This window comes from Microbacterium sp. FW305-3-2-15-F-LB2 (genome assembly GCF_058787255.1).
On record NZ_JBYSZO010000001.1, the window covers coordinates 2697962 to 2919507 of the forward strand.

218 protein-coding genes and 4 tRNA genes (2 of these 222 running past the window's edge) are annotated in these 221546 nt (G+C 70.9%); 93 read left to right on the forward strand and 129 right to left on the reverse strand.

The annotated features are described in order from the left end of the window. Window positions 1-458, forward strand: the 3' portion of a protein-coding gene (locus AC3WLZ_RS13060; protein ID WP_492470317.1) for an NAD-dependent epimerase/dehydratase family protein. The gene continues 385 nt to the left of window position 1, outside the view; only the last 458 of its 843 coding nucleotides appear in the window; the start codon falls outside the window, past its left edge; its stop codon occupies window positions 456-458. A gap of 69 nt (window positions 459-527) precedes the next feature. Here the strand turns inward: AC3WLZ_RS13060 and AC3WLZ_RS13065 are convergent, their stop codons facing one another. Genes AC3WLZ_RS13065 through AC3WLZ_RS13075 form a run of 3 tightly spaced genes read right to left on the reverse strand, consistent with a single transcriptional unit; the run spans window position 528 to window position 3080 of the window. Further along, window positions 528-758 (reverse strand): hypothetical protein, encoded by a 231-nt coding sequence (locus tag AC3WLZ_RS13065; RefSeq protein WP_412925345.1) that lies wholly within the window; start codon window positions 756-758, stop codon window positions 528-530. A 25-nt stretch (window positions 759-783) separates the two neighbouring features. Further along, window positions 784-2340: a hypothetical protein gene (locus AC3WLZ_RS13070; protein ID WP_492470318.1), complete on the reverse strand. Its 1557-nt coding sequence runs from the start codon at window positions 2338-2340 to the stop codon at window positions 784-786. Beyond that, on the reverse strand, window positions 2316-3080 hold the full coding sequence (locus AC3WLZ_RS13075) for an ABC transporter ATP-binding protein (protein WP_492470319.1): 765 nt from the start codon (window positions 3078-3080) through the stop codon (window positions 2316-2318). The genes AC3WLZ_RS13070 and AC3WLZ_RS13075 overlap by 25 nt, the downstream gene beginning before the upstream one ends. A gap of 154 nt (window positions 3081-3234) precedes the next feature. Here AC3WLZ_RS13075 and AC3WLZ_RS13080 point away from each other — a divergent pair, with 154 nt between their 5' ends. Together AC3WLZ_RS13080 and AC3WLZ_RS13085 are read left to right on the forward strand one after the other, a co-directional pair. Beyond that, window positions 3235-3522 (forward strand): hypothetical protein, encoded by a 288-nt coding sequence (locus tag AC3WLZ_RS13080; protein ID WP_412925348.1) that lies wholly within the window; start codon window positions 3235-3237, stop codon window positions 3520-3522. A gap of 90 nt (window positions 3523-3612) precedes the next feature. After that, complete coding sequence (locus tag AC3WLZ_RS13085) at window positions 3613-3801, forward strand: alternative tryptophan synthase beta-subunit (RefSeq protein WP_492470320.1); 189 nt, start codon at window positions 3613-3615, stop codon at window positions 3799-3801. 283 nt (window positions 3802-4084) lie between these two features. Here AC3WLZ_RS13085 and AC3WLZ_RS13090 read toward each other — a convergent pair whose 3' ends face one another. Continuing rightward, window positions 4085-4297 (reverse strand): DUF6855 family protein, encoded by a 213-nt coding sequence (locus AC3WLZ_RS13090; RefSeq protein ID WP_492470321.1) that lies wholly within the window; start codon window positions 4295-4297, stop codon window positions 4085-4087. A gap of 769 nt (window positions 4298-5066) precedes the next feature. On the opposite strand from AC3WLZ_RS13090, the gene AC3WLZ_RS13095 reads away from it, so the two are divergent. Continuing rightward, window positions 5067-5279, forward strand: coding sequence for a hypothetical protein (locus AC3WLZ_RS13095; protein WP_492470322.1), 213 nt, complete (start codon window positions 5067-5069; stop codon window positions 5277-5279). Window positions 5280-5957: 678 nt separating this feature from the next. Then, entirely contained in the window at window positions 5958-6155 is a 198-nt protein-coding gene (locus tag AC3WLZ_RS13100; protein WP_412925353.1) for a helix-turn-helix transcriptional regulator, read from the forward strand. A 14-nt stretch (window positions 6156-6169) separates the two neighbouring features. On the opposite strand, the gene AC3WLZ_RS13105 is transcribed toward AC3WLZ_RS13100, so the two are convergent. The 12 genes from AC3WLZ_RS13105 to AC3WLZ_RS13160 all read right to left on the reverse strand — a co-directional run bounded on the left by AC3WLZ_RS13105 (window position 6170) and on the right by AC3WLZ_RS13160 (window position 12315). Continuing rightward, the gene (locus tag AC3WLZ_RS13105) at window positions 6170-6583 is read right to left on the reverse strand and encodes a PIN-like domain-containing protein (protein WP_492470323.1); all 414 of its coding nucleotides are present in this window, start codon (window positions 6581-6583) and stop codon (window positions 6170-6172) included. 9 nt (window positions 6584-6592) lie between these two features. Beyond that, window positions 6593-7270: a DUF433 domain-containing protein gene (locus AC3WLZ_RS13110; protein WP_492470324.1), complete on the reverse strand. Its 678-nt coding sequence runs from the start codon at window positions 7268-7270 to the stop codon at window positions 6593-6595. A gap of 93 nt (window positions 7271-7363) precedes the next feature. Continuing rightward, window positions 7364-7738 carry a hypothetical protein gene (locus AC3WLZ_RS13115; RefSeq protein WP_492470325.1) on the reverse strand — a complete coding sequence of 125 codons (375 nt, stop codon included), beginning with the start codon at window positions 7736-7738 and terminating at the stop codon, window positions 7364-7366. Further along, entirely contained in the window at window positions 7735-7887 is a 153-nt protein-coding gene (locus tag AC3WLZ_RS13120) for a hypothetical protein (protein WP_412925357.1), read from the reverse strand. The genes AC3WLZ_RS13115 and AC3WLZ_RS13120 overlap by 4 nt, the downstream gene beginning before the upstream one ends. Window positions 7888-8165: 278 nt before the next feature. Continuing rightward, window positions 8166-8972: a hypothetical protein gene (locus tag AC3WLZ_RS13125; protein WP_412925358.1), complete on the reverse strand. Its 807-nt coding sequence runs from the start codon at window positions 8970-8972 to the stop codon at window positions 8166-8168. A gap of 19 nt (window positions 8973-8991) precedes the next feature. Further along, the gene (locus AC3WLZ_RS13130; protein ID WP_412925359.1) at window positions 8992-9114 is read right to left on the reverse strand and encodes a hypothetical protein; all 123 of its coding nucleotides are present in this window, start codon (window positions 9112-9114) and stop codon (window positions 8992-8994) included. 50 nt (window positions 9115-9164) lie between these two features. Then, complete coding sequence (locus AC3WLZ_RS13135; protein ID WP_412925360.1) at window positions 9165-9617, reverse strand: hypothetical protein; 453 nt, start codon at window positions 9615-9617, stop codon at window positions 9165-9167. Window positions 9618-9898: 281 nt separating this feature from the next. Further along, the gene (locus AC3WLZ_RS13140) at window positions 9899-10219 is read right to left on the reverse strand and encodes a WhiB family transcriptional regulator (RefSeq protein WP_412925361.1); all 321 of its coding nucleotides are present in this window, start codon (window positions 10217-10219) and stop codon (window positions 9899-9901) included. Between the two features lie 186 nt (window positions 10220-10405). After that, window positions 10406-10987 carry a hypothetical protein gene (locus AC3WLZ_RS13145; protein ID WP_492470326.1) on the reverse strand — a complete coding sequence of 194 codons (582 nt, stop codon included), beginning with the start codon at window positions 10985-10987 and terminating at the stop codon, window positions 10406-10408. Window positions 10988-11327: 340 nt separating this feature from the next. After that, window positions 11328-11510, reverse strand: coding sequence for a hypothetical protein (locus AC3WLZ_RS13150; protein WP_412925363.1), 183 nt, complete (start codon window positions 11508-11510; stop codon window positions 11328-11330). Window positions 11511-11542: 32 nt separating this feature from the next. After that, entirely contained in the window at window positions 11543-12103 is a 561-nt protein-coding gene (locus AC3WLZ_RS13155; protein ID WP_412925364.1) for a hypothetical protein, read from the reverse strand. Further along, window positions 12103-12315, reverse strand: coding sequence for a helix-turn-helix transcriptional regulator (locus AC3WLZ_RS13160; RefSeq protein ID WP_492470327.1), 213 nt, complete (start codon window positions 12313-12315; stop codon window positions 12103-12105). The genes AC3WLZ_RS13155 and AC3WLZ_RS13160 overlap by 1 nt, the downstream gene beginning before the upstream one ends. Before the next feature lie 133 nt (window positions 12316-12448). On the opposite strand from AC3WLZ_RS13160, the gene AC3WLZ_RS13165 reads away from it, so the two are divergent. Together AC3WLZ_RS13165 and AC3WLZ_RS13170 are read left to right on the forward strand one after the other, a co-directional pair. After that, window positions 12449-13210: a hypothetical protein gene (locus tag AC3WLZ_RS13165; RefSeq protein ID WP_412926191.1), complete on the forward strand. Its 762-nt coding sequence runs from the start codon at window positions 12449-12451 to the stop codon at window positions 13208-13210. Beyond that, window positions 13182-14378: a site-specific integrase gene (locus AC3WLZ_RS13170; protein WP_412925366.1), complete on the forward strand. Its 1197-nt coding sequence runs from the start codon at window positions 13182-13184 to the stop codon at window positions 14376-14378. The genes AC3WLZ_RS13165 and AC3WLZ_RS13170 overlap by 29 nt, the downstream gene beginning before the upstream one ends. Window positions 14379-14514: 136 nt before the next feature. Here AC3WLZ_RS13170 and AC3WLZ_RS13175 read toward each other — a convergent pair whose 3' ends face one another. The 5 genes from AC3WLZ_RS13175 to AC3WLZ_RS13195 all read right to left on the reverse strand — a co-directional run bounded on the left by AC3WLZ_RS13175 (window position 14515) and on the right by AC3WLZ_RS13195 (window position 18145). After that, complete coding sequence (locus AC3WLZ_RS13175; RefSeq protein WP_412925367.1) at window positions 14515-14940, reverse strand: hypothetical protein; 426 nt, start codon at window positions 14938-14940, stop codon at window positions 14515-14517. A 445-nt stretch (window positions 14941-15385) separates the two neighbouring features. After that, window positions 15386-15459 (reverse strand) — tRNA-Met (locus AC3WLZ_RS13180). Between the two features lie 33 nt (window positions 15460-15492). Next, window positions 15493-15564 (reverse strand) — tRNA-Thr (locus AC3WLZ_RS13185). 55 nt (window positions 15565-15619) lie between these two features. Continuing rightward, a complete protein-coding gene (locus tag AC3WLZ_RS13190) occupies window positions 15620-17053 on the reverse strand; it encodes a M23 family metallopeptidase (RefSeq protein ID WP_492470328.1) in 1434 nt (477 codons plus the stop codon). A 294-nt stretch (window positions 17054-17347) separates the two neighbouring features. Next, window positions 17348-18145, reverse strand: coding sequence for an inositol monophosphatase family protein (locus AC3WLZ_RS13195; RefSeq protein ID WP_492470329.1), 798 nt, complete (start codon window positions 18143-18145; stop codon window positions 17348-17350). Window positions 18146-18208: 63 nt separating this feature from the next. Between AC3WLZ_RS13195 and AC3WLZ_RS13200 the strand changes: the two genes are divergently transcribed. Both AC3WLZ_RS13200 and AC3WLZ_RS13205 read left to right on the forward strand, forming a co-directional pair. Continuing rightward, window positions 18209-19798: a phytoene desaturase family protein gene (locus AC3WLZ_RS13200; RefSeq protein WP_492470330.1), complete on the forward strand. Its 1590-nt coding sequence runs from the start codon at window positions 18209-18211 to the stop codon at window positions 19796-19798. Between the two features lie 283 nt (window positions 19799-20081). Then, window positions 20082-21536, forward strand: a complete 1455-nt coding sequence (locus tag AC3WLZ_RS13205; protein WP_492470331.1) for an HNH endonuclease signature motif containing protein — start codon at window positions 20082-20084, stop codon at window positions 21534-21536. A gap of 200 nt (window positions 21537-21736) precedes the next feature. On the opposite strand, the gene pdxR is transcribed toward AC3WLZ_RS13205, so the two are convergent. Beyond that, the gene (gene pdxR / locus AC3WLZ_RS13210; RefSeq protein ID WP_492470332.1) at window positions 21737-23221 is read right to left on the reverse strand and encodes a MocR-like pyridoxine biosynthesis transcription factor PdxR; all 1485 of its coding nucleotides are present in this window, start codon (window positions 23219-23221) and stop codon (window positions 21737-21739) included. Between the two features lie 82 nt (window positions 23222-23303). Here pdxR and AC3WLZ_RS13215 point away from each other — a divergent pair, with 82 nt between their 5' ends. Next, window positions 23304-23978 carry a pyridoxamine 5'-phosphate oxidase family protein gene (locus AC3WLZ_RS13215; protein WP_492470333.1) on the forward strand — a complete coding sequence of 225 codons (675 nt, stop codon included), beginning with the start codon at window positions 23304-23306 and terminating at the stop codon, window positions 23976-23978. A gap of 6 nt (window positions 23979-23984) precedes the next feature. Here the strand turns inward: AC3WLZ_RS13215 and AC3WLZ_RS13220 are convergent, their stop codons facing one another. Then, on the reverse strand, window positions 23985-27419 hold the full coding sequence (locus AC3WLZ_RS13220; RefSeq protein WP_492470334.1) for a bifunctional proline dehydrogenase/L-glutamate gamma-semialdehyde dehydrogenase: 3435 nt from the start codon (window positions 27417-27419) through the stop codon (window positions 23985-23987). A gap of 101 nt (window positions 27420-27520) precedes the next feature. On the opposite strand from AC3WLZ_RS13220, the gene AC3WLZ_RS13225 reads away from it, so the two are divergent. After that, on the forward strand, window positions 27521-28435 hold the full coding sequence (locus tag AC3WLZ_RS13225; RefSeq protein ID WP_492470335.1) for a LysR family transcriptional regulator: 915 nt from the start codon (window positions 27521-27523) through the stop codon (window positions 28433-28435). Here the strand turns inward: AC3WLZ_RS13225 and AC3WLZ_RS13230 are convergent. Next, window positions 28407-28835 carry a MarR family winged helix-turn-helix transcriptional regulator gene (locus AC3WLZ_RS13230; RefSeq protein ID WP_412925376.1) on the reverse strand — a complete coding sequence of 143 codons (429 nt, stop codon included), beginning with the start codon at window positions 28833-28835 and terminating at the stop codon, window positions 28407-28409. The genes AC3WLZ_RS13225 and AC3WLZ_RS13230 overlap by 29 nt on opposite strands. Window positions 28836-28919: 84 nt before the next feature. Between AC3WLZ_RS13230 and AC3WLZ_RS13235 the strand changes: the two genes are divergently transcribed. Together AC3WLZ_RS13235 and AC3WLZ_RS13240 are read left to right on the forward strand one after the other, a co-directional pair. After that, window positions 28920-29297 (forward strand): DUF7882 family protein, encoded by a 378-nt coding sequence (locus tag AC3WLZ_RS13235; protein WP_412925377.1) that lies wholly within the window; start codon window positions 28920-28922, stop codon window positions 29295-29297. An 89-nt stretch (window positions 29298-29386) separates the two neighbouring features. Next, on the forward strand, window positions 29387-29734 hold the full coding sequence (locus AC3WLZ_RS13240) for a hypothetical protein (protein ID WP_492470336.1): 348 nt from the start codon (window positions 29387-29389) through the stop codon (window positions 29732-29734). Between the two features lie 73 nt (window positions 29735-29807). Here AC3WLZ_RS13240 and aztD read toward each other — a convergent pair whose 3' ends face one another. From aztD to aztB, 4 genes are read right to left on the reverse strand one after another with little or no spacing between them, the layout of a single operon-like run. After that, window positions 29808-31001 carry a zinc metallochaperone AztD gene (aztD, locus tag AC3WLZ_RS13245; protein WP_492470337.1) on the reverse strand — a complete coding sequence of 398 codons (1194 nt, stop codon included), beginning with the start codon at window positions 30999-31001 and terminating at the stop codon, window positions 29808-29810. A gap of 38 nt (window positions 31002-31039) precedes the next feature. Further along, window positions 31040-31948: a zinc ABC transporter substrate-binding protein AztC gene (gene aztC, locus AC3WLZ_RS13250; RefSeq protein ID WP_492470338.1), complete on the reverse strand. Its 909-nt coding sequence runs from the start codon at window positions 31946-31948 to the stop codon at window positions 31040-31042. A 1-nt stretch (window position 31949) separates the two neighbouring features. Further along, window positions 31950-33167, reverse strand: coding sequence for an ABC transporter (locus AC3WLZ_RS13255; protein WP_492470339.1), 1218 nt, complete (start codon window positions 33165-33167; stop codon window positions 31950-31952). A 14-nt stretch (window positions 33168-33181) separates the two neighbouring features. Beyond that, the gene (aztB, locus tag AC3WLZ_RS13260) at window positions 33182-34033 is read right to left on the reverse strand and encodes a zinc ABC transporter permease AztB (RefSeq protein WP_492470340.1); all 852 of its coding nucleotides are present in this window, start codon (window positions 34031-34033) and stop codon (window positions 33182-33184) included. Window positions 34034-34088: 55 nt separating this feature from the next. Here aztB and aztA point away from each other — a divergent pair, with 55 nt between their 5' ends. Further along, window positions 34089-34805, forward strand: coding sequence for a zinc ABC transporter ATP-binding protein AztA (gene aztA, locus AC3WLZ_RS13265; RefSeq protein WP_492470341.1), 717 nt, complete (start codon window positions 34089-34091; stop codon window positions 34803-34805). Here aztA and AC3WLZ_RS13270 read toward each other — a convergent pair. From AC3WLZ_RS13270 to AC3WLZ_RS13280, 3 genes are all read right to left on the reverse strand, one after another. Next, a tRNA-Tyr gene (locus AC3WLZ_RS13270) sits at window positions 34796-34877 on the reverse strand. The genes aztA and AC3WLZ_RS13270 overlap by 10 nt on opposite strands. Before the next feature lie 91 nt (window positions 34878-34968). Then, entirely contained in the window at window positions 34969-35844 is an 876-nt protein-coding gene (locus AC3WLZ_RS13275) for a PfkB family carbohydrate kinase (protein WP_492470342.1), read from the reverse strand. Continuing rightward, complete coding sequence (locus AC3WLZ_RS13280) at window positions 35841-36341, reverse strand: FBP domain-containing protein (protein WP_492470343.1); 501 nt, start codon at window positions 36339-36341, stop codon at window positions 35841-35843. Before AC3WLZ_RS13280 ends, AC3WLZ_RS13275 begins: the two co-directional genes overlap by 4 nt. Before the next feature lie 67 nt (window positions 36342-36408). Here AC3WLZ_RS13280 and AC3WLZ_RS13285 point away from each other — a divergent pair, with 67 nt between their 5' ends. Genes AC3WLZ_RS13285 through AC3WLZ_RS13295 form a run of 3 tightly spaced genes read left to right on the forward strand, consistent with a single transcriptional unit; the run spans window position 36409 to window position 37693 of the window. Next, window positions 36409-36897 (forward strand): YajQ family cyclic di-GMP-binding protein, encoded by a 489-nt coding sequence (locus AC3WLZ_RS13285; RefSeq protein WP_412925386.1) that lies wholly within the window; start codon window positions 36409-36411, stop codon window positions 36895-36897. 20 nt (window positions 36898-36917) lie between these two features. Further along, window positions 36918-37559, forward strand: coding sequence for a dihydrofolate reductase family protein (locus AC3WLZ_RS13290; protein WP_492470344.1), 642 nt, complete (start codon window positions 36918-36920; stop codon window positions 37557-37559). Then, window positions 37556-37693 (forward strand): hypothetical protein, encoded by a 138-nt coding sequence (locus AC3WLZ_RS13295; RefSeq protein ID WP_412925388.1) that lies wholly within the window; start codon window positions 37556-37558, stop codon window positions 37691-37693. The genes AC3WLZ_RS13290 and AC3WLZ_RS13295 overlap by 4 nt, the downstream gene beginning before the upstream one ends. A 4-nt stretch (window positions 37694-37697) precedes the next feature. Here the strand turns inward: AC3WLZ_RS13295 and arr are convergent, their stop codons facing one another. The 4 genes from arr to AC3WLZ_RS13315 all read right to left on the reverse strand — a co-directional run bounded on the left by arr (window position 37698) and on the right by AC3WLZ_RS13315 (window position 40219). Then, window positions 37698-38105, reverse strand: a complete 408-nt coding sequence (gene arr, locus AC3WLZ_RS13300; RefSeq protein ID WP_492470345.1) for an NAD(+)--rifampin ADP-ribosyltransferase — start codon at window positions 38103-38105, stop codon at window positions 37698-37700. A 35-nt stretch (window positions 38106-38140) separates the two neighbouring features. Further along, entirely contained in the window at window positions 38141-38932 is a 792-nt protein-coding gene (locus tag AC3WLZ_RS13305; RefSeq protein ID WP_492470346.1) for an SGNH/GDSL hydrolase family protein, read from the reverse strand. 8 nt (window positions 38933-38940) lie between these two features. After that, window positions 38941-39081 carry a hypothetical protein gene (locus AC3WLZ_RS13310; RefSeq protein ID WP_492470347.1) on the reverse strand — a complete coding sequence of 47 codons (141 nt, stop codon included), beginning with the start codon at window positions 39079-39081 and terminating at the stop codon, window positions 38941-38943. Between the two features lie 118 nt (window positions 39082-39199). Next, window positions 39200-40219 (reverse strand): LacI family DNA-binding transcriptional regulator, encoded by a 1020-nt coding sequence (locus AC3WLZ_RS13315; RefSeq protein WP_492470348.1) that lies wholly within the window; start codon window positions 40217-40219, stop codon window positions 39200-39202. A 158-nt stretch (window positions 40220-40377) separates the two neighbouring features. Here AC3WLZ_RS13315 and AC3WLZ_RS13320 point away from each other — a divergent pair, with 158 nt between their 5' ends. Both AC3WLZ_RS13320 and AC3WLZ_RS13325 read left to right on the forward strand, forming a co-directional pair. Then, window positions 40378-41313, forward strand: a complete 936-nt coding sequence (locus AC3WLZ_RS13320) for a dihydrodipicolinate synthase family protein (protein ID WP_492470350.1) — start codon at window positions 40378-40380, stop codon at window positions 41311-41313. 73 nt (window positions 41314-41386) lie between these two features. After that, window positions 41387-42703, forward strand: a complete 1317-nt coding sequence (locus AC3WLZ_RS13325; protein WP_492470351.1) for an Nramp family divalent metal transporter — start codon at window positions 41387-41389, stop codon at window positions 42701-42703. Window positions 42704-42752: 49 nt separating this feature from the next. On the opposite strand, the gene AC3WLZ_RS13330 is transcribed toward AC3WLZ_RS13325, so the two are convergent. The 6 genes from AC3WLZ_RS13330 to AC3WLZ_RS13355 form a co-directional block, all read right to left on the reverse strand. Next, window positions 42753-44444 (reverse strand): AMP-binding protein, encoded by a 1692-nt coding sequence (locus AC3WLZ_RS13330; RefSeq protein ID WP_492470352.1) that lies wholly within the window; start codon window positions 44442-44444, stop codon window positions 42753-42755. A gap of 19 nt (window positions 44445-44463) precedes the next feature. Further along, window positions 44464-45438: an alpha/beta hydrolase gene (locus AC3WLZ_RS13335; RefSeq protein WP_492470353.1), complete on the reverse strand. Its 975-nt coding sequence runs from the start codon at window positions 45436-45438 to the stop codon at window positions 44464-44466. A gap of 30 nt (window positions 45439-45468) precedes the next feature. Continuing rightward, window positions 45469-46842 (reverse strand): FAD-dependent oxidoreductase, encoded by a 1374-nt coding sequence (locus tag AC3WLZ_RS13340; protein WP_412925397.1) that lies wholly within the window; start codon window positions 46840-46842, stop codon window positions 45469-45471. A 40-nt stretch (window positions 46843-46882) separates the two neighbouring features. After that, the gene (locus tag AC3WLZ_RS13345; RefSeq protein WP_412925398.1) at window positions 46883-47944 is read right to left on the reverse strand and encodes a polyprenyl synthetase family protein; all 1062 of its coding nucleotides are present in this window, start codon (window positions 47942-47944) and stop codon (window positions 46883-46885) included. Window positions 47945-48019: 75 nt separating this feature from the next. After that, window positions 48020-48739, reverse strand: coding sequence for a demethylmenaquinone methyltransferase (locus AC3WLZ_RS13350; RefSeq protein WP_492470354.1), 720 nt, complete (start codon window positions 48737-48739; stop codon window positions 48020-48022). Between the two features lie 9 nt (window positions 48740-48748). Further along, a complete protein-coding gene (locus AC3WLZ_RS13355) occupies window positions 48749-49312 on the reverse strand; it encodes a DUF402 domain-containing protein (protein ID WP_412925400.1) in 564 nt (187 codons plus the stop codon). A gap of 97 nt (window positions 49313-49409) precedes the next feature. Here AC3WLZ_RS13355 and AC3WLZ_RS13360 point away from each other — a divergent pair, with 97 nt between their 5' ends. After that, a complete protein-coding gene (locus AC3WLZ_RS13360; protein WP_492470991.1) occupies window positions 49410-50624 on the forward strand; it encodes an isochorismate synthase in 1215 nt (404 codons plus the stop codon). On the opposite strand, the gene AC3WLZ_RS13365 is transcribed toward AC3WLZ_RS13360, so the two are convergent. From AC3WLZ_RS13365 to AC3WLZ_RS13375, 3 genes are read right to left on the reverse strand one after another with little or no spacing between them, the layout of a single operon-like run. Further along, window positions 50621-51478: a polyphosphate kinase 2 family protein gene (locus AC3WLZ_RS13365; RefSeq protein ID WP_492470355.1), complete on the reverse strand. Its 858-nt coding sequence runs from the start codon at window positions 51476-51478 to the stop codon at window positions 50621-50623. The two genes, AC3WLZ_RS13360 and AC3WLZ_RS13365, sit on opposite strands and share 4 nt — an antisense overlap. 53 nt (window positions 51479-51531) lie before the next feature. Beyond that, window positions 51532-53307 carry a 2-succinyl-5-enolpyruvyl-6-hydroxy-3-cyclohexene-1-carboxylic-acid synthase gene (gene menD, locus AC3WLZ_RS13370; RefSeq protein WP_492470356.1) on the reverse strand — a complete coding sequence of 592 codons (1776 nt, stop codon included), beginning with the start codon at window positions 53305-53307 and terminating at the stop codon, window positions 51532-51534. Window positions 53308-53309: 2 nt separating this feature from the next. Further along, entirely contained in the window at window positions 53310-53741 is a 432-nt protein-coding gene (locus AC3WLZ_RS13375) for a PLD nuclease N-terminal domain-containing protein (protein WP_412925403.1), read from the reverse strand. Window positions 53742-53815: 74 nt separating this feature from the next. Here AC3WLZ_RS13375 and AC3WLZ_RS13380 point away from each other — a divergent pair, with 74 nt between their 5' ends. Next, entirely contained in the window at window positions 53816-54127 is a 312-nt protein-coding gene (locus AC3WLZ_RS13380) for a DUF4229 domain-containing protein (protein ID WP_492470357.1), read from the forward strand. Between the two features lie 4 nt (window positions 54128-54131). Here the strand turns inward: AC3WLZ_RS13380 and AC3WLZ_RS13385 are convergent, their stop codons facing one another. Genes AC3WLZ_RS13385 through AC3WLZ_RS13395 form a run of 3 tightly spaced genes read right to left on the reverse strand, consistent with a single transcriptional unit; the run spans window position 54132 to window position 57197 of the window. Further along, complete coding sequence (locus AC3WLZ_RS13385) at window positions 54132-55103, reverse strand: 1,4-dihydroxy-2-naphthoate polyprenyltransferase (protein ID WP_492470358.1); 972 nt, start codon at window positions 55101-55103, stop codon at window positions 54132-54134. An 11-nt stretch (window positions 55104-55114) separates the two neighbouring features. After that, a complete protein-coding gene (locus AC3WLZ_RS13390) occupies window positions 55115-56266 on the reverse strand; it encodes an AMP-binding protein (RefSeq protein WP_492470359.1) in 1152 nt (383 codons plus the stop codon). 28 nt (window positions 56267-56294) lie between these two features. Beyond that, a complete protein-coding gene (locus AC3WLZ_RS13395; RefSeq protein ID WP_492470360.1) occupies window positions 56295-57197 on the reverse strand; it encodes a 1,4-dihydroxy-2-naphthoyl-CoA synthase in 903 nt (300 codons plus the stop codon). Between the two features lie 57 nt (window positions 57198-57254). On the opposite strand from AC3WLZ_RS13395, the gene AC3WLZ_RS13400 reads away from it, so the two are divergent. Continuing rightward, window positions 57255-57434, forward strand: coding sequence for a hypothetical protein (locus AC3WLZ_RS13400; protein ID WP_412925408.1), 180 nt, complete (start codon window positions 57255-57257; stop codon window positions 57432-57434). A gap of 36 nt (window positions 57435-57470) precedes the next feature. Here the strand turns inward: AC3WLZ_RS13400 and AC3WLZ_RS13405 are convergent, their stop codons facing one another. Beyond that, on the reverse strand, window positions 57471-58268 hold the full coding sequence (locus tag AC3WLZ_RS13405; RefSeq protein WP_492470361.1) for an LLM class F420-dependent oxidoreductase: 798 nt from the start codon (window positions 58266-58268) through the stop codon (window positions 57471-57473). Between the two features lie 93 nt (window positions 58269-58361). Here AC3WLZ_RS13405 and AC3WLZ_RS13410 point away from each other — a divergent pair, with 93 nt between their 5' ends. After that, on the forward strand, window positions 58362-58541 hold the full coding sequence (locus AC3WLZ_RS13410) for a hypothetical protein (RefSeq protein ID WP_492470362.1): 180 nt from the start codon (window positions 58362-58364) through the stop codon (window positions 58539-58541). A gap of 16 nt (window positions 58542-58557) precedes the next feature. After that, window positions 58558-59565 carry an o-succinylbenzoate synthase gene (locus tag AC3WLZ_RS13415; protein ID WP_492470363.1) on the forward strand — a complete coding sequence of 336 codons (1008 nt, stop codon included), beginning with the start codon at window positions 58558-58560 and terminating at the stop codon, window positions 59563-59565. Here the strand turns inward: AC3WLZ_RS13415 and AC3WLZ_RS13420 are convergent. Beyond that, window positions 59552-60178, reverse strand: a complete 627-nt coding sequence (locus AC3WLZ_RS13420; protein ID WP_412925412.1) for a TetR/AcrR family transcriptional regulator — start codon at window positions 60176-60178, stop codon at window positions 59552-59554. The two genes, AC3WLZ_RS13415 and AC3WLZ_RS13420, sit on opposite strands and share 14 nt — an antisense overlap. Before the next feature lie 122 nt (window positions 60179-60300). On the opposite strand from AC3WLZ_RS13420, the gene AC3WLZ_RS13425 reads away from it, so the two are divergent. Then, window positions 60301-63102 (forward strand): MMPL family transporter, encoded by a 2802-nt coding sequence (locus AC3WLZ_RS13425; RefSeq protein WP_412925413.1) that lies wholly within the window; start codon window positions 60301-60303, stop codon window positions 63100-63102. Continuing rightward, on the forward strand, window positions 63099-65183 hold the full coding sequence (locus AC3WLZ_RS13430; protein ID WP_492470364.1) for a YhgE/Pip domain-containing protein: 2085 nt from the start codon (window positions 63099-63101) through the stop codon (window positions 65181-65183). The genes AC3WLZ_RS13425 and AC3WLZ_RS13430 overlap by 4 nt, the downstream gene beginning before the upstream one ends. A 374-nt stretch (window positions 65184-65557) precedes the next feature. Here the strand turns inward: AC3WLZ_RS13430 and ccsB are convergent, their stop codons facing one another. The 7 genes from ccsB to AC3WLZ_RS13465 all read right to left on the reverse strand — a co-directional run bounded on the left by ccsB (window position 65558) and on the right by AC3WLZ_RS13465 (window position 71612). Beyond that, entirely contained in the window at window positions 65558-66574 is a 1017-nt protein-coding gene (gene ccsB / locus AC3WLZ_RS13435) for a c-type cytochrome biogenesis protein CcsB (protein ID WP_492470365.1), read from the reverse strand. Between the two features lie 4 nt (window positions 66575-66578). Then, window positions 66579-68345 (reverse strand): cytochrome c biogenesis protein ResB, encoded by a 1767-nt coding sequence (gene resB / locus AC3WLZ_RS13440; RefSeq protein ID WP_492470366.1) that lies wholly within the window; start codon window positions 68343-68345, stop codon window positions 66579-66581. Between the two features lie 13 nt (window positions 68346-68358). Further along, a complete protein-coding gene (locus tag AC3WLZ_RS13445) occupies window positions 68359-69108 on the reverse strand; it encodes a cytochrome c biogenesis CcdA family protein (RefSeq protein ID WP_412925417.1) in 750 nt (249 codons plus the stop codon). Then, on the reverse strand, window positions 69105-69698 hold the full coding sequence (locus AC3WLZ_RS13450) for a TlpA family protein disulfide reductase (protein WP_412925418.1): 594 nt from the start codon (window positions 69696-69698) through the stop codon (window positions 69105-69107). The genes AC3WLZ_RS13445 and AC3WLZ_RS13450 overlap by 4 nt, the downstream gene beginning before the upstream one ends. Beyond that, window positions 69698-70342, reverse strand: a complete 645-nt coding sequence (locus tag AC3WLZ_RS13455) for a histidine phosphatase family protein (RefSeq protein WP_412925419.1) — start codon at window positions 70340-70342, stop codon at window positions 69698-69700. The genes AC3WLZ_RS13450 and AC3WLZ_RS13455 overlap by 1 nt, the downstream gene beginning before the upstream one ends. A gap of 87 nt (window positions 70343-70429) precedes the next feature. Beyond that, window positions 70430-71131: a DedA family protein gene (locus AC3WLZ_RS13460; RefSeq protein ID WP_412925420.1), complete on the reverse strand. Its 702-nt coding sequence runs from the start codon at window positions 71129-71131 to the stop codon at window positions 70430-70432. 88 nt (window positions 71132-71219) lie between these two features. Further along, the gene (locus tag AC3WLZ_RS13465; RefSeq protein ID WP_412925421.1) at window positions 71220-71612 is read right to left on the reverse strand and encodes a hypothetical protein; all 393 of its coding nucleotides are present in this window, start codon (window positions 71610-71612) and stop codon (window positions 71220-71222) included. A gap of 68 nt (window positions 71613-71680) precedes the next feature. On the opposite strand from AC3WLZ_RS13465, the gene AC3WLZ_RS13470 reads away from it, so the two are divergent. From AC3WLZ_RS13470 to AC3WLZ_RS13485, 4 genes are read left to right on the forward strand one after another with little or no spacing between them, the layout of a single operon-like run. Next, complete coding sequence (locus tag AC3WLZ_RS13470; protein WP_412925422.1) at window positions 71681-72436, forward strand: hypothetical protein; 756 nt, start codon at window positions 71681-71683, stop codon at window positions 72434-72436. Next, a complete protein-coding gene (locus tag AC3WLZ_RS13475; RefSeq protein WP_492470367.1) occupies window positions 72433-73689 on the forward strand; it encodes an adenosylhomocysteinase in 1257 nt (418 codons plus the stop codon). Before AC3WLZ_RS13470 ends, AC3WLZ_RS13475 begins: the two co-directional genes overlap by 4 nt. Next, complete coding sequence (locus AC3WLZ_RS13480) at window positions 73686-74978, forward strand: amidohydrolase family protein (protein WP_492470368.1); 1293 nt, start codon at window positions 73686-73688, stop codon at window positions 74976-74978. The genes AC3WLZ_RS13475 and AC3WLZ_RS13480 overlap by 4 nt, the downstream gene beginning before the upstream one ends. Then, on the forward strand, window positions 74971-76338 hold the full coding sequence (locus tag AC3WLZ_RS13485; RefSeq protein WP_492470369.1) for an NtaA/DmoA family FMN-dependent monooxygenase: 1368 nt from the start codon (window positions 74971-74973) through the stop codon (window positions 76336-76338). Before AC3WLZ_RS13480 ends, AC3WLZ_RS13485 begins: the two co-directional genes overlap by 8 nt. A gap of 13 nt (window positions 76339-76351) precedes the next feature. On the opposite strand, the gene AC3WLZ_RS13490 is transcribed toward AC3WLZ_RS13485, so the two are convergent. After that, window positions 76352-77347, reverse strand: coding sequence for a nucleoside hydrolase (locus AC3WLZ_RS13490; protein ID WP_412925426.1), 996 nt, complete (start codon window positions 77345-77347; stop codon window positions 76352-76354). A gap of 180 nt (window positions 77348-77527) precedes the next feature. On the opposite strand from AC3WLZ_RS13490, the gene AC3WLZ_RS13495 reads away from it, so the two are divergent. The 5 genes from AC3WLZ_RS13495 to AC3WLZ_RS13515 all read left to right on the forward strand — a co-directional run bounded on the left by AC3WLZ_RS13495 (window position 77528) and on the right by AC3WLZ_RS13515 (window position 83095). Next, entirely contained in the window at window positions 77528-78766 is a 1239-nt protein-coding gene (locus AC3WLZ_RS13495; RefSeq protein ID WP_492470370.1) for a sugar ABC transporter substrate-binding protein, read from the forward strand. Beyond that, entirely contained in the window at window positions 78763-79710 is a 948-nt protein-coding gene (locus AC3WLZ_RS13500) for a carbohydrate ABC transporter permease (protein WP_412925428.1), read from the forward strand. The genes AC3WLZ_RS13495 and AC3WLZ_RS13500 overlap by 4 nt, the downstream gene beginning before the upstream one ends. Beyond that, on the forward strand, window positions 79707-80588 hold the full coding sequence (locus AC3WLZ_RS13505) for a carbohydrate ABC transporter permease (protein WP_492470371.1): 882 nt from the start codon (window positions 79707-79709) through the stop codon (window positions 80586-80588). The genes AC3WLZ_RS13500 and AC3WLZ_RS13505 overlap by 4 nt, the downstream gene beginning before the upstream one ends. A 41-nt stretch (window positions 80589-80629) precedes the next feature. Further along, window positions 80630-81970, forward strand: coding sequence for an aspartate--tRNA(Asn) ligase (aspS, locus tag AC3WLZ_RS13510; RefSeq protein ID WP_492470372.1), 1341 nt, complete (start codon window positions 80630-80632; stop codon window positions 81968-81970). Between the two features lie 72 nt (window positions 81971-82042). Continuing rightward, the gene (locus AC3WLZ_RS13515) at window positions 82043-83095 is read left to right on the forward strand and encodes an ABC transporter ATP-binding protein (protein ID WP_492470373.1); all 1053 of its coding nucleotides are present in this window, start codon (window positions 82043-82045) and stop codon (window positions 83093-83095) included. A 9-nt stretch (window positions 83096-83104) separates the two neighbouring features. Here AC3WLZ_RS13515 and AC3WLZ_RS13520 read toward each other — a convergent pair whose 3' ends face one another. The 6 genes from AC3WLZ_RS13520 to AC3WLZ_RS13545 all read right to left on the reverse strand — a co-directional run bounded on the left by AC3WLZ_RS13520 (window position 83105) and on the right by AC3WLZ_RS13545 (window position 84996). Next, window positions 83105-83407: a Dabb family protein gene (locus AC3WLZ_RS13520; RefSeq protein WP_492470374.1), complete on the reverse strand. Its 303-nt coding sequence runs from the start codon at window positions 83405-83407 to the stop codon at window positions 83105-83107. After that, the gene (locus tag AC3WLZ_RS13525) at window positions 83404-83682 is read right to left on the reverse strand and encodes a glutaredoxin family protein (RefSeq protein ID WP_412925433.1); all 279 of its coding nucleotides are present in this window, start codon (window positions 83680-83682) and stop codon (window positions 83404-83406) included. Before AC3WLZ_RS13525 ends, AC3WLZ_RS13520 begins: the two co-directional genes overlap by 4 nt. A gap of 28 nt (window positions 83683-83710) precedes the next feature. Beyond that, window positions 83711-84004: a rhodanese-like domain-containing protein gene (locus AC3WLZ_RS13530; RefSeq protein WP_412925434.1), complete on the reverse strand. Its 294-nt coding sequence runs from the start codon at window positions 84002-84004 to the stop codon at window positions 83711-83713. An 82-nt stretch (window positions 84005-84086) separates the two neighbouring features. Next, the gene (locus tag AC3WLZ_RS13535; protein ID WP_003792170.1) at window positions 84087-84185 is read right to left on the reverse strand and encodes a 30S ribosomal protein bS22; all 99 of its coding nucleotides are present in this window, start codon (window positions 84183-84185) and stop codon (window positions 84087-84089) included. 83 nt (window positions 84186-84268) lie between these two features. Then, complete coding sequence (locus tag AC3WLZ_RS13540; RefSeq protein ID WP_412925435.1) at window positions 84269-84460, reverse strand: helix-turn-helix domain-containing protein; 192 nt, start codon at window positions 84458-84460, stop codon at window positions 84269-84271. Between the two features lie 140 nt (window positions 84461-84600). Continuing rightward, window positions 84601-84996 carry an ArsR/SmtB family transcription factor gene (locus AC3WLZ_RS13545; RefSeq protein WP_412925436.1) on the reverse strand — a complete coding sequence of 132 codons (396 nt, stop codon included), beginning with the start codon at window positions 84994-84996 and terminating at the stop codon, window positions 84601-84603. Between the two features lie 95 nt (window positions 84997-85091). On the opposite strand from AC3WLZ_RS13545, the gene AC3WLZ_RS13550 reads away from it, so the two are divergent. After that, on the forward strand, window positions 85092-86507 hold the full coding sequence (locus tag AC3WLZ_RS13550; protein WP_492470992.1) for a TrkH family potassium uptake protein: 1416 nt from the start codon (window positions 85092-85094) through the stop codon (window positions 86505-86507). Next, window positions 86500-87171 carry a potassium channel family protein gene (locus AC3WLZ_RS13555; RefSeq protein WP_022877902.1) on the forward strand — a complete coding sequence of 224 codons (672 nt, stop codon included), beginning with the start codon at window positions 86500-86502 and terminating at the stop codon, window positions 87169-87171. The genes AC3WLZ_RS13550 and AC3WLZ_RS13555 overlap by 8 nt, the downstream gene beginning before the upstream one ends. Before the next feature lie 96 nt (window positions 87172-87267). Here AC3WLZ_RS13555 and AC3WLZ_RS13560 read toward each other — a convergent pair whose 3' ends face one another. Beyond that, window positions 87268-87555 (reverse strand): DUF1905 domain-containing protein, encoded by a 288-nt coding sequence (locus AC3WLZ_RS13560; RefSeq protein ID WP_492470375.1) that lies wholly within the window; start codon window positions 87553-87555, stop codon window positions 87268-87270. A 1-nt stretch (window position 87556) separates the two neighbouring features. Then, window positions 87557-88414 (reverse strand): pyrroline-5-carboxylate reductase, encoded by an 858-nt coding sequence (proC, locus tag AC3WLZ_RS13565; RefSeq protein ID WP_492470376.1) that lies wholly within the window; start codon window positions 88412-88414, stop codon window positions 87557-87559. A 100-nt stretch (window positions 88415-88514) separates the two neighbouring features. On the opposite strand from proC, the gene AC3WLZ_RS13570 reads away from it, so the two are divergent. Continuing rightward, window positions 88515-89627, forward strand: a complete 1113-nt coding sequence (locus AC3WLZ_RS13570; protein WP_412925439.1) for an alpha/beta hydrolase — start codon at window positions 88515-88517, stop codon at window positions 89625-89627. A 9-nt stretch (window positions 89628-89636) separates the two neighbouring features. Further along, window positions 89637-90566, forward strand: a complete 930-nt coding sequence (locus AC3WLZ_RS13575) for an LLM class F420-dependent oxidoreductase (RefSeq protein ID WP_412925440.1) — start codon at window positions 89637-89639, stop codon at window positions 90564-90566. A 37-nt stretch (window positions 90567-90603) separates the two neighbouring features. On the opposite strand, the gene tadA is transcribed toward AC3WLZ_RS13575, so the two are convergent. Next, the gene (gene tadA, locus AC3WLZ_RS13580; protein WP_492470993.1) at window positions 90604-91038 is read right to left on the reverse strand and encodes a tRNA adenosine(34) deaminase TadA; all 435 of its coding nucleotides are present in this window, start codon (window positions 91036-91038) and stop codon (window positions 90604-90606) included. A gap of 86 nt (window positions 91039-91124) precedes the next feature. Between tadA and upp the strand changes: the two genes are divergently transcribed. Beyond that, a complete protein-coding gene (gene upp, locus AC3WLZ_RS13585; RefSeq protein ID WP_412925441.1) occupies window positions 91125-91757 on the forward strand; it encodes a uracil phosphoribosyltransferase in 633 nt (210 codons plus the stop codon). A gap of 22 nt (window positions 91758-91779) precedes the next feature. Here upp and AC3WLZ_RS13590 read toward each other — a convergent pair whose 3' ends face one another. Beyond that, the gene (locus AC3WLZ_RS13590; protein ID WP_492470377.1) at window positions 91780-95316 is read right to left on the reverse strand and encodes a TM0106 family RecB-like putative nuclease; all 3537 of its coding nucleotides are present in this window, start codon (window positions 95314-95316) and stop codon (window positions 91780-91782) included. A 111-nt stretch (window positions 95317-95427) separates the two neighbouring features. Between AC3WLZ_RS13590 and AC3WLZ_RS13595 the strand changes: the two genes are divergently transcribed. Then, the gene (locus AC3WLZ_RS13595) at window positions 95428-97488 is read left to right on the forward strand and encodes an NAD(+) synthase (RefSeq protein WP_492470378.1); all 2061 of its coding nucleotides are present in this window, start codon (window positions 95428-95430) and stop codon (window positions 97486-97488) included. A gap of 107 nt (window positions 97489-97595) precedes the next feature. Here the strand turns inward: AC3WLZ_RS13595 and AC3WLZ_RS13600 are convergent, their stop codons facing one another. Then, window positions 97596-98093, reverse strand: coding sequence for a DUF427 domain-containing protein (locus tag AC3WLZ_RS13600; protein ID WP_412925444.1), 498 nt, complete (start codon window positions 98091-98093; stop codon window positions 97596-97598). Window positions 98094-98196: 103 nt separating this feature from the next. Between AC3WLZ_RS13600 and AC3WLZ_RS13605 the strand changes: the two genes are divergently transcribed. The 4 genes from AC3WLZ_RS13605 to AC3WLZ_RS13620 all read left to right on the forward strand — a co-directional run bounded on the left by AC3WLZ_RS13605 (window position 98197) and on the right by AC3WLZ_RS13620 (window position 100223). Further along, the gene (locus AC3WLZ_RS13605) at window positions 98197-98394 is read left to right on the forward strand and encodes a hypothetical protein (RefSeq protein WP_412925445.1); all 198 of its coding nucleotides are present in this window, start codon (window positions 98197-98199) and stop codon (window positions 98392-98394) included. After that, window positions 98391-98540: a hypothetical protein gene (locus AC3WLZ_RS13610; protein ID WP_412925446.1), complete on the forward strand. Its 150-nt coding sequence runs from the start codon at window positions 98391-98393 to the stop codon at window positions 98538-98540. The genes AC3WLZ_RS13605 and AC3WLZ_RS13610 overlap by 4 nt, the downstream gene beginning before the upstream one ends. A gap of 73 nt (window positions 98541-98613) precedes the next feature. Continuing rightward, window positions 98614-99558 (forward strand): aldo/keto reductase, encoded by a 945-nt coding sequence (locus AC3WLZ_RS13615; RefSeq protein WP_492470379.1) that lies wholly within the window; start codon window positions 98614-98616, stop codon window positions 99556-99558. A gap of 107 nt (window positions 99559-99665) precedes the next feature. Further along, window positions 99666-100223 (forward strand): phosphorylase family protein, encoded by a 558-nt coding sequence (locus AC3WLZ_RS13620; RefSeq protein WP_412925448.1) that lies wholly within the window; start codon window positions 99666-99668, stop codon window positions 100221-100223. Between the two features lie 26 nt (window positions 100224-100249). Here the strand turns inward: AC3WLZ_RS13620 and AC3WLZ_RS13625 are convergent, their stop codons facing one another. The 7 genes from AC3WLZ_RS13625 to AC3WLZ_RS13655 all read right to left on the reverse strand — a co-directional run bounded on the left by AC3WLZ_RS13625 (window position 100250) and on the right by AC3WLZ_RS13655 (window position 107209). Next, entirely contained in the window at window positions 100250-101737 is a 1488-nt protein-coding gene (locus tag AC3WLZ_RS13625) for an MFS transporter (RefSeq protein WP_492470380.1), read from the reverse strand. A gap of 55 nt (window positions 101738-101792) precedes the next feature. Further along, the gene (locus AC3WLZ_RS13630; protein ID WP_492470381.1) at window positions 101793-101975 is read right to left on the reverse strand and encodes a hypothetical protein; all 183 of its coding nucleotides are present in this window, start codon (window positions 101973-101975) and stop codon (window positions 101793-101795) included. 9 nt (window positions 101976-101984) lie between these two features. Next, a complete protein-coding gene (locus AC3WLZ_RS13635; RefSeq protein ID WP_492470382.1) occupies window positions 101985-105041 on the reverse strand; it encodes an AAA family ATPase in 3057 nt (1018 codons plus the stop codon). Continuing rightward, window positions 105038-106192 (reverse strand): exonuclease SbcCD subunit D, encoded by a 1155-nt coding sequence (locus AC3WLZ_RS13640; protein ID WP_492470383.1) that lies wholly within the window; start codon window positions 106190-106192, stop codon window positions 105038-105040. Before AC3WLZ_RS13640 ends, AC3WLZ_RS13635 begins: the two co-directional genes overlap by 4 nt. Window positions 106193-106294: 102 nt before the next feature. Beyond that, window positions 106295-106612, reverse strand: a complete 318-nt coding sequence (locus tag AC3WLZ_RS13645; RefSeq protein ID WP_492470384.1) for a hypothetical protein — start codon at window positions 106610-106612, stop codon at window positions 106295-106297. A gap of 2 nt (window positions 106613-106614) precedes the next feature. Further along, window positions 106615-106824 carry a hypothetical protein gene (locus tag AC3WLZ_RS13650; protein WP_492470385.1) on the reverse strand — a complete coding sequence of 70 codons (210 nt, stop codon included), beginning with the start codon at window positions 106822-106824 and terminating at the stop codon, window positions 106615-106617. A 91-nt stretch (window positions 106825-106915) separates the two neighbouring features. Next, entirely contained in the window at window positions 106916-107209 is a 294-nt protein-coding gene (locus tag AC3WLZ_RS13655; protein ID WP_492470386.1) for a GNAT family N-acetyltransferase, read from the reverse strand. Between the two features lie 428 nt (window positions 107210-107637). Between AC3WLZ_RS13655 and AC3WLZ_RS13660 the strand changes: the two genes are divergently transcribed. The 3 genes from AC3WLZ_RS13660 to AC3WLZ_RS13670 are packed head-to-tail and all read left to right on the forward strand — an operon-like array spanning window position 107638 to window position 109688. Continuing rightward, window positions 107638-108375, forward strand: a complete 738-nt coding sequence (locus AC3WLZ_RS13660; RefSeq protein ID WP_492470387.1) for a winged helix-turn-helix domain-containing protein — start codon at window positions 107638-107640, stop codon at window positions 108373-108375. A gap of 55 nt (window positions 108376-108430) precedes the next feature. Continuing rightward, window positions 108431-109414, forward strand: coding sequence for a DNA-3-methyladenine glycosylase family protein (locus AC3WLZ_RS13665; RefSeq protein WP_492470388.1), 984 nt, complete (start codon window positions 108431-108433; stop codon window positions 109412-109414). Between the two features lie 52 nt (window positions 109415-109466). After that, window positions 109467-109688: a hypothetical protein gene (locus AC3WLZ_RS13670; RefSeq protein WP_412925458.1), complete on the forward strand. Its 222-nt coding sequence runs from the start codon at window positions 109467-109469 to the stop codon at window positions 109686-109688. A gap of 30 nt (window positions 109689-109718) precedes the next feature. On the opposite strand, the gene AC3WLZ_RS13675 is transcribed toward AC3WLZ_RS13670, so the two are convergent. Next, a complete protein-coding gene (locus AC3WLZ_RS13675; protein ID WP_492470389.1) occupies window positions 109719-110690 on the reverse strand; it encodes a GNAT family N-acetyltransferase in 972 nt (323 codons plus the stop codon). 89 nt (window positions 110691-110779) lie between these two features. On the opposite strand from AC3WLZ_RS13675, the gene AC3WLZ_RS13680 reads away from it, so the two are divergent. After that, window positions 110780-111070 carry a DUF4287 domain-containing protein gene (locus AC3WLZ_RS13680; RefSeq protein ID WP_492470390.1) on the forward strand — a complete coding sequence of 97 codons (291 nt, stop codon included), beginning with the start codon at window positions 110780-110782 and terminating at the stop codon, window positions 111068-111070. 4 nt (window positions 111071-111074) lie between these two features. Here AC3WLZ_RS13680 and AC3WLZ_RS13685 read toward each other — a convergent pair whose 3' ends face one another. Continuing rightward, complete coding sequence (locus AC3WLZ_RS13685) at window positions 111075-111689, reverse strand: MerR family transcriptional regulator (protein ID WP_412925462.1); 615 nt, start codon at window positions 111687-111689, stop codon at window positions 111075-111077. Between the two features lie 71 nt (window positions 111690-111760). Here AC3WLZ_RS13685 and AC3WLZ_RS13690 point away from each other — a divergent pair, with 71 nt between their 5' ends. Beyond that, complete coding sequence (locus AC3WLZ_RS13690; protein ID WP_412925463.1) at window positions 111761-112270, forward strand: DUF4188 domain-containing protein; 510 nt, start codon at window positions 111761-111763, stop codon at window positions 112268-112270. Here AC3WLZ_RS13690 and AC3WLZ_RS13695 read toward each other — a convergent pair. The 8 genes from AC3WLZ_RS13695 to AC3WLZ_RS13730 form a co-directional block, all read right to left on the reverse strand. Further along, entirely contained in the window at window positions 112264-113568 is a 1305-nt protein-coding gene (locus AC3WLZ_RS13695; protein WP_492470392.1) for an FAD-binding oxidoreductase, read from the reverse strand. The two genes, AC3WLZ_RS13690 and AC3WLZ_RS13695, sit on opposite strands and share 7 nt — an antisense overlap. Further along, window positions 113565-114677: an LLM class flavin-dependent oxidoreductase gene (locus tag AC3WLZ_RS13700; RefSeq protein WP_492470393.1), complete on the reverse strand. Its 1113-nt coding sequence runs from the start codon at window positions 114675-114677 to the stop codon at window positions 113565-113567. The genes AC3WLZ_RS13695 and AC3WLZ_RS13700 overlap by 4 nt, the downstream gene beginning before the upstream one ends. A 29-nt stretch (window positions 114678-114706) precedes the next feature. Then, window positions 114707-116326 (reverse strand): dipeptide ABC transporter ATP-binding protein, encoded by a 1620-nt coding sequence (locus AC3WLZ_RS13705; RefSeq protein WP_492470394.1) that lies wholly within the window; start codon window positions 116324-116326, stop codon window positions 114707-114709. Window positions 116327-116329: 3 nt separating this feature from the next. After that, window positions 116330-117178, reverse strand: a complete 849-nt coding sequence (locus AC3WLZ_RS13710; RefSeq protein ID WP_492470395.1) for an ABC transporter permease — start codon at window positions 117176-117178, stop codon at window positions 116330-116332. Then, window positions 117175-118182, reverse strand: coding sequence for an ABC transporter permease (locus AC3WLZ_RS13715; protein ID WP_492470396.1), 1008 nt, complete (start codon window positions 118180-118182; stop codon window positions 117175-117177). Before AC3WLZ_RS13715 ends, AC3WLZ_RS13710 begins: the two co-directional genes overlap by 4 nt. A gap of 8 nt (window positions 118183-118190) precedes the next feature. Further along, window positions 118191-119837 (reverse strand): ABC transporter substrate-binding protein, encoded by a 1647-nt coding sequence (locus AC3WLZ_RS13720; protein ID WP_492470397.1) that lies wholly within the window; start codon window positions 119835-119837, stop codon window positions 118191-118193. Between the two features lie 227 nt (window positions 119838-120064). Then, a complete protein-coding gene (locus AC3WLZ_RS13725; RefSeq protein WP_492470398.1) occupies window positions 120065-121207 on the reverse strand; it encodes an acyl-CoA dehydrogenase family protein in 1143 nt (380 codons plus the stop codon). Window positions 121208-121293: 86 nt separating this feature from the next. Beyond that, window positions 121294-122169 carry a LysR family transcriptional regulator gene (locus AC3WLZ_RS13730; protein WP_492470399.1) on the reverse strand — a complete coding sequence of 292 codons (876 nt, stop codon included), beginning with the start codon at window positions 122167-122169 and terminating at the stop codon, window positions 121294-121296. A 181-nt stretch (window positions 122170-122350) separates the two neighbouring features. On the opposite strand from AC3WLZ_RS13730, the gene AC3WLZ_RS13735 reads away from it, so the two are divergent. Both AC3WLZ_RS13735 and AC3WLZ_RS13740 read left to right on the forward strand, forming a co-directional pair. Next, window positions 122351-122713 carry a carboxymuconolactone decarboxylase family protein gene (locus AC3WLZ_RS13735; RefSeq protein ID WP_492470400.1) on the forward strand — a complete coding sequence of 121 codons (363 nt, stop codon included), beginning with the start codon at window positions 122351-122353 and terminating at the stop codon, window positions 122711-122713. Next, a complete protein-coding gene (locus AC3WLZ_RS13740; protein WP_492470401.1) occupies window positions 122706-123566 on the forward strand; it encodes a sulfurtransferase in 861 nt (286 codons plus the stop codon). The genes AC3WLZ_RS13735 and AC3WLZ_RS13740 overlap by 8 nt, the downstream gene beginning before the upstream one ends. 1 nt (window position 123567) lies before the next feature. Here the strand turns inward: AC3WLZ_RS13740 and AC3WLZ_RS13745 are convergent, their stop codons facing one another. After that, the gene (locus tag AC3WLZ_RS13745; RefSeq protein WP_492470402.1) at window positions 123568-124893 is read right to left on the reverse strand and encodes a flavin monoamine oxidase family protein; all 1326 of its coding nucleotides are present in this window, start codon (window positions 124891-124893) and stop codon (window positions 123568-123570) included. Window positions 124894-124968: 75 nt separating this feature from the next. On the opposite strand from AC3WLZ_RS13745, the gene AC3WLZ_RS13750 reads away from it, so the two are divergent. Further along, on the forward strand, window positions 124969-125601 hold the full coding sequence (locus tag AC3WLZ_RS13750; RefSeq protein WP_492470403.1) for a LysE family translocator: 633 nt from the start codon (window positions 124969-124971) through the stop codon (window positions 125599-125601). A gap of 96 nt (window positions 125602-125697) precedes the next feature. Here AC3WLZ_RS13750 and AC3WLZ_RS13755 read toward each other — a convergent pair whose 3' ends face one another. Further along, complete coding sequence (locus AC3WLZ_RS13755) at window positions 125698-127071, reverse strand: HNH endonuclease signature motif containing protein (protein ID WP_492470404.1); 1374 nt, start codon at window positions 127069-127071, stop codon at window positions 125698-125700. Between the two features lie 1179 nt (window positions 127072-128250). Here AC3WLZ_RS13755 and AC3WLZ_RS13760 point away from each other — a divergent pair. Next, window positions 128251-128871, forward strand: coding sequence for a histidine phosphatase family protein (locus AC3WLZ_RS13760; RefSeq protein WP_412925478.1), 621 nt, complete (start codon window positions 128251-128253; stop codon window positions 128869-128871). Between the two features lie 19 nt (window positions 128872-128890). On the opposite strand, the gene AC3WLZ_RS13765 is transcribed toward AC3WLZ_RS13760, so the two are convergent. Genes AC3WLZ_RS13765 through AC3WLZ_RS13785 form a run of 5 tightly spaced genes read right to left on the reverse strand, consistent with a single transcriptional unit; the run spans window position 128891 to window position 135873 of the window. Then, window positions 128891-129574 carry an ABC transporter ATP-binding protein gene (locus AC3WLZ_RS13765; RefSeq protein ID WP_492470405.1) on the reverse strand — a complete coding sequence of 228 codons (684 nt, stop codon included), beginning with the start codon at window positions 129572-129574 and terminating at the stop codon, window positions 128891-128893. Further along, the gene (locus AC3WLZ_RS13770) at window positions 129574-130446 is read right to left on the reverse strand and encodes an ABC transporter ATP-binding protein (protein WP_492470406.1); all 873 of its coding nucleotides are present in this window, start codon (window positions 130444-130446) and stop codon (window positions 129574-129576) included. The genes AC3WLZ_RS13765 and AC3WLZ_RS13770 overlap by 1 nt, the downstream gene beginning before the upstream one ends. Continuing rightward, on the reverse strand, window positions 130443-132941 hold the full coding sequence (locus tag AC3WLZ_RS13775) for a hypothetical protein (protein ID WP_492470407.1): 2499 nt from the start codon (window positions 132939-132941) through the stop codon (window positions 130443-130445). Before AC3WLZ_RS13775 ends, AC3WLZ_RS13770 begins: the two co-directional genes overlap by 4 nt. Then, window positions 132938-134902 (reverse strand): hypothetical protein, encoded by a 1965-nt coding sequence (locus AC3WLZ_RS13780; protein WP_492470408.1) that lies wholly within the window; start codon window positions 134900-134902, stop codon window positions 132938-132940. Before AC3WLZ_RS13780 ends, AC3WLZ_RS13775 begins: the two co-directional genes overlap by 4 nt. Continuing rightward, window positions 134812-135873, reverse strand: coding sequence for a hypothetical protein (locus AC3WLZ_RS13785; protein WP_492470409.1), 1062 nt, complete (start codon window positions 135871-135873; stop codon window positions 134812-134814). The genes AC3WLZ_RS13780 and AC3WLZ_RS13785 overlap by 91 nt, the downstream gene beginning before the upstream one ends. A gap of 334 nt (window positions 135874-136207) precedes the next feature. Between AC3WLZ_RS13785 and AC3WLZ_RS13790 the strand changes: the two genes are divergently transcribed. Then, window positions 136208-136639 (forward strand): MarR family winged helix-turn-helix transcriptional regulator, encoded by a 432-nt coding sequence (locus tag AC3WLZ_RS13790; protein ID WP_492470410.1) that lies wholly within the window; start codon window positions 136208-136210, stop codon window positions 136637-136639. A 174-nt stretch (window positions 136640-136813) separates the two neighbouring features. On the opposite strand, the gene AC3WLZ_RS13795 is transcribed toward AC3WLZ_RS13790, so the two are convergent. Further along, window positions 136814-138310: an L-serine ammonia-lyase, iron-sulfur-dependent, subunit alpha gene (locus AC3WLZ_RS13795; protein WP_492470411.1), complete on the reverse strand. Its 1497-nt coding sequence runs from the start codon at window positions 138308-138310 to the stop codon at window positions 136814-136816. A 146-nt stretch (window positions 138311-138456) separates the two neighbouring features. On the opposite strand from AC3WLZ_RS13795, the gene AC3WLZ_RS13800 reads away from it, so the two are divergent. Then, a tRNA-Arg gene (locus AC3WLZ_RS13800) sits at window positions 138457-138529 on the forward strand. Between the two features lie 399 nt (window positions 138530-138928). Here AC3WLZ_RS13800 and AC3WLZ_RS13805 read toward each other — a convergent pair. Next, entirely contained in the window at window positions 138929-139513 is a 585-nt protein-coding gene (locus AC3WLZ_RS13805) for a hypothetical protein (protein WP_492470412.1), read from the reverse strand. Window positions 139514-139579: 66 nt separating this feature from the next. Between AC3WLZ_RS13805 and AC3WLZ_RS13810 the strand changes: the two genes are divergently transcribed. Beyond that, entirely contained in the window at window positions 139580-140128 is a 549-nt protein-coding gene (locus AC3WLZ_RS13810) for a hypothetical protein (RefSeq protein WP_492470413.1), read from the forward strand. Window positions 140129-140148: 20 nt separating this feature from the next. After that, on the forward strand, window positions 140149-140874 hold the full coding sequence (locus AC3WLZ_RS13815) for a hypothetical protein (protein WP_492470414.1): 726 nt from the start codon (window positions 140149-140151) through the stop codon (window positions 140872-140874). 33 nt (window positions 140875-140907) lie between these two features. Here the strand turns inward: AC3WLZ_RS13815 and AC3WLZ_RS13820 are convergent, their stop codons facing one another. Together AC3WLZ_RS13820 and AC3WLZ_RS13825 are read right to left on the reverse strand one after the other, a co-directional pair. Then, the gene (locus tag AC3WLZ_RS13820; RefSeq protein ID WP_492470415.1) at window positions 140908-141237 is read right to left on the reverse strand and encodes a tyrosine-type recombinase/integrase; all 330 of its coding nucleotides are present in this window, start codon (window positions 141235-141237) and stop codon (window positions 140908-140910) included. Window positions 141238-141504: 267 nt separating this feature from the next. Continuing rightward, window positions 141505-141894, reverse strand: a complete 390-nt coding sequence (locus AC3WLZ_RS13825; RefSeq protein ID WP_492470416.1) for a hypothetical protein — start codon at window positions 141892-141894, stop codon at window positions 141505-141507. 370 nt (window positions 141895-142264) lie between these two features. On the opposite strand from AC3WLZ_RS13825, the gene AC3WLZ_RS13830 reads away from it, so the two are divergent. Further along, window positions 142265-144706 (forward strand): DUF4962 domain-containing protein, encoded by a 2442-nt coding sequence (locus tag AC3WLZ_RS13830; RefSeq protein WP_492470417.1) that lies wholly within the window; start codon window positions 142265-142267, stop codon window positions 144704-144706. Between the two features lie 195 nt (window positions 144707-144901). Here the strand turns inward: AC3WLZ_RS13830 and AC3WLZ_RS13835 are convergent, their stop codons facing one another. The 6 genes from AC3WLZ_RS13835 to AC3WLZ_RS13860 form a co-directional block, all read right to left on the reverse strand. Continuing rightward, on the reverse strand, window positions 144902-145897 hold the full coding sequence (locus tag AC3WLZ_RS13835) for a hydroxyacid dehydrogenase (RefSeq protein WP_492470418.1): 996 nt from the start codon (window positions 145895-145897) through the stop codon (window positions 144902-144904). Then, window positions 145894-149121: a glycoside hydrolase family 3 C-terminal domain-containing protein gene (locus tag AC3WLZ_RS13840; protein WP_492470419.1), complete on the reverse strand. Its 3228-nt coding sequence runs from the start codon at window positions 149119-149121 to the stop codon at window positions 145894-145896. Before AC3WLZ_RS13840 ends, AC3WLZ_RS13835 begins: the two co-directional genes overlap by 4 nt. Window positions 149122-149274: 153 nt before the next feature. Next, the gene (locus AC3WLZ_RS13845) at window positions 149275-150348 is read right to left on the reverse strand and encodes a LacI family DNA-binding transcriptional regulator (protein ID WP_412925488.1); all 1074 of its coding nucleotides are present in this window, start codon (window positions 150346-150348) and stop codon (window positions 149275-149277) included. Window positions 150349-150398: 50 nt separating this feature from the next. After that, entirely contained in the window at window positions 150399-151358 is a 960-nt protein-coding gene (locus AC3WLZ_RS13850; RefSeq protein WP_412925489.1) for a carbohydrate ABC transporter permease, read from the reverse strand. Then, the gene (locus AC3WLZ_RS13855; protein WP_412925490.1) at window positions 151351-152286 is read right to left on the reverse strand and encodes a carbohydrate ABC transporter permease; all 936 of its coding nucleotides are present in this window, start codon (window positions 152284-152286) and stop codon (window positions 151351-151353) included. The genes AC3WLZ_RS13850 and AC3WLZ_RS13855 overlap by 8 nt, the downstream gene beginning before the upstream one ends. An 8-nt stretch (window positions 152287-152294) precedes the next feature. After that, the gene (locus tag AC3WLZ_RS13860) at window positions 152295-153659 is read right to left on the reverse strand and encodes an ABC transporter substrate-binding protein (RefSeq protein WP_412925491.1); all 1365 of its coding nucleotides are present in this window, start codon (window positions 153657-153659) and stop codon (window positions 152295-152297) included. 176 nt (window positions 153660-153835) lie between these two features. Between AC3WLZ_RS13860 and AC3WLZ_RS13865 the strand changes: the two genes are divergently transcribed. The 3 genes from AC3WLZ_RS13865 to AC3WLZ_RS13875 all read left to right on the forward strand — a co-directional run bounded on the left by AC3WLZ_RS13865 (window position 153836) and on the right by AC3WLZ_RS13875 (window position 156192). Further along, entirely contained in the window at window positions 153836-154813 is a 978-nt protein-coding gene (locus AC3WLZ_RS13865; protein WP_492470994.1) for a LacI family DNA-binding transcriptional regulator, read from the forward strand. Then, window positions 154810-155724, forward strand: coding sequence for an alpha/beta hydrolase (locus tag AC3WLZ_RS13870; protein ID WP_492470420.1), 915 nt, complete (start codon window positions 154810-154812; stop codon window positions 155722-155724). The genes AC3WLZ_RS13865 and AC3WLZ_RS13870 overlap by 4 nt, the downstream gene beginning before the upstream one ends. Window positions 155725-155862: 138 nt before the next feature. Beyond that, window positions 155863-156192, forward strand: a complete 330-nt coding sequence (locus AC3WLZ_RS13875; RefSeq protein WP_492470421.1) for a hypothetical protein — start codon at window positions 155863-155865, stop codon at window positions 156190-156192. Window positions 156193-156312: 120 nt separating this feature from the next. On the opposite strand, the gene AC3WLZ_RS13880 is transcribed toward AC3WLZ_RS13875, so the two are convergent. From AC3WLZ_RS13880 to AC3WLZ_RS13890, 3 genes are read right to left on the reverse strand one after another with little or no spacing between them, the layout of a single operon-like run. Next, a complete protein-coding gene (locus AC3WLZ_RS13880) occupies window positions 156313-157434 on the reverse strand; it encodes an NAD(P)-binding domain-containing protein (RefSeq protein WP_492470422.1) in 1122 nt (373 codons plus the stop codon). A 36-nt stretch (window positions 157435-157470) separates the two neighbouring features. Continuing rightward, window positions 157471-158088, reverse strand: a complete 618-nt coding sequence (locus tag AC3WLZ_RS13885) for an asparagine synthase (protein ID WP_492470423.1) — start codon at window positions 158086-158088, stop codon at window positions 157471-157473. Between the two features lie 48 nt (window positions 158089-158136). Further along, entirely contained in the window at window positions 158137-158565 is a 429-nt protein-coding gene (locus AC3WLZ_RS13890) for a YdeI/OmpD-associated family protein (RefSeq protein ID WP_492470424.1), read from the reverse strand. 294 nt (window positions 158566-158859) lie between these two features. Here AC3WLZ_RS13890 and AC3WLZ_RS13895 point away from each other — a divergent pair, with 294 nt between their 5' ends. The 4 genes from AC3WLZ_RS13895 (at window position 158860) to AC3WLZ_RS13910 (ending at window position 161539) form a co-directional block, all read left to right on the forward strand. After that, window positions 158860-159267, forward strand: a complete 408-nt coding sequence (locus tag AC3WLZ_RS13895) for a DUF4383 domain-containing protein (protein WP_412925497.1) — start codon at window positions 158860-158862, stop codon at window positions 159265-159267. Between the two features lie 2 nt (window positions 159268-159269). After that, window positions 159270-159806, forward strand: a complete 537-nt coding sequence (locus tag AC3WLZ_RS13900) for a hypothetical protein (RefSeq protein ID WP_492470425.1) — start codon at window positions 159270-159272, stop codon at window positions 159804-159806. A 160-nt stretch (window positions 159807-159966) separates the two neighbouring features. Beyond that, complete coding sequence (locus tag AC3WLZ_RS13905) at window positions 159967-160791, forward strand: oxygenase MpaB family protein (protein WP_492470995.1); 825 nt, start codon at window positions 159967-159969, stop codon at window positions 160789-160791. 190 nt (window positions 160792-160981) lie between these two features. Beyond that, window positions 160982-161539, forward strand: a complete 558-nt coding sequence (locus AC3WLZ_RS13910; RefSeq protein WP_412925499.1) for a DnaJ family domain-containing protein — start codon at window positions 160982-160984, stop codon at window positions 161537-161539. Between the two features lie 132 nt (window positions 161540-161671). On the opposite strand, the gene AC3WLZ_RS13915 is transcribed toward AC3WLZ_RS13910, so the two are convergent. Both AC3WLZ_RS13915 and AC3WLZ_RS13920 read right to left on the reverse strand, forming a co-directional pair. Next, entirely contained in the window at window positions 161672-162289 is a 618-nt protein-coding gene (locus tag AC3WLZ_RS13915) for an aldolase/citrate lyase family protein (protein ID WP_492470426.1), read from the reverse strand. 207 nt (window positions 162290-162496) lie between these two features. After that, window positions 162497-163945: a cation:dicarboxylate symporter family transporter gene (locus AC3WLZ_RS13920; RefSeq protein WP_492470427.1), complete on the reverse strand. Its 1449-nt coding sequence runs from the start codon at window positions 163943-163945 to the stop codon at window positions 162497-162499. Window positions 163946-164089: 144 nt separating this feature from the next. On the opposite strand from AC3WLZ_RS13920, the gene AC3WLZ_RS13925 reads away from it, so the two are divergent. Then, on the forward strand, window positions 164090-165694 hold the full coding sequence (locus tag AC3WLZ_RS13925; protein ID WP_492470428.1) for an ATP-binding protein: 1605 nt from the start codon (window positions 164090-164092) through the stop codon (window positions 165692-165694). Continuing rightward, window positions 165691-166371 carry a response regulator gene (locus AC3WLZ_RS13930; protein WP_492470429.1) on the forward strand — a complete coding sequence of 227 codons (681 nt, stop codon included), beginning with the start codon at window positions 165691-165693 and terminating at the stop codon, window positions 166369-166371. The genes AC3WLZ_RS13925 and AC3WLZ_RS13930 overlap by 4 nt, the downstream gene beginning before the upstream one ends. A gap of 17 nt (window positions 166372-166388) precedes the next feature. On the opposite strand, the gene ald is transcribed toward AC3WLZ_RS13930, so the two are convergent. Then, window positions 166389-167474: an alanine dehydrogenase gene (gene ald, locus AC3WLZ_RS13935; RefSeq protein ID WP_492470430.1), complete on the reverse strand. Its 1086-nt coding sequence runs from the start codon at window positions 167472-167474 to the stop codon at window positions 166389-166391. 152 nt (window positions 167475-167626) lie between these two features. On the opposite strand from ald, the gene AC3WLZ_RS13940 reads away from it, so the two are divergent. Then, window positions 167627-168100, forward strand: a complete 474-nt coding sequence (locus tag AC3WLZ_RS13940) for an Lrp/AsnC family transcriptional regulator (RefSeq protein ID WP_492470431.1) — start codon at window positions 167627-167629, stop codon at window positions 168098-168100. A gap of 13 nt (window positions 168101-168113) precedes the next feature. Here AC3WLZ_RS13940 and AC3WLZ_RS13945 read toward each other — a convergent pair whose 3' ends face one another. Next, window positions 168114-168977, reverse strand: a complete 864-nt coding sequence (locus AC3WLZ_RS13945; RefSeq protein WP_492470432.1) for an NAD(P)H-binding protein — start codon at window positions 168975-168977, stop codon at window positions 168114-168116. A gap of 86 nt (window positions 168978-169063) precedes the next feature. Between AC3WLZ_RS13945 and AC3WLZ_RS13950 the strand changes: the two genes are divergently transcribed. Continuing rightward, window positions 169064-169789: a TetR/AcrR family transcriptional regulator gene (locus AC3WLZ_RS13950; protein ID WP_492470433.1), complete on the forward strand. Its 726-nt coding sequence runs from the start codon at window positions 169064-169066 to the stop codon at window positions 169787-169789. A 153-nt stretch (window positions 169790-169942) separates the two neighbouring features. After that, on the forward strand, window positions 169943-170866 hold the full coding sequence (locus AC3WLZ_RS13955) for a hypothetical protein (RefSeq protein ID WP_412925508.1): 924 nt from the start codon (window positions 169943-169945) through the stop codon (window positions 170864-170866). Window positions 170867-170888: 22 nt separating this feature from the next. Here AC3WLZ_RS13955 and mmuM read toward each other — a convergent pair whose 3' ends face one another. The 4 genes from mmuM to AC3WLZ_RS13975 form a co-directional block, all read right to left on the reverse strand. Next, window positions 170889-171731, reverse strand: coding sequence for a homocysteine S-methyltransferase (gene mmuM, locus AC3WLZ_RS13960; protein WP_492470434.1), 843 nt, complete (start codon window positions 171729-171731; stop codon window positions 170889-170891). Next, window positions 171728-172237: a MarR family winged helix-turn-helix transcriptional regulator gene (locus AC3WLZ_RS13965; RefSeq protein WP_412925511.1), complete on the reverse strand. Its 510-nt coding sequence runs from the start codon at window positions 172235-172237 to the stop codon at window positions 171728-171730. The genes mmuM and AC3WLZ_RS13965 overlap by 4 nt, the downstream gene beginning before the upstream one ends. Before the next feature lie 170 nt (window positions 172238-172407). Next, complete coding sequence (locus AC3WLZ_RS13970) at window positions 172408-173520, reverse strand: glycerate kinase (RefSeq protein WP_492470435.1); 1113 nt, start codon at window positions 173518-173520, stop codon at window positions 172408-172410. A 113-nt stretch (window positions 173521-173633) separates the two neighbouring features. Beyond that, window positions 173634-174635: a LacI family DNA-binding transcriptional regulator gene (locus AC3WLZ_RS13975; protein WP_412925513.1), complete on the reverse strand. Its 1002-nt coding sequence runs from the start codon at window positions 174633-174635 to the stop codon at window positions 173634-173636. A 171-nt stretch (window positions 174636-174806) separates the two neighbouring features. Here AC3WLZ_RS13975 and AC3WLZ_RS13980 point away from each other — a divergent pair, with 171 nt between their 5' ends. The 5 genes from AC3WLZ_RS13980 (at window position 174807) to AC3WLZ_RS14000 (ending at window position 182018) form a co-directional block, all read left to right on the forward strand. Next, window positions 174807-176093 carry an extracellular solute-binding protein gene (locus tag AC3WLZ_RS13980; RefSeq protein WP_412925514.1) on the forward strand — a complete coding sequence of 429 codons (1287 nt, stop codon included), beginning with the start codon at window positions 174807-174809 and terminating at the stop codon, window positions 176091-176093. A gap of 11 nt (window positions 176094-176104) precedes the next feature. Beyond that, window positions 176105-177124, forward strand: coding sequence for a carbohydrate ABC transporter permease (locus AC3WLZ_RS13985; RefSeq protein ID WP_492470436.1), 1020 nt, complete (start codon window positions 176105-176107; stop codon window positions 177122-177124). Further along, entirely contained in the window at window positions 177121-178005 is an 885-nt protein-coding gene (locus AC3WLZ_RS13990; RefSeq protein WP_492470437.1) for a carbohydrate ABC transporter permease, read from the forward strand. The genes AC3WLZ_RS13985 and AC3WLZ_RS13990 overlap by 4 nt, the downstream gene beginning before the upstream one ends. Before the next feature lie 5 nt (window positions 178006-178010). After that, window positions 178011-180308: a beta-xylosidase/alpha-l-arabinosidase gene (locus AC3WLZ_RS13995; RefSeq protein ID WP_492470438.1), complete on the forward strand. Its 2298-nt coding sequence runs from the start codon at window positions 178011-178013 to the stop codon at window positions 180306-180308. Between the two features lie 225 nt (window positions 180309-180533). After that, window positions 180534-182018 carry a deoxyguanosinetriphosphate triphosphohydrolase family protein gene (locus AC3WLZ_RS14000; protein WP_492470439.1) on the forward strand — a complete coding sequence of 495 codons (1485 nt, stop codon included), beginning with the start codon at window positions 180534-180536 and terminating at the stop codon, window positions 182016-182018. 272 nt (window positions 182019-182290) lie between these two features. Here AC3WLZ_RS14000 and araA read toward each other — a convergent pair whose 3' ends face one another. From araA to AC3WLZ_RS14020, 4 genes are all read right to left on the reverse strand, one after another. Then, a complete protein-coding gene (araA, locus tag AC3WLZ_RS14005; protein WP_492470440.1) occupies window positions 182291-183802 on the reverse strand; it encodes an L-arabinose isomerase in 1512 nt (503 codons plus the stop codon). A gap of 20 nt (window positions 183803-183822) precedes the next feature. After that, window positions 183823-185394 (reverse strand): xylulokinase, encoded by a 1572-nt coding sequence (locus tag AC3WLZ_RS14010; RefSeq protein ID WP_492470441.1) that lies wholly within the window; start codon window positions 185392-185394, stop codon window positions 183823-183825. Further along, a complete protein-coding gene (locus AC3WLZ_RS14015; protein WP_492470442.1) occupies window positions 185391-186110 on the reverse strand; it encodes an L-ribulose-5-phosphate 4-epimerase in 720 nt (239 codons plus the stop codon). Before AC3WLZ_RS14015 ends, AC3WLZ_RS14010 begins: the two co-directional genes overlap by 4 nt. A 245-nt stretch (window positions 186111-186355) precedes the next feature. After that, entirely contained in the window at window positions 186356-187324 is a 969-nt protein-coding gene (locus AC3WLZ_RS14020; RefSeq protein ID WP_492470443.1) for a LacI family DNA-binding transcriptional regulator, read from the reverse strand. 65 nt (window positions 187325-187389) lie between these two features. Between AC3WLZ_RS14020 and AC3WLZ_RS14025 the strand changes: the two genes are divergently transcribed. Next, the gene (locus AC3WLZ_RS14025) at window positions 187390-188175 is read left to right on the forward strand and encodes a hypothetical protein (protein WP_492470445.1); all 786 of its coding nucleotides are present in this window, start codon (window positions 187390-187392) and stop codon (window positions 188173-188175) included. Window positions 188176-188275: 100 nt separating this feature from the next. On the opposite strand, the gene xylB is transcribed toward AC3WLZ_RS14025, so the two are convergent. The 4 genes from xylB to AC3WLZ_RS14045 form a co-directional block, all read right to left on the reverse strand. Further along, window positions 188276-189667 (reverse strand): xylulokinase, encoded by a 1392-nt coding sequence (gene xylB, locus AC3WLZ_RS14030; protein WP_492470446.1) that lies wholly within the window; start codon window positions 189665-189667, stop codon window positions 188276-188278. 146 nt (window positions 189668-189813) lie between these two features. Further along, a complete protein-coding gene (gene xylA / locus AC3WLZ_RS14035) occupies window positions 189814-191001 on the reverse strand; it encodes a xylose isomerase (RefSeq protein ID WP_492470447.1) in 1188 nt (395 codons plus the stop codon). A gap of 101 nt (window positions 191002-191102) precedes the next feature. Next, the gene (locus AC3WLZ_RS14040) at window positions 191103-191999 is read right to left on the reverse strand and encodes a lipase family alpha/beta hydrolase (protein ID WP_492470448.1); all 897 of its coding nucleotides are present in this window, start codon (window positions 191997-191999) and stop codon (window positions 191103-191105) included. Between the two features lie 51 nt (window positions 192000-192050). Beyond that, entirely contained in the window at window positions 192051-192536 is a 486-nt protein-coding gene (locus AC3WLZ_RS14045) for a glutathione peroxidase (RefSeq protein ID WP_412925527.1), read from the reverse strand. Window positions 192537-192731: 195 nt separating this feature from the next. Between AC3WLZ_RS14045 and AC3WLZ_RS14050 the strand changes: the two genes are divergently transcribed. The 4 genes from AC3WLZ_RS14050 (at window position 192732) to AC3WLZ_RS14065 (ending at window position 197304) form a co-directional block, all read left to right on the forward strand. Beyond that, window positions 192732-193889, forward strand: a complete 1158-nt coding sequence (locus AC3WLZ_RS14050) for an ROK family transcriptional regulator (RefSeq protein ID WP_492470449.1) — start codon at window positions 192732-192734, stop codon at window positions 193887-193889. A 40-nt stretch (window positions 193890-193929) separates the two neighbouring features. Continuing rightward, window positions 193930-195183, forward strand: a complete 1254-nt coding sequence (locus AC3WLZ_RS14055; protein WP_492470450.1) for a D-arabinono-1,4-lactone oxidase — start codon at window positions 193930-193932, stop codon at window positions 195181-195183. A 133-nt stretch (window positions 195184-195316) separates the two neighbouring features. Further along, complete coding sequence (locus AC3WLZ_RS14060; RefSeq protein WP_412925530.1) at window positions 195317-195946, forward strand: DUF1345 domain-containing protein; 630 nt, start codon at window positions 195317-195319, stop codon at window positions 195944-195946. Window positions 195947-196155: 209 nt separating this feature from the next. Continuing rightward, complete coding sequence (locus tag AC3WLZ_RS14065) at window positions 196156-197304, forward strand: nucleotidyltransferase family protein (RefSeq protein ID WP_492470451.1); 1149 nt, start codon at window positions 196156-196158, stop codon at window positions 197302-197304. 5 nt (window positions 197305-197309) lie between these two features. On the opposite strand, the gene AC3WLZ_RS14070 is transcribed toward AC3WLZ_RS14065, so the two are convergent. Then, window positions 197310-198629, reverse strand: a complete 1320-nt coding sequence (locus AC3WLZ_RS14070; protein ID WP_492470452.1) for an O-antigen ligase family protein — start codon at window positions 198627-198629, stop codon at window positions 197310-197312. 31 nt (window positions 198630-198660) lie between these two features. Here AC3WLZ_RS14070 and AC3WLZ_RS14075 point away from each other — a divergent pair, with 31 nt between their 5' ends. The 8 genes from AC3WLZ_RS14075 (at window position 198661) to AC3WLZ_RS14110 (ending at window position 207946) form a co-directional block, all read left to right on the forward strand. Further along, entirely contained in the window at window positions 198661-200100 is a 1440-nt protein-coding gene (locus AC3WLZ_RS14075) for an oligosaccharide flippase family protein (protein WP_492470453.1), read from the forward strand. A 67-nt stretch (window positions 200101-200167) separates the two neighbouring features. After that, entirely contained in the window at window positions 200168-201088 is a 921-nt protein-coding gene (locus tag AC3WLZ_RS14080; RefSeq protein WP_492470454.1) for an NAD-dependent epimerase/dehydratase family protein, read from the forward strand. Further along, window positions 201085-202188 carry a glycosyltransferase gene (locus AC3WLZ_RS14085; RefSeq protein ID WP_492470455.1) on the forward strand — a complete coding sequence of 368 codons (1104 nt, stop codon included), beginning with the start codon at window positions 201085-201087 and terminating at the stop codon, window positions 202186-202188. Before AC3WLZ_RS14080 ends, AC3WLZ_RS14085 begins: the two co-directional genes overlap by 4 nt. Next, window positions 202185-203291: a glycosyltransferase family 4 protein gene (locus AC3WLZ_RS14090; RefSeq protein ID WP_492470456.1), complete on the forward strand. Its 1107-nt coding sequence runs from the start codon at window positions 202185-202187 to the stop codon at window positions 203289-203291. The genes AC3WLZ_RS14085 and AC3WLZ_RS14090 overlap by 4 nt, the downstream gene beginning before the upstream one ends. A 25-nt stretch (window positions 203292-203316) precedes the next feature. Then, window positions 203317-204219: an SDR family oxidoreductase gene (locus AC3WLZ_RS14095; RefSeq protein ID WP_492470457.1), complete on the forward strand. Its 903-nt coding sequence runs from the start codon at window positions 203317-203319 to the stop codon at window positions 204217-204219. 266 nt (window positions 204220-204485) lie between these two features. Continuing rightward, on the forward strand, window positions 204486-205865 hold the full coding sequence (locus tag AC3WLZ_RS14100) for an alpha/beta hydrolase (RefSeq protein ID WP_492470458.1): 1380 nt from the start codon (window positions 204486-204488) through the stop codon (window positions 205863-205865). Then, on the forward strand, window positions 205862-207406 hold the full coding sequence (locus AC3WLZ_RS14105) for a GMC family oxidoreductase (RefSeq protein ID WP_412925539.1): 1545 nt from the start codon (window positions 205862-205864) through the stop codon (window positions 207404-207406). Before AC3WLZ_RS14100 ends, AC3WLZ_RS14105 begins: the two co-directional genes overlap by 4 nt. Window positions 207407-207601: 195 nt before the next feature. After that, a complete protein-coding gene (locus AC3WLZ_RS14110) occupies window positions 207602-207946 on the forward strand; it encodes a LysR family transcriptional regulator (RefSeq protein WP_412925540.1) in 345 nt (114 codons plus the stop codon). Window positions 207947-208121: 175 nt separating this feature from the next. On the opposite strand, the gene AC3WLZ_RS14115 is transcribed toward AC3WLZ_RS14110, so the two are convergent. From AC3WLZ_RS14115 to AC3WLZ_RS14130, 4 genes are all read right to left on the reverse strand, one after another. Beyond that, entirely contained in the window at window positions 208122-209762 is a 1641-nt protein-coding gene (locus AC3WLZ_RS14115) for an ABC-F family ATP-binding cassette domain-containing protein (RefSeq protein WP_492470459.1), read from the reverse strand. Between the two features lie 67 nt (window positions 209763-209829). Then, on the reverse strand, window positions 209830-210867 hold the full coding sequence (locus AC3WLZ_RS14120; protein WP_492470460.1) for a class I mannose-6-phosphate isomerase: 1038 nt from the start codon (window positions 210865-210867) through the stop codon (window positions 209830-209832). 103 nt (window positions 210868-210970) lie between these two features. Next, entirely contained in the window at window positions 210971-213286 is a 2316-nt protein-coding gene (locus tag AC3WLZ_RS14125; protein WP_492470461.1) for a glycosyltransferase family 2 protein, read from the reverse strand. After that, window positions 213283-214221, reverse strand: coding sequence for a WcbI family polysaccharide biosynthesis putative acetyltransferase (locus AC3WLZ_RS14130; protein WP_492470462.1), 939 nt, complete (start codon window positions 214219-214221; stop codon window positions 213283-213285). Before AC3WLZ_RS14130 ends, AC3WLZ_RS14125 begins: the two co-directional genes overlap by 4 nt. A gap of 68 nt (window positions 214222-214289) precedes the next feature. Between AC3WLZ_RS14130 and AC3WLZ_RS14135 the strand changes: the two genes are divergently transcribed. Genes AC3WLZ_RS14135 through AC3WLZ_RS14150 form a run of 4 tightly spaced genes read left to right on the forward strand, consistent with a single transcriptional unit; the run spans window position 214290 to window position 218378 of the window. After that, window positions 214290-215423, forward strand: a complete 1134-nt coding sequence (locus tag AC3WLZ_RS14135) for a glycosyltransferase (protein WP_492470463.1) — start codon at window positions 214290-214292, stop codon at window positions 215421-215423. Beyond that, entirely contained in the window at window positions 215420-216556 is a 1137-nt protein-coding gene (locus AC3WLZ_RS14140; protein WP_492470464.1) for a glycosyltransferase, read from the forward strand. Before AC3WLZ_RS14135 ends, AC3WLZ_RS14140 begins: the two co-directional genes overlap by 4 nt. Beyond that, complete coding sequence (locus AC3WLZ_RS14145; protein ID WP_492470465.1) at window positions 216550-217566, forward strand: glycosyltransferase; 1017 nt, start codon at window positions 216550-216552, stop codon at window positions 217564-217566. Before AC3WLZ_RS14140 ends, AC3WLZ_RS14145 begins: the two co-directional genes overlap by 7 nt. Next, window positions 217563-218378 (forward strand): glycosyltransferase family 2 protein, encoded by an 816-nt coding sequence (locus AC3WLZ_RS14150; protein ID WP_492470466.1) that lies wholly within the window; start codon window positions 217563-217565, stop codon window positions 218376-218378. The genes AC3WLZ_RS14145 and AC3WLZ_RS14150 overlap by 4 nt, the downstream gene beginning before the upstream one ends. 79 nt (window positions 218379-218457) lie before the next feature. Here AC3WLZ_RS14150 and AC3WLZ_RS14155 read toward each other — a convergent pair whose 3' ends face one another. The 3 genes in view from AC3WLZ_RS14155 to AC3WLZ_RS14165 are tightly spaced (at most 28 nt apart) and all read right to left on the reverse strand, a layout consistent with a single transcriptional unit that may run on beyond the window. Further along, a complete protein-coding gene (locus AC3WLZ_RS14155) occupies window positions 218458-220140 on the reverse strand; it encodes a glycoside hydrolase family 13 protein (protein WP_412925549.1) in 1683 nt (560 codons plus the stop codon). A gap of 28 nt (window positions 220141-220168) precedes the next feature. Next, on the reverse strand, window positions 220169-221086 hold the full coding sequence (locus AC3WLZ_RS14160) for a carbohydrate ABC transporter permease (protein WP_492470467.1): 918 nt from the start codon (window positions 221084-221086) through the stop codon (window positions 220169-220171). Next, window positions 221083-221546, reverse strand: the 3' portion of a protein-coding gene (locus tag AC3WLZ_RS14165) for a carbohydrate ABC transporter permease (protein WP_492470468.1). 451 nt of this gene lie beyond the right edge of the window; only the last 464 of its 915 coding nucleotides appear in the window; its start codon lies off the right edge, out of view — the gene reads right to left on this strand; it ends in the stop codon at window positions 221083-221085. The genes AC3WLZ_RS14160 and AC3WLZ_RS14165 overlap by 4 nt, the downstream gene beginning before the upstream one ends.

The window sequence follows — 221546 nt, forward strand, 5'->3', positions numbered from 1 at the left end:
CCGTCGACGAGGACTACGCCCCGCGTCCGGAGTCGGTGTACTCCCTCGTCAAGGTGCTCGAGGAGCACCTGGCCACCGAGCTGGTGCGCTGGCATCCGGACCTGTCGATCACGGCGCTGCGCTTCTCGAACGTCATGGTGCCCGAGGACTATGCCGAGTTCCCCTTCGACACCGACGCCCGCGCGCGGAAGTGGAACCTGTGGGGCTACATCGACGCGCGCGACGGCGCGCAGGCCGTCCAGCGCGCGCTGGAGAACGCCCCCGCCGGCTTCGACCGCTTCATCATCGCCGCCGCGGACACCGTGATGACGCGGCCCAACGCGGAGTTGGTGGCGGAGGTCTTCCCCGACGTCGAGACGCGGGCCGACCTGAGCGGCACCGACACCCTGCTGTCGATCGACAAGGCGCGGCGACTCCTGGGCTACGACCCGCAGCACTTCTGGCGCGACCACCGCTGAGGCGAGGCCGGGCGACCGACGTCGACGTACCGGATGCCGAGCGTCCCCGCCGCGCCGGGAAGCTCGCGGCTAGACCTCGCGTCGTGGCGCGGTTCCCGGCCGAGCAGCCCGACGGGAGTAGGTCCAGTAGAAGATCGGCGTGAGCACGAGCGTGATGGATGCCATCGCGATGACGATCGTCAGCACCTGGTGCTGGCTCATGAGCGCGACGATGAGGTACCCGCAGCTGGCGGCCAGCGCCATGAGGAAGCTGTTGAACCAGAGGCGGCCCTTGCTGGCGGCGGGGGTCGATGACGACATGCGTTCTCCTGTCATGGGGGGTGGATCAGCGCGAGGCGAAGGCCGCGAGAAGACGTTCGGGATGCCGATCGAGGTAGGCCCCGCTCGCCCGCGTGGAGACGACGGCCGCGACGGCCGCCAGCACGAGCGCCGCGCCGAGGACGACCGCGACCGGGATGACGGGCTGCACCCAGGTGTTCATCCAGCCGATGCCGTACACGATGGCGAACGCGAGACCGAAGGCGGCGAGCATTCGGACCGACAGGGTGCTGCGGTCGCCCTGCGGAGCCTCCTGGTCGTACGGATTCCACGCGCTGCACGCGGCGCCGACCGCGAACGAGAGCAGCAGGGCGGCGGGCGCGGAGACGAGCGCGAGAGGGACCTGATCGGCGAACCCCGTCGCGATGCCGAGACCGATCGTGAGCAGAGCGACGCCGGGGACCAGGAACAACGAGACGGCCAGAAGCTTGCCGCGCAGCACGCTGGCGAGGGACCCGCCCGTCTGGACGGTGAGCTCTACCCCGCGGCCGTCGAAGCCGAACAGGTTCAGCAACGCGCTGGCGCCCATCGCCACCGAGCCGACGGCGACGGCGAACGGCAGGCCGGTCGCGTGCACCTGCGCGCCGGCGAACATGACCCCCACGACCGGCCCCAGCACCACGAACTGCGCCGCTCGCGGCGCGCGGAAGAAGTAGTAGCGCAGATGCTGGCTCGCCGCCGCGAGAACGGGCCCCGCGCGGAACCCTCTCAGCACGAGGGGCACCAGCGTCAACCCGGCCGCCGAATGGCGGTGACCGGATGCCACGGCCCTCGCCGTGTGCCCCTTCACGTGGAGGCGCAGAGCGAAGCCCCAGAGCATCACCGCGATCCCGATCGCGGTGATCACGACACCCACCCGCGCGATCGCGCCGACCGCGTCGCCGCTCTCGAGCACGTACGCCAACGCTCCCGCGGCACCCGGAGGCGTCCAGGTGAGGATCGCGACGAGGATGGCTCCGGCATCCTCGGCCGCTCCCAGCAGGGGACGGAGAAGGTGGGGCAGGACGTACAGCGTGAGGATCACAAGCGTCGATAGGACGACGGCGACGTCCCGGCCTCGCCGCGCCGTGAGCGCCTCGGCGAACAGCGCTCGCACAGCGCAGGACGAGGCCACGCAGAGCACCGTGAACAGCAACGCCGCACCGACGGCCACGGCCCGATCCATCAGCCCGACGTTGGTCGCGGCGACTCCTCCCGCCGCGGTGAGGAACGTCGCGGCGGCGGTCGGCGACGCGAGACCGCCCAGGAGCAGGCCCGTCACCTGCTGGGATCGCGTGAGCGGGTACTGCTCGAGCACGGCCGGGTCGACGATGTTCGACGTCGGCACGGGGACGGCCAGGGGCAGCACGATCCAGCCGCCGAAGACCGCGACGAACAACAGCAGGACGAGCAGATCGCCGAACGGGGAGGCTCCCGAGTCGAGGAAGGCGACCAGAAATCCGCCCGCGAGACCGACGAGGATGCCCAGCGCCCACGCGAGCACGAAGACGACGATGCCGAGGCTCGACGTGCGCGCGCCGCTGATCTGGAGCGCAAGCTTCAGGCGGGCGAGGACGAAAGCCACGACAGATCTCCTTCGGCGAGCTCGCGCCCACCGACGATGTCGACGAACGCGTCCTGCAGCGACCCGCCGTGCGAAAGCTCGGCCACGGTGCCTTCGGCGACCAGGGCGCCGTGGGCGATGATCGCCACGCGATCGCACAGCTTCTGCACGACGTCGAGAACGTGGCTTGAAAACACCACGGTCCCGCCGCCCTCGCGGAACCGCTGCAGCATCTGCTCCATCACCTGGGTGTTGACCGGATCGAGGGCACCGAACGGCTCGTCCAGGATGAGCACGCGCGGAGCGTGGAGCATCGCCACGGCCAATCCGACGCGCTTGGTCATACCGAGGGAGAAGTCCGCGATGGGCCGCCCGGCGTCCGCCTCGAGATCGAGCACTCGCAGCAGGTCGTCTCCGCGGGTGCGGATGTCGGCAGCCGACATTCCTCGCAGCATCCCCGTGTAGTCCAGCATCTCCCGCGCCGTCAGGCGACCGAAGAGGGATGGATTGTCGGCGACGTAGCCGAGCACCGCTTTCGCCCCTCGCGGATTCGGCCATACGGCGAGCCCGGCGACCTCGATCGATCCGGCATCGGGTTCGAGAAGTCCGGCGATCATGCGGATCGACGTCGTCTTCCCCGCGCCATTGGGTCCCGCGATGCCGTAGAACGTCCCCTGGGGAATCGTGAGATTCAGACCGTCGACGCTCGTCACGTCACCGAACTTCTTGACCACCGCCGTGGCCTGGATAGCCGCCCCCATGACGCCGAGATTAGGGGAGACGCCCGAGCCGACACGTGGATCTCGCCAATCGGCCGAGATCTGCGTGTCGCGGCCTGCGAGGACGGGCCCCCGTCCGATGTCTGCGGGCCGAGGTACCGTTGCGGCACTCGGCCGGAGAAAGGTTCCGGCACACGTGACCCACTGGCACCCCATCCTCGCCGCGGTCGAGGGCCCGACCGGGACGTGGCGCATGATCGACCCGCACGGGCATGAGTACGGGCGCGTGGAGATCCGGCGCGTCTCGCCGGAGGACCGCGTCGTGTACAAAGCCGTGCACGGTGACGAGATCATCGGGTGGGCGACGACGCTGCGGCTCGCATGCTTCAACGTTCACATGGCTTTTCTTGCATCCTTGCGCCCGGGCGGTGCTCCCGCCGCGGACTGGGGTGAATTGACAGGAAATGGTCGACGGCCGGGTTGATAGCCCATTCAAGGTTTTTGTTTACTCCTCGGCAACCTCCAAATTTCGCGAATGGATCCCACCGGTGCCACGATGTGATCGGGAAAATTGATGGCACGCGTCCGCACCATTACGCACGGATACCGGCTCGCAACCGGGTGGGAGAAGATCGACAAGCGTCCCCTGACGCCCGAGGTCGCCCACGAATTGCGATCCCACGGGTACACCATGGTCGTCGCGAAGCGGGGGCTTTTCGACGCGCGAGAGATTTCCCTCAACCAGCTGCCGCAAGGTCGCTGAGAAGATTATCTCGCCTAATTTAAAAATACGCTGATTAAACTAGTATCGCTAATATGCAGCACGATTGACACAGGAATGGACAGCCCGGGATGACAGCACCGTCACCCCGGGCTTTCCTTGTTCTGGACCGCACACCAGGACGTATTCAGCGCGACCGTTCCGGAAGCGTCGGCGCGTCTCAGAGGCGCGTCTGCGGGCGCACGAGACCCCGGGTCGGTGGAGTCGATCGCGAGTTCGCGGGCATGGCGGGGGTGCCTTAGACGGGTGTATGCCGCGGGAGGGATCAGATCGCGCGCATGCGGTTGTTGCGCGCGTCGTGAGTCACCTCGGCGAGCCCGAGCGACTCCCCCAGCGGCGGCAGATACATGCCGAGTCGCCCCCGGTAGCCCCCGCGGGTGCCGTACCAGCCGCCGATGGGGTCGGATGCCGATCTCCCCGACGCCTCGACGGTGTCTTCGGCGACCGGCTTCTGCTCGTCCGCCGCCCCCAAAGGCACCCACCCGCCCTACGCGAGGAGCCCCGCACGGAGGTCGTCGATCGCGCGAGCGTGATAGGTCAACCGCCCTCGGGCTCTTGGCTCGCCCTGGCGCGCATCTGTCGTCGGAGACGGGCTCGCCAGGGCCTTTTAATCACCCACACCGCGGCCGTGCGGGCGCGGGTCTCAACGCCCGCCAAATCGACGCGAATCGAATACGAGCCCACTCGGGGGACGTTGACGCCGCTTGCGCAATGCCCGTGCAGCGCACATCCACGAAAAGTCCTCTCACGACGGTCGGTGCGGGAGGCCCAACCCCAGCGCGATAGCCATGCCGGGCGGATATCGCAAGGCACTGCTGTTGCGACATCCGCAAATTCGTGCGAGCTAACCGCAGGTCACGTCGCGATTCAGTCGTCACTGAGAACTACCGAAGATTTCCGGGCCCTCCCATTTGGCTGCACGCGCACAAATATGGCCGACGACGCGACCGAGGATGAAGCAGGAGGGTGAGATGAACATGTGCCGAAGGTTGACCATTGTCGGAGCCGTCCCGCTTGTGATGGCACTGGTGGCGTGCGCGCCACCGGCCCCGAGCCCATCCCCGACGCCTACTACCGCGATATCGACGACGCCCGCTAGAAGCACCACTGACGGAGAACATTTCGCTGGCCAAGGAGAGAAGATCCTGGAGCAGTATCCCCGTGCGGTCCCTGCTGGGAACTTCTCCGGGAACAGGGACGAAACCGTCGCGCTACCCGCGACCGATCTCAACACTCCCGTTGAGGTCGTGCTTCTTCTCACCTGTACCGGCACGAACGCGTACTCGATCGCTGTGGAACAGGCGCACTCGAACAGCGTCGGCGCCACGTGCGGCACGGCGGGCACCTCGATCGCCGCGGTGCCACTCGACGACCCGTCGCAGCCGACGACTCTGCAGATCAACGTCCCGGACGGGAGCGATTACTGGCTCACCACTTACTACACACGAAAGGACGGGTGAGAAATGAACACGGCAGGTCAACGATGGGCACCATCTCGGCTCGGCAAACCAACGAAGCACTCGTGACCACGCGCTTCGATGCTGCCGAGCACTCGGAGTCCCGCGATGCGCAGAAAGTCACGGGAGGAGATACGGCGATCGTTTGAGTAGGACAGTCAACCTGTCCGAGATGTAGCGGGAGCGGGGCTTGAACCCGCGACCTCACGATTGTGTATCCCGCCGAATCGAGGGTTATTGCGGGGTATCGCTGCGTCCGTCTGCCCAGCACGCCCATGGCCTGTCTAGATCAGGTGCTATCAGCGATTGTCCTCCAATCTGCGGGGTAGATGCGGGGTTCTCTCGCTGTCGTTCTTCCTCCGCGCGCAGCGCAGCCTCATAGTCCTGCTGCTCGATCGCGTCGCGCATGATGATGGCTGCGGCTCGTAGCCGCTCGGCGGGGGTCATGTCCTGGATCCTCATGCGCACCACGATCCCTCATTTCGGATGAGGGATCGCGCGCACGGGGTCGCGGAGCGCGATCCCGCTCGTCTCGGATCGATCCGCCTGGCGGATGGTATCCCTGGCCACCCAACCGCTCGATCGTGAGGGGGGATGCAGAGTGCGCACCCCCTACACCTGCGCGAAGGGGGATCCGAGATAGATCGGCCCCCTGGTGGCGTGATTCGGAATCATGGGACGATGCGCGACGATCGATACCTCTCGCCGGCGATGGTGTGCGAGCTCATCCCTGGGATGACCCTCGACATCCTCGCCGTCCGGCGCCACCAGAGGCTGATGCCTCCGTACTACAAGCCGAGCGGCAACACCGTCGTCTACCGAGAATCCGAGATCCACGAGTGGGTCGCCAACTCTCGTGTGGAGACGCGATGTGGGTAGATGCGGCCGTCCGTTTATGGGTACTTCAGCGGCACTCGACGAAGTCGCTGCGCGCCGACTGCGAACACATAAGGGCCGGCCTTGTCGGCGAGCCTGTGGATCCGCGCTTCGTTGGCGACGAGCCACTCAAGCATGGTGGGACCCGTCACGCTTGAGCTGCTGAGGACGAAGACCTGCGCGTCGTTCATGTACACGGTCTGAGCTTCGATCGCGACGCGGGCGATGCGTTCATCCTTCGACAGGCACACCTCCCCAGCACGTGTGGCGTCCTCGATCCATTGTGTGTCCGCGAGCTGCTGACCAGCCTCGCTGCCGTATCGCTCGTTCATCGTGGTCACTGACCACCCTCGCTCGCGGAGCCCGTTCGGGACGACATGGGCGCCTAGGCCGCGATCGACGAAGAATCGCACGTCGCCCACCTGCCCCACGGTGCAGACCTACGCCGCCAGCGACAGCAGCGATCGGACGGCTCGTTCCGGCACCTCGTAGTCCATCGCGACGCTGCCAGTGCTCTCCCCAGCCCGCAGCCGACCCACGATGTCCGACACACGGACGCCTGTCCCAGCGAGCGTGGGCTGCCCGAAGTTGCGCAAAGGATGGATGTCGATCTGCGCGGCGGCACCTACCGACATCTCGATCTGCTCGGCGTACCCGTTGCTGTACGTGATGGTCTGCAGCCGCTCGGCAACGACGTCGCGAAAGACGGCCTGTCCGTTCGAGTAGACGACCAGGCCCGACTCGTCCCCCCGGTCCTGCTCGTGCTCCCAGAGGATCACAGCACCGTCGGTCTTCAGTCGACGGCTGGCCAACGCGTACTCAACGCCGAGATTCTGACGGAGAGCCGTCACAGTGTCGCGGATGTGCGGCATCGTCACGCCCGTATCGAGCAGGGTTCGCACGACGTAGGCCTCGGCGAGCGACAGGAAGGGGACGCTGTATCCGCGGCCGCTGCGCACGCCCGACACCAACGGAGGCATCGGCCGGCCCTGAGCCGTCGTGTACCCGCGGGTCCAGCGTTGGAAGGTGGACGGCTTGGCGCGCAGGATGCGAGCGACCTCGGCCTGCGAGTACAGGGGGGTCGTGAGCCGATCGAGCGGCTCGCCGTCGGGGAGCATGGTCGGAGATTATCAGGGACCACCCCCATGGCGTCCGACCGTGAGATCGCGAGCCGCCAGGATGGTCCGACCACACTCGGTCGGTCGGACCCGTTACGCGTTGAGTCGCGCCTGGAAGGCGTCGCGGTATGCCTGGTCCCGCCACGGCCACAGCGCGGCCTCCCCGACTGCGGCGCGGCAGACGTAGCCGTCCTCACGGACCATGAGAACGTCGATGTCAGACGCGCTCTCCGCGGCGGTGAGGTTCCCGCGGGGATGCGGCTTCGAGGGGTCGGACGGGTCGACGCAACGGAACTGTCGCGCCTCCGCCGGCAAGCCTTCGGGTCGCGTGATCTCGAGCCGCCACGTCGACCACGAACCCGCGATGACGCGGAGATTCGGTGCGGCCGTCGTCGTAGGCATGTCGGCGAGGTCAATGTCGGCGACCATCGGGGCGCCGCGGTACTCGAACCGGTAGAGATCCGTCATTGGATACCCATCACCCCCAGGCGGAGGGCATGCAGGCCGCCGTCCGCATCGACGTAGAGCGCGTAGCCGCCGGTCAGGACGAGTGAGCGCCAGGCTTCGCGCACCTCCTCCACGGTGTTGTGAAACGTGATCTCAGGTGCGTCAGGCATTGCTCGATTCCTTCCTGGGCCGATACGGGCTCCCGGGGGCCGCCGTGAAATCCCCAGACTTGTACAAACTGCGAACACGAGCCTCTGCCCGCGCTCCGTCCCCTGGGGGCGAGGGGTCCCCGGGTGGGGGTCGGCGCCGCGGCGTGGTGGCCGCGGCGCCGTGGTCGCGCAGGGATCCTCGTGGCGGGTTGTCCCTTCGTTCCCGGGTCCAGCAGGAGGTGCACCGTGGGGTGGAGGCTGGGGGTGACGTTGACGCGACGCATGGTGACGAGCAGACCTCAGTAGTCCGTGAGGCCGAGTGCTGCTCGTGCGGTCTTCTCGGCGGCGTTGGCATCCTCGGACGCCCACCGGTCCTGATCCGACGTGTTGCCGTACGGGATATGCGGCTCGGTCGGGATGTGCAGGTTGGGGCGTCCGGCGGCGACGGCGCGCGCGACGCGCATCGGGCGACCTGAGGAGGCGAGCGTGTCCCAGTACGCCTGCACGTCTTCGAGCATCGCCTCGAAGGGGTGATAGTCCCTCCCAAGGTCGAGCACTCCGGCCTGGTGGAGGGTGCTGATCAGGTCGGCGATCGCCCTCCACGTCTGCGCATCCCGCTCGAGCTGCGTGTACGTGTCCCCGTGGCCGAGGCGGGCTGCATCTCCGATGCTCATCACCCCGTAGGGGATCGTCTCCGCGGCCTCCACGATCCGGGCGGCGACTTCGTCGAATCGGGGGCGGAGGATCGCGAGGATGTCGGAGCGGCGGAAGATGCGGACGGCATCCCCGTGCAGCTCGTCGGCGGCGTTGTCGTAGAGGTTGGCTACGTTCGCGGCGTGCTCGGTGTTCTGGGCGTGCGCAGCGCGGTCGACGGCCACGATCACGGCGTCCTCGTCGTCCAGGTTGATCGTGGCGAGGAGCCGGCGTCGCCCGGCCGTGTGGGCCTGGTGTGCCTTCTCCTTAATCTTGAGGATGCGGTGCGCGCGCTCGTTCGCGGCGATCACGCCGGGGAACGCGTCGGCGATGTTCACGCCGATGTCTTCGATGGTGTCGAGCCACTCGATCAGATCGAGGTGCTTGCTCTCGTTCACGAGGTAGTTGGCCATGTGGGGTGTCCTGTTCGTGTCAGCGGCCGATGGCCTGGTCGAGGATGTCGTCGACATCGCTGGTGCGCCCGAGCGCGCGGTCGACGACCTGATCCGGAGTCAGATCGTCCACCTCGTCGCGGTCTCGTTCGTTGTCGGTCATGGGGCGTCCTTTCGGAGGTGAAGGTGTCCAGTAGTGGACACCTCGGATGTTCAGGCGGTGTGCTGCTCCACTAGTACGGGGGTGCTGGTCTTCTCGAACGCCTCACCCCAGAAGCCGTCGTCGTCGCCGTCATGGGCGGACCACTCGCATTGCTGGCACGCGTACCAGGTGCGGCCGTGGCCGTCGCGGGGCGGGGAGACGATGACCGTCTTGAAGTCGCACTCTGGACACGGGTTCGCTGCCCAGCGTCGGCGGTCGCGGATTGGCCAGCGTGCTGCAGCTCGCGCGAAGGTCCAAAACGTCGGGTTGTCTGGCATCTCGAGCGCCATCATCAGCGGCCACCACTCGGCGACAGATTGAGGATCGTTCGCGAGGTCGTCGAATCGGGCGAGGATCCCGCCCACGATCAGTCCCGCGGCATCCCGGGTCTGCTGTGCGTCCGCCGACGCGGGGAACCCCTCTCCTTGGAGGATGATGCCGAGGTCGCGGAGCGCGTCGAGCATGTCGACGCTGGTGGGGGCCTTCTCGGCCGGGTCGGAGCGGCCTCGTGCGTGGCTGAGGCGGTGTGCGGAGGTGAGATGGGATCGTTCGCGGATGTGCTCGATCAGCTCCGGCGCGGTCTGGAAGGCGGACCACAGGCGGCCGTAGCAGTAGGCGCAGACTACGACGCCGTCTCGTGCCGGGCGTGGCTTGCAGCCTCCGCACTCGCCATCGTCGCGGCCGTAGTCTTCACATGCTGCGAAGTGCTCGCCCCGCTGAGTGCACCCGCGCGCGCAGTCCCCGGTCACATGGTCTCCTCGTCGTCGATCGGATAGGCCACGCCCGCCCAGAAGCCCGCCAGCGGTCGCGCCGCAGTGGCGTAGGCCTCGCACGCCCGCCACACCCGGCAGGCGGCGCACACGGCGCTCAGCGCGGCGACGTCGGGCGTGTGGGAGGTGAACCGGGCATCGTCCGCACACGCGGCGGGAAGGCGGCCGAGAACGGCCGTCAGCGCGTCCAACTCGGCAGGTGCAGCCCGCGTCTTCGGTGCGGCCGGCTCGGCTACCTCCGCCACCGGGACGGTCAGGATCCCGGCCACCACGGCCGGGGGACGAAACCCCGTCACCGGGCAGACTCAGGACGACCTGCCGCGCGCCCGTCATCGCGGCGGCCGCACCCACACCAGCCCGACACCGGGTCGAAGCTGTGGCGGTGGGTTCGGACGCTCTGGATGCGGGCTGGAGCTGGTCGGGGTGCCAGGCGGATACCGCCGCCCAGGCCACCGCCGAGCTCGGCGTATGCGTTGCTGCGCTCATCCATCGTCGTCTCCGTTCTGTGGTTCCGATCGCTTCTTTCGCAGGGCTGCCAGATGTGTCATGCGCGCATCCCCGCACAGCCCGCAGGGGATCCCTCCCGACCCTGAAGGCATGTGCTCGGGGCAGAAGCTCGGGGGCAGGTCGTCGGGATCGAGTCCGGACGTGTCCCCCCACGGGAGCCCGCCCCCTCCCTCCCCCCCTCTTATCGGTACGCCGTCCGGATGCCGTCCGGACGGTTCCGACAGGGGCGGCGGGGGTGGGATCTCCGAGCGCTTCGGCTTCTCCGGGGGTGTGTGATACCTCGATGTCACCTGGAAGTACTGCCGCCCGGCGACGACGTAGCTTCGAATGAAGCCGATCTCTTCGAGCACGAGCACGCTCGTCTCGATCACGTCCTCGCTCGTCCACTGATCGTTCGTGAACGCCTGCCCCTTGATCGAGCGGACGTTCAGCCGCGCCCGGCCCTCGTCGTCCGCCAGCATCCGCAGCGCGATCGCCACGAACCGCACGGTCGGCGTCTGTTCGCCGAGATCCTCGTCCTGCATCTCCTCCGGAGTCAGGAACCGTCGTTTCGTCATGGGCATAGCGCAGCGTCCCCGCCAAGATCGTGTCGACGGCGCGGTTCACGTCCCACCCGTCGACCCAGAAGCATTCCGTCCATCCGGACCCGTCGTGTAGGAGCAGGTCGGCTCCCTCGACGGCGGACGCGAACCGAGGCTCGAACTTCTTCCGCATGGCCTGCAGCGCGCCACGCTCCCACGACGCGGGTGTGTCCGGGTAGAACATCACCACGCGCGGGGAACCGACGCCGCGGCGGCACAGCTCCCGCAGGCGCCGCTCCGAGCCGCATCGTCCGACCTTCATCACGTCGAAGTCGGCCCAGTAGACCGCGTACAGGTAGGCGAGCTTCCGCACGGGTCACCCGTTCTCCTTCTGCTGGCGATCGTCGACCAGCGCCGTCGCCGCGGCCGCTCGGGACGGGTGCAGACCGGTAAGAGGCCCGCCGCGCCGGCGGATCGCCTCCCATCCGTCCGCGCCTCGCCGCACAGTGCCGACGTAGTCCCCGCGATAGGTGACCGACTGCAGGCCCAGCCCTGGCATCGCCGAGAAACGACACTGCGCTCCCGACGAACTCACCGAGTCACCAGCCTGGGGTTCACGACCGCCGGGGTCGTCTGGTCGATCATCATCTCGAGCTCAAGCTGGATTAACGGGTCACTGACGGGAGTGCCGAGCATCACGTACTCGACCCAGCGCCGACGGTCCTCCGGGTAGCGTCGCCGGTACATCACTCCCACCGCCTTGCAACGGGAGAACAGGACGCCCAGGTCACCGATGCGGCTCGCCCGTTCCTTCGCGCGCGCGCGATCCTCGATCGTCGCGTCCGCGAAGTGGGCCAGCGTGTAGCCCGCCGAACCGGACAGCCGCGCGATGCGAAAGTGCACTCGAAGCAGGAGAGAGCCTCCCGCGTTGTCGGAGTAGTAGACGTGGTTCGGGGCGTCGCTGCCGCTGATCCGGAGCGCCCCCTCGCGCATCTCGTCCTTCTGTGCCAACATGGTGATATTCATTTCGGTGCCCTCCTGGGGTGCTATACCCTCGCGTCCGGTTGCCGCCGGCGCGGGGGTTTCTTCTTGCGCGAGATCCGCTCGCGCGGCGGAGACGGTTGCGAACTCGCCGACGTCGTGGCCATGCATCAGGCTCGACCGCCGCCCGATTCGAGCGACTCGAGCCAGCGAAGGACGTCTTCCCGCAGGTATAGGCAGCGAGATCCCGCCTTGCGGAAGCGCGGGCCCTTCCCTTCCACGGCCCACCGAGCGAGGGTCGGCATCGAGATGCCCGTGAAGTCCGCCACGATTTTTCGGGTTGCCACTGCGGGTAGCTCCGCGATTTCGGATACCGTCGCCACGACTATCTCCTGTCTTCCAATGACGAGCGACGTGACGCAAGATAGTCAGTCGCTGACTGTTCGTCGAAGTCTGCCACGTCATGCACGGAGTAGTCAACTGTGACGGTTGTCGATATCTGGGTATAGTCAGCGCGTGACTAACTCTGCCTCGCTCGCCGCCTGGGAATCGGAGTACGCGCTGCGCGTCGTGCATTCCGTGAACGAGCTCAGGAACTTCATGGGACTCTCCATCCCCGCCTTGCGGGACCGCCTAGAAGAGGTGGGGTGGAAAGTCGGTCTGGACACCCTCAATGGCATCCTCAGCACGAAGAAGCGCAAATCATTCAGTGTTGGCGAGATCTTTAGCTTCGCGAGCGCGCTGCGCGTGCCGCCCGAGTTCATCCTTCTCGGCCTGCCTTCGGCTGAGGACTTGCCTGAATCACCCATGCTCCCTGACGCGTCAGTTTCGGGAGCGTTGCGATGGTTGCGCGGAGCGTCCGATTCGGTGCTCCGTGGCTCCTATCTGAATCCGCTCGAGACGTACGCGCGCCTTCTCGCAGACATACGGCGAGAGAACGCCATCTGGCACCTCGGCGGGGAGGCGCGTGTTCGCGATGAGCCCGGCGGGAGCGTGCGGACCATCGATTACCTGATCGACCGCATGCGGGCGCAGCTCGATCATTGGCTTGCGAATATGACGGCCGGGGCATTGGTTCCTCAGCTCCCCGAGCCCCCGGCATCGTTGCGACCATACCTGGAGCGCCTCGAGTATCCGGACGCCCCCATAGCTGACTTGCTGGACGAGCGCACGGTGCGCGTCGTAGGCGAGGACATGGATCGTCTGGAGGCGGCGCAGCGAGAATTCGAACGACTGAAGGCCGCGAGCGATGGTCCGTCCACGAACGCCGCTGAGTAGCTACGGCGTCATCTCCGTCCAGGCCGTCGAGTACGTCGAAGGGGCGACTGGGCGGAGAGCGCTCCGGGTCAAGCCAGACGCCGACCGGCGAAAGCATCAGCTCTGGCGCGCCCGCACGAGATACCGATTCGAGGACGGAAAGTCTCGGCAGGTGGAGCGGTTCGGCGGGTCGGCCGCGAAGGCGGAGAACGCGCTCAAGGAAGCCCTCAAGACCGTACAGGCCTCGACCAGGGCGGACGTGAAGCGGGAGACCCGGCTCCGGGATCTGGGCGAGCGGTTCCTGGCGGCGAAGGCAGGCCGGGCGCCGCGCACGGTCGAGACGTACGAGCGTGCCGTCCGCAAGATCATCTCTCCCCGCATCGGAGACCTCGCGGTGAGCGAGGCGACCCCGGACAGGCTGCAGCGGTTCCTGGAGTCGATCACGGCCGAGGTGGGGGTGGGGACAGCAAAGACCGTCCGGTCCGTACTGTCCGGGATGCTGGGGCTCGCCACGAGGGCAGACGCCGTCCGGTCGAACCCCGTGCGGGAGTTGGCGCCGCTCGAGCAGAAAGCGCAGGGCGCAACCCCTATACCTCTCGCGGACCTCGCCGGCATCCTCGCGAAGCTCCGCGCTGACGAGCGCGCAAAGGCGATCGACCTCGTCGACCTGGTCGAGTTCGTCGCGGGCACCGGAGTCCGCATCAGCGAAGCGTGCGCGCTCGCCTGGGACGACGTCGATCTCGAGGCGGGCACAGCGACGATTCGGGCGAATGCCGTGCGCGCTACCGGCCGCGGCGTGATCCGGCAGACCCACACGAAGACGGACGCTGGCACGCGCCGCATCCGCCTTCCTGGGAGCGTCCTCGGCATCCTGGGCGACCGGCGCGTCCGCGGCGGACCGAACTCGCATGGGCTCGTGTTCCCGACCGTGCTCGGGAACCTCCGCGACCCACGCAACACCGCGAGGGACTGGGCGCTCGCCCGCACCCGGCTCGGGATCGCCGACTACACGTTCCACAGCTTCCGGAAGACCGTCGCAACGGCGCTCGATCAGGCAGGCCTCACGCCCCGCGACATCGCGGAGTACCTCGGGCACGCGGACCCGTCGCTGACGATGGGCACGTACATGTCGAAGACGGTCGGCGGAAACCGGGCAGCGGACGCCCTCGACGCGGTTCTCGGCGCGTAGGCTTGCACATCTGTCACATCTGTCTCATGCTTAGGCCATGCTCCGCCGTGCATTGACCGCAGCAGGAAGCGCGCGCCGTCTATGACGAAGGGGCGCCGGTAGAACCGACGCCCCTCGCCCCTCTCACCCCATCAGGTCAGCCCGTTGCAGCGGACTGTTCGACCAGATAGCGGTACGCGCATTCGCCCTTGCGGTCGATGCACGGCGGGAACGTAGCGCCCACCTCATGGTGGGTCACCTCCCCATACTGGTCAGTCCAGAATCCCGCGAACGGGACGCGCTGACCGGTCTTCCAGAGTCCATCGGGACCCTTCGGCTCGTGGTGCTTCACGCTAATCACCTCCTCTCGCGGTATCGTCTCGGCATGACACTGATCGCCTTCCCGACGGAGCGGGCTCAGCGAGCAGCCGGCGAGCGCACGTGCGTGTGCGGCTCGACGTGGTTCAGGCTCGAGCGAACGAACCTGCAAGGCGAACGAACCGGCGGGGTCGTCAACGTTGACGCCGACGGCCGGATCGTGGGGTGGTCGGGCGAGCTGCTCTGCAACGAGTGCGGCAGACACCAGTAGCCCCGACCGAATACGGCCAGGGCTGGATCGTTTCGCGGGGTCAGTGATGCACGCGATGCTCACAGGTCTCTACCTCAATCATGATCAGCAGCTCGTTCGCAAACATGTCGCGATCCCTCCCAAAGTCGGCTGACGGTCCTGGTGTGTGTGGTGGATCCGACCATAGGGAAGAGAACGCCGACCGAGGTTCCGACACGCCGATGCGCGGCTGTAAACGAAAGAACCCCCGCCCGGTGTAGGGCGGGGGTTCTGCTGATCGAGAGGTGAGCCTGCACCACACACGCTGACCTTGGGAGCAATTCTGAGTGTAGGAGCGCAGCGCCCGCAGTGTGGGACGACACGGGCGTGTCGCGAATCGAATGTGCGGGGTTTGTGCGGGATTTTGCACCCCATAACGACAGCAGCCCCGGCGGAAACCGGGGCTGATCTGGCGTATCTGTAGCGGGAGCGGGGCTTGAACCCGCGACCTCACGATTATGAGTCGTGCGCTCTCACCAACTGAGCTACCCCGCCGCGCGGCATCCGGTCTTCGAGAAGGATGCCTTGAGCCCCGAGTCAGGATTGAACTGACGACCCCTTCCTTACCATGGAAGTGCTCTGCCACTGAGCTATCGGGGCGTACCCGGATCACTCCGGGCAACTAGAAGAGAATATCAGAGCGAGGCGGCCTCTTCTAATCGAGGGAGTGACGCCCGGCGTTCGCGCGGAGCCACACGATCGGGTCGATGGCGACCGTACCGTTCATCAGGATCTCGAAGTGCGTGTGGGCACCGAACGAGTGGCCTGTGTTGCCCGTGTGGCCGATCACCTGGCCGACGTGCACGACATCCCCGGGCTTGACCTGCAGCGAGCCATACAGCATGTGGGCGTAGCGGCTCGAGACGAGCTGGCCGTCGATCTTGTGGTCGATCACGACGACGACACCATAACCGCCACCGGCCTCGGTGGCCTCGCGGACCGTGCCGTCGGCGATCGCCTGAATCGGCGCACCCTCGCCCGGGACGAAGTCGGCGCCCTCGTGCATGACACCGTCACGCATGCCGAAGCCGTAGGTGATGCCGACACCCACGGCGAAGGGCCATTGGATGGCCGCGGACGTGTCGTTGACGTAGAAGTTGCTGGGGTTCTTGATGCCCGTGTCCGCCGCGACCTGCGCGTAGGTGGCAGCGGAGTAGCCGTCCGCTCGATCGACGACCGCGGCCTGCGACTGCGCCGGAGCGACGTAGGCCTGGATGGACCCGCCGCCGACATCGCCGCCGCCCACGGCGAGGTTCTGCGTCGCGACGGTTTCGGCGGACGCGACGTTGGCCGTGCCGTTGGCGGAGGCGAGCGCGCTGACCGGCATCGTCATGCCGACAGTGAGGAGGCCGACGACGCCCATGACCCCGATGGAGAAGGAGGCGGCGGCGATGCGACGACCGTCACGCCGGCGGGGTGCGGCGGTCGCGGGCAGACCCTGCGCCACCGGGCGCGCCGCAGCGGCGACGGGCTGTTGAATGGCGGTCTCGCCCGTGAACGCGAACAGGCGTGCGGCGGCCTCGAACTCATCGGCGGTGTCATCCGCGACGACGGGCTTGCTTGCCGGCCCGGCCTCTGCCTCCTCGGCAGCCGACAACCCTTCGGTGGCGTCGCTGGCGAGGCCGAGAACCGGCTCGTCGATTGCGCGCGATTCCTCGACGGGGGTCGACGCGACGACGATCAACGCGTCCTCGGCGGGCGCGGGACGCCGACGACTGCGGCGTGTGACCGGAAGCGTGATCGGCGAGGTCGGGAGGGTCACCGGGGTGGTTGCCTCGGCGGCGTCGGAGCTCTGCAGGATCACGGCGACGTCATCGGAGCCACGCTCGTCGACGACGGTGACATCGAGGGCGTCGGATGCCTCGGCCTCGGTCGTCGCGGCCGACTCGGCGTCTCTCGCGACAGGAGCGGCGGAACGCGACGAGCGGCGGCGCGGAGCGGGCAGCGTCGGCTGAATCGTCGCGGCGATCACGGTCTCGACGACGGCGGCGGCGACCTGCTCGACGATTTCGGGCTGGGATGCGACCTCGGCGTCGACCGGTGCCGGATCGAGCGTGAGCGGCTCGGCGGCAGAGTCTTCGACCACCACGGATGCCGCGGCAGTGTCGTCAGCAGCAACGGGAGTGGTGCGGCGACGCCTCTCGGCTCGCGTCGGCTCCGTGGCGACGGGCGTGGCGGAGGGGCGACTGGATCGCCGCGTGCGGGCGGGCTCAGTCTCTGGGGCTTCTGACGGCAACGCGCGGGGGCTCTCGGTTCATGTCGCGGGCGCGACGGCTTCGGGCTTTCGGGCTTGCGCCATTTCCGCAGGTTCGGGTCGCGAAAATAACGAACAGGTAACTACCCTAACCCGGCCTGTCTGGGAATGCCATCAAGGCGTCGGCTTTCACAACTCCGGTTCGAGGATCTCCTCGAGTCGGCCGTAGATCCCGGGGCTCGCGGCGATGACCATGCCCTTGCCCGGTCGCCCGCCCGGCGCTCCGCCGACCATGCCGCCGGCCTCCTCGACAAGCAGCACCCCCGCGGCGTGATCCCACGGGTTGGTGCCCTTCTCGTAATAGGCATCCATTCGTCCGGCGGCGACGGAAGCAAGATCGAGCGATGCGGCGCCGATGCGGCGGATGTCGCGCGCGATGGGCATGACGCGGGCGAGCCTCTCGAGCGTGGGCCCGTGCGTGGCGGGGTCGTAGCCGAAGCCCGTGGCGATGAGTCCTCCGGCGGGGCCCACCTCGGCCGTGACCGCGAGGCGTTGCTCACCGAGCCAAGCGCCACCGCCACGCAAAGCACGGAACATCTCCCCCGAAACCGGGTTGTAGACGACGCCGGCCACCGCGCTCCAGGTCGCCGGGTCGTCGGATCCTTCGACGGCCGCAATGCTGACGGCCCACGCCGGAATGCCGTACGCGTAGTTGACGGTGCCATCGATGGGGTCGACGACCCACGTGATGCCGCTGCGGCTCTCCTGCGCCGCCGATTCCTCCCCGAAGAATCCGTCTTCGGGGCGCTCGCGCTCCAACTCGGCGCGGACGAAGGCCTCGACCTCCTTGTCGGCGGCGGTGACGATGTCGGCCGCGACCGACTTCGTGGCGATCTCCAGTCCCTCGCTCCGACGGCGGACAGCCAGATCCCCGGCTTCGCGGGCGATGCGGGTGGCGATCTCGAGCAGGTCTTCGGCGAGGGTCATGGCACCCACGCTATCGGGATGCCACCCCTGGGCGGTGTCGGACGGGGTCGCTAGCGTGGGCACATGAACCCCGCGGAGACCACTCGATACGACGTCGTCATCGTCGGCGGCGGGCACAACGCCCTCGTCGCCGCGGCCTACCTCGCGCGCGCCGGACGCTCGGTGGTGGTCTTGGAGAAACAGGATGCCGTCGGCGGCGCCGCCGTATCGGAGCGCCCGTGGGCGGGGGTCGACGCCCGCCTGTCGCGCTACTCGTACCTGGTGAGCCTGCTGCCGCGCCGGATCATCGACGACCTGGGCCTGCGCATCGACCTGCGCCGGCGGCGATATTCGTCCTACACACCGGATCCCGCGGATCCCACGCGCGGCATCCTCATCGACACCCAGGATGCCGAAGCGACCGCGGCCTCCTTCACCCGGACGCTCGGCGACACCGACGAGGCCGAGCGGTTCGCGGCTCTCGGCGAGCGCCTCGCGCCGCTCGGTCGCGCCGTCTTCCCGACGATGACCGAGCCGCTGCCGACCGCCGACGAGGTGCGCGCACGGCTGGCGGACGACGAACTGTGGATATCGCTGACGGAACGGCCGCTCGGTGAACTCCTGCGTTCCTCACTCGGCAGCGACCTGGCTCGGGGCATCGCGTTGACCGACGGCCTCATCGGCACGTTCGCGTCGTCGGACGACCCCTCCCTCGCACAGAACCGGTGCTTCCTCTACCACGTCATCGGCGGCGAGACCGGGCACTGGGACGTGCCGGTCGGCGGCATGGGCGCGGTGACGGCCGAGCTCGAACGTGCGGCGCGCGAAGCGGGGGCAGAGATCCGCACGGGTGTCGAGGTGATCTCGGTATCGCCTTCCGGCGAGGTCCACACCGTCACCGATCGCCCCGAAACGTACGTCGGCGACGTGGTGCTCAGCGGGGTCGGGCGCGCGGTGCTCGCGCGGCTGCTGACCTCCGGTGGCACACCGACCGAGACACCCGAGCCCGAGGGCGCGCAGGTCAAGGTCAACATGCTCCTCTCGCGGCTCCCCCGATTGAAAGACGCCTCCGTCACCCCCGAAGCCGCCTTCGCCGGAACCTTTCACGTCAACGAGACGATGACCCAGCTGGATGCCGCTTACGCTGCGGCATCCGCGGGTCTCGTGCCCGACCCGCTCCCGGCCGAGATCTACTGCCACTCGCTGACCGACCCGTCGATCCTCGGCGACGAACTGCGGGCGAGCGGGGCACAAACCCTCACGCTCTTCGGGCTGCAGGTGCCGCACCGACTCATCGACGGTGAGGATCGGGTCGCCGCCGGGGCGCGGCTCCTCGCCGCGGCGCAGCGATCGCTGGACGCCGTGCTCGCGGAGCCGCTCCGGGACTGCATCGTCGAAGGACCCGACGGCCGCTTGTGCATCGAGGCGCGCACGACGACCGACCTGGAGCGGTCGCTCGGAATGATCGGCGGAGACATCTTCCACGGCGGACTGTCGTGGCCATGGCTCGAGGGCGCCGCCGACGACCTGGGCGCCGCCGAGCGGTGGGGAGTCGAGACGGGGCACGCGCGGATACTGATGTGCGGATCCTCGGCCCGTCGAGGCGGAGCCGTGAGCGGCATCGGCGGTCAGAACGCGGCGATGGCGGCGCTGGAGATCCTCCGGCGCGGGTAGGACGGGTGGTGGATGCCACGCGGCCCGGGGTGGTGTGCCACGCGGTCCAGGGGCGGGTGTGCCACGGCGGGGGTTGGCTCGGATGCCGGAGCGTTGGGCGACGGGCGCGTGGGGAATGGCGAGCGGCTGAGGCATCCGGAGTCACGGCAATGGGGGCATCCGCGGCAGTGGACGAACGGGCGTCCCCGACTGGTGGATGCCGACAGCGACGTCTCGGGTGATGTCCGGGACCGCGAGGGTGAGATTGCCGCAATCATTCGAAGCTTTGTTCTAAACTCAAGCCATGCCCGCCACCCCGCCTCTCGACGCCGAATCGTCCGACGTCGAGCGGGAGCGCGTGCGGATGCAGGTACTCGTGCAATCGATTCGCGACGAGTCGGCGCGGGCGGCGCGCGTGCAGGCCTCGCTCGTGACGCTCCGCGCGGAGGCGTTGCAAATTGCGCTCGATCAGGTGGCGCGCTCACGCTCCCGGGAGAGCCGAGAGCGTGCGATGCCGGTTCGTTCCCTCGCGCTCGAGATCGCCGTGGCCACTCGCAGTCACGACCTCACTGTGCAGAAAGAACTCTCCGACGCGCACACGCTGGTGGAGAAGTTCGCCGCGACGGTGGGGGCCCTCGCGGAGGGACGCATCGGGGTCCGTCACGCTCAGGCGATCCTGGAGACGGGGATCGTTCTCGACGATGACGCGACACGCGCCGGGTGGGAGCAGGTCGTCCTCGCCCGCGCAGAGCGGGACTCCCCCGGTCGCGTGCGCGCTTTCGGGCGAGAGCTCGCGGAAAGCGTGCATCCGGTCGGGATGACGGAGCGGCACGCTCGTGCCGCCGCATCGCGCGGCGTGAGTGTGCGAGATCTGGCCGACGGCATGGCCGAGCTAAGCGTGATCCTGCCCGCCACGGTCGCCTACGGCATCCGCGATCGTCTGCGCCGGCAGGCCGCGGCGATTCGTGCCGCGGGGGTGGCCGCTGAGGCTGCGGGATCAACAGCCCCACCCGACCGCGGAGACGAAACGCTGAGAACCGATGCCCACGATGCCACGGAGGTCGGGGCCGTTGACGACGGCGGGACGGTCGACGCGGAGGCCAGGGTGGACACGGACGCCGACGTGGGTGATCAACATCTGCGTGACAACCGCACGCTCACGCAGATCACCGCGGATGTCTGCGCCGACCTCCTGCTGACGGCGACGCCCGCAATCGACCCGACGACAGACGCCATCTGCCCCGGAGGGCTGGGCGCCATCCGCGGACACGTGCAGGTCACCGTCCCAGTGATGACGCTCCTCGGCCGAACAGACGTGGGGGCGAGCATCGATGGCCTCACACCCATCGACCCCGAGACGGCGCGACGCCTGGCCGCGCACGCGCCCGGATGGGATCGCGTTCTGTGCGACCCGGTGACGGGGACGGTGCTCGAGGTCGACCGGTACGCGCCGACGACCTCGCAACGTCGATTCTTAGCCGCTCGCGACCGACACTGCCGCGCTCCCGGATGCCGTGCGCCGATCACGCGCTGCCAGGTCGATCACAACCACGAGGCTCACGCGGGCGGTCCGACCCGGCTCGACAACCTGTGTCACCTCTGCGTTCGTCACCACACGCTCAAGACGGAGACCGAGTGGACAGTCAACCAGGAGGCGGACGGCACGTTGCGGTTCCAAAGCCCTCTCGGACAAGACCATCGCGAGAAACTCCCCGGGCGGGTTCTGTTCGTGCCGGATGCCGATCCACCACCGTTCTGACTTGCACCCTGGTGATCCACGCCGTGCGGATCCACGCCGTGCGGATCTACGCCAAGCGGATGCACGCCGCGCGGATCCACGCGCCGGACGAGAAGCCTGACCCAGCCCGCCCGGCGACGGCCGTAACCACAACCGCGATCACGCGCCGCACGCAACGACGAGGTGTCGCCGCCGCCTGGACTCGCGTCCCTGGGGAATCATCACGACCGCCCGGTCACGCCCCCCAGCTCAGACGGAACGTCAGACACGACGCCTGCCACCGCCCCGAGCCTGACGTCGAGCCCAACGTCGGACACGACCCCTGCCACCACGGCCAGCGCTTCCGCCAGCCGCACCGTGGTCGGCTCGGCGTACCCGAGGACGAGACCGGCCGGAAGGTCGGTGGGCGCATCGGGGAATGCATAGGCAGCGAGTCCGGTGACCAGCACTCCTCTCGCAGCGATTCGCGCCACCAGCCGCGACTCCTCCCCCGGCGACACCGCGGGAAGAAGCGCGACGGCGTGAAGGCCCCCGTTCATCGCCGCGAGCTGCACGCCCATGACCGGCTCCAACGCCTCGAGCACGAGTCGCCTCCGATGGCGGTAGTCACGCCGACGACGGGCCGTGTGGCGGGCGAGCGATCCATCCGCCAAGTAGAGGGCGAGCGCGTGCTGCGTCACCGTCGACACCGACAGGTCGAGGTCCGCCCGCGTCTCGTGCAGGCGGTCGCGCACCGCTCCGGAGGCGACGACCCACCCGAATCGCAACGCGGGGCTCAGCACCTTCGACAGCGTTCCGATGAGGATCACCCCCTGCGGATCGAGCAGTCGGAGGGGCGGCAGCGGCGCACGGCCGTGCGGAAACTCACTGTCGTAGTCGTCCTCGATCACCATGGTCCCCGTGGCGCGCGCCCAGGCGACCAGGCGTGCACGCGCAGCGGCGTCGAGTCGGCTCCCGAGCGGATAGTGATGGTGGGGCGTCACGATCACGGCATCCAGGTCGTCGTGTTTCTCGACGGTATCGACATCCAGACCGTCCCCCGGGGTGACGGGGAGCGGGACCATCTCGACGCCCACGCGATCGAGGATCATCCGCACCCGCGGATAGCCGGGATTCTCCACCCCGAAGCGTCGGATGCCGTCCGGCCGCCGCGCCGGGAGTGCCAGAGCCGCGAGCAGCAGAGCGTCGCTCGTCCCGGCCGTGACGATCACATCGCCGGGGTCGACCACCACCCCGCGAGTGCGTCCGAGGTGACGGGCGATCTCAGCGCGCAGGGCCGGCGAGCCCTGCTCGTCAGAGATGTCGGACTCGGGATCCGTGGAACTCGCCCGGCGCCACGCCGACCGCCAGGCTGCGTCGGCGAGCCCGCGCGTCCCCGGCCGCCCGGGACGCAGATCGATGAAAGCGGATGCCGACGCGGTCGGGGGCGTCGACACCAGCGCGGGCACGACCGCGTGGCGCGGAAGCGCAGCGACGATCGTCCGTGCCCCCGGCCGCGCGAGAAGGTATCCCTCGCCGACCAGAGTGTCGTAGGCGGCGACGACCGTTCCGCGCGCAACACCGAGGTCGTCGGCCAGCACCCGGGTCGACGGCAGCGCCTCCCCCGCGGCCAGCCGCCCCTCGACGACCGCGGCACGCAGCCCCTGGGTGAGCTGCGTGTGCAGCGGCACCGACGAGGACCGATCGAGGATGCCGGCGGAGATCACGGATGCCAGTATCCCACTGGACCACTCATCACCAAGAGAATCGGTCTAGGACACGGTCCACTCAAGGCGGTGGAATCAGAGGATGACCGACCTGCCGCTCACCCCGCTCACCCGCGTCCGCCGACTGCCGCACTACCAGGTCACCGACCGAAGCGCGCTTTACGACATCATCGACGGCGCCCTCGCGGCTACCGTCGCGATCGTGCGCGACGGGCGCCCCATCGCCCTTCCGGTCGGAATCGGCCGCGACGGAGACGATGTCCTCATCCACGGCTCCACCGGCAGCGACTTCTTCCGCCGGATCGCCGACGGAACGCCGGTGTGCCTCACCGTCACCCACCTCCTGGGGCTGAAGTACGCCCGGTCCCTGTTCGACAGCTCGATGCGGTACCGCTGCGCGGTCGTGCATGCCGTGGCATCCGTCGTCCCTCCCGAGGAGAAGGAGGGCGCCCTCCTCGCGCTGTCCGAGCACCTGATGCCCGGCCGGTCGGCGGAGGTCCGCCCCATGACCGCCCGCGAACTCGCCGCCACCCTGGTGCTGCGCGTGCCCCTGGCCGAAGCCAGCATCAAGGACAACGCCGGATCGGCGATGGAAGAAGACGGCGACGGGGAGGACCGGGCGGTGTGGGCGGGGCTGCTCCCGCTGCGGGCCGTCGCCGGCGAGCCGGTCACCTCGGCCCAGACGATCGCGGGCACGCCGGTCCCTGTGTCGGTCCGCCGTGCCGCCGAACGGGTGGCATCCGGCGGCACGGCGTAGGGAAGGTCAGCCCCGAACGAGCGGAGGAACCGCGTACCGACGGGGCGTGCCGAAGCGGTGGGCGGTGATGGATACCGCCTGCTCGCGCAGGAACGGCAGCAGCTCCACTTCGCCCGCGCGGGTCGGCTCACCCGCGTACAGCGCCACGGCGGGTGAGCCGGCGGTGTCCTCGGCGAACCGCTCGACGGAACCGCCGAGCAGACGAACCCGACCGCCGGCTCGCGCGAGTCGTGCCGCCCGGCGCGACCACGCAGCCGCGTCCTCGATGTCATGAGCGACGCCCGCGCCCTCGAGCCATGCCCGCACCGCGGGGGCCAGGTCGCGACCGGCACTCACCGTGACGGCCGAACCGGCGCGCAGACCGGCCGCCACGACACGCACCAGGGCCGCGTCGCGCGCATTCTCGAGCCGCACCGTCACCGGCACGGCGGCGTAGCGCAGCACGTTCTGCTCGGACTCCAACCCCGTGACATCGCGCGCCAGGGAGAACTCCGTCGCCCACGCCGCGGCATCCGAAGCCAGAGCGGATGCCAGCCACGCGCGGTCCCCGACCGGCACCGCCGCCGAGGCGGGTCCGGTGAGCGCGTCCGTACCGAGCGGCGCGGCGGACTCGGCATCCGTCCACGAACCGAACCCGAACAGGTAGTGCGGGCCGCCCGCTTTGGTGCCCGCGCCGACGGCGGACTTCTTCCAGCCGCCGAACGGCTGGCGCTGCACGATGGCGCCCGTCGTTCCGCGATTCACGTAGACGTTGCCGGCTTCGATGCGCGCCAGCCAGCGCTGGATCTCCGCCTCGTCGAGGGCGTGGAGCCCGGAAGTGAGGCCGTAGTCGATCGCGTTGACGATGTCGATCGCCTCGTCGAGGGTCTCCGCGGTCATGATCCCGAGCACCGGACCGAAGTACTCGGTGCGGTGGAACTCGCTGCCGGGCTGCACACCCTCCCGGATGCCGGGACGCCACAGCCGGCCGTCATCGTCGAGGCGCCGCGGCTCGACGACCCAGCGCTGCCCGGGCTCGAGTGTCGTGAGGGCCTGCAGCAGCTTGCCCTGCGCGGGCTCGATGAGCGGTCCGACGCGGGCGGCGTCATCCCACGGCATCCCAACTTCAAGCGAGGTCACGGCGTCGACGAGCTGGTCGCGGAAGCGACGGGAGTGGGCGACCGACCCGACGAGCACGACCAGGGAGGCCGCCGAGCACTTCTGTCCGGCGTGGCCGAAGGCCGACGGCGCAATGTCCTTCGCGGCGAGGTCGAGGTCGGCGCTGGGCGTCACGATGACGGCGTTCTTGCCGCTCGTCTCGGCCAGCAGCGGCAGGTCGGGACGGAACGAGCGGAACAGTTCGGCCGTCTCGTACGCGCCCGTGAGCACCACGCGCTCCACGGCCGGGTGCGTGAGCAGCTGCCTGCCGAGGTCGTTCTCGGACACCTGCACGAGCGTCAGGACGTCACGGGGGACACCCGCGTCCCACAACGCCTCCACCATGACCGCACCGGAGCGCTCCGCGAGAGCGGCCGGTTTGATGACGACGGCGGATCCGGCCGCGAGGGCGGCGAGAGTCGATCCGGCGGGGATGGCGACGGGGAAGTTCCACGGCGGCGTCACGACCGTCAGACCCACGGGCGTGAACCGGGCACCGTCGACACGGTCGAGGTGCCGCGCCTGTTCGGCGTAATAGTGCGCGAAGTCGATGGCCTCCGAGACCTCGGGGTCGCTCTGCTCGACGACCTTGCCGCACTCGGCACCCATCACCTCGATGAGATCGGCACGGCGGGCCTCGAGCACGTCACCCGCACGATGCAGGATCTCCGCGCGCGCGTCCGCACCGAGGTCGCGCCACGCGGCGGCGGCGCCCGCGGCATCCCGCAGGCGCTCGTCCAGCACCGCAGCCTCGGTCACCGTGTGCGCGGCGATCGTGTCGGCGCCGAGACGCGACGACGCCATGCGTGCCACGATCCCGTCGGCCCAGACCCGGTTCGCGGCGATTGCGGGGTCGGAATCCGGCGTGTTGCGGAAGCCCGCGCGGGACGCCGGAACCGGAGCCGCGCTGCGGTCCTGGACCCGGTGCGACGCGGGAACGCCCATCGGCATGTCGGCGAGCGACGCGAGGAACCGGTCGCGTTCGCGCGCGAACAGTGCTTCATGACCGTCGAGGTCGAACACCGCCGACATGAAGTTCTCGCTCGACGCGCCCTCCTCCAGGCGTCGGATGAGATACGCGATCGCGACGTCGAACTCGCGAGGGTGGACCACCGGGGTGTACAGCAGGATCGACCCGACCGTTCTCCGGACGACAGCCTGCTGGGCGGTGGCCATGCCGAGGAGCATCTCCACGTCGATCCCGTCGGTCACCCCGCGGCGCTCGGCGAGCAGCCACGCCAGAGCGACGTCGAAGAGATTGTGACCCGCGACGCCGATGCGCACGTGCGCGGTGCGCTCGGGCCGCAACGCGTAGTCGAGCACCGCCTTGTAGGAGGCATCCGTCGCCTGCTTCGACGGCCACGTCGCGAGCGGCCAGTCGTGCACGTCGGCGTCCACGCGCTCCATCGGCAGGTTGGCCCCCTTCACGACCCGGACCTTGATCGGAGCACCCCCGGATGCCACCCGCGCGGCCGTCCACTCCTGCAGGCGGATCATCGCGGCCAGAGCGTCGGGCAGGTAGGCCTGCAGCACGATCCCGGCCTCCACCTCGTGGAACTCGGCCTCGCCGAGGAGGGTCTCGAAGACCGCGAGTGTGAGGTCGAGGTCCTTGAACTCCTCCATGTCGAGGTTGAGGAAGGTGCCGGTCTCCTTCGCCACGCGGTACAGCGGGCGGAGGGCCGTCACGGCGTCGGCGACCGCCGCGTCGAACGCCCACGGCGTGTGCGGGGCGACGGTCGAGGACACCTTGATCGAGACGTAATCCACGTCGTCCCGGGCGAGCAGCCGCCGAGTGCCCTCCAGCCGGCGCGCGGCCTCCTTCTTCCCGAGGATCGCCTCGCCCAGCAGATTGACGTTGAGCCGGATGCCTTCTCCACGACCGCGGATCGCGGCGATGGCGTCGCCGAGACGGCGGTCGCTGGCATCCACGATGAGATGGCGCACCATCGACCGCAGCGCCGTGCGGGCGGCCGGAACCACGACGCGCGGCAGGATCGGCGCAGTCAGGGCGCCCAGGCGGATCGCCGCCTTCAAGTGCAGCGGCAAGAACCCGGGCACCAACGGCGCCAGCCCGGCGAGGTTGGCCGCCGCGACCCGGAGGTCTTCGGGCCGGACCACGCCGTCGACGAACCCGACGGTGAACGCGAGACCGTTCGGGTCGCGCAGAACGCCCGCGAGCCGGGTGGCCGCGGCATCCACGGGTTCCGAGCGACTCTCGACGAGCCACCGGCGAACGAGGGCGACGGCGTCGTCGGCCAGGTCGGCCGGGGCGATCTCCGCGGGGGTGACATCGGTGAGCGACATGGGGGTCCTTCCTCGGATGCCCCCAGTGTGAGGTCGTTTTATGATCGACAAAAGCGATGATTTATGAAGAGTATTCTTCGACAAGAACGAAAGAAGAGGCGATGTTCGATCTGCGACGCCTCCGCCTGCTGCACGAACTCTCGATGCGGGGAACCCTCGCCGCCGTTGCCGAGGCGCTCTCTTTCAGCCCCTCCACGATTTCGCAGCAGCTCGCTCAGCTCGAACGCGAGGCCGGCGTGCCCCTTCTCGAACCCGACGGCCGCCGCGTGCGCCTCACGGCCCAGGGCGAAGCCCTCGCCGCGCACGCCGCTCGGATGCTCGCGGCCGACGAAGCCGCTCGCGCGGAACTCGAGTCGCTCCAGCCGTCCTTGGCGCCCGTGCGCCTCGCCGTGATGCAGTCCGCCGCCCATGGCCTCGTGCCCCGGGCGCTCGACGTCCTGGCCGCGAGCGAGCCGCGCCTGCGCGTCGAGATCGCCGAACTCGCCCCCGAGGAGGGGCTCTTCGAAGTGGCCGCCCGCGGGTTCGACCTGGTCGTGGCCGAGCAGTACCCCGGTCACACGCGCGAGCAACGCGATCTCCTCGAGCGCCGCACCCTCGGGCGGGATGCCATCCGCCTCGCCGTCGCGAACGGTGACCCCGCCGCGTCGCTGTCCGACCTCGCCGATCGCGCGTGGGTGATGGAGCCCGAGGGGACCGCCGCCCGCCAATGGGCGACGCAGCAATGCCGAGCGGCCGGGTTCGAGCCCGACGTCCGTTTCGAGCTCGCCGACCTCACCGCGCACGTGAGGCTCGTGGCATCCGGTCACGCGGTCGGGATGATTCCCGCTCTCGTCTTCGGCGGCGACGAACCCGCCATACGGTCGATCGACCTTCCCGCGCGGCCGCGACGCGAGATCTTCACGGCGGTGCGTCGAGGCACGGCGGACAGACCCGGCATCCGCGCAGTCCGGGGTGCGCTGCAGGACGCGTTCGCCCACATCCCCGTGGTCAGCGACGAGCCAACGTCGCCCGGATGATCCGCTGCAGCGTGTCCGCGAAGGTGCTCGTGGCTTCCACAGGCTCCGATTCCACGACGTCGTCGAGGTCACGCGAGAACAGGTCCAACTGCGACCACGGCACGGCATCGAAATCCACCTCGAGGTGAATGTGGTTCACGCGCCGATCCTCGGTGTCGACCTCACGGCGCAGGAGCCCCCGCTCGACGAGACGGTCGACGAGGGTCGTCACCCCGGCCGAGGTCACGCCGAGGTGATCGCGCAGTTCGGACGGGCGGATGCCGGGTCTCTCGCGGATGCGCAGCAGAGCTCGCGCCTCCGTCTCGCTGACTCGAAGTTCAGCGCGCGCTGCCGCCTCTGCGGAGCGCCGCGCCTCGATGTAGGCGTCGAGCGCCGTGGAGAGTGCGGGGCGCGAGGACATGTCTCCACCCTAGTGACAGCTGGTTAAACCTGTGAATATTTCAGTTAGTTATTTAACTGGATGAAATAGTGCTACCGTCGCGACATGGCCTCGCTTTATTACGGCACCGACGTCTCTCCGGTGACCTTCCCCGACCGGCTGCTGGCCTACGTCAAGGTGATCACCTCCACCAAACTCCGCCGCCAGGAGTCATTCACCCTCACGTGGTCCGGCGACCCCGACGTGGCGGGTCGCTCCTCCATCTGGCTGCACCCGTCCATCCCCCTCCGTTTCGTGTTCAGCTCCACCGAACCCGAACAGCTCGTGGGTGAGTACCTCCGCACTCTGGCCGACCAGGCCAACGCCTCGGCCGGACTCGTCGTCGATCTGCGCACGTGGGAAGACGCTGAGCGCGCCGTCTCGCACGCTGCAGCTCCGGTGATCCCCGCCGCCCGACGCACCCGAGTGGTGCGCGCGGCCTGAAGAGCATCCGGGTGGCGCGGGACGCATATCACGCGCGGACCCGGGATAATGGCTCGAGCGCGTTCTGTGCGCCCGAGACGGAGTGTGCTGTGCCTGTACGTGATCTGCTCGATCTGCGACTGCTGGAACAGTGGCTCGATGAGTTCCGCCACCTGGGATACCTCACCGGGAGCGAGATCCGCGTCCTCCCGCAGCAGGATGAGACCGAGCTGAACCGTGGGCTGATCGTCGTCGACCTCAGCGAGGCGGCGACCATCACCTATCTCCAGCCGATCCCGGGCAGCGACGGGCGCTGGATGGCCACGATGGAGGCGCGCGACACGACGATCGAGCTCACTGCCGTCGCGATCGTGAACCTCGGCAATGAACTCAACGTGCTCGGCGCACTCGTGTCGTTCCTCGAGGCGAAGTCGCGCGCGCTCCTCGTCGACCAGTGACCCCCTGACCCGCGCACCGCGGGACGGCCGACCGCCCCGGGTATCGTGCCGGGGCGGTCAGCGCGTCAGCGCGTCAGCGCGTCAGCGCGATCTCATTCGGCGTGACCTCGAGGGTCGCGGTGGCCCGCACGTCACCGGTGGTGAGGTCGACAGCGTGGACCCTGTTCTTCGCGGGCTCGGTCACATAGGCGATGTCACCGCTGACCTTGATCGCCGGGTGCGCGTCCTGCCATTCGGCCGGCCCCTCCCACGCATCGATGACCGGGAAAGCATCCGTGAAGGCCCGGGCCTCGGGGTCGAAGACGTGGATCGCACCGTCCGACGCGAGGACGTAGCCGAGGTCCCCCGGACCCCGCGCCAGATCGCGGAAGGTGTATGCGGCACCCTCGGGCATGTCGACGACGGTCTGCGTCTTGGTCGCGGTGTCGATGAGCGCGACCCGGTGCAGCAGGTAGCCCTCGGCGTCACGGTCGTCCTTGTAGTCGCCGAGGACCAGGGGGCTGGTGTCGCTGACGAACAGGTTGCCGGTGCGCCCGTAGGGCTGATCCGGGGCGTCGACCTTGGTGATGCCGCCGCCCTCGAAGATCAGCGCACCGTCCTCGCATCCGAAGACGACCACCTCCCCCTGGGCGGTTCCCTCGCCGTGGACTCCCGGGCAGTCGGCGCTCTCGGCGACGGTGCCACCGGAGGGATCCTTCACCACGATACCGGTACGCCCGTCGGCGTTCCCGACCGTCGTGACGAACGAACCGTCCTCCAGCACGATCGAGACGCCGTGGTGCGCCTGGGCACCCGGAATCGTCTCCGTGTCCGGAAGGTCGTCCGTGGATGCCAAGAGCGCATCGGTGTCGAAGACGGTGGTGTCGCTCGTGCCGTCGGCGTACAGCACCGTCCTGCCGCCGTGGACGACGACGTGTCCGGCCTTCTCCGCCGGGAACACCAGGTCGGTGAGGACGGGGGCGTCCGTCGCCGTGCCGGCATCCAGCACCTGGAAACCGGCGCTGGTAGTCACTATGACGTGCCGGCCGTCACCGGCGGAGTTCAGTCGCGTGAATTCCTCGGAGTCCACGTCACCGACGACCTCGAGCGTCTCACCGTCGAGGACGACGATGCCGCCGGGGTAGGACAACGCGACGCGCGTGCCGGTCTCGTCCGCGGCGGACGAGGACGAGCCCGGGGCCGGGGCGCCGGAACAGGCCGCGAGTCCGACGGTCGCACCGACCGCGAGCGCGAGCACGCCCGCGCGTCGGAGGGAAAGGATGCGCATGTGATTCCTCTTTCTTCTTTCTCTGGTTCGGCCGGCCGCTAAGGCGACAGGCCGGCGGCGATGCGCTCCGTGTTGACGCGCATCATGGTCAGGTAGTCGGGGGCGCCCCCGGTCGGCTCGGTGAGGGACTCGGTGTACAGCTCGGTCACGGTGACCTCGATGTCGGCCTCCTCGGCGAGGGCGCGGACGAGTCGATCGGGCTGCGAGGATTCGGCGAAGATCGTGCGCACCCCGGCGTCGTCGATCGCGGCGACCAGGTCGGCGAGGTCGCTCGCGCTGGGCGCGGCCAGCGTGGTTCCGCCGGGGATGACGGCTCCGACGACGCGGAAGTCGAACCGCGCGGCGAGATAGCCGAACACGTGATGGTTGGTCACGAGGGCGCGCTGCGCCGGCGGGATGGCCGCGAAGGCGGTGGTCATGTCGGCATCCAGCATCTGGAGCTGCCCGCGGTACACCGAGGACCGGGCGGCGACGGCCTCGGCATCCACACCGTCCATCCGTTCGAGGACGGGCGTGAGCGCCTCCACGACAGCGATCGTCTGCGCGGGGTCGGTCCAGAAGTGCGGATCGTCGGCGCCGTCGGCATCGGTCGAGGTGTAGGGCAGAACGTCGACCGCGTCGCCCGCGACGAAGGTGACGACGCCCGCGTCGGTGGCGGCATCGAGGTGCTGCTGCAGCCCCTCCTCGAGTCCGAGGCCGTTCGAGACGACGAGATCGGCCGATCGTAGGCGCGCAGCCTCGGATGCCGAGATCTCGAAGGAGTGTGGATCCGCGCCGGGCCGCATGAGGGTCACGACTTCGACGTCCTCGCCCACCAGGTTCGACACGACGTCGCCCAGGATGTTCGTCGACACCACCACGAGCGGACGGTCGCCCTCGGCGGTCGCGCAGCCGGTGAGCGTTCCCCCCGCGAGCAGCAGGGCTGCGGCGATGCGGAGCAGTCTCATCTCAGCGCCCCGTCTCGGCGAAGAACACGGGCGTGCGCTCGGTCGCGAATTCCCGAGCGATGCGCGCGTCGTCTGCGAAGTCGATCTCCCAGAGCCGCCCTTCGACCGGGCCGTTCAGGTAGGCGCGCTGCTGATCCGCCACCAGGGTCACGGGGGCGCCGGCGGCGAGACTCTCCCCCACCAGGGGAACGGATGCCGCGCGCGCCGCGCCGGTCTCACCGTCGAGGACGAGCACACGCCCGTCCGGGGTCAGGGCGAGGACGTTCGCGTCGGCGTCGTCGACCGCCGTCACCTGGACGATCGGCTCAGGCGCGGGGAGCAGTGTCCACGACCGAGCACGGGTATCGAGCATCCAGACGCCGAGATCACCGGCGAGCGCCGCCACGCGAGGACGCCCCTCGCGATTCGCGAACGCCGTGGCCCGTGCCGCCGGCACGCCCTCCGGATAGGGGATGCGCTCCACGACGGGTCGCTCGTCCTCGACGTGGACCAGGAGCGCGCCATCCCGGCATCCGATGACCGCCCCGACTCGGGTGGTGATGGTGCCGGCGGCATCGAGACACACGGCCGAGTCGCCGATCGTCGCGCCGCCGGACCTATGCAGCGTCACCTCGTCGGCGGACACCACCGCGGCGAACGACCCGACGGGGACGACCATCCCGGGGCCGGGCTGACGCGCCAGACGGAAGGACTCCTCGACGCGTCCCTTCGAGAGCGCCTCGGTGTCGAGCAGGACGGCGTCTCCCGTCTCGCGGAAGAACAGCCCCGTTCCCCCGGTCGTCGAGGAGTTCGACGTCGCGACGGTTGCCGCCCCTCCGCCCTCGACGTCTCCCAGGTGCTGAGGCTCGGCGCGGTAGTAGTGGAAGTGGTCGACGTGATCCCACGTCCACACCCCGCTGTCGACGACCGAGACACCCGTCTCGTCGATCGCGAAGAGGTACCGACCGTCGGTGTGGACAGCGAGCGGGGCGCGTACCTGTCCGATCTCGACCGTCGTCTCGTCGAGGAGGTCGAGGTGCGACACCCGCCCCTCCCCGTCGATCGAGGTGAGGCCGAGGGCCGGTTCGGCGAGTTCGACCGCCCCCTCGATCGCGCCGTGCGCGTCGGCGGTGGGCGGGGGCGCCGAACCGGTCGCCGCGCAGCCGGTGAGCGCGAGGACCGCGACGAACGGGAGGGGGAACAGGCGGGGGAACAGGCGGGGCAACAGGGGGTGGAGCATGCGGTCTTTCTGAGTCAGGCCGGAACGGGATCGGGAGCGACGAAGCGGCGGAGGACCTCGACGGACCGACGGAGGGCGAAGGACAGTCCGGCGGCGGCGATCGCGACGGCGGCGATCGTGGCGCCCGCCGCCGTCGCGGCGTGCCACGACACCAGCAGCCCGACGCCCACGGCGGCCGCGCCGAAGACGGCGGCGAGCGCCATGGTCGTGGGGATGCGCTCGGTCCACTGGCGTGCAGCCACGGCGGGGGCGACCAGCAGGCCGACGACCAGGAGCGACCCCACCGCCTGGTAGGAGGCCACGACCGCGAGGGTCACGAGGCCCACGAGGACCGTCTGCGCGACACGGGGCCCCAGGCGCATCACGTGCGCGACGCGTTCGTCGATGGCGAGGGCCACGAGCGGTCGGTGCGCCGCGGTGGCCGCGGCGATCCCGGCCGCCACGGCGATGACGAGGACGACGATGTCGCCACCGCCGATCGCGAGGATGTCGCCGAACAGGATCGCCGTGGCATCCGTCGCGAAGCTGCCCGCGTGGGAGATCACGATGACCCCGAGCGCCAGCATGCTGACGAACAGCAGACCGATGCTCGTGTCGTACGAGAGCCGCGCCCGCCGCTGCAGCACGCTGATGCCCACGCTCATCACCACGGCGCTCGCCGCCGCCCCCAGCAGCACGGGCAACCCGAGAACGGTGGCCAGCGCCACGCCGGGCAGCATCCCGTGAGCGAGGGCCTCACCGAGGAAGGCCATCCCCCGCACGATGACCCACGTGCCGGCGATCCCGCACAGGACGGCCACCAGCACGCCCCCGAGAAGGGCGCGCTGGACGAACTCGAGCGAGAACGGATCGGTGAGCCAGGACACGAGGCACGACCGTATCCGTAATGAGAACGATTCTCAAACTCATAGAATGGATGCCATGCACCCCCGATCCGCGCCCCCGCCCCTCGCCGAGATCCGCGACGTCCGGGTGGACTACGGCGACACGCGCGCCGTCACCGACATCGACCTCGACATCGCGGCGGGCGCCCTGACCGTGATCGTCGGCGCGAACGGGTCGGGAAAATCCACCCTGATCGAGGTGCTCGCCGGCGTGCGGACCGTGACGGCCGGCTCGGTGCGCGTCGACGCGCGGGCACGCGCCTTCGTGCCGCAACGCACCGCCGTCGCCGAACGTCTCCCGCTAACCGTGCGCGACGTCGTCGTCGTGGGCGCGTGGGGACGCGTCGGTCCGTTCCGTCGCCTCGACCCACCTGCGCGGATGGCCGTCGACGACGCCCTGCGCCGCCTCGACATCTCGGCTCTGGACCGCCGACCGTTCTCGGCGCTCTCGGGGGGTCAGAGGCAGCGCGCGCTCCTGGCTCAGGGCTTGGCGCGCGGCGCCGACCTCCTGCTTCTCGACGAACCGACGACGGCCCTGGATGCCGCGAGCGCGGCACTCATCCGACGCGCTATCGGTGAGGAGACCGCCCGGGGGACGGGCGTGGTGTGCGTGAGCCACGACGATCGGCTCATCGCCGAGGCCGACGTCGTCGTGCGGATGGACGCGGGGAGGATCGTGGATCAGAAATCAGATCAAAAAAGCGAAAAGCCCCGGTCTCCCGAGGCTGCCGCTCTTCTTCGCGGTGGCGAGTGAGGGATTCGAACCCCCGAATGCAATGCAGTCTGATTTACAGTCAGATCCCTTTGGCCGCTTGGGTAACTCGCCAGGTGCACACCCGCCCGGCTTTCGCAGTCGACCAGAGGCGCGATCACCTACCTTACCCTCCCCGAGGGGGTGCTTCCAACACGGGTGGGGATCACTCCGGGATGCGCAGGAGCGCACCCTCGCTGCGGCAGGTCGCGGCCGCCACCTCCATCGCGCGGTCCAAGACGTAGCCCCAGGATGCCTCGTCCCCGGGCAGGCCGTCCCGCACCAGCGCCACGGTCGTCGAGAGCACCGCGTCGCCGCCGCCCATCGTGTCGATGATGCGACCGGGCAGATCGGCGATCCCCCGCGAGACGGTCAGCTCGCCGGCGTCGATGGCCGCTCCCCCGGCGCCGTACGTGGCGAGAACGGCCTCCACCCCGAGGCTCGAGAGCTTCTGCCGCAACTCCTCCAACGGAGTCCCGTACAGCAGCTGCGCGTCATCCTCGCCCACCTTCACCAGCTGCGCGCGGGCGGCGGCCTTCTCGAAGCCGCGCACGAACGCGGCGCGGTCGCGGAGCATCCCCGCGCGAGGGTTGGGGTCGATGGCGAGCGGCACGGACGCCGCGGCATCCAACAGCGCGTCCGTCTGCTCGGCGTCGTCGAAGGGGAAGCAGCTCACCACGACCATCGGCGCGTCGGCGAGGGCGGCCCGCTCGGCGTCTCCGTACCGCACGCGTCGGTTCTGGGCGGCCTTGTTGAAGACGTACTCGGGCTCACCGCCGGCCGAGCGCGTGCTCACCGCACGCGAGGATCCGTGCTCCGAGGGACTCGGGAGCAGGACGACGTCGTGCTCCGCGAGGTACGCACGGATCTGCTCACCCGCTGCGTCCTCGCCGACCATCGCGATGAGCGACGTCGGGATGCCGAGGCGAGCGAGACCCACGGCGACGTTGAGTCCCGCGCCGCCGACGAACTCCCGCACACCGGCGTCGTCGCGCAGCTCGTCGATCAGGGCGTCGCCGATCACGACCACACGGCCGGTCACCGCTGGACTCCGGCCGTCTCGAGGATGCGGTCGACGAACGCCTCGGTGCGGCGCGTCGTGCCGTCGATCTTCAGATCCACGCTGGCACGGATCTCGCTCGGCGCAAGCGGCATCGCCAAGCGCACGTTCTCGTGGCACGACAGATCGGCGCAGATGTACGTCCCGACCGTGTCGCCGTGCTCTCCGGCCTCGCCGGCCTTGCGGGCGGTGAACAGAGCCACCTGATCGCCGGGCTGCATGGTGTGGCACAGGTTGCACATCGCCGACCGCGCCCGCGACTGTCCGTCGGCGACGCGCAGGACCACACCGGTGGGCTCCCCGTCCCGTTCGGTCACGACGTAGCCGCGCCCCCGGGTGCGGGGGTCGCGCCAGGCGAAGAAGTCGAGATGGTCCCAGTCGGTCAGCAGGAAGTCGTGCGGTAGGGACAGCACCCGCATCTCGTCCGGCGTCGCGTTGACGAACGCGTCGCGCACCTTGTTCTCGGTGAGTGCTCGCATGGCATCCGAGTCTAGAAGTGCGCGAGACCGACCGGGCCGCAGCACCGACGCTCGGTAGAATCGAGGAATGGCCGACAGCTCATTCGACATCGTCTCCAAGATCGACCGCCAGGAGGCCGACAACGCCCTCAACCAGGCGCGCAAAGAAGTCGAGCAGCGGTACGACTTCAAGGGCACCGACGCCTCGATCGAGTGGAGCGGCGAGGCGATCCTGATCAAGGCGAACTCCGAAGAACGCGCCAACGCCGTTCTCGACGTCTTCCAGACCAAGCTCATCAAGCGCGGCATCTCCCTGAAGAGCCTGGATTCGGGCGAGCCCGTCGCCAGCGGCAAGGAGTACCGCATCACCTCCACGCTGAAGGAAGGCATCTCTCAAGAGGATGCCAAGAAGATCGGCAAGATCATCCGCGACGAGGGACCCAAGGGCGTCAAGTCGCAGATCCAGGGCGACGAGCTGCGCGTGCAGTCGAAGTCGCGCGACGACCTCCAGGAAGTGCAGCGCCTGTTGAAGGCCGCCGACCTCGACGTCGACCTGCAGTTCACGAACTACCGGTAAGAATCCCGGAGGCGAAGGCCATGGCTGTCCGCGTCGACCTCAACATCTCACTCGACGGAGTCGCCGCCCCGGCGGATGTGTCGCCCGAGAACCCCATGGGGGCCGACTGGGGACTCCTCGTCGAGGACTACATGGCGACCCGCACGTTCCGCGAGCGCGTGTTCGGCGACACGTCCGGCGCGGGCACGACCGGCGTCGACGACCGTTACGCCGCGGGCTACTTCGAGGACATCGGCGCCGAAGTGATGGGGGCGGGGATGTTCGGCATCCATTCCTTCCCCGACGACCCGGACTGGCGCGGATGGTGGGGAGACGAGCCTCCGTTCCGCGTGCCCGTCCTGGTTCTGACCCACCGCGAACGCCCGCCGATCGAGTTCGACAACGGCACGCGGTTCGAGTTCGCGCAGACGAGCATCGAGGATGCCGTGCACCGGGCGAACGAGCTGGCGGCGGGCGCGGATGTGCGCGTCGGCGGAGGCGTCTCGACGGTGCGCTCGGCCTTGGCCGCCGGGCTCGTGGATCGCCTGCACGTCGCCGTCCGCCCCGTGATCCTGGGTCGCGGCACGCGCCTCTGGGACGATCTCGTCCACCTGCACACCGAGTACCGCGTCACGTCCGAGGTCGCCGAGAGCGGCGTCGTGCACGTGACGTTCGAACGGTGAGAACCCCCGAGGGCCGGCCGCTGTGCCCTACGTGCGGCGACCCGCTCCGGTTCGAGGTGCTCGACGACGAACGCTTCCTCGTGGCGTGGTCGTGCGTGAACTGCGGGCTCATCCGGACGACCGAGCCGAGCTAGCGGCTCAGTTGATGATCTCGGCGTTCCCGTCGCGCATCTGCGACAGCCGTGTACGCCACGATGCGAGCGCTTCCGGGGTGAGGCGTGTCCAGTCGTCGCGCTGCGCCACGATCCGCAGCGGTGCCGCGCTGCGAAACGACCGCGTGGGATTGCCCGGGAACTTCTTGTCCGTGACGTTCGGGTCGTTCTCGAACTCGCCCGTCGGCTCGACCTCATAGACCCGAGGCGGCCCATCGCCCGGGATGATCTCCGCCGCCAGCCCGGCCCCGTCGAGCAGGGCGGTGAAGTACACGTGGTTCATCACCACCTCGGGACGGTAGTTCGACCGGAACCCCGGGGTGAGGAGGTCGCCGACCTGCAGGTGGGCTTTCGTTCCGTGGAAGAACGGTCCAGGGTCGAGCGGGTCGTCCATGCCCGCAGTTTCCCACGCCGACGCCCTGAGTGGCGTCAGTACGTCAGCGCCGAGAGGACGGCATCCGCGATCGCCCGGTGCCCGGCGTCGTTCGGATGGAACTCGTCACCCGCACCGGCGAAGGTCTCGCGTCCGGTGGGGCCGTGGAACTCCGCGTTCGCGAAGGCGTCGGCGAGGGAGACATAGACCCCGGCGTGCGCCGCACAGGTGCGGGAGATGACCTCGTCGTAGGCCGCGCCGTCGGCGGTCCAGGTGCCGAGACAGAGCAGCCCAGCCCGGGGCGAGGTCGAGCGGATGCGATCGAGGAGACTCGCGTACTGCTGCTCGAAGTCGGCGAGTGGCTTCGGCACACCGACGTCGTTGGTGCCGAGCTCGACGACGGCGACACCCACGTCCGCGGGGACGTCGGTCACGGCCGCGACGGTCGACAACGTCTGCTGCGCCTGCGCTGCTCCCGTGACGTCGACGGATCCGATCCCGTCGGCGACGAGCTGGATGAACCCCCGGTCCTCCGTGGTGGCGAAGAAGCCGGCGGCGAGCGAGTCTCCGGCAACGAGCATGCGAACGCGGTCATCGCCGGTGCGCTCGACGAGGGCCGTGCCGGGTCGCGCGCTCGGACTGGGGGTCGACGTCGGTGTGGGTATCGGCCGGGGTGTGCGGGTCGCCGACTCCGTCGGTCGGGGCGAAGCGGATGCCGGAGAAGCCGTCGGCGGCGCATCGCGCGCGCCGCCCGTCATGACCGCCGCGACACCGAGGACGGCCGCAGCCGCGGCCAGGATGATCGCGACCACGATGATCGCGACCGTCCAGGCCGTTTGGCGACGCACCGAGGGGGTCAGCCCTCGATGCCGTTGATCATCTGAGTGATCTCGCGCTCGGTGTCGCGACCCACGTTGCGCTCCTCCTGCAGCGAGGGCAGGTCGCTCTCGTCGTCGACCGACGGGTTCTCGAACGGCTGCTTCTTGTCGTTATCCATGACCCGATGCTCACACGCGCGCACCCTGCGCGGCAGGGGGTTGCTGCAGCCCGTCCCGCGCTGTCGAACGGGGCGTGAAGGACACGTGATTCATCACGACCCGGGTAGGACATGCCTGTCAGCTCCGCGGCGGAGCGGTCGATGCACGCGGAATCAGCGTCGGCATGGTTCGCTCGATGCGCGCCCCTCCGTCGGAATCCAACAACAGCTCCAGCGCGATCTCCGCGATGCGGTCGAAGTGCGTGTGCACGGAGGTCAGCGGAACCGGGAGGCGAGAGACGAGCGGGATGTCGTTGTAGCCGACGATGGACAGGTCGGTGCCGGCATCCATCCCGAGAGCCTGAGCGACCGCGGACACCCCGACCGCGAGGTTGTCGTTCGCCGCGAAGACCGCGGTAGGGCGATCGGGTCGGCCGAGCAGTCTCCGCGCGGCCTCGATGCCGTGATCGAGACCATAACCGGCGGCGAGCACGCGCTCGTCCGGCAGATCGACGCCCGCCTCGCGCAGGGCGCGTTCCGCACCTGCCCGCCGGTCCCGCCCGCTCGAGGTGAACCACGGACCCGTGATCACACCGATGTCGCGGTGACCGAGATCGAGCAGGTGCCGAACGGCCAGGTATCCGCCGGTCTCGTCGTCGCCGAGCGAGGACGGGCTCACGTCGTCGGTCCGCAGTGCCAGCACATGCGGAATGCCCCTCTCGCGCAGGGATGCCGGCAGGGCGTCGTCGAGGCGGGCGGTGGCGAGCACCACCCCGTCGACACCGCGGCCGAGGAGCGTCTCCGTCGCGCGCCGTTCCTCGTCCGCGTCGTCGCCGCAGGTGGCCACCACGGCGAAGTAGCCGCGACGGTGTGCGGCTCGTTCGACCGCCTCGAACATCATCGCCATCACGGCATCCGTGAGCCGGGGGACGAGGACGCCGATCGTCGCCGTGATCCCCCGCCGCAGGCTCGACGCCGAGACATTGCGTCGGTACCCGAGCTCGTCGGCGACGGCGCGGACACGGTCAGCGGTCGCCGACCGCGAGCGCGGCGTTCGGTCGTCGAGCACCCGACTCACCGTCGAGATGCTGACGCCGGATGCCACGGCCACGTCTTTCAACGTGACCACGTGCCTCTCCGCGGCTTCGGTGTCGACCATGCGCCCTCCTTCCCGCCACGATACCCGTTCGATGAAAACCTTCCCGGGAACGATTCGACGAAATCCTTGACATACGAAAGGTGCGAGGGCAAACTGCAAACGTTCCCGCAAACGTTCTTATCCAAAGAACGCTCGACGAAGAGACGAAGGAGACAACGATGGTCCTCGACCTCCGCGGCCTGAACCCCGCCCCCGTTACCCCGTTCACCCCTGACGGCGACGTCGACTACGACGCGATTCAGCGCTTGGGCTCGTGGCTCGGCTCGATCGAAGGCGTCAAGAGCCTCGTGGTCCTCGGCCACGCCGGCGAAGGCACCTTCCTCACCGAGAAGGAACAGCTCGACGTCATTCGCGCCTTCCGCGACTCCGTCGACGACCGGCTGCCGATCATCGCCGGCATCACCAAGGAGGGCAACCTCACCGCCGCACTCGAGGCCAAGGATGCCGCTGCCGCGGGCGCGAAGGGCGCCCTGGTCTACCCGTCCCACGGCTGGCTGCGTTTCGGATTCCAGCCGGGCGCTCCGCAGACGCGCTATCGCGCGATCTGGGAGGAGTCGGGGCTGGAGGAGATCCTGTTCCAATACCCCGACAACACCAAGGCCTCGTACGACCTCGACACGCAGCTCGAGATCGCCGGCCAAGAAGGCGTCAACCACACCAAGAACGGCGTCCGCAACATGCGCCGCTGGTACACCGAGATCCCGGCCCTCCGCGCCGCGTACCCCGAGCTGCAGGTACTGTCCTGCCACGACGAGTACCTGCTCCCCACGATGTTCGACGTCGACGGGCTGCTCGTGGGCTACGGCAACATCGCCCCCGAGCTGCTCGTCGACCTGATCGCCGCGGGCAAGGCGCGCGACTATGCCGCAGCGCACGCGATCCACGAACGCCTCCTCCCCGTGACGAAGGCGGTCTACCACCGCGGCTCGCACATGGAGGGCACCGTCGCTCTGAAGTGGGGCCTGGTCAACCGTGGCATCCTGGATCACGCCACCGTGCGCGAGCCTCTCCTGCCGCTGCCGGCGGGTGCCGACGCGGAGATCGCCGCAGCATTCGCCTCCGCCGACCTCGGCAGCGTGGTCGTTCCGGCCTGATCCCCTCGGGGGCGGCCCCGGACGGCCGCCCCCTCATGACCCATCACGTCAACGACGACGGAAGGACACACCCATGAGCGATCGCACCACTTCACGTCCCCCCGCGACCCCCGGCACCGGTCACGGCCGCATCTCGACCGAAACGATCCGCAACCTCGTCGGCGCGCAGAGCACGCGACGGACGTTCTGGCGACGCCTCACGCTCATCGGCCCGGCGTTCGTCGCCGGAGCCTGGCAGTTCGGCCCCGGCAACCTGACCACCGCGATGAACGCCGGTGCCCTGTACGGCTACACCCTCATCTGGGTCATCATCGTCTCTACCGTCCTGATGATCTTCCTCACCGACATGAGCGTGCGGCTCGGCATCCGCACCCCTGTGTCTCTCATCTCGTCCATCAAAGAGGCGTACGGCACGTGGGCAGGCGTTGTCGCCGGCATCGGCGTCTTCCTCATCACTCTGTGCTTTTCGGTCGGCAACGCCGTCGGCTCCGGTGTCGGCCTCGCAATGCTGCTGCCGGGCACATCACCGGTGATGTGGACGGTCATCTGCACAGCGCTGGTCGGCACGATCCTGCTGCTGAAGAAGATCTACGGCGTCGTGGAGAAGATCCTCATCGCCATCGTCGCCCTGATGGCGTTCTGCTTCATCGCCTCGGCCTTCGCCTCGAACCCGGACTGGGCGGCAGCCGGAGCCGGACTCGTCCCCGTCGTCCCGGGCGGCGCGTGGCTGCTGATCATCGGCCTCGTCGGCACGAACTTCTCGATCAACGCGGCATTCTTCGCCTCCTACGGCACGAAGGCCCGCAACCGCGAGGAGAGCGAGTACCGAGACATCACCATCGTCGATACGATCCCCGGCATCGTCGCTCCTGGCATCATGACCGCTCTCGTGATCGTGGTGTCGGCCTCGGTCCTCGGTCAGACCGGTGCCGACACGCCCGGCGCTTTCACGGGTCTCGCGCGCATCTTCGAACCCGTGGCCGGTCCCGTCGGAGCGTGGATCTTCGCGCTCGGCTTCTTCGGCGCGGCATTCTCGTCGATGATCCCGAACTGCATCGCCGGCGGAACGCTGCTGTCGGATGCCATCGGGCGCGGCGCCTCCGCCGAGACCCTCACCGCCCGCCTCGGAAGCGCTTTCATCCTGGCGTTCGGCATCGCGGTGACGATCGCCTTCTCCGGTAGCTCGCCGGTGCAGCTCATCGTCCTCGCTCAGGCGCTCACGGTGCTGTTCGCCCCGATCCTCGCGACGGTGATCATCCTCATGGCGAACAACCGGAAGCTCATGGGACCGCTCCGCAACCGCTGGTGGCAGAACGTGCTCGGTCTCGTCGGCCTCGTCGCGGTCCTGGCCCTGTCGATCCGCCTCCTTGTGAGTCTGGTCGCGGGGTGAGGTCCGCCATCGAACGGCCCGTCCCGTAAGGGGCGGGCCCTTCGCCGCGTCAGCCCCGGAGGCTGTCGTCGCGCCATTCGACGACGACGATCTCGCCGCGAGCGGCTCGCTCTTCGCGCTCGCGCAGCTCGACGCGGCGGATCTTGCCCGAGATCGTCTTGGGCAGCTCCGCGAACTCGATCCGCCGCAGGCGCTGGAATGGGGCGAGATTCTCCCGGGCGAAGCGCAGGATCTCCAGCGCGACCTCCTCCCCCGGCTCGTGACCGGATGCCAGGACGACATAGGCCTTCGGCACCGACAACCGCAATGCGTCGGGCGCCGGGACGACCGCTGCCTCGACGACCGCGGGGTGCTCGATGAGCACGCTCTCCAGCTCGAACGGGCTGATCTTGTAGTCCGACGACTTGAACACGTCATCGGTGCGGCCGATGTAGGTGATGCTGCCGGTCTCGTCGCGCCGCGCTACATCGCCCGTGTGGAAGAGGCTGCCCGCGAAGGCATCCGCGTTCCGCTCCGGATCTCCCACGTAGCCCGTCATGAGGTTGAGAGGATGCTCGGTGAGATCGAGGCAGATCTCCCCTTCGTCGGCGCGTTCGCCCGTCAGGGGGTCGACGATCACGACCGGGCACCCGGGGAGCGGGCGTCCCATCGACCCGGGTACGAGGGCCGCACCCGGCGTGTTCGCGACGATCGCGGTCATCTCGGTCTGCCCGTACCCGTCTCGGATGTCGAGCCCCCACGCGCGCTGCACGTGCGCGATGACCTCGGGGTTGAGCGGCTCACCGGCCGACACGACCTCGCGCAGCGCTCCACGACGGCCCGTCAGGTCGGCCTGGATGAGCATGCGCCACACGGTCGGCGGTGCGCAGAATGTCGTCACGCGATCGCGCTCGAGTTCGTTCAGCAGCCGATCGGCTGAGAACCGCGAGTAGTTCAGCGCGAGCACGGTGGCCTCGGCGATCCACGGCGCGAAGAAGCAGCTCCACGCGTGCTTCGCCCATCCGGGCGAGCTGATCGCGAGGTGCACGTCGCCCGGTTGGAGTCCCAGCCAGTACATAGTCGACAGGTGCCCGACGGGGTACGACGCGTGGGTGTGCTCGACGAGCTTCGGTTTCGACGTCGTGCCCGAGGTGAAGTAGAGGAGCAGACGGTCATCGGCGGTGGTTCCCGGATGCCGGGCGGGCTCGGCATCCCTCAGGAACGCGTCGTCGTATCGTGCCCACCTCGGCCGCGCCTCGCCCACGACGATGCGGCCGAGACCCTCGGGCGCATCGTCGAACTTGTCGGCATCCGCCGAGCCGACGATCACGTGGCGGATCTCGGCGCGCTCGATGCGGTCGGCCAGATCGCCGGGACCGAGTGCGGTCGTCGTGGGCGCGATCACACCACCGAGCTTCATGATCGCGAGCATCGCCTCCCACAGTTCGACCTGGTTGCCGAGCATCAGTAACACCGCGTGACCCTTGCGGACACCCCGGGATGCCAGCCACGCAGCGACCTGGTCGGACCGCCGAGCCAGCTCGTCGAACGTGCGCTCATGATGCGTCCCGTCGTCGTCCACGACGATCAGAGCCGGTCGATCGTTCCCCCGCGCCATCGGATCGAACCAGTCGATCGCCCAGTTGAAGGGCCCCTCGATGCGCGGCCAGGCGAACGCCGCAGCGCGGTCGGGGTCGGTGCGGGCGGCGAGGAGAAGATCGCGGGCAGCGCGATACTGCTCCGTCGGTGTGGTCGAGGGCATGGGGCTCCTTGTTCACCCTCTACGCTAACCACCCCAGCCACCGCTCGAGCGCGTCGTACGCGGCATCCCGCGGGCTCGACTGCGACAGGAAGACGTCGTGCAGGGCGCCGTCGAGGCGGACGATCGTCACCTCGCGGGCGATACGGGTCGCCGCGCGCGCGATGTCGTCGACGACGAGCACCGAGTCCGACTCGCGCATCGCCTGGCTCCACGACAGCGCCGACGTGGATCGGGCCGCCAGCAGCACGAGCGCCGGGCAGCCCACCTCGACCCCGGATGCCACCCGCGCATGGCCCGCGACCACGGCGGCGAGCCACCCCGGATGCGTCGGGAAGCCGCGCTCGGGCCGCCAGCCGTCGGGGCTGTCGGGAAGTGTTCCGACCTCGCGCTGCGCACGGGTGTAGAACCCGAGGTCGACGACCGGGTGCATGCCGAGCGGGTCGATGCGGGCGCGGGCGTTGAGGATCGGCGCGAGCGCCTGGCGCCCCAGCGGACCGAGCTGCAGCTCCAACCACGGACTGTTGAGCACGAGGGCGTGGGCCCGTCCGGGGTGCCGCGAGGCCCACAAGGTCAGCGTCAGGCCGCCCGTGCTGTGCCCGAGGAGCACGAGGCGCCGCCCGTGCGCCTCGGTGCCCATGGCAGCCAGGGCCGCCTCGATGTCGGCGTCGTACACGTCGAGAGCGGCGACGTACCCGCGTGTCTGCCCCGGCCGGATGCTCCGCCCGTACTTGCGCAGGTCGAGAGCGTGGAACCGCGCGCCGCGATCGGTGAAGAAGCGCGCGAGGTCGGTCTGGAAGAAGTAGTCCGACCACCCGTGCACGTACAGCACGTCGATCTCGCGCCACGCCCCGAACAGTCTCGCGCCGGGGTGCGGCATCGCCCGCACGAGTGTCGCGACGACATCCCCCTCGTCGTCCGCTCCGAGCGGCAGAGTCCGCTGCTCGAAGCCCGGGCCGAGGAGGTCCGGATGCCACTCCCCGTTCGCCTCCGCCATGGCCTCAGCCTAAGGGCGGGTCGACGCGGGTCACTCGCCGCGGGAGATCGCGATCATCTCGTCGCGCGGGACCACCTTGATGCGCGCGCGCTCGTGCGGGGCGCCGAGGGCCATCTCGTGCTCGTCGAGACGGTGCCAGCCCTCGAGGTCGGTCCAGCGCACACCGCGCTCGGCCAGGAGCGCCGGAATGGCCTCCTCCTCGGGGTGCGCGGGCCGCCACCACTCGCCCTGGTCGTTGATGACGTGGCGCACCGTCTCCATGGCATCCGACTTGGTGTGGCCGATGAGGCCGACCGGTCCGCGCTTGATCCACCCGGTCGCGTAGAGGCCCGGCATCCGCTCGTTCGAGTCGGATGCCATGACCTGACCCTCCTGGTTGGGGATCACGCCGTGGCGCTCGTCGAACGGCACGTCCTTGAGCGGCGAACCGAAGTAGCCGACGGCGCGGTAGATGGCCTGGATCGGGACCTCGCGGATCTCGCCGGTCCCGACGACGCCGCCCTCGGCGTCGGGCTTCGTGCGCTCGTACCGGAACGCGGACACGCGGCCCTCGGCGTCCGTGACGACTTCGAGGGGCTTCGCCCAGAAGTGCAGGTGCAGGCGGCGGGAGGCGTCTCCTCCGGCGTTGTTCACGCCCGGGCGGGTGCGCCACTCCTGCAGGACGCGGTCGATGACCTTGACCTGCTTGTTGGTCTGGATGGCGGTCAGGGATGCCTCGTCGTAGTCGAAGTCCTCGTCGTACACGACCATGTCGACGTCGCGCAGCTCGCCGAGCTCGCGCAGCTCGAGAGGGGTGAACTTCACTTGAGCGGGACCGCGGCGACCGAAGACGTGCACGTCGGTGACCGGGGAGGCCTTGAGCCCCTGGTACACGTTGTCGGGGACCTCGGTGGGCAGCAGGTCGTCGGCGTGCTTGGCCAGCATGCGGGTGATGTCCAGGGCCACGTTGCCGTTGCCGATGACCGCGACCGACTCTGCTTCGAGCGGCCACTCGCGGGGAACGTCGGGGTGACCGTCGAACCAGCTCACGAAGTCCGCCGCGCCGTACGATCCGTGGGCGTCGATCCCGGGGATGTCGAGGTCGGCGTCACGGATCGCGCCCGTGGCGAAGATCACCGCGTTGTAGTGCTGCTTGAGGTCATCGAGCGTGATGTCGGTGCCGAAGTTCACGTTGCCGAAGATGCGGATGTCGCCGCGATCGAGCACCTCGCGCAGAGCCGTGATGACGCCCTTGATGCGCGGGTGATCGGGCGCGACGCCGTAGCGGACCAGACCGTACGGGGCGGGGAGCTGCTCGAACAGGTCGATCGACACGTCGAACTGGCGCTCGGCTTTCAGCAGGATGTCGGCGGCGTAGATGCCGGCGGGGCCGGCGCCGACGATGGCAAGGCGCAACTTCGTCATGGGGGTCCTCTCGATCGTGATCGGGGGGGGTGGAGAAGGGTCAGGCGGAACGGTCGGCCACCGCGCGGGCGAACCGCGTCAGGGCCTCGCGGACGGCACCGTCCGGTAGGGGCGCGAGCGCGTCGATCGCGTCCTGCGACCACCGGTGCGCGAGGTCGAGCGTTTCGCGCGTGGTCTCGTGCTCGCGCAGCTCGGTCAGGGCGTCGTCGAGGATCGCGGGGTCGGCGCCCGCGGCGATACGGTCTTGACCCTCGTCGATGCGTGCTCGCAGGTCGGCGGACGCCTGATCGGATCGATGGCCGAGCAGCAGGTACGGCATGGTCGGCACGCCCGCGCGCAGGTCGGTGCCGGGGACCTTGCCGGTCTCGGACGGGTCGGGCGAGAGGTCGATGACGTCGTCGAGCAGCTGGAAGGCGACGCCCGCCTTCTCTCCGAAGACGACCATCGGGGCCTCGAACTCCTCGGGGGCCCCCGAGTAGATCACGCCGGACTGCGCGGCCGCGGCGATGAGCGAACCGGTCTTGTCGGCGAGCACGCGCAGGTAGAACTCCACCGGCTCGTCGCCCTCCTGCGGGCCGACGGTCTCGTGCATCTGCCCGAGCACCAGCCGCTCGAAGGTGTCGGCCTGCAGCTGGATCGCGCGCTCACCGCGACGGGCCATGAGCTGGCTGGCGCGCGAGAAGAGGAGGTCGCCGGTGAGGATGGCGATGTTGTTGCCCCACACGGTCTGCGCACTCGGGACACCGCGGCGCTTGTCGGCGCCGTCCATGACGTCATCGTGGTACAGCGAGCCCAAGTGGGTCAGCTCGAGCGCCGTGGCCACCTCGACGACCTCGGTCGTCGTGCCTTCACCCAGCTGCGCGGTGAGGATCGCGAGCATCGGGCGCACGCGCTTGCCCCCCGCTTCGTACAGGTACCGGGCGGTGACGTCGGCGAGCCGATCGGCGCTGCGCACCTCGCGTTCGAGGGTGCTCTCGACGCGGTCGAGGCCGGCCTCGACGGTGGCGAGCAGGGTGCGCGCACGGAGTCCTGCGAAGATGCGGTCACTCAGGCCCAGCTTGCCCGACAGGCGGGTGCCGGCCGCGGGCGGTCTCGGGGTCACGGTTTCAGCCTATCCTGGCGCGGTCCGGGGTCGCCGTCGGTATCTCGACGGTTGACAGGCCATGCTCTCTCGGGGCTACGCGCCGGGGTTGACACCGCGGTGGAGCGCCACGATGCCGAACGTGAGGTTCCGATACGCGACATCGGCCCAACCGGCGTCGCGCATCCACGCCGCGAGCGTCGGCTGGTCCGGCCAGTCGCGGATGGACTCGTTCAAGTAGTCGTATGCCTCGGCGTTGGAGCTCACGGCCTTGGCCACGACCGGCAGCACGCGGTCGTTGTAGAAGCGGTACAGGCCGTTGAACGCCCGGGACGGTGGATGCGAGAACTCGCACACCACGATGCGCCCTCCGGGCTTCGTGACCCGGCGGAGCTCCCGCAGGGCGCGGCGCGGGTCGTTGACGTTGCGCAGCCCGAACGACATCGTCACCGCGTCGAACTCGGCATCCTCGAACGGCAGGTCGGTGGCATCCGCCTGCACGAACTCCAGGTTCGGGACGTTTCCGTGCCGACGACGGCCCTCCGCGATCATGCCGCGCGAGAAATCGGCGGCGACGACGTGGGCGCCGCTGGGGACGAACGCCATCGACGAGGTTCCGGTGCCGGCGGCGAGGTCGAGGATCCGCTCCCCGCGACGCGGGGCGACGGCCCTCAGGGTGGCGACGCGCCAGAACCGGTCGTTGCCCAGGCTCAGCACGGAATTCGTCCGGTCGTAGGCCGCGGCCACCTGATCGAACATGCCGCTGACGCGCTGGGGGTCCTTGCCGAGATCGGCACGGTTCGGGTCGCTGCTCACCCGTCGAGTCTAGGCGCGGGCAGCGGCCTCGTCCTCGGGTTGCGCGAGGTCGGCGAGACGCTGCAGCCACGGACCGGTCACGTCGTCGGAGAACGGGGCCTCGCCCGCACGCACGCGGCGCTCGAGGTCGACGGCCACGGTCTCGAGGTGGTCGACGATCTCGGCGGGGTACCCGTACTGGACGCGGTGCTCGTCCCACTCGTCGCGGTCGTCGATCCACGTGCCCCGTTCGTCGGTGCGCCGCACGACGTCCAGATCCATGTCGATGCCGACCGGGGTGCCGGCGTCGTCCCATCCGGCATCCCACGCCAGGTCGATGTACACCGCGACCGGATGCGGAGCGGCGTTGTGCGTGAACGCCCAGTCGCCGCTCGCAGGCACCAGCGTCACGTTCGGCTCGCGGCAGACGAACTCGCGGCCCGGGCGGACGCTGCGCCAGCCGACGCGCTGACCGAACCAATCGCCCCAGCTGTCCGAGCCGAGGTAGACGCAGTCCTGCTCCCAGTGCGGCGACCCGTCCCATTTGCGCCAGCGGAACACGAGTCGGGTGCCGGGTGCGGGGCGGGAGGTCATGCCGCGAGTCTAAGTCGCGGTCTACTGTGGGAAGGTGCAGGAACCGGCGGATGATCTCGTCCCGCGTCTGCGTGTCATCACGCGCGAACTCGCTCCCATGGAGGACGTCCTCGACTACACCACCGGGTACGACCCGCTGTTCTGGAGCCGCCGGGGCGAGTCCCTCGCCGGCTTCGGCGACCTCCTGACGATCCGGTACACCGGCGCACAGCCCGGCGACGCGACCATCGCCGATCGATGGCGGCGGATCGCCGCCGCGGCCGAGATCGACGACCCGGTGGGACTCCCGGGCACGGGGCTCGTCGCTTTCGGTTCGTTCGTGTTCGACCCGCGGTCGGAGCGCGAGAGCGTCCTACGGGTGCCCGGCACGATCGTCGGACGCCACAGCGGGCGGGCCTGGGTCACGCGCCTGGCGTTCGCCGACACCCCCGATGAGCCCGAGCCCGATCTCCCGCCCCGCTCCCCCTTCGGCCCGCACTGGTCGGCGACGCTCGGTCCCGGCGAACAGACGGCTGAGGGGTACCAGGATGCCGTCCGCCAGGCGATCGAGGCCGTGCGCGCCGGTGAAGTGGGCAAGGTCGTGCTCGCGCGCGACATCGCCGGGACCCTTCCGGCCGGCTCAGACCTCCGGCGACTCGTCCGCTCCCTCCTCGAGGGCTACCCGGACTGCTGGGTGTTCGCCGTCGACGGTCTCATCGGCGCGAGCCCCGAGACCCTCGTGACCGTGTCACGCGGCACCGTGACCGCGCGGGTGCTCGCGGGGACCACCGCACGTGGCGGCGACGCCGACAGCGACGTCGCGGCAGCCCTCGCGCTCACCGAGAGCGCGAAAGACCAGGAAGAGCACCGCTTCGCCGTGCAGAGCGTCCTCGCCGCGCTCCGCCCGCACACCGCGGTGCTCGCCGCCGCCGAACAGCCCTTCACGCTCAAGCTCCCCAACGTCTGGCACCTGGCCACGGACGTCGAGGGCGAGCTGTCCGAGGCCGCCTCTTCGCTCGACCTCGTCGCGGTGCTCCACCCGACAGCCGCCGTCGCGGGCACCCCGACCGCCGCGGCGATGGAGGTCATCCGCAGGCTTGAGCCGTTCGACCGCGGCCGTTACGCCGGCGCCGTCGGGTGGATCGGTGCCTCCGGCGACGGTGAGTGGGCCATCGCCCTGCGCTGCGCGCAGATCGACCGCGCCGCCCCCTCGGCGGCGACCGCGCCCATCACGGCCTATGCGGGTGCGGGAATCGTCGCCGACAGCGTGCCGGAGTCGGAGCTGCTGGAGACCCGCGTGAAGTTCCGGCCCATCGTGGAGGCCCTGGCCTAGGACTGGGCGAGGCGCTGCTTTTCGGTCGCCACGTCGTAGTCGGCCGCGGGCCACTGCGGGTCGATGTCGGTCAGGGCGCCGATCAGCAGTCGCTGGACGGCCAGCCGCGCGTACCACTTGCGATCGGCGGGCACGACGTGCCACGGGGCGATCGGCGTCGAGGTGCGCTCGAGCGCCACCTGGTAGGCATCCATGTAGTCGGCCCACAGGGCGCGCTCATCGACGTCCGACGGGTTGTACTTCCAATGCTTGTCGGGTCGCTCCAGGCGTGCGGCCAAGCGCTCGCGCTGCTCGTCCTTCGAGATGTGCAGCATGACCTTCACGACACGGATGCCGAGCTCGGCCGCCTCGGCTTCGAAGGCGACGATCGCACCGTAGCGTCGCTCGATCTCGTCCGCCGGCGCGAGCTGACGCACCCGGCCGATCAGCACGTCCTCGTAGTGCGAGCGATCGAAGACCCCGAGGCGCCCCGCATCGGGCAGCCGCTTGCGGATCCGCCACAGGAAGTCGTGCGACAGCTCCTCGGCCGTGGGCTTCTTGAACGAGGCCAGCTCCACGCCCTGCGGGTCGACGGCCCCCACGACGTGCTTGACGATGCCGCCTTTACCGGCGGTGTCCATCGCCTGCAGCACGAGCAGCACGGAGCCGGTGGCGGTCCCGGCGACACTCTGGGCGAAGAGGCGCTCCTGCAGATCGGCGAGGGGCGCGACGCCCGCCTCGAGGTCCGCCTTGCCCTGGTCTTTGTCGCCTTCGTATCCGGGCGTCGAGCGAGTGTCGACGTCGGCGAGGACAAAACCCGGGGCGACACTCAGGGCTTCGGCGGCGGGCGTGGTCCAACGGCTGTGCGAGCTCATCGACACATCGTGCCCCGCGGCAGAGATCCGCGCCAGGAGGTTGACGAACCCGCTCAGCGGTCGAGCGGCACCTCGATGAGCTGCCGACCGCCGGTGGGCGAGGTGAGCGCCTGATCGAGCGCGACACGCGTCGTCACGCGGTGATACTCCCACCCGTACGCGAGGGCGAGCTGCTCGAGCCGGACGCTCTGCGGCGTGAACTGCACGCGCTCCATCGCGTCCGCCGCCGCGACCCCGGCGACCTCGAGGCCGTCGAAGATCGTGCCGCCCCCGTCGTTGCCCACGACCACCTGGAGTCGCGGCTCGGGTTCCCCGGGCGGGAGAAGCAGAGCGCCGACGTCGTGGAGGAAGGCGAGGTCGCCGAGCAGCACGCGCGTGACGCCCGGCCGCTCGGCATCCTGACTGGCGAGGGCGACACCCGTCGCGGTCGCGATGGTTCCGTCGATGCCCGCGAGCCCGCGGTTGGCGTGCACCCTGACCTTCTTGCCGCCGAGCAGCTCGTCGGCGACGCGCACGAGACGCGACGAGCCGAAGACGAGCCGGTCGTGCGGCCACGTCGCGCGCCACAGGGCGTCCACGAGCGCCGCGCGATCGACGGGGGCGCGCATCACCTCGACCTCGGCGTTGATCGCCCCGAGTCGCTCGTGCGGCACGGCGGACGACAGTCCGTCCGCGTCGGGCGCGGGCGGGCTCAGATCGACGGCAGCGGCCCGCGAGGCACGCATCCACTCCCCCAGCCATTGCCGATCGGCCACACCCGCGACGCGGACGGCATCCACGGAGTGCGTCGCGCCGTTGAGGTTGACCGGCTCACCGGGGCCGCGCACGGCGATCACCTCGACGTCGTCCCGGCCGAGGAGCCTCGCGACCTCGCGGCTCAGGGTCGGGTGGCCGAACACGACCACCCGTTCCACGCGACCGCCGAGTTCCGGCTCGCGGAGCAGGGCGCGATACGCGTGGACGATGTGCCGCCCGAAGCGTGCGCCGCTGACGATCTCGGCGACGAGCGGCAGGCCGGCGTGGTGGGCGAGTTCTTCCGCGGCGGGTCCGGCATCCGCTCCGGCGACGACGATCGTGCGCGGACCCGGCTCGAGGAGGAAGGAGACCTCGGGCTCCGGAGCCACATCCGCAACGCCGATGCCGCCGCCACCCTGGTACAGCGCGCCGGACGCGTCCTCGTCGACGAGACCCTCCGCGGGCACGGCGCGCGTGGCGCGCTCGACGAGCCAGTCCGGCGCCGCGCCGGCGAGGGGCTCACGCAGCGGCACGTTCAGGTGCACGGGCCCGGCCGGACGACTGCCCTCGCCGCACGCCGCGGCCAAGGCCGTCGCGGCCACGTCGTCGAACGCGGCGGTCTGGGGGTCGCTGGCATCCGGGTCGGCCACCTCGGGGACGGGGAGGTCGGCTTCGTACCGCGCCGCGGAGCGGAACAGCCCGAGCTGACGCGTCGTCTGGTTCGCGCCGATGCCGCGCAGCTCGGGCGGACGGTCGGCCGTCAGCAGCAGCAGAGGAATGCCGGAGTGGTGAGCCTCGAGCGCGGCGGGGAGGAGGTTGGCCACGGCGGTGCCCGACGTGCAGATGACCGCGGCGGGGATGCCCGTCTCGCGGCCGATGCCGAGCGCGGTGAAGCCCGCAACGCGTTCGTCGATGCGGACGTGCAGCCGTACGAGACCGGCGCGTTCGAGTTCGGCCGCGACAAGGGCGAGCGCCTGCGACCGTGAGCCGGGGCTCACGACGAGGTGGCGGACGCCGCGCGCGACGAGACCGGCGAGAAGCGCCGCAGCCGCGTCGGTACTCGGGGCGTGGGCGCCCCGTTCCCCAGACGTCACGGTCAGCCGACGGCGCCGCGCTGACCGCGCGTGTCGTCGTCGCCCTTGCCCGGGGTGTCTCCGGGGCCGTCGTCGTCGGGCTTAGGGGCCGGGCGAGTCTCGCTCGGGTCATCCGCCTCGGAATCGAGCTCCGCGAGCTCTTCCTCGAGACGCCGGATCCGCTCGTCCTGATCGGCGCGGGCCCGGGCGGACAGACCGCCGAGGAACTCCGGGTCGTCGTCGGGCGCGCGTCGCGGCGCGGGGCCGCCCGCGCGGCCACGACCGACGAGGAACCACAGGATGCCGCCGAGCACCGGCAGAAGGATGACGATCGCCATCCAGGCGGGCTTGCTGACCCCGCGGTGGCGTCCCGCCGGTTGAACAGCGCAGTCGACGATCGTGTAGACCCAGAACGCGGTCGCCACGAGCGCCAGGATCAGCAGCAGGCGTGCCATGCACTGATTCTACCGGCGCTGCCTGGGCGACGGCCGGGCACCGGGGCGCCGCGGAGCGGTCGTAGAGTGGGAGTATGCGTGCCCGTTCCGCCCTGGTCTATACGGTGCTGCGGCTGCTGGCGTTCCTGGTGCCGCTCGGCATCCTGCTGCTGTTCCCCATCTTCCGCGAGCTGCCGTGGCTGGCCGCCGTCTTCGCGGCACTCATCGGGCTGAGCCTGTCGCTGCTGTTCTTGCGTCGGCCTCTCGACCAGGTGACCGGCGACCTCGCCGAACGCCGCGCGGCGCGCCGCGCGGCAAGCCGCCGCACGGGCGCCGAGCGCGATGCAGACGCAGAGGACGCCGTCATCGACGCGACGCGCGACGACCGGCCCGACGCCGAGCGCTGAGCGCTCAGGCCACGAGAGCCCAGAACACGACCGCGCCGTACGCGACCGAGGTGAAGCTCGTCACCTGCAGCGCGACGATGAGTTCGCGCGGCGCGCGGTAGGTCCAGACGATGAGGATCGCCGACAGCGCGCCGAGCAGCGCGATCAACGTGAGCCAGGCGATCGGATACACCAGCGCGAGGAACACGGAGATGCCGAACGGCACGAGCACGAACACCGTGAACAGCACCTGGGTCGCGCGCCGGCCGATCAGCACCGACAGGGTGCGCTTGCCCGCGAGCCGGTCCTGGTCGATGTCGCGCAGGTTGTTCGCGAGGAGCACCGCGCACGCCAGCAGACCCGCCGCGACGGCGCCGAACCACGCCTCCTGCGGCAGCGACTGCACCTGCACCCACGTCGTGCCGAGGGTGGCGACGAGGCCGAAGAAGACGAAGACGAAGAGCTCGCCGAGCGCGTTGTAGCCGTACGGGCGCTTGCCCCCCGTGTAGAACCACGCGGCGACGATGCACGCGGCGCCGACCGCGATCAGCCACCACTGGCCCGTACGGATGACGAGCGCGAGACCGACCACGGCGGCGAGCGCGAAGAACGCCAACGCCACGATCAGCACCGTGCGCGGCTTCGCCTTCTTCCCCCCGGTGAGGCGCCCCGGGCCTACGCGCACGTCGTCGGTTCCCCGGATGCCGTCGCTGTAGTCGTTGGCGTAGTTGACACCGATCTGCAGGGCGAACGCGACCGCCAGGCACGCCAGCGCGATGACCCAGTGCAGCTGATCGTCGACGAGGGTCGCCGCGCCGGTCCCGATCAGCACCGGAGTGATCGCCAGCGGCAGCGTGCGCAGTCGCGCCGCCGCGATCCAGTCCCGCGCGGTCGCGGGGGTCGCCGCACGGGGAGCGGGGCGGTGGGCCTTCTGGGGGTTGCCGCCGGGACGCCGCTTCGGGGCCGGACGCGAGCGCTTGCGAGACTGTGCTGCCACGGAGGGAAAGCCTAATTCTTCGCGGAGCCGAACCGTTGCCGCAGAGCGGCGCGATCGGGCTTGCCGGATGCCAGGAGCGGAAGCGCCTCGAGGAAGACGAGGCGGGAGGGACGCGCCACGGGACCGACCGCCGTGGCGACCGCTGCGCGGACGCGATCCAGCGTCTCCTGCTCGTCCATGCCCGCGGCCTCGGGCGCGACGACGACGGACCCTTCGCCCCAGCGAGCGTCCGCCACGGGGATGACCACGGCGGACTCCAGGCCCGGAAGCCCGCGCACCGCGGCCTCGACGCGGTCCAGCGAGACGTTGACGCCTCCGGAGACGATCACGTTGTCGAGCCGCCCGGTGATCCGCAGCACTCCGTCGGCGAGGTTGCCACCGTCACCGGTGCGGTACCACCGGGTTCCCGCGGCATCCTGGGGAAAGACCTCGGCCGTGCGGTCCGGGTCACCGAGGTAGCCGTCGGCGAGCGTGGGCCCGGAGATGCGCACTTCGCCCCCCACGATCGCGAGGTCCACCCCGTCCAGCGCCACTCCGTCGTACACGCAACCGCCGCTGGTCTCGGTGGAGCCGTACGTGCGCACGATTCGCGCTCCCGCTGCCTCGGCACGCTCGCGGAGGGCGACGGGGAGGGCTTGTCCGCCGATGAGGATGCGCTCGAACGACCGCAGCGCCCGGGCGATGTCCGGGTCGTTCTCGGCCGCGTCGAGCAGCCGGTGCAGCTGTGCCGGGACGAGCGATGTGTACGTGGGGACCCGCGTCCCGTTCTCGTGCGACGCCATCCCGAGAGCCGCGGCGGCGAAAGGCTCCGGCCGGAACGGTCCGGCCAGGATCGCCGGCTCGCGCCCGGCGACGAGGGCCCGGACCAGCACCTGCACGCCGGCGACATACGTCGCGGGCACCGCCAGCAGCCACGCCCCCTCGCCGATCCGGGCGGCGGTGGCGAACGCACTCGCGATGAGGGCGTTGCGTCCGATCGCCACGGACTTCGGCACCCCCGTCGAGCCCGACGTCGTGATCACCGCCGCCGTCCCCGCCGGGACCTCGGCGGGCAGCCCGTCGCCCGCCCCGAGCGCGACCGCCGGCCCGGCCCCGAGGACCGCGTGGCGCAGCGCCCGCAGCACATCGCGCGGATCGTCGGATGCCACCGGCTCGAGCCTCACGTCAGCTCCGTCCCGCGGCATCCGGAGATCAGTATTGCCACGGGACGCCCGACCAGTCGGGGTCGCGCTTCTCGAGGAACGAATCGCGCCCCTCGGCCGCCTCGTCGGTGCCGTACGCGAGTCGCGTCGCCTCCCCCGCGAAGAGCTGCTGGCCGACGAGCCCGTCGTCGACGGCGTTGAACGCGAACTTCAGCATGCGGATCGCCGTCGGCGACTTCGTCAGGATGGTGCGGGCCATCGACAGTGCCTCACGCTCGAGGTCGACGTGGGGCACGACGCGGTTCACGGCGCCCATCTCGTAGGCGCGCTGCGCCGAGTACTCCTCGGCGAGGAAGAAGACCTCGCGCGCGAACTTCTGCCCGATCTGGCGCGCGAAATAGGCCGAACCGTACCCGGCGTCGAAAGACCCCACGTCGGCATCCGTCTGCTTGAAGCGACCGTGCTCGGCGCTCGCGATCGACAGGTCGCACACGACGTTGAGCGAATGACCGCCGCCCGCCGCCCACCCCGGGACCACGGCGATGACGACCTTCGGCATGAATCGGATGAGGCGCTGCACCTCCAGGATGTGGAGGCGCCCCGCTCGGCCGTGGTCGGCGACGGCCGACTCGTCATCGGAGTACTTGTACCCGTCACGGCCGCGGATGCGCTGATCTCCGCCGGAGCAGAACGCCCATCCCCCGTCCTTCGGGCTCGGCCCGTTGCCGGTGAGGAGCACGACGCCGATGCGATGATCCTGCCGCGCGATGTCGAGGGCCCGGTACAGCTCGTCGACGGTGTGGGGCCGGAAGGCGTTGCGCACCTCGGGACGGTCGAACGCGATCCGCGCGACCCGGCCGTCGTGCGTGACGTGCGCCGTGATGTCGGTGTAGTCCTCGGCGCCGGGCGCCAGGGTCCACTCAGCGGGGTCGAAGATGTCGGAAACGCTCACCCGATCAGCCTAGGACGCGGGGGTGTAACCTGGTCGATCCCGACGATCGGAGTCATCATGACGAAGAAGGTGTCGATGTTCGGCCGGATCCGCGAGTACTTTCTCGGGGCCCCGCGCCACGACGAGTCCGAGGATGCCCGGCGCTCGATGAACCACCAGAGCGATGCCGCTTATTACCAGGGCGAGGCCGTGAAGAACTGGACGGGCACGTCCGGCGGGGCGCAGTTCAAACCCTGAGAACGGCGCCCCGACACAAGCGGGGCGCCGTCACTGTCAGGCGTTCTTCGAGTCGCGCCAGGCCAGCCAGCGCTCGATGATCGAGTAGTCCCAGTCCGGACCGGAGAATCCGAGCGTGAAGAGACGCGTTCCCGCGCCGTACAGCGCGTCGGCGACCGTCTCGTCACGGTCCTTCAGCTCGTTCGAGACGATGAGGCCGGAAAGGTCGCGGCCCTCGGTCTCGGCCCAGCGCTCGATGACGCCGAACTTGTGGGGCAGTTCGTCGGGCGTGACGAAGCTGTGCCAGATGTCGGCGTGACGAGCGACGATGCGCAACGTCTTCTGCTCGCCCTTGCCGCCGATCATGACCGGGATCTTGCGCGTCGGCGCCGGGTTCAGCTTGCCCCACCGCTCGACGATCCGGTCGAGGTCGCTCGCGAGGGCGTTCAGACGCGAGCCCGCCGTGCCGAAGTCGTACCCGTACTCGTCGTAATCGCGCTGGAACCAGCCCGAGCCCGTACCCAGGATGAAGCGGCCCGTGTCGCCGCCCTTCTTGCTGATGTGGTCGACCGTGCGGGCCATGTCGGCCTGAAGGTCGGCGTTGCGGTAGCTGTTGCAGTTGACGAGCGCGCCGAACTCCACGCGGTCGGTCTGCTCGGCCCACGCGGAGAGCATCGTCCACGACTCGAAGTGCTCGCCGTCGGGGTCGCCGTAGAGCGGGAAGAAGTGATCCCAGTTGAACAGGATGTCGACGCCCATCTCTTCCAGACGGAAGACGGCGTCGCGGATGTCGGAGTACTGCACGTGCTGCGGCTGAATCTGGACGCCGAGCCGGACCGGGGTGTCGAAAAGCATGGCGTCAGCCTATGCCCGGCCCCCGACACCGGGAGGGGTGGACGCACGTCGGCCCGGCACGTAGCGTGGAGGACCCGGACGATCGGAGTCATCATGACGAAGAAAGTGTCGATCCTGACGCGAGTGCGCGAGTTCCTTTTCGGCACGCGTCGAACGCACGAGCAGGCCGAGGCCGCCCAGAAATCGCTCGATTCCCAGAAGGACCTCTCTTCCTACACCGTCGAGCGTCAGACGTCCTGGTTCGGGACTTTCGGCGGCGGCGGCCCGCGCTGAGCGACATGATGAGGGCATGAGCACCGTCGCCCTCCCGTCCCTCACCGACGTCCTCGCCACGGCCCGTGTCGTCGCGCTCCCTCTGGCCACACGTTTCCGAGGAATCCGCACGCGCGAAGCCGTCGTGTTCGAGGGTCCCGAGGGGTGGACGGAGTTCTCGCCCTTCGTCGAGTACGCCGACGCCGAGGCGGCGACCTGGCTCGCGGCGGCCCTCGACTTCGGGTGGCATCCCACCCCTCCACCGGTTCGCGCGACCGTGGCGGTCAACGCCACCGTGCCCGCGGTGGCGGCCGCCGAGGTGGACGGGGTCCTCGCCCGGTACGACGGATGCCGGACGGCCAAGGTCAAGGTCGCGGAGGCCGGGCAGGTGCTCGCGGACGATGTGGCGCGGGTCCGCGCGGTCCGCGCGGCGATGGGTCCCGAGGGCCGCGTGCGCGTGGACGCGAACGGCGGCTGGAACGTCGACGAGTCCGAACGCGCCGTGCACGCCCTCGCGGAGTTCGACCTCGAGTACGTCGAGCAGCCGTGCGCCGAGGTCGAGGAGCTGGCGGAGCTGCGCGAACGCATCGACTACCTGGACATCCCCATCGCCGCCGATGAGAGCGTCCGCAAGGCGGAGGACCCGCTGCGCGTGGCCCGCGCGGGTGCGGCCGACCTCCTCGTGATCAAGGCGCAGCCGCTCGGCGGCGTGCGCGCGGCTCTCGCGATCGTGAGCGAGGCGGGTCTGCCGGCGGTGGTGTCCAGCGCGCTGGACACATCGGTCGGGCTGTCCATGGGCCTCGCTCTCGCGGCGGCACTCCCCGACCTCGAATACGACTGCGGGCTCGGCACGGCGGCGCTCTTCACAGAAGATGTCGTCGCTTCGCCACTCCGACCCCGCGCCGGGTCACTCACCCTCGCGCGGGCGACCCCGACGACCGCGACCCTCGACCGGGTCGAGGCCCCCGCCGAGCGGAGCGACTGGTGGCTGCAGCGCCTGACGCGGTGCTACCGGGTGCTGGAGGCGGACCTCATTCGAGGATGAGTGTCATGAGGTGCGAGAGCCGCGCGGCGAGCTCCGGCTGAGCGGCCCGAGGGTCGCGGCCGCCGATGAGCGCATACTCGGTGGCCGAAACCCACATCGACAGAAGCATCTCGGTGGCCGCCTCGGGGGAAACCCGCAGCCTCAGCCCTCGGGCCTCGGCGACGTCGCGCACGAGCTGTGAGACGTTCTCGGACAGCCCGCGATCCAGTGCGAGATATGCCACGGCGAAATCCGCGTTGCGCAGTGCCTGCGTGCGGATCTCCGCGTTCAGCAGGACGTCGAGACGATCCTGGGCGGCGATCTCGAGCACCTGCTGGACGAGATTGCGCACCTCGGTGCCCGGCTCGAGCCCATCCGCTTCCAGCGAGGCGATGCGCTCCCGCAGCGTCGTCAGGGTGGTCTCTGCGGACCGTTGGCACAGCGCGAGGAACAGCTCCTCCTTGGAACCGAAGTTGGAGTAGAACGCTCCGCGGGTGAACCCGGCGCGCTCGCAGATGGCCTCGACCGACGAAGCGTCGATCCCCTCCTCGGCGAACATCTGGGCCGCGGCATCCAACAGCCGGGTGCGCGTGTTCTCGCGTCGTCGCGACGGCGCCGGTGCCGTGTCGGTCATGCCGTGCTCCTCCTGCTTCACGGACGAGACTCAGGTTGAAGGCCCCATCCCGTGACACGATACATTGTTGTATCCGATACGGTGCTGTATCGATCAAGCCGCCGACCTCGGGAGCAGCCACCGTGTCCACATTCCTGTACACCCTGGGTCGCTGGTCGTTCCGTCACCCGTGGCGCGTCCTGTCGGCCTGGCTACTGATCCTGGTGCTCGCCGGCGGCGGCGTCGCGCTGTTCGCCAAGGGAACCGACAACACCTTCGCGATCCCCGGCACCGAGTCGCAGGCCGGGCTCGAGATGCTCTCCCGCACTTTCCCCCAGGTGAGCGGTGCCGGTGCCGACATCGTCGTCGTCTCCGCCGACGGGGCGAGCGTGCGCGATCAGCCGTACCAGGATGCCATCGGCACCACGATCGCCGACATCGAGAAGCTCGACTTCGTCGAGGCCGTGACCAACCCCTTCGACGAGCGCATCTCGGGCGGGGTGTCCGACGACGACCGCGCCGCGATCATCCGCATCCAGTTCTCCGGCGAGGCCACCGAGGTTCCCACCGCCACGGAGGACAGCCTGCGGGAGGACACGACCTCCCTGGCCGCCGACCTGCCGTCGGGGTCGCAGGCGGTCCTGGGCGGTCAGCTCTTCGCGACCGAGATCCCGGGCGCGAGCCTCACCGAGGCGCTCGGCGTGGTCATCGCCGCGATCGTGCTCATGCTCACGTTCCGTTCGTTCCTGGTTGCCGGGATGCCGCTGGCCACCGCGATCCTCGGCGTCGCCCTCTCCGTCGCGCTGATCTTCGTCGCCACCGGATTCGCGACGGTCTCGTCGACGACGCCGCTGCTGGCCGTCATGCTCGGGCTCGCGGTCGGCATCGACTACGCCCTCTTCATCGTGTCGCGACATCAGGACCAAGTGCGCGGCGGAATGGATCCCGAGGAATCCGCGGCCCGCGCAACGGGGACGGCCGGCTCGGCCGTCGTGTTCGCCGGCATCACGGTACTCATCGCGCTCATCGGCCTGAGCTTCGCCGGCATCCCGTTCCTGACCACGATGGGCGTCGCCGCGTCGGTGGCCGTCGCGATCGCCGTCTGCATCGGGCTGACGCTGACGCCCGCGTTCCTCGGTTTCGCCAAGGGCCGGGTCGTCGGCTGGCGCCGGAAGAAGGCGGTCACGGCCGAGAAGCGGTCGCACGGCCCCGCCGCCCGGTGGGTGGGTCTGGTGACTCGGCATCCCGTCGTCACGTCGGTGTCGATCGTCGCGGTGCTCGGCGTGGCCGCCATCCCGGCCGGAAGCCTCGCCCTCACCCTTCCGACCGCCGGGCAGCTGCCCCCGGGCAACGAGGCGCGCACGGCCTACGAGCTGACCGACGAATACTTCGGCCCCGGGGCGAACGGCCCGCTCATCATGACCGGCACCATCGTCACGTCGAACGACCCGCTGACGCTCATGACCGACATCGGCGACGAGGTGGCCAAGATCCCCGGCGTCGCGAAGATCGCCCTCGCGACCCCGAACCAGACCGCCGACACCGGCATCGTGCAGATCGTGCCCGAGACCGGCCCCGAGGATCCCCGCACCGCGGACCTCGTACGCGAGCTCCGTGCCGCCGAGGACCGCCTCTACGACCAGTTCGGCGTGCGCCTGCTGGTCACCGGATACACGGCGGTGACGATCGACATCTCCGACCAGCTGGGTGCGGCGCTGCTGCCGTTCGGGATCTTCGTCGTCGGCCTGTCCCTGATCCTGCTGATGATCGTCTTCCGCTCGATCTGGGTTCCGCTGACCGCCGCCGGCGGATACCTGCTGTCGGTCGCCTCGTCGTTCGGAGTCGTGGCGGCGGTGTTCGAGTGGGGCTGGTTCGCCGACGCCCTGCACGTGGCCAAGGTCGGTCCGATCATCAGCTTCATGCCGATCGTGGTGATGGGCGTGCTGTTCGGTCTCGCGATGGACTATCAGGTCTTCCTCGTCTCGCGCATGCGCGAGGACTACGTACACGCCGACCGCGAGGGCCGCACGCCGCGCGAGGTCGCCCTGGGCGCGGTGCGCAGCGGTTTCATGGGGTCGGCCCGCGTCGTCGTGGCCGCCGCCGTGATCATGTTCTCGGTCTTCGTCGCGTTCGTCCCCGAGGGCGATTCGAGCCTGAAGCCGATCGCGCTGGGCCTCGCCGTCGGTGTCGCCGTCGACGCGTTCCTCGTACGCATGACGCTGGTCCCCGCGGTGCTCGCGCTCCTCGGGGCGAAGGCCTGGTGGATGCCACGCTGGCTCGATCGTCTGCTGCCCCAACTCGACGTCGAGGGCGAGGCCGTGGAGAGGGAGCTCGGTCTCGCGGACTGGCCGACCGGGGCCGCCGTCGCGGTCGCCGCGGACGATCTGCGCACCGCCACGCGATCCGACGACGACGTGCCGGCGTTCGCCGACGTGCACATCCGACTCGCCTACGGGGGAACGCTGCTCGTGACCGGCGAGACCCGTGTGACGCGCCCGCTGCTGCTGGCACTGGCCGGCCGGCTCCCCGCCGTCCAAGGACGCCTGCGTGTGGACGGCCTGCTGCTGCCCGAACGGGCCGCCGCGGTGCGCTCACGTGTCGGAATCGCGTTGCTCGATGACGCCGAGTCCGCGGTCGAGGAGGTGACCCGCGCGATCGGTGGTCGCTCCCGCCTCGCCGTGCTGTGCGACGTCGACCGGCTCGACACCGACGCCCGCGCCGACATCGCCGAGGCCCTGCGGCGCGCCGCGGTCGACGCGCGCGAGCGCAGCGACGACGCCGACTCCGCCTTCACCCTGGTCGTGTCGGCGCGCGACGAGCGCCGCGCGCTCGCCCTGCTCGCCGACGCCCATCGCCCCGACGTGACCTCGCTCGCGTTGCCGTCTCCGCACCGGCCCCGTCCGGCTCACGAGTCCTTCACCGATCTCTCCGAGGTGTTCGCATGACCGTCCCCGTCGAGCGCTCCCGCTCGCGCCGCCCCGTGACCTGGCTCACCCTCATCGGCGTTCTCCTGCTTCCCGCCGTGATCGGTGGCATCCTGGTCGGCGCGCTGTACAACCCCACCGATCGGCTCGACAACATCACCGCCGCGATCGTCAACGACGACAAGGCCGTCGAGCTCAACGGTCAACTCGTCCCCCTCGGGCGCCAGCTCACCGGTGGGCTGGTGAAGGGCGCCGACGACCAACCCAGCAACATCGACTGGGTCATCTCCAACGATGAGGACGCCGCGTCCGGCCTCGAGGACGGGACCTACACCGCCGTCGTGACGATCCCGGAGAACTTCACGTCCGCGGCGCTGTCCACGCGCCCGGGCGAGACACCGGAACGCGCCACGATCGGCGTGCAGACCGCCCCCGACGCGCGCGTCGTGGACGGCGCGATCACCGCGCAATTGGCATCCACCGCGTCCTCGGTGTTCGGCACCGAATTGTCGTCGCAGTACCTCACCAACGTCTTCCTCGGCTTCACGACCCTGGGTCAGCAGTTGGGCACCGCCGCCAGCGGCGCTCACCAGCTCGCCGACGGTGCGGGGCAGGCGGCGACCGGGGCGACGGGATTGAAGGACGGTCTCGGTCAGCTCTCCGACGGCTCCGCGCAGCTCGCGACCGGAGCGCAGCAGCTCGCCGCCGGGGCGACACCCCTCGCCGACGGCGCATCGAAGGTCGCCGGTGGCGCGACGTCCCTGGCCGGCGGCACGCGAGAAGCAGCAACGGGTGTCGGCGATCTCGCGGGGGGCGCGAACGCGATCGCCGACGGCAACCAGAGGCTCGCGGACGAGATCAACGGGATCGCCGACCAGATCCCGCCGGAGTTCGCGCAGGTCGCCACCGATCTGTCGCAGGCCGCGCCGCAGGTGAACGACGCCCTCGTCAAGGCCGCCGCGGCCCTGCAGCAGGCCGCCGACGACTGCACCGGCACGCCGGAGCAGTGCGACGCCCTCCGCAAGGCCGCCGACGATGCGAACGCCGCCCTCCCCCAGGCCACCGCCACGGTGACCAAGATCGGGCAGCTCGCCGGTGACGCCGCGAAGCTCCCCGCCGGCATCCGCACGATCGCCGAGGCCAATCAGCAGCTCGCCGATGGTGCCCGCGGACTCGCCGGGGGTGCCACCAAGGCCGCCACCGGCCTCAACACGATCGCGGGTGGCATCGACGGCGTCGCCGGTGGTGCGAGCCAGGTCGCTTCGGGTGTTCAGCAGTTCGGTGCGGGCGCGGCGGGTCTCAGCTCGGGCGCCGCGCAAGTGGCATCCGGTGCGTCCAGTGCCGAGGACGGTGCCGGGCAGCTCGCGGACGGCGTGCAGCAGGTCGCCACCGGAACGTCGTCGCTCGCCGACGGACTCGACACCGCCGTCCAGCAGATCCCGACCTACACCGACGCGCAGGCGCAGAGCCTCGCCGACATCGTCGCCGACCCGGTGTCCGCCACCGGCGTGAGCGACTCGCTGTTCGGCATCGCGGCGGTTCCGCTGCTGGCGATGGCCGTGCTGTGGTTCGGCGGTGTGGCGTCGTTCGTCGCGTTCCAGGCCGTGTCGGCCCGGGCGCTCACGAGCCGACGCGCGTCGGGGCTCGTCGCGCTGCGCGGGTTCGCCCCGGCGGCAATCGTGGGTGCGGTGCAGGGTCTCCTCGTTGCGGGCGTCGTGCAGGTGGCATCCCAATACGACTGGGGCGACTGGGCGCTGTTCGCGCTGGTCTGCATCGCCGCGGGCGTCGCCTTCGCCGCGGTGAACCAGGCTCTCGTCGCCGTCTTCGGTGGCGCAGGGCGCTGGATCGCCGCGATCGTGGGCGCGCTGGCCGTGGCCGCCAACATCGTCTCGACGGTGCCGCCGGTTCTCGCGGGCCTCTCGTCGCTCCTGCCGACGTCGCCGGCATACTCCGCGATGCTCGGTGCCCTCGCGTCGTCGGGCGGAGTCGGCGCCGGGATCGTGGGGCTCGCCGTGTGGGCCGTCCTGGCGCTGATCGCGACGACGCTCGTCGTGGTCCGCCGCCGCACCGCGTCCCTCCGCACCGCGGCTCAGCCCGCGTAGCCGGGCGCGGTCGCGACCGGATGCCGCGACACGTGCCGAACTCCTGAGATTCCGGCCGCGCAGCCGCCCGGCGCGCGCCTGAGGCCCCACCAACCCCCGTTTCTCAGGAGTTCGGCCCGTCGCCAGCGCCGCGAGCCCGCCGTGCAGCCGCCGCCGTCAGGAGTCGGTACGGCCGCAGCGGTCAACGACCGGATGCCACGACACCGGCCAAACTCCTGAGATTCCGGCCGCGCAGCCGCCCGGCGCGCGCCTACGGCGCCACCAACCCCCGTTTCTCAGGAGTTCGGCCCGTGGCCACGGGGGGAAACGCCACGTGCCCCGCGGCCCAGACTCCCCGCGGCCGCAGACGCGGCTCAGCCGGGGAGCAGCGGCCGTCAGGTCGTCAGGCCGGAGTAGGCGTGCAGGCCCTTGAAGAAGACGTTGACGATCGTGAAGTTGAACAGCACCGCGGCGAAACCGATGATCGACAGCCACGCCGAACGGGTGCCGCGCCAGCCGCGCGTGGCGCGGGCGTGGATGTACCCGGCGTAGAGCACCCAGATCACGAAGGTCCACACCTCCTTGGTGTCGAAACCCCAGAAGCGGCCCCACGCGTCATTGGCCCAGATCGAGCCGGCGATGAGCGTGAACGTCCAGAAGATGAACCCGACGATCGCGAAGCGGTACGCCAGCGACTCCAGCGCGTCGGCGGTCGGGAGCGTCTGCAGGAAGCTGCGGCGCGGGGCAGCGGCATCCGGCGAGGCGGCGGCGACAGTCAGCTTGCGCTCCCGACGGGTCTGGAGCAGCTGCATCACCGAGAGACCGAAGGCGAGGGCGAACAGGGCCGTTGCCAGCGACGCGACGAACACGTGGATGACGAGCCACACCGACTTCAGCGGGTCGGCGAGCGGCACGACCTCGACGTGGAACGCCAGCGTCGCCCCGCCGAGCAGCACGACGGCCAGCCCGGTGATGAGCGAGCCGAGGAACCGCAGGTCGAACCGCGTGAGGACGACGAGGTACACCGCGACGACCAGCAGCACACCGGTCAGCGCGAACTCGTACATGTTCGACCACGGCACGCGACCGGCCGCGACGCCGCGCAGAACGGTGCCGGCCAGGTGGAACAGGAAGCCAAGGGAGACCAAAGCGGTGCCCATGCGTGCCCACAGGTAACGCGGCGTGGTGGAGGAGGTCCCGGATGCCGATGACCGCGGCGGCGCGATGACGCCGCCGCCCCCGGCGGTAACGAGCTCGCGCGCGACGACCTCGTCTTTGGCCTTGATCGCGAGGTCGGAGCGGCGGGCGAGGTCGATCGCATAGGCGATGAACGCCAGCACGTAGATCGCGACGGCCGTCCATACGAGGAGGAGGGAGATCTCGTCGAGCAGGAGGGGGTCGGTTCCGGGCATGGTGTCAGTCTACTTTTCCGGTGTCAGGGCGGCTCTGGTCGTTCGGAGCCGAACGGGAGGAGAGGTCGGGGTCGTCCGTCGCCGCGGCCTCGGCGGGAGCCGCGTCCCCGAGAAGGGGGCGGTGCCGTTCGACGACCTGGTCGACGGCGGCGGCGAGAGTGGGGTCTTCGCCACGGGCGAGGCCGGCGTACTCCACGCGGACGGTGTCACCGTGCGGTGTCGCCTTCACCCACATGCGGCGGCGCGGCACGAAGAGCGCAGCCAGAAGACCGAGCGTGGCGAGGGCGGCGAACCCGAGCACCCAGGGCCCCGCGAGGTCGCGGTGGATCGACAGCGAGGCGAAACGCTTGATCGAGCCCGCGTACCCGGTCGCGCCGGCGGGAGCTTCGTTCTCGAACGTGATAGTGCCGAGGCCGTTCGGCAGATCCTGCGTCTCGCCGGGCATGAGGCGTAGCGCGGGGTTCCCGCTGTCGCCGCCGGCGATCTGGGTCATCCCGGTCGGGTCGAGGGTGTACACCGAGCGCGGCGTGCCATTGTCGATCCCCAGGTCTCCGGCGTACACGCGAAGCGTCAGGACGGGGTACTCCAGGTCGCCGTAGGTCGAGGTGAGGGCGCCCGAGGTCAGGGTGTCCATCGTCGGGTAGAAGAACCCGATGAGCCCCAGCTGCTGCGGCATCCCGTCGGCGACCTTGATCACACCGAGCGAGGTCATGTTCGCATCCTGCGGGAGGAAGGCCACCGAGTCGTGGAACACCTCCACGCCCTGCGCGTTGCGGATCGTCACGGTCGGGGCGTAGCCGTTGCCGAGCAGGTAGACGCGGTCGCCCTGCACGTCGAGCGGGTGGTTCACGCGCACCTGGCCCTCGTGCGTCTGGCCGTCGGGCGTGAGGGTGGTCACGTTCGCGGCGAAGTCTCCGGCCTGTCCCGAGCCCGGCTGCCCCGGCGGCACGTAGGAGACGTCGAAGCGGTCCAGCGTCATGGAGTACGGCGCGAGGGCGTCGGGGTCGACGAATCGGCCGGGATTGAACGAGGAGTAGTCGAGCAGGCTGTTCGTGAACGCCTGGCCCTCGACGAGCACGCGCTGCCCGGTGTAGGTGAATCCCCCGCCGGCCCCCACGGCGATGAGCACGCCGACCAGCGCCGCGTGGAACACGAGGTTGCCGGTCTCGCGCAGGTAGCCGCGCTCCGCCGAGGCCGAGAACGAGCCCCGCCCGTCGTACCGGGCGACGCGGTAGCCGCTCTTGCGCAGCTGCGCGCCGGCGCTGTCGACCGCCGCGGCGGCGACGGAGGCGGCATCCTGCCCCTCGGGCACCGACACCGTCACCGACCGGTGGTCGTCCAGGCGCTCGAGCCGTGCGGGCGTGCGCGGGGGCTGCGAGCGCAACGCCTTCCAGTGGTGCTTCGTGCGCGGGAGGACGCACCCGATCAGCGAGATGAACAGCAGGATGTAGATCGCCGAGAACCACGGCGACGTGTACACGTCGAAGAGGCTGAGCTTGTCGAGCACCGGCGCGAGGTCGGGGTTGTCGGTGAAGTACTGCGTGACACCGTTCGGGTCGGCGCCGCGCTGCGGCACGATCGACCCGGGCACCGCCGCGATCGCGAGGAGGAGCAGCAGGACGAGGGCCGTGCGCATGCTCGTCAGCTGCCGCCACCCCCAGCGCAGCCACCCCACGAAGCCCAGGCGCGGCGACGTGATGTCGTCACCCGACGGCGCGGCGGAGTCGGCGTGGTCGGACGGCCGCAGCACACCGTCGGTCGGTTCGATCACGGTCTTTCCTCGGTCAGAGCGGGAGCTGGACACGGCCGATCACCCCCTGCAGGGTCGACATCCACGCGCCCCAGACCCCGGTCACCATCAGCAGGCCGAGCACGATCAACAGGGCGCCGCCGATGAGGTTGACGACGCGGATGTGGCGGCGGACGAACGCCACCGAACGCGTCGCCCAGCCGAAGCCGAGGGCGAGGAGCAGGAACGGGATGCCGAGCCCCAGCGAGTACGCCAAACCGAGAAGGGCGGCCCGCCCCGGGTCGCCCAGGTTGTACGACACCGAGAGGATCGCCGTCAGGGTCGGGCCGATGCAGGGCGTCCAACCGACGCCGAGCGCGATGCCCAGCAGCGGCGCCCCGATGAGTCCGAGGTTGCTGCGGGCCTGGAAGCGCACCGTCCGCTGCGCGAGCCCGAAGACCCCGATGAAGACGAGCCCGAGCAGGATGATGACCACGCCCATGACGCGCGTGATCGTGTCGGCGTACCGGACGAAGAACTGCCCGGCCGTCCCCCCGAGAACGTTGACCGCCATGAACACGAGGGTGAAGCCCGCGATGAACAGCAGTGTTCCCAAGACCAGACGGGAGCGACCCGGGGCGGATGCCGATCCCCCGCGCGGCGCGACCGCGCCCCCGATGAAGCCGAGGTACCCCGGCACGAGCGGCAGCACGCACGGGGAGAGGAACGAGATCAGCCCCGCCGCGAGGGCGACGGGGAGGGCGAGCCACAGTGCTCCGTCGAAGACGAGAGCTCCCGGGTTCACGCGCTCTCCGCGAGCACGGTGCGCACCATCGCTTCGAGGATGGATGCCTCGGGCAACTCGCCGATGACACGCGCGGCGACGCGGCCCTCGCGGTCGAGGACGAGGGTCGTGGGCGTGGCGTTGATCGACGTCTTGTCGGCGAAGGCGAGCTTGAGCTCGGCGTCGCTCACAGCCATCGCGCTCGAGTAGGACACGTTGTTGTCGCGCGCGAAGGAGAGCGCCGTGGCGGGCTGGTCGTACGTGTTGATGCCGAGGAACGCCACGTCCTGGCCCTGGAACGACTGATAGGCCTGCTCGAGGCGCGGCGCCTCGATGATGCACGGACCGCACGTGGCGTACCAGAAGTTCACGACGAGGACCTTGCCGGCGTAGTCGGCGCTGGAGACGGCCGAGCCGTTGTCGAGCGTGCCCGCGAAGTCGACGGGTTCGCCCCGGTTCTCGGGGGCGATCTCCTTCGTCTGGAAGCCGTTGGCCGCGATGTACCCCTTGTTGTCGCCCGCGCGGTACTGCTCGGCGAGCGGGTCGGCGCTGCACGCGGCGAGGCCCACCAGGAGCGCGAGCGCAGCTGTGGCGGAGAGGATTCGGCGCATCACACGGCTCCTACGTCGACGGCTCCGGCCGTCGCGGCCGGCTCGGCGTACGCCACCTCGACCCAGCGGGAGGAACCGGCGGCGCCGTCTCGCCGCTCGAAGCTCGTCACGCTCGACAGCGCACAGCGGCGCTTGCGGGGGTCGTGGCGGGTGGGCTGCTGGGAGAGGGCGAGGTGCGTGACCCAGATGGGCAGCTGGTGGGACACGACGACGACATCGCCGGAGGGCACTCGGTCCCAGGCGTCGTTCATCGCCTCGGTCATGCGCGCGACGATCCGCTCGTACGGCTCGCCCCAGCTGGGCACGGCCGGGCGCGACAGATGGCGCCAGTTCAGCGGGTTCGCGAGCGCCTGCTTCATCCGCCGACCCTCGAACACGTTCGTCGGCTCGATGACGCGGTCGTCGATGAACGGCTCGATGCCGAATGTCTGGACGAAGGGTTCCGCGGACTCACGCGTGCGCTGCAGGGGCGAGACGACGAGCGCGCCGATCGGACGCTCGAGTTCGTGCACGTACTGCGCGGCTTGCCGTGCCATGCGGCGGCCGTCGACGCTGAGTCCGAATCCGGGGAGCCGACCGTAGAGCACGCGGCGCGGGTTGTGGACTTCCCCGTGGCGCACGAGATGGAGGCGGTCGGCGGGCACGGCATCCAGTCTATGGGCGGGTCTTGTGGGCCGGCTGAGCGAGCAGCCCCGTTGGTTCGACGCCGTCCTACCTCCGGATGCCGGTCCTCAGACCTCGCGGCGGGAGGCGAGCAGCGACCGGACTCGCGCGTACAGGAACCACGCGATGCCCACTGCGACCCCCGCGATCACGACGTACTGCAGGATGTCGGCGTACTGCTCGATGACGTGCCAGTTCTCACCGAGCAGGTACCCGGCCAGCACGAAGATCGTGTTCCAGATCAGGCTGCCCGCCGCGGTCAGCAGACCGAACCGCCACAGCGGCATCTTCGCCACCCCCGCCGGGATCGAGATGAGGCTGCGGAAGATCGGCACCATGCGCCCGAAGAACACCGCCTTGCCCCCGTGCCGCTCGAACCACGCGACGGTGCGGTCGACATCCTCGGGGTGGAGCAGCGGGATTCTCGCGGCGATGGCGCGCAGTCGTGCGGCTCCGAGCCACCGCCCCAGTCCGTAGAGGGCGAACGCGCCCACGACGGATCCGAGCGTGGTCCACAGCAGCGCCTCGAACAGGGTGAACGAGCCCCGGCTGGCGGTGAGACCCGCCATCGGCAGAACGACCTCGCTCGGCAGCGGGGGGAACAGATTCTCCAGCGCGATCGCGACCCCCGCGCCGATGGGACCGATGATCTCCATGAGCGAGACCGTCCAGTCGGCCAGCGACGTGAGCCACGACTGGTCGCCGGATGTGTCGGCGGACGCGCCGCGCAGGGACGGCGTACCGCCCAGGGTGAGGGTGCTGTCGGTCATCGGGTGCCTTCGCGCTCGGTGATCGGCCGCCCGTCCGGACGCCCGCCCGAAGCTTAGAGCCGTCGCCTCCGCGAGACCTGGGAACGGGTCAGGATGCCGAGATCCCGGCGCTCACGATCGCGGCGGCGACGAACCACAAGGCGGCCATGAGGACGATGCCCGCCAGCGGCACCCAGAAGGTGATGCGATGCCGCACGAGCCGGACGATCGCGGCCACCACGGCGACCAGCAGAACGCCCCACGGGGCGATGACGGCGAACCAGAGGCCGAAGTTCATCAGGCTTTCATCGCAGGCGACCGCCCCGCAGGCATCCGACGCGAACGTCAGGAAGAACCCGGCGTACGAGCACGCGAGCGCGGCGAGCGGGAGCAGCACGAGCAGGACGATCGTGAGCGCGAGATCCCATCCCCGTCGCGCGGGGCGCGGAGGCTGCTCGGGCCGCAGCATCCGGTACGACTCCGGGGGGAGGGAAAAGGTCACGGGCGACATCCTAGAGATGCGGCGTCATTGATTCGCGTCGAACGCCCTCCTCGTCCTACGTTCGAGCCGTGTCGTCCTCCTCGTCCACCGCCCCCGCCGGGCTGGGCGGCGTGTTCCCGGTCGCGCGGTCGTTCCTCGACGCGCGACCGGTCGAACCCGTCGTCCTCCCCTACGGCGGCGCGCTCCCCGCCCTGCCCACCTCCGTGCGCGCCGACCTCCGCGCGACCGCCAACGTCGATGTCGTGCACGACCCCGCGGCGCCGGACCCGCTCGCGTGGCGCGCCTTCGGCATCCTGTACGCGCAGGTGCGCGCCGAGCAGGTCGTGCTCGCCCTGTCGGCCCGCACGAACCTCACGCTCGCCGGGAGCACCGTGCGCATCGTCGGCGACGGTCCGCTCGCCGCGACACTCACGACGGTGTTGCGCCGCCTCGGGGCGGCTGTGGTGCGGGCCACGGACGATCCGGTCGAGCGGCTCGCCGCGCGGCTCGACGGCGTCCGCGTCGAGGCTGTCGTCGCGGCGAGCGCCGCGCCCCTCACGATCCTCACGGGCACCGGTCACGACGGCATCCTGCCGACGGACGCCCCCGGGCTCGTCGCGGATGCCGCTCCGCGGCCCGTGGATGCCACGGCACTGCCGTCCCCGCGCCCGCACGTGCGCGCGACCGCGAACGGATCCCTCGTGGAGATGCCCTCCCCCCTCCCGGTCGACGGAGAACGCCCGACGGCCGCGCAGCTCCATCTCGCTGACGCTCTCACCGCGGCACTGCTCGCCCGCACCCGCGTCGATGGAGACGACGCGTTCGCCACGGCGGTGACCCCGTGAGCGGCCGCATCGCCGACCCGTCGCTGTGGCGCGCGGGGCACGACCGTATCGAGTGGGCTCGCGCGCACATGCCCGTGACGACCGCGCTCGCCGACCGCCTGACCCGCGAGGGCACCGTCGCGGGGGTGCGCATCGGCGTCTCCGACGTGCTCGAGCCGAAGACGGCCACGATCGCCCTCGCGCTCGCCGAGGCCGGTGCCGAGGTGACGGTGACCTCCGCCGGCCGCAACACCGACGACGCGGTGGCGGCGGCGCTGGCGCACGCGGGCATCCCGGTCTACGCCCGCGCGGACGCCGACCGTGTCGAGGACCGCGCGAACGCCCTCGCTCTGCTCGACCATCGGCCGCACGTGATCGTGGACGACGGCGCATCGACCATCCGCCTCGCGCATCTCGAGCGACCCGATGTCGTCGCCGACATGCGCGGAGCCACGGAGCAGACCACCTCGGGCGTGCGACCCCTGCGCCGCATGGAGGCCGAGGGGGCGCTGCGCATCCCCGTCGTCGCCGCGAACGACGCCCGGTCCAAGTCGCTGTTCGACAACATGCACGGCACGGGCCAGTCGGTCGTGTTCGCCGTCGCCGATGTCGCCGACCGCTCCTTCCGTGGCGCGACCGTCGCGGTCGTCGGGTTCGGACGTGTCGGCACCGGCATCGCCCAGCACGCCGCGGCCCTCGGTGCGCGTGTCGTCGTGACCGAGACCGACCCCGTCGCCGCGCTGCAAGCCGCGTTCGCGGGGTTCGAGGTGCGCACCCTCGCCGAGGCGGTCCGGTTCGCCGACATCGTCATCTCGGCGACCGGCATCCGTCACACGATCGACGTCGCCCATCTCGACGCGCTGCGCAGCGGTGCCGTCGTGGCGGTCGGCGGCGGTGTCGGCCAGGAGATCGCCCTGGATGCCGCACGCGCGGCGGGGGCCGTCGAGACCTCGCGCACCGGTTCGGTCTCGGTGCTCCGGATGCCGAGCGGAGCCGAGGTCCGCGTGCTGGACGACGGCAACTGCCTCAACGTCAGCGCCGCCGAGGGGAATCCGGTGGAGATCATGGACCTCTCCTTCGGGGTCCAGCTCGCCTCGGTGGCACACGTGCTCGCGACCCCCGACCTCGCGCCGGGCGTCCACGAGCTGCCCCGAGCCGCGGACGACGAGGTGGCGGCCATCGCCCTCGCCTCGTTCGGGGGAACGCTGGATGCCCCGTCGGCGGCGCAGCAGGCGTTCCTGGCGGCGTGGAACCCCGAGGAGGGCGAGGAGTGACGGTCGTCGTCCACCGCGCTCCGGTCGTCCTGTCCCCCGGCTCCGCCCCGCTCGCGGACGGGGCCGTGGCCGTGGCCGACGGCCGCATCGTGGCCGTGGGTCCCGTGGACGCGGTGGTCACCGACGCCGGCCCGGACACCGACCTGCGCGAGTGGGACGGCGTGCTCGCGCCCGGGCTCGTCAACGCGCACACGCACCTGCAGTACAGCGACATGGCCGCCGTCGGACTCGCCGAGCACGACGGCTTCGAGGCGTGGATGAGCGCCTTCATGGAGCTGTACCCCGTCCCGCGCGACTGGGGCGCCTCCGCGGCCGCCGGCGCCGCGCTGGCTCTGCGCTCGGGCACGACGGCGGTCGCGGAGATCGTCACCGACGCGGCGGCCGGTTCGGCGGTTCACGACGCGGGGCTCCACGGCATCGCGTTCTGGGAGGTCCTCGGCTGGACCGAACGCACGTGGACCGAAACCGGCGAGCGCACCGTGCGTGCCGAGCTCGCGGCGCTCCCCACCCCGCCGGCGACCGGCCTGTCGCCGCACGCGATCTACTCGCTCGACACCGCGGTCCTCCGCGACCTGGCGCGCCTGGCGCAGCAGCTCGGGGTGCGCCAGCACATCCACGCCGCGGAGTCCGCCTGGGAGGACGCGTACGTCCGCTCCGGCACGGGCGACCTCGCCGAGCGCTGGCGCGCGAACGGCCGCGGCGAGTTCGCGCTCCTGCGCGACGGCGGCGTGGGCACGGGCGTCATCCGGTACCTGGACGACCTGGGCGCCCTGACCCCGACGACGCACCTCGCGCACGGGATCTACGTGGATGCCGACGACCGGGCACTTCTGCGCGAGCGCGGGGTCAGCGTGGCCCTGTGTCCCCGTTCAAACGCCGTGATCGGCCTCGACCCGGCCCCGGTCGCGGCGTACCTCCGCGAGGGCAACGCGATCGCCGTCGGCACCGACTCCCTGTCGTCCTCCCCCAGCCTGTCGCCGTGGCAGGACGTCGCGGCGCTGCACGACATCGCGCGCGCCCAGGGGTACGCCGACGACGACCTCCACGCCCGCCTGTTCGCCGCGGCGACCTCCGGCGGGGCGCACGCCCTCGGCCTGGACGACACCGGCGTGCTCCGCGTCGGAGCCCGCGCCGATCTCGCAGTCTTCCCGGTCGCCTCGACCGCGCCGCGGGATGCGCTCGCCGAGCTCGTCGAGGCGGGTCCCGCCGAGGCATCCCTCACCGTCGTCGGCGGACGCACCCGCTGGACGACCTTCCCCGAGCACGAACGGACCACCGCGCATGTCTGACCCCCGCCCCCTGCTTTTCGGCCTGTACGAGCAGGCCTGCGTCGGCAACGGATCATCGGCGGCGAGCCTGTGGACCCACCCCGCCGACGACCGACTGTCGGCCACGTCGTTGCGGTACTGGGTCGACCAGGCTCAGCGCGTCGAGGACGCGGGCATGGACCTGTTCTTCTTCGGCGACGTGCTCGGGCTCTACGACACCTACCGGGGCGGGGCCGAGACCGCGATCCGGCACGGCGTCGAGATCCCCGCCCTCGACCCGATGCTGCACATCCCGGCCCTGGCCGCGGTCACCGACCGCATCGCCTTCGGCACCACGGTGTCGACGACGTACGAGCACCCCTTCGCCCACGCCCGACGCTTCTCGACGCTCGACCACCTCACGGGCGGACGCATCGGCTGGAACGTCGTGACTTCCTACCTCCCGGGCGCGGCGGCCAACTTCGGGCTCGACGTCATGGCGCACGACAGCCGCTACGACCGCGCCGACGAGTTCCTCGACGTCGCGTACGCCCTGTGGGAGCGCAGCTGGGACGACGACGCGTTCGTCGGCGACAAGGCATCCGGGGTGTTCGCCGACCCCGCGAAGGTGCACCGCATCGACCACGTCGGCGAGCACTTCCGGGTCGCCGGTCCCCACCTGGTCACCCCGTCGCCGCAGCGCACCCCCGTCATCATCCAGGCCGGGTGGTCGCCGCGCGGCCGCGAGTTCGCCGCGCGGCACGCCGAGCTGATCTTCGTCGGCGACTCCGACCCCGTGGCCGTGCGCGAGGGACTCGCCGGCATCCGTCGCCGCGCGAAGGAGCTGGGGCGGGATGCCTCGCAGATCCGGGCCGTGGTCGGGATGAACCTCGTCGTGGCACCGACCGCGATCGGCGTGCAGGAGAAGATCGACTCCCTCCAGGCCCACTACGCCGCGGAGGCGCAGCTGGCCGCGTACGCCGGTTGGGGCGGCATCGACTTCTCGCAGTACGCCGACGACGAGCCGCTGGTCAAGCGCGCCACGAACGCCACGCAGACGAAGGAGACGCGCGGCGACGCCCCGGTGCTCACCGCGGGAGACGTCCGTCGCCAGTTCTCGAGAGTCACGGCGTTCGCGGACGACCGTTTCCTCGGCACCCCCGACGACGTCGCCGATGCGATCGACGCATTCGTCGACGAGTCCGGCGTCGACGGGTTCCTCCTGCATCCGTTCCTGTCGCCGGGGTCGGTCGACGACTTCGCCGAGCTGCTGGTGCCGGCGCTGCGCGAGCGCGGGCTCTACGGCGGGTTCCCGCAGGACGGCACGTTCCAATCGCGCCTCCGCGACGACCGGCGCGACCGTCTCGGCGACGACCACCCGGCGCGCGCCGCACGTCACTGACGGCCGCGGCGGGTCAGCCTCGCGGTGCCGGTCCCGTCGAAAGCGCGTGCACGAACCGGCGCAGGAACTCGGTGCCGTCGAACGCGGTCACCGCGCGGATCGTCGGCCCCTCGGGAGTCCCCCACGCGAGCGGAAGACCGTCGTGGGTGAGGGCGATACGCGTCGCGAGCGAACCACCGTACGGCGTGAAGTCGACGGGGCCCTCGATCCAGTTCGTCACGATCTCCGGCCGGTGCAGGATCACGGTGGCGAGTCCGTCGTGGGCGGACGAGATCCGGCGGCCCCACTTGTACTGGTAGAAGTCGTTGTACGCGTCGAGCACCTCCCCGGCGAACGTCGCCCACGGCGTTCCGACGCCGCGCAGAACCGCGAGGACATGCTCGTCCAGGATCGCCGTGGCCGTGACGTTCACGCCCACCATGACGACGTTGCCCGCGTTGCGCGCCCCGAACACGATCTCGGCGGCGCGGCGGTCGTTCGCCGTGTTGGCATCCGTCAGCGTCGCTCCGCCCGGCGCGGGGTACGGTCCCGCGCCGCCCATGATCACGACCGAGCGGAACTTCAGGAACAGGTCGGGGTCACGCTCGAGAGCCCGGGCGATGTTGGTGAGGGGCCCGAGAGGGTGCAGATCGATCTCGCCGGGGTGCTCCGCGGCGATGCGCACGATGGCATCCACCGCGCTCTCCTCCTCCACGCGCAGCTCGGCGCGCTCGAAGCGGTCGCCGAGGCCGTCCGTGCCGTGCACGAAATCGGCGATGGATGCCTCTCCCTCGATCGGGGCCGCCTCGCCGAGGTGCACCGGGATGTCCTCGCGCCCGGCCAACCGCAGCACCGTGCGCACGTTCCGCGCGGAGTCGTGGACGGGCGTGTTGCCGTAGATCGTCGTGATCGCCTCGATCTCGACGTCGGGCTGAGCCAGCAGGTACATCAGCGAGTGAGCGTCGTCGAGACCGGTGTCGGTGTCCACCAGAACGCGACGGACGGAGGGAGCGGAAGAAGGGGATGCCATGCTCTCACCCTGCCCGGTCGCCGACGTCGACACGTCGCGGTGTTACACCGCGTGACACGCTGGTTCCCTGTTCGTCACATGAACACTTCAAAGTGAGACAGGACGCGGGCTGCCCAGACCCGTGCCCCCACAGCACATGTCGACCGGCGCCTCCGGCGTCGTCGGGAAACGGACACACTCATGGCATCCACGGCTCAGCGACTGCGTCGCGTCGCCCTGCCCGCGGCGGGCCTCACCGCCGCCCTCGCCCTCACCGCCTGCTCCGGCGGCCAGGCGGCTCCCGTCGCCACCGACGGTTTCGACGGCGTCTCTCTCACGGTGTGGAACAGCATCGACTTCGAGCCCTACCAGGGCCTGCAGAAGCAGTACTTCGAATCGTGCGCCGCCGACCTCGGCATCACGGTCGACGTTCAGACCCAGTCGGGCGACTACACCACGAAGCTGCTGCAGGCCGCCGGGGCCAAGGCCCTCCCGGACGTCGCCCTCCTCTCCACCGACACGCAGCTCCCCCAGCTCGCCTCGCAGGGCGTGCTGGCCGACCTGAGCCAGTACGACGTCACCACCGACGGGCTGGCCGACAGCGTCGCCGACCTCGGAACGTACGACAGCACGCTCTACGGCCTCCCGGTGCAGGTCGAGGACTACGCGATCTTCTACAACAAGGCCGCCTTCGCCGCGGCCGGTGTGGCCGAGACCGCGCCGAAGACGTTCGACGACCTCGCCACGCTCGCCGCTTCCCTCACCACCCCGACGCAGAAGGGCATCGTCCTCCCCGGCATCGCCGGCGACGGATCGACCCCGGTCTACTTCCTGCCCTTCCTCCTCTCCGCCGGCGGCGACCCCGCCGACCCCACCGGCGCCGGGGCGGTCGACGCCGTCGATCTCTACAAGAAGCTCGTGGACAACGGCTCCCTCTCCTCCGAGTTCGTCAACTGGGGCTGGGACTCGATCGACCAGTGGACCTCGGGAGCTGCGGCCCTCACCGTCTCGGGACCGTGGAACCTCGTCGACACCTCGATCCCGTTCGAGTGGGGGACGTTCCCGTTCCCGACGGCCACGTCCGGTGAGTCGCCGAAGGTGAACCTCCTGGGCTACGTCTACGGCGTCGCGGCGAACGCGGATGCCAAGAAGGAAGCCGCTGCCGCCGCGCTCGTGAAGTGCCGGGCCTCCGAGGAGAACCAGATCGACACCGCGGTGCAGGGCGGCTACATCCCCGCGCTGACCAGTGCGCAGGACGCGTTCGTGGAGAAGGTGCCCTCGGCCGCTCCGTTCGTGGAGTCGGTCGACGGTGCCTACAACTCCGCACAGCTGGGTACCGAATGGAACACCCTGCAGCAGCAGTACGTCGACGCCATCCAGGGCGCGACCGTGGGCGGTCAGACGGCACAGGCCGCGCTGGAGCAGGCCAGCGGCAAGTGACGGCGGACACGCTGACGACGACCGGCCGGCCGGGGGCTCGCACCCCCGGCCGGTTCCGGCGTTCACTGGCGGCGCGTCAGCGCGGTGAGCTGTGGGGGTTCCTCACCCCGGCGATCGTGTTCTTCGTCGTCTTCTTCCTCTTCCCCCTGGGCTACGGCGTGTACATGAGCACGACGAACTTCACCACGGGGACCTTCATCACCGGCCGCGCTCCGTTCGTGGGCACAGCGAACTTCGAGGCGATCCTCTCCGAGCCGGTCACCTTCCGCGCCCTCGCGAACACCCTCACGATCACGATCGTCTCGGTCGTCGTCGAGCTCGTCCTGGGTCTCGCTCTCGCGCTGCTGTTCGCCCGACGCTTTCCCGGCAGCCGGTGGCTGCCCACCCTCATCCTTCTGCCGTGGCTGCTTCCCGCGGTCGTCGTCGCCACCGTCTGGAAGTCGCTGTTGGCGGGCGACGGCCCGATCAACGACGTGCTCGCCTCGCTCGGACTCCCCTCCCAGCCGTGGCTGGCCAACCCCGCCACGGCCCTTCCGGCAGTCATCGTCGTCGCGGTCTGGGCGAGCCTGCCGTATTGGGCCACGATCCTCGGCGCCGCGCTCAAGCAGGTCCCCGCGGAACAGCTCGAGGCCGCACAGCTGGACGGCGCCGGAGCCTGGCGCCGGCTCCTCTCCATCGTGATCCCCACGATCTGGCCGGTGATCTCCGTGCTCGTGGTCATGAGCGTCGTCTACACGCTGCTCATCGTCGACCTGGTCCTGGTCCTCACCGCCGGTGGCCCCGCGAACAGCACCGTGACCCTCGGGCTCCTGTCGTACCGGCAGGCTTTCCAGCAGTTCCAGTTCGGACTCGGCGGGGCGTACGGAATGCTGCTGCTGGGCATCAGCATCCTGTTCGCGATCGTCTACACCGTGATGTCCCTACGCCGGGAGCGTGACGAATGACCGCCACCCTGCCGTCCACCCCCGCCGTCGTGGCCGCCGAACCCGCCCCCACCGCCGCGCCCGTGCGCCGGCGCCGGCGGGGCTGGACGTGGACCGTGGTCACCGTCATCGTCCTGGCGGTCTACCTCTTCCCGGTCTACTGGATGGTGTCGGCCTCGCTGCAACCCTCCGCCAACTCCGCCGACACCGCGTGGTTCCCGACCTCACCCGGCCTCGGCGGCTACGAAAAGGCACTGGATGACGCGGGCCTCGGTGGACTGCGGGTGTCGATCCTCGTCTCGCTCGGATCCGTGCTCGTGACGCTCCTGGTCGCGATTCCGGCCGCCTACGCGCTGAGCCGCCTCCGCTCGCGGGCCGTGAGCATCGCCCTGATCCTCTTGCTGCTCGCGCAGATGATCCCCAGCGTCGTCCTCGCGACGTCGTTCTACGCGATGTTCAACTCCTGGGGTCTGCTCAACACCTTCATCGGCCTGATCCTCGCCAACGCCACCGCGGGCGTGCCGTTCGCGGTCATCGTGATGCGGGCGTTCATGCTCCGCCTGGACACCGAGGTGATCGAGGCCGCGACCGTCGATGGGCTGGGTGCCCTCGGCACGCTGTGGCGCATCGTCGTTCCGTTGTCGCGGAACGCCATCGTGACGGCCGGAGTGTTCGCCTTCCTCTTCAGCTGGGGCGACCTCCTGTTCGGCCTGACCCTGGTGAACCGCAACGAGATGTACCCCATGTCGGTGCTGATCCTCGCGCTGTCGAACTCCAACCTGAACACCTGGGCCGCCACCATGGCCGCCTCGCTCATCGCGAGCGTGCCCGCCCTTGTTGTCATCCTCGCCGCCCAGCGGCACGTCAAGGCGGGTCTGACCGCGGGCTCCGGCCGCTGACGCGGAAGGCCGAGCCCGTGCCGCACGTAGACTGGCTTCTCGTGAGTGAACGCGTTCTGGTGCAGCAGCTGAAATCCCTCCCCGCGGGCCCCGTCTCGGTGTCCGGATGGGTCGAGACCGTGCGCGATCAGAAGAAGGTGCAGTTCGTCGTCCTCCGCGACGAGACCGGCGCGGTGCAGCTGGTCAACCCGGCGACCCGTCCGTCCGAGGAGGCCGGGGAACAGGATGCCGCGGCCCTTGCCCTCACCGAGACCGTCGGCGGGCTCGCCAACGGCACGTTCCTCACCGTCCACGGTGAGCTCAAGCACGACGAGCGCGTGAAGCTCGGCGGCGTCGAGATCAAGATCGGCGAGCTCGAGATCGCCGCGGCGGCCCACCCCGAGACCCCGATCGCCGCCGACAGCGGTCTCGACAAGCGCATGGACTGGCGCTTCCTCGACCTGCGCCAGCGCCGCAACAACCTGATCTTCCGGGTCCAGACGACCCTCGAGCACGCGATGCGCACGTACTGGGTCGAGCGCGACTACATCGAGATCCACACCCCGAAGCTCATGTCGAGCCCGTCCGAGTCGCGCGCCGAGCTCTTCCAGCTCGACTACTTCGGCGACCAGACCGCCTACCTCGCCCAGAGCCCGCAGCACTTCAAGCAGATGGCGCAGGCCGCCGGTTTCGGCAAGGTCTTCGAGATCGCGGATGCCTTCCGGGCCGACCCGAGCTTCACGAGCCGCCACGCGACCGAGTTCACCTCGATCGACGCCGAGATCAGCTGGATCGACTCGCACGAGGACGTCGCGCGGATGCAGGAGGAGCTCCTCGCGTTCGCGTTCACGGCGGTGAAAGAGAAGCACGGCGCGGAGATCGAGGAGCTGTTCGGCCTCGAGGTGACCGTTCCCGCGCTGCCATTCCCCCGGCTGACGCTCACCCAGGCCCGCGAGGTCGTCGCAGCGAGCGGGTACGACAACCCCCGTGCCGACGGCGATCTCGACCCCGAGAGCGAGCGGCGCGTCGCGGCGTACGTCAAGGAGACGTTCGACCACGACTTCGTCTTCGTCACCGAGTACTTCGCCGGGATCCGGCCGTTCTACCACATGCGCGATCCCGAGACCGGCCTCACGAAGAGCTACGACCTCCTCTACCGTGGCACCGAGATCACGACGGGCGCGCAGCGCGAGCACCGCATCGGGAAGCTCGAGGAGCAGGCGATCGAGAAGGGACTCGACCCCGCGGGCCTCGAGCACTACCTCGATTTCTTCCGCTACGGGGTGCCCCCGCACGGCGGCTTCGGCATGGGGCTGGCCCGCTTGCTGATGCTGCTGCTCGGTGAGTCCTCGATCCGCGAGGTGACCTACCTCTTCCGCGGACCGACGCGTCTGGCCCCCTGAGTTCCCCCTCCCGACCCCCGAGGTTCACTCCCCGGGTCGGGTGTGGTCATTGCGCGCGCGTACCGTTTCGGCATGGTCGTCGACAGCGCCGCGTTGACCGTCCCCGCGGACGGCTCTTCCGGCGCGGGTTGGAGCATTCGGCTCGTCGGTGTGGGACGCACACGTGCGGGCGAGCGGATCGTCGACGACGTCGATCTCGACCTGGCACCCGGCACCATCCTGGCGATCATCGGAGCGTCCGGGTGCGGGGCGACGACTCTCGCGCGCATCATCGCCGGGAGCGAGCGCGCGGACACGGGCGAAGTGCGAATCGACGGACGCCCGCGGCCGGAAGCGCCGCGCCTGGCCTCGGTCTTCTCCGACGCCGCCCCCCGTTTCGGACGGGTACGCGACGCCGTCCGTTCCCGCAGCCGTCACCCCCGCGCCGCGGAGGAGCAGGACCGCCTCCTGTCTCTCGTCGAACTCCGCGACCCGAACGCCTCGGTGCGACGCCTCTCCCGCGGCGACCGTCAACGATTGACGATCGCGCGGGCACTGGCGACCGAGTCGCCGGCGCTCGTCCTCGACGACGCGCTCAGCGCCCTGCACACGTCCGCTCGTGAAAGGCTGCGCGACGCGGTCGAGCGCGAGCTGCGCCGTCGCGGGACGACCACCGTCTGGGTCACCCGCGACACCGCCGAAGCCATCGCGGTGGCGGATCGCATCGTCGTCCTCGATCGCGGACGCATCGCCGCCGACGGGACGCCCGAGCAGGTCTACGCCCGCGCAGCCGAACCGGCCGTCGCCGCCGTGCTCGGGCCGGTGAGCACGGTTCCGGGCATCGTCGAGGGTACCGTCGTGGACGTGTGGGGCCAGCACCTGCCGCTCGCCGCGACCGCGCACGACGGGCACTGCGAGGTCCTCATCCGGCCCGAGAACGTCGTCCTCGTGGGTCCGGACACCCCGGGTGTGAACGCGATCGTGGAGGAGAGCAGATTCCTCGGCCACGTGCGGCGTTCGCTCGTGCGCACGGATGACGGGAGCCTCGTCCACGTCGATCACGGGGCGGACATGCGGCTCACCGACCACGCGCGCGTGCGCATCGCCCTTGCGCCGCTACCGGTGACGACGCGACCGCTCAGCTGACCGCCGGGATCAGCCCGGGAAGTCGATGCTCGCGCGCTCGGCGACCACCGAGCGGACGAACGCCGCCACCTCCTGGTGCGCGGGGTGCACCTGATAGCGTTCGAGCGCTTCCACGTCGGTGAATTCGCTCACGAGCGCCACGTCCCAGTTCGCCTGCGGATAGGCGACGTTCCGGCCTACCTCGAGGTGCTCGATCTCCGTGATCTCGCCCCGCAGCGACAGCAGCTGCTGTTCGATCTGCTCCGCGTGCAGGGCACGCGTGTCGGCGTCGTCCGCCGCGAGCTTCCAGAGAACGATGTGACGGATGCTCACCGGGAGGCTCCTTCGTGGTCGGCCGCGAGGATCGCAGCACGGAGGCGATCGGCGGAGAGGCGCCAGTGCGCGTGCAACTCCCCGTCGATGAGGACGACCGGGATCTTCTCCCACCACCGTTCGTACAGGGCGGCATCCTCGGTGATCGAGGCCTGGTCGATGACCACGCGATCCGCGACGTCGACGGGAAGTTCGGCCACGACAGTCTCGACGATCTGCTCTGCGACGTCGCAGAGATGACAGTCGGGCTTGCCGATAAGCGTGAGGGTCGTCACGCTCCCATCCTAGAAGAGCGCGTCGGCGTCAGGATTCGACGTCGTACCCCGAGGCGATCCACTCGCCCGTGCCGCCCTCGACGTTCGTGGCGTCGTGGCCGCGCGCCGTCAGAGCTTCGACGACCCGCGCGGAGCGGCCGCCGGCCTGGCAGATCACGTCGAAGGCCCCATCGGGAAGCTGGTCCAGGTTCTCGCCGAGCGTCGACATCGGGAGGTTCACGGCACCGGGCACGTGGCCCGCGGCGAACTCGTCGACCTCGCGCACGTCGATCAGGGGACGGTCGCGTCCGTCGTGCAGGTCGTGGACCGAGATGGACTGCATTCTTGCTCCTCGCAGGACGGAGTGGTCATATGCCCCATACACGAAGCGCCCGTCGGATGACAGGCGCTCGGTGGTGGTCGCGTTACTTCTTGTTGCGACGCTGGTGACGAGTCTTGCGAAGCAGCTTGCGGTGCTTCTTCTTCGCCATGCGCTTACGGCGCTTCTTGATGACAGAACCCACGGAAAACCTCACTAAGTCGGGGTCTGGGTGCCGATGTCGGCGCCCGGGAACGGGTAGGCGTTGGAAAAAGGCCTCGGATCAGTCTAGCCGACGTCGGCCACCGGGCGCTGCACGACCTCCGCGACGGCGGACTCGGGCACCCGGTAGCTCCGGCCGAAGCGGACGGCGGGCAGTTCGCCCGCGTGCACGAGCCGGTAGACGGTCATCTTCGAGACGCGCATGAGTTCGGCGACCTCGGCGACCGTCAGGAAACGCACGTCGGGCAGCTCCGCCATCGATCACCCTTCGCCGCGGGTGACCTTCACCCTCTGATGTGGGTCACACTCTAGGGTCTGGCCGGGACGGCTGTAAACCTATGGGGCTTCTGTGACTCGTGTTTGTATCGGATGCCACGCGCCCGCGGCTGCGCCCTGCGTCAGCGGCCCGGCAGCTTGCGGAAGGCCGACGCGACGGAGTGCTTCACCGAGGCGGCCGCGCGTCCGACCACTTCGGCCGCGTGGACGGCGGATTCCGGCAGCGCCGGCTCGTTCTCGACGTCGACGGAGAAGAACGGGACGAGCCAGTCGTCGACCTCGTCCAGCGGGGCCACCGCAAGGCTGTAGTACCGGTGCTGCCCCTCCTCGCGCACCGACACCAACTCGGCCTCGCGCAGCACCTTGAGGTGCTTGGAGATGGTCGGCTGGCTCACGCCCAGGGAATGCACGATCTGCGAGACGCTCGTCCCCCGCTCGCCGCCGGTGGCGCGATCCAGGAGAAGCTGAAGGATGTCGCGACGCGTGCCGTCAGCGATCACGTCGAAGATGTCCGCCATGGCATTAGGTTAGCCGCGACCCCGGCCGAGTACCATGATTCGGGTTCCACCCCCGAAGGGAGCGACGCATGGCGGCGACGCCCGAAGAGGTGAGTATGTCGATGCGCGCACGGCGCATCGCGTTCCGGGCATGGGACGGACTCCGCGATCTGACCACGGCATCCCCCGCCCGTTTCGCCGTTCTGGTCTTCGTCATCCTGATCGCGCTCTTCACCGCGCTGTTCTCGCTGCCGGCCGCGGCCGCCGACGGCCAGCGCACCCCGTTCGCCGACGCGCTGTTCACCGCGGTGTCGACGATCTGCGTCACGGGCCTGTCGACGGTGAACATGTACAGCGACTGGTCCCCCCTGGGGCGCGTGATCACGTATCTCGGCGTGAACGTCGGAGCCCTGGGCGTCCTGACCCTCGCATCGATCCTGGGCCTGGTCATCTCCAAGCGCCTGGGCCTGCGCGCGAAACTCATCGCCGCGGGCGACAGCAACCCGCTCCGCGCCCACGGCGGTCCGGTCAACGAGGGTCAGACCATCCGCCTCGGCGAGGTCGGCCAGTTGCTGCGCACCGTCGCCCTGTCGACCCTCGTCATCGAGGCAGGTCTCGCCGTCCTCATCTACCCGTCGCTCATCATCGGGGGAATCGATCCGATCGTGGCCCTGTGGGAGGCGCCGTACTACGCGGCCATGGCGTTCACGAACACCGGCTTCGTCCCCAACGCGGACGGACTCCTCCCGTTCGCGCGGGATTACTACCTGCTCACGGTCCTCATGATCGGGGTGTTCCTCGGATCGATCGGCTTCCCGGTGATCTTCACGCTGTGGCGTCATTGGTGGCGGTTCCGCCTCTGGTCGCTGCACGCCAAGCTCACGATCATCACGACGGTCGTCCTGTTCGTCGCCGGAGCCGGCGTCATTCTGCTGCTGGAATACGACAACCCCCTGACCTTCGGCAGCATGGACGCGTGGGACACCACCTTCCAGGCGTTCTTCCTGTCCGCGATGACGCGATCGGGCGGATTCTCCGTCGTGAACATCGGCGACCTCAACGGCGCCACGCTCGTCGTGGGCTCGATGCTCATGTTCGTCGGCGGCGGCTCGGCATCCACGGCCGGCGGGATCAAGGTCACCACCCTCGCCGTCCTGGCCCTCGCCGTCTGGTCCGAAGCCAAGGGACGGCCCGCGGTGGAGGCGTTCGGCCGTCGGATCCCGAGCGACGTGCAGCGCGTCGCGCTCTCGGTGGTGGCGTGGGGCGCGACGATCGTGGCGCTTTCGACGGTGACCATCAGCCGGATCACCGACGCGCCGATCGAGTACGTCCTCTTCGACGTCATCTCCGGTTTCGCCACCGTGGGACTTTCGACCGGGCTCACCGCGGAACTCCCCGACCCCGCCGTCTACGTGCTGGCTGTGACGATGTTCATGGGGCGCATTGGTACTGTGACACTCGCCGCGGCCGTCGCGGCATCCTCCCGCTCGCAGCTGTACGCGCTGCCCGTTGAAAGGCCGATCGTTGGTTGAACGGATCCGCAGCGACGCGCCCGTCCTCGTCATCGGGCTGGGCCGCTTCGGCGCGGCGTGCGCCGGCGAGCTGGACCGCCTCGACCGCGAAGTGCTCGCCGTCGACGGCAACCTCGACCTCGTGCAGAAGTGGTCCGAGCGCGTCACCCACGCGGTTCAGGCCGACGCACGCAACATCGACGCCCTCCGCCAGATCGGCGCGCAGGACTTCCAGGTCGCGGTCGTCGCCGTGGGCTCCCTCATCGAGGCATCCGTCCTCATCACCGCGAACCTCGTCGACCTGAAGGTGCCGCAGATCTGGGCGAAGGCCGTGTCGCAGTCGCACGGCAAGATCCTCGCGCGCGTGGGCGCCAACCACGTCATCTACCCCGAGGCCGAGGCCGGCGAGCGCGTCGCGCACCTCGTCAGCGGACGCATGCTCGACTTCATCCGCTTCGACGACGACTTCGTGCTCGCGAAGATGTACCCGCCGAAGCTCGTGCGCGGCGTGGGCCTGAACGAGTCGGGCGTCCGCACGAAGTACAACGTGACGGTGGTCGGCGTGAAGAGCCCGGGCCGCCCGTTCCGTTACGCCGAGGCGAACACCGTCGTCACGAACCACGACCTGATCATCGTCTCGGGGACGAACAGCGACATCGAGCGGTTCGCGGCACTCGACCGCTGACGGGCTTTCCCTCCGCGATAAACGCTCTCCGCCCCGAGAAACGCGCTCTGAGAGCGTTTCCCGGTGCAGGAAGCGTTTATCACCGGGGGAAGCGTGTCACGCGTCGATCTCCAGCTCGACGGTGACCACGTCGTCGACGCCGAGGTGCTCGGCATCCTGGAGCGCCTTCTTGATCGGCACGATGTAGGCCCCGTCCCTCGGCCAGAGCGCCGTGGTCACGCGGGTCGCCCCGATCGTGACGGCGGCGGGGATCATCCCCCAGCCGTACGTCACCACCGGCGCGACCTCGGATATGGCTGCGGCCTCGGCGGGCGGCACGGTGACGAAGTGGAACGGCGCGGGTCCGCGCCAGTACCAGATCACTCCCTCGAATCGCAGCCGCATGTCACGCCCCGGCGGCGAGTTCCTTCGCGCGAGCGAGCGCGGCCTCGGCGGCGTCGGTGAAGACGTCGTCGAGATGCGCGTCCTGCAGCACGGCGACCGCGCGCTCCGTCGTGCCCTTGGGGCTGGTGACGCGGCGGCGCAGCTCGGCCGGATCGACATCGGAGGATGCCAGCAGCGCCGTCGCGCCGATGAAGGTCTGCTCGGCCAGGAGGCGCGCGGCGGCGTCGTCGAAGCCCATGCGGACGGCGGCCTTCGTGAACTCCTCGATCAGGAGGAAGACGTAGGCGGGACCCGAGCCGGAGATGGTGGACAGGGCATCGATCTGCGACTCAGGAATCTCGACGACGTGGCCGACCGTCTCGAACAGGGCGCGAACGAGCGCCACGTCGTCCGCGGTCGCGGCGGCGCCGGCCGCGAGACCCGTCACCCCTTTGCCCACGAGCGAGGGGGTGTTCGGCATCGAGCGCAGCGTCGCGACGCCGTCGCCGAGGTGTCGCGCGAACGTCTCCAAGGTCACCCCCGCCGCAAGGCTCACCACGACGGCGCCCGGACGAAGGTGCGGCACGATCTCGTCGAGCAGGTCGGGCACCATGGCGGGCTTGACGCCGATGAAGATGACCTCGGCGGATGCCGCGGCGGTGGCGTTGCCCTCCGGGTCAGCGTCGAGGGCGACGCTCGTCACGCCCTCCAGCTCGGCGAGCTCGGATGCCTTCGCGACCGAGCGGTTGGTCGCGATCACTCCTCCGCCCGCTCCCCCGCCCGTGAGGCCGGCCGCGACGAGGCCGCGGAGGATCGCCCCTCCCATGGAACCGGCGCCGAGGAACGCGAGCGGGGGCAGGCAAGGGGTGGCATCCGTCATGCACGCAAGTCTACGAACCCTGAGTGCGGCGGAAAGGGGCGCGCGTTAGAGTCGGAGCGCGCCCGTAGCGGAGCGGACGCGAGCGACACGGAGGACCCTTATGACTCTCTTCGACGGCATCACCTCGCGCCTGGTCGAGACCGGTCGGCTGAGCGTCAACGTGCTCGAGCGCTCGGCCGACGATCCGGCGACGGCCCCCGAACGGACCGTCGTGTTCGTCCACGGGAACGTCTCGTCCTCGCTGTTCTGGCAGGAGATCATGCAGGACCTGCCGAGCGAGCTGCGGGTCCTCGCCGTCGATCTCCGCGGCTTCGGGGGAACCGAGCACGCGCCGATCGACGCGACCCGCGGGGTGCGGGACTTCAGCGACGACCTGTACGCCGCGCTCACCGCCCTCGGCATCCCGACCGCGCATCTCGTGGGCTGGTCGATGGGCGGGGGCGTCGTGATGCAGTACGCCCTCGATCACCCGGTCCTGTCGCTCACTCTTCAGGCGCCGGTGTCGCCCTACGGCTTCGGCGGCACGCGCCGCGACGGGTCGCGGCTCACCGACGACGACGCCGGTGTCGGCGCAGGAGGCGCGAACCCCGACTTCGTGCAGCGCCTCATCGACCACGACACGACCGACTCCGCGCCCACCTCCCCGCGTTCGGTCTTCCGCTCCGGCTACGTCGCCCCCGGATACACGAGCGACCACGAAGACGTCTGGGTCGAGTCGATGCTCACGACCTCCACGGCCGGTGGCAATTACCCCGGCGACTTCGTGCCGTCGCCGAACTGGCCCGGCTTCGCCGCCGGGACCATCGGCGTGCTCAACACCATGGCGCCCAAGCACTTCGATGTCTCGAACATCGTCGACCTCGCGGAGAAGCCGCCGATCCTCTGGATCCACGGGACCGCGGACGCCATCGTGTCGGATGCCTCGTTCTACGACTTCAACCACCTCGGCGCCCTCGGCATCGTCCCGGACTGGCCGGGGGACGAAATCGCACCCGCCCAACCGATGGTGTCGCAGACGCGTGACGTGCTCGACGCGTACGCCGCCGCGGGCGGCGAGGTCACCGAGATCGCCATCGACGGTGCCGGGCACGCCCCCCATCTCGAGCGACCGGCGCAGTTCCGTCAGGCCCTGCTGACGGTGATCGGCTACGTGGGACGTCCGGCCGACCCCGCCCCGCCCACCGAGGCGATCATCCTGCGTTCGGCCGACTGAGAGGTCCCCGTGGAGTACTGCCTGTTCACGGAGCCCCAGCAGGGCTTCTCCTACGACGACCAGCTCGCGTTCGCCCGCTCCGCCGAGACCCACGGGCTGGACGGGTTCTTCCGCTCCGACCACTACCTGCGAATGGGCGAGGGCGACGCGCTCCCCGGGCCCACCGACGCCTGGACGACCCTCGCCGGCCTCGCCCGCGAGACATCCCGCATCCGACTCGGCACACTCGTCTCCTCGGTCACCTACCGCGTTCCCGGCATCCTCGCGATCCAGGTCGCGCAAGTGGATGCCATGTCGGGCGGTCGAGTCGAGCTGGGCCTGGGCACGGGGTGGTTCGAGCGGGAGCATGCCGCGTACGGCATCCCGTTCCCCCCACGCCGTTTCGACCTGCTCGAGGAGCAGCTCGCGATCGTCACGGGCCTGTGGTCGACCCCGGTCGGTGACACGTTCTCGTTCGACGGACAGCACTACCGCCTGGATGCCGCGCCCGCCCTGCCCAAGCCCGTCCAGTCGCCGGTGCCGGTCATCGTCGGTGGCGGCGGTCCGAAGCGGACCCCCGCGCTCGCCGCTCGCTTCGCCACCGAGTTCAACATCGGATTCGTTCCGGAGGACGTCATCGCCGAGAAGTTCGCGGTCGTGCGGGCCGCCTGCGAGGAGGCCGGCCGCGACCCCGCGAGCCTGAAGCTCTCGGTCGCACTTCCGACGATCGTCGGAGCGGACGACGGGGCGATCGAACGCCGCACCGCGGCCATCGGCCAGTCGCGCGCCCAGTTCGACAACGGCGCCAATCTCATCGGACGGCCCGAGGAGATCGCGGCGAAGGTCGAACGCCTGCAGGAGCTGGGCGCGGAACGCGTCTACTTCCAGCTCCTCGACCTGCGCGACGTCGATCAGGCCGACGAGATCGGCGCGGACCTGCTGCCGCTGCTTCCGCGCTGACCCGGGTTGGTCGCGGCCGCGCCCGCGCCGTCGCGGATCAGTCGCGGCGGTGTTCGAAGAAGTCGCGCAGCAGGGCGGATGCCGCGTCGTCGGCGACCCCGCCGACGACCTCCACGCGGTGGGGCAGACGCCGGTCGCGGAGGACGTCGTACAGGGATCCGGCGGCGCCTGCCTTGGCATCCCACGATCCGAACACCACGCGCGGCACGCGCGCCTGCAGCACCGCGCCCGCGCACATGACGCAGGGCTCGAGGGTGACGACGAGCGTGCACGCGGCCAGATGCCACGTCCCGAGGTGCGCGGCGGCTGCGCGCAGCGCGACGACCTCGGCGTGCGCGGTCGGGTCGTTCGTGACCTCACGGAGGTTGCGGCCCTCGCCGATCACGCAGCCCTCCGCGTCGAGCACGACCGCACCCACGGGCACGTCCCCGTGCGCGGCGGCGTCGCCCGCCAGCGCGAGCGCACGGCGCATCGCGGCGAGATCGGCGGCGGTGGGGGTCACGGTGCTCCGGAAAGACAGGGGCGGAACGAGGGGGTCGAGCGGCTAGCCTTGAGCCTATGCGTGTCCACGTCGCCGACCACCCTCTCATCACCCACAAGCTCACGGTGCTGCGCGACCGGCAGACCTCGTCGCCGGTGTTCCGTCAGCTGACCGAGGAGCTCGTGACGCTGCTGGCCTACGAGGCCACCCGCAACGTGCGCGTCGACCCGATCGAGATCCAGACGCCGGTCACGACGACGCAGGGCGTCCGGATCAGCGAGCCGCGTCCGATCGTCGTGCCGATCCTGCGCGCGGGCCTGGGCATGCTCGAGGGCATGGTCAAGCTCCTGCCGACCGCCGAGGTCGGGTTCCTCGGGATGGTCCGCGACGAGGAGACGCTGCAGCCCTCGACCTACGCCGAGCGCCTCCCCGACGACCTCAGCGACCGCCAGTGCTTCGTGCTCGACCCGATGCTCGCCACCGGCGGCTCGCTCGGCGCGGCCATCAAATTCCTCTTCAACCGCGGCGCGCAGGACGTGACGGCGATCTGCCTGCTCGGCGCCCCCGAAGGTGTCGCGGCGATCGAGAAGCAGGTCGAGGGACACGACGTCACGCTCGTCCTCGGCGCGCTCGACGAGCGCCTCAACGAGAAGGGCTACATCGTGCCCGGGCTCGGCGACGCGGGCGACCGCCTCTACGGCACGGCCTGACCTGCGGCTTTCCCCTCGCGGGTCAGCGCGCGTCGGCGACGAGGCGGGCGAAGGCGCTGAGGCGGGCGACACCCTCGGGCGTGCGCGGGAGGTCGTCGAGGAGCGCGGGCGAATACACGACGTACGCGACCTGCATCGCCCGGGAGATCGCGACGTTGATGCGGTTGCGCAGGAGCAGGAACTCCAACCCTCGCGGAGCATCCCGGCCGGATGACGCGGCGAGGGTGAGAATCGCCACGACGGCCTCCTTGCCCTGGAACCGGTCGACGGTGCCCACCGGCACCTCGGGGTAACCGGCCGCCGCGAGAGCCTCCTCGACCGCCACCTGCTGGGCGTTGTAGGGCGTGATCACGATCACGTCGTCGGCACGGAGCGGCCGCGACGGATGCATCACCGCGCTGTCACCGGCACCCCCCTCGGCACCGGACCACGCACGCCCGACGAGGTCGGCGACCAGGGCGACCACGGCGTCGGCCTCCTCGGTCGACGCCGTCGCGTTGCCGTGGTGTCGGACAGGAACGGCGTGGAGTCCCGGTTCGACGCCGACGAGCGAGCGCTGCGCCGTCGACGGGTGAGCGGCGAGGCGTCCCTCGTACGACAGTCGCGAAACGGGGCCCGCGACGGCCGGATGCATGCGACGGGTGCGCGCGAGGAAGTAACCGAACTCGGGCGGGACGACCTCGGCCCCGTCGATAACCCACCCCAGCGCAGAGGTGTCGACGGGTTCGGGGTGGGTGCCCTGGCTGACCTGCGGCAGCTGCTGCGGGTCACCGAGCAGCAGCAGGCGCGGGGAGGCGAGGGACACGGCGATCGTCGAGGCGAGCGAGAACTGCCCCGCCTCGTCGATCACGAGCAGATCGAGACTGCCGCGCGGGATGCGCGCCTCGTGGCTGAAGTCCCAGGCCGTGCCCCCGACGACGAAGCCGTGCGCGGCATTCTCGGCCGCGAAAGCTGGAACACCGTTCTTCGGCAGCACCGTGAAGGAGTGATCGACGCTCGGATCCTTGGGCGCTTTGCCCACGCGGCCTGCGGTAACGCCGGCGGCGATGACCCGGTCGAGCATGTGCTCGACCGTCGCGTGGGACTGCGCCACGACCCCGACCCGGTACCCCCGTTCGGCCACGAGGCGCGCGATGACGTGGGAGCCGACGTAGGTCTTGCCCGTCCCCGGGGGACCCTGGACCGCGAGATAGCTGCGATCGAGGTCGGACACGGTGCGGGCGATCGCGGTGACCTCGTCGTCTCCGGCGCCACCGTCGATCGAGGTCACCGCGGCGAGCGCGCCCGACCGCGTGCGCGGCGCGCGGCGACGAAGGATGTCGGCCGCGGGGCCGTCCGGGAGCGTCGGCGCGGCGGCGAGGACGGCGTCGGCCCACGCGTCGATCGCCTTCTGCTGGTTGCCGGCGCGCGGCGGAGCCGGCGGCGTGAGCGCGAGCGGGAGCGTGTCCCACGTCATCCCGTCGACGGCCACCTCTTCGATGACGGCTCCGTCCTCGAGAACCTCGCGGACGGTGACGCGGCGGGCTCCGTGGATCCAGCGCGGCCGGACGTCGAGCGGGAACGCCGCCGGCAGGTCGTAGACCGCGAAGGGCTCGGCATCCACCGTCAACCGACTCCCGGGCGCGACCTCACCGTGCACCTCGACGAGACGCCGTTCCGCGCCGCGGCCCGACTCCGCGATGTGCCAGTCGGCGACGACGCGCGAGCGGGCTGCGTCCACGACGACGACGTCGCGGGTGTCTTCCCAGATCGACACCGGCTCGCGCAGGCGCAGGAAGTGCGTCGCCCAGTACGTCTTCTCTTCGCGGGGGTAGTAGTCGATCGCGGCGGCCGCGAGACGCAGGGCCGTCGCGTCGGGCTCAGGGGCCTCGGCCGCCCAGCGCTGCAACGCGGTCGCCCGCGGGGACGGCTCGTAGGCCTGCTCGTCGGGCTCGGCGCCCCGCGCGGGCATCGCCCCGCCCTCGCGCGCGCGATCGACCAGCCAGTCGCGCAGGCGCCGGGTGGAGACGCAGTCGTACCGGTTGTAGTCGGCGAGGTCGTCGAGCACGCGTTGGGCCGCCTCGACGTCACCGTCGGCGGCGAGGGCACGAGCCTCGACGTACTTCACGATCGAGTCATCGCCACGCTGGACGTCGCTCGTGCGCACCTCCGTGCCCATGTACAGCGGCTCGAGCTTCTTGATCGAATACGACCGGGATCCGACGCGCAGCGCGCGCCGGACGACCGGGTACAGATCGACGAAGACGCCGTCGCGGAGCAACCGGTCGACGTCGGCCTCGCGGACGCCGTAGCGCGCGGCCATCGTCAGCAGGTGCGTGGGCTCGTACGGCGCGTAGTGGTAGATGTGCATGTCGGGGAACTGCTCCCGGCGCACGGCCACCATGTCGAGGAAACGCTCCAGCGCGGCACGCTCTTCGTCGAAGGTATGGGCCCAGAGGGCTCCGTAGCGTTCGCGCGAGTCCACCCAGCCGAACAGGTAGTCGATGCCCCAGTGCTCCCGGTCGCCCTCGGTGTAGAGCGGGTCACCCTCGAAATCGAAGAAGAGATCGCCGTGATCCGGCCGAGGAAGAACGCCGAGGGCCTTGGGCGCCACCACTTCGTAGGTCGGGACGACGTGCTCGCCGCCGGCGCCGTCACCGGCGGGACTCTCGAGCTGCAGTCGCGCCTGCGTCCGCAGGGAGGCGAAGGTGTCGGCGCTCATGCCCGCGGGGGCGGACGTCGCCGCCGCGAGGGCGTCGATCGTCTCGATTCCGCCCGCCCGCAGACGCTCGCGCTGCACGGGGCGCATGCCCGCGACGAGAAGCAGGTCGCGGTGCGCGACCACCTCGATCTCGCAGGTCGGGCAGCGCCCGCAGGCGAGCACCGCGAGGTCGCCGCGCGGGTCGCCCCACGGCACCACGGGACCCGCGATGCCCAGCTCGACGCGCCGGTCGGCGATGAGGGCGCGCAGGCGCGCGCGACGCAGGGAGAACACCGGCAGGAGGTCGTCGACCCGGTGGGTGCTCGTGGCCCCGTCACCGAGCAGGAGCTGCACCTCGCCCGAGCGCCGAACGCCCAACCGGTCGAGCTGGTCGACGTACGCAGCGAGCTGCATGAGGGCGGTGACGCGCGCGCGACGCGCGAGCTTGGTGTCCTGCACGATCCACGGTCGTGTGCCGCCGTCGCCCGCGTCGGGTTCGCGGACGAGGAAGTCGGCGAATCCGACGAACTCGTCGGTCGAGAACGCCGCCTGGTAGACGACCTCGGCCGAGGGGTCGGAGAGCGCCTCACCCGTCAGCCGTACCGCCTCGGCCAACGCCTCGGCGTCGGAGGACCGGGCGGCCGGAATCTCTCGAACGGCCGCGCCGAACTGACGGCGGTACTCGTCGAGCACGCGCAACTCGTGCGCGGTTCCGAGCGCCGCGGCGCGCTCGAGAGTGGCATCCTCGGGATCGGGTACCGCCTCGATGCGGCCGATCTTCGCGTCGATCGCCCGCAGCCACGCGAACTCGCATTCGGCTGCCGCTTTGAGGTCGCTGGCGCTCCAGACGATCCGGGCCTCTTGCTCGATGTACCGCATGATCCCCCACGCTAATCGGGGCCGCCGACATCGGCGGTCCCGCCTCCCCCGGTCGCCGGCTCCGCAGGGGCGGTCCGCCACGGTGTCGGCCCCACCTGACAGACTGGGACGGTGATCACCGAGCTGCCGTTCGAGAACGTCTACCGGCACGGTTTCGCGCGCGTGGCGGCGTGCACGATCCCCGTCGCCGTCGCCGACCCCGCCTCCAACGCGGAAGCGGTGCTGGCCTCGGCGCGGGAATGCGACGCCGACGGGGTCGCGATCGCCGTGTTCCCCGAGCTGTGCCTGACGGGCTACGCGATCGACGACCTCGTGATGCAGGATCCTGTTCTGGATGCCGCGGAGGCGGCCGTGGCGCGGATCGTCGCGGCATCCGTCGACCTCCTCCCCGTGCTGCTCGTCGGCGCGCCCCTGCGTCACCGCAATCGCCTCTACAACTGCGCCGTGGTCGTCCACCGCGGGCGGATCCTCGGTGTGGCCCCCAAGTCGTACCTGCCCACGTATCGGGAGTTCTACGAGAGCCGCTGGTACGCCCGCGGCGACGACCAGGCGGGTCAGCACACCACCGTCGCGGGCGAGACGGTCCCGTTCGGGCCGGACCTGCTGTTCGAGGCCGCGGACGTGCCCGGGCTGACGCTGCATGTCGAGATCTGCGAAGACGTCTGGGTACCGATCCCCCCGTCCTCGCCCGCAGCCCTGGCCGGTGCCACCGTGCTCGCCAACCTCTCCGGCAGCCCCATCACGATCGCGCGTGCCGACGACCGCGCCCTGCTGGTGCAGTCGCAGTCGATGCGGTGTCTCGCCGCGTACGTCTACGCCGCCGCGGGCCAGGGCGAGTCGACCAATGACCTGTCCTGGGACGGTCAGACGATGATCTACGAGGGCGGCCAGCTCCTCGCGACCACCGAGCGGTTCCCCGACGGGCCCCGCCGCAGCGTCGCCGACGTCGACCTCGATCGCCTGCGTCAGGATCGGCTGCGCCAAGGCACGTTCGACGACAACCGCCGCTCGACAGCGACCCCGTTCCGCACGGTGTCGTTCGAGCTCGCTCCCCCGTCCGGCGACCTGGGCCTGCTCCGCCCCATCGACCGATTCCCCTTCGTGCCCGACGACCCCGCTCGGCTGGCCCAGGACTGCTACGAGGCGTTCAACATCCAGGTCTCGGGGCTCGTCCAGCGGCTCGAGGCGATCGGCCGACCCCGCCCCGTCCTCGGAGTGAGTGGCGGACTCGACTCCACGCACGCCCTGCTCGTCATCGCCCGCGCGATGGACCGCATGGGTCGGCCGCGCAGCGACATCCTGACGTACACCCTCCCGGGGTTCGCGACGAGCGAGAAGACCAAGCGCAACGCGATCGCCCTCGCCGAGGCGATCGGCGCGACGATCGATGAGATCGACATCCGTCCCGCGGCATCCGAGATGCTCTCCCGGATGGGTCACCCGTTCGCCGCCGGAGAGCCGGTGCACGACGTCACATTCGAGAACGTCCAGGCGGGGCTGCGCACCGACTACCTCTTCCGCCTGGCGAATCAGAACAACGGCATCGTCATCGGCACCGGCGATCTGTCCGAGATCGCGCTGGGCTGGTCCACGTACGGCGTCGGCGACCAGATGAGCCACTACTCCGTCAACCCGGGCGTGCCGAAGACCCTGATCCAGCACGTCATCCGATGGGTCATCTCCGCGGGTGAGCTCAGCGCCGCCACCGTCGAGGTTCTTCGGGCGGTACTCGACACCGAGATCAGCCCCGAGCTGGTGCCGGCGGGCCAAGACGGGAAGATGCAGTCCACGGAAGACCGGATCGGTCCGTACAACCTGCACGACTTCACGCTCTACCACGTGCTCCGGTTCGGCTTCCGGCCGTCGAAGATCGCGTTCCTCGCGGCGAAGGCCTGGGAGAACCCGGATGCCGGGGCCTGGCCCGCGGGCTACCCCGAGGGCGCGCGGCCGTCCTACGACCTCGTCACGGTCGCCCGGTGGATGGAGGTCTTCCTCCAGCGCTTCTTCGGCTTCGCACAGTTCAAGCGCACCGCGATCCCCAACGGACCCAAGGTGTCCCCTGCGGGGTCGCTGTCACCGCGCGGCGACTGGCGCGCCCCATCGGACGGCAACGCCCGCGCGTGGCTCGCCGAGTTGCACGCAGCCGTGCCCGAGGCGTTCGCGCGCGACTGAGCGCGCACGCTGCGCGGCGGCGCGAGCCTGCGCGGTGGCGCCGGCCTGCGCGGCGGTGCGAGCCTGCGCGGCGGTGCCGGCCTGCGCGCGCCCGGGAGTCGAGCGCGTCACCAGCCCATCGAGCCGGGGACGCCCTTGAACGGCCCCGCGAGATCGTCCGTCACCCATCCGCCGTAGAAGCCGCCGGGTTGGGGCCGCACCGTCTCGCCCGCGACGACGCACCGGTCCATCGGGCCGGCGTACACGGCGACGCGGTCGGCGAGCACCTCGTAGCCCGGCAGGGGGTTGGGGTAATTCCACGCGGCCCGCTCGGCAAGGGCGCCACCTCCGCCGTGCACGTCGAAGTAGCGCGCGCCGCCCTTGAACTCGCAGAAGGACGCGCCCTGACCGAGCGTCAGCGCCTCGGCGAATGCCGAGATCGGCACGTAGTACACGGGCGGATGGCTCGTCTCGAGCACGCGGACGACGTCGTCGGTGTCGACGATCCGGATGCCGCCGAAGTCGATCTGCACGCGCTTCGGGACGCGTTCCACGCGCGGCGGACGCGGATAGTCCCACACCGATTCCTGGCCGGGTCGGACGGGGTCGGGAACGGGTCGCGCCATGCGTCCACGGTACGCCGCACCAACGCCTCCGGGGTCGGTCGTGATCGAAGCGTGGCTCGGACCCTCGCAACGGTTGGGTAGCCTGGGAGCAGGAGGGGCACGAGTGAGCGGCGAACACGGCACCGGCATCAGTCGGCGGTACCGCGTCTACCAGGTGGGCGGGATCGTCGTCGGCGTGCTGTTCCTGGGGCTCGGCGTCGCCGCGCTCCTCGCGGGCGGCGGCCCCGTCATCGCCGCCATCGCCGGAATCGGAGGCCTCGCCGTGATCATCGTGTCGATCGTGACGATGGTGCGCTCGTGACCGCGCCCGACGATGGCGGCCCCGGCGAGAAGCCCCGGAAGTACCCGCGCGGTCAGGTCGTGATCTGGATCGCGGTGTCGGCGGTGGGTTTGTGGCTGCTGGGCAGCGGACTCATCGGCATCCTCTCCGGCGGCTCGGGAAACTGACGGCGCGCCGGGGAATTCCCCGCGGGCCGAGCCGTTGACCCGAAGGCATCCATTTCTCGAACGGAAGGCCATCATGACGCGCATCGGTCGTAGCGACCTCGACATCCGCCCCCTCTCGCTGGGTGGCAACGTCTTCGGCTGGACCGCCGACCGAGACACCTCGTTCGCCGTGCTCGATGCCTTCCACGCCGGGGGCGGCAACTTCGTCGACACCGCCGACGGCTACAGTGCGTGGGTGCCGGGCAACTCGGGCGGCGAGAGCGAGACACTCATCGGCGAGTGGCTCGCGAGCCGGAAGCCCGCGAACGTCGTCGTGGCGACCAAGGTGAGCACGCACCCCGACTTCCGCGGGCTGTCCGCCGCCAACATCCGGGCCGCCGCGGAGGCCTCGCTGACCCGCCTGGGCGTCGACGCGATCGACCTCTACTACGCGCACTTCGACGACCCCGAAACCCCACTGGAGGAGACCGTCGGAGCGTTCGCCGACCTGGTCTCCGACGGACTGGTGCGCTACGTCGCCGTGTCGAACTACACGGCCGCACGCATCCGCGAGTGGATATCGCTCGCCGAGGCCGCCGGGGCCGACCTTCCCGTCGCCGTCCAACCGCACTACAACCTCGTGCACCGCACCACCGTGGAGAGCGAGATCGTGCCGGTCGCCGAGGAGTTCGGGCTCTCGCTCGTCCCGTACTACGCCCTGGCGAGTGGCTTCCTCACGGGTAAGTACCGGACCACGGATGCCTCGGGCGATTCGCCCCGCGCGGGCGGGGCCGCGAAGCTCGCCACTCCGGCGGGCCTGGCCGTCATCGACGCGCTCGAGGAGATCGGTCGCGCGCACGGCGCCTCCATCGCCACCACCGCGCTCGCGTGGCTGCGCGCTCAGCCGACCGTCATCGCCCCCCTCGCGAGCGCGTCCCGGCCGGAACAGGTCGCGGACCTCGTCGCGAGCATGTCGCTCGAGCTGTCGGCCGACGAGCTCGAGCGCCTTGACGGGGTGTCGGCCGCGGCACAGGACTGACGCGGCGCGGGTCGCCCGTCGCCCACGGGATCGGGCATCGCCGCGCGGTCCCGGTCCCGCGGTCGAGGGTGTCATCGCACGGGCCGGCGGTCGGCGAGAATGGTGGGGTGAAGCTCCTCGTCGCCGCCCACGCCTCCGAATTCGTCGCTTTCGAGCCCGACATCCCGGGATTCGATCGACTCCTGACGGGTGTCGGCAAGATCCCCGCCGCGTACGCACTCACGCGCGCACTGTGCGAGGGAACGTACGACGAAATCGTCGTTGTCGGTACCGCGGGTGCCATCGACCCCGAGCTGGAGGGCGGCATCTACGACATCTCCGCCACGATCCAGCATGATGTGAAGGGCTTGGACGGAACCTTCGGCGAGCACGTGTGGCTGCCGGCCCGCGTCGACATCGCGCCCGAAGGCGTCGTCATCGCCACCGGCGACCATTTCGTCGATGACGCCGACGCGGTGGCCCTCATCCGCGGGCTCGACGCCCGGATGGTCGACATGGAGTCGTACGCGCTCGCCTGGGTGGCACAGCAGTTCGACGTGCCGATCCGCATCCTCCGCGCCGTCTCCGACCGCGCCCAGGACGGCGCGACGGAGCTGTGGGACGACGTCGTCGAACGCTGCAGCCACGAACTCCGCGCGAAGTTCCGCGAGCTCTACGGGGTCTGAGCCCGTGGCTCGCGCGGCCTCGCGCGCTACGGGGTCTGCGAGCCGTGGCGGGCGCGACCGGCCAGGTCGGCGACGCCCACGATGAGAGCGAGCCCGAGGAAGACGCCGACGGCGATCATGCCCGTGGCGTACGCGTCGTGGAAGACCACGAGCGTGTCGCGGTCACCCTGCTCGCGGTACACCGTGGCGTAGAACAGCGCCAGGGCGATCGCCGTGCCGACGGCCGTGCCGATGCGCTGCCCGAGCTGCCCGACCGATCCCGCGACTCCACCACTGGAGACGGGGATGTCCGCCAGGGTGAGCGTCTGGTTCGGCGAGATGACGAGTCCTCCGGCGAAACCGCCGAACACCATGACGGCCGCCATCGCCCACGGGGTCCACGCGGCCGGAGTCGTCAGTGCCACCACGGCCAGAGCTCCCGCTGTCGCGACCATACCGAGGATGCCGGCCACCACGAGTGGTCGGCCGAGCCGGGTGACGAGGTTGCCACCGACCCACGAGCTTCCCGCCGACGCGACGGCGAAGCCGATCGTCACCATCCCGGCGAACACCGGTTCGAGCCCGAGGCCGCCCTGGAGGAACAGCGTGCCGAGCAGGAACATCGCGGGCACCGCGGAGAAGTACGCGGTCGAGATCAGCACGCCGTTCCGGTACGAGCTGAGCGCGAAGATCGACAGCGGCATGAGCGGTATCCGCCCGCGATCGGCGTAGTGACGCTCCCAGAAGACGAACGCGGCGGCGAACACGGCGGACACCACGAGAAGCCACCAGCGGCGCGGGTCGTCGTCGGGCGAGCCGGTGGTGAACAGGAACGGCCACATCAGCGCGATGATCGTCAGGCCGAACAAGAGGACGCCGACGGGATCGAGGTCGAGCGCCCGGTGCGACTTGGTGCGGGTGTTCGGCAGGAGCCACGCGGCGAGCACGATCACGATCGCGACGAGCGGGATGTTGATCCAGAAGATGAGCCGCCAGCCGTCGGTCGGACCGCCGAGCGCGATGAGCAGACCGCCGAGCGTCGGGCCGAGAGCCGTGGCGATGCCGATGGTGGCGCCGAACAGACCGAAGGCGCGCCCGCGCTCCTTGCCCTGGAACAGCTGCTGCACGAGTCCGAGCACCTGGGGCATCTGGATGCCGGCGGCCACACCCTGCAGCAGGCGAGCGGTGAGCAGGACACCCGTGTTGGGGGCGAGGGCGCAGGCAAGGCTCATGACCAGGAACAGGGAGAGTCCGACGAGGAACAGCACCCGCCGCGAACGCAGGTCGCCGAGACGGCCGGCGGGGACGAGAACGAGACCGAAGGTGAGGATGTACCCGGACACGACGAGCTGCAGCTCGGTGGGGCCCGCGTGCAACGCCGCCTCGATCGAGGGCAGGGCGACGTTGACCTTGGTGAGGTCGAGGATCGTCAGCGCGGCGACCGAGACGGCGATCCAGTACGCGCGCCAGCGATGGCGCGGGGAGAGCTGGATGTCTTGTGTCGGCGGGTGGGGGGACGAGGATTCGTGAGACATCGGTTGTCACGCTACTCGCGTGCACGACCCGACGGGCGGGCTTGCGGGACGCGCGTCAGTCGATGTCGCGCCGCGCGAAGACGGCGCGAAGGATAACGAACACGACGACGGCGACCACCGCGACGACCACGAGGCGGAAGACGAAAGCGATGAGCGAGAACAGGATGTTCACGACGATCCACGCGATGACGATGGCCGCGACGACCCCGAGAATCGTCCACAGCGTGCTCTTGCGCATGGTCACAGCCTAGGCGAGCGCACCCACGGCGTCTTGCCGGATGACGCTCGGCCCCCTCGGTGTGGCCGTGACCCTCACCTGCGCCGGAAGCTGGTCCTTCATCGAGGCGACGTGACTGATCACGCCCACCGTGCGCCCACCTTGACGGAGCTCGTCGAGCGTCCGCATCGCCAGGTCGAGCGTCTCGTCGTCGAGCGAGCCGAAACCCTCGTCGATGAAGAGGGTGTCGAGCCGGATGCCGCCCGCCCGCGCCGTGACCACCTCGGCCAGACCCAGTGCGAGCGCGAGGGACGCGAGGAAGGTCTCGCCGCCCGACAGGGACTGCGGCGGCCGGGACTGGCCGGTGAACGCGTCCATGATCTCGAGGCCCAGTCCGCTCGCTGCGCCCCGCGCGGCCAGCGCGTCGGTGTGCTGCAGTCGGTAGCGCCCCGCGGACATGTGATCGAGCCGGAGGTTCGCGGCATCCACGATCTCTTCCAGCTCCGCGGCGAGCACGAACGTCTCGAGCGTCATCCGCCGGGTGTTCGGGGCTCGCCCGGCGACCGTGTCGGCCAGACGCGCCACGACCGCGTGGGCATCGGACAGCCGCGCGACGGCGGCGCTGCCGGCGTCGGCACGCTCGGCGAGGTCGCGGACGTGCAGCGCCGCTGCGGAGACGGCAGCATGCGCGGCGGCGGCGGACTCGACAGCCGTACGGGCTTCGAGGACCGCCGCGGAGACCGGACCGAGATCGACCGGCTCGTCGGGCGCCCCCACGAGATGGAGCTCGAGCTCGAGGAGACGGCGTCGGGTGGCGGCGAGGGCGGCATCGTGATCGGCGACGGCAGTCTCGAGGCGTCGGCGTTCAGCCGAGTCGCGCAAGGCCGCGCGGATCGCCGCTTCGTCGGCGAACTCGCTGTCGATGAGCAGCTCGTCGAACGCCGCGCGCGCCTCCGCGACGGCACGCACGCGCGTCTCGTGATCGGCGCGCGTGGTGATCACCGCCCGCACCGCGTCGCGCCGCGCTGCGAGGTCGCGGCGGCGATCACGGACGGTCGGGAACGTCGCGCGGGCCTCGGCCAGCGCGGCGCGCAAGGTCTCGGCGCGCTGCAGATGCAGCGCGAGGTCTTGACGCGCATCCGCGAGCTCGCGGTCGAGTCGCTCGCGCTCCAGGGCGTCGGCCTTCTCGCTCTGAACCAGAGCGGCCCGCTCAGCGGCGAGGCGCTCGTGCTCGATCGCATCGGCGTGCGCTCGGGCGAGAGCGTCGTCGATTCGGCCGAGCCGCTCGTTCAGCTCGGCGACCGTCTCTCCCCCGGCCCGCGCCGCCGCGAGCGCGTAGGCATCGCGCGTGATGCGCGCGGCATCGGCGGCGAGGCGGTCCTTCTCGGTCGCGGAGTTCTTGCGGTCCTCCGCCGCCGTCACCTCGGCGTCGGTGACCGGATCGTCGGTGCCGACCGCGGGGGCGGGGTGCTCCGTGGACCCGCAGACGGCACACGGTTCGCCGTCGACGAGCGCGTGAGCAAGTTCTCCCGCCGCTCCCGCGAGCCGTCGCCGCAACAGACTGCTCCAGGACGCGACGGCGCGCTGCAGCTCATCGGCCCGCACGAGCGCGGCCATATCGGCCGTGTCGCGCTCCTCGGCGAGACGCTCGGCCTCGACCGCCGCCTCGTGGCGTCGAGCGGCCTCGGCCCGCTCCGCGCGCGCGAGGTCGCGCCGTGTCGCCGCGTCGGACAGGGCCGCCAGCCGTTCGTCGAGGGCGTCGCGGACCGACGGAATCTCGGTCAGCCGACCCACGACCTCATCCACCCGGCGCGCCGCGTCGTCGACCCGCGCGCGCCGGGCTGCGACCTCGGTCTCGACCTCCGCGAGGTCGTTCTCGAGCACGAGCGCCTCGTCCACTCGCGCCAGCAGCGCCGTGAGATCGTCGTCGCGCGCGGTCAGCGCGGCGAGGGACTCCACACCCGTCTCGCCGCAACGCTCCGCGACGGTCACGGCGGCGCGCCACGCAGCCTCCGCAGCGGGCAGCGCGCGTTCCGCGCGGCCGACGGCATCGAGTGGCGCGCGGAGCGCCTCGGCCGTGGCCGCCACCCCGAGCTCGGCGCGCACGGCGTCGATTCGCTCGGTGTCGGATTCGAGATCCGACAGCTGCGCTCGCGCGGCACGACGTTCGACCTGCCGACCGTGCAGCGCGGTCGCCTCGCGCTCGGCGGCGAGGGCAGCATCCAGCCCGCGCTTCGCGGCCTCCCGTTCGTGAGCGGCCGCCTCGACCCGGTATTCCATCCGCTCGACGGCGCGGATGACGGCCGTGAGCCGGTCGTGGATCGTCGCCGGGGGGCCGTCCGCGGCGCCCTCACCGGGGGTATCGGCCGGTGCCGCGCGCGGTCCGGGTGCGTCGTCGGAGGCGCGCGCCGCGTCGAAGGCGGCGATCATGCGCTCGGCCTCGTCGAGCAACGTGGACACCTCGGTGCCGCCCGCCGCGAGGCGCTCGAGTGCGCTCTTTCGCCGGTCGTCGAGGGCGACGGCATACTGCTCGAAGGTGCGCGTACCGAAGAGCGTCCGCAGCAGAGCCTGTCGCTCGTCGTTCTTGGCGAGAAGGAACCGCGCGAAGCGGTTCTGCGCGAGCAGGATCACCTGGAGGAACTGCTGCTGGGTGAGCCCGAGGATCTCGTCGAGCCGCGCGGCCACATCGACCGGTCGCGCTGCCACGCCCGTCCATCCGGCGGGCTCGAGCACCTCGAGGCTCGCCCTGTGCGGCTCCTTCGTCGTCCCCGTGCCGCTGCGCTTGGGTCGCTCGTACTCGGGCGACCTCGTCACCCGCCACCGGCGTCCCTCGGCGCTGAACTCGACCGTCACGCTGGTGGGGTCGTCGAGTCCGCAGTGGTCGCTGCGCAGCCGGCGTTCGGCTCCGTCGTAGCGGGGAACGCCGCCGTACAGCCCGTAGCAGACACCGTCGAGAACGCTCGACTTCCCCGCACCGGTGCGGCCGGCGATCAAGAAGATGCCGTCGTCGGCGAACGCGTCGAAGTCGACGACCTGACGCTCGAGGAAGGGGCCGAAACCCTCGAGCTCGAGGCGGTGCAGCTTCATGAGCGCGCCTCCACCACCGCGCGCGCGTCGAGCACCTCGCGGAGGAGTTCGCGCTCGGCCTCCGAGGCACCCTCGCCCTCGCGGACGTGCACGAGGAACGCATCGATGATCTCGGTGTCGTCGCGCGCCGCGCGAACGCGACGGGCATATCCGAGTCCGTCGTCCTTCCGCGTCGCGGCCGGGAGATGGGCGACCGTGGCGCACCACGGGAACCGCGCCTGGAGGCGTCGCATCGGATCGACCTGCGGAGTGGCATCCGTGTACTCGGCCCGCACCCAGTGATCGACGAACGTGTCGAGAGCGCCGTCTTCGAGCAGGTCGTCGAACGGCGCCCGCAGGGTGATCAGCGGACGAGGTACGGGGAGGTCGACCCACTCGACGGATGCCAGACCCGCGGCATCCAGGTCGACGAGCCACGAGCCGCGCGGCTTGCCTGCCTCGCCGAAGCTGTAGTGCAAGGGTGCGCCCGCGTAGCGCACGCGGTCGGAGAGCTGCTGGCGACCGTGGATGTGACCGAGAGCGACGTAATCGGGCCCGTCGAACACGGGCAGCGGCACGTTGTCGAGTCCACCCTGACGGATCTCGCGCTCGACGCCCGGGGTCGCCTCGACACCGGCGGCGAAACAGTGCGCGATCGCGACCGAGCGGCCGCCACGCAGCGCCCGGTCGCGGCGCACGAGGTCCATCGCGTGCCCGATCGTCTGCGCCTGACTGCGGAGTTCCACCCCCTCCCAGAGGTGCCGCACGATCGCGGGCTCGAGGTAGGGGATGCCGTAGAAGTGCACGGGACCGTGCGCATCGTCGATCGTCACCGGCGTGCCGACGGTGAGGGGGTCGGTGACGACGGTGATCTCTTCGCGAAGGAGCGCAGACTGGAACCCCAGTCGCGCGGCGGAGTCATGATTGCCGGAGGTCACGATGACCCGCGCCCCGGCGTCGGCGAGGGCGACGAGGGTCCGAGTCAGCAGCGGGTAGCACGCGGCGGACGGTGCCGCGGAATCGAACACGTCACCGGCGACGACCACCACGTCGACGTCGCGCTGACGCACCTGCTCGACCAGGACGTCGAGCACCCCGGCGAGGGCGTCGAGCGTCGAGTGGCCGTGGAACGACCTCCCGATGTGCCAGTCAGAGGTGTGCAGGATCCGCATGCAGACACGGTACGTCGGGCCTCCGACATCGGTGCTCAGCCTGCGCGCGGGTCGCTCGCACCCACCCCGGCGACGTTCTCGGACCCGACGGAGACGACGAGGTCAGCCGCCGGCGACCTCCGCCGCGAGCGCGCGGATACGGTCGTCGCCGAGGTCGAGCCCGACGTCGCTGAAGCGCTGGCGCAGCACGTCCGCGATCCGCTCCTCAGGCGCGTCTCCGACGTCCGCTCGCGTCTGCGCGACGACACCGGCGATGCGCGCGGCGTCATCGGTGGGGTGAGTGTCCATGGCGGGCTCGGACTGCTCGTCCGGCCGCGACACCTTGCGGTCCTCGTGCACCGCACCGCCGACCGAATCCGCGGGCGAGGCACCGCCTTCCGCGGGGTCCGAGGGTTCGGGGCTTCGTGTGTCGTCGGTCATGGTCACTCCTCCGTGCTCATGTCGGGGTCGATGCCCTGGCTGGCCGCATCGCCCTCGATGGGGTCGGAGGGCTCGGCGTCGTTGAGACGCGGGGAGCCCTTCGCGTGGTCGTTCTGTTCCGACGTCTCGCCGTCGGCGACGTCGCCGCTCTCCCAGCCGCCGGGCGGGTCGGCGTCGATGACGCCGTCGGGAAGGTCGCGTTCCTCGGTCATGACAACCCCTCTCATCGAGCCCCAGCTTGGTTGCCGCTGAGGGCGGACCCGCGGGGGTTGACGGGGGAAAGGGGCGCGGGTAGCGAACCGGTCAGCTGCGCGCGTGCAGCAGATTCGCCCGCTCGGGGTGGGCTTCGAACCACTCGCCCACGTACCAGCACACGGGGAGGATCTCGCGGTCCCCGGCCTGCGCGATGGCATCCACGGCCCTCTCGACGACCACCGCGGCGTAGCCGTGTCCGCGGAACGTGGGGATCGTGAACGCCCGGGTGAGGGCAATCGTGCGCCCGTCGTCGCGATAGTCGAGAACGGACACCAGGTCGTCGCCGTCGTGCAGGGTGTAGCGCGAGGCGTCCCGGTCATCGGCGAAGCGCAGGTCGGTCATGGGAATACGGTACGCCGGTGCGGACCTATCGGCGCTGAGAGCGCATACTGCTCGGCGATCAGTCGGCTTTGGCCCGGAATTCGAGCAGGATGCCACATTTCCGAACGTCATCATTTGACGTCGACGGACACGATGGGTCATAATCGCCCCCATGACTGTCAACGCGCTTGCTCTGTCCGCCCGGGAGGCGAACGGAACTGCCGGCATGATGATGCCCGGCCGCGTTGTCATGTGTTGTCGAATGTGCCGCTAACAGCGACCCTCGCCCTGACGATCTCGTGCTTCTGAACGCCGACGTCGTCACCCGGTCGTCCGCGGTACGCGTCGATCACGCGCCCGGACACCGCGCTCCGGCCCCTCGGCCACACACCTCCCGTCGAACCCCGCCCCTCTGACGCCCGGGTTCACCACTGAAGGACACCTTCCTCATGTCGATCTCCGCCGTTCTCGACCGCCCCGCCGCTTCCACCACCCGCCCGCAGCCTGCCGGACGCGTCGCCCCCGCGCAGCCCGCGGCCTCCACCACTCCCGCCACTCCTCCGGCTCGACCCGCCCTTCCCGCCGGGACGTCGCCGCGTGGCTTCGCTCTCTACGTCGGCATCGACGAGTCCAAGGCCGCCGAAGCCGGCGTCAGCCTCGGCACCCTCGTCGAGGCCCTTCGCCGTACCCTCAGCGAACTCGCTCCGGCCGCAGAGACGTACGCCACGGTCGCCCTCGCCCCCGCCGGCGCCGGCGGCCGCGACGTGGACGTCGTGCGCCTCGCCCTGCACGAGCCCTCGGCGGTCGCCCGCACCAAGGAGGAGCCCGCCGAAGAGGACCGCGCTCCGCGCGGTGTCATCGTCGACATCTCCCGCAAGCGCGTCCTCATCGACGGCGAGTCCGCGGCCTTCACGTTCAAGGAGTTCGAGCTGCTGCAGTACCTCGTGCTTCGCGAGGGCCGCACGATCGAACGCACCGAACTGGTGTCCTCGCTCTGGGAGGGCACGACCGACGACGAGGCTCCCGGCGAGCGCACGATCGATGTGCACGTGCGTCGCCTGCGCGCCAAGCTCGGCGTCTACGAGGACATCGTCCGCACCGTTCGCGGCGTGGGCTATCGGTTCGACCGTCACGCCGACGTGTCGATCCGCTACGGCCACGGCACACCTTCGCCCGACCGCTTCTGACACGCGCCCCCGCGTCTCCGGCCGGCATGTCGTGGGGGCGACGTAGGGTGTCGGCATGAGGTCGACCCGCGAGCGCACACACCCGCGTGATGCGGGCTCGTCGCTCACGGCGCCGCTCCGCGCCGAGTACCGTCCGCGGACTCGCGTCGACGTCGAACGCACGATCGCCGCGCAGCGCCACGGACGAAACGACCCGACGTTCGCGGCCACGGGTTCCCTCCGCAGCGGGGGCGTCGTGTGGCGAGCCAGCCGCACGCCGACGGGGGTGGCCACCCTCGCGCTCCGCAGCGCCGCTGACGGCACGGTCCACGCAGCCGCGTGGGGGCCCGGAGCCGAGTGGGCGCTCGACCAACTGCCCGCGCTGTGCGGAGCGCTCGACGACCCCGAGGGTTTCGACGCGTCACGGCATCCGTCGGTCCACGAATGGCACCGCCGTCATCCCGATCTGCGGATCGGACGCACCGATCTGGTGTTCGACGCCCTGGTCAGCGCGATCATGGAGCAGAAGGTCACGGGGCTCCAGGCCTTCTCCGCCTGGCGGAGCATCGTGACCTGGTACGGCGAGCGCGCTCCGGGGCCGACCCCCCATCCGATGTTCGCTCCCCCCGATCTCGAGGGGTGGCGGCGCGTCCCCTCATGGAGCTGGCACCGGGCGGGGCTCGAACCGCCGCAGTCACGCACGATCGTCGAGGCCGCACGCCGCGGGGCGTCCATCGTGCAGGCTGCCACCGGGGCGGCCGACGCCGAGGCGCGCGATCGTGTCTTCATCAGCCTGCGCGGAGTCGGCGTGTGGACGAGCGCGGAAACGCGCATCCGGGCCTTCGGAGATCCGGATGCCGTGAGCATCGGCGACTACCACCTCGCGCATCAGGTGGGGTACGCCCTGACGGGCCACCGCACGGACGACGACGGCATGCTGGAGCTCCTCGAACCCTTCGCCGGTCACCGCCAGCGCGTCATCCGCCTCATCTACGCGGGCGCGAGCCTCGAACCGCGGCGCGGCCCCCGAATGCACCCCGAGGACCACCGCGATCGCTGAGGGGCAAGAGACCGGTCCCCACGCGGGTCGGCCCCACCCTAGGCTGGGGCGCATGACGCAAACCGGAACAGGGTGGCCCCGCGGACGCACCTACTGGCTGCTGGGCTCGGTCGTCCTGTTCGCCGCGGGTGTGCTGTTCGGACTGGTGTTCCAGAACGTCTGGCTCGGGTTGATCCTCGCCACGGTGGTCTCGCTCGGCTGGCTCATCGCCTTCGAGTCCAGTCGTGGACGCAACGTCGGCGTCAACGACCCCGACAACGGCGTCGAACTCTGACGGCCCGAGGCGCCGGCCGGCTCGAGCCGATCACGACGCCCGCTCCGACACGAACAGCGCGCACGTCGTGCCGTAGTAGTCGTCCGTGAGCCCGACGGCGCGCATCCCGAGGCGGGTCGCGACCGATTGCGACGCAGCGTTGTCGGGGTGGGTCACGGCGACGACGCGCGAGATGCCGGTCGCGTGGGCGAGCTCGAGAACGGCGGCGGCGGACTCGGTCGCGTACCCCCTCCCGGCGGCGTCCGGATGGAAGTGCCAGCCGATCTCGATGTTCTCGGGGCGATCGGCACCGACGCCGTCCGACCAGGGGATCGGCTTCAGCAAGATCACCCCGAGTCGCGTGCCGTCCGGGGCCGTGACCGCCCGGACACCGAGCACACCGTCGGCGCGCGCGGCCCACCGCTCCAGAAGGGCATCGACCTCTTCGGCATCCGTCATCACGCTCCCGTCGCCGATGTAGCGACGCACCTCGGGTCGCCGGTACAGGTCGAAGAGGAATGCGCGGTCGTCGGCCGAGCGCGTCCACTCGCGCAGCACGAGGCGCTCGGTGGTCAGCCGGGTCCGCCGCATGGGCAGGTGCGGGATGCCGTCCTCGGCGAACGGCTCACCGGCCACGACGAACCCGAACCGGCCGTACCAGTCGCCGAGCTGCGCCTGCGCGTCGAGGAGGATCGGGATACCGGGGGCCTCGCGATCGAGCAGTCCGACCGCGGCGCGCATCAGCTCGGCGGCAAGACCGCGGCCACGCGCTTCGGCGGCGGTCGCCACTCGACCGATGCGGGTGTTCCGTTCTTCGCGCAGAATCCGCAGGGTCGCGAGCACCGCGCCCGAGGCATCCTCGGCCCACATCAGCTCCGCGCCGGGCTCGATGTCGCGACCGTCGATCTCGGGGTACGCCGCCTCCTGCTCGACGACGAAGACGCTCACGCGCAGCCAGAGCAACCGGTAGAGAGTGAGCGGGGCGATCTCGGCGACGGGCGCGCGATGAAACGTGACGGCCATTCCTCGACGCTATCGCGCCGTCTCGCTACCCTGACCCCGGGGCACTGCTCGGTCCCCCGCGCCGCCGTCCCGGCGAGACAGGAGAAACGATGTCGTTCCAGGCCTACCTCGACGCGGTCGAGAAGAAGACCGGACTGACCCCGCGTCAGTTCGTCGACCTCGCGCAGGAGCGCGGTTTCGGCCCGGGCACCAAGGCGACTCCGATCCTGGAGTGGCTGAAGGCGGACTACGACCTCGGCCGGGGTCACGGTATGGCTCTCGTCCACGTGATCACCAAGGGACCGCAGATCAGCGACACCCACGTCGGCTCGGGCGGCACGCACAGCGACGCGAGCGACACTCTCTGGCTCGACGGTGCCGCCACGAACCCGAACGGCTGACCGCTCAGTCGTGACCGAAGCGGCGTGACGCCGCGATCTGCTCGGCGACCCGCCGGAGAGCCAGGATGAGCGGCTCGACCAGCGCGGTGCCCAGGACGACGTAGCGCAGCGCCGCCTCCGGGGATTCGGTGGGGGTCGCGTCCAGTTCGGCCGCGGCGATCGCGCCGAGGTGCGAGACGTACGCATCCAGCACCGGCTCGGGGACGACGAATCCGGCGCGATCGAGCGCGGCGAGCGCGCGAGCGACCGCGGCCACCTGTGCGGGGAAGCAGTCGTCTGCGGCGCCGCCGAAGCGGCCGAGGAGCGCGAGAGCGGGTCCGAGATCGAGATCGTCGTCGTCGGCGCCAGGCGGGTTGACGGCGGCGCTGGCCGCCCCGAGCAGGTCGTAAGGGTGCTCGGGCGGGCTCTCCAGCACGGCGATGACGTTCCGCACCCCGGCGATTCCGACCCCGGCATCCACGAGCGCACGGATGATGCCCAGTCGCCGGACGTGCTCCTGGCCGTAGGCCGCCTGCGTCGCGGACGTGCGCTCTCCCTCGGGCAGGAGGCGCTCGCGCAGGTAGTACTTGATCGTGGCGACGGAGACACCGCTGCGGGCGGACAGTTCCGAGATCCGCATGGATTCCCCCTTGACTCGATAGCTCTACTATCCAACACTAGATAGTGACACTATCGAGTGAGGACGAACGCATGGCATCCATCAATCCGGGTCGCATGACCCACCGGCACGACGGCGAACTCGTTGTCTTTCACATCGGGATGACCATCAACCGCTGGTGGCGGCCCGACGCGTGGCTACCCGTCTTCGGGGAGATGGGACCGATGCTGCGCGAGCTGAGCATGGACCCCGACTCGGGACTGCTCGGGTTCACGATGCTCTTCGGCCCGCGCGGGCCGTACATCGTGCAGTACTGGTCGTCGCTCGAGAAGCTCTACACCTACGCCTCGGCACCCGCGCACGCGCACCGCCCCGCGTGGACGCGGTTCAACAAGCGCGCGAGGAAGGCGGCGGGCGCCGTCGGGATCTGGCACGAGACGTATCTCGTCGACCGCGCCGAGTCGATCTTCGTCGCGACACCACCGATGGGATTGCCGAAGGCGACCGCGATCGTCCCGGTCGGTTCCCGCCACGACCGCGCCGCGGCACGGGCCGCCGACGGGCGCACCACCGCACGCCCGACGGTCGAGCCGGCTCAATAGGCGCTGTCGGGGTTCAGGATGCCACGCGGGTCGAACACCCGCTTGATGTCGTCGTGCAGGCGCACGACCACATCGCCCAGTTCCCGGCGCGCCCACTCGCGCTTGAGACGGCCGACACCGTGCTCGGCGGTCACCGTCCCGCCGAGCGCGAGGGCCAGCGCGAAGATGTCGTCGGCAGCGCGCACGGCGGCCTCGGGCAGATCGCCGTCCTGGTCGTCGACCACGATGATCGGGTGCAGGTTGCCGTCCCCGGCATGGCCGAAGACGAAGATCGGAACCTCGTGCCGGTCGGCGATGAGGCGGATGCCGCGGATCGCCTCCGCGAGCCGGCTGCGGGGTACGGCGATGTCCTCGATCAACGGCCGGCCGATCCGCTCGAGGGCCGGAAGCGCCTGGCGGCGCGCGTGCAGCAGGTCGGCGGCACGATCGGCATCCTCGGTCCACTCGTGGTGGGTCGCGGTCGGAGCGACCGCCTCGATGACGACCCCCATCTCCTCCGCCGCCCCGAAGCCGTCCGTCTGCGCGAGGAGGAGCGCGTCCCCCCGCTCCCGCAGCGCGGTGCCCTCAGCGGCGTCGATCGCGGCGAGCGTCGCGCCGTCGAGGATCTCGAGCACCGCCGGGCGCGCGCCGCTGACCGCGATGGCGGCCACGGCGTGCGCCGCGTCCTCGAGGGACGCGAAGAACGCCGAGGCGGTCGCGAGCCGTCGCGGGACCGGCAGAAGACGCACCCGGGCGGCGACGACGATGCCGAGCGTCCCCTCGGACCCCACGACGAGCCCCGCGAGGTCGTATCCCGTCACCCCCTTGATCGTGGGGCGTCCGAGGCGCACCAGCGAGCCGTCGGACAGGACGACATCGACGGACATCACGGCGTCGCGCGTCACGCCGTACTTCGCTCCCCGCAGGCCCCCGGCATTCGTGGCGATGTTCCCGCCGATCGTCGAGATGCCGACGCTGCCCGGGTCCGGCGCGTAGAAGAGACCGTGGGCCCGGGCCGCGGCATCCAGATCCGCGGTGATGACACCGGCCTCCACCTCGGCCGTACCGTCGACCGCATCGATCGCCCGGATGCGGGTGAGCTGCGAGAGGTCGAGGACGATCGTGCCCTCCCCCGCCACCGCGCCCCCCGCGAGTCCCGAACCGGCGCCCCGCGTGACGAGGGGGAGTCCGGATGCCGCGGCCCGTCGGACCGTTTCCTGGACCTCCGCGACATCCCGCGCCACGACGATCTCGGCGGGAGTGCCCACCGGTCGCAAGCCCGACCGGTCGACGGCACGGTTGATCTCGGTCGCGGTCACGCCACGTTCCGTTGCCCGAACACGACCTCGGGATCGATCCCGCGGCGCGCGACTTCCTCGCGCACCAGCGGGATGACCAGGCGCCCGGCATCCACCGCGTCGTTCAGGTCGCCCAGCGTCGGGAGCGAGACGATGTCGGCCCCGAGCTCGACGTACCGCACGATGGCCGCGGCGATCGTCTCGGGCGAACCGACCAGGAGCGACGATGCGCCACCGGATCCGGCGACCCCCCGTGGGGTCCACAGGACACCGCCGTCGTGCTCCCCGGCCTGCTTCGCGAGCTCGCGCAGGCGAACCGAGCCGACGTTGGTGCTGTTGATGTCGCGGACCTTCTCGTAGAACGGACGGGCCGCCTCGAGGATGCCGCGGGCCTTCTCGCGGGCGAGAGCGTCGGTCGCGGCGACGACCGGCCGGAAGGTCACCCAGAACCGGAGACGATCGGTGCGCCCGGCCGCGCGGGCGTGCGCGTAGACGCGGTCGATCTGCTCCGCGGTCTGCGCCAGCGGCTCCCCCCAAAGGGCGAAGATGTCGGCGTTCGCGCCGCCCGACGCGTACGCGAACTCGCTCGAGCCGCCGAGCGACACCGGGAGCGCACCGCCGGAGGACGTCGAGTACCCGGGGCCGAAGCCGTCGAAGCGGTAGAACGCGCCGTCGTGGGAGAACGGCTGCGTCTCGGTCCAGACGCGCCGGAGCAGCTGGATGAACTCGGACGAGCGACGGTAGCGCTGCTCCTTGTCGAGGTAGTCGCCCTGGCGCGCCTGCTCGTCGTCGCTGCCGCCCGAGATGATGTGCACGAGCGCACGGCCGCCGGACAGCTGGTCCAGCGTCGACAGGCCCTGCGCCGCGACCGTCGGGAAGGCGGAGTTCGGTCGTACCGCCACGACGGTCTTGAGCTTCTGCGTCGCGGCGAGAACGGTCGCGGCGAGCGCGTACTGGTCGGCGCTGGCGGAGGCGTACGGGATCAGGGTGTAGTCGAACCCGTACACCTCGATGGTGCGCGCGTAGTGGCGCAGCCAATCCACGTCGATGGGCGTGGTGAAGGTGCTCCCACCGTGGGCGGGGGCTCCAGGCGGACGGCTGCCGACCATGTTGACGAATTCGACGGGCATGGATTTTCCTTTCTCGGGAACCAGAGGGGTCAGACCGTGGCGGGCACGGCGGATCGGATGCCGCGCGGGTCGGGGACCGCGGCGACGAGGGAGCGGGTGTAGGGATGCTGCGGGTTCTCGAGAACCTCCGCGGCGGGGCCGTACTCGACGATGCGTCCATGGCGGAGCACCGTGACGGTGTCGGCGATCTGGCGCACGAGCGCGAGGTCGTGCGACACGAACAGGTAGGTCAGACCCCGCTCGACCTGCAGCCGCGCCAGGACGTCGAGGATCTCGGCCTGCACGGTCACGTCGAGGGCGCTCGTCGGCTCGTCGAGGACGAGCACGTCGGGTTCGAGCACGAGGGCGCGCGCGATCGCGACGCGCTGACGCTGACCGCCCGACAGCGCGGCCGCGCGGCGGCGCCACAGGTGCTCGCGCAGGCCCACCGCGACGAGCGCGGCGCGCGCTGCCTCGCGGCGCGCCCGCCGGTCGCCGACCCGGTACCGGTCGAGCGGCTCCCGCACGAGGCTCTCGACGTGCCACGAGGGGTCCAGTGACGTGAAGGGGTTCTGGTAGACCAACTGCAGGTGACGGCGCACCGACCGCAGCTGGGCGCGGGACCGGCCGTGCACCTGTTCCCCCGCGACGCGGAGGTCGCCGGCATCCGGAGTCTCGAGCCCCAGGAGCAGGCGAACGGTCGTCGTCTTGCCCGAGCCCGACTCGCCCACGAGCGCGTGCGTACTGCCGGCGGCGACCTCGAAGGTGACGTCGTCGACCGCGCGCAGCTCCTCCCCGCCGACGGGGAACGTCTTCACGACGTCCGACACCTGCACGGCGGGGCGGGCGGGATCGATGCGGCGTTCCGCGAGCAGGGCACGGTACCGGTCGGGCGACAGGGCGGGCACGTCGGCGCGCAGCGCTGAGGCGTAATCCGAACGCGGTGCCGTGAACACCTCCCCCACCGGACCGGCCTCCTGGATGACGCCGTCGCGCAGCACGACGAGGTCGTCGGCACGCTCGGCCGCGAGGGCGAGGTCGTGCGTGATCAACAGCAGACCGATACCGAGGGAGGTGCGAAGCTCGGTGAGGAGGTCGAGGATCCGCTTCTGGATCGTGACGTCCAGTGCGCTGGTGGGCTCGTCGGCGACGAGGAGTGCCGGCTGAGGCAGCACGGCGAGGCCGATCAGCACACGCTGGAGCATGCCGCCGGAGAGCTGGTGCGGGTACGAGCGGTACACGCGCTCCGGGTCGGGCAGCCCCACGCGCTCGAAGACGTCGAGGATCGCGGCCCGGCGGCGCGCGGCATCCCGCTCGCCCGTGAGCGCGGCGGCCTCGTGAGCCTGAGAGCCGATGGTGCGGACGGGGTTGAGCGCCGAGGCGGGGTCCTGCGGCACGAATCCCAGACGCCGTCCCCGCAGCGGCCGAAACCGGGCGAGGGACAGGGCGAGGAGGTCGTCGCCCTCGAGGAGCACGCGCCCCTCGGCCTGGCCGGAGTCGCGCGGGAGGAGTCGGAGGACGGCCTTGGCGATCGTCGACTTGCCCGAGCCGGACTCGCCGATGAGCGCGAGGCTGCGGCCGCTGTGCAGGTCGAAGGAGACATCGTTCACGACGCGGCGCCCGCCGTACGACACTGACAGGTCGCGGACGGAGAGGAGAGGTTCTGTCATGGCTCAGTCCTTCGCTCGCAGCCAGCGGCTGACGCGGTTGATCGACAGCACGACGACGACGATGACCGCCGACGGGGCGTAGACGAGCCACGGGCTCGACACGAGATAGTCCTTGCCGGCCGACACCAGCAGGCCCCAGTCGGATGCCGGGGGCGGGTCGCCGTAGCCGAGGAACGCGAGCCCCGCGATGACGAGGATCGACACCCCGAACTGCAAGACCGCGAGCGACAGCACCGACCGAGAGGCATTGGGCAGCACGTGTGTGAGCAGAACCTGCCAGCGCGAACCGCCCTGCAGCTGCGCGGCCTCGACATAAACGGTGTTCCGGACCTTCAGTGCCTCGGATCGCATGACGCGGGCGAAGACGGCCACCGCGGAGACGCCGGTCGCGATCGCCGCGTTGATCGTCTCGAAACCCAGCGAGCTGACGACGACGACGGCGAGCAGGAAGCTCGGGATCGCCAGCAGCACGTCCACGACGCGGGCGGTCACGACATCCACCAGACCGCCGAAGAAGCCGGCGACGAGCCCGAGCAGCCCGCCGATGACGACGGCGATCCCCACGGCCACGAGGGCGCTCAGCACCGACGAACGCGTTCCGTAGATGACGCGCGCGAGGAGGTCGCGCCCGAGGTTGTCGGTGCCGAACCAGTGCGCCGCGCTCGGCGCGAGCAGTTTCTCGCTCGTGTCTCCCACGACGGGGTCGTACCCGGTGAAGAGCGAAGGAGCGATGGCCCACGCCGTGGCGACGAGGATCACGAGCACCGACACGACGACGGCGACGGGGATGCCACGGCGCCGACGTCCGGCGGAATCGGCACCGGTGAGGACCGGTGAGAGGACGGCGGTCATCGGATGCTCACTTTCTCAGGGAGGGCCGCGTCCCCGGTGGGGGCGGGCACGGCGGCGCGGCGCGGCTTGAGCAGGGACACGCGCGGGTCGAGCACGGGGTAGAGCAGGTCGGCGAGGAGGTTCACGGCCACGAAGATGACGGCGGCGAGCGCCACGACCGCCTGCAGCACCGGCAGGTCCTGCGTGGCGACGGCCGTCTGCACGACGCTGCCGATCCCCGCGCGTCCGAACACCGTTTCGGTGATGAGGGCACCGCCGAGCAGCTCCCCCACCGTCAGCGCGATGATCGTGACGACCGGAAGCGCCGAGGGCTTGAGCAGGTGTGCGAAGAACAACCGGGCGCGGCCCAGCCCCCGGGCGTACGCGACGACGGCGTAGTCCTCGCCGAACTCGTGGTCGAGTCCGGTGATGAGCACCTGCGCGATCTGGGCCGAGACCGGGATGCCGAGCGCCACGGCCGCGAAGAAGGTGGCGATCGGGGAATCCGGGTCGATCACCGAGAACAGGCTCAGCTGGAAGGCGAAGACGTTCAGCAGCAGCAGACCGATCACGAAGTTCGGCACAGAGAGGAACAGGGCCGGAACCGACCGCAGCAGCTGCGCCGCCCGGCGCGGAAGCACCTGGGTGCCGTACGCGATGGCGAACGCGAGGACCAGGGCGACGCCCAACGCCGACGCCGCCAGAGCGAACGTCGAAGGCAGGGCGTCACCCAGGATGGTGGCCACCGGCTGGCTCGACCTCAGGGAGATCCCGAGCTCGCCGCGGACGAAGCGCCCGAGCGCTTCGACCAGCTGGATCCACACCGGTCGGTCCAGTCCGTAGAACTCCACCATCTTCTGGATCTGGTCCTCGGTGAAGCCGTTCTCGGGGTTGCGCAGTGTGCTCGTGAGCGGATCGCCCGGGAGCACACTGATCACCACGAAGGTCAGCACGTAGGCCAGCAGCACCACGACGACCGCTTGGCCGAGGCGCTTGGCCGCGAAGATCAGGTAGGCGGAGTTCATGTCGGGTCCTACTTCTGCAGGTACGCCGTGGCGTAGTTCGCGATCGCCACGCCGTTGTACGTGACGCCCTGGAGCTTCGGGCTCTGGACGTAGATGCGCTGGACGATCTGCGTGATCGGGACGAACAGGCCGTGCTGGAGCACGTAGGTCTGCAACTCATCGACGGCCTGGGCGCGCGCGTCCTTGTCGGTGGCGCGGGCGATGCTGTCGCGCAGGCCGTTGAGCGTCGAGTCCGCCTCGCCGAGACCGAACCAGTCCTCGCCCTTGTTGGCGTTGGTGAGGATGCTGGCGACCGTGCCCACGTCGATGAAGGATCGGGTCACCTCGTACAGCGGGGTGTTGGCACCGACCTTGACCTTCTCACCGAAGGTGGCCACGTCGTAGGTCTGGACCGTCACGTCGAAACCGAGGTCGCCGAGCTGCTGCGAGACGAGTTCATCGATCGAGGCGGATGTCGCGAGGTACGGGTTGGCATAGAGAGTCACAGCCAGGGGCTGTCCGTCCTTGGTGCGCTTGCCGTCGGCGCCCTTGACCCAGCCCGCCTCGTCGAGGAGGGCGGCAGAGGCCTTCGGGTCGTACGCGAAATCGGCGGAGTGATCGGTCGCCTCGGGCACACCGCTCTGGATGAAGCCCTCCGCGGCCTGCCAGCCGTCGGTGTACACGGTGTCGAGGATCTGTTGGCGGTCGATGCCGTGCTGGAGCGCTTGGCGCACCTTGACGTCGCCGAACGGTGCTGCCTGCACGTTGACGGCGTAGCCATTGGTGAAGCCGAGGTAGCGCGGGAGCCCGGCGACGTATCCCTTGTCGGTGAGGCCCGCGATCTCGCTCGGCTGGACGTTGTAGATGACCTGCGCCTGATTCGAGGTCAACGCACCGATGCGGGTGCTGGACTCGGCGACCTGCTTGTACGTGAGCGTGTCGAGGTAGGCGGGCCCGGTGTGTCCGAGAGCCTGGGGACCCCAGCTGTAGTCCGCGCGCTTCTCGAGCACGACGTCGTCGCCGTCGGCCCAGCTCTTGATCGTGAACGGACCCGAGCCGGAGAAGTTGTCGAGGTTGCCCTGGTCCTGCTTGCTGAGGGCGAGCGTCTTCGGCGAGACGAGGATCGAGCCGTGGTAGCCGAGCGTCGGGATGAAGCCGAGCGTGGGGGCCGAGAACGTCACCTCGACGGTCTTCGCGTCGACCGCGTTGGCCTTCTGGTAGGTCTTCGGGAACAGGCCGATCGGTGTGATGCCCTTATCGGGGCTGCCGAAGGCCCAGTAGTCGAGGTTCGTGACGACCGCGGCGGCGTCCAGCGCCGTGCCGTCCGAGAACGTGACCCCGTCCTTCAGATGCAGCGTGAACGCGGTGGCATCCGTGTTCTGATCCCAGCTCTCGGCGATCCACGGCGACACGGCACCCTTGTCATCGACGTAGACGAGCTTGTCGGTGACCTGGCCCCAGATGTTGCCCTGGTAGCTGGAGATCGAGCTCTCGTTGGGCACCCAGCTGGTGCCGAGGGAGTTGATCAGGAAGACGACGTCGCCGCCCTCGGTCGGCGCGGCGTCCGTCGGGGCTACGGAGGTCGTCGTGCCGGCGCAGCCGGCGAGAAGGGTGAGGGACAGGGCGAGGGCCGCGCCGAGGGCGGCTCGGCGTCGGCGCTTCGGGTGTGCAGACATGGGCTGTGGTTCCTTCGTCGGGACCGACCGCCGTACGCGGTCGGAAACTCTTCAGCGAGTCTCAGCGGGCCGCGAGGAAGCGTCCAACGACGACGGCGGATGAGAAACGATCGGCGCGGGTGATGGATGGCGAAACCCCCGGAATCCGCAGGATTCCGGGGGTTTTCGGGGGTAGCGCGCCACGTGCCGGGCGCCGCCCGTGTCTTTGCGGATGACGCCGTGTTGCGTCAGAGGCCGAGGACTTTCCGCCCCGCTCCGATGAGCGCCGAGTCCTCTTGGGGCGGGTGGACGCGCGCGGAGAGGACATCACGCAGGTGACGCTCCAACGGGTTGGTGCGGCTGAGAGCCGGGTTGCCCAGTGCGGCGACGGCGGCCTCGACGGCGGTGATCGCCGAACGGACGACGAGGACCTTCGCCAGCGGCACGCGCGCGACGGCCTCCGCGTCGCCCGCGACCGCCTTCTCGGTCACCCCGTACAGCAGTGTCTCGGCCTGCACGAGCTGCGCCTCGATCTCTCCCGCGATCGTCTGGATGCGCTCCGTGGTCGCGATCGCTCGGCCCAGGCCCGCCGGGACGCGGTCGTGGGAGAAACGGAGGAAGAAGTCCTGCGCGGCGCGCGCGACCCCGACGTACAGCGCCGCGTGGGTGAGACCCAGGGCGCTCGCCTGCGCAGCCGGATCGCGATACACCCCCGTGTAGGGGATCTCGAGGAAGTGATCCGCGGGCGCCTCAACGCCGTCGTAGACGACGTCGTTGGTGGAGCTCGCCCGCAGGCCCAGGTGGTCCCACGTCGGGATGATCGTGATGCCCGGCGCATCGCCGCGCACGATGAGATGCCCCACGCGCGGTTCGGGGTCGTCCGTCTTCGCCCACACCAGGTGGTAGTCCAGGCCCGTGCTGGCGGTGACGTAGGCCTTGCGTCCCGTGACGGCCCAGCCGTCCGCGGTCCGGCGGACCGTGGTTGCGGGGAGCCCGCCGCGCGCGGGGGCGCCGAGCTCGGGTTCGGCGCGCGCGGTGTTGATCGAGACGGGGCGCTCCGCTGTTTCGGCGATGACCTTGTCGTACAGGTGCGCGGGCCACACGTCACGGTCGATCTGCGCGATGTGGGTCGCCAGCGTGTTCGCGACGATGAGGGCGACGGAGGGGTCGCCCCGCCCGATCGCCTGCAGGAACCGGAGCCGCTCCACGGCGTCGACCTGACCGCCGCCGAACCGTTCGCCGATCACGGCCTGGAACACCCCCGCGCGGTGGACGGCGTCGAGACCCTCGGCGGGGAAGTCTCCCGAGCGGTCGTAGCGCTCGGCGGTTTCGGCGACGGCGGCGGTGAGGGCGTCGAGGTCGACGCGCGAAAGGGTCGGGGAAGCAGTCATGCTCCCCATGCTCCGCGCGCGGGAGCGGCCTCGTCCAACAGGGATCCGCGAACCGCATCCATCGGGGTTTCCGATGAGCGGGACGCTCAGGCCGAAACGGCGTGGATGTGCCGACGGACGGCGAAGAACCCGTCGAGGGATGCCAGTGCCGCCTGCTCCACGTCGGGCTCGAGGCCGCGACGGGTGATGAGCCGCACGAAGATCCGGCCGAGGTCCGGGAAGTCGCGACGCACCACGAGACCCGCCGGCGCGCGCCCCGCGGTGGGCAGCACGGCGACGCCGAGACCCGCGCGCGCCGCGGCGATCACGCCCTCGAGGCTCCCGGACTCCGCGGCGATGTCGACGCGTGCGCCGATGTCGCCGAGCTCCTGCAGTGCGCGCTGCCGCATCCCGCACGGTTCGACATAGGCCACCAGCGGAACGGCCTCGCCGTGGGTCGGAGGCTGCCACGTGGGCGACGCGTACCAGTTCAGCGGAAGGTCGCCGACCTCGACGCCCGCGACGGTCGAACCCGTGTCGAGCACGACGGCGAGGTCGATGGTGCCCTTCGACACGGCATCCGTCATTCGGGTCGATCGGTCGATGTGGAACTGCACCTGGCGGTCGGGGAACGCGCGGCGCAGCGTCCCCAGGAGCTCGGGGAGGATCTGTTCCGCCGCCGTCTCGGTCGAGCCGACGACGATCGTCCGCGCCCGGGTGATGTCGAGGCGTGCGAGAGCCTCGTCGTGGACGGCGAGGATGCGACGGGCTTCGGCGAGCAGCTTCTCGCCTGCGAGCGTGAAGCGCGCGCGCCGCCCGTCGCGTTCGACCAGGGGCTGCTGCAGCCGCTTCTCCAGCGAACGGACGTGCTGGCTCACTGTGGGCTGGCTCATGTGGAGGGCCACCGCGGCACGACCGAATCCTCCGCACTCGTCGATGGTGACGAAGGTGCGGAGTTGGATGATGTCCAAGGTCTCGGCCATTTCTGGACGATAGCCGCGGGGACCTCTCGCGCGCTGGTCGGAGGTCACGCGCGTTCACATGGCATCCATCGTGCACGACGATCGGTGCCCATCACGGACCCGGCATTGCTCGGCAGTGACCGCGCTTCCTAGGCTCGGACGGGTGCGCGCCCCCGGAGCGGCGCGCGGCAGGGAGTGAGAGATGAGCGACTTCTTCGACCGTGAGGGAGACCGCGCCTACACGCGCGACTACAAGGAGACGACGCCGGACGTGCTGGCGGCGTTCACGGCGTTCAACGACAGCGTCTTCGCGCCGGAGGGTCGCGAGATCCCGCTGAAGTTCCGCGAACTCATCGCCCTCGCCGTCGCCATTACGACCCAGTGCACCTACTGCATCGACGGCCACTCGCAGGCGGCCGTGCGTGCGGGGGCCTCGAAGGCCGAACTCGCCGAGGCCGCGTGGGTCGCCACCGCGATCCGGGCGGGCGGCGGGTTCGCCCACGGCCGGCTGGCCTTCAAGCTGTCGGGCATCCACGAGAACGAGGCGGTGCACGCGCATGTCTGACGTGCTGGTCACCGCGACAGAGCTGCGCGACGCGCTCTCGGCCGGCCGCTTCGCCGACGGCGGCCCCGTGCGCGTGCTCGACGTGCGGTGGCGGCTCGACCGCCCGGACGGGCTGCCCGAGTACCGCGCCGGCCACATCCCGGGCGCGCAGTACGTCGACCTCGACCACGAGCTCGCCGCCCACGGCGAGCCGACGGACGGACGGCATCCGCTCCCTCCCGTCGAGGCCCTTCAGGACGCGGCCCGGCGCTGGGGCATCGACGACGGCGACACCGTCGTCGTGTACGACGACCTGAAGAACCTTTCGAGCGCGCGCGCCTGGTGGCTGCTGCGGTACGCCGGTGTCGCCGACGTGCGCTTGCTCGACGGGTCGTTGCGCGCGTGGACCGACGCCGGGTTCGACGTGGAGACGGGGGATGCCGCCCTCCCGACGCCCGGATCGGTGACGCTGGCCTACGGCGCCCTGCCCGTGCTGCCGCTGGAGGACGTGGCCGAGTTCGCCGACGGTGGGCTGCTGCTCGATGCGAGAGCGGGCGAGCGATACCGCGGCGAGGTCGAGCCCATCGATCCGCGCGCGGGACACGTGCCGGGCGCGGTGAGCGCCCCGACGACCGAGAACGTCGGCGCCGACGGCCGCTTCCACGACGCGGAGGCTCTCCGCACGCGCTTCACCGAGCTCGGCGCCGTGCCAGGGATCGAAGTCGGCGTGTACTGCGGCTCCGGCGTCACCGCGGCGCACCAGGCGGTCGCGCTGACCCTGGCCGGGTTCACGCCGCGGGTGTTCCCGGGGTCGTGGAGTCAGTGGTCCAACCACCCGGAGCTGCCGGTGGCGACGGGTCCCGAGGCGCGCTGAGTCAGGCCCAGAGCTCCTCGATCGGCACCGCGCGGCCGAGCACGTGCTCGGCGGCGCGGTGCCCCGAGAGCAGGGCACCGGGCACGGTCGCGGGGTCGTCGCCCCATGTCGCCTCACCGGCGAGGTGCAGGACGCCGCCGACCGGCTGGGCGAGCTCGTCGTGGTCGGGGCCGACCGACCCGGGCTTCATGTAGCTGTACGACCCGCGCGAGAACGGGTCGTCCTGCCAGCGGGTGACGACGACGCTCCCGGGCTCCGGGACCCCCTCGCCGTACAGGCGGCGCAGCTGCGTCATCGTGGAGGCGGCGATCTCCTCATCGCTCCAGTGCCGCGTCGCGACGGCGGCCGGGCCTGCCGCGAACGTCAGCAGCGCAGCCTCGTCGTGGATGCGGCCCAGGTCGTACCAGGAGTGCCACCACTCGCCCTCGTCACCGAACTGGCGGATGCCGTAGACCCCGGCATCCCAGAACCGCTCCGGGAAGCGCAACACGACCTTCTCGAATGCGTTGGATGCCAAGACTTCCAGCACACGCTGGTGGGAGTCGGGCAGCGGTGGGGTGATCGCGACATCGCCCGACTGCAGGACACCGATGGGGAGGGTGACGACGGCCGTGGCTCCGTGGAAGGTGCCGTGGTCGGTGGTCACGGTCACGCCGTCGTCGGCCCAGGCGATCGAGGTGACGACGTGCTCGAGCCGCACGTCGAGTCCCTGCGCCAGGTTGGTGGCGAGTTCGTCGTACCCGCGCGGGAACACGACCTCGTCGCCGTTGACCGTGTCGTCGTCGAGGCCGTGCGCCCCGAGCACCGACATGTGGACGCCGTACTGCTCCTCGGCGCGGCGACCGTTGTACTCGCGGACACGCTGCGCGCGCTCGGGCGCCCAGTCCCGGGCGGCGAGGGCTGCCTCCACGACGTCGGCGTAGGTGGCATCCGGGGCGGAATGCGCGATGACGTCGACGAGGTCGGCGTTGAGCGTGCGCACATCGTCGGCGAAACGGCGCACCTCGTCGGGGTCGAGTCGTTCGCCGTCAGCACCGAAGTAGGCCAGCGGCCGGCTGTCGGGCTGGTAGCCCCCGACCGTGAACTCGACCATGGGCATACCGAACGCGCGGGCGGCCGCCTCGACGGGGCTGTCGTCGATGCCGTGGATCCAGGACGCGCCGCGATCGGTGACGTGGTGTCCGTCGCGCTGCGAGTGGACGCGTCCGCCGACTCGGTCGCGCGCCTCGACCACCACCACACGTCGACCGGCTCGATCGAGCAGGCGGGCGGCCGACAGGCCGGCGATGCCCGCTCCCACGACGACGGTGTCGAACTGCTCCGGCATGACGGCTCCCTCGGGTAGACGATCGTGTCACGAGAGTAGTCCGGGCGGCCCTCGCGGCGGCGTTAGTGTGAGCGCATGATCCCGTGGGAGAACCTGGTGGCGTTCGCGCTCGCCTCCGTTGTCATCATCGTGATCCCGGGACCCAGTGTGCTGTTCGTGATCGGCCGATCGATCGCGCTGGGGCGCCGGGCGGGAGTGCTCAGCGTGGTCGGCAACTCCCTCGGCACGATCCCCGCGGTCGTCGCGGTGGCCTTCGGTGTGGGGGCGATCGTGGCGTCGTCGGTCGTGGCGTTCACGGTCGTCAAGATCGTCGGCGCGGTGTACCTCGTGTGGCTCGGCATCCAGGCAATCCGGCACCGCCACGACGTCCGCGCGGACGCGACGGTGCGCCCGCGCTCGTCGTGGACGCTTCTGCGCCAGGGCATGGTCGTCGGGATGACGAACCCGAAGACGATCGCCTTCTTCGTGGCGGTTCTGCCGCAGTTCGTGTCGCCGTCGGCGGGCGCCGTGTGGGCACAGCTGCTCCTGCTGGGGCTGCTGTTCCAGGTCATGGCATTGCTCTGCGACAGCGCCTGGGCACTCGCGGCCGGTACCGCGCGAGCGTGGTTCGGTCGATCGCCGCGACGGATCGCCGGGCTGGCGGGGACCGGCGGGGTCATGATGATCGGCCTGGGCGGAGCGCTGGCGTTGACGGGCGCGAAGGCATAGTCCGCGGCGGGGCGCGAAGGCGTCGTCCACGGACGGACGCGAAGGCACAGTCCGCGACGGGGCGCGAAGGCGTCGTCCGCGGCCGGGGCGCGAGGCCTAGGCGGCCGGCTCGCATTCCCCCGCCTCCCACGGGGGCGGGTCTTCTTCGAACCGAACGCCTGCGACGTCGGTGGCGTGCGGGTAGGGCACGGGGTGGTCGGTGTAGACACGGCCGGTAGGAGAAGTCCATTCGAGGAGCCCTCCGTCGAGTTGTCGAACGTTCCAGCGGGTGAACTGCTTCTGGGTGTGATGGCGTTGGCACAGGCAAGCGAGGTTGCTCACGTCGGTCTTCCCGCCGAGCGCCCAATCCGTGGTGTGGTCGATCTCGCAGCGAATGGCGGGTGCTGTGCACCCCGGCCATCGGCAGCCGCGATCGCGGGCCCTGAGATGGCGGTCGATGGCTGCGGTGCGGGCATAGGTGTCGGTGCGCAGCACCGCCCCAGTGACGGGATGCGTAACGACTCGATCCCAGGGAAGGGAAGTGGACTCGGCGAGAGCGCGGGCGGTGTCCGCGTCGATGGGGCCGCGGCCCACCAGGTCCGCCGGGGCGATGTTCTCCCGTGAAGGCCTCAGCACCGTCAGCGCGGGCACGATGACCTGGACCCTCGCGCGGATCTTGCCCAGCGTGCCCGGCCCGTCGCCCGGTCGAGTGGGGTCGAGCGTGGGGTCGCCGGTGAGGAGCATGTCGGCGAAGACGTCCGCACGGATCTGATCCATCGTTCGTGTCTCCGCGGCGTGCGGAACGGGCGCGACGGTGGTGTCACCGTGTGCTGACCCGTCACTCTCCACGCGGTTCCCGTCCCCCGCGCTCACTTCCCGGCCTGCCTGCCAGATGACCCGCGCCTGCTGGGTCATGCGGTCATGGATCGCCTCGGCGATCACCGTCGGTAATGTCGCGATGAGATCGGACATCCCGTCGGAGCCGGGAATCACCCGAATGCACCGCAATCGCCGGCCGGCGCGGTGGCGTTCGGTGATCGTCTGTGGATGCAAACTCTGCGCGGCGACGGCGAGCCGGTTCTTCAATCGGCCCGGGCTGGAAACCTCGGCCGCCGACGCCACGGCGACCCGGTCGAACTCCGCTCGGGCGTCCAGCGGAAGCTCGGCCCCGGCATCCGCAATCACCCGCACGTGTCGTCGCGAAATCGCCCCAGCCTCCCACGCCCCCACGGTCAACGGATAGGAGTCCACCAGAATCATCGCCTCGCCGATGTCTCGCTGCACCGTGCGATCCGATACCCGACATGCCGCGCCGATCTCCGAGGCGACCTCCCTCATCGCCATGTCCGACTCGCGAGCAGACGATCGCGCCGACCCGGTGGCATCCACAGCGAACTGCCCCGCCGCAGCCAGCGCCCGAACCCGGGCGGCTTCGGCCGCCGCCACCGCGGCCTCTGCCGCGACGACCTGCTCAACGAGGCGCGCGAGCATGCGCACATCGCCCGAGAGGCCCGCAGGATCCGGCCCGGAACGCGCAGCAGGCGACCGCGCGGGCCGACCTGCCGCGCGGCGTGCGCCCGAGTCAGCTAGCGATCCCGGTCCGTGATGCCTGCCGGGGTCCGGCTGCGGCTCGGGCGACGTCGGGACGACATTCGAAGACATGTTCGAAGGTTACTCGACCCGACAGATATTTCCCAGGCCTCAGGCCCAATCTGTGGAAAGGCCACGCCATTCGAGGACTGTGGAGGAACCGTCAGAGAGGGCGATCCGCCACCCACACCGCGCCGCGCGCCGTGCGGGTGCCGTCGCTCTGGGGGCGCTGGGGTGGGCGTGCTCGCCCTGGGGGCGCTCGGGGTGCGACCGCGGTGTGTGTGCTCGGCGTGGGGGTTCGCTCCGGGGGTGTCGCTCCGGCGGTGCTCGGGGTGCGGCCGCGGTGGGTGTGCTCGGCGTGGGGTGTCGCTCCGGGGGTGCCGCTACCCGGGGTGTCGCTCCGGGGGTTTGCTCCGGGCGTGTCACTGCCGGGGGTTCGCTCCGGGCGCGCCGCTCCGGGCGTGTCACTGCCCGGGGTGCCACTCCGGGCGTGTCACTCCGGGGGTGTCACTCCGGGCGTGTCGCTGCCGGGGGTTCGCCCGGGGGGGTCGCTTCGGGCGCGCTCCACGATCGGGGCCGTGATGAGTCCGCAAACAGACGAAGGGCCGGTCGAGGAGTGTCGACCGGCCCTTATCCCTGCACCAGAGTGTCCTGCAATCACATGTCGGTAGCTGCCACAGCAAAACAACTACCGTGCCAGCACTCTATAACGGTGAGGTAACGGAGAGGAAGAGGGCGCCGTTATGTTTTCGTGATTCATAACTGGTTCATCAGATCGGCGGGTGGCGCGACGGTGGTGTGCTGGTGGTTCGGCTGCGAATCGACTCGCGGTGCGGCTGTGCTGCGAGTGGTGGTGCTTCTGCGCGGCCGCCCCAACCGCGGCCGCCCCCGCCGCGGCCGCACCCACCCGGCCGCACCCACCCCGCGCGGCCGACACAACCGCGCCCCCAACCGAGGCCGCCCCCACCGCGGCCACACCCACCGCGGCCGCCCCAACCCCGGCCGCCCCAACCCCGGCCGCACCCACCGCGGCCACACCCATCGCGGCCGCACCCGTCGCGGACGCGGGAGGATGGGCACGTGAAAGATGAGGATCTGACCGACCCCGACGGGCGCCTCGTGCTCGTGCGTCACGGCGAGACCGAGTGGAGCCGCACCGGTCGCCACACGGGGCTCACCGACATCCCCCTGACCGAGACGGGCGCGTACAAGGCCGAACTCGCGGGGACCCTGCTGGCGACACGGCACTGGGATCGCGTGCTCACGAGCCCCCTGGAGCGGGCGGTCGAGACCGCGGCGCGTGCCGGGTACCCGCAGGCCGAGATCGAGCCGCGCCTGGTCGAGTGGGACTACGGCGCCTACGAAGGCCTCACGACCCCCGAGATCACCGCGCAGCTGGGCCGCCCCTGGACCATCTGGCAGGCCGGTGCCCCCGCGGGCGCCACGCCCGGCGAGACCGTCGAACAGGTCACGGCCCGCGCCGAGTCCCTCCTCGACGAGCTACGTCCGCGAGTCCGCGCCGGCGAGCAGGTGCTCCTGTTCTCGCACGCGCACTTCCTGAGGGCGCTCGCCGGCGTCTGGCTCGGCCTCACGGCCGCGGGCGGCCGCTACTTCGTGCTCGGGACCTCGGCGGTCAGCGAGCTCGGGTTCGAGCACGGCTCCGAGGTCATCACGCAGTGGAACCACGTGCGCGGGCGCTGATCTCCCGCGGCGTCGCACGTCATGCTCCCCCGATGAGCCGACCGTCGTGGATCTCGACGACCCTGTCCGCCGCCTCCGCCACGATCGGGTCGTGCGAGGCGACCAGAGCGGTCATCCCGTCCCGTCGCGCCCGTTCGCGGATCAGACCGACGACGGATGCCGCGGTCGTGCTGTCCAGCTGAGCGGTCGGTTCGTCCGCGAGAACGACCCTCGGGCGGTGGACGAGCGCGCGGGCCACCGCGACCCGTTGCTGTTGGCCGCCGGAGAGCTCGTCCGGGCGCTGTGCCGCGTGGTCGGACAACCCCACGGCCTCGAGGATCTCTGCCACGCGGAAGCGGCGCTCGCGTGCCGCCGCACCGCGAGCACGCAGCGGTAACTCGATGTTCTCGGACGCGGTGAGGAACGCCACGAGCGGGAACTCCTGGTCGACATATCCCAAGACGGTGCGCCGCAGCTCCGCCACCTCGCTCTCCGACGCTCCCGTCACCCGACGGCCGCCGATCCACGACTCCCCCGCGTCGGGTTCGTCGAGACCGGCGGCGAGGCGCAGGAGAGTCGTCTTCCCCGAGCCCGACGGGCCGCGGAGAACCACGAACTCACCCGCCCGCGCCGTCACCGTCGCGTCGACGAGAGCCGTCGTCTCCGCGGCGCCTACCCCGTAGCTCCGTGTCAGGCCCGTGAGCCGAATCGTCTCGCTCGCCATCACGTCTCCTCCTGCTCCGCCGGCTCGACCCGGACGTGGTCGGTCTCCAGCTGCAGTCGCACCCGGTCCTGCATACCCAGGCGGTCGATGTGCTCCTTGGGCAGCTGCAGGCGCCCCGCCCGGTCGAGCACCGCGTACTCCCGCGCACCTGCTCCGGCATCCCCTCCGCGCCACACCTCGACCGCTGTCCGACCATCGCGGATGCCGACGGTCCGGCGCACATGATCGGCGACACCGGCGTCGTGCGTGACGATGAGAACCGTCACCCCCGACCGCTCGTTCACCTCGCGCAACGCTTCGAGCACCTGCGCGGAACTCGCATCGTCCAGCTCCCCCGTGGGTTCGTCCGCGAAGAGGACTCGGCACCCATTGGCCAGGCCGAGGGCGATCGCGGCGCGCTGGCGCTCGCTCCCGGTCACCTGCCCGGGGCGTCGATCGACGACGGCGGCGACCCCGAGCAGATCGAGCACCTCCGCCGCCCGCGCCGCGCGCTTCGCGCGGGGGACGCGGCCGACCGACAGTGTCAGGTCGAGGTTCTCGCCGATCGTCAGGTGCGGGAGGAAGTTGCGCCCCGTCTGCTGCCAGACGAAGCCCGCCGTCGTCCGCCGGTACTCGGCGCGCTGGCGTGACGACAGCGCGAGCAGATCGTGCCCCGCGACGCGGGCGCTGCCGGCGCTGGCGGTGTCGAGCGCCGACAGGATCGCGAGGAGCGTGGATTTGCCCGACCCGGACGCACCGACGATCGCGGTCAGCTCGCCGCGCTCGACCCGCAGATTCAGTCCCTGCAACGCCTGCACCTCGACACCCGCACCTCGGTAGATGCGGACGAGGTCGACACATTCGATCTCCGGTGCGGATGGGGCCATCTTCATTCCTGCCTCTCGTCACGTCGTCCTCGTCGCCGCGCGGCCAGCATCGCAGTCCCCACGGTCGCTCCCATCGCCGCGATCGCCACCACGGCCGCCGCTCCCGCCGTCGCCGGTACCGCGATCGCCGGAATGTCCACGGCGATGCCGAGCCTGTCCCCCACCCCGCTCGAACCGACGACGACCGTGATGACCGCCCACCCGACACCCCACCCGACGATCGCGGCCGTCGCGGTGATCGGCACGGCCTCGGCGAGCACGAGTCCTCGCACACGATCCGCCCCGATCATCGACAGGACGGATCGCGTGCGTCCACGGTCCGCGGCCGACCCGACGGAGTCGAACACCGCGAGGGCGAGCGCCGCAAGAAGCGCGACGACCGACGCCCCCGTCAGGACCCCGGCCAAGGCCGACACCGTCGGCTCCGCGGTCCGTCGGGCGCTCTCGGATGCCACATCGACGACGTCGGCACCCGGACGATCCGCGCGCACGTCAGCCGCCAGTGTCGCCACGTCGGCGCCCGGTCGAGCACGGATGAGGTCGCAGACCGAGTCGGCGGGCGCGTCCAGCGCGTCGGCGAAAGCGTCGCCGACGAGCACCCACGTCCCCTCGTTCGTCGGGAGCGTGGCATCCGGGACCACAGCCGCCGCGGAGACGGGACGGCCGCCCACCTGCAGGTCGCCGTCGAGCAGCTGCGCGGCGGACGCGGACAGCACGAGCGGCTCGGCGGCGCCCGACGCGGCAAGGTCGGGGATCTCCGGCTGCACCAAGTGGAGGTCCGCGATGTCGGCCGCGAGCACCGTCACCGCACGCAACCGCCCGTCGTCGGTGACGGGGATGCCGGACAGCGTGCGCAGCTGGGCCACCGCACCCGCCGCGTCGGGTTCCGCGACCCCCGTCGCGCCGCCGCAGACCCGGACGTCGGCTCCCACGGTCTGCTCCGCCGCGCGTGCGACGCCGGCACCCGCGACGAACAGAAGACCGACCGCCGAGGTGAGGGTGGCCACCGCGATCACCACGCCGGCGACGGACAGGAACCGGCCTCCACCCCGCGCGATGCGGGCGAGGGCGAGCGACACGCCGATGCGCGGTCCGCGCCACGACCGACGAGACCACGGGATCAGCACGAGCCCGATGCCCCGCACCAGCACCGCGCTCGCGGCGAGCGCGATCAGCAGCGGCGTCGCGGCCAGGAGCGCATCAGACCCCGTCTCGGGGAGTCCGCGCGTGACGAAGAGGGCGACGGTCACCACGGTGAGGATGAGGAGGACGCCCTCCGCCGCGGTGCGCACGAGTCGGGGGAATCCGCGAGGTTTTGTCGCGACGACCGCGACACCCGCCGACAGCATCGCGCAAGCGGCTGCCGCGACGATGACCATCGGGAGTCCGGAGGGCGGGACATCGGGTACGGCGGCGAGCGCCAGAGCCCACCCCAGCAGCGCGCCCGGAATCGATGCCATCAGCATCTCGCCGCCCGCCATCCGGGCAATCCGGCCGCGACTTGCGCCGCGTGCCGACAGCAGCATCCGCTCGTTCCTCCGCCGCCGCTCCGCGGTGACGACCGCGACCACACTCACCAGGACGGCCCCGCCCCACGGCGCCGAGATCAGCAGGGCCGCGAGCGTCTCGAGCGCCCTCTGCTCCGACTCCAGGTCGTGCAGGAGAGCCGAGAGTCTGCTCGAGACCGTGACCGGGTACCCGTTCGGCAGGCTCGCTCCCTGGGTGGAGGCCTTGTCGGCCGCGCGCTCGAGTCCGGTGACGTCGGAAGCCGTCACGCTTCCGCCCCTGACGGGGAACGCCGCGACCAGCTGCGCACGGGCCAGGGCATCCGCGAGCGCCGGGACGGAGCCGGGATCGACGTAGGCCCCGCCGGTCAGGAGGTCGTCGGTGCCGCTCACCCGCTCCGACGTGGGGTGCGCGAACACCCCCTGAGTGGTGGGGAGGGCGCGGTCGGAGTCGACGATCGCGGTGACCACCGCCGTCGCCTCGGTCGCGACGTAGGTCGTGCCCGTCGTAGCACCCAGCCGATCCGCGACCTCGCGCTCCATCGCCACCTCGACCGGTCCGGTTCCCGTCCAGGCCGTCGGCGCGGTTCCTTCGACGACCCTCCACGATTGCTGCAGCGCGGGGGCGGACCCCCAGCGGAGACGCACGAAGTGCCCGTCCGGAGCCGCGGCCGTCACGTCGGGGAAGGCGAGGATCCACCGCGGCGCCCCCAGCGTCTGCCGCAGCGGCACGCCGACGGTGTCCGGGTAGGCGGCGAGGGCCGAGGCGATGCCGTCCACGGAGTCCGCGCCGAGAAACTCCGCATCCAGGTCCGCGCTCCACACGACCGTGGCGGCCTCGGATCCGTCCGCGAGCGCGAGATCGAGACGGCGGTCCGCGACGACGTCGAGGTACCGGGGGACGACGACGAGGGATGCCACGACGACCGCCACCGCGACCGCGACGAGGACCCAGGCGGCCCGGTGCGGGCGGAGCACGTGCCACGCGAGCGTCATTGCATCGCCTCCCGGGCCCGCGCGTCGTCGCGGACCGCGAGGGCGAGCGAGACGGCCAGGGCAGCGACAGAGAAGGCCGCCAGCGGGATGCCGGTCGTCCACGGATCGACGACCACCGCCACCGCAACGGGCTTCGGGAGTGCGCCCGTGACCATGGCCGGCAGGAGGGTCACGGCGGTGACGGCGGCGGCGACCGCCCCGGCGACGACGCCGGCGAGGACGGCTCCGATCTGCTCGCCGATCCGAAGGCGGCGGCGGGCGACGGCATCCATTCCGGCCGCGCGGAGCGAGGCGGCCTCGAGTACCCGAGACCGCCGGACGACCGCGCCGGCAGCAGCGAGCCCGACGAGGGCGAGGACGGCCATTCCCGCCGCCCCCCACCACAACATCGTCACGGCCGCGGCGAGGACTCCTCTCCCGTCGTCGGCCGCGGTGCCGGAGAGCCGCCCGTCGTCGGGCAGGGCTGCGGCGATCTCGTCCGGGGAGGTGCCCGGAACCAGGGCGAGCCACGCGTCGTCGGTCGAGGGCAGGGCGGACTGCGCCGTGAGCCGGTCAGCGACGACGGCCGTCGCGTCGAGGAAGACGGCCGAATCGGACGGTGCTCCGGGGATCGCTGTGACCACGGCGGCGATCCGGACGGCGGAGGAACGTCCATCGGGAGTGAGCGAGAGCGGGAGGGTGTCGCCCTCGTCGACCCCCGCCGCATCGGCGAAGGCGCGAGACACCACCGCGGGCGGAACCGGGCCTACCGGCACGAAACGCACGCGCGTCGTCGCGGAGTCGAACACCGCCACCGGTGGGCCCGGATCGGCCTGAAGCGCGAGCGCGTCGGTGCTGACGTCGACGGGCAGGACGAGGGACCCCAGGTCCACGGGCTCGCCGTCGACGGTGACGGAGGTGAGCGAGACCTGCCCGCCCGCGTCGCCCGTGCCCGTCAACGCCAGCTCGACCGCGGCCAGCCGCCACGCACCGCCGACGGCCGCCGAAACGGGCGGGAGAGAGAATCCGCCCTCGGGCCCAGGGGATACCGATACCGTCCGTGCCCACGCGTCCTCCAGGATCAGCGCATCCGCCACGGCTGCGGTGCCGCGGGTGGCGACGTCGACACGGACCGTCCGGGCCGCCGTCGGGAGGATCGGCCCGGGCGCGTCGCCGCGGGAGGCGTCGACGAGGCGTCCGAGGTCGCCGACGGCCGGATCCCCCAGGGCGGCGATCGCGGCGGGCGCCGCCATGATTACCGACGCGGGGCGGGCCGCGATCGACGTGTCCTCGCTCCACACGGGCGCGACCCCGGCGATCCCGGGGGATGCGGCGAGCCGCGCGAGGGCGTCCGACGTCAGGTCGGACGCGTCCGTCGCGACACGATAGGCGGTGCCCTCCTGCGCGGCGAGCGCGGACGCGTAGGCGTTCCCCCATGAGCTCTGGTACACCGCCGCGATCCCGAGCTGTCCGATGGCGGCGCCGACGAGCATCGCCGACGCGGTCACGGCGAGCGGACGTCGCGCCACTCGCATCGCCCAGAGCATCCTGCTCGCCCCGCCCCGTCGGGCCAGCCTCTCCCAGCCCCGACGCAGCCCCAGAACCGGTACGACGACGAGGATCCCCACGAGGGCGAGCAGCACCGCGGCCGGCGCGGCGACCGCGATCGGGTCGGACGTCGCCGTGCCGCGGGTCGGCCCGAGGGGAGATCCGAGCGAGAGCAGGCGCGCAGCCGAGAGCGCGGCGGCGAGCACGAAGACGGATGCCGCAACCCCGACCGCCCACCGGGGGGATCCACTGACCGCGGGGTCCGTGTTCTGGAGCGCGCGGACGTCCGCGGAGACGAGCAGGGCCACGAGGAGCCCCGGCGCGAGCGTGCCGGCGAGCAGGATCATCGCCGCGGTGGGAACGAGTGGCCCGGGGTCGGGGGTCGCCGCGAGCACGCCGACGGCACCGACCGCGGCGCCGATCGCGCCGGGCACGACCCAGCGGATCGCCTCCCCCGCCACGATGCGCGGCGCGGGGGCACCCTGGCCCAGCGAAGGCGCCGTTCCGCCGCCGTCGCCCCGACGACGAGCACCGCAAAGACGACGAGCACCGCGAGCGCGGTGAGGAGAGCCGACGCGAGCGCGAGGGGCTCCGTGGCACCCAGAACCGCGGCCCGCGCGGAGGCGAGCTGCGCGGTCGGCAGCAGACGTCCGGTCGTGGCGACGTCGTCGGTGGCCACCCCGGCCGCAGCGACGGCATCCGGTAACGCCTGTCCCGCACGCACCGAGGCCGTGAGGGTCGCGAGGCCGAGCTCGTCGGGGCGGGGGCGCACGGTCCAGTGCACGCGTCGATCCGTTGCCTGATCCTCGGCGACCGCGTCGAGCACATCGGGCGTCACGAGCACGGGCCCGGCACCGCCGCTGCGGGCGAACTCGTCGCGGACACCGAACCACCGATCCGCCGCCTCGGCGGACGCGCGCCACACACCGGCGATCGTGACGGTGCGCGAGCCGAGAGCGATCGTGTCCCCGACACCCACTCCCCAGGACTCCGCGAGCGAGGCGGGAATCGCAGCCTCCGCGGGGCCGCCGGGCCAGCGCCCGGCGTTAAGCGGCAGCGGGGGCGTCTCGCCGATGTCTGCGGCCAGGTAGGCCCGCCGACCACCCGCGTCGACGAGCCCGGTCGTCTCGACCGTGTCCACGGCGACCGACGCGCGCGTCGGAAAGGTCGCGGCAATGACCTCACGGACCACGGCATTCTGCGCCTGAGGGTCGGCGTCGCGCGGTAGCGAGAGGTCGATCCCGGTGTCCTCCCCGGACCGCGAGGCCAGCAGACTGCGCGCGCCCGCGTCGGCCGCACCTACGGAGAGCGCCGGCATCGCCATGGCCAGCGCGGTCGCGAGCGCGACGACGGTCGCGATCACGACACCGAGGGTGGCGCGCGGCGAGAGGAGAGGAGAACGCACGAAGCCCCCATCGGCGATCGATGACGCGACACTACTCCCGCCTCGGCATCCGCTCGCCCTCGAGTCCCGGCGCGCCGGGGGAACGAACCCGAGCGACGCGCAGCGCACGTGAGAAAGTCACAAAAAGATCACGGAGACCTCTTCCCCTCCGTTACCTCACCGTTATAGAGTCATCGCACGGTAGCTGTTTTGCTGTGGCGGCTACCGACATGTGATTGCAGGACACTCTGGTGCAGAGGGCCGGTCGGATGCCGCTTCGACCGGCCCTTACCTGTATTCACTGACATGGACGTGGCGCCGCCCCGATGGGCCTGGACGCCTCTACCCTGAGTGCATGACCGATCGTCGCCTCGCCGTCCAGGCCTGGGAGAGCCTGTTCCGCGCGCAGCACGAGGTGTTCGAGGACATCCGCACCGACTTCGAGTGCTCGGAGCTCTCACAGGCCGAGTACGACGTGCTCCTGACGGTGACGCGCCGCCGCGGCATGACCGCGCGACTGCGCGACGTCACGTCGAACATGCTGATCAGCCAGCCGAGCGTCTCGCGGCTGGTCGACCGGATGGTCGCGCGCGGCCTGTTGACCAAGTGCGCCGACCCCGAGGACGGTCGTGGTTCGCTCGTCACCGCGACCGAGGCCGGGGCCATCGCCTTCCGCCGCCTCGCGACCGCGCACGGCAACACGATCGCCGACCGCATGGCGCGCCTCGACGACGCCGAGCTCGCACAGCTCCAGGCCCTCACGGCGAAGCTGCGCGACGAGCGCTGACCCTTCGTCCTCGGCATCCCGCCGCGCCGCGCCGCGCACCCGGCGCGCGCCCCCGACGCCGCGAAGGCACACGTTCCGCGCGAGAGCGCCCGTTCGGGCCGTCCGCGACGTGTGCTGTCGGCCCGATCGTGCGCTTTCGGCGGAGTCGGGTCTCCCCGCGGACCAGGCCCCGCGTCAGCACTCGATGACGTTGACCGCGAGGCCGCCCTCGCTCGTCTCCTTGTACTTCGTCGACATGTCGATGCCGGTCTGCCGCATCGTCTCGACCACGGTGTCCAGCGACACGTAGTGCGTGCCGTCGCCGCGCAGCGCGAGGCGAGCGGCGGTCACGGCCGTCGAGGCGGCGATGGCGTTGCGCTCGATGCAGGGGATCTGCACGAGCCCGCCGACCGGGTCGCACGTGAGCCCGAGGTGATGCTCCATCGCGATCTCGGCGGCGTTCTCGATCTGCCGGTTCGTGCCGCCCATGACCGCCGTCAGTCCTCCCGCGGCCATGGCGCACGCGGAACCGACCTCGGCTTGGCATCCACCCTCGGCTCCCGAGATCGACGCGTTGTTCTTGAACAGCGACCCCAGGGCCGCCGCCGTCAGCAGGAATCTCCGGATCCCTCGGCGTCGGTTCGCCTCGGCCACGTGCGCGTCGTCCCACCCGGCAGCTTCGTCAGGAGTTGCCGCCTGCCCGCGGAACCCGAGCAGGGCACTCCCGACCAGCTCACCGTGCGGGGTGACGGCGTTGCCGACGCCGAGCCCCGAGTCGGCGAGGAACCGCCACCAGTACATCGCCACCGCGGGGAGGATGCCGGCCGCGCCGTTCGTGGGAGCGGTGACGACGCGCCCGCCCGCGGCGTTCTCCTCGTTCACGGCGAGCGCGAACGCGCCGAGCCACTCCCCCGGCAGCTCGCGATGCCCCTCGGCCTGGATCTCCTCGAGCTGCGCACGGATGACCGAGGCGCGGCGCTTCACCTTCAGGATGCCGGGCAGCACCCCGTCGTGCCGGAGTCCGGCGTTGACGCAGGAGGCCATGGCATCCCAGATCCGGTCGAGCCCTTCGGCGATCTCCTCGTCGGACCGCAGCGCCTCTTCGTTCCGCCGCGCGGCCTCGGCGATGGTGATGCCGTGCTCGTCGCACAGCGCGAGGAGCGTCGCCGCGTCGGTGTAGGGGAACGGCACGGGGGTGGCAGCGACCCGCGGCGGCTCGCCCTCGCGGCGGATGAACCCGCCGCCGACCGAGTAGTACGTCTCTTCCGCGAGGATCGTGCCGTCGGCGTCGCGTGCGAGGAGCGTCATCGCGTTCGGATGCCCCGGCAGTCGCGTACGCGGCGCGAGCACGATGTCCTCTTTCGAGAACGGGATGCCGTGGCTGCCGGCGAGCGCGAGCGTCTGGCCGGCGGGCCAGCCCGACCACGCCCGGCGCACGGCATCCGGATCGACCGTCTCGGGGTGAAGGCCCTGGAGTCCCGCGACGACCGCGTCGGGCGTGCCGTGCCCGATGCCGGTCGCGCCGAGCGATCCGTAGAGGGCACAGGAGACGGATGCCACGTTCTGGAGCGCTCGGGTGGAGCGCAGCCGCGCGGCGAATTCTGCGGCAGCCCTCATGGGGCCGACCGTGTGGGAGCTCGAGGGTCCTACTCCGATGGAGAACAGCTCGAACGCCGAGACGTAGGCGCTCATCCGTCCAGCGTACGTCGCGTCCGCTTCACTGTCCGGTCACCCGCTCGCCACGCCCGAGATGTGGCGGCTTCCGCGCCGATTAGACCTGCACGCGGTTCCCGTCTATGCTGGACCACGGCCTGCGCGCCGTTTCGCGCGGAGGCCCTGCGCCCGTAGCTCAATGGATAGAGCATCTGACTACGGATCAGAAGGTTAGGGGTTCGAGTCCCTTCGGGCGCACACTGTGTTGAGACAGTGAAAGGCCTGGTCATCGGAGTAATCCGGACCAGGCCTTGTCTCATTCTTGCGGACATTCTGCGTCGGCGGGGCATTTCAGGGGCATTCCGCGCTCCACAACGAGGGCCCATGGCCAGTGCAACACGGCCCTGATGACGCGCGTGAGCAAGGCGAGGGATTCACGCGCCAGCACAGCAGTGTCGGGGGTCGACCGTAGCGTCTGCCCATGTACTACCGCGACCGTTACTCCGAGACCCTATGTGCCGCGCTGAAGGCCCAGGTTGATGGCCTGGGTCCGTGGATCGAGCGAGGGCGTCGTCGTCGTTCTCGTGGCGTTCACGGTGGGGCGGAGCAGCGCCGGTAGCTAGACGCCCGTCGCGTGCGGTGTCGTGGGTGCATGTGTCACACGACGGGCGGGGGTTCTTTCGCCAGGAAGCCGCTCAGCATCCGCTCGGTGAAGGCGTTCATCTTCTTCCAGTTCGCTCGCCGCGCGAGCCGGTGCCTCGCCCAATCAGGGAACGTCTGGTCGCTATAGCGTTCGATGCCGTCAGCCACCGTGCGGAAGCCCACGGCGATCTCCAAAGCATCGCCGGGGGTGCAGTAGTAAAGCTTGTCTACGTCGGTGCCATTCGGGCGAGTGGACGGTCGCTGACTGCGCACGCCGATGTGCTGACGCACGGACGGCACGTACTCCCAGCGGCTGTGAACGAAGTAGTTCCGTTCGTCCCTGAGGGCGTCAATCGCGTTGATAATCGCGCCGAGCTGGTCGACCTGCTCGTCTGTCAGGGCGAGGTTGTACTGGGCTACCCGGGCGCACATCTGGCAGACGCGCGAGAGGTCTTCTCCTGCGGTAATCACGGCACCGTAGGGCGAGTCGATCAACTGCGAGAACAACTCGCGCATCAGGTCTTCGACGCGCGCTGACTCCGCGGCCACCTCCCCGATGGCGGCGAGCATGGCGCGGGTAGGACGGGAGGACTTGGACATCCGCCCAGCGTGGCAGAGCAACGTCAATACAGGGGGCGGCTGCTCGCTGGAGTTAGGGTCAGGCGCATGTCGGAGACCGTGTGGGTGGCGCGACTGACGGGGGCCTTCACTCTGGCCTCTGGCGTCGTCGGTGTCGTACTGACCCATCGCTATAGCCGTACCCAGGCGGCGGCCGCTCGCCGCGAGGATCGGCGTCGTGACGCCCGCGCCCTGCTGGCGCAGTTCGTCGAGGCGGGCACGCAGTGGGCCGACGCCAACTGGAACATGGTCCCGTTCTTCCAAAAGAACGCGAAGGACCGGACGTTCTGGCTGGAGTGGCCCGACACCGATAGCGGCAAGACGATCCGTGAGCATTCGCTGGCGATCACCCGCACCGGAGGCGAGCTACGCCTGATCGTGGGCGACGAGGAACTGCTCGCTTGGATCGCGGAGGCGACGGCCAAGATGTCCGAGAGCGAGCCAATGCTCGCCCTTATCGACGACGGCAAGCGCATTCAAGCGGGCAAGAACCCGGGCGACGCCCTCGGCGACGCCTGGGCCCACTACCTGCAGGTGCGCGAGGCGTTCCAAGCCGTAGAGGGCCGCGCCGCCGATCTGCTGCGCGGCGCGCTCTAGTCCATAGATAAGCTCACCGGATGTTGCCGATTCCAATCTTCGACACACCCGGGCCGGATGTGGCGTCGAACTGGGGCTCTTTCGTGCCAGACCTGATCGTCGGCGTCTTCACGGGCCTCACGGTCGGTTTGATCCTCGCGTGGACGCAGGCCCGCGCAGCAAAGAAAAAGGAACGCCGGGAGATCGAGTTGCGGTGGGAGGCCCTGCGCCCTCGGGTGGGCGCGGAGCTTCTGGACCCGTGGGACCGGCGCGTCATCATGGATTCGCTGGATGAATTCGCTCACCGGAATGACGGCCTTCTCAAATTGGTAGAAGACATTCCTCTCGCGAGTTGGGCCGATGTTTTGGAGAGCGATGAGTTGCGAAGTCTCCATGAGTTCTCGAAGGCTGCCACCGAGCTCCGTGGTGCTTCGCGCAAGTTTGACGCGTTTCTGCAACATTCCATCGCGCAGCAATTGGTCGAAGACTCGTTCACCGCTAGCGTCGCGGACTGGCACAAGGCGCACGACGACGCCGCACTCGTGCAACCGTTCGCGATGCGTGCTCTCTTCGCTCACCCGTCTTTTCCGTGGAGCCCTGACCAGTTCCACGACATCCGTTCGAGTAGTCCGATTGTTTCGAGAATCGTCGCTCGTCCACCTGTGACGTACGACGACGTTCTCGCCATGGTGCTGCGGGCAGAAGAGCATTACATCGAGTGCACCTCGATAGTTGACGCCGTGATGACCCGCTACTGGTACGACTGATCTCGGCGTGCCGCGAGGGCGAGGCTCGTCCCGTTATGCCAACGCAGAGGCGACGGCGTAGGCGCTGCTGCGCTCCAGACGGGCGCGTGCGCGGTCGTAGCGGCGCGTGGTGCGCGGGTCGGCGTGGCCCATGCTGTCTTGGAGATCGCGGAGGGGCACGCCCGCGTCGAGGGCGAGCGTGGCGTGGGTATGGCGCAGGCCGTGCGGCGACACTTGCCCTTCGATGCCCGCAGCACGTGCGAGGCGCTGCACCGTGGGGAACGCCTCGGATGCAGCCCAGCGCTTGCCGGTCGTCGTGGTGACTTGCCCGTCGTGAGCACCAGGCCCTTCGTCCCAGCTTCGAGTGTGAGCGCGGCGCTCCACGCACCCCAATCGAGCGACACGACGTCGTAACAAGTTCCGCCCCCCTCAATACCGCCGCCCGACCGCAGCCCGCCACTCCTCCTCTCGGTGGGATCGCCGGGCTCACTTCTCGCCACGCCCGTCACCCGCGAGGCGGCACACTTCCACCTATCGATCGGAAGTAACGATCGGCAACCTGCACCGACGACTGAAGGACTGCTCGTCCGACTCCCCACGCCCCGACCGTGCCGTCCAGCTGCTTGAACGAGGTCCTGGACGCCCCCGTGGTCAGATTTCGGGGATTTCGTTTCGCTCGTCCACGGTCGCCCGGAAGTAGTCGTGGAGGTCTTTATCCGGAGAGATGACGATTTCTTCCCCCTCGCCTGCAATTGTCAATACGAGTTCGCGGCTGAATCCATCGGTGATCGGTCGCGCGCCGTCGAGCACGCACAAGAAACCAAATACTGCGGAGTCAGCTACCTGACACATGACACGCACTGCCATCGCGCGATCCTCTTGCGACAGCGCGAGGAACCATTCACTCATTTCGACAAGTGATTTGCGGGGATTGCGGCCGGGAGGCTGTTTCAAGATTGTGATCACGCCGCGAACACTTGACATGTAGACATTTTCATAAATGCTTTCAATGAAGTCTTCCTCAGAGTATTCAGCAACCATCGGTCAAAGTTTCCTCAATTAATTATTCGAGAGCGGAGATTGCATCATCAGGCGCAGACGTATATTCGCGCAAGTCGGCTAGTTCTTTATTTATCAGAGGTTGCCCCCATCTCGGTAACACCGGATACGGCGCCCGGTCGGCCGGCGATCGGCTCAACGGGAGCACACACGCCCATGCCTGCGCCGTTCGAGGCGCATACCGGGATGAGACCCGGGGTCCTGTATGGCGTTCCCGGTCGCAGCGACACCGGCGGTCGTGATGGTGGTCGTGATGCGGGCCACGGCATCCGACGCACTCTTGACCCACGGCTCCTGTTCGCGCTAGTTTGCGCAACAAATCCTCTTTGTTTCTGCGACTGAAGGACTTGATGTGACAGAGCCGTCCGCCCCCTTTCCCCGTCGTGCCTTCTCCCGGCGATCCATGCTCCTCGGATCGCTCGTCGGTGCCGCCGCCGCAGGCGCCGCCCTCGGAGGAGGCCTCACCCGCCCGGCCACGGGCACCGTTCCCCCCGCCACCGGACTGATCGATCCGGCGTTGGCCGGCGTTCACCCGCGCCTCATCCTCGGCACGCGAGTGTCGCTCACCGAACTGCAGCGTCGAGCCGCCGCGCCCGCGTACGCGCCGTTCGTCACCAGCCTGATCAACTACGCCAACGGCCGCGCCGCCCTGCCGACGATCACCGGCAACGGCGACGACAATCAGTGGCAATCCGTGTACTGGACCCTTCCCGAACTGGCGATGGCGTACCTCATCACCGGGAACTCCACCTACTCCACGAAGCTGCGGAACTGGACGCTGTACGTCTGCGACCCCGCCACCCGCCCCCAGTGGGGAGGCGAGAACGGCGGGTCGATGGGCAACGCCGCTGGCCTCATCGGCGTCTCGGTCGCGTACGACTGGTGCTACGACCTCTTCTCCCCCGCCGAACGCGCCACCATCCGCGACAAGCTCGCGCTGCAGGCCGACCGCCTCATCGAGCAGTTCGGCAACACCTCGGTCGCGACGGATGCCTACTGGAAGAACGACCCGCAGCCCAACCACCGGCACTTCCGCGTCGACGGCATCACCGCCGCCGCCGCCGCGATCTACGGTGACGGCGCAGCGGACACCGGCGAGAGCGACGACTACCGCCTGGAGTTCGCCCGCTCCCAGTTGCGACACGTGCTGACGTGGATCTCGCCGGACGGGTCGCAGCACGAGAGCATCACGTACGCGGTCTACGGCAACGAGCACATCGTCCGCGCCGTCGACATCTTCGACGGCATCGGCGGGGGCGACCTGTGGGCCGAGCCCGAACTCCCGGGCATGGCCTCGTTCAAGGTCGACATGTCGTTGCCGGGCTTCCCCGCGCAGTTCTCCTACGGCGACACCGACGGCAGCCAGTACTACTTCAACCCGTTCCTGTGGCGGATCGCCGGCAAGTACGGCGACGAGCAGGTCCAGGACTTCCTGCACCGGCTGTACACGTCGAGTACCGCGGGGGCGACGTCGTTCTTCTACAACGCGTGGAACCTCCTGTGGTTCGACGACTCGCTCGCCGCCACCGGGCTCGACGACCGTCCGACGACACGGCTGTACAGCGACCTCGGGGTCGTGGCATCCCGCTCCGGCTGGGCCAATACCGACGTCTCACTCCACGTGAAGGCCGGCGTCATGGGCGGCCGTCGCCTCAACCAATGGCGTGACCGCCTCGGGAACAACGTCACCTACATCAACGTCGGACACGACCACCCCGACGGTGGGCACTTCAGCATGTCGTTCGGCGGGGCCGTGTTCGGGTCGTACGCCCCGTACGGCGCGTATCTGACGAAGCAGACGAACGCGATCGTCGCGGGCAGCGACGTCGGGCAGGCCGGAGAGCGCGCGAGCGGCTTCACCCAGCCCTACGCGGACATGCGGGATCGCGCGTCGATCCCGGCGGTGTGCAGCCTCGGCGACGACACGATCATCGCGGCCGACGTCACGGGCCTCTACGCCGCGCCGAGCACCTCCGGGATCACCCGCGCGCGCCGGACGATCGCGTTCCTCGATCGGGAGGCGGCTGTCATCCTCGACGACGTCACGGCCGGCACCGCGAAGGACCTGCACTCGCTGTTCCACAGCAAGGGCACCGTCACCGACGTCACCGGCGGATCGGACATCGCGCAGACCGTCGGATCCGCCACCGTCACGGCGCGCTACCTGCAGTCCTCGCCCGACTCCGGTGCCACGTTCTCGCACGCGGCGGACGCGTTGGCCGCGCTCGGCACGACGTGGCGGTCGACGGTCCCGGCGGCGCAGACGGCCCGCTTCGCCGCGGCGCTCGTACCGCAGCGCTCCGCATCGGATGCTGCGACCCTGGCCTCGGCGGTGGCGACAGGTCAGCTGAGTGCCGACCTCACCCGCCCGGGGAGGATCGACACGGTCGCTGTCGCGACGACCAGCGACGGACGAGGGACGATCTCGGTCCCGGGAGCACAGGCGGATGCCCGCGCCCTGGTGGTCCGCCGCGCGTCCACCTCGGCCGACCCGGATGTCCTGACCGTCGTGGATGCCGCCTCCGCCGTCGTCGCGGGGATCAGCGTGGCTGTGCAGGGCGGACGGCGCAACCTCCGGTTCGGCGTCGAGTCCGGAGGCATCCGGATCCGCCTCACCGGTGTGCTCCCGGACGATCTGCCCGGCGCCGACCTCGTGCTCGGTCAGCTGACTCCGGGGGCGATCGACGTGACCGTCGACGGCACCGTCCAGCACCTCACCGTCGGCGGCGACGGAAAGGTGACGGTGTCCCTCACGCCGGCCGATCAGCACGAGCTGCTCGTCCCGCACCCGTAGTCCCTGAGCCCGAGGCCCGGGCCTCCCGCCCACCGACACCGCGTCGGTGCGGCGGGGGCCCGGGTCTTTCGTTCGTCGTCGAGAGGGGATGCCGCGGGAAGCGCACAGCGGACATCGAGGGCCGGCCGCGCTCCTCCGCCGACGTGGACACGCGGCGCGTCGACGCGCCGTCGCGCCGTCGCGGACCCGCCGCCGCTACGCGAGTGTCGGCAGAAGGCCCGGGTCGACCGCGCCCATCAGGGGCTGCCCGCTCCGGTAGCGCCGTACCTCATCGAGGATGAAGGCCCCCATTTCGCCGATCTCGCTGCCCTGCACCCCCGCCGCGTGCGGCGTGCACACGACGTTCGGAAGGCGCAGCAGGACGTCGTCCGGTGACAGGGGCTCGGGCTCCGTGACATCCAGGACGGCATCCAATCGACCGCTCACGCACTCGGCGCGCAGCGCGTCGTGGTCGACCAGGGCACCGCGAGCGGTGTTGATGAGAGTCGCGCCATCGGGCAGCAAGGCGAGCCGGCGCGCGTCGATCATTCCCCGGGTGCCGGGCAGGCTCGGGGCGTGCAGGGTCAGGATGTCACTGGTCCGGCACAGCTCGTCGAGCTCGAGCTGACGCGCGCCCAGCGACCGCACGACCGCGGGATCGACCACCGGATCGTAGACGGCGACATCCCACCCGTCGGCGACGAGACGCTCGATCACGCCGCGTCCGATCGCGGATGCGCCGACGACCCCGATCCGCAACCCGAAGCGTCCCCGGCGCCCGCGTACCGCGGGGAAGCCGGCGAGGCGATACTCCTGGGCGAGGGGAAGCGCGCGATGGGCGCTCAGCATCACCATCGCGACCGTGAAGTCGATCACCGGGCCCGCCCCCACTCGGACGGCGGAGGTCACGTGCAATCCGGCGCGCCACCCGGCGTCGCCCACGACGCTCTTCACCGAACCGGCGGCGTGGAACACCCCGCGGAGCTTCGGCGCCCGGGAGAGAAGGGCATCGTCGACGCACACCGCTCCCCAACTCGTGATCAGCAGTTCCGCGTCGGGAAGGTGCGCGGCGACCGCATCGTCGAGGGACTGCAGCGGGCGGTCGTCGAGCAGATGGACCGTGCGGTGCAGCGTCTCCCGCAGCCGCGGCGGGAACACCTCCGACACGACGTCGTCCCACATCGACAGCAGGACGCGAGGACGCGCCCTCATGCCCCGGCACCCGTCACGCCGGCGCCTCGCGACGGCACCCCGACCGGGTGAACCCTCCCGGTCCACCGGACGTCTGTCGCCGAGAAGCCCAGCGACACGGCGAAGGCCCCGTGCTCGGTCATCCACTCCCCGTCGCGCGGAGACCAATGCGCGAACGCTCCCGCCGGGATCTCGAGACGGATCGTGGTGCGGACACCCGCATCGGCCTCGACGGCGGTGAACGCCGCGAGCCAGAGCGGCGGGCGTTCGATGTCCGAGTCGGGCCGGGAGAGGTAGGCCTGGAGGACGTGTCGTCCGCGCCGGGGGCCGGTGTTGGTCAGGTCGGCGACGACGTGGATCCGACCCCTCGACTGCTCCAGTCTCACCACTCCCAGCGCCCAGGACGTGTACCCCCGTCCGTGGCCGAACGGATACGCGGGGGTGGCATCGGCGCCGGCCCAGGCGCGATAGCCGATGTCGAGGCCCTCCTCGTACCGCAGCACGCCGTCGCGCGGCACGACCGCCGACACCGGGGCGTCCGCCAGACGCGCGGGCCATGTGGTGGGGAGACGTCCGCCGGGTTCGGCGCGTCCGAGCAGCATGTCCGCCAGCGCAGAACCGATCTCCTGGCCCCCGAACCACGTCAGCAGCACCGCCGCGACATCGTGCCGCCACGGCACTTCGACGGGCCCACCCGCGGAGACGACGACGATCGTGCGGGGATTGGCCGCGACGGCGGCCGCGACCAGGGCGTCCTGGTCGGGCGGCAGAGTCAGGTCAGCCCGGTCGTGCCCCTCGGACTCCGCTCCGACGGGCGTGCCCACGCAGACGATGACGACGTCGGCCTCGCGCGCGGCGGCGACGGCGTCCGCGCGCGCGACGGCGGGGTCTCCCTCGTAGGCGCGACCGAGACGAACATCGAGGATGCGAAGCGGAAGGTCCTCGGGAGCGTCGGCGGAGACGCTCACCCGCACCGCCCGTCCCGCGACCGCGTCGACGTCGGCCTGGAGCGGATTCGCGTGCTCGATGTGGGCACCCTCGACGCGGGCCCCGCCCTCGACCGAGGCCACGACGACGCCGTCGATGCGGAGCGTCCCCGCCGCCGGGACGTCGATGCCGATCCGCATCCGCCCCGTCCGGGACGGGAGCACCTCGAACTCGACGTCGAGATGACGGGCGGCGTCGGGCAGATCGCCCAGCCAGATCAGGCGCGACGTCGACCGCCGCTCGTCGGAGAGGACGCCGCCCTCGGCGTCGCGGAGGACCGCGCGCACGGCGCCGGGCGTCCCGTCCGGCGCGCGGAGCTCGTCGCTTGCGAACGGCTCGACCCGACCGGCGACCGTCCCGTCGACGACGGTCAGATGGATGCCGGGCTCCGCCGCAAGCGCGGCTGCCGGGGTCGTGACGCTCACGGGGAACACCTCGGAGCTGCCCCCGCCCTGCACGCGCGGCCGTGTCGCCCCCGAGCCGAGCAGGGCGACACGCAGCGGCGCCTCCGGCGACGCGGAAAGCGGAAGGATGCCATCGTTCTCCAGGAGCACCGAGCCACCGACGACCACGGCGCGCGCGACGGCGCCCGGATCGCGGTGCGACAGCGGGGGGCGCACGCCTCCCCCGAGGGCCCCGGCGCGCTCGGCGAGCCGAAGGATGCGCCGGACCTTCTCGTCGAGCACCTCGAGGGAGACCTCGCCGTCCTCCACGGCGGACCGCAGTGCCTCACCCCAGGCTCCCCGCGGACCCGGCATCTCGAGGTGCTGGCCCGCGCGCGCGGCGGCGACCGAGCGCACCGCAGACCAGTCGGAGACGACGACGCCGTCGAACCCCCACGACGTGACGAGCGGGTCCTCCAGCAGGCGATTCTCGGTCATCGTGACGCCGTCGACCGCGTTGTAGGCGCTCATGATCGCGCCGGCTCCCGCCGACACGGCGGAGCGGAACGGCGCGAGGTAGAGCTCGTGCAGCGTCCGCTCGTCGGCCTCGACAGACACCGTCATCCGGTCGGTCTCGGAGTCGCCCAGCACGTAGTGCTTGGGACACGCGGTCACCCCGCCGTCCTGCAGCCCGCGCACGTAGCCCGAGGCGATCACGCCCGAAAGGACCGGGTCTTCGGAGAACGACTCGAACGTGCGCCCGCCGAGCGGGCTGCGGTGCAGGTTGATCGTCGGTCCGAGCACGACGTCCACCCCGTGGCGGACCGCCTCGTCGGCGAGCGCCCGACCCGCATCGTGCGCAACAGCCGGATCCCACGTCGCGGCGATCGCGCCCGCCGAGGGGAACACGACGGAGGGTTGCCGTTCGTCCATGGTCGGCCCGCGAACCCCGGCGGGGCCGTCCGAGAGCACCAGGGGGCGCAAGCCGATGCGCGGAATCCCGGTGGTCGACCAGAAGTCCCGGCCCGTGACCAGGGCCACCTTCTCGTCGAGGTCGAGCGCGGCGAGTGCTCCTTCGACGTCGGAGACCGGCGTGCGCTCGGGCGCGGGATGCGCGGCGAGCCAGACGGTCGCGGCGGAGAGTGCGTCACGCAGGGGTGGCAGTTCGGGAAACCACCGACGCTCCCACTCCAGGCTGAGGTATCCGTCGTAGGCGCGCGCGTCGAGCTGGAGCAGGATCTCTTCGAGCGGGATGCCACCGTGCCCGGGAAGCACGGGTCGCGCGTCGCCGCGTCCGGCGACGTCCTTGACCTGGACGTGACGCAGCCACGGCGCGAGCAGGGCGGCGGTCGTCGACACCGGCTCCCCCGCCACCCAGGGATGCGCGACGTCCCAGATCGTCCCCACGCGTTCGTCGTCGACCGCGTCGAGCACCCGCGCCACCGACAGGCCGGTGGGGTGGGAGTCGTGCGTCTCGAGCCAGATGTCCACCCCGGTGTCGCGAGACACGGCGACGGCGGCCCGCAGCCGACGCACGAGGACGCCGTCATCCGCACCGCCGGGGAACACACGTATCGCCGGGAAGTCGAGATCGCGCGCGAGGACGGCCTCCGCGCGCACGCGCGCGAGGACGTCGGCGTCCGTGGCACCGGCGTCGGCGACACGCACGTACGTCGCGAGGCACACCCGGTCGACGGCGGCCAGGATCGATCGCGCATCGGCCCGCTGAGCCATCGACAGCGAGATGTTGACCGGCCTGTCGGCAGCGGATCCCACCTCCACGCCCGTCCATCCGCTCTCCGCCGCCACAGCCACCACGTCGGCGAGAGGGGCGTCGGACATCCCGAGCGTGGAGAAAGCGCGTCGTCGCATCATCGAGATCCCCTTAGGCAGCCAGCTCGTGACAGCAACAATGCGTCACTCGCGTAGCAACAATACAGAAACAAAACGCGAACGCAAGCGTGGAGAGGCATCCAGAACGACAACGAGCCCCGCCGTGACGGCGGGGCTCGAGGTGGGGCGGGGGTGTCAGCGACGCGGAGCGGCGACGGAGTCTCGGACGACGACGTGGGTGCCGAGCTCGACGACCGAACCGGCGTGTCCGGGCATGGGTTTCTGGACGGCGAGGCGCGCGGCCTCCCAGCCCAGGTCGAACACCGGCAGGTGCACCGTCGTCAGTGGGGGATGCAGACGCTGCGCGACACGATCGTCGTCGTAGCCGACGACCGACATGTCCTCGGGCACGGAGAGCCCCGCTTCGGTGAGCGCCCGCACGACGTCGAGCGCGTGGAAATCGCTGTTCGCCACGATCGCGGTGACCTCGGGGTGCTCGCGCAGCAGGTCGACGGTGTGCGCGTACGTGTGGTCGACGACGAGACTGCGACGCGCGCGGCGCGGCGACGGGTCGGTGTAGACGGCCGCGGGTTCCAGACCGTGGGCGGCGAGCGCGGCCCGCATCCCGGCGATACGCCCCTCGGTCGTGGAGTAGTCCTCGATCCCCCCGACCCAGGCCACGCGGGTGTGCCCGCGCGAGAGCAGGTGGCTCGTGATGGCGAAGGCACCGCCGGTGTTGTCGTAGCCGGCCACGAGCGCGCGGTCCGCGGCGATCGGGCCCGGGCGGGCGCACATCACCAGACGCGCGTCGATCTCCTCGAGCATCGTCGCGTAGTCGCCCAGGCGGTCGGAGTAGTCGGCCGACGCATACACGCCGCCGACGAACACGACGGCATCCAGCTCGCGTTGACGCGCGATGAGCCGGACGATGTCGCGTTCGCGATCCACGTCACCCTCGGTCGGGAAGATCATGCTGATGCGCCCGTGCTCGACGGCCGCCGCATCGATCCCGGCCAGCACGCCCGAGACCAGCGACGACCTCACGTCGGGGACGATGACACCGATGGTCCGGGTCGCCTCCCGTCGGCGTGCGCGAGCCTCCGAGTAGCCGAGCTCGCGCATCGCCGCGACGACCCGGCCTCGCGTGGCTTCCGCGATCGGATACGTCCCCGAGAGCACACGCGACGCCGTCGACACCGACACCCCGGCGAGCGCCGCGACCTCGCGGAGGTTCGCCCGGCGCACGCCCGTGTCATCCGGCGCACTCATCGAGTCTCTCCGCGCTCCATACCTCCGAAGATAGCTCAGGGCCGTCTCCGTCAGCCCTTGATGCCGTTGGCCATGCCGACCGAGCGCAGGAACTGCCGCTGGAAGAGCAGGAACAGCGCGATCGGCACGATCATCGACAGGAACAGCGCCGCCATCATGACCGAGTACTCCAGTGCCGGCTCGATGCGCGGCAGCGCGACGGAGATGGGCTGAACACCCGGGTCCTGCAGGACGAGCAGCGGCCACAGGTACTCCTTGTACGCCGCCACGGCGCTCAGGAGCGCGAGGACCGACAGGATCGGCCGTGAGAGCGGGATGACGAGCGACCACAGCACGCGCACCGGACCCGCTCCGTCGATCCGCGCCGCCTCGATGAGTTCGCGCGGGATCGAGTCGAAGAAGCGCTTGGCGAGCACGAGCGAGAAGGCGCTCGCCCCGGCGGGCAGCCAGATCGCCCACATGGTGTTCAGGAGGCTGATGCCGAGACCGGGAAGGTCGAGCACCGTGAGGTAGAGGGGCACGAGCGAGACGATGCCCGGGATGAACAGCGTCGCGAGCACGGCCCAGTAGACGACGTTGCCCCATCGCGGCCGGAGGATCGACAGAGTGTATGCGCCGGTCACGCAGACCACGAGCGTGACCGCGGCGCTTCCGAGCGCCATGAGCAGCGTGTTGAGCAGGTAGCGCCAGATCCCGAGGTCGTTCCACACGGCGGAATAGTTCGACCAGTCGAAGATCGAGGGCAGCAGCCTCAGCGGGTCGCTCACGAGTTCCGTCGTCGTGGACACGGATGCCTTGGCCAACCACAGCAGCGGCAGCACCGCCGCGACGACGAGACCGACGAGCACGAACACCTGGACGAGTCGCAGGGTCCACCTCACCAGGGGCCTGCGACGATCCCCCCACGAGGAGACGGAGCGCACCACCTCTTCGGGGTCGTCCTGACGCCGGAGGCGGCGTCGGGACGGCGGCGCCGTGGGCGGCTGCGTGAGCGTGTAGGTGTCAGTCATTGTCGTTGAGCCTCCGGGTCGCGAACTGATAGACGATCGACACGATCGCGAGGACCGCGGCGAGCATCACGCTCAGAGCGGCAGCCGCACCGTAGTTCGAATTCACGAACCCGTATTGGTAGATGAGCATCAGGATCGAGATGGAGGCGTTGTTCGGGCCGCCGCCGGTGAGGAGCTTCGGCTCGTTGAACACCTGCATGGTCCCGATGAGCTGCAGGAGGATGAGCACGAGGATGACACCGCGGATCTGCGGCAGCGTCACGTGCCACACGCGGCTCCAGATGCCGGCTCCGTCGAGTTCTGCGGCCTCGTAGAGGTCGGGTCGGACGCCCCCGAGCGCGGCGAGGTAGATGATGACCGAGGTACCGGCGCCCGCCCACGTCGCCGCGAGCACCATCGAGGGGATGACGAGCTGCTCCGAGTTCAGCCAGGCGAACGGCCCGAGACCCACCGTTCCGAGCAGCGAGTTCAGCAACCCGCTCGAGCCCGGCATGTAAAGGACCTTCCACAGCAGGATGGCCACCACTGGGGGGATGACGACGGGGAGATAGGCGAGCGTGCTGTAGAGGCCCTTCCACCGTCGCAACTCTGACATCACCACCGCCAGCGCCAAGGGCAGCGGGGCACCGATCAGGAGACCGATCGCGGTGAAGATGACCGTGTTGAGGATCGCTCGCGGAAGAACGGGGTCGGTGAGCACGAACTCGAAGTTCGTCAGCCCCACCCATTTGCTGGTGAGGAAGTTCGTCTTCTGGAACGACAGCACGAGGCCCCGGACGATCGGCCCCCACGAGAAGTAGGCGAACACGAGCACCAGTGGCGCCCCGAACACGATGGACCAGAGCCCTCCCGCGCGCACCCATCGTCGGACGCGCGGGATGAGGCCCCCGCGCGCCTCGCGCGCGGGGACCCCGATCCGAACCGACATGACTCGAGTCACTGCTTGATGATCCGATCGAGTCGGGATGCGGCGTCCGCGACGAGCGGCTCGATCTCCGCCGAGGGGTCGCTCAGCACCGCCTGCACGGTCGACGCCAGGTCGGCGTAGACCTCCTGTGCCCGGGTGGTGGGCTCGGGGATCAGCGGGATCTTCGTCAGCGAGTCGGTGTAACTGGTGAAGTGCGACGCGTCGACGTTGGTGTCGTCCGCGATCCAGTCGCGGTACTGCTTGTACGCGTCGGCGCTGAGCGGCGACAGACCCGGGAGCCCGACGATGCCGCCATCGGCGATGAGAGCCTGCGCGTTGGCGACGGCCGTTTCCTTGCTCGTGAACTTGCCGAAGTAGTAGAAGTCCACCCACTTCGCCGCCGCGAGCAGCTGCTCGGGCGTCGACTTCGGGTTGGCCATCTGCACGTTTCCGCCGAGCGGCGTGCCCAACCCCGCGGTGTCGCCCTGCGGGAGGTGGGAGGCGCCGATGACCGACAGATCCATGTCGTACACGTTGTTGAGCCACTCGTACGATGCCACCGGTGCGATGAACATACCCGCCCGCCCTGCGGCGAACTCCTGCATGATCGTCTTCAAGTCCATGATGACCGACTCGCCCATGGTCTTGTCCGTCGAGAACATGTCCCGCAGCCCCTGGAGGGCCGCGATCGACGCCGGGTTGTCGATGGTGACCTCGTCGCCCGCCTCGTTCTCGATGCTGCCGCCGCGCGAGTAGACCTGCGCGGTGTAGATCCACCCCGCCTGACCCTCCGACGTGATCTGGAGGTAGCCCGGGTTGCCGGTCGCCTTGGTGATGGCCTTCGCCGCTGAACGAACGTCATCCCACGTGGCAGGCGGCTTGTCGGGGTCGAGGCCCGCCTTCGTGAAGAGATCACGGTTGTACATGAGGGCGACGGTATCGACCGTCGTCGGGATGCCGTACGTCTTGCCGTCCGCCTGCGCCGGCGTGAGCGTGTCGGGGTTGAGGCGGTCCAGCAGGCCGAGCTGATTCACGACGTCGGTGAGGTCGGCGACCTGACCGTTCGCGATCACCTGCTGCGTGTTGGTGAACGGCACGCTCATGACGGTGGGCATCGTGCCCCCCGCGACGAGCGCGGAGAAGGAGCCGTTGTCCCATCGTGTCTCGCTGGGCTCGACCGTGATGTTGGGATTGGCCTTCTGGAACTGGTCGACGGCGTCGAGGAAGTTCTTCCGCGCCGCTTCGGCCTTGGTGCTGGGCAGGTCGCCCACGGTGATCGTGACGCTGGCGCTGGGATCGATGGTCGGTTGCTGTGCGCCGGCGCACCCCGTAGCGGACACGGCGAGCGCGCCCACGACGATCGCGCCGAGACCGACGCGGGTACGGAGATTCATCATTGAAACCTCGAGCTCTCTCTAGTGCTGGATCGGATCTTCGGATCGCGACGCCCTGATGCTAGTTGAAATATTTCAATTCATGCAAGGATGAGAGTGCGGCATCCGTACGAGCACAATGGATCCCAGCCACCAAGGAAGGAGGGCGAGCGATGGCAGACCAGGACTTTCCGTCGATGCATGATGTGGCCCGCGTTGCGGGCGTATCGATCGGAACGGTTTCCAACGTCTTGAACAAGCCTGAAATCGTGGCCGCGCCGACGTTGCGTCGCGTGCGATCCGCCATCGACGAACTCGGGTGGCGACCGACCGGCCGGGGGCGACGCGCCCCCGTGGGTCCCGACCTCGTCGGCGTCGTTCTCGTCGGCACCGAGCCTCACCGCGCCGCCCTGCTGGACGGCATCCGCCGACGGCTGTCCTGGGGTGGTGCGCAGCCGCTGGTCACGTTCCCCGCGGACGAACCCACGGGAGTCGACGACGCCGTCCGCACGCTCGAACGGACCGGCGTCCGCGGCATCCTGCTGGAAATGACCCCCGGCGCCGAGTCGATCGCCGTGCATGCCGCCGAACGCGGGGTGTCGATCGTCGCGATCGGCACCCCCACGACCTCCGACCTCAGCTCGGTGGCCGCCGACGACGAGTCCGCCGCGGCCCTCGCCGTCTCGTACGCTCTCGAGCGCGGGCGCCGTCGGATCGTCCTCGTCCACCCGCCCCACGATCGGGCGGGAGCGGATCTGCGTCGCACGGCGGCGCGCGGTGCCGCGCGCGCTGCCGGATTCGATCCGGGCGAGGTGCTCATCGAACACGACGCCCTCGGTCACGACAGCGCCGCCGGACGGGCGGCGGTGGAGTTCCTCGGTGAGCGCCGGATGGGCTTCGACGCCATCCTCCTGCCCGACGATCGCACCGCGGCCGGAGCCTGGCGCCGACTCGAGGAGGACCGCCGTCCGACGACGTCGGAGCGTGCCCTCGTCATCGCCGGACAGGACTCCGAGGTGACCGACGCCATCGGCCTCACCAGCATCCGCACCCCGATGACGGCGATGGGCTACCAGGGCGCCGACATCCTTCTCGCCGAGCGGAAGGACCCCCGCCGCGCCCGTGTGCGGCAGGTCTTCCCCGTGGAGCTCATCGCCCGGGAGACGCGCCCGTGAGCCTCGACGCCGTGATGGCCGACACCCTGCGCGACGTGGTCGACTGGGACGACTACGCGCGTGCCATCGGGGAGCTGGCATCCGGCTACGTCGCTCCGCCGACCGAGGTGTCCGAGCACGCCGCTCCCGGTCCGCGCGGGCCCGTGCGCGTCCGCGTGTACCGCCCCGTGGATGCGGCGACCGACGCCCCCGGGCTGCTGTGGGTGCACGGCGGCGGATTCACGGCCGGCGACATCGACATGGCCGAGTCCGACGTCGTCGCTCGGGAACTGGTCGCCCGGGCGGGAGCCGTCGTCGCGAGCGTCGACTACCGCCTCGCCGGCCCGGAGACGCGGTTCCCGGCCCCGTTGGAGGACGTCGAGGCCGCGTGGACCTGGCTCACCGTCCACGCGCGGGACTTCGATATCGACCCGTCGCGCCTGTGCTTGGGCGGCTGTTCCGCCGGGGGAAACCTCGCCGCCGCGACGGCCTTGCGCCTGACGGATCGTGAGGGCCGGCGGCCGGCCGCCCTGGTCCTGGGATACCCCCTGCTGCACTTCCCCGTGCCCGCGATCGACATCGACGGGATGGACGACCTCCCCGACATCCTGCGCTTCCGCCCGGTACGCAACGACGAGGTGCTCCGGGATTACGTGGGACGCGTCGACGATCCGCCCGTGGATGCCATGCCGGGAAACCGCGCTCCCGTCGGCCTCCCTCACACACTTCTCGCGCTGAGCGAGATGGACGAACTCCGCGGTTCGGGTGAGCTGTTCGCGCGACAGTTGCGCGAAGCCGGCATCCCTGTCCAGGTCGAGGTCGCGGAGGGCATGCCGCACGGCCATCTCAACATTCCGCCGGTCGACGCGCTGCCGGAAGTCGCTCGGACGCTCGACGCCATCGCGAACGTGCTTGCCGCGACTCGCCGGTAGCGATCCCGGATGCGGCGCGGGGTGTACCGCGCGACTTTCGGCCGAAAAGCGCAAAAGGGACTAAAGTCCCTCCCCCGGGCAGATCGCGCGGGCATAGGGTGAGGGCCGCACTCACACGGGCGAGCAAAGGAGCTCCCGATGTTCGGTTTCACGCGCGCCACGTACGACGTCACCTGGAAGTCGATCGAGGGCGACTTCCTCCTCGGGACCTGTTCCCGCCGCATCTTCGGTTTCGCCAGCCGCAGCGCTGACGGTACGTGGTCGGCCTTCGACGACGAATCCCGCCCGCTGGGCGTCTTCGAAACGCTGGATGACGTGAAGTCCCTGCTGTGGCGATCCCACCGCCAGACCCACGACACCGCGTGCGCCGCCCCGATCGAGCGGCAATCGCGGAGCACCCCGGTGGAGCGCCCCTCACCCGCCCCCGAACCGTCGCGGAACGCGGAGGTGCGGCCGCGGTCCTGGTGACACGATCCGCAGCCGAGTAGTCGAGTGACGAGGCCGTCGCGGATGCACGAACGAGCCGGCGACGAGACGCGGCGCAAGAGCCGTGGGATCGACGGATCACCTCGAGACCCGCGGGCGGACTCAGCTGGTTCGGGCGGGTATCAGCCGTTTCCGAAGGGCCCGGACCGCGTCACGGCCGGCCCGGTTGGCTCCCACCGTGGATTGCGAGGGGCCGAACCCGATGAGGTGGACGCGCGGCTCCTCGCCCACCTGGGTACCGGTCATGCGGATGCCTCCGCGCGCGTTGCGCAACCCGAGCGGGTCGAGATGGCGGAGGTCGGCTCGGAATCCCGTCGCCCACACGATCGCGTCGATCGGCGTGAACGAGCCGTCGGCCTCCCGCACCCCGTCGGGTGCGATCGCCGTGAACATCGGGCGACGGACGAGCGCGCCGCGTTCCCTCGCAGCCACCGCGTAGGGCAGCCAGGCCAGATCGGTGTAGGAGACGACGCTGCCCGCGGGGTTCCCCGCCTCCACATCGGCGATGACCTTCGCGATGACCTCTCTTCCCGCCGTCTCGGGGGTGAACTCACCGTCGCGGAACACGGGCTCCCGCCGGGTGTACCAGAACACCGTGGCCACTCGGGAGATCTCCTCCAACAACTGCACCGCGGAGATACCTCCTCCGACGATCGCCACGCGGAGACCGGAGAACTCGTCGAGCGAGACGTAGTCGCGCGTGTGCAGTTGACGACCCCGGTAGGTCTCCTGCCCGGGATAGTGCGGAAGCACCGGGTTGTTCCACGTCCCGGTCGCGTTGATCACCGCGCGCGTCTCCCACACTCCCGCGGTCGACTCCACGATCAAATCTCCGTCGGGGTCGGCGTCCGCGTAGCGCACGGCCGTCACCGTGACGGGCCGCAGGATGGGCGGCTGAAGGTGCTGCTCGTAAGCGGCGAAGTAGGCGGGCACCGCGTCTCGGCTGGCGGCGGTGTCGTCGATCGGCGGTTTCGGGTAGCCGGGCAGGTCGAAGATCCCGTTGACTGTCGCCATCGTCAATGATCGCCAGCGGTGCTGCCAGGCCCCGCCCGCCGCGGTCTCCGCGTCCAACACCACGAACGATGGCGCACCGGCGTCGCTCGTGGCGTCCAGGGCACTGACGAACCCGGCGCGGGCGAGATGGTAGGCGGCCGAAAGCCCCGCTTGACCGGCGCCGATGACAACGACGCTGGCCCAACGTGGGCCGCCCCCAGGAATCGTCACCCTTGATTATTGCGAAGCCGTCCGCCTCCGGGGCGCTCAGGCCGAGGTCGACTTCTTCTTCTTGGGCGCGGGGGCATCGACGCCCTCGGCGTCCGAGGCCGCGGACTGCTCTTTCGCCCGCTTCTTCGCCTGCGAGGCGAGGCGGGCGAGATCCACCATCCGGAGGGCGTCCATGCGCGCACGCCGCATCGTGGCGTAGTCAGGATCGGCATCCGCGGTCATTCCCTCGACGTCCAGACGCTGCGAGAGGTTCGCCGCGACGTCGCCCCACGCGGCTTCGCGCGCCGCAGCGACCAAGACGTCGACGCGCTCGGGGTCATCCGCGAACTCGCGCAGTTCCTTCGCCACCCCGCGCGACTGACGTGCGCGTCGGCGGAGGTTGCGGGTGTCGCGATCGCGGTAGTCGTGGGTGCCCGACGAATCGGAGAACCGCCCCCACGCGCGCTTGCGCTGCTGGGTCACACGGTTCGCCGCCTGATCCTGCTCCGCCGCCAGCGCGCGCAACGTCTCGCGGGCGAACTCGGCGAAGACGGCGCCGTCGAACTGCCCGCCCCGCGCGATCGTCTCGACGAGGATCCGGTTGCGCACGGTGAGCCGCGCCGCGGCCGTCGCGATCGACAACCCCTCGGCGATGGCATCCTTCGTCCGGCCCACGCGACCTCCCTCTCCAGGCTATCGGTCGAGCCGGGCGGTCGACGGCGGTCAGGCCAGGGCGGTGACGATCTTCTGGATGCGACGCGCGCGTGTCTCCGGAGCCTTCGCCTCGGCCACGCTGCCCGCGTGCGCCTTACGCGTGCTCGGAGCGAGGGCGTCGAACGCCGCCCGGACACCCGCCGCGTCGAGGGCGGCCCCGAGATCCTCGGGAATCTCAACCGTGCGCTCGGTCGTGTCGAGCGTCAGCTCGACCGTGATCGGATCACCACCGGCAAGCCCCGTCGCCTTGCGCTTGTCAGCGGAGAACGGGATGAGCTGGCGCCCACCCATCACCGCCATCGTGCTGGAGTACACGTAGCCGTTGACGTCGACCTGCACTGCGGCACGTTTGCCGCCGCCCAGGGCCTCGACGACCTCGGGCGGGACCTCGATACCGGTGTTGTTTCCCATCTGGAACAGCGTCGTCTCGAACCTCATGCGGCGAGTGTGGCAGAGACGCGCGTAGGTGAACAGCACGGGAATTGCAATCCCCGGATTGTGATCGCGCCCCTCCCGTAGCGTCTCACCCGTTGCGGAGGGCCTCGGAGAGTACTCGGGGGCCTTCTGTCGTATCCGGGGGACGGCGGTCCGCACGCGGGCGCAACGAGCGGCGCGCGCTCGTCCTACAGCATTGCCCGGGGCGCCGCAAAGGCCAATCCGAAACAACCAGTGTCTCCGAAGATGTGAGGAAGGCGGCCGAGTGGCCGCTGCAAAAACTCTGGGAGGTTCATCATGAGCTCGTCACCGAACCGCATCGTCGCCACCGTCTTCGGCGCCGTCTACCTGCTCGTCGGTCTGCTCGGCTTCGCCGTCACCGGCGGCGTCGGATTCATCGCCAACGAGGGTGGCCTGCTTCTGGGCATCTTCGAGGTCAACCCGCTGCACAACATCGCGCACCTCCTGATCGGTGCCGCGCTGCTGGTCGCCGGCCTCGCCAACGCTCGCGCCGCCAAGGGCGTCAACACCACCGTGGGCGCGGTCTACCTGCTCCTCGGCATCGTCGGCTTCTTCCTCACGGGACCGGCCAACATCCTCGCGCTCAACGTGCCCGACCACTTCCTGCACCTCGCCAGCGCCGTCGTGCTCCTGGGTGTCGGACTGGGCACCGAGCGCAACGTCCCCCGCACCGCGGCGGTCTGAGCGTGAACGCCGCGACCTTCGTCCGGTCGTGGCCCTCCGTGTCCGCATGGGGGGCCGGGCTGATCCTCGCCGCCCTCGGTGCGGGTGCGATCGTGGGACCCAGCTCCGGGGCCGCCTCGCGCGGTCTCGGAGCGGGTCTGGTCGTCCTCGGGGTGGCCGCGCTCGTCTGGGGTGGAGCCGCGCTCGCCCTCGGTCGACTGGTGGCCCCGCGGGCGACGCTGGTGGGAGTCCTCGCAGGGCTCCTCACCTCGTCCGCCCTGATGTTCGTCCTGCCGACGCACACGAGCATCATCGCCATCGCGGCCGCGGCGCTGCTGCTGATCGTCGTGGGAGCGGCCGTAGCGGTGCACGTGCGGCGACAGGGCCGCGATGCCACAGACGCGACACCCCGCACACCTCAGCCGATGAGCGTGCTCGGGCTCCTCCTCGCCGCGTCGATCATCGCCGTCGTCGTCACGCCCGCCCTCGGTGCGACGCAGGACGCGGTCCTGATCCGCGACGACGGGACCGTCCCCGTCATCACCCACGAGGGGCACTGATCCCCCTCCCCCGGGAACATCCCCGACGTCGTACTACCGCCGAGCCCGATCGCTCGGACGGTGGCACGCTGGAGAGGTGACCCCCTCCCCTCCCGTCTCGGCCCGCGTCGCACGATTGCGCGCGAAGCTGCTCACCGCCCTCGCGGGGGACCCGACCGGGATGGCGCCGTACGTCCGGGCGATCGCCGAGGGCGATGACGGCGGCTATTTCGTCGAGAACGGTCCCGCCTGGACCGTCCACGCCGGAATGGGAACGCTGGTCGCGGGCATCCGCGCCCTGCTCCTGCAGGCGCTGCACCCCGGGGCCCTCGCGGGCGTCCACGACTGGTCGCGCTACCGCGAAGACCCGATTGGTCGCCTCACCGGGACCGTGCGCTGGGTCATCACCCTCACCTACGGCTCGAAGGCGCAGGCGGATGCCGAGACCGCCCGGGTCGGCCGGTTCCATCAGCGCGTGCAGGGCACCTACGTCGGCGGCGACGGGGGCGCGCGCACCTACACCGCCGAAGACGGCGACCTCGTGCGCTGGGTGCACCTCGCCTTCACCGACGCCTTCCTCCGGAGCCATCAGGCCTACGGCGGCGCGATCCCCGGCGGCACCGACGCGTATGTCGCGGACTGGGCCACGGCGGGACGTCTCATGCGCATCCCCGATCCGCCGCGGACCGAAGCCGCGCTTCGCGCCGAGCTGGAGGGCTTCCTGGACCGCGGCGAACTGCGCCGCGACGAGCGGGTCGACGATGTCGTCCGGTTCCTCCGCAAGCCGCCGTTCACCGGGGCGATGGGGCTCGCCTACCGCGTGCTGTTCGCCGCGGCCGTCGCGACCTTCCCCCCGCGCCTCCGGCGCCTCCTCGGGGTGCGCCGGTCGTGGCTGCCGGTGAAGACGGCGACCCGGATCATCCTGCGCGTCACGGAGCGGGCGCTCGGCTCCGGACCGCGGGCGCAGGACATGGCGCGCCTGCGACTGCGCCGACTCGGGCTGTAGGGCGGGGCGGAGGCTGCGCCGCCGGGGGCGTCGCCCTCGGGTGTTCGGCGGCCGAGTGAGCCCGTCCGGGCAGTGGCGGCCCCGGCAGGTCGGCATCCACTCCCCCGCAGGAGGTGTCGGGCTGTCCACGGCGCCATCGCGTCGCCGCCGACGTAGCCTGGAAGGACCCGAGCACACACGCGGAGGCGGAATGAGCGACGACCCCCGAGAGGCGGCCGAGCGCTACCGCCTGGACCGGCGGCTGCGGGAAGCCGGGATCGAACCCGAGTCGGCGGAGGCGACCGCACCGGAGCGCGGATCCACCGCGGCGGAACGCGCCGCGTACGTCGAGACGGCGATCCAGCAGGCGATTCGGCGCGGCGACTTCGACGACCTGCCCGGCGCCGGGAAACCCCTCGTCGGCCTCGGAGACGGCCACGACCCGGACTGGTGGATCCGCCGCAAGATCGAGACCGAGAAGCTGTCGGGGCTCGGGCCGCCCGCCCTCACCCTGCGAGTGGAGCACGCCGAGCTCGCCGATCGCCTGGACGCCCTCTCGCGCGAGCCCGACGTCCGCGAAGCGCTCGAGGATTTCAACCGCCGCGTCATCGAGGCACGTCGGCAGTTGCTCGGCGGCCCGCCCGTCGTGACACCGACGGTCGACGTGGATGCCGAGGTCGCGGGGTGGGCCGAGCGCCGCCGTGCCCGCACCGTCGAGGCTCCGGCGGCCGCGCCCCGACCCCGGCGCGGCTGGTTCCGGAGGCGCTGACGCCCGGGCGCCGAAAGCACACGATCGGGTCGAGTGCTCACGGACGGGACGACCGGAACGTGCGCGCTCGAGCGGAACGTGTGATCTCGCTGCGGCGGGGCGGCGGCGCCGGGGCCGCGCCGGCCGCGCGCGTCAGAGCCGCGCGAGGGCCTCGGCGCGCGACACCAGCGCGCGAGCGCGGGCCAGGGCGGGGGCGTACGAGCCGTCCACCGGGCCGTCGGGCACCGTCGAGAGCAGGGCCTGGGCCTCCGCGACCTCGGACGAGGCCGGCGTGAATCCCGCGTGAGCGCCGGCGATCGCGGCCTCCCGCAACGCCAGTGTCCCCGTGAACCCCATCGCGGCGGCGTGGTCCGCGGCATCCCGCGCCTGCTCCACCGGGCCGCACGGGCCGTCGATGGGCGGGGCGATCCCGGCCGCCGCCGACGCGACGACGAGTTGCGCGCGCGGCCACGACAGGGCGAGGCGGTCGGCCGCCATACCGGTGTCTCGGCGGAAGTCGCCGGTGCCGAACGCCAGACGTCGGGTGGCGGGGTGCGCCGCGATCGCGGGGGCCGAGAGCAGCGCCGCAGCCGACTCGATCATCGCCACGATCGGCACGCCATCGGGGAGGGACGCCGCGACGTGGGCGACGTCGGCGGGTCCAGCGCACATCGCCAACACCACGCCGGCGAGCCCGCCGCTGAGGTCGCGACCGAGCGCGAGGTCGGCCTCGCCGTCGCGCGTTCCCGCGGCGCTGATTCGCAGCCACACCGGGGCTTCCTCGGCGGCGCGACGGGCGCGCTCGCGCCCTCGGCCTTGCGCGCAGCGGGCAGCCCGTCCTCGAGATCGAGCACGAGGACGTCGGCCGCGGTGTCGCCCCCTGCCGCCAGCGGCGAGCGCAGCAGCCACGTGCGGGCCAGGTCCACGCGCGCGGGGGCGGGGCGGCCGAAGCCGCCCCCGCCGAGGAGTGCGTCAGGCTCACGAACGGCTCCGGGCCGCCGCCTCCGCCTCCGCCTGGGCGCGGAAGGCGTTCAGCGCCTGCGTGTCGACGGCCGAAGGACCGGTGCCGGCCTCGGTCGACGCCTCTTCCTTGGCATCCGCTGCCGGAGTCGTGGAGTGGTCGTGACCGGTGAGGAGCGTCTCGTCGAAGGGGATCCGGCCCGAGAGCACCTCGCCCACGCGTTCGCGGTCGTACTGCTTGGTCCAGGCTCCGATGAGGAGGGTCGCCACGGCGTTGCCGGTGAAGTTCGTGACGGCGCGGGCCTCGGACATGAACCGGTCGATGCCGACGATGACACCGACGCCGTTGACCAGGTCGGGACGGTAGGCAGAGAGGCCGCCGGCGAGGGTGGCGAGGCCCGCACCGGTGACACCGGCCGCGCCCTTGGAGGCGATGATCATGAAGATCAGGAGGCCGATCTGCTCGGGGATCGACATGGGGGCACCCATCGCCGTCGCGATGAACAGCGACGCCATCGTGAGGTAGATCGCCGTGCCGTCCAGGTTGAACGAGTAGCCGGTCGGGACGGTGATGCCGACGACGGGCTTGGAGACGCCGAGGTGCTCCATCTTCGCGATGAGGCGGGGCAGGCCCGCCTCGGACGAGGACGTGCCGACGATCAGCAGGTACTCGCGACCGAGGTACTTGATGAGCGAGAAGATGTTGACCCGCGTCACGGCGAACAGCAGCACACCCAGCACGACCGTGATGAAGAGGAAGCACGTCAGGTAGAACGAGCCCATCAGGATGCCGAGGCTGATGACGGCGCCGAAGCCGGTCTTGCCGACGACCGCGGCGATGGCGCCGAAAGCACCGATCGGCGCGAGCCACAGGATCATGCCGAGGATGCGGAAGACCAGCACCTGGAAGTTGCGGATGCCCTCGACCAAGCGCGCCCCGCGCTCGCCCATGCCCTGCAGCGCGAACCCGACGAGGAGTGCGATGAAGAGCACCTGGAGGATGCTGCCGCCGGTGAACGCCGAGAAGAACGTCGTCGGAATGATGCCCAGGATGAAGTCCTGCGTCGTCGTCGCCTCGGGAACGGCGTCGTACTGCGCACCGGCGATGTTCAGGCCCTCGCCGGGGTGGATGATGTTGCCCACGAGCAGGCCGATGCCGAGCGCGAACGTCGACATGACGAGGAAGTACAGCAGCGCCAGGCCGCCGATCTTGCCGACCGTGGAGGCCTTGGCGATCGAGCCGATGCCGACGACGATCGTGCAGAAGATGACCGGGGCGATCATCATCTTGATGAGGTTGACGAAGCCCTTGCCGACGGGCTCGAGGCCGACGGCGAACTGCGGGGCGACGAGGCCGACCACGATACCCGCCACGACGGCGACGATGACGGCGATGTAGAGCCAGTGGTTGCGGTCGATCTTCTTACGCGGCCGACCGTCGCGCGTGGTGCGGAGTGAGAGAGACATTCGCGAGTTCCCCTTTTTCCTAACGTCTTCGTTGAGTCCGGCGGGGCCGCCGGCGATGTCCCGACTCTGGACGAGCGCGGCGTCCGGGGCGATTTGTGGTCGTATTGTTCACGGCAGACCGGAACGAACCGGAAAGGGCACGGCATGCGACTGAGCGTGGGCGGACGGCTGGCGATGGTGTCGCTCGGCGTCGTCGTGCTGGTCGCGGGTGTCCTCGCCGCCCTCATGTCGGTGCAGCTGTCGGACTCCGGTCAGCGTCAGGCGGAACAGGTCACCCGGTCGGTGGCCGAAACGCTCGCGCACGAGCCGGACGTCGCCGCTCTCACCGCGGGGCGCGACTCCGAGACGCTGCAGCCCATGGTGGAGGCGATCCTCTCGGACGCCGACCTGTCGTTCGTCACGATCATGACTCCCGACGGCATCCGGCTGACCCACCGGAACCGGTCCGAGATCGGGCAGCAGTACCTCGGTTCGCGCGAGGAGGCGCTCGCCGGCCGCACCCACACCGAGGTCTACGACGGCACGCTCGGCCCGTCCGTCCGAACCATCACGCCCATCCGCGACGGCGGTGTCGACGACGGCGAGATCGTGGGCCTCGTCTCGGTCGGGGTCACGCTCGGCGCCGTGCAGGCCGACCTCGCCGCCCGTGTCCCGCTAATCGTGGCCGCCGCGGCCGGCATCGTCGGTATCGGCATCCTGGGTGCCCTGTACGTCCGCCGCAGCGCCCGGCGGGTCACCGGGTCGTACACGCCGCGCGAGCTCGCCCGGCTGGTGGAGAGCTACGAGACCGTGCTGCACTCGCTGCGCGAGGGCCTCGTCGTCACCGACAGCGACGGCCGGATCGTGCTCTACAACGACGAAGCCGCCGATCTGCTGGGCCTGCCTCCCGCGTCCGAGGGTCAGGTGAGCCTCGACCCGCGCGCGACCGACATGGATGCCGCGCTCGCCGAGGCCATCGCCACGGGTCGCCGAATGGTGGAGGAGACCGTGGCCACCGGCGACCGCGTCCTGCTGGTCAACCAGGAGGAGGCCCGCGACCTCGCGGGGCGCCGCGCCCCCGAACGCGGGCGCGTCATGACCCTCCGCGACCGTTCCGAATTGCAGGCGCTCCTCGGCGAGCTCGAGGGCGTCCGCACGCTCAGCGAGACGCTGCGCTCGCAGACGCACGAGCACGGCAACCGGCTGCACGCGCTGCTCGCCCTCCTCGAGCTCGGCCGCCTCGATGACGCTCGGCGGCTCATCGAGGCATCCACCGCGGGCCGGCAGGATCTCGCCGACCGCATCGTGTCGGGCAACGACGGCGCCGTGGTCGTGGCGCTGCTGCTCGGGAAACTCGACGAGGCCGCCGAGCGCGGCGTCGCCCTCGATCTCGACGTCGAGGAGCCGACCCCCACCCTCCCCCTCGCCCCCGCCGAGGCCGTCACCGTGGTCGGGAATCTCGTCGACAACGCGATGGATGCCGCAGCCGCAGGCGCCGAACCGCACTGGGTCCGGGTGGCCCTGGCGAGCACGGGACCCGACGTCGCGATCGAGGTGAGCGACAGCGGAGCGGGGTTCGACCCCGCCCTCGCCGACCCGTTCGCGTTCGGCGCGTCGACCAAGCCCGCGGCGGCGGCGGGCGGGCGCGGCGTGGGTCTGGCGCTCGTGCGCGACATCGTGGCGGCGCACGGCGGATCGCTGCGTGTCACCGACGCACCCACGACGGTGCGCGTGGTGCTGCCGGCTCCGGTCGAGGCGGTGCACGCGTGATCCGCGTGCTCGTCGTCGACGACGACGCTCTCGCGCTGGAGCTTCACGCCGCGTACGTCGGACGCGTCCCGGGGTTCGAGGTCGTGGGTCAGGCGGCGGGGGCACGTGCGGCGCTCACCGCGATCGCCGATCCCGCTCGGCCGATCGACCTCGTGCTGCTGGACATGACCATGCCCGACGGGGGCGGACTCGACGTGGCCCGGCGCGTGCGCGCGATGGGAGCGGGTGTCGACATCATCGCCGTGACGGCGGTCCGGGATGCCGCGACCGTCCGCGCGGCGGTGTCGACCGGTGTGGTGCAGTACCTCATCAAGCCGTTCACGTTCGCGGCGTTCCGCGAGCGGCTCGAGGCCTACCGCACGTACGTCGAGGGCCTGGATCGTGCCGCGGGAGACGCGACACAGTCCGAGGTCGACGCCCTGCTCGGTTCGCTGCGCACCGTCGCACCGACCCTGCCGAAGGGCCTGAGCGATGAGACGCTGCAGGCCGTCGCGGAACGGGTGCGGACGGCATCCGGTTCGCTGTCATCGACCGAGGTCGGCGAACACGAGGGCATGTCGCGCGTCACGGCCCGGCGGTACCTCGAGCATCTCGCCGACGCGGGCCGCGTCCGTCGCGAGCCCCGCTACGGCGGTCCGGGCCGCCCCGAGATCACGTACGCCTGGGTCCGTGCCTGACGCGCGAGCGGGCGCGCTCAGAGGTCGAAGGCCGCCCGCACGCCCTCGTTGACCACGACGCCGGCACGCACGTTGAGGCCCTTCGCCAGGGCCGGATCGGCGGATGCCGCGGCCTCCCAGCCCGCGTCGGCGATCCGCGTGATGTAGGGCAGCGTGGCGTTCGAGAGGGCGCGCGTCGAGGTGTGGGGCACGGCGCCGGGCATGTTCGCGACGCAGTAGAACAGCGAGTCGTGGACGCGGAAGGTGGGCGCGTCGTGAGTCGTCGGACGCGACCCCTCGAAGCAGCCGCCCTGGTCGATCGCGATGTCCACGAGCACCGAGCCCGACTTCATCGCCGCGACCATGTCGTCGGTGACGAGCTTGGGCGCCGCGGCACCCGGGATCAGCACCGAGCCGATCACGAGGTCGGCGTCGGCGAGCTGCTCGGCGATCTCGAGGCGGGTGGAGGCTCGCGTCTGGATCGCGCCGCCGAAACGCTCCTCGAGCTGGCGGAGCTTGGGCAGCGAGATGTCGATGACGGTGACGTTCGCACCGAGCCCGAGGGCGTTGGCCGCGGCGTGCTCGCCCGCGACGCCACCGCCGATCACGACAACCTTCGCCTTGGGCGTGCCCGGAACGCCGCCGGGGAGGAGTCCTCGACCGCCCGAGGCGCGGAGCAGGTGGTGCGCCCCCTCGATGATCGAGAGGCGCCCGGCGACCTCGCTCATCGGCGCGAGGAGCGGCAGGGCGCGGTCCGCGGTCTGGACGGTCTCGTAGGCGACCGCGGTGGTCCCCGCGGCCATCAGGGCGTCGGTGAGCGGGCGGTCGGCGGCGAGGTGCAGGTAGGTGAAGAGCGTCAGGTCCGGACGCAGCCGCGCGTACTCGGGAGCGATGGGTTCCTTCACCTTTACGAGCAGCTCCGCGCGCGCCCACGTCTCGTCCGCGCTCGCCACGATCTCGGCGCCCGCCGCGCGGTACTGGTCGTCGGAGAACCCGCTGCCCTCACCGGCGCCGGCCTGCACGAGAACCTCGTGGCCGCGATGCGCGAGAGCGTCGACGCCCGCCGGCGTCATGGCGACGCGGTTCTCGTTGTTCTTGATCTCGGTGGGCACGGCGACGCGCATCGGTCTCTCCTCTGAGTGGTGGTGGCAGGAAGAATCGCAGAAATCTCTGTTTCCGTTGCGTTAATCCGCAGATTCTTCGAAATGGATGCCACGTGCGCCGGTATTCTCGCCAAGAAGCCGCCTCACCCGATCTACGAGCCGAAGGATCTGCGATGACCGATGACGAACTGCACCCGCTCGATGCGCGGATCATCGAGATGCTCTCCGCGGACGCCCGGATGACGAACGCCGCCCTCGCTGACGCGCTCGGGGTCGCGGCATCCACCGCTCACACCCGAGTTCGCGCCCTCGTCGACCGCGGGCTCATCGCGGGCTTCCACGCCGCCGTCGACCAGAGCCGTCTCGGCCGGGGCCTCCAGGCCATCGTCGGCGTGACGCTTCGACCCGGGCAGCGTCACGAGAGCATCCGCGCCTTCGCGCAGGAGATCCGTCGGCATCCGGACGTCATCCAGTTGTTCTTCCTCGGCGGGGCCGACGACTTCCTGGTCCACATCGCCGTCGACGACTCGTCAGCGGTGCGCCGCTTCGTCGTCGATCAGCTCTCGGCGCGGCACAGCGTGGCATCCACGCGCACGAGCATCATCTTCGAATACCACCGCAACGCCCTGGCAGCCGATTTCACCTGATCTCGCGTCGACGTCACGTCATAGAACGGTCGGGTAGCGCGAGAGCCTCCCGCACCGACAGCGGTTCCCTGCCGAGGAGGGTGCCCAGAAGCGGATCCGTCCCGGCGAAGAACCCTCGTTCCGCCGCCTGGAAGATGGTCAGCGAGAACCTCGCCCGCATCTCCGGCTGCCCCGCCTCGACAGCGAGACGGACCCAGTGCTCCGCATCGACGATCTCGACGTCGATCGGCCCTCCCGCCACCTCGGACGCGGGCCCCGCCAGATCGGCGAAACGCGGGGCCGCGGGAGCCGTCAGCGTCACAGGCCCATCGGGGATGCCCGCCCCGCCCAACAGCACCGCCGCAGCCTCGGCGACATCGTCGCGCGAGGTCCACGAGACCGGCCCGTCCGCCGGGACGGCGATGCGGCCGTTCGAACGCCACGATCCCAGGAGCCAGTCGAGGCTATGAGCGTAGAAGCCGTTCCGCAGTGCGGTCCAGCTCGCTCCGGAGCCCGCCAGGAGCGCCTCGGTGGCGGCGTGGACACGGGCCGGCGGAAACGGCGAGTCGGTGTGGGCACCCTGGTGGCTGGTGTAGAGAACCCGACCGACTCCGGCCGCCACCGCGGCCTCGATGGCGTTCCGATGGAGAGCCACGGTGTCGCCACCCGGATCGTTGGACGAGACCAGGAGGACCCGGTCCGCTCCCCGGAACGCCTCACGGAGACCGGCGGGATCCTCGTACCGCCCCGCGCGGACCGTCGCACCCGCACGCGCGAACCGCTCGGCCCGCTCGGGATCGCGCGCGATGATCGTGAGCTCGGAGGGGGGCACGATGCGAAGCAGATGCTCGACGGTGCGGCCGTTGAGGGCTCCCGTTGCCCCGGTGATGGCGATCATTGTCCGACCCTTCTCGATATCGGTGGAAACGCTCAAAACGTATCATTGATATCACCTTGATAGCAACGGATCGTTATCATCGATACATGTCCGTGCCCACCGTTCGTGACGATGTCCGCGAGCGCATCATCGCCGCTGCCGCACAGCTCCTCGAAGACGAGGGGGTGTCCGCGGTCACGACGAGAGCGGTGGCCGAACACGCCAGCACACAGGCCCCCACGATCTACCGCCTCTTCGGCGACAAGGACGGACTGCTCGACGCCGTCGCCGAACACGCGCTGGCGCAGTTCAGCGCCGCGAAGGCCGCCGCCCTGTCGACATCCGCCGACCCCGTCGACCCGGTCGAGGAACTCCGCGCGAGTTGGCGAGAGACCGTCAGTTTCGGGCTCGCCCACCCCGACCTGTTCCTCATCATCAGCGACCCTCGCCGCGGGCGGGACTCCGCTGCCATGGTCAGCGGGATCCGCGTGCTGGAAGAGCGGCTGCGCCGTGTCGCCGCGGCGGGGCGCCTGCGGATTCCCGTCCCGGATGCCGTGACCCTCGTCCACGCGGCCGGGACCGGGGCGGTGTTCGCACTTCTCGAACAGGACGTTGCGGCTCGCCGCCTGAACCTCGCCGAAACTCTCATGGAGACCGTCCTCGCGGGCATCCTCGTCGACACCCCGCTCCCCCGAACGGACGCGGTGGATTCCCCCGCCCGCGCCGCGGCCGTCACACTGCGGGCGACGGCCCACGATCTCACCGCCCTCTCCCCCTCCGAACAGGCGCTCCTGTCCGAGTGGCTCGATCGGGTGATCGACACCGCGGAGTGAGGCCGCGAGCCGTGACACCGTCGGGCCGCGGTTCCGCACGCGGATCCCGCGGGGAAGAGCACGGCAGCCCCCTCGCGGCGCACCTCGGCGGACGGCGACTCCCGGCCGGTAAGGTGGCGGGACCGTGCACCGCCGCGCGGGAGGGGGAGAGTGATGCTGCTGACGATCGGCCTCGCCGCCATGTGCATCGGCGTCGCCGTCAGCGTGGTGGGGATCGCCCTGCCCCGCGCGTCCGCGCCCGTCCCGTTCACCACTTTCCTGCAGTACGCGACCATGGCCGGCATCTTCTCCATCGGGTCGACCGTGATGTACGTCGTGCACCGATACGACGGCGCACGACTGGCACTGTCCGTCGGGGACGCCGGCATGGTGCTCGCGGCCGGAACGATGACCGTCGCCGTCGCGGCGCTGTCGACGCGACGCCGTCGTGCCGCTCTCGGCGTCGTCGCGGCCATCGCGATCACCACGGGGATCTGCACCGCGACCACCGGCGAGGACACGTCTCTCGTGATCAAGGCCGGGGTCCTCACGGTGGTGAGCGGCGCCTGCGCGCTGGCCGCCGCTCGTTCCCCGGTGGTTCCGCGAAGGCCCGCACGCCTGCTCGCCCTCGCGATGGGCCTCTACGCCGTGTACTCGGCGGCGCGCGCCGTCGTAGGGGTGACGACCGGATGGGCGGGTCCGGTGGGGGCGGTGTTCCGCTCCTTGGAGATCGGCGCGGCGATCGCCATCGCCACCGTCCTGGTCTGCGGGCTGACCGTCATCCTGTCCCTCGGGTCGGCGACACGACTGTCGGACAGCGATCCGCAGGAGCTCACGGTCATCGCCATCAGCGACGCGCGCCTCGTGGCGGCCGCGTACGGACCCGATCGTCTGAGGTCGCTCGTGGACGAGCTGCGGGTCGCGGCCCACGCTCTCGACGATCGTGCCGTCGACGTCCGACACGGCGTGGCTACGGCCCTGCCGTCGGCACTGTCGACCCTCGGCGACCAGATGCAGAACGCCTTCGGATGGAACCCCGAAGAGATCGCGCTCCTGGGCGAACGCGGCGGCCGGCGCGGCCGGATCGATCAGCACTGAGGGTGCGGCGCCGGGGCGCTGCTCAGCTCAGAGCAGCAGCGATCGCGGAGATGTCCGCCGGGGTCGAGCGGCAGCATCCGCCCACCAGCCGCGCACCGGCGGCCACCCACCTCGGGGCGGCGTCGGCCAACGGCACCGCGCCGCCGTGCCAGGTACGGGTCGAGGCATCCCACCGCTCCCCGGTGTTGGGGTAGGCCACGAGCGGGACGTCGGGCGCTTCGGCGAGGGCGGGGCCCACACTCTCGGGAGCGCAGCAGTTCACCCCGACGGCGATCACTCCGGGGATGGATGCCGCCGTCCGCAGCGCCCCCGCCAGAGCATCGGGAGCGGCGAAGCCGACGCTGTCCGCCGACAGACTCACGAAAGCGGGCACCTGCAGGTCGGCGAGCTCGATCGCGAGCGCCTCCACCTCGAGCGGGGAGGGGACGGTCTCGACCGCGAGCAGGTCGGCCCCGGCATCGGCGAGCACGACGAGGCGGCGGTGATGCCGCGCGCGCAGCTGTGCGACGTCCAGCCCGTAGGCACCGGTGTACTCGCTGCCGTCGGCGCGCAGTGCCCCGATCGGACCGACGGATGCCGCCACCAGAGCGCCCCCGGCCTCGCGCGCGAGCGACACCGAGCGCCGCAGCAGCGTCTCGACGTCGGCATCCGGGATCGGACCGCCGAAGCCCACCTGGTACGAGGCCGTGATCAGGACGTCCGCGCCCGCCGCCGCGAACTCGGCGTGGGCGGCACGCACCTCGTCGGGGTCGTCGAGCAGGACGCGCGCCGACCAGAGCGGAGACGACACGTCGTTGCCGCGGCTCTCGAGCAGCGTGCCGAGCCCCCCGTCCAGAACGAGGGGACGCGTGATGAGGTCGATCACGCCTCGTGGGTCTCGCCGGCGGCGAGAACCCGGAGCACCCGCGCGAGCAGCGCCTGGTCGGCACGACTGACGTCCCGCAAGGCGTCGGCCTCGAGCCGGACGAGCTCGGTCATGGCGGCATCCACCTTCTCGATGCCCTCGGGCGTGATGGCCACGAGGATCGCGCGCCCGTCGGACGGATTGGGGCGACGGTTGACGAGGCCGCGTTCGGCCAGCTTGTCGAGGCGGTTGGTCATGGCCGCGCTGCCGATCATCGTGGCCGAGATCAGGCGTGTCGCGCTGAGCTCCGTGCCGGCGCGGCGGAGGACGGCGAGGACGTCGAACTCCCACACGGCGATGTCGGCGCTCGCGAACGCGCGGGCGCGGAGCTTCGACAGGTGGAAAGCCGCGCGGCGCAGCCGCGACATGACGTCCAGGGGCGTCAGATCGACCTCGGGGAGCAACTGCGACCAGGCATCGATGAGGAGATCGACCTCATCGTCCTTGTTGCTGGAGACAGTGGACACACAACGACGGTACCGGAGCCGGGGGAGGATGCGGCGCGCGCGGCGGCGGGTTGCGACGCGAGGGTGCGGGATGACGACGGGCTCGGGGCGGTGTCGGGGCGGTGCTGATGACCCCGGGGCGCCGTGTGTGGCCCCGTGGCCACACGCGACCGGGCGTGAACGCCGAACGTTCAGCCCAGGCGCCGCGCGAGCGACTCGCCCGCGGCGGCGAGCCATCGCGCGGGCTCCGCGAGCGCCGCTTCGGTCGAGCCGGCGAGCTCGACGAGCGAGACGGCCGCCGCGAACCCCGAGGTGTCGGCATCCGGGGAGATCCGCCCGGCGACGAGGCCCACCGCGCGCCCGCCCGCCCGCGCGAGCGCGGCGACCCTCGCCGGAGCCTTGCCGGTCGCCGAACTGGCGTCGAACGACCCCTCCCCCGTCACGACGACGTCGGCCTCCCCCACCGCGTTGGCGAGCCCGATGAGATCGGCGATGCGCTCCGCTCCCGGAACGAGCTCGGCACCCCACGCCAGCAGGGCGGCACCGGTTCCGCCCGCCGCCCCGGCACCCGGGTGGGCGGCGTTGATCTCCAACAGTGCCCCCGCCCGGGCGAGAGCGGAGTCCGCGTCGGGGATGTCGTCGGGCACGAGGCCCTTCTGCGGGCCGAAGACCGCCGCGGCACCGGCCGGGCCGGTGAGCGGGCTGCGCACATCCGTCAGCACGACCGCCCCGCCGGCCGGTAGGGCGCGCAGCCCCGAACGATCCAGCCCCGCGGCGACGCGCACGCCCCGCAGACCCGGCGCGACATCGAGGCCCTCGGCATCCGTGACGCGCGCACCGAGGGCGACCAGCATCCCCAATCCCGCGTCGGTCGAAGCGCTCGATCCGATCGCGACGACGAGGCGGGAGACGTCGTGATCCAACGCCGCGGCGATCGCCTCACCGAACCCGCGCGTGTCGGCGTCGAAGGGCCGCAGGTCCCCGTCGAGCAGTTCGATCCCCGACGTCGACGCCAGCTCGACGACCGCGGTTCCGCCGGGTGCTTCCGGCGTCTCGGGAAGGAGGACCCAGGATGCCGCGACCTCGCGCCCGTGCGGACCCGTGACCGTGACCGGCATCCGGCGCGCCCCGGGCACGGCGACGAGGAAGGCCTCCCGCGTGCCCTCGCCGCCGTCCGCCATCGGCAGCTCGACGATCACGTCGTCGGCGCGCGCACCACGCCACCCCGCGGCGAGCGCCGCGGCTGCCGCGGCCGCGGAGATCGATCCCTTGAATCCATCGGGGGCGAGCAGCACACGCGTCACGCGCCGACCCTATCGCGGGGTCTCGCACCGCCGAGCGTCCAAGACACGCCGTGGCCGGTCGGCGACCCACGGCGTGTCGTGGACACTCACCGGGTGAGCGGCACGAGCGACGCTCAGCGCGGCGGCGGCGGTGCGGTGGTTCCGCGGGCGACGAGGCGCGTCGCGAGCTGCAGGTGCGTCTCGGGCAGCTCCTCCCCGGCGAGCAGCGCCAAGACCATGCGCACGGCTTCCGCGCCGAGGATCTTCATCGGCTGGCGCACGGTCGTCAACGGCGGCTGAGCACGAGCGGCCTCGGGCACGTCGTCGAACCCCACGACGGACAGGTCGTCGGGAACACGCAGGCCCCGCTCGGCCGCGACGCGCACGATCGACAGCGCCGAGAGGTCGTTCGCGGCGAACACCGCGGTCGGCGGATCGGGCAGGGCGAGCATGGCCTGCGCCGCCTCGCGGGCGACATCCTGCTCGTAGTGCCCCTGCCCCACCAGCGCCGGATCGAAGGGGATGCCGGCGGCGGACAGGGCCTCGCGATACCCCGAGGCGCGGGCGACCGCCGACCGCAGGTCGGGTCGCCCCGCGATGAAGCCGATGCGGCGGTGGCCGAGCTGCACGAGGTGGTGGACGGCCTGCTGCGCCCCGGTGAAGCTGTCGGACTCGACGGTGGGGAGGTCGGCGCGGCCCGTGTGGGGGTCGATCGCGACGATGGGCACCTCGGCGGCGACGTTGACGACCGTGGGAGTCACGAGGATCGCCGCGTCGATGAGCGTCCCGCTGAGGCGGCTGAGGGAGCGCCGCTCCCACCCCTCGCCGTCGCGCCGCGCCCCGGTGTACGCGAGGAGGTCGTATCCGGTGTCGGACAGTGCTCCCCCGACGCCCTTGAGGATCTCTGCCGAGAACGGCTCGATGTCGGCGACGAGCACCCCGATCACGCCGGTTCGGCGGGACCGCATGCTGCTGGCGACGAGGCTGGACTCGTACCCGAGGTGGCGCACCGCGTCGAGGACGCGACCCACCGTCTCCGGCGACACCCCGTAGCGACCGTTGACGGCCTTGGACACCGTGGCCACCGAGACACCGGCGGCCGCGGCGACGTCGTGGATGGTGACGCGGCGGGTCATGGCATCAGACACTAGCGTGGAAATCATTTTCGAAAACGTTTGACGATGCTGCGCGGCCGGGCGACACTTCTGACACCCCGGGCCGCACACCCGGACGTGAACGACCGGCACCGAAGCCGAAAACCGGAGCATCCCGCGGGATGCACCTCGACGAAGAGAAACGGGAATCACATGAACACGAGGAAACTCCTCGCCGCCTCGGCCCTCGCGGTCGCCGGCACCCTCGCCCTCGGCGGCTGCGCCGGAGGCGGTGGCGGACAGAACGCCGATGGAAGCGTCACCCTGACGTTCTGGCACAACTCCACCACCGGCGACGGCAAGCAGTACTGGGAGGACACCGCCGCAGCCTTCGAGGCGGCCAACCCCGGAGTCACCATCGAGATCCAGTCCCTCCAGAACGAGGAGATGGACGGCAAGCTCCAGACCGCGCTGAACTCCGGCGACGCGCCCGACATCTTCATGGCCCGCGGTGGCGGCAAGCTCGCCGACATCGTGAAGGCCGGGCAGGCGATGGACCTGACCGACAAGATCTCGCCCGAGGTCAAGACCGCGCTCGGCGGCTCGCTCGGCGCGTTCGAGGTCGACGGCAAGAACTACGGCATGCCCGTCGCGGTGCTCCCCTCGGGCATCTTCACCTCGCAGGATCTCCTCACCGCCGCGGGCGTCACCGAGGCGCCGGCGACCATCGACGACCTCGAGGCTGCGAACGCGAAGATCAAGGCCACCGGCGTCGCCCCGATCGCCGTGGGTGCCAAGGACGCATGGCCCGCCGCGCACTGGTACTACAACTTCGCCCTCCGCGCCTGCGCCGAGGACGTGCTCACCGAGGCAGCCGAAAGCCGCAGCTTCGACGACCCGTGCTGGCTGAAGGCCGGCGAAGACCTGGAGTCGTTCCTGCAGACGCAGCCCTTCAACGAGGGATTCCTCACCACCGCCGCCCAGCAGGGCGCGGGTTCGTCGGCCGGTCTGCTCGCCAACCACCAGGCCGCCATGGAGCTCATGGGCGCCTGGAACCCGGGCGTCATCGCCTCGCTGACCCCCGACGAGCAGCCGCTCGCCGACCTCGGCTGGTTCCCCTTCCCGGAGGTCCCCGGTGGTGACGGCGAGCCCGGTGCCATCATGGGCGGCGTCGACGGCTACGCGTGCTGGGTCAACGCCCCCGCGCAGTGCACCGACTTCCTCAACTTCATGGTGACCAAGGAGAACCAGGAGGCCTACGCCGACGCGTTCCAGACCATCCCGGCCTCGAACGAGGCGACGGATGCCGTGACCACCCCCGCTCTGCAGTCGGCTCTGGCCGCTTACACCGACGCCCCCTACGTGTCGGTGTGGCTGGACACCCTCTACGGGCAGAACGTCGGTAACGCCCTGAACGTCGCCGTGGTCGACCTGTTCGCCGGTAAGGGCAGCCCGCAGGGCATCGTCGACGCCGTCAACTCGGCCGCTTCGCGCTCCTGAGGAGGCCTGCCATGACCACCGTGCGCGATCAGCTCGCAGCCGAGAGCGACACCGGGGTCCGCCGCCCGGCCGAGGAAGGCGCATCGCGCGCCTCCTCGGACCGGGCGGCGTCCGGTTGGCGTCGTCGTGAGAACTGGCGTATCCGCGGCGAACTCGCGATCCTCCTGGGCCCCGCCCTCGTGGTGTTCGTGTCGTTCGTCATCCTGCCGGTGGCCCTGGCCGCCTTCTACGGGTTCTACAGCTGGTCGGGATTCGGTGCGCCCACCGACTTCGTCGGCTTCCGGAACTACCTCACGATCCTCACCGACCCCGCCTTCCACGAGGCGCTCGGTCACAACGTCTTCATCGTCATCGGCTCGCTCGTGCTGCAGGGGCCGCTCGCCCTCGGGCTCGCGCTGCTGCTGAACCGCAAGATGCGCGCGCAGTCGCTCATCCGCGTGCTGATCTTCGTGCCCTACGTCATCTCCGAGGTCGTCGTCGGCCTCGGCTGGGGCCTCATGCTGCAGTCCGGCGGGGCGCTCAACGGCGCGCTGGAGAAGATCGGCCTGGGCGCCCTGCGCGCCGACTGGATCTCCGATCCGGCGCTGGCGATCTGGACGCTGCTGATCATCATCACGTGGAAGTACATCGGCTTCGCCGTCATCCTCTTCCTCGCCGGCCTTCAGGGGATCCCGGAGGAGCTGTCGGAGGCCGCCGCCATCGACGGTGCCTCGTTCTGGCAGATCCAGCGCCACATCGTGCTCCCGCTCATGGGACCCACGATCCGCATCTGGGCGTTCCTGTCGATCATCGGCTCCCTCCAACTGTTCGACCTCGTCTGGATCATCTGGGGCCAGTACGTCGCCTCGACGGCGGGAACCTCGACCATGGCCACCTACATGGTCGCCAACGGCCGCAACGCCGGCAGCTTCGGTTACGGCAGCGCCGTCGCCGTCGTGATGTTCCTCATCTCCCTCGCCGTCGCCCTCATCTACCAGCGCTTCGTGCTCCGTCGTGACACGGCCGGCGCCCTTACGGGAGGCACCAAGTGACCGCCACCGCCACCCTCGTCGCGCCGAAGGCGCCGCGCTCGGTCCGCCGCGCCCCCGCGGGCAGGAACCGCTCGAGCTCGGTGATCGTGGGCTTCGTCGCCCTGCTGCTGATCGGCCTGATGCTCGCCCCCGTGGTGTACATCATCCTCGGCGGCTTCCGCTCGAACGCCGAGATCACGGTCGACCCCTCGGGCTTCCCCACCCAGTGGAACTGGCAGAACTACGCCGACGTGCTTGTCAGCGGCATGTTCTGGGGACAGGTCGGAAACTCGGCGATCGCGGCGATCGCCACGACCGTCTTCGTCGTCGCCCTCGGACTCATGGCCGCGTACGCGCTGTCGCGCTACCGCTTCCGCGGACGCGGCGCCGTCTACGCCCTGTTCACCGCCGGACTCATGTTCCCGATGACCGTGGCGATCACGCCGCTGTACATCCTCGTGCGCAACCTCGGACTGGCGAACTCCCTCGCGGGCGTCATCGTTCCGCAGATCGCGTTCGCGCTGCCGCTGACGATCATCATCCTGTCGCCCTTCCTCGCGGCCATCCCGAAGGAGCTGCAGGAGGCCGCCTCGATCGACGGGCTCGGACGTCTCGGGTTCTTCTGGCGCATGGTGCTGCCGCTGGCGGTTCCCGCGGTCGTCACCGTCGGCATCCTGGCCTTCGTCAACAGCTGGAACTCCTACATGCTGCCGCTGTTCATCCTCAACAACGAAGCCGCCTACACGCTGCCCTTGGGCACGCAGGCCTTCGCCTCTCAGTACTCGGTCGACACCGCCCGCGTGCTCGCATTCACCTCGCTGTCCATGATTCCCGCACTGCTGTTCTTCAGCGTCTTCGAGCGGCGGATCGTCGGCGGCCTCACCGGCGCCGTGAAGGGCTGACCCGCATGACCATCCACAAGACCGACGTCGGCGCACCGCTCACCCCGGGCGTTTCGGTTCGCGTCCAGGCGCTCGTGGCCGAGATGACCCTCGACGAGAAGCTCGCGCAGCTCGTCGGCTACTGGGTCGACCAGGGCGATGAGGTCGTGGCGCCGATGTCCGGCGAGAAGGTCACCTCGACCGACTACGCGGAGGCCACCGTGCACGGTCTGGGCCATCTGACGCGCGTGTACGGGACCCGTCCCGTCGACCCCGCCGAGCGCGCGGCGTGGCTGTGGGGCGAGCAGCGTCGGCTCAAGACCGAGACCCGTCTGGGCATCCCCGCGCTGGTGCATGAGGAGTGCCTCACTGGCTTCGCGGCGTGGAAGGCTGCGACCTTCCCGACGCCGCTCGCGTGGGGCGCGTCGTTCGACCCCGAGACCGTCGAGCTCGTGGCATCCGCGATCGGACGCTCGATGCACGAGGTCGGGGTACATCAGGGCCTGGCCCCGGTGCTCGACGTCATCCGCGACCCGCGGTGGGGGCGGGTCGACGAGTGCATCGCGGAGGATCCGTACGTGGTGGGGACGATCGGGACCGCGTACGTGCGGGGCCTGCAGTCCGCCGGCGTGCACGCGACGCTGAAGCACTTCGTGGGGTACTCGGGCTCGCAGGCGGGCCGCAACCACGCTCCCGTCCACGTCGGGCCTCGTGAGCTGCAGGACGTGTTCCTCCCGCCGTTCGAGATGGCGGTGCGCGACGGCGGTGTGCGCTCGGTGATGAACTCCTACGCCGAGATCGACGGGGCGCCCGTCGCCTCCTCCCCCGAGCTGCTCACAGACCTCCTGCGCCGCCGGTGGGGTTTCGACGGCACCGTCGTGTCCGACTACTTCGCCGTGGAGTTCCTGCGCTCGATGCACGGGGTCGCCGGCTCCCTCGGGGAGGCCGCGCAGCTCGCACTCGAGGCCGGGATCGACGTCGAGCTGCCCGGACCCGACGCGTATCCGCACCTCGCCGAGCGGGTGGCCTCGGGCGCCCTCCCCGAGGCCGTCATCGATCGGGCCGTCGCCCGTGTGCTCGCGGAGAAGGAGGACCTCGGCCTCCTGGATGCCACCTTCGACGACGCCCCGACCTCGATCGACCTCGACGACGCCGAGCACCGCGCGCTGGCCTACCGCCTCGCGGTCGAGAGCGCCGTGCTGCTGCGCAACGACGGCGTGCTCCCGCTGTCCGCACCCGGGCGCATCGCCGTGATCGGACCGAACGGCGACAGCGCCGAGGCCCTCATGGGCTGCTACTCCTTCGCGAACCACGTGCTCGCCCACCACCCCGGCACACCGATGGGGTTCGAGATCCCGACGGTGCGCGAGGCGCTTGCCGCCCGCTTCGGCGACGTGGTCCAGGCCGACGGCGTCGCGGTCGAGGGGACGGACGCCACCGGCATCGCCGCGGCGGTCGATCTCGCGCGTTCCGCGGACGTCGCCGTGGTGGTCGTCGGCGACCGCGCGGGACTGTTCGGCCGCGGCACCGTCGGCGAGGGCAACGACGCGGATTCGCTCGAGCTTCCGGGCCTGCAGCGTCGCCTCGTCGAGGAGATCGTGGCCACCGGCACCCCCGTGGTGATGGTCCTGCTCACCGGCCGCCCCTACGCGATCGGCTGGGCACTGGACGAGGCCTCGGGCCCGGCCGCCGTCATCCAGGCGTTCTTCCCGGGGGAGGAGGGCGGGCCCGCGCTGGCCGCACTCCTGGCCGGGGATGCCACGCCCTCGGGGCGACTCCCCGTCTCCCTCCCCCGCTCCGCCGGCGCACAGCCGTACTCGTACCTGCACCCGATCCTCGGCGGCCCCACCGAGGTCACGAGCACCGACCCGACGCCCGTGCGACCGTTCGGGTTCGGGCTGTCGTACACGACCTTCCGTCGCGAGCACCTGAGGGGGGATGCGGAGGTGCGGGCCGGAGACGCCTTCGCCGCGAGCGTCCGCGTGACCAACGCGGGCGAACGTCGCGGAGCCGACGTCGTGCAGCTGTACGCCCACCGCGCGGTGGCGAGCATCACGCGGCCCGTCGCGCAACTGGTGGCCTACGCCCGCGTCGACCTGGAGCCCGGCGAGAGCGCTGAGGTGCGGTTCACGATCCCGGCATCCCGTCTGGCGTACAGCGACCGAACGCTCCGCCGCGTCGTCGAGCCCGGGGACGTCGAGCTGCGGGTCGGTCCCTCGTGCGAATCGGTGGACGAGGCCGTGACGCTGCACCTCACCGGCCCCACGTACGAGCTGCGTCCCGACGACGCGCGTGTGGTCGGCGTGGAGGTGCGCCGGGCCTGAGGGCGGCGCCCCCGGCGCTGCGCTCCGCCCCAGCCCTCTGCCCCCCTTTGTCCGCGAGACTTCATCGCGCCGACGATTCCCCTGAAGGCTGCACGGGAGATGTCGGCGCGATGAAGTCTCGCGGGGTATCGCCCCACGGGGCGAGGGCGGCGGGGCGAGGGCCACGAGGCGAGGGCGGCGGGGCGAGGGCGGCGGGGCGGGGCGCCCGACGGGTAGCGTGGACGGATGACGCTCTCCGACGAGCCCACGGCGGCCTCACGCATGCACCACGAGAGTGGGACCGCCGGCGCTGATCCGTGGTCGATCGACCTGGAGCGCATCCAGTTCTCGCCCTACTTCTCGCGCCTGTCGGCCGTGACCCAGGTGGTGTCGCCCTCGATCTCGGGGGCGCCGGTCCACAATCGCCTCACACACTCGCTGAAGGTCAGCGCGATCGCGCGTGTCGTCGCGCTGCAGTTGAACACGCGCGCCGGCGTCGACGTGTGCAACCCGACCGTCGTCGAGGCCGCCGCCTACGCCCACGATCTCGGCCACCCGCCCTTCGGGCACCTCGGCGAGACGACCCTCGACCGGCTGGCCCGCACCGAGCTCGGCCTCACCGACGGGTTCGAGGGCAACGCCCAGACGTATCGCATCCTCGCCGCCCTCGACGTGGTCGAGAACGCCCCGCACGGGCTCAACCTCACCGCCGCGGTGCGTGCGGCCTCGGCGAAGTACCCGTGGTCGCCGGCGGTGTCCGCGGCCGAGATCGAGCGGCTCGGTCCGCCCCGTGGCATCCGTCGCGCTCCCGACGGCGCGTACCGCGTGCACAAGTACTCCGTCTACGACCTCGACGCCGACGACCTCGATCAGGCTCGGGCGGGGGTGGATGCCGAGCCGCTCCGGCAGACGATCGAGGGCGCCGTGATGGACCTCGCCGACGACATCGCGTACTCGGTGCACGACGTCGACGACTTCTACCGCGCGGGCATCCTCGACCACGCCCCGATCGCGGCGGAGTTCCGCGGGTGGCTCGACGACGTGATCGAGTGGCGCTCGCGCGACGACGCCGACGTCCGCGCGGAGCTCGTCCCGGGAGCGGCCCTGGAGCGCCTGCGCCGGAAGATGCGCCGCGACGACCCCTGGATCGCCGACGACGAGGCGTTCCTCGCGGCGGTGAGCGACGTGGATGCCGAGCTGGTCACCGACCTGCTCGCCCGACCGTTCGACGGGTCGTTGACGGCCGAACGGCGTCTGGCCGTGTTCACCGACCGGTGGATCCGCCGCTTCCAGGAGTCCGCCCAGCTTCGTCCCCTCGACACGCCGCGAGCGGGTCCGGTCACGCTGTCTCCGTCGGCGTGGCACCACGTCGAGGTGCTGAAGTTCGTCCACAAACGCTTCGTCCTGAGCCGCCCCGACCTCGCGATCCAGCAGCGCGGCATGAGCCGCATCCTCGCGCGGTCCGTGCGCGCGCTCGGCGAGTGGCTCGACGACGACCTCGACCGCGCGCGCACCCCGCGGCGCCTGCGCGAGCTCATCGCTCTCGCGCGGGAGCAGTACGCGCTCCTCCCGGCGGAACGTCGCCGCTCGGATGCCGAAGCCGAGACGCTCGCGCGCTCCCGCGGAATCGTGGACTACGTGGCATCCCTCACCGACGCCCAGGCCTTCACGTTGTCGGAGGCGATCTCCGGTCGCGCCGACCGCCTCTGGTCGCTGGGGCAGAGGCTGTAGCGCAGCGCCGGGTAGCCGGCATCCCTTGTCCCACTTATTGCCAGCTGGAGCCGCCCCAAACAGCACCTTTTGGGACACGCACCGCCAGAAGTGGGACGAGGGGTACCGCCGCCCGCACGCACGAATGCCCCGGATCCGCGGGCGTCCCACCACCGACGCGGATCCGGGGCACGGTTCGTGCGCCGGGGTGAACCGGTGCACAGGCGCGCCCCGGCGGGGACGCGCACGTGCCGCACCGCCCCGGGGCACGAAGCAACCCGGGGCGGCGGGGATCAGATGCCCTGGGCCAGGCGGTAGTACGCCTGGTTCCAGCGCAGCTCGCTCTGGAAGCCGCGGACCGTGGTGTCCTCGTCGATGACGACGAGCTCGGTCTTGGCGATCTCGGCGAAGTCGCGGAACACCTCGATGCCCACGGCCGTGGTCATCACGGTGTGGTGCGCGGCGCCGGCGGCGAGCCAGCACGCGGCGGAGGTCGCGAAGTCGGGCGCCGGCTTCCACACGGCGCGGCCGACGGGGAGCTTGGGCAGGTCGGGAGCCTCGACGTTCTCGACGACGTTCGCGGTGAGGCGGAAGCGGTCGCGCATGTCGCTCAGCGCCACGACGAGCGCGGGGCCCGGGTCGGCGGTGAAGACCAGGCGCACCGGGTCCTCCTTGCCGCCGATGCCGAGCTCGTGGATCTCCAGGCGCGGCTTCTTCGTGGTGAGCGACGGCGAGACCTCGAGCATGTGCGCGCCGAGGATGCGCTCGTTGCCGGGGACGAGGTCGTAGGTGTAGTCCTCCATGAGCGACGCACCACCGGGGAGGCCCGCGCCCATGACGTTCGCGACGCGCACGAGGATCGCCGTCTTCCAGTCGCCCTCGGCGCCGAAGCCGTAGCCCTCGGCCATGAGGCGCTGCACCGCGAGGCCCGGCAGCTGCTTCAGCGCACCGAGGTCTTCGAACGACGTGGTGAAGGCGCCGAAGCCGCCCTCTTCGAGGAAGGAACGCAGGCCGAGCTCGATCGCGGCGCCGTCACGCAGCGACTGGTGGCGCGCGCCGCCGGGAAGCAGCTCGTCGACCACGTCGTAGCTGTCGATGTACTCCTGCACGAGCGCGTCGATGTCGGCATCCACGGCCTTCTCGACGGCCTCGACGAGCTCGTTGACGCCCCACGTGTTGACCTGCACGCCGAAACGCAGCTCGGCCTCGGTCTTGTCGCCCTCGGTGACGGCGACGAAGCGCATGTTGTCACCGAAGCGGGCGAGCTTGAGGGTGCGGGCGGCGGTCCAGCCGGCGGCGGCGCGCTCCCAGTCCTCGATCTGCTGACGAACCGCGGGGTTCGACACGTGTCCGACGACGGTCTTGCGCGCGACGCCGAGGCGCGTCTGGATGTACCCGAACTCGCGATCGCCGTGGGCGGCCTGGTTGAGGTTCATGAAGTCGAAGTCGATGTCGTTCCACGGCAGCTCGACGTTCGCCTGCGTGTGCAGGTGCAGCAGCGGCTTCTGCAGGGCGTCGAGGCCTGCGATCCACATCTTGGCGGGGCTGAAGGTGTGCATCCACGCGATGACGCCGATGACGTCGTCGCGGCCGTTGACCTCGAGGGCCATGCGGCGGATGCTGTCGGAGTCCTTCAGCACGGGCTTCCAGACGACCTTCACGGGGAGGCCGGCGAGGCCCTCGACGACGGCCTGCGACTGCTCGGCGACCTGCTTCAGGGTCTCCTCGCCGTAGAGGTTCTGGCTGCCGGTGACGAACCAGACTTCGTAGCCGTCGAGGTCGTTCTTGAGCTTCGTGCGGGTCATGACTGTTCCTTTTCGAGTGATCAGAGGGATGCCACGGCGGCCGCCTCGACGGCGAGTCCGGCGCGGTAGCGGTCGAGGTAGGCCGAGAAGCCGGCGACGTCCGCCGGCTCGGGGTCGGCGGTGGTGATGGGCGCGTCGGCGAAGACGGCGTCGCGGAGGTACGCGTCGAGGTCGCGGCCCGCGCCCTCGGCGACGTAGGCAGCGAGCACGGCCATGCCCCACGCGCCGCCCTCGGAGGCGGTCTCGGCGACCGCGACGGGGGCGTCGAGCGCCGCCGCGAGGAAGCGCTGGGCGACTCCCGCCGTGCGGAACATCCCGCCGTGCGCGTACATCTTGTCGAGGCCGACGCCCTCGGCGTGGAGCACGTCCATGCCGAGCGCGAGCGTGCCGAACACGCCGTACAGCTGCGCCCGCATGAAGTTCGGCAGCGTCAAGCGACTGTCGGGAGTGCGGACCACGAGCGGACGGCCCTCCTCGAGCCCGGCGATCGGCTCCCCGGCGAGGTGGTTGTACGCCAGCAGCCCGCCGGCGTCGGCCTCGCCCTCCAGCGCCGCGGCGAAGAGCGCCGTGTAGGTGGCATCCGGGGTCACGGGCGTGCCCGCCGCGGCGGCGAACGCGGTGAACATGTTCGCCCACGCCGCGAGCTCGCTCGCCCCGTTGTTGCAGTGCACCATCGCCACGGCGTCGCCCGAGGGCGTCGTGACGAGGTCGAGTTCGTGGTGCACCTCGGTGAGCGGCCGCTCCAGCACCACCATCGCGAAGATGCTCGTCCCGGCGCTGACGTTGCCCGTGCGCGGCGCGACGGCGCCCGTCGCGACCATGCCCGTGCCGGCGTCGCCCTCGGGCGGGGCGAACGGGATGCCGTGCTGCAACGCGCCGCTCGGGTCGAGGAGCGCGGCACCCTCGGGCGTGAGACTGCCGGCGTCGGCGCCGGCGACGAGCACCCGGGGCAGCAGGTCGGCGAGCGCCGGGACGCGCCCGGCGGCGAGTGCGTCGTAGCGCGACACGAGCTCGGCGTCGTAGTCGCGGGTCGCCGAGTCGATCGGGAACATGCCCGACGCGTCGCCCACGCCGAGCACCTTCTCGCCCGTGAGCTGCCAGTGGACGTACCCGGCGAGGGTCGTCAGGAAGCGGATCTCGGGCAGATGGGGCTCGGCATCCACGACCGCCTGGTGCAGGTGCGCGATCGACCAGCGGAGCGGAATGTTCACGCCCAGGAGCTCGGTGAGCTCGGCCGCGGCGACACCGGTGTTGGTGTTGCGCCAGGTGCGGAAGGGGGCGAGCAGCTCACCGTCCGCGTCGAACGCGAGGTAGCCGTGCATCATCGCCGACACGCCCATCGCGGCGTACCGCTCGGGCGTCACGCCGTGGCGCTGCTGCGCGTCGGCGACCAGTTCGGCGTAGGCCGCCTGCAGGCCCGACCACACGGCATCCAGCGAGTACGTCCAGAGCTTGTCGGCGTAGACGTTCTCCCACTCGTGGGAGCCGACCGCGAGCACCTCGGCGTTCGGCCCGATGAGGCACGCCTTGATGCGGGTGGAACCGAGCTCGATGCCGAGCGAGGCGCGGCCTTCGGTGATGTGCGCGTTCATCGGCGGTCGTCCGTGCTCTGTCCGTAGACGTTCTGGTAGCGGTTGTAGAGGGCGTCGATCTTGTCCTGCGGGATCGGGATGAGGGGACCGGCCTCGCGCGCGATGTGCACGGTGCGGGCCACGTCCTCGAGCATGACGGCGGCCTTAACGGCATCCTTGGCGTTCGTGCCGATCGTGAAGGGACCGTGGTTCTGCATGATCACGCCGCGCGAACGGTGACCGCGCAGGGTCTCGACGATGCCGCGGCCGATCGAGTCGTCGCCGATGATCGCGAAGGGACCGACCGGGATCGGTCCGCCGAACTCGTCGGCCATCGCCGTGATGACGCAGGGGATCTCTTCGCCCCGGGCCGCCCACGCGACGCCGTACGTGGAGTGCGTGTGCACGACGCCGCCGACCTCGGGCATGTTCCGGTACACGTAGGCGTGCGCGGCGGTGTCGCTGGAGGGGCTGCGCTCGCTGCCGGGGGTGCCGGGGATCGCGTTGCCGTCGAGGTCGCAGAGGATCATGTTCTCGGGCGCCAGGTCGTCGTACGAGACGCCCGACGGCTTGATGACGAACAGGTCGGCCCCGGGCACGCGGCCCGAGACATTGCCCCCGGTCCAGACGATGAGGTTGTACCGCACGAGCTCGGCGTGCAGTTTCGCGACGTCGACGCGGACGGCGTCGATCGCCTCCTGCAGGTCGGGGGCGAACGGGGGTGCGGCGTCGGACACGCGGGTCTCCTTCGACTCAGTCGGGCGGGCGCCGTCGCTGCGGCACAGGGTTCATGTTACCGGTAACATCCCCGTCTTGGCGACCCCCGGATGCCGTCGTCTTCCGGCTGCGCGCGGGCCGAACTCCGGAGTTTTCGACCGGCCGGGCCGACCGGTGCGCGGTTTTCCGCGGGGCACGCGGGCGGACGGTGCGGAATCTCCGGAGTTTCGCCCGGTCATCCGGGGAGCCGCAGCTTCTCCCGCTGTCAGCGCGGCGCGGCGGTCGAGGCCCGCGTCACCAGCACGGGCTGCGCGGGAGCCGCGGGTTCGTCACCGAGAACCCGCGCCACGGCCTCGGCGGCTTCACCTTCGACGTCCAGGCGGACCGTCGTGAGCGCGGGCGCGTAGAAGGCGGCATCCGGGTTGTCGTCGAAACCGGCGACCGAGACGTCTTCCGGCACCGCCAGCCCGCGCGCGGCGAGGCCCGCCATGAGTCCGAGAGCCATCTGGTCGTTGGCGACGGCCACAGCCGTGGCGCCCGCGCGCACGAGGTCGGCGACGACATCGGCGACCGCTGATCCGGACGCGGCGCTCCAGTCCCCCTCGACCCGCCCGTCCCGGACGAGCCCGCGCCGGGCCACGGCGTCGGCGACACCGCCCGTGCGAGCGAGAGCCTCGCGCCAGTCCGCGGGGCCGGCCACCTCGACGATGCGGCGATGTCCGAGGTCGGCGAGATGATCCACGACGAGGGCGGCCGCGGAACGCTGGCGGATCCCCGACTCGCCGTACAGCGGCACGAGCGGCACGTCGTACCCCTCGAGAGGAGTGGACCCGTGCGCGGCGACGAGCACGATGCCGTCGACCCCCTGGTCGAGCAGACGGCGGACGGCGGCGTCGATGTCGGCTGGGTCGTCCGAGTCGGTGTACGCGGTAGAGATCCACCGGCCGCGCGCCCGCGCCGCTCGCTCGAGCGCCGCGATGCCCGCCGACGGGCCGTGCAGAACGGCGTCGGATGCCACCACCCCGACGGTCCGCGTGAGGCTCGTACCCAGCGCGCGCGCCGCGTTGTTGACGCGGTAGTCGAGCGCGGCGACCGCCTCGAGGACGCGCTCGCGCGTGGCATCCCGGATGCCGGGATACCCGTTCAGCACGCGAGAGACGGTCTGCGTCGAAACGCCGGCAGCGTCGGCGACGTCGCGCATGCCCGTGCGCTTCGCCCCGCCGTCGCTGCTCATGGTCCCTCACAGTAGCGGCGCGCAACCCCCTCGGCGTGCGCCCGCTCGCGCGGTGCGATGGCGGTATGACCTCGACACCCCGCGTCCCGCGACCGTCGCGCACGCCTGTCTCGGCGACGATCGGGGCTGCCCTCGGACGCGGGTTCGCCGCTGTCCAACGCCTCCGGCATCCGCGTCCGATCCACAGTCGCGGAATCGTGTTGCGCGGAGAGATCCGGTGGATTCCGGATGCCACACCGGCCGGCCTCTCCTGGATCGACGACGCGCCGACGGAGGCCCGGCCGGTCGTGGCACGTGTCTCGCGGTCGATCGGTCTTCCCGCGCCCCTCCCCGACATCCTCGGGCTGGCGTTGCGCGTCGACGACGCCGACATCGAGTTCGCCTCGACCGGCTGGCTCGTGCCGGGGCGCTTCGCCCTGCTCCCCCGGCGGCGGGCCGAGCGTGCGACGTTCGGCATCCTGCTCCCCTACCGAGGCACACGTGGCCCCGTGCTCCTGGGCGCGCGGACCCTGTGGGGACGACCGCCGGCGACGGATCCGCGAGCACTGCAGGGCCCCGACATGTCGCCGGACGTGTGGAGGCTCGGCCTCTTCCACGCGACTCCGGGCGGGCCCTGGCATCCGTTCGGGCTTCTGGAACTGCGCCTCGCTCCCGATCAGGACGACCGCGCGTTGCGCTTCGACGCGGTCCGGCGACCGCTCCCCGGCGCACGGACATACGCCTGGGTGCGGTCGATCCGCCAGCCGTCGTATCTCCGCGTGCAGAGCGCAGCCCCGCCCCCGGCGCCGACAAAGGCCGAGGCCGGGGTCGAGGTCGGGGTGCCGTTGGACGCCGAGACTTCATCGCGCTGACAACACGCCGGCAGGCCGCTGCGGTGATGTCAGCGCAATGAAGTCTCGCGGCCCTAAACCCGGCGCGGACGCGGCCGAACCCCGGCGCGGACGCGGGCCGCTACTCGGTCGCGCGGAGCGTGGCGACCTCGTCGTAACGGCGTCGGATTTCGTGGCGGAAGTCGGGGTCGACGGCGCGGGCGGTGGCCACGGTCCAGTCGACCGGGCCCCCGGCGAGCACTCCCGCGGCCTGGCGCGCCGCGCCGAGCGCGACGTACTCACCCGCGGCGGGGACGACGATCTCGGCGTCGAACACCTGCGCGGCGATGCGCGCGACGGCCTCGTTCGCGGCGGCACCGCCGATGAGCAGCACACGCCGCACCTCGACGCCCTGCGCCTGGATCGCCTCGAGCCCGACGGCCAGACCGCTGAGCATGCCTTCGATCGCCGCGCGCGCGAAGTTCGCACGGTTGGTGGATGCCAGGGTCAGGCCCGTGAGCGACGCCTGCGCCTGCGGCAGGTTGGGCGTGCGCTCCCCCTCGAACCACGGCACGAGGACGACCCCGCCGGCGCCCGGCTCGGCCTGCAGGGCGAGGGCGCCGAGCTCGTCGTGCGAGACGGCGAGCAGCCCGGCGAAAGCGTCCAGGACCCGGGCCGCGTTGAGCGTCGCCACGAGCGGGAGGAAGCGACCCGTCGCGTCCGCGAACCCGGCGACGGTGCCGGAGGTATCGCGGACGACGTGGTCGGTGACGGCGAAGACCGTGCCGGAGGTGCCGAGCGAGACCACGACGTCGCCGACGCCCGCACCGAGACCGAGCGCGGCGCCGGCGTTGTCACCGGCGCCGGGACCGACGAGCGCCCCGCCGGGCAGCGCACCCGCGCTCTCCCACGGCTCGAGCACGCGCGGGAGCACGGCGTCGTGTCCGAGCGCGCGCACGAGCAGCTCGCGGTCGTAGCCGTCCGCGCCCCAGTACGCGGTGCCCGAGGCATCCGAACGGTCGGTCGTGAGCTCGGTGAAGTCGGCGTTCCCGGGACCGAACCCGCGCAGGCGCCAGGTGAGCCAATCGTGCGGCAGCGCCACGGCCGCGACGCGCGCGGCGTTCTCGGGCTCGGCGTCCCGCAGCCACCGGAGCTTCGTCGCGGTGAACGAGGCCACGGGCACGACGCCCGTCCTCTCCGCGTACACGTCGGCCCCGACCTCGGCGATGAGGTCGGCAGCGGCCTGAGCCGAGCGGGTGTCGTTCCACAGCAGCGCGTCGCGGATGACCCGCCCGCCCTCGTCGAGCGCGACCATGCCGTGCTGCTGCCCCGCGATCGAGATCGCCGCGACGTCGTCGAGGCCCCCCGCCTGGGCGATGGCATCCCCCAGCGCGATCCACCACGCCTCCGGATCCACGGAGGTTCCCGCGGGGTGCGATGCGCGACCCTCGCGGACCACGCGGCCGGTCTCGGCGTCGACGACGACCACCTTGCACGACTGCGTCGACGAATCGACACCTGCGACGAGCGCCATGCTCACTCCTTCTGTCTTCGCCGCTCCGGTGCGGCATCCCGTTCAGTGTCCAAGACACGCCGTCTCACGGGGAGGCGATGCGGCGTGTCTTGGACACTCGACGGAAGGGAAGGGCCCGGATGCCATGGCATCCGGGCCCCGAGAACTCAGCGCGCGCCGAGCAGGTGCTCGGTTGCGAGCTGCTGCAGACGGACGAAGCCGAAGCCCTTGCCACCCAGGTACGCGTCGGTGTCGAAGTCCTCGTAGGCCGAGCGATCGGCGAGGAAGTCGTCGTACGACTCGCCCTCGTTCAGCGTCGGCTGCGCGAGCTCGAGCACCTTGGCGGCCTCGAGGGCCTCCTGCACCTCGGGGTCGGCGCGGAACGCCGCGACGCGCTCCTTGAGCAGCAGGTAGGTGTTCATGTTGGCCGAGACCGAGTCCCAGACGCCCGACTCGTCCTCGGTGCGCGAGGGCTTGTAGTCGAAGTGGCGGGGGCCGTCGTACGCGGGCACACCACCGGGGCCGCCGTTTTCGAGCAGGTCGACGAGCGCGAAGGCGTTGTGCAGGTCGCCGTGGCCGAACACGAGGTCCTGGTCGTACTTGATGCCGCGCTGACCGTTGAGGTCGATGTGGAAGAGCTTGCCGTGGTACAGCGCCTGCGCGATGCCGGCGGCGAAGTTCAGCCCGGCCATCTGCTCGTGGCCGACCTCGGGGTTCAGACCCACCAGTTCGGGACGCTCGAGCGAGTCGATGAACGCGATCGCGTGGCCGAGGGTCGGCAGCAGGATGTCGCCGCGGGGCTCGTTGGGCTTCGGCTCGATGGCGAAGCGGATGTCGTAGCCCTTGTCGGTGACGTAGTCGCCGAGGAGGTTGACGGCCTCGCGGTAGCGCTCGAGCGCCTGGCGGATGTCCTTCGCGGAGTCGTACTCGGCGCCCTCGCGGCCGCCCCACATGACGAACGTCTTCGCACCGAGCTCGGCGGCGAGGTCGAGGTTGCGGAGCACCTTGCGGAGAGCGAAACGACGCACCTGACGGTCGTTCGAGGTGAAGCCGCCGTCCTTGAAGACCGGGGCGGAGAAGAGGTTGGTCGTGACCATCGGGGTGATGAGGCCCGTGGCATCCAGGGCGCCCTTCAGACGGTCGATCTGCGTCTGGCGCTCTGCGTCGGTCGAGCCGAACGCGAACAGGTCGTCGTCGTGGAACGTCAGGCCGTAGGCGCCGAGTTCGGCGAGCTTCTCGACGACGTGGACGACATCGAGCGGCTTGCGGGTCGGTCCGCCGAACGGGTCGGTGCCGTTGTATCCGACGGTCCAGAGACCGAACGAGAACTTGTCGTCACGGGTGGGGGTGGGCATTCCTGCTCCTTCGCATGGATGCGCACGGTTGATCGCCGACGCACGGGGTTTTGTTGGTTCTCACAACATATACCCCGGATGCCATCGAGTCCAGCGCCTCGCTAGAGCTCGAGGGCGGCGTCCACGACAGCGAAGACCGCCGGGTCCCACGTCAGTGCGCGTTCCCACGGCAGGCCGAACCCGTCGGCGAAGAAGATGCTGTGCACGTGGTCGGGGAACGAGTGCCGCTCGACCCGGGGCAGGACCGCGGCGGGAACCTCGTCGGCGCGTCCGCTCGTGAGCGAGACGAGACCGTCGTGCGGCCACAGCTGCCGGGGCTCGGTCGCCCCGGCGAAGTACCCCGCCCCGATCGCGGTGACCGGGATGCCGTCGAGCACCCCCGCCTGCCGGTCGTTCCACCCGCGGAGGAACCGGCGCGACACCTCCGCAGCTGCGCCCTGGGAGTTGGCGTCGGCGTAGGGCCGCGCCTCCGCGAAGATCTGCAGCGTCGCCGAGTCGCCGTGCGCGTCGTCCTCGGAGATCTCACCGTCGAGGAGGTCGCCGAGCACCGAACCGTCCCACGGCGTGCCGAGCGTCACGAGCCGCTCGACGCGGGGGCTGTCGCCACCCCGCTCCCGGATCGCGGCCCGCGAGAACAGCCCGCCCATCGAGTGACCGACGAGCGCGACGCTCTCCACGCCCTCCTCGGCGGCGAGGTGGCGGAGGAACCCCGCGAGCGCGACCCCCGCGTCGTCGACGCGGCCCACGGCGTTGATCGTGACCTCGGCCGGCAGCACGACCGGCACGTCGGCGAAGCCCTGCCACCCGGCATCCTCTCGCACCTCTCCCGCACCGATGCGCGCCGGAGCGGTGAAGACCCGGATGCCTCGGTCGAGGAAGTGCGCGCGCAGGGCGGTCATGGTGTTGCCCGCCGCGAGCCCGGTCGCGGCCGCGTGCGCGGGGTCGGTGTACGGGGTGACGGCGGCTCCGCCGGAGACGAGGACGACGGCATCGATCATGCGCTCAGGGTACCGATCTGCGCACCCGCATCGAGTGCCGGCCACCGCGGATCAGTGCGGCAGCGACTCCTCGATCGCGGCGACGACCTCGGGGGCGTCGGGCTGAGTGCGCGGGCTGAAGCGCACGACGCGGCCATCGGGGAAGACGACGAACTTCTCGAAGTTCCACGAGATGCGGCCCGTCTTGCCTTCGGCATCCGGAGTCTGGGTGAGCTCCTTGTACAGCGGGTGGGCGCTCCGCCCGTTGACCTTGACCTTCTCGGACATCGGGAAGGTCACGCCCCACGTGGCCGAGCAGTATTCGGCGATCTTCTCTTCGTCGCTCAGCTCCTGCAGGAACTGATTGCTGGGAAAGCCGATCACCGTGAAACCGCGGTCGGCGTACTTCTTGTGCAGCGCCTCGAGCGCTTCGTACTGCGGCGCGAGGCCGCAGCGCGAGGCGACGTTGACGACGAGCGCCGCCTTGCCTTCGGTCAAGGCGCCGAAGGTTGTCTGTTCGCCACGGATGGTGGTGATCGGGATGCCGGAGAGGTCCATGCTCCGATTTTGGCACCGGGTGCTTATGTCTGTGCCTCATTCCGAGAAACGCGTTCTGCACCGGGAAACGCGTTCGGCGAGCGGTTCCCCGTGCAGGGCGCGTTCATCGCGTGGGCACGGAGGTACCAGAGGCACGAGACACGAGGGCGGGCACGCCGCACGGCGCCGGGCACGCACGCATGGCACAGTGGTCGGATGGTCACCGCGAGCAGGGGCGACGGCATGCGCCGCGCCAATCTCGCGCTCGTGCTGCGCACCGTGCACCGTGAGGGTCCCCGCTCGCGCGCCGCGCTGACCGAGGCGACGGGTCTGAACCGCTCGACGATCGCCGACCTGGTCGGTGAGCTCGTGAGCGACGGCCTCGTCGTGGAGCGCGCCCCCGACCCGGTCGGCCGCGTCGGCCGCCCTTCGCCGACGGTCGCCCCGGATCCGCGGGTCGTCGCCATCGGCGTCAACCCCGAGGTCGATGCGCTCGACATCGGCGCCTTCGCGCTGGACGGCACGCCCGTCGCGCGCGAGCGCCTCCCCCAGACCCGGCTGCTCACTCCCGAGCGCACCGCCGAACTCGTCGGCGAGCGCCTCGCCGCCTGGGGCCGCGGCCCCCTCCGCGGGCGCCGCATTGTCGGCGTGGGCGTCGCCGTGCCCGGCCCCGTGCGCGCCGCCGACGGTCTCGTCCGCACCGCCCCGCACCTGGAGTGGACGGATGCCGCGATCGGCGACCTCGTCACGGCGGCGACGGGATTGCCGGCCCGCGTCGGCAACGACGCCGCGCTCGGCGCGCTGGCCGAGTACCTCTTCGGCGCTGCGCGCGGAGCGCACGACGTCGTCTACCTCAACGGCGGCGCGAGCGGCATCGGCGGCGCCGTGATCGTGGGCGGAGTGCCGCTGGGCGGTGCTGGCGGCTACGCGGGGGAATTCGGACAGAACCGCCCGGGAATCGTCGACGCCGCCGATCGCCGCGCGGCCGACGGTGTGCTCGAGGACGAAGTGAGCCGCGCACGGCTCCTGTCCGCCCTGCATCTGGATGCCGTGGACGACACCGTCCTCGCCCGGGCCCTGGCGTCCAGCGACGACCCGGGGGTGCGCGCCGAGGCGGCACGCCAGCGACGGATCCTCGCGACCGCGCTCGCGAACGCCGCGAACGTGCTGAATCCCGCCGTCGTCGTGCTCGGCGGTTTCCTCGCCGCCCTCGCCGCGCTCGACGTGGACGGTCTCGATGCCGCGGTCCGCGCTCAGACCATGCCGGCGTGCGCCGAAGACCTGCGGCTACGCGTCGCCGAGCTGGGCGAGAATCGCCTGCTCGTCGGTGCCGCGGAGGCGGTGTTCGAGACCGAGTTGTTCCCCGCGCCGTGATTCGGGCCCGACACGATCCGCGCGGGAGAGGATGGACCCCATGACGCACACCCGCCCCTCCGGCACGAACTGGTCGGGGAACCATCGCTATGGCGCGACCGAGACGTTGCTGCCCACCGACCTCGCCGAACTCGCCGCCGCGATCTCGGCGGCCGAGTCGATCCGCGTGCAGGCGACCCGGCACACGTTCAACGACATCGGCGACACCGACGGCTCCCTGCTCTCGCTCGAGCGCCTGCCCACCCGGATCGCGCTCGACGGCGACCGCGTGCGCGTCGAGGGCCTCGTCACATTCGCGCAGCTCGCACCCGTGCTGGAGGCCGAGGGACGGGCGCTCCACAATCTCGGGTCGCTCCCCCACATCTCGGTCGTCGGCGCGACCGCGACCGGGACCCACGGATCCGGGAGCGCGAACGGCAACCTCTCCAGCGCGGTGGCCGCCCTGGAGATCATGGATGCCGACGGTCAGGCGCACCGCATCGACAGCGAGCACGCGTGGTTCCCGGCGGCGGTCGTCGGCCTCGGGGCGTTCGGCGTCGTCACGGCCGTGGAGCTGCGGACGGACCCGACATACACGGTGACCGCGCAGGCGTTCACCGGCGTCGCGTGGGATGACATCGTCGCCGACCCGAAGCGGCTCTTCGCGAGCGCCCGCAGCGTCAGCGTCTTCACGACGTGGGGAGATCCCGCACACGACCTCGTCTGGATCAAAGAGACGGATGCCGACGCCGAACCGGACTACGTCACCGCCCTCGGCGGGCGTCCGGTCGGCGACGACCTGCACCTCGGCCGCATCCGCACGGTCGGCAACACCACCGAGCGCGGGACGCCCGGCCCCTGGCACACGCGGCTGCCCCACTTCCGTGCGGAGGCCCTCCCGAGCGACGGCGATGAAATCCAGTCGGAGTACTTCGTTCCGCTCGACGCCGCCGCCGACGCCCTCGCGGCGGTGCGGGCCGTGGCATCCGTCATCGATCCCGTTCTTCTGGTGACCGAGCTGCGGACCGTGGCCGCCGACGACCTGTGGCTGAGTCCCGCGTACCGCCGCGACGTCCTCGCGATCCACTTCACCTGGCGCAACGACAACGCCGGCGTGGCGGCGGTCCTGCCGACGATCGAAGCGGCGCTCGCGCCGTTCCAGCCACGACCCCACTGGGGCAAGGCCTTCACGATGCCGGGCGAAACGATCCGCGCCACGCTCCCTCACGCCGACGATTTCGTCGCCGCGGCGCGGGCCGCCGACCCGCGCGGAGTCTTCCGCAACGACTACCTCCGCCGCACGCTCGCCCTCTGACGCCCGACCGCCCACACGCAGCTTCCACCGTCAATGGGGAGGCGCGATATCCCCGTGCGCGTACAGGGCGGTTCCGCTCTCACCGAGCCGACGGCTACACCCCGACCGTCGACGCCGACCGAAGAGGCTCGCCGTGTCGCACATCGCCAGGGAAGCCGGGGTCTCCGTGCTCGTCGGCCTGCTGGTTGCGCTCGTCCCGATCCTGTTCGGCGTGCCCGAACTCGCACCCCTGCTCGGGTGGGCGGTCGCCTCGGCCGTCTTCCTCACCTGGTCATGGACGAGGGCGTGGCCCGCTGATCCGGACCGGACACGCGACCTCGCGTTGTACGAGGGTCGAGGGCGCCGGCTCGTCGACGGGCTCATCATCGCCGCGACGTTGCTCAGCGTGGTGGGCGTGGTGTTGGCGCTCACGCGGAGTCAGCAGAAGGATGCGATCGGCACGGCGTGCGCGATTCTCGCGGTCGTGGGCGTCGTGGCCTCCTGGGCGGTCGTCAACACGGTGTTCGCGTTCAAGTACGCCCGGATGTACTACCACGACGATCGGCATCGCTTCGAGTTCGACCAGGACGAAGACCCCTCGTACAGCGACTTCGCTTACTCGGCGTTCGGTATCGGGATGTCGTACAGCGCGAGCAACGTGACGCACTCGTCCACGCCTTCACGCCGGATCGCCTTCGGCCATGCGCTGTTGTCGTACTTCTTCGGAACCTTCGTCGTGGCGCTCGCGATCAACCTCGTCACCAGCCTCACACAAGTCCGCTGACCGCCCCCGGCGGAGCCGACGGGGAGAGCCGACGGCTTCCCTGCCGAACACCTAGGCCCGGTCGATCCCTGCACGAGGCCGCCGCCCGTTCGGGGTGATGGCGAAGGTGAACGACCGCGGCGGGAGCGATGCGGGGACCCGGGGTCGATCCGAACCGATCGTCTCGCGCGCCAGAGTGGGCGGCACCCGTTCCGTCCTGAAGAGGCCCCATGACCGCTCTCCCTCCCGCCTCGACCGGCTGGGTCGCTATCGCCGCCGGGGCCCTCGACATCGCCGGGTTCGACACGTTCGGCGCGGATGCCGAGATCCTCGTCCTGCCGGCGGAGCCGGGCGAGCCGTTCTGCCTGACCGGAAGCGGCGCCCGGCTGTGGCGGCGGCTGCTGACGCGTGGCCCGGTCACTCCGTTCGGCGAAGAGGAACGGGAGATGCTGGACGCGATGACCGCCCTGGGTATCGCCTCGCGAGACCCGACCCACGCCGCCCGACTCACGCGAGTGGACCGACCGCGGTTGTCCTCCCCCCTGCATGAGCTCGCCTACGCCCTGACGGCGCGGACCGCAGCGGCCCGCGGCATCCCGTGCGTCTTCATCAAAGGGCCCGCCCTGCACCACCAAGGCCTGCGCGAGCGAGAGCACTCCGGTGACGTCGACGTGTGGTGTCCGCCGTCGCGGTGGGACGACCTGGCGGACGCCCTCTCGGCGTGGGGGTGGAGCCGCGAGCCCGACCCGTGGCGGGGGACGTCGATCCATCACACCGCCACGATGATCCCGGGCGAGTGGGGATGCGAGATCGACATCCACCGGCGCGTCCCGGGCCTGACGCTCGCCGACGCCGACGCGTTCGACGCGGTCGTCCGCGGCTCGGAAACGGTCGTGTACGCGGGGGTCGAGGTTCGGATCCCTCGGGTCGAGGTGCACGCCGTCCTCGCCGCGGTGCACACGGTGCGGCCCGAGATCGGTGCGGGACCCCGCTCAGCCGCAGCCTCGACGACCGCGGCCGCCTTGCTGGCCGCCGCGGAGGGCAGCGGCGAGTGGGCGTGCGAACTCGGCGCCGTCCCCGTGCTCGAGCAGGAACTCGCCGGTCTCCTGCCCGAGGAGACGATCGCTCTCCACCGGCACGGCATCCCCCACGACTGGGCGTGGCGCGCCGAACCCGACCGCATCCGCGCGTACTGGAAGGCACTCCTGGGCGAGAGCCTCCCGACGCGCGTTCGGGTGCTGTGGCGATTCGTGTGGCCACCGGAGGACATGGTCCTGACCTCCGCGCGCCATGCGGGCGACAGAGGTGCGTCTCCCGCCGCCGCGCGATGGCGGCGGTTCGTCCGGGGTGTGCGCAACCTCCGCGCCGCGGCACACTGACTCGGTCAGCTCCAACGGCCGCGACGCGCGGCACGTGTGTCCGGGAGGGCACCGTCCACGGCGGCCTGTTCCTGGTCGAGGCGACGGCGGGTGGCGAAGACGAAGAGGGGGACGAGCGTCGAGGCCGACAGCGGCCCCCAGCCGAGGAGGGGGAAAGGCGTCTCCGTGGCCCCGATGGCGAGAAGCCCCACGACCAGGGCGATCCCCGCGACCGACGACGACCGAACCGGATCGGTGACGGCGCCGAAGAGGGCGAACGCGATGACGGCGAGCCAGAACACGAGCACGACCGCGCCACCCTGAACCAGAGTGGTGAGCACGAGGTTGTGCGCGTGGCTGGCGGCGGAGGAGAGCACCTCGCGCAAGACCGGATAGTTGTCGGCGTACCAGTGGGCACCGAGTCCGAACAGGGAGTGGTCGCCGAGCACGCCGCGGTTGTAGATCCAGATGGCCCCGCGGTAGGTGAATGCCTCCGGGTCGGTTTCGACGAACGGGATCCGGATCACGGCGATGAGCGTCCCCGCGGCCCCGATGACGCTGAGGGACAGGAATCCGGCTCTCGGGAGGATTCGGGAGAGGACCACCACGGCGAGCATGGCGCCCGCCCCGATCAGGGCCGTCCGGGAAGAGGTCAGTACCAGGGCCCAGGCCACGACGACCAGGAGGGGCCACCGCACGAGCGCTCGACGCACCAGGAAGATGCACGGCAGGGAGAACGCGAGGAACATCCCGAAGGTGTTCGAGTGCGAGAAGATGCCGGCGAGCAGGGGGGCACCCGTGAGCGACTTGTCGAACGTCCCCGTCCCGCCGGAGATGATCACCTTCGCGGGTACCAGATACGTCGCCACGAGAGAGCCCGCTGCGACGAGGCCGCCGACATAGGCGAGAACGACGAGATCCGCCGGTTTCACCCGCACGCTCACCAGGAGTGCGCCCGCCGCTGACGTGAGAAGGAGTCCCCACGTCGGATTCCGCCCGTGAACGAACTCGTTGGCCGCGAGCATCAGACCCGGCAGAACGACCAGCAGCAGACTCGGCCCGGAGATCCGCGCGTAGAGCACGACGAGAAGGACGGTAGCCGCCGCCACCACCGGAACGATGATGCTGCCGACGTCGTCGATGGCCGCAACGGCGGGGTTCGTGGCGGTCGTGCCCTCCTTGTAGTGCGTCCGGTCGGTCAGCACCGTCTCGATGAGCGGCCCCACCAGCGAGAACGCGCTCAGCAGTAGGACCATGACCCGTCGGGCGACGGGCGAGTCCACTAACCCGCCCCGGGGCGCGGACGGCGCGACGGCCAGGTCGCGCGGACTGACTAGCGTGCTCACGGCCGACACCGTACATGTCCAGGGGAGTCAGATGACCACGACCACCGTCGTCACCGGGCGACGCCGCGGCGCGACCCTCCTCCTCGGCGCGCAGTGGGTGCGCTACCTCTCGCAGCTGCTCGGCATGATCGTGCTCGCGCGTCTGGTGGGCCCGGCCGAGTTCGGCGTGGTCGCCCTGGCGGGAGCCCTCGCCGGGTTCGCCGCGGTGCTCGGCGACTTCGGGCTCAGCATGGCGGCCCTTCGCGCCCCGACGCTCACGTCCGCCCAGCGCACCATGCTGTTCTGGGCCAACACGGTGATCGGGACCCTCGCCACGGCTCTCGTCGTCGTCCTGGCACCGCCGTTCGCCGCGGTCTACGGCAATACGCTCCTCGTCCCCGTGCTCGCGCTGCTCGCCCCGGCCTTCGCGCTCCGCGCGATGAGCGCCCAGTTCCGTGTCGAGCTCAACCGCTCGGGACGACTGGGGCGACTCGCCGCCGCCGAACTCGCGGGCGACCTGACCGGATTGGTGGTCGCCGTCCTGTTCGCCGTGCTCGGCGGCGGGGCGCTCGCCCTCGCCTCACAGGGAACCGTCGCCGCGGCGATCACGCTCCTCGTCGCCGTCGTCCTGACGCCGTGGCACCCCGGGCTCCCCCGCCGAGGTTCCGACATGAAGGGCTTGCTCACTTTCGGGGGGCACACCTTCCTCGTCCACGCACTGAACTACAGTTCGACCGTCGTCGGCACGCTCGCGCTCGGGAAGGTGGCGAACGACCGAACGGTCGGCCTGTTCAATCGGGCGACCCAGTTGGTGAATCTCCCGATCGATCAGCTGATCACTCCGCTCACGCGCGTGGTGATCCCCGCCCTCGCGGACCCCTCGGACCCCACGCCGCTGGATCAGCGCCTGGCGAAGTACCAGACCGTGCTCAGCTACCCCGTGCTGGCGTACCTCAGCCTGTTCGCTGTGACGGCGGAGCCTGCCATCCACCTCGTCTTCGGCGGTCGCTGGGACGACGCGGCCGTCTACGTGCCCGTGCTCGCGATCGGCGCGGTCTTCCAGACCCTCGGTTACCCGCAGTACTGGGCCTTCGTCGCTACGGGCAGGTCCGGCCTTCTGCTGTGGTGCGAGGCGGCCGGACGCGTCCTCATGATCGCGCTGGTGGTCGCGGCTGCGGGCATCGGCCCCCTCGCCATCGCGGCGGCCATGTCGATCGGACAGTTCGCGCTCTGGGTCGCCGCGTTCGTCGTCCTCCCCCGCGCGGGTGTGTCCACGGTCGCGCTGCTGGCGGCCTCGGTGCGCCCGATCGTCGTCTTCTCCGTCGCCGCCGCCGTGGCATCCCTTCTCGACAGGTCGTTCTTCACCCCTCTCGACACGCTCCCCCGGCTGCTCGCGACCGGCGGGTCGTGGGCGATCGTCGTGGGTGTGGCGGTGGCACTCGTGGCCCGCCGCGACCTCTCCTCCCTGTGGGGCGCTGTGCGTCGGCGCTGAGCTGCGAGCCCCCGATCCGTCCGGAAGGCCCCATGCCGCGCAGTGCTCGTTCCTCGGGTGGCCGGTGATGGCGCGGTGCCTCGTCATCGGCGCCAACGGCTTCCTCGGCTCACGGGTGGTCGACGGCCTCGCGGCGGCAGGACACGACGTCACCGGTTTCGACCGGTACAGCGCCGGCGTCCGCGCCTTCGAGACGGCCGATGCCGTCGCCGTGACGGGCGACTTCCTCTCGCCGTCCGACGTGGCGGCCGCGGTCGCGGATGCCGAGTACGTCTTCCACTTCCTCTCGACGACCACGCCGGCCAGCGCTGACCGCGCCCCCACCGTCGACCTGCGCACGAACGTCAGCGCGACCGTCGAGCTGCTGTCGCTGTGCGCGGAGGCCGGAGTGCGACGGGTGTTCTTCGCCTCGAGCGGCGGAGCGATCTACGGTCCCCAACCGCGGCGGGTGTTCACCGAGGACGCGCCCCTGCTGCCCGTCTCTCCCTACGGGATCGGCAAGCTCACCATCGAGCGCTACCTCGACTACTACGCCACGACCGCGGGACTGGACTCCGTCGCCCTGCGCATCTCGAACCCCTACGGGCCGCGGGCCACCACGGCGAAGGGGCAGGGCATCATCCCGATCACGCTCGACCGCATCCGGCGAGGTGAGCCGGCGGTGCAGGTGGGCGACGGGTCGATGGTCCGCGACTACCTCCACGTCGACGACCTGGTCGCCCGCATCATGCGCATGGTCGAGCGGGCTCCGGAGCATCGCGCCTACAACCTCGGCAGCGGGCGCGGGCACTCCGTCGCGGAGGTCTTGGCTGCCGTCCGCGACGTGGTCGGGTACGACTTCGACGTGCTCCGCGTGCCCCAGCCGGCCACCTTCGTCGATCACGTCGTCCTCGACGTGAGCCGCTTCCGTGCCGAGTACGGGCCCGACCGCGATCTCACCCTCACCGAGGGCATCGCCGACACCTGGACGAGGATGACGACCCCATGACGCGGATCCTGCACGTGACCGAGGCGATGGGCAGCGGCGTCCTCAGCCTCGTGGACAGCATGTCCCGTCGGCAGGCGGAGGCGGGCGCCGAGGTGGAGGTGCTCTTCGCCCCCCGCCCAGAGACACCCGACGACGCAGCGCTGCGCGCGAGGTTCGACGACCGCGTGGCCCTCCGGCGGGTGTCGACGGGAGGCCGCCTGCGCGACCTCCGAGCCCTCGCCATCGAGGCCGCGCGAGCCGCGGAGCACGTGGATGCCGTTCACGCGCACTCGAGCATCGCCGGCGCCGTCGTGCGCATCGCGCTGTGGCACGGCATCCCCGCCGAACGCGTGTTCTTCTCCCCTCACGGCTTCGCGTTCCTCCGGCTCGATCTGCCCGCCCCGGTCCGGCACGGCATTCGGCTGCTCGAGACCGTCCTCGCGAAGCGATCGACTCTCGTGCTGACCTCGCCGTCGGAATTCACCGTCGCCGAGGAGGCGCTGCGTCCGCCCCGCGCGCATCTGGTGCAGACCGGGGTGCCCGCCGCGTCGGTGGCGCGCACGGCACGCGCCGCCGACCCGAGCCGCCGTCCGGTCGTCGGCATGATCGGCCGGCTCGTGCACCAGAAGGCGCCCTGGCGTTTCGCCGCCGTCGCCCGCGTTCTCGGCGAGCGCGCCGACTTCGTCTGGATCGGCGGCGGATCCGCCGATGACGAGCGCCGCTGGTTCGGCGACTCCCCGGTGCGCGTGACCGGGTGGGTGTCCCCGGAGGAGCTGGCCGTGCTCGTCGATGCGATGGACGTTCTGCTGTTCCCCTCGCTCTGGGAGGGGATGTCGCTGTCGCTCATCCAGGCGCAGGCGCACGGCATCCCGGCGGTCGTCTCGGATGTCGTGGGAAACCGCGACAGCGTCGAGGACGGCGTCACGGGGTTCGTGTGCGCCGACGACGACGCTCTCCTCACCTCGACGGCGCTGCTCCTGGATGACCCGGCGCTCCGGGAGCGGATGTCCGCCGCCGCTCTGGACTGGGCCCGCCGCGCACTGACCGACGATGCGCTGGGTCGCGACTCGCTCGCGCTGTATCGGCTCGCGGCGGTGCGCGAGGGGGTTCGGGCCCGATGATCGTGATCAATGCCCGCTTCCTGACGCAGCACGTCACCGGCATCCAGCGGTTCGCGTCGGAGATCAGCCGTGAGCTCCTCGCTCTGCGCTCCGACGTGGTGCTCGCTGCTCCCCGTGGGCTGACCGCGCGGGAAGGATTCGACGATCGCCGGATCGTCCGGGTCGGGCGGCTGTCCGGCCATGCGTGGGAACAGATCGAGCTCCCGCTCTTCGCCCGTCACCGCCGGGCCGTGCTGCTGGATCTCACGAGCACGGGCCCGGTCTGGTACGCGCCACAGGTCTCGACGCACCACGACATCACCTGGCTGAGGCATCCGGAGAGCTTCGATCGCCGGTTCCGCGCCGTCTACCGGATGGTCGTGCCCCGCCTCATCGCGCGCAGCGATCGTTTGCTCACCGTCAGCGAGTTCTCGAAGGGCGAGATCGCCACGTTCTTCGACGCGCCGGCCGAGAAATTCACCGTCGTCCCCAATGCCGCCGACGCGCGCTTCCGCCCGGACGGTGAGGCCGCACCGGGCCGCTACCTGCTCGCCGTGTCCTCCCCCAACGCCCACAAGAACTTCGCCCGCATGCTCGCGGCGTTCGCCCGGTTCTCCACCACCCACCCCGACGTCGAGTTGCGCGTCGTGGGGAGTCAGACCCACGCGTTCGCCCGGCAGGAGTACGCCGTCCCCGGGGAGCGCGTGCGCTTCCTCGGACGGATCGACGACGACGAGCTCACCGCGCTGTACCGCGGAGCCCTCGCGTTCGTGTTCCCGTCGCTCTACGAGGGTTTCGGCATCCCCCCGCTGGAGGCGCAGCAGTGCGGGTGCCCGGTCATCGCCGCACGGGCGGCGTCGCTGCCCGAGGTGCTCGACGATTCGGCGCTGTTCATCGACCCGTACGACGTCGACGACATCGCGAACGCAATGACGCGGGTCGTCGAGGACGCGGCGCTGCGCGAGCACCTCTCGCGAGACGGGCTCCGCAACGCCCAGCGGTACTCATGGCGGGCCTCGGCGGAGCGGGTGTCGCGGGTTCTCGACGAGGTCGTGGAGGCCCGACGGCGCACGTCGACGGTGCCGGACGGGTCGCACGGCGTCCGTCAAGGGCGGGCATCGTGACGGGCATCGTGCCTAACGTCGCCCCATGACTTCCGATCGCGACCAGTTCACCTTCGACAACCCCGTCACCCGCTACTCCCGCGTCGAGCCTCCCATCCAGCACCAGCCCGAGCCGGGCGTGCAGGCCGATATGACGCCGGTTCCCGACCTCGGCGAGAAGACCTACCGCGGGCTCGGACGCCTCACCGGCCGCAAGGCCCTCATCACCGGCGGCGACTCGGGCATCGGCGGCGCGGTCGCGATCGCGTTCGCGCGCGAGGGAGCCGACGTGGCGATCGTCCACCTGCCCGACGAACAGCGCGACGCCGATCACGTGCTCGCGCAGATCCGGGATGCCGGCCGCACCGGCGTCTCGATCGCGACCGACATCACCGATCCCGACGCGTGCCGCGCCCTCGTCGCCGAGGCGGTCGAGGCGCTCGGCGGGCTCGACATCGTCGTCAACAACGCCGGGAAGCAGGTCATGGTCGAGAAGGTCGACGACCTCTCGGACGAGCAGTTCGAGCTGACCTTCCGCACGAACGTGTTCGCCCCGTTCTGGATCACCAAAGCCGCGCTCCCGCACCTGCCCGAGGGCGCGACCATCATCAACACCGCATCGCTCGAGGCCTACGTGCCCGCCCCCGACCGTCTCGACTACGCCGCGACGAAGGCGGCCATCAACAACCTGTCGAAGGGGCTCGCTCAGCAGCTGGCACCCCGAGGCATCCGGGTCAACGTCGTCGCTCCGGGGCCGACGTGGTCGGCGCTGCAGGTGAGCCAGGGCGTCTCGGACGACCAGATGGAGCACTTCGACGACGAGAGCACCTACCAGCGCGCGGGCCAGCCCGCCGAGATCGCGCCGGCATTCGTCTTCCTGGCCTCGGCGGAATCCAGCTACGTCTCGGGCGAGACCCTGAACGTCAACGGCGGCATGGTCACGCCGTAGCCCTCGCGGCGGGCGCGCCGTCGGCGGCCCCCTCGTCCCACTTGCGGCGGACCATGTCCCACTTGTGGCGGACCATGTCCCACTTGTTGCTGCCTGAGGGCCCCGCAACTGACCACAAGTGGGACATGGTCGGCGGTGGAACGGAACAAGTGGCACAGGAGGCAGCGGAACGCCGGAGCCGGACAGGGGCGCGGCGGCTCCTTGCGCAAAAGGTCCCGGCGCGCAAGCGGCCCATCGCCGACCCCGATGTGCGAAAGCGTGAAGGAATGCCGAGCCCGAACGACGTCCCCACCCTGTACCTGCTGCACGCCCTCGGGGCGAGCGCCGGGTCGTTCCAACGGCTCGGCGATGCGCTCGCCGGTCGCGTCGACGTTCAGGGCATCGATCTCCCGGGCTTCGGTTCTGAGACCGCCGCATCGGACACCTCGCTCGATGCCACGGTCGCGCACGTCATCGGCATCCTCCATCAGCGGGCGCGCGGCCGATGGATGCTCGGCGGACACAGCATGGGCGGCAAGATCGCGGCGCTCGTGGCATCCCGGGTGCTCGACGGCACGGCGCCGCTGGTGGGCCTCGCGGGCATGGTGCTGCTCGCCCCGTCTCCGCCGCGCCCCGAACCGATGGACGAGGAGCGGCGCACGCTGATGCTGTCGTGGGTCGACGACGGTGCCATCGCGGAACCGGATGCCGAGACCTTCATCGACCAGAACACCGCGCTGCCCCTCGACCCCGGCGCCCAGAGCCTCGCGCTCACCGACCTCCGCCGCACCTCGCCGACGGCGTGGCGGGCTTGGCTGGAGACGGGAAGCCGCGTCGACGCGCGCGCCGAGGTCGGGACGCTCGATCTCCCGGTGCTGGTGCTCGCGGGCGAGGACGACGCCGACCTCGGCGCCGCCGCGCAGCCCGGACTCCTCGCCGAGGTCTACCCCCGCGCACGGTTCCACGCCCTCGCCGACACCGGGCACATGATCCCCCTGGAGCGTCCGGCCGAGGCCGCGGAGGTCCTCGCCGCGTTCGTCGCCGACGAAGTCCTCACCGGACCCGTCGTCACGGAGGAGTGGGGGCGACTGATCGCCGGAGACCGGGTGGACGACCGGGTGCGTGGCATCCTGAACCGCCGGGCGGTGCCCGACGACCGCGGGTACGCCCCGCGCGTGCTCGATTTCGCGCAGCTCACGCTCTTGCGCGAGATCGCGGACCTCGTCGTGCCGCAGGACGGCCCCGCGATCGACATCGCCGCGCGCGTGGACGCGCAGCTCGCCCGCGGCGAGGGGGACGGGTGGCGCACCGACGGCCTGCCGCCCGACCCCGAGGCCTACCGCGCGGGGCTCGACACGCTCGCGCCGGTCTGGGCCACCGACCCCGCCGAGCGGGAGACGGTGTTGCGGGCGGCGATCGGGGGCGATGGCCCCACCGACGGACCCCTGGATGCCGCGCTGCTCGCGGCGTGGCTCGAGGACGCCCGCGTCGACCTGGTGCGGCACTGGCTCGCGCACCCCGCCAGCATGGCCCGCACCGGATACGACGGCTTCGCCACGGGCGGTCGGGAACCCATCCGTGGCTACGTGGAGCTGACGCTCGGGCGACGCGAAGACTGGGAGCCCGCCGGGGTCGGCGGCACGATCGCGACGGGAGACGCCGCATGAACCTCGACGGCATGCGGACGCACGGGACCGACGACATCGTCGACGTGGTCGTGGTCGGGACGGGCGCCGGCGGCGCTCCGCTGACGGCCGAACTCGCCCGCCGCGGACTGTCGGTCGTGGCGCTCGAGGCGGGACGCAACTTCGACCTGGACGATCTCACCCCCGACGAGACCGAGGCCGTCGAGATCAACTGGATGTCGGAGCGACTCAGCGGCGGTGACGACCCCACCGCCTTCGGCCCCAACAACAGCGGCCGCGGCGTCGGCGGGTCGACGCTGCACTGGGGCGCGTTCACCCCGCGTCCGGACGCGCGCGACCTGAGGCTGCGCTCCGAGACCGGCGAGGGCCGCGACTGGCCGCTCGACCCCGCCGAGCTGCTGTCGTACGTCGCTCGGGTCGAGGGCGACATCGGCGTCTCCGGCCCGACGCCGTACCCGTGGGACCCCGACCGCTCGTACGCCTACGCCCCGGCCGGCCGGAACGCCCCCGCGACCCTGGTCGCGCGCGGCTGCGAGGCTCTCGGCATCCGGTACGCCGACGCCCCCGCCGCGGTGCTCACCCGCGCTCGCCTGCAGGACCACCACGGCGAACGCCGCGCGTGCATCAATTGCGGCGCCTGCCACCAGGGATGCCGTGTGGATGCCAAGGCCACCACCGCCAACACCTACCTCCCGGTCGCGGTGGCGCACGGGGCCGAGATCCGCACCGGCGCGATGGTGCACGACATCGAGCTCGACGCGCGCGGGCACGTCGCCGCGGTCGTCTACCGGCAGGACGGCGTCGACGTGCGCCAGCGCTGCCGGTCGCTCGTGCTCGCGGCCGGCGGCGTCGAAACGCCGCGCCTGCTGCTGCACACCGGTGTCGCGAACGGCAGCGGGCAGGTCGGCCGCAACTTCCTCGCGCACGGAGCGACGCAGGTGTGGGGCCTGTTCGACGAGCCAGTCCGCGGGCACCGCGGCTACCCGTCGTCGCTCATCACCGAGGACATGCTGCGCCCCGCCGACGCCGACTTCGCCGGTGGTTACCTCGTGCAGAGCCTCGGCGTGATGCCGCTGACCTTCGCGACCACGCTCGCCCGCGGCGGCGGTCTATGGGGCCGCGACCTCATGCGACGCCTCGACCAGGCGCAGCACATGGCGGGCATCGGCATCAACGGTGACTGTCTGCCGTCGGACGGCAACCGCCTCGAGCTCGCCGACGAGACCGACGAATTCGGCATCCCGCGCGCCCGGGTCACCTACACCGCGGGGCCCAACGAGAAGGCGATGGACCGGCACGCGACCGCATTCCTGCAGCGGGTCATGGAGGCGGCGGGGGCGAGCGAGACTCTCGTGCTCGCCCGCTCCGCGCACACGATCGGCACGGCTCGGATGTCGACCGACCCCGCCGACGGCGTGGTCGACGGCGACGGCCGCTCGCACGAGATCCCGAACCTGTGGATCTGCGACAACAGCATCTTCCCCTCGGCGCTGGCCGCGAACCCGGCGCTGACGATCATGGCGCTGTCGCTGCGCACGGCCGACCGGTTCCTCGCGGCCTGACGCCGCGGGCCGGGCGCCGCGGGCCGGGCGCCGCGGGCCGGGCGCCGAGCGCACACAATCGGGTCGAGCGCACACGCTCGGGGCGTCTCGAACGTGTGCGCTCGGCCCGAATGTGTGGCCTCGACCCGTGGGCGGCCCGGGGCGGACCGGGCGCGGCGGGGGCCGGGGTGGATGCGGCGGGGGAGAATGGATGCCATGAAGCTCGCGCACCTCGTCCGGTTCGCCGCCCTCGCCGAGGAGCTGCACTTCCCGCGCGCGGCCGAGAAGCTCGGCATCCCGCTCGCCTCGCTGTACACCACGGTCGACAAGCTCGAGGAAGAAGTGGGGCAGCCCCTGGTGTCGCGGACGCCGCCGACACGGCTGACCCCGGCCGGCGCGCTGCTGCTCGACGAAGCGCACGCCCGGATCGCCGATGCGCCTCCGCAGGCCTCCGCGGCGCCGAAGGCCCGGGGCGGCAAGGCCAAGGCATCCAAGGGCACGGGCCGCGCCCCGATCGTCAAGGGCCAACCGAAGCCGTACAAGAAGCGCCAGGGTCGCTGACGCGTCCGCACGTCCGCACGTCCGCGCGTCCGGCATCCGGCATCCGGCATCCGGCATCCGGCAATAAACGCTTGCTGCACTGGGAAACGCTCGCAGCGCGCGTGTCTGAGTGCAGGAAGCGTTTATCGCGGGAGGGGCGGCGCGGCCGACCGCCGCACCGGCGCCGACCGTCGCGTCACAGCTCCGACACGCGACCCGACTCGACGCGCCAGTGGCGGTCGGTCTGGACGGCGTCGAGCATGCGGCGGTCGTGCGTGACGAGCAGAAGCGTGCCCGTGTAGGACTCCAGGGCCTGCTCGAGCTGCTCGATCGCGGGCAGATCGAGGTGGTTCGTCGGCTCGTCGAGCACGAGCACGTTCACCCCGCGCGCCTGCAGCAGCGCGAGGCCCGCGCGCGTTCGCTCCCCGGGCGAGAGCCCGTCGACGGGGCGGGTCACGTGGTCGGCCTTCAGCCCGAACTTCGCCAGCAGGGTGCGCACCTCGCCCGCGGCCATCTCGGGTACGAGCGCCTCGAACGTCTCGGCCAGCGGCCGCTCCCCCACGAGCAGCGACCGGGCCTGGTCGATCTCGCCGATGGCGACGCTCGACCCGAGCGACGCCGAACCCTCGTCGGGCGTCTGACGACCCAGGATGCCACGCAGCAGCGTCGTCTTCCCGGCACCGTTCGGCCCGGTGATGCCGATGCGCTCGCCCGCGTTCACCTGGAGCGAGACCGGCCCGAGGGTGAAGGTCCCCTGCCGGAACACGGCACCGGAGAGCGTCGAGACGACCGAGCTCGACCGCGGCGCGGCGCCGATCGTGAACTCGAGCTTCCATTCCTTGCGCGGTTCCTCGACCTCGTCGAGCCGCGCGATGCGGCTCTCCATCTGCCGCACCTTCTGCGCCTGCTTCTCGCTGGACTCCGCCGACGCCTTGCGGCGGATCTTGTCGTTGTCGGGCGCCTTCTTCATCGCGTTGCGCACGCCCTGACTCGACCACTCACGCTGCGTCCGCGCGCGGGCGACGAGATCGGCCTTGGTCTCGGCGAACTCCTCGTACTTCTCGCGGGCCTGGCGGCGCAGCGTCGCCCGTTCCTCGAGGTACGCGTCGTAGCCGCCGCCGTACACGCGGTGCGAGTTCTGCGCGAGGTCGAGCTCGAGCACGCGCGTCACCGAGCGCGCGAGGAACTCTCGGTCGTGGCTCACGAGCACCACCCCGCCGCGCAGGCCCGTGACGAACGACTCCAGGCGTTCGAGGCCGTCCAGGTCGAGGTCGTTCGTGGGCTCGTCGAGCAGGGCGATGTCGAAGCGCGAGAGGAGCAGTGCCGCCAGGCCGACCCGCGCCGCCTGTCCGCCGGAGAGGCCGGTCATCAGCGCGTCCGGGCCCACGTCGAGGCCCAGGTCGGCGAGCACCACCGGCATCCGCTCGTCGAGGTCGGCCGCGCCGCTGGCGAGCCAGCGCTCCAGCGCCGTCGAGTAGGCGTCGTCGGCTCCCACGGCCTCGGGGTCGCCGAGGGCGGCGGCCGTGGCATCCATCTCTCTCGTCGCCTCGGCGCAGCCGGTGCGCCGCGCGATGTACTGCGCCACCGTCTCGCCCGCGACGCGCTCGTGCTCCTGCGGGAGCCAGCCGACGAACGCGTCGGACGGGGCGAGCGCGACCGTGCCCGCGAGCGGCTCGTCGACGCCGGCGAGCAGTCGCAGCAGCGTCGACTTGCCGGCGCCGTTGGCGCCCACGACACCGATCACGTCGCCCGGCGCGACCGTGAGGTCGACGCCCTCGAACAGCGTGCGGTGGCCGTAGCCTCCCGCGAGTCCCTGGGCGACGAGCGTGGCGGTCATGCCTCGATTCTCCCAGGGTCGTGGCTCAGCGACCGCGCGCGCGAGCGGGATGCCGACCGCCTCGCGGTCAGCGCACGCCGCCGGCGCGGAGCGTCCTCGGCCAACCGGCCCCGGGGGCGGCGACGAGCACTTCAGCGTCGCCCGTGAGACGCCAGGCGCCGAAGGCGTACGGCACGGCGTACGCCTGGCCGCGCTCGATCTCGACGCGCCCGACCTCGGAGACGAGCGCCCCGCCACCCTCGGTGACGAGGACGACCGCGAAGCCCGCCTCCCGGGGGGCGGTCTCGCCGGCGGCGTCGAACAGGCGGAAATACGGATCGGCCGCGGCGGGTAGCAGCGAGCGGAACGCCGCCTCCGCCGGAGTGGTTCCCGCCGTGCTGATGAGGGCGTCGAGCGCGTCGGCATCCAGCGCCTCGGTCGAGACCGCGGGCATGACGGCGTCGAAACCGAGGTCGAGGTGCGATTCCTCGCGGGTGGAGGTCGTCACCGACCACTCCAGCAGGATCGAGAAGTCGGTGGGCTCCTGCACCTCCGCCAGGAAGATTCCGCCGTCGAAGGCGTGAACCGTCCCGGCGGGCACGAGCACCCCCATGCCGGGTCGCACGACGACGCGGTTCATGTGGGCGAGCATCCATTCGCCGTCCTGCGCGTCGCGCCGGCGATCGAGTTCGTCCCGGTCGACGGACCGACTCCACCCGACGTGCACCGCGCACTCGCCGTCGGTCTCGAGCACGTACCAGGCCTCGGTCTTGCCGTAGGGGCAGTCGAGGTGGCTCGCGGCGAAGCCGCGGTCGGGGTGGACGTGAACGGGGAGACGCTGACCGGCGTCGATGAGCTTCGTCAGGATGCCGACGTCGCCGGCATCCCGTCCTGCGCGGGCACCCACCCATGCGCCGCGGTCGGCACGCACGAGATCGCGGAGGAGGGTGCCGTCTTCGGTTGCGGCCAGACCCACGCCGTCGGACCCGAACCGCGCCACGGTGGAGCCGAGCCACTCCTCGGGCTGGTGGTCGGTCTCGGGCTCGATTCCGCGCAGCGCGGCGAGGCGATGGCCGCCGAGATAGAAATGCTGCACGGGCCGGGGCGGCAACAGGAGGGGATTCACCGGTGACTCCGATCGGTCGGGGGACTCGGCGACGTCGCCGGTCCGTTCCAGAACTACCGCACGGGCGCCGGGAGGGCGCGCGGGCTCTCCGCGTGACGGTCGCTCACGTGAAGCGGTCGAGACCGCCCCACCCGCCCACCCAGGCCTCGAGGTGGGGCTCGTCGCGCAAGACGTGGATGCCGGATGCCACGAGCTCGCCCGTCGTGAACCCGACCTCGGCGCCCCATCGTTCCGCGCGACGGCGGGCCCGCCGCGCGACGGCTCTGCCGACGGAGGTGCCGTCGGCAGAGCGGATCTCGAGCCACCCCTCGTCGCCCTGCCCGAGCTCGGCGAGGCGGGATGTCAGCGGCTCGCCGTCGTCGAGGAGGATGGGTCGCTCGAGCCGCCAGACCACTCGGGCGTCGGGGACCGCGCCCGACCGGACGCGGGGATCCGCGGCGAGCGCACGGGCGGAGGGAGGTGCGTCGAGAACGATGACGGCGCGGGGGAAGGCCGCGAGCACCGAGTCGACGCAGAGGAACGTCGCCGCGTCCGTATGCTCCCCCGCGAGGTGTACGACGAGGTCGGGCGTGGCGGGGAGCAACCCTCGCCCGGCGGAACCGGCGACGGGGATGTCCGCGGCGAGGCGCAGCGTCTGGTCGTTGCCCTCGCGGACGCGGTCCCGGTCGCGACCCGACCAGTCGGGGCCGTCGTGCCACGCCACCGCGTCGGGGACGTGCGCGAGGACGGCACCGGCCTGCCAGGCACGGTGCACCCACTCCCAGTCCTCGCCGCCGTACGACGTGAACGATTCGTCGAAGCCGCCGATCTCGTCGAAGAAGGCACGGGAGCAGGCCATGACCGCTCCGATCACATGGCGGTAGGAGCGGTCGTCGGCGCGCAACAGGTTGTCGGTGCGCGCGTACTCCTCCCGCAGCCACGCGGGCTCGGGGAGCTCTCGATCCGGTCCCGCCTCCGCGACCGCGACATCGGGGCCGAGGCCGGCGAGGTCGGCGTGCCGGCGGCGCCCCACCGTGACCGCCTCCGGCACCAGCGCGGGCAGGCGCGTGAGCGCCCGGACGTAGCCGGGTTCGGGGGTCGTATCGGCATCCAGGAAGCACACGACGTCGCCGGTGCTCGCCGTGACGCCGAGGTTGCGTGCGGCCGCCGCGCGGAACCCCCGGTCGGCCTGGCGCACGAGCGTGACACTGTCCGGCACCACAGGCGCCTCGGGCGAACCGTCGTCGGCAACGACGATCTCGAGTCGGTCACGGGGGTGGTCCTGCCGCGCCAGGGCCGCGAGGGTGCGGGCGAGCTCCTCGGGCTGGGCGTAGTGCGTGACGATCACGCTCACCCGCGGTGGCTCGGGCTCCTCTCCCGCGACGAGATCCCACCGGTTCCCGACCACCCAGCCCTGGTCGCCCGGCGACGGGTGTCCGGGACGCTCACCCGGAGGGGAGGCGGCGGGGGCGGGCAGGGCGGCCCACCACGCCAGGTACGCGCGGGCGACATCGGCGGGGCCGACGGGGACGGGATGGATGCCGTGCCACGTGGCATCCGCGTCGTCCGCCGCCGTGCGCACCGCGGCGGCGAGCGCGGACGGCTCGACGGGCAGGAGGGTGCCGGGCCGGAGAGCTGCCACCTCGTCGACGTAGCGGTTGCGGACGGCGATCGGGCGGCGGCCCCACCCGATCCACGACGCCAACGACCCCGACGCGGAGACATGCCGGTGGGCGATGACCGGGACCGAGATCGCGCGAGCCCGCTCCGCCATCGCTTCATCGTCGAGCCACCCGGTGACCTCGACGGCGACCCCGGCGTCGGCGGCGCGGCGGACGAAGGCCTCGAGGTCGACGGCGTGCCCGTCGGAGGCCCGCCCCAGGATCGTCATCCGGCCGATCCCGGCTTCCACGGCTGCGGCGAGCGCCTCGTCGTGTCCCTTCCCGGGGTAGAAGTACCCGAGGACCCCGACGGTCCCGTCGGGCTGAGGACGCGTCCCCTCGGCGAGCGCGGGTACCGGCAACGGCACGACCTCGACGGGCCCGCGCCAGACGTCCTCCTCGACGAGCAGGTCGCGCTCGTGCGCGCTGTTCACCGCGACGGAGTGCGCGGCCCGCGCGACGGCGGCGTAGAAGGCCCGGCGCCGCGGGCGGTTGCGCTCCCCGTCCGAGGCTTGCGGCACGTCGTGCAGCGTGACGGTGACGGGATGCCGACGCGCCAACGCCGTGAATCGTTCGGTCGCCTCCTCGGGCGACGCGCCCCACTGCCGGTCGGTGACGTGCACGTGCACCGGCGTTCCGGCCGGAAGCTGCGCCAGGTCGTCGAGGGTCGCGACGTCCCACGTCGGGTCGAGGGTGCGCACCTCGGCCGCGACCGCGCGCGCGTAGGCGGCCACACCGTGCGGACCGGGCGGCGCGAGCAGAACCGGACGCACGCTCATGCCGCGCGCCACCGGCTCAGCAGCGGCGCGAGCCGTTCGACCGCGGTCGTGACGAACTCGGGGTGCGCCACGTACCACCGGCGGTGCTCCTCGGCGACGGTGTCGGCGGCGAGCGTCTCCCCCGCGACGATCCAGTCGCGCCGGGGTTCGGCATCCAGGCCCCACGCCTCGACCACCCACGGCTCGAGCGGCGCCTGCACGCCGGCGAGGATCGGGCGTCCGGGGTCCACCGCGGTGCCGGGGGCGCCCAGGGCCGCGACGATCCGCGCGCCGAGCGGCAGGAACACGGCGTTGCCGGGGTGGTTGACGGTGCGGGCGAGATCGGCCACGACCGGGGCGTAGAGATCGGATGCCACGACGTCGACGCCGAGGTCTTCGCGGCGGCGCAGCTCGGCGACGGAATCCTCGGCCACCGCGCGCACGACGGAGGGGGCGAGAGCGGACGCCACCGGCAGACCCGCCGCCTCCGCGAGCAGGCGGACGTCGTGATAGGCCACGAGCGGCGGGTCCTCCTCGACGCCGGGCACGCGGATCGCGGCCTGGAAGGGCTGCAGCCCGCCGTAGCGGAGCGAGGGGACCACGACGGTGCGGGCGCTCGCGGGCAGCGCCGCGCGCAGCTGCGCGGTGCCGAGGGGAAGCCCGCGGTAGTCGTCGCGGATGGGTTGGACGATGAGGAACGCCGCCCCGGCCAGCAGCCGGTGCAAGCGCTCAGCGTCGGCGGCATCCATCTCGTGCACCGCGGGAACCCGCACCCCGGGATGGGCGTCGTTCGACACGACGAGCCGGATCGATTCGGCCTGGCAGTTGCCGACCACGACGCCGTACCCCTCGGGCGCGGGCGCGTCTCCGAAGAATTCGGCGTAGTGCCGCCGGCGCGCTATCACCGCCGCGGTGTCGTCCGCAACCACTGCTGACCCGTCGTGACCGCCACTCATGATGTGAACGTACGCCGTCGCCGCCGACGCCCGGGAAACCGCCGCCTTCGCTTGCGACTGTCCGGGCGATGCGGTACGCGACACGACCGACGCAGCCAGGAGGACCACAGATCGACGCCGCAGCCCCTCGCCGGATCCGGGTCGCCGCCGTGCCCGCCGGGCACCCGTACACCCGCGCCGTCACGGACGAGCGCTTCGTCGACCTCCGGTCCGACCCGCCCCCGCCCGGCGCCGCCCCGGGTCAGTGGTGGCCGCCGCAGGTGCTGCTTCCGTCGTGGATCGACGCCCACGCCGACGAGATCGACCTCGTCCACGTCCACTTCGGCAGCGAGTCGTACTCGCCGGACGAGCTTTCGGCGACGGTGGATGCCATCCGGCGGCGGGGCCTCCCCCTCATCTACACGGTCCACGACCTGGAGAACCCGCAGCTGACCGACCAGCGCGCGCACCGCGCCGCCCTGGCCGTTCTCATCGCCGGGGCCGATGAACTGACCACTCTCACCGCCGCGACCGCGGCCGAGGTGGAGCGCGACTACCGCCGTTCGCCCGCCGTCATCCCCCACCCGACCCTCGTCGAGGACGGGACGCCGCCGGCGGGGCGGTCGCATGGCCCGACCCGCGTCGGCGTGCACCTGCGCGACCTCCGGCCCAACATCGACGGCGTGGGCACCACGGCGACCCTGGTCCGCGCGGTCGCCGACCTCCGTGCGCGCGGCGCGGACGTCGAAGCGGTGGTGCGACTGAACGAGCACGTGCGCGACGTCGAGGCCGCGGCATCCATCGACGCCCTCACCGCCAACGCCGACGGGGTCACGCTGGAGCGGTCCGCTCGGCTCGATGACGACGCGCTCGCGGAGTGGCTCGCCGACCTCGACGCGTGCATGCTCCCCTACTCGCACGGCACGCACTCCGGCTGGGTCGAGCTCTGTTACGACCTCGCCGTTCCCGTGATCGGGACACGTGTCGGCCACGTGGCCGCACAGCACCCCCACGACTTCCACCTGTTCCAGGTCGGCGACCCCGTGTCGTTGGAACGGGCGATCCTGGATGCCACGGCACCGGACTGGTCGATCCCGGGCTCCGACGCGCGCGGAGCCGAGGTCGTCCGCCGGCGTGTCGAACGGCTCGACGAGCGCGAGCGGGTCCGCGCAGCGCACGTGGCGCTGTACCGCCGGTCGCTCCGCACGGAGCACGCGGCATGACCCGGACGATGAACCGCATGCGGGTGCTCGTGGTCGCGCCCTCGCGCTACCCCCTGCGCCAGCCCCACGCGGGAGGCCTCGAGGCGACGGTGTGGGACCGCGTCCGTTGGCTGCGGGACCGCGGACACGAGGTGACCCTGTGCGCCGCGGAGGGCTCGGACTTCCTCGGCGAGGCGCCCGAGTTCGCCCTCCCCGCCCCCGAATGGTCGCGGGTCGAGGACGCCACCGACACCGGCTACCCCGAGGGGTACGCCGCGGCGACGGAGGCGGCGCACGAGGTGCTGCTCCAACGCCTCCGGGCCGACCGGCACCGCTTCGACGTCATCGACAACCACAGCCTGCACCCCGCCCCGATCCGCTGGAGCAGGGATGCCGACATCCCCGTCGTGACGACGCTGCACACGCCCCCGCTCGAACCGCTCCTCGAGGCAGCTGCGTACGCCCGCGGCAGCGCGCACCGCTTCGTCGCGGTCAGCCAGGCCACCGCGCGGGCCTGGTCGGTCGAGGGTGTCGACGCCTTCGTGTTCCCCAACGGCATCGACACCGACCGATGGACCCGCGGGCCCGGCGGCTCGCGCTGGGTGTGGTCGGGGCGGATCGTGCCCGAGAAGGCCCCGCACCTGGCCATCGAGGCGGCGCGCATAGTCGACGCCGAGATCGTCGTCGCCGGGCGGATCGGCGACGTCGACTACTTCCAGCAGGAGGTCGCTCCGCGGCTGGGCGATCACGCCCGCTACGTCGGCGCCCTGCACCAACCCGACCTCTGCCGGCTCGTCGGCGCGTCGGCCGTCGCGCTCGTGACGCCGATGTGGGAAGAGCCGTTCGGGCTCGTCATCGCCGAAGCCCTCATCACCGGCACGCCCGTCGCCGCGTTCGACATCGGCGGCGTGTCGGAGGTGCTCGCCGGGATGCCGGGCACGGCCGCCGTCATGCCCGGCGACGTGACCGCCCTCGCCCACGCGGCGCGCGAGCTCGCGCTCGAGGGAGAACGCGAACCCCTCACGCGGGTGTGGACGCGCCGCGCCGCCGTCCGCGAGCACGCCCTGAGCCGCCGGTACCGCGACATCGAACGGGTGCTCGCCCACACCGCACAGCCGGCCGCGGAGCGCCGTATCCCGGCGGTGTCGTGGTGATCGGCTGGTACGTCCACCACCACGGATTCGGGCACGTCGCCCGCTTCCTCGCCGTGCACCCGCACCTGCGGGGACCCGTGCGCGCGTTCTCCTCGCTCCCCCGACCCTCGGGGCTCGGCGACGAGGTCGAATGGGTGGCCCTCCCCGACGACGCCGACATCGTGGACCACGAAGACGGAACGCGGCTCGACCCGCGGACGGCGGATCCCACCGTGCGCGGGGCGCTGCACTGGGCTCCGCACGACCACCCCGGCCACCGCGCCCGCCTCACCCGCATCGCCGAGCGCGCGGCCGACGTCGACGCGATGGTCGTGGACGTCAGCGCCGAGGTCGTCGCCTTCGCGCGACTGCTCGGGCTCCGCACCGTCGCGGTGACGCAGCCCGGCGAGCGGACCGACGCGGCGCACGCCCTCGCCTACGACCTGGCCGACCGGATCCTCGCGCCGTGGGCGCACGGGGCGGTGCCCGCCGGCGCACTGTCCAGTCGCACCGATCGGGTCGTCTGGACCGGCGGGATCTCACGATACGACGGCCGTCCCGCCGAAGAACGGTCCGCCGAGGGAGCGGATGCCGAGAGATCGGTGCTCTTCCTCGGTCGGGTGCTCGACGACGACGTGCTCCGAGAGGCAGAGGAGCTTCTGACCGCGGTCGGGTGGCGCACACGCGCCGTCGGACACGACTCCGACTCGCGCGTCGACGACCCCTGGCCGCTGCTCACCTCGCACACCGTCGTCGTCAGCGCGGCCGGGCAGAACAGCGTCGCCGACCTCGCCGCGGCGGGGGCGCACGCGGTGGTCGTCGCCCAGGACCGCCCCTTCGACGAACAGCGCCACACGGCCTGCGCGCTGCACCGGTGGGGTCTCGCCCGCGTCGCCCCCGAGGACGTCGACGCCGCGGGGATCGTCGCGCTCGTCGAGGACGCGGCGACCGACCACCCCGACTGGTCGCGGTGGCAGGTGGCGGGGGCCGCCGAGCGCGCCGCCGAAGCCGTCGAGGCGATGCTGCCGTGAGGACCGCGGTCCTCACCGTCGCCTCCGCCGCCCGCCGCGCCCACCTCGAACGCCAGCGGACGGTACTCGCCGAGGTCGCGCCCGACGTCGTGCGGGTGGAGGCGTTCCTCGACGAGACGCCGCCGAATGGCATCCGGGATGCCGACACGCGAACCCTGCACGTGCCGCCCGGGCCGCACGGACTGCGCGTGGGGGCGGGGCGCAACGCCGCCGCGGCAGCCGCGATCGCGGAGGGCGCCGAGCTGCTCGTCTTCCTGGACGTGGACTGCCTGCCCGGACCTGAGATGCTCCCCCGGTACACCGAGGCGGCCCTGGCACACCCGGGCGCGCTGCTCGCCGGTCCCGTGACGTACCTCGCGAGCGTGCAGCGGCCCGAGATCGCCGATCTTCCCGCCGTGACGCGCCCGCATCGGGCCCGACCCGCGCTTCCCCCGGGCCAGACCCGGGTCGCCGGCCCCGACGAGTACGACCTGTTCTGGTCGCTGTCGTTCGCCCTCACCCCCGCGACGTGGGAGCGCCTCGGCGGCTTCCACGACGCGTACGAGGGCTACGGCGCCGAAGACACCGACCTCGCGTGGACCGCACGGGCCGCCGGCATTCCCCTGGTGTGGACGGGCGGGGCGGATGCCTATCACCAGTGGCATCCGGTGTCATCACCGCCGTGGCAGCACCTCGACGACATCCTCCGCAACGGCGCAACGTTCCACCGCCGCTGGGGCATCTGGCCGATGGGCGGCTGGCTCGAGGCCTTCGCCGCCGCCGGTGCGATCGAGCGCCGCGGCGACTCCTGGGTGCGCGTTCCGAGCGCGTGAGGGGTCAAGAATTGTCGCTTCGGCAGCGTCCGAAGCGACAGATTCTGACCCCTCACGCGAGAGAGACCGGGTGCGGGAGCTAGGCGCTCCGCAGCCAGGCCGTCGCCTCGCCGGGCAGCGTGCCCTCCGTGGCGGGAGCGCTCGACAGCAGCACCTCGCCCGCGGAGAGCTCCACGGGCTCGGCGCCGAAGTTCGTCACGACCGTCCAGCCGTTCGGCCGCGAGAACGCCACGACGTCCTCACGGCCGAGGTCGAGCCACTCCAGCTCCTCGGCCGTCTGCAGCTCGTGCCGCAGGTCGAGGGCGCGGCGGTAGAGCGACAGCGTCGAGGCCGGGTCGCCGTCCTGGCGGTCGACGGCGTGCGCGGCGAACCACTCCGGCTGCGGCAGGTGCGCCGCGGTACCGCCGAAGCCGAACGCGGGCGCTTCCGCCGCCCACGGCAGAGGCACCCGGCATCCATCGCGCCCGATGTCGACGCCGGGGCTGCGGAAGAACGTCGGGTCCTGCCGCGCGGCGTCGGGGATGTCCGCGACCTCGTGCAGGCCGAGCTCCTCCCCCTGATACAGGTACGCGGAGCCCGGCAACCCCAGCACGAACAGGGTGGCGGCGCGCGCGCGGCGCTCGCCCCGATCGGCGTCGAGGGTCGGCTCGGTGCCGCCGGAGAGCAGCCACCGGTTGCCGTGCTTGAGCGTCGGACGGCCGTCGGCGGCGCGGTCGGCGTCGGGCAGTCCGTACCGCGTGGCGTGGCGGACGACGTCGTGGTTGGAGAGCACCCACGTCGTCGACGAGCCCGACTCCGCGGCGAGCGCGAGGTTGTCGGTGACGATCCGGCGGAACTGGGCCGCGTCGAAGTCGGCCTCGAGCAGGTCGAAGTTGAACGACTGACCGAGGCTCTCGATGCTCGCGTACAGCGGCACGCGCGACGGGTGCACCCACGCCTCGGCGACGGCGGTGCGCGGCGGGTCGTAGGAGTTGAAGACCGCGCGCCACTCGGCGTACACCTCGTGCACGTCGTCGCGATCGAGGAGGGGGTGATTGCCGTCCTGCGGCATCGCGGCGAGCTCGGCCGCGGAGGGCAGCGGCTCGGTGAGGTCCTTGGTCAGCATGTGGGCGACGTCGATGCGGAACCCGTCGACGCCGCGGTCGCTCCAGAAGCGGAGGGTCTTCACGAAGTCGGCGCGCACCTCGGGGTTCGCCCAGTTCAGGTCGGGCTGCGAGACGTCGAAGTTGTGGAAGTACCACTGCCCGTCGGCGACCCGCTCCCACGCGGAGCCGCCGAACACCGAGTGCCAGTCCGTCGGCGGCTCGGCACCGTCGGGGCCGGTCCCCTCACGGAAGATGTACCGGTCGCGCGCGGCGGAACCGCGGCCGGCGGCGAGCGCCTCCTGGAACCAGGCGTGGTCGTTCGAGGTGTGGTTGGGCACGATGTCCACGACGACCCGGATGCCATGGGCGTGCAGCTGCGCGATGAGCTCGTCCATGTCGGCCAGGGTCCCCAGCCGCGGGTCGACGTCGCGGTAGTCGGCGACGTCGTACCCTCCGTCGGCGAGCGCCGAGGGGTAGAAGGGGCTGAGCCAGATGGCATCCACCCCCAGTTCGGCGAGGTACGGAACGCGCGAGGTGATACCGGGGATGTCGCCGAGGCCGTCGCCGTTGCTGTCGGCGAAGCTGCGCGGATACACCTGGTACACCACGGCCTGACGCCACCAGTCGGGGGCGTCGGAGAGCTCGCGGGCGTGCACGGAGGGTGCGGCGGTGGTCACGGAGGAGTCCTTTCGAGGGGGTGGCGGGTCAGCCCTTGACGGCGCCCTGCGTGACGCCGGCCATCACCCATCGCTGGGTGAAGAGGTAGGCGACGATCGCGGGGGCCATGGCCATGAGGTACGAGGCGAAGGCGACGTTGTAGTTGTTGCTGAACTGCGTCTGGAACAGGTTCTGACGCACGGGAAGCGTCTGCAAGGCCGGATCGCTGATGATGAGCGAGGGCATCATGAAGTCGTTCCACGCGTACAGGAAGGCGAAGATCCCGACGGTGGCGCTCATCGGGGCGAGCAGCGGGAAGATGAGCTGCCAGAACGTCTGCCAGGTCGTGGCACCGTCGATGCGCGCGCTCTCCTCGAGCTCGAGCGGGATCGAGCGCAGGAACGCGGTGAACAGCAGCACGCTGAAGCTCAGCTGGAACATCGTGGCGAGGATGATCACACCGAACGGGTTGTCGAGCCCGACCCGGCCGGTGAGCTGGATCTGCGGCAGCGCCACGACGGGGAACGGGATGAACATCGCCGCGAGCAGGTAGAAGAACGAGTACCGGAAGAGCTTGCGGTCCCAGTTGCGGGCGATCGCGTACGACGCGAACGCGGCGAGGACGATCGTCGCCACGACCGTGCCCGCGGTGACGAGCAGCGAGATGGCGAGACCCACGGGGAACCTCGTGAGCGTCCACGCCTGGACGAACCCGTCGAAGCTGATCGGCGCGGGGAACGAGAAGGCGTTTCCGTCGACGACCTGCGCTCCGCTCTTCAGGGCCATGGTGACGGTGACGTAGAGCGGGAGGAGCACGGTGACGGCGCAGAGCACGAGGATCGTCGTCGTCGACCAACTGATGCGTTCCGTGCCGACGCGGCGGAAGCGGGCGCCCGAGCGGCGGCGGGACGAGACGGAGAGCTCGGCCTGCTCGAACGCGAGCGCGGGCTGGTTCACGGCGGTCATGACAGGGTGTTCCTTCCCCGCGTCAGCGAGAGCTGCAGGAGCGAGATGACGACGGCGACGAGGAAGAAGAGGGCCGCGTTGGCCATCTGGTAGGCGTAGTCGCCGCCGTTGAATCCCAAGATGATGGACATCGCGACGCTGCGGGTCGCGGTGCCGGGTCCTCCGCCGGTGAGGCCGACGATGATGTCGTAGGCGTTGAGGAAACCCTTGAAGCCGAGGATGACGTTGATGACGACGTATCCGGCGACCAGCGGCAGCGTGATGCGCAGCAGTTGCTGGACCTTGCCGGCCCCGTCGAGTCCGGCCGCCTCGTACACGTCGCCGGGCACCGAGAGGAGGCCGGCGATGTAGATCAACAGCGTCCCCGGGATCGCCTGCCACGCGGTCACGATCACGATCGCGAGCCAGGCGAGGTCGGGGTTGGCGAGCAGGCTCGACTCCAGCCACGGGATGCCGAGAG

Excerpts from the sequence above, each read along its gene's own strand:
- AC3WLZ_RS13410 (WP_492470362.1), top strand. The coding sequence starts at position 58,362 with ATGACGAAGAAAGTGTCGATCCTGACGCGAGTGCGCGAGTTCCTTTTC.
- AC3WLZ_RS13460 (WP_412925420.1), bottom strand. The coding sequence starts at position 71,131 with ATGACCGACAGCACCCTCACCCTGGGCGGTACGCCGTCCCTGCGCGGC.
- AC3WLZ_RS13795 (WP_492470411.1), bottom strand. The coding sequence starts at position 138,310 with ATGAGCGCCTACGTCTCGGCGTTCGAGCTGTTCTCCATCGGAGTAGGA.
- AC3WLZ_RS14115 (WP_492470459.1), bottom strand. The coding sequence starts at position 209,762 with ATGACCGCCACGCTCGTCGCCCAGGGACTCGCGGGAGGCTACGGCCAC.
- AC3WLZ_RS13665 (WP_492470388.1), top strand. The coding sequence starts at position 108,431 with ATGAGGTCGACCCGCGAGCGCACACACCCGCGTGATGCGGGCTCGTCG.
- AC3WLZ_RS13905 (WP_492470995.1), top strand. The coding sequence starts at position 159,967 with ATGGCGCCGTACGTCCGGGCGATCGCCGAGGGCGATGACGGCGGCTAT.
- AC3WLZ_RS13155 (WP_412925364.1), bottom strand. The coding sequence starts at position 12,103 with ATGCATGGCCACGACGTCGGCGAGTTCGCAACCGTCTCCGCCGCGCGA.
- AC3WLZ_RS13120 (WP_412925357.1), bottom strand. The coding sequence starts at position 7,887 with ATGCCTGACGCACCTGAGATCACGTTTCACAACACCGTGGAGGAGGTG.
- AC3WLZ_RS13205 (WP_492470331.1), top strand. The coding sequence starts at position 20,082 with ATGCCCGCCACCCCGCCTCTCGACGCCGAATCGTCCGACGTCGAGCGG.
- AC3WLZ_RS13765 (WP_492470405.1), bottom strand. The coding sequence starts at position 129,574 with ATGGCGAGCGAGACGATTCGGCTCACGGGCCTGACACGGAGCTACGGG.
- AC3WLZ_RS13380 (WP_492470357.1), top strand. The coding sequence starts at position 53,816 with ATGCGTGCCCGTTCCGCCCTGGTCTATACGGTGCTGCGGCTGCTGGCG.
- AC3WLZ_RS13515 (WP_492470373.1), top strand. The coding sequence starts at position 82,043 with ATGGTCGTCGACAGCGCCGCGTTGACCGTCCCCGCGGACGGCTCTTCC.
- AC3WLZ_RS13670 (WP_412925458.1), top strand. The coding sequence starts at position 109,467 with ATGACGCAAACCGGAACAGGGTGGCCCCGCGGACGCACCTACTGGCTG.
- AC3WLZ_RS13810 (WP_492470413.1), top strand. The coding sequence starts at position 139,580 with ATGTCGGAGACCGTGTGGGTGGCGCGACTGACGGGGGCCTTCACTCTG.
- AC3WLZ_RS13600 (WP_412925444.1), bottom strand. The coding sequence starts at position 98,093 with ATGGCGCGACCCGTTCCCGACCCCGTCCGACCCGGCCAGGAATCGGTG.
- AC3WLZ_RS13290 (WP_492470344.1), top strand. The coding sequence starts at position 36,918 with ATGGCTGTCCGCGTCGACCTCAACATCTCACTCGACGGAGTCGCCGCC.
- AC3WLZ_RS13315 (WP_492470348.1), bottom strand. The coding sequence starts at position 40,219 with ATGGTCGACACCGAAGCCGCGGAGAGGCACGTGGTCACGTTGAAAGAC.
- AC3WLZ_RS13230 (WP_412925376.1), bottom strand. The coding sequence starts at position 28,835 with ATGTCCTCGCGCCCCGCACTCTCCACGGCGCTCGACGCCTACATCGAG.
- AC3WLZ_RS13150 (WP_412925363.1), bottom strand. The coding sequence starts at position 11,510 with ATGCCAGGGCTGGGCCTGCAGTCGGTCACCTATCGCGGGGACTACGTC.
- AC3WLZ_RS13660 (WP_492470387.1), top strand. The coding sequence starts at position 107,638 with ATGTCGATCTCCGCCGTTCTCGACCGCCCCGCCGCTTCCACCACCCGC.
- AC3WLZ_RS13340 (WP_412925397.1), bottom strand. The coding sequence starts at position 46,842 with ATGACGAAGTTGCGCCTTGCCATCGTCGGCGCCGGCCCCGCCGGCATC.
- AC3WLZ_RS13655 (WP_492470386.1), bottom strand. The coding sequence starts at position 107,209 with ATGACCGACCTGCGCTTCGCCGATGACCGGGACGCCTCGCGCTACACC.
- AC3WLZ_RS13975 (WP_412925513.1), bottom strand. The coding sequence starts at position 174,635 with ATGACCCGCCGCGTCACCATCCACGACGTCGCCGCGGCCGCCGGTGTC.
- proC (WP_492470376.1), bottom strand. The coding sequence starts at position 88,414 with ATGACGGATGCCACCCCTTGCCTGCCCCCGCTCGCGTTCCTCGGCGCC.
- AC3WLZ_RS13715 (WP_492470396.1), bottom strand. The coding sequence starts at position 118,182 with ATGAACTCCGCCTACCTGATCTTCGCGGCCAAGCGCCTCGGCCAAGCG.
- AC3WLZ_RS13375 (WP_412925403.1), bottom strand. The coding sequence starts at position 53,741 with ATGGCACGCCTGCTGCTGATCCTGGCGCTCGTGGCGACCGCGTTCTGG.
- xylB (WP_492470446.1), bottom strand. The coding sequence starts at position 189,667 with ATGGCGCTCGTCGCAGGTGTCGATTCGTCGACGCAGTCGTGCAAGGTG.
- tadA (WP_492470993.1), bottom strand. The coding sequence starts at position 91,038 with ATGCGCCGTGCGCTCGCGCTGGCGGGCGACGCCGCCGCGCACGGGGAC.
- AC3WLZ_RS13720 (WP_492470397.1), bottom strand. The coding sequence starts at position 119,837 with ATGTCTGCACACCCGAAGCGCCGACGCCGAGCCGCCCTCGGCGCGGCC.
- AC3WLZ_RS13700 (WP_492470393.1), bottom strand. The coding sequence starts at position 114,677 with ATGCCCGTCGAATTCGTCAACATGGTCGGCAGCCGTCCGCCTGGAGCC.
- AC3WLZ_RS13200 (WP_492470330.1), top strand. The coding sequence starts at position 18,209 with ATGAACCCCGCGGAGACCACTCGATACGACGTCGTCATCGTCGGCGGC.
- AC3WLZ_RS13705 (WP_492470394.1), bottom strand. The coding sequence starts at position 116,326 with ATGACAGAACCTCTCCTCTCCGTCCGCGACCTGTCAGTGTCGTACGGC.
- AC3WLZ_RS13925 (WP_492470428.1), top strand. The coding sequence starts at position 164,090 with ATGCGACTGAGCGTGGGCGGACGGCTGGCGATGGTGTCGCTCGGCGTC.
- AC3WLZ_RS13630 (WP_492470381.1), bottom strand. The coding sequence starts at position 101,975 with ATGCGCAAGAGCACGCTGTGGACGATTCTCGGGGTCGTCGCGGCCATC.
- AC3WLZ_RS13995 (WP_492470438.1), top strand. The coding sequence starts at position 178,011 with ATGACCATCCACAAGACCGACGTCGGCGCACCGCTCACCCCGGGCGTT.
- AC3WLZ_RS13875 (WP_492470421.1), top strand. The coding sequence starts at position 155,863 with ATGTTCGGTTTCACGCGCGCCACGTACGACGTCACCTGGAAGTCGATC.
- AC3WLZ_RS13745 (WP_492470402.1), bottom strand. The coding sequence starts at position 124,893 with ATGCCGGAGCAGTTCGACACCGTCGTCGTGGGAGCGGGCATCGCCGGC.
- AC3WLZ_RS14080 (WP_492470454.1), top strand. The coding sequence starts at position 200,168 with ATGGCGCGGTGCCTCGTCATCGGCGCCAACGGCTTCCTCGGCTCACGG.
- AC3WLZ_RS13490 (WP_412925426.1), bottom strand. The coding sequence starts at position 77,347 with ATGGCATCCCCTTCTTCCGCTCCCTCCGTCCGTCGCGTTCTGGTGGAC.
- AC3WLZ_RS13215 (WP_492470333.1), top strand. The coding sequence starts at position 23,304 with ATGACCGACCTGCCGCTCACCCCGCTCACCCGCGTCCGCCGACTGCCG.
- AC3WLZ_RS13430 (WP_492470364.1), top strand. The coding sequence starts at position 63,099 with ATGACCGTCCCCGTCGAGCGCTCCCGCTCGCGCCGCCCCGTGACCTGG.
- AC3WLZ_RS13530 (WP_412925434.1), bottom strand. The coding sequence starts at position 84,004 with ATGCAGTCCATCTCGGTCCACGACCTGCACGACGGACGCGACCGTCCC.
- AC3WLZ_RS14075 (WP_492470453.1), top strand. The coding sequence starts at position 198,661 with ATGACCACGACCACCGTCGTCACCGGGCGACGCCGCGGCGCGACCCTC.
- ald (WP_492470430.1), bottom strand. The coding sequence starts at position 167,474 with ATGCGCGTCGCCGTGCCCACCGAGATCAAGAACAACGAGAACCGCGTC.
- AC3WLZ_RS13075 (WP_492470319.1), bottom strand. The coding sequence starts at position 3,080 with ATGGGGGCGGCTATCCAGGCCACGGCGGTGGTCAAGAAGTTCGGTGAC.
- AC3WLZ_RS13710 (WP_492470395.1), bottom strand. The coding sequence starts at position 117,178 with ATGACCGCCGTCCTCTCACCGGTCCTCACCGGTGCCGATTCCGCCGGA.
- AC3WLZ_RS13985 (WP_492470436.1), top strand. The coding sequence starts at position 176,105 with ATGACCACCGTGCGCGATCAGCTCGCAGCCGAGAGCGACACCGGGGTC.
- AC3WLZ_RS13855 (WP_412925490.1), bottom strand. The coding sequence starts at position 152,286 with ATGTCGGTTCGGATCGGGGTCCCCGCGCGCGAGGCGCGCGGGGGCCTC.
- AC3WLZ_RS13100 (WP_412925353.1), top strand. The coding sequence starts at position 5,958 with ATGCGCGACGATCGATACCTCTCGCCGGCGATGGTGTGCGAGCTCATC.
- AC3WLZ_RS13450 (WP_412925418.1), bottom strand. The coding sequence starts at position 69,698 with ATGCGCCGAATCCTCTCCGCCACAGCTGCGCTCGCGCTCCTGGTGGGC.
- AC3WLZ_RS13755 (WP_492470404.1), bottom strand. The coding sequence starts at position 127,071 with ATGCTCGCGCGCCTCGTTGAGCAGGTCGTCGCGGCAGAGGCCGCGGTG.
- AC3WLZ_RS13920 (WP_492470427.1), bottom strand. The coding sequence starts at position 163,945 with ATGTCTCTCTCACTCCGCACCACGCGCGACGGTCGGCCGCGTAAGAAG.
- aztA (WP_492470341.1), top strand. The coding sequence starts at position 34,089 with ATGCACCCCCGATCCGCGCCCCCGCCCCTCGCCGAGATCCGCGACGTC.
- AC3WLZ_RS13825 (WP_492470416.1), bottom strand. The coding sequence starts at position 141,894 with ATGGTTGCTGAATACTCTGAGGAAGACTTCATTGAAAGCATTTATGAA.
- AC3WLZ_RS13170 (WP_412925366.1), top strand. The coding sequence starts at position 13,182 with ATGGTCCGTCCACGAACGCCGCTGAGTAGCTACGGCGTCATCTCCGTC.
- AC3WLZ_RS14135 (WP_492470463.1), top strand. The coding sequence starts at position 214,290 with ATGCGGTACGCGACACGACCGACGCAGCCAGGAGGACCACAGATCGAC.
- AC3WLZ_RS13355 (WP_412925400.1), bottom strand. The coding sequence starts at position 49,312 with ATGACCTCCCGCCCCGCACCCGGCACCCGACTCGTGTTCCGCTGGCGC.
- AC3WLZ_RS13690 (WP_412925463.1), top strand. The coding sequence starts at position 111,761 with ATGGCATCCATCAATCCGGGTCGCATGACCCACCGGCACGACGGCGAA.
- AC3WLZ_RS13145 (WP_492470326.1), bottom strand. The coding sequence starts at position 10,987 with ATGACGAAACGACGGTTCCTGACTCCGGAGGAGATGCAGGACGAGGAT.
- AC3WLZ_RS13685 (WP_412925462.1), bottom strand. The coding sequence starts at position 111,689 with ATGCGGATCTCGGAACTGTCCGCCCGCAGCGGTGTCTCCGTCGCCACG.
- xylA (WP_492470447.1), bottom strand. The coding sequence starts at position 191,001 with ATGCCCACCCCCACCCGTGACGACAAGTTCTCGTTCGGTCTCTGGACC.
- AC3WLZ_RS14010 (WP_492470441.1), bottom strand. The coding sequence starts at position 185,394 with ATGAACGCGCACATCACCGAAGGCCGCGCCTCGCTCGGCATCGAGCTC.
- AC3WLZ_RS13405 (WP_492470361.1), bottom strand. The coding sequence starts at position 58,268 with ATGCTTTTCGACACCCCGGTCCGGCTCGGCGTCCAGATTCAGCCGCAG.
- AC3WLZ_RS13650 (WP_492470385.1), bottom strand. The coding sequence starts at position 106,824 with ATGACCGAGGAACGCGACCTTCCCGACGGCGTCATCGACGCCGACCCG.
- AC3WLZ_RS13725 (WP_492470398.1), bottom strand. The coding sequence starts at position 121,207 with ATGACTGCTTCCCCGACCCTTTCGCGCGTCGACCTCGACGCCCTCACC.
- AC3WLZ_RS13840 (WP_492470419.1), bottom strand. The coding sequence starts at position 149,121 with ATGATGCGACGACGCGCTTTCTCCACGCTCGGGATGTCCGACGCCCCT.
- AC3WLZ_RS14045 (WP_412925527.1), bottom strand. The coding sequence starts at position 192,536 with ATGGACCTCTCCGGCATCCCGATCACCACCATCCGTGGCGAACAGACA.
- AC3WLZ_RS13850 (WP_412925489.1), bottom strand. The coding sequence starts at position 151,358 with ATGACTGACACCTACACGCTCACGCAGCCGCCCACGGCGCCGCCGTCC.
- AC3WLZ_RS13550 (WP_492470992.1), top strand. The coding sequence starts at position 85,092 with ATGTCGATGCGCGCACGGCGCATCGCGTTCCGGGCATGGGACGGACTC.
- AC3WLZ_RS13130 (WP_412925359.1), bottom strand. The coding sequence starts at position 9,114 with ATGACCGACAACGAACGAGACCGCGACGAGGTGGACGATCTGACTCCG.
- AC3WLZ_RS13860 (WP_412925491.1), bottom strand. The coding sequence starts at position 153,659 with ATGAATCTCCGTACCCGCGTCGGTCTCGGCGCGATCGTCGTGGGCGCG.
- AC3WLZ_RS13115 (WP_492470325.1), bottom strand. The coding sequence starts at position 7,738 with ATGACGGATCTCTACCGGTTCGAGTACCGCGGCGCCCCGATGGTCGCC.
- ccsB (WP_492470365.1), bottom strand. The coding sequence starts at position 66,574 with ATGCCCGGAACCGACCCCCTCCTGCTCGACGAGATCTCCCTCCTCCTC.
- AC3WLZ_RS13675 (WP_492470389.1), bottom strand. The coding sequence starts at position 110,690 with ATGGCCGTCACGTTTCATCGCGCGCCCGTCGCCGAGATCGCCCCGCTC.
- AC3WLZ_RS13065 (WP_412925345.1), bottom strand. The coding sequence starts at position 758 with ATGTCGTCATCGACCCCCGCCGCCAGCAAGGGCCGCCTCTGGTTCAAC.
- AC3WLZ_RS13420 (WP_412925412.1), bottom strand. The coding sequence starts at position 60,178 with ATGACCGACACGGCACCGGCGCCGTCGCGACGACGCGAGAACACGCGC.
- AC3WLZ_RS13320 (WP_492470350.1), top strand. The coding sequence starts at position 40,378 with ATGGTCCTCGACCTCCGCGGCCTGAACCCCGCCCCCGTTACCCCGTTC.
- aztD (WP_492470337.1), bottom strand. The coding sequence starts at position 31,001 with ATGCGCATCCTTTCCCTCCGACGCGCGGGCGTGCTCGCGCTCGCGGTC.
- AC3WLZ_RS13815 (WP_492470414.1), top strand. The coding sequence starts at position 140,149 with ATGTTGCCGATTCCAATCTTCGACACACCCGGGCCGGATGTGGCGTCG.
- AC3WLZ_RS13955 (WP_412925508.1), top strand. The coding sequence starts at position 169,943 with ATGCTGCTGACGATCGGCCTCGCCGCCATGTGCATCGGCGTCGCCGTC.
- AC3WLZ_RS14130 (WP_492470462.1), bottom strand. The coding sequence starts at position 214,221 with ATGAGTGGCGGTCACGACGGGTCAGCAGTGGTTGCGGACGACACCGCG.
- AC3WLZ_RS13950 (WP_492470433.1), top strand. The coding sequence starts at position 169,064 with ATGTCCGTGCCCACCGTTCGTGACGATGTCCGCGAGCGCATCATCGCC.
- AC3WLZ_RS14140 (WP_492470464.1), top strand. The coding sequence starts at position 215,420 with ATGACCCGGACGATGAACCGCATGCGGGTGCTCGTGGTCGCGCCCTCG.
- AC3WLZ_RS14025 (WP_492470445.1), top strand. The coding sequence starts at position 187,390 with ATGACCTCGACACCCCGCGTCCCGCGACCGTCGCGCACGCCTGTCTCG.
- AC3WLZ_RS13485 (WP_492470369.1), top strand. The coding sequence starts at position 74,971 with ATGTCTGACCCCCGCCCCCTGCTTTTCGGCCTGTACGAGCAGGCCTGC.
- aztC (WP_492470338.1), bottom strand. The coding sequence starts at position 31,948 with ATGAGACTGCTCCGCATCGCCGCAGCCCTGCTGCTCGCGGGGGGAACG.
- AC3WLZ_RS13835 (WP_492470418.1), bottom strand. The coding sequence starts at position 145,897 with ATGAGGGCGCGTCCTCGCGTCCTGCTGTCGATGTGGGACGACGTCGTG.
- AC3WLZ_RS14095 (WP_492470457.1), top strand. The coding sequence starts at position 203,317 with ATGACTTCCGATCGCGACCAGTTCACCTTCGACAACCCCGTCACCCGC.
- AC3WLZ_RS14040 (WP_492470448.1), bottom strand. The coding sequence starts at position 191,999 with ATGATCGATGCCGTCGTCCTCGTCTCCGGCGGAGCCGCCGTCACCCCG.
- AC3WLZ_RS13325 (WP_492470351.1), top strand. The coding sequence starts at position 41,387 with ATGAGCGATCGCACCACTTCACGTCCCCCCGCGACCCCCGGCACCGGT.
- AC3WLZ_RS13255 (WP_492470339.1), bottom strand. The coding sequence starts at position 33,167 with ATGCTCCACCCCCTGTTGCCCCGCCTGTTCCCCCGCCTGTTCCCCCTC.
- AC3WLZ_RS14090 (WP_492470456.1), top strand. The coding sequence starts at position 202,185 with ATGATCGTGATCAATGCCCGCTTCCTGACGCAGCACGTCACCGGCATC.
- AC3WLZ_RS13195 (WP_492470329.1), bottom strand. The coding sequence starts at position 18,145 with ATGACCCTCGCCGAAGACCTGCTCGAGATCGCCACCCGCATCGCCCGC.
- AC3WLZ_RS13640 (WP_492470383.1), bottom strand. The coding sequence starts at position 106,192 with ATGCGGATCCTGCACACCTCTGACTGGCACATCGGGAGGTCGTTCCAC.
- AC3WLZ_RS13805 (WP_492470412.1), bottom strand. The coding sequence starts at position 139,513 with ATGTCCAAGTCCTCCCGTCCTACCCGCGCCATGCTCGCCGCCATCGGG.
- AC3WLZ_RS13590 (WP_492470377.1), bottom strand. The coding sequence starts at position 95,316 with ATGCGGTACATCGAGCAAGAGGCCCGGATCGTCTGGAGCGCCAGCGAC.
- AC3WLZ_RS13895 (WP_412925497.1), top strand. The coding sequence starts at position 158,860 with ATGAGCTCGTCACCGAACCGCATCGTCGCCACCGTCTTCGGCGCCGTC.
- AC3WLZ_RS13125 (WP_412925358.1), bottom strand. The coding sequence starts at position 8,972 with ATGGCCAACTACCTCGTGAACGAGAGCAAGCACCTCGATCTGATCGAG.
- AC3WLZ_RS13415 (WP_492470363.1), top strand. The coding sequence starts at position 58,558 with ATGAGCACCGTCGCCCTCCCGTCCCTCACCGACGTCCTCGCCACGGCC.
- AC3WLZ_RS13285 (WP_412925386.1), top strand. The coding sequence starts at position 36,409 with ATGGCCGACAGCTCATTCGACATCGTCTCCAAGATCGACCGCCAGGAG.
- AC3WLZ_RS14065 (WP_492470451.1), top strand. The coding sequence starts at position 196,156 with ATGACCGCTCTCCCTCCCGCCTCGACCGGCTGGGTCGCTATCGCCGCC.
- AC3WLZ_RS13645 (WP_492470384.1), bottom strand. The coding sequence starts at position 106,612 with ATGACCGACGACACACGAAGCCCCGAACCCTCGGACCCCGCGGAAGGC.
- AC3WLZ_RS13910 (WP_412925499.1), top strand. The coding sequence starts at position 160,982 with ATGAGCGACGACCCCCGAGAGGCGGCCGAGCGCTACCGCCTGGACCGG.
- AC3WLZ_RS13740 (WP_492470401.1), top strand. The coding sequence starts at position 122,706 with ATGTCTGACGTGCTGGTCACCGCGACAGAGCTGCGCGACGCGCTCTCG.
- AC3WLZ_RS14050 (WP_492470449.1), top strand. The coding sequence starts at position 192,732 with ATGGTCACCGCGAGCAGGGGCGACGGCATGCGCCGCGCCAATCTCGCG.
- AC3WLZ_RS13110 (WP_492470324.1), bottom strand. The coding sequence starts at position 7,270 with ATGCTCCCCGACGGCGAGCCGCTCGATCGGCTCACGACCCCCCTGTAC.
- AC3WLZ_RS13335 (WP_492470353.1), bottom strand. The coding sequence starts at position 45,438 with ATGGCGGAGGCGAACGGGGAGTGGCATCCGGACCTCCTCGGCCCGGGC.
- AC3WLZ_RS13330 (WP_492470352.1), bottom strand. The coding sequence starts at position 44,444 with ATGCCCTCGACCACACCGACGGAGCAGTATCGCGCTGCCCGCGATCTT.
- AC3WLZ_RS13540 (WP_412925435.1), bottom strand. The coding sequence starts at position 84,460 with ATGGCGGAGCTGCCCGACGTGCGTTTCCTGACGGTCGCCGAGGTCGCC.
- AC3WLZ_RS14160 (WP_492470467.1), bottom strand. The coding sequence starts at position 221,086 with ATGACCGCCGTGAACCAGCCCGCGCTCGCGTTCGAGCAGGCCGAGCTC.
- AC3WLZ_RS13400 (WP_412925408.1), top strand. The coding sequence starts at position 57,255 with ATGACGAAGAAGGTGTCGATGTTCGGCCGGATCCGCGAGTACTTTCTC.
- AC3WLZ_RS13770 (WP_492470406.1), bottom strand. The coding sequence starts at position 130,446 with ATGAAGATGGCCCCATCCGCACCGGAGATCGAATGTGTCGACCTCGTC.
- AC3WLZ_RS13615 (WP_492470379.1), top strand. The coding sequence starts at position 98,614 with ATGACGCGCATCGGTCGTAGCGACCTCGACATCCGCCCCCTCTCGCTG.
- AC3WLZ_RS13280 (WP_492470343.1), bottom strand. The coding sequence starts at position 36,341 with ATGCGAGCACTCACCGAGAACAAGGTGCGCGACGCGTTCGTCAACGCG.
- AC3WLZ_RS13945 (WP_492470432.1), bottom strand. The coding sequence starts at position 168,977 with ATGATCGCCATCACCGGGGCAACGGGAGCCCTCAACGGCCGCACCGTC.
- AC3WLZ_RS13560 (WP_492470375.1), bottom strand. The coding sequence starts at position 87,555 with ATGCGGCTGCGATTCGAGGGAGTGATCTGGTACTGGCGCGGACCCGCG.
- AC3WLZ_RS14085 (WP_492470455.1), top strand. The coding sequence starts at position 201,085 with ATGACGCGGATCCTGCACGTGACCGAGGCGATGGGCAGCGGCGTCCTC.
- arr (WP_492470345.1), bottom strand. The coding sequence starts at position 38,105 with ATGGACGACCCGCTCGACCCTGGACCGTTCTTCCACGGAACGAAAGCC.
- AC3WLZ_RS13360 (WP_492470991.1), top strand. The coding sequence starts at position 49,410 with ATGGAGGACGTCCTCGACTACACCACCGGGTACGACCCGCTGTTCTGG.
- AC3WLZ_RS13570 (WP_412925439.1), top strand. The coding sequence starts at position 88,515 with ATGACTCTCTTCGACGGCATCACCTCGCGCCTGGTCGAGACCGGTCGG.
- AC3WLZ_RS13135 (WP_412925360.1), bottom strand. The coding sequence starts at position 9,617 with ATGCTCGACGCGCTCCGCGACCTCGGCATCATCCTCCAAGGAGAGGGG.
- AC3WLZ_RS13225 (WP_492470335.1), top strand. The coding sequence starts at position 27,521 with ATGTTCGATCTGCGACGCCTCCGCCTGCTGCACGAACTCTCGATGCGG.
- AC3WLZ_RS14100 (WP_492470458.1), top strand. The coding sequence starts at position 204,486 with ATGCCGAGCCCGAACGACGTCCCCACCCTGTACCTGCTGCACGCCCTC.
- AC3WLZ_RS13635 (WP_492470382.1), bottom strand. The coding sequence starts at position 105,041 with ATGAAGCTGCACCGCCTCGAGCTCGAGGGTTTCGGCCCCTTCCTCGAG.
- AC3WLZ_RS13220 (WP_492470334.1), bottom strand. The coding sequence starts at position 27,419 with ATGTCGCTCACCGATGTCACCCCCGCGGAGATCGCCCCGGCCGACCTG.
- AC3WLZ_RS13310 (WP_492470347.1), bottom strand. The coding sequence starts at position 39,081 with ATGGATAACGACAAGAAGCAGCCGTTCGAGAACCCGTCGGTCGACGAC.
- AC3WLZ_RS13865 (WP_492470994.1), top strand. The coding sequence starts at position 153,836 with ATGCATGATGTGGCCCGCGTTGCGGGCGTATCGATCGGAACGGTTTCC.
- AC3WLZ_RS14110 (WP_412925540.1), top strand. The coding sequence starts at position 207,602 with ATGAAGCTCGCGCACCTCGTCCGGTTCGCCGCCCTCGCCGAGGAGCTG.
- AC3WLZ_RS13940 (WP_492470431.1), top strand. The coding sequence starts at position 167,627 with ATGACCGATGACGAACTGCACCCGCTCGATGCGCGGATCATCGAGATG.
- AC3WLZ_RS13625 (WP_492470380.1), bottom strand. The coding sequence starts at position 101,737 with ATGTCTCACGAATCCTCGTCCCCCCACCCGCCGACACAAGACATCCAG.
- AC3WLZ_RS13495 (WP_492470370.1), top strand. The coding sequence starts at position 77,528 with ATGGCATCCACGGCTCAGCGACTGCGTCGCGTCGCCCTGCCCGCGGCG.
- AC3WLZ_RS13545 (WP_412925436.1), bottom strand. The coding sequence starts at position 84,996 with ATGGCGGACATCTTCGACGTGATCGCTGACGGCACGCGTCGCGACATC.
- AC3WLZ_RS13750 (WP_492470403.1), top strand. The coding sequence starts at position 124,969 with ATGATCCCGTGGGAGAACCTGGTGGCGTTCGCGCTCGCCTCCGTTGTC.
- araA (WP_492470440.1), bottom strand. The coding sequence starts at position 183,802 with ATGACCCGCACGAAGCTCAAGAACGACCTCGACGGCTACGAAGTCTGG.
- AC3WLZ_RS13365 (WP_492470355.1), bottom strand. The coding sequence starts at position 51,478 with ATGAGCTCGCACAGCCGTTGGACCACGCCCGCCGCCGAAGCCCTGAGT.
- AC3WLZ_RS13790 (WP_492470410.1), top strand. The coding sequence starts at position 136,208 with ATGACCGATCGTCGCCTCGCCGTCCAGGCCTGGGAGAGCCTGTTCCGC.
- AC3WLZ_RS13680 (WP_492470390.1), top strand. The coding sequence starts at position 110,780 with ATGTCGTTCCAGGCCTACCTCGACGCGGTCGAGAAGAAGACCGGACTG.
- AC3WLZ_RS14055 (WP_492470450.1), top strand. The coding sequence starts at position 193,930 with ATGACGCACACCCGCCCCTCCGGCACGAACTGGTCGGGGAACCATCGC.
- AC3WLZ_RS13735 (WP_492470400.1), top strand. The coding sequence starts at position 122,351 with ATGAGCGACTTCTTCGACCGTGAGGGAGACCGCGCCTACACGCGCGAC.
- AC3WLZ_RS13085 (WP_492470320.1), top strand. The coding sequence starts at position 3,613 with ATGGCACGCGTCCGCACCATTACGCACGGATACCGGCTCGCAACCGGG.
- upp (WP_412925441.1), top strand. The coding sequence starts at position 91,125 with ATGCGTGTCCACGTCGCCGACCACCCTCTCATCACCCACAAGCTCACG.
- AC3WLZ_RS13235 (WP_412925377.1), top strand. The coding sequence starts at position 28,920 with ATGGCCTCGCTTTATTACGGCACCGACGTCTCTCCGGTGACCTTCCCC.
- AC3WLZ_RS14020 (WP_492470443.1), bottom strand. The coding sequence starts at position 187,324 with ATGAGCAGCGACGGCGGGGCGAAGCGCACGGGCATGCGCGACGTCGCC.
- AC3WLZ_RS14105 (WP_412925539.1), top strand. The coding sequence starts at position 205,862 with ATGAACCTCGACGGCATGCGGACGCACGGGACCGACGACATCGTCGAC.
- AC3WLZ_RS13890 (WP_492470424.1), bottom strand. The coding sequence starts at position 158,565 with ATGAGGTTCGAGACGACGCTGTTCCAGATGGGAAACAACACCGGTATC.
- AC3WLZ_RS14125 (WP_492470461.1), bottom strand. The coding sequence starts at position 213,286 with ATGAGCGTGCGTCCGGTTCTGCTCGCGCCGCCCGGTCCGCACGGTGTG.
- AC3WLZ_RS13845 (WP_412925488.1), bottom strand. The coding sequence starts at position 150,348 with ATGAGTGCGCCGGATGACACGGGCGTGCGCCGGGCGAACCTCCGCGAG.
- AC3WLZ_RS14000 (WP_492470439.1), top strand. The coding sequence starts at position 180,534 with ATGACGCTCTCCGACGAGCCCACGGCGGCCTCACGCATGCACCACGAG.
- AC3WLZ_RS13775 (WP_492470407.1), bottom strand. The coding sequence starts at position 132,941 with ATGACGCTCGCGTGGCACGTGCTCCGCCCGCACCGGGCCGCCTGGGTC.
- AC3WLZ_RS13980 (WP_412925514.1), top strand. The coding sequence starts at position 174,807 with ATGAACACGAGGAAACTCCTCGCCGCCTCGGCCCTCGCGGTCGCCGGC.
- AC3WLZ_RS13505 (WP_492470371.1), top strand. The coding sequence starts at position 79,707 with ATGACCGCCACCCTGCCGTCCACCCCCGCCGTCGTGGCCGCCGAACCC.
- AC3WLZ_RS13730 (WP_492470399.1), bottom strand. The coding sequence starts at position 122,169 with ATGGCCGAGACCTTGGACATCATCCAACTCCGCACCTTCGTCACCATC.